Below are 230,686 nucleotides of genomic sequence, written 5' to 3' on the forward strand. Positions count from 1 at the left end.
TGACCGCGACCTGGCAGTTCGCCCGTTTCCCCAGCGCTCCGCAGTACTGCCGGGCCACCCCGGCCGAAGCGGTGCCGCACTTGGGGAACGACACGTCGTCGATCACCCACACCTCCGGGCGGATCGCCGCGCTCAGCCGCTCGGCGATCCGCCGCCGCACCGGCGACGGATCCCAAGGCGACTGGTTCACGAACTGCTGCAGGGCCTGCATGTTCCCGTCCGGCAGCCGTTCGGCCATCGGCTGGATCGACTTGCGCCGGCCGTCCAGCATCAAACCGCGCAGATAACACCCGCCCCATCGCCGCTGATCCCGCCGCGGCAACGACCCGAACACATCGGCAACGAACTCCGACAACTCGCCCCGGAGCCGTTCCACCTCCCCCAGCCTCATAACGAGAAGATGCCCACCACCAGGAAAGATCACCCGACCTAACGAAGCACTACTAGGGGCTGTCCGGCGGATCTTCGCGGGCCCGCGACGCCTGGCACGCACTCTCGCCGCGCTGACGGGCGCCGCGGTCCGGCCGGGCGGCGGGCCCGACCGGTCCGGGGAGCGCGCACCGCGGGGTTCAGGGGGTCAGCGGCAGCGCGGCCAGCTCCGCGATCGCCCAGGTGAGCGGCGCGAAGACGAGCAACAGCGCCAGCGCGCGCAACGCGGTCGCCGCGCGCAGCGCCGAGGCCGGTGCCCCGAGCCGCAGCAGCGCCCTGGCCGTCTCGGCGCGGGCCTGCCGGGCCTCCAGGGCCGAGGTCAGCAGGGTCGCCGTGGTGCAGCCGATGACGAGCACGGCCCCGAGCGCGGTGAGCGGGCCGAACGGGCGCGGCCCCGTCCCGTACAGCGCGAACGCGGCGATCACCGCGGAGAGGACCGCGCAGACGATGCCGAGCGGGCGGCCGATGCGCCGCGCCTCGTCCATCAGGACCCGGCCGGCCAGCAGCCGCACCGCGCCGGGGCGCGCCGCCTGGAGCAGCCGGCCGCACAGATGGGTCAGGCCGGGGCCCGCCATGGCCAGGCCGATCGCCGTGAGCGTCCAGCCGGCGAGCACCCAGGCCGGGGTGGCGTCGAGCTTGCCGGGCAGCGGGAAGGGACTGCCGCCCGTGCCCCGGCTCGCGTACGCCTCGACGGCGAGCCCGGCGGCCGTGAGGGCCACGCCCCAGGGGAGCCCGGCCGGCGGGGCGGCGGGGGCGGCGGCTTCGGCGCCGGGCACCGGGTCACCGGCGTCGTCCGTCTCGCGCGCCGCCCGTACGGGCCGGTTGCGCAGCGCCAGCGCGCTGGCCGTCGCGGCGGCCACCGGCACCAGGGCCAGCAGGAGGAGCACGGCGGCGGCCGGAAGCCGGGCGTCCGCGCCGAGCAGGTCGGCGGCGGCACCGTCGAACGGCAGCCCGGACAGGTCGCCGCGCAGATGGAGGAAGAACAGCAGCGCCACCACGGAGCCGAGGGTGCACGAGACGGCGGTGGAGACGGCGGCGAGCACGCTCAGCCGCACCGGGCCCAGGCCCACGGCGGACAGCCCGGTACGCGGCCGGGTGCTCGGGTCCGTACGGGCCACCGCGACGGCGAACTGCACGGTGGCGGCCAGCGGGACGAAGCACCAGAGCAGCCGGAGCACCGAGCCGGCCGAGCGCGGATGCCCGGCGGCGTATCCGAGGGCGCACAGGAGGAGGAAGCCGACCCCGGCGGAGGCGGCCGCGACCAGCAGCCGCCGCATCAGGACCAGTGGATGGGAACCGCGGGCTAGACGGAGAGCGAGCACGCCGCGCGCCCCTCCGGGTCGGATTCGGCGGGGAGCGCGACCGTGGAGACGCGGCGCCCGTCGAGCATCGGCACCACACGGTCGGCGAGTGCGGCGATCTCCGCGTCGTGCGTGGCGAGGACGACCGTGATGCCGTGCGAGCGGGCGGCGCTGGTCAGGGTCCGCAGGACGTGGGAGCGGTCGGTGCGGTGCAGCGTCGCGGTGGGCTCGTCGGCGAAGATCACCGAGGGGCCGGCGGCCAGCGCGCGGGCCACGGAGATCCGCTGCCGCTGGCTCTGCTGGAGGGTGTGCGGGCGCTTCTTGGCGCACATGCCGATGTCCAGGCGCTCCAGCCACTCCATGGCGGTCTGCCTGGCCTCGCGGTGCGAGGCGCCGCGCAGCAGCAGGGGGAGCGCGGTGTTCTCCCAGGTGTTCAGCTCCGGGACGAGCTGGGGTTCGGGGGCGATCCAGCCGAACTTGTCGCGGCGCAGCCGCTCGCGCAGCCGCGGGCCCATGGTGTGCACGGGGACGCTGTTGAACCAGACCTCGCCCCGCTCGGGCACCAGCTGGCCGGAGAGGCAGTGCAGCAGCGTCGTCTTGCCGCTGCCGCGCGGGCCGGTCACCGCGAGGATCTCGCCTTCGGGGATGCCCAGGGAGACCCCGGCGAGCGCGGGGGAGCCGTTGTGGGAGTGCTGCAGGGAACGCGCCCAGATCACATCGTTGTCCGGCGGGGCCACCATGGCGTACACCTCGGTTCAGATCAGATTCCCGTCCCCCGTACGGGGGAACGAAGAGGGGGCCGATCGGTCACTCGGCACCGTAGGGATTCGGATCGCGGTGAGCGGACAGCACGCGGCCCCGGTCCGCCCCTCCCACTCGATCGGCCGCATCCGAACTGCGCCGGTCGTATGAGATGACCGGCGGGGTCGCGCGGCGGAACGGTCAAGAGCAGGTCAAGGCGGAATCGGTCGTTCAACCGCTCGAACGATCGCTCCGCTGTTCATATGTGACCTCGCCCCTCGCGGAACGCGGGCTCCCGACTACGCTGGTCGTCTCACCCATTGGACTCACATCAGGAGGGGTGGCCGTGACCGCCGAGGTACGCCGTCTGCGCAACTACATCAACGGGGAGTTCCGGGACGCCGCCGACGGGCGGACGATCGACGTCGTCAACCCGGTGACCGAGGAGGTCTACGCGACCTCGCCGCTCTCCGGCCCCGCCGACGTCGACGCCGCGATGGCCGCCGCCGCGGCCGCGTTCCCCGCCTGGCGCGACACCACACCGGCCGAGCGCCAGCGCGCCCTGCTCAAGATCGCCGACGCCTTCGAGGAACGGGCCGAGGACCTCATCGCCGCCGAGTCCGAGAACACCGGCAAGCCGATCGCGCTGACCCGCACCGAAGAGATCCCGCCGATGGTGGACCAGATCCGCTTCTTCGCGGGCGCCGCCCGGCTCCTGGAGGGGCGTTCGGCCGGTGAGTACATGGAGGGGCTGACCTCCATCGTGCGCCGTGAGCCGGTCGGCGTCTGCGCGCAGGTCGCGCCGTGGAACTACCCGATGATGATGGCCGTCTGGAAGTTCGCCCCGGCGCTCGCCGCGGGCAACACCGTCGTCATCAAGCCGTCCGACACCACTCCGGCGTCCACCGTGCTGATCGCCGAGATCATCGGGCAGATCCTGCCCAAGGGCGTCTTCAACGTCATCTGCGGCGACCGCGACACCGGCCGCGCGATGGTCGAGCACCGCACCCCGGCGATGGCCTCCATCACCGGTTCGGTACGGGCCGGCATGCAGGTCGCCGAATCGGCCGCCAAGGACGTCAAGCGGGTCCACCTGGAGCTGGGCGGCAAGGCGCCCGTCGTCGTCTTCGAGGACACCGACCTCGCCAAGGCCGTCGAGGACATCGCGGTCGCCGGCTACTTCAACGCCGGCCAGGACTGCACCGCGGCCACCCGCGTCCTGGTCCACGAGTCGATCCACGACGAGTTCGTCGCCGCGCTCGCCAAGGCCGCCGCCGAGACCAGGACCGGCAGCCCGGACGACGAGGACGTGCTCTACGGCCCGCTCAACAACGCCAACCAGCTGGCCCAGGTCAGCGGCTTCATCGAGCGCCTTCCCGCCCACGCGCGGGTCGAGGCCGGCGGCCACCGGGTCGGCGACAAGGGCTACTTCTACGCCCCGACCGTCGTCTCCGGCCTCAAGCAGGACGACGAGATCATCCAGCACGAGGTCTTCGGACCCGTCATCACCGTCCAGTCGTTCCGCGACGAGGCCCAGGCCGTGGAATGGGCCAACGGCGTCGAGTACGCCCTCGCCTCCTCGGTGTGGACCAAGGACCACGCCCGCGCCATGCGGATGTCGAAGAACCTCGACTTCGGCTGCGTCTGGATCAACACCCACATCCCGCTGGTCGCCGAGATGCCGCACGGCGGTTTCAAGAAGTCCGGTTACGGCAAGGACCTGTCGGCCTACGGCTTCGAGGACTACACGCGCATCAAGCACGTGATGACGTCCATCGAGGGCTGAGCGCCACCCGCCCCAACGGCCCTGTGCGAACCGGCCTGTTCGCACGGGGCCGTGGCGTGTCCGGACCCGGCGGGGGCGCCGTGAAGAGGCGGTGAACACGGGCGTACGCTGCGGATATGAGCGAGCGAATCGCCTTGCGACGGCGTATACGCGTGTGGCTGGTCGTCTTCATCGTCTGTCTGGTTCTGAGCGGGCTGACCGCCTTCCCGCTCGTCCACGAACTGCGGTGGACCGAGGATCTCCTCACCTCCTCGGCCTCTCCCGTCCCCGAGCACTTCCCCGGCCTGCTGGAGTGGATCACCCGCGTCCGCACCGGCCTCGACGAGGCCGACGCCCGGTATCCCTTCGTGCTGTACGGCACCGACTGGCTGGCCTTCGCCCACCTGGTCATCGCGGTCGCCTTCTACGGGCCCTTCCGCGACCCCGTCCGCAACATCTGGGTGATCGAGTTCGGCATGATCGCCTGCGCCGGAATCATCCCGCTCGCGCTGATCTGCGGCCCGATCCGCGACATCCCCTTCTGGTGGACCGTCATCGACATGTCGTTCGGCGTCTTCGGCGTGATCCCGCTGCTGATCGTGCGCCGCAAGATCAAGCGCCTCGAAGCCCTGGAAACCGCCGACCGGGAGCCGGCGCCGGAGCCCGCGGCCGCCTGACCGGCCGTCAACCCGTCACGGACGGCCGGGGTCACCGGCCTCCATGACGGTCGATCAAGGTGCGGAGCACATCGATCCGGTTGGTGGTGACGGAGTCCACACCGTGCCGGATCAGCCGGCGCATCGTCCGGCCGGTGTCCGCGGTCCAGGCCGCCACCAGCAGCCCGTCCCGGTGATTGCGCTCCGTCAGCTCCCGGCTGACCAGCCCGAACCGGTAGTTCAGCCAGCGCGGCCGGACCGCGTCGAGCAGCGTCGTACGCGGCGGCGCGAGCGTCGTCCACGTCATCGCGATCTCGGCCGACGGGTCCGCCTCCCGCACCCGCAGCATCGCCTCGGGACCGGCGCAGTAGTAGACCCGCTCACCCGCCCCGCACTCCCGCACCACGCCCACGATCCGCCGCACCGAATCCCGCGTGGCGCCCGGCAGATCGACCATCACGCGGTGCGACCCGGCGGCGAGCAGGGCCTCCCGCAGCGTCGGCACCCCGCCCCCCGTCAGCTCGGTCAGCTCCCGGTGGCCGATCCGGTCGAGGCGCACGTCCCGGTCCCACAGCCGCTCCAGCGTCGCGTCGTGCAGCAGCACCGGCACCCCGTCACGGGTGACCCGGACGTCGATCTCCACCGCGTCCGCCCCCCGTTCGAGCGCCGAGCGGATCGAGGGCAGGGTGTTCTCACGGGCACGGTACGGATCGCCGCGATGGGCGACGGCGGTGACAGACGTGGGCATGGACCCATTGTCCCCGCCGATCACCACCCGGCCGCTACCGCCCGGCGCCCGCCGGCCAGCCGGCGGTGTACGTGTCGATCTCGGCGGCCAGCGCGCGCTTGCCGGCCGCGTCCAGGAAGGACGCCTCCACGGCGTTCTTCGCCAGCGCCGCCAGGCCCCGCTCGTCGAGCTCCAGGATGCGGGCGGCCACGGCGTACTCGTTGTTGAGGTCGGTGCCGAACATGGGCGGGTCGTCGCTGTTGATCGTGACCAGCACCCCGGCCCGGACCATCTCCCGGACCGGGTGCCGCTCGATGTCCTTCACCGCCCGCGTCGCGATGTTGGACGTGGGGCAGACCTCCAGGGCGATGCGCCGCTCGGCCAGGTGCTCCAGCAGCTTCGGGTCGGCCACCGCGCTGGTGCCGTGGCCGATGCGCTCGGCGCGCAGCGCGGTGAGCGCGTCCCAGATGGTCTGCGGGCCCGTCGTCTCCCCGGCGTGCGGCACCGAGTGCAGGCCCTCGGCGATCGCCCGGTCGAAGTACGGCTTGAACTGCGGGCGGTCCACCCCGATCTCGGGCCCGCCCAGCCCGAACGAGACCAGCCCCTCGGGCCGCAGGTCCACGGCGAGCCTGGCGGTCTCCTCGGCGGACCGCAGCCCCGCCTCGCCCGGAATGTCGAAGCACCAGCGCAGCACGACGCCGAGTTCCCGCTCGGCGGCCTTGCGGGCGTCCTCGATGGCCTCCATGAAGCCCTGCTCCGGAATGCCGCGCCGGGTCGAGGAGAACGGGGTGACAGTCAGCTCCGCGTACCGGATGTTCTGCCGGGCCATGTCACGGGCGACCTCGTACGTCAGCAGCCGGACGTCCTCCGGGGTGCGGATCAGGTCCACGACCGAGAGGTAGACGTCGATGAAGTGGGCGAAGTCGGTGAACGTGAAGTAGTCGGCCAGCGCCTCCGGGTCCGTGGGCACCTTGGAGTCGGGGTGGTGCGCGGCCAGCTCGGCGACGATGCGGGGCGAGGCCGAGCCGACGTGGTGGACATGGAGCTCGGCCTTGGGCAGCCCCGCGATGAAGGGGTGCAGGTCGGTCATCGGGGCCTCCGGTGGACGTGGAGAGATACGGGCTCCGGCCCGCGGGACGGCCGGGACGGGGGACGGGAGCCATCGTAGGACGGGCCCGGTCGTAGCATGACCGCATCACGATGGGGGAGGCCCATGTCAGACAACGCAGAGCAGCCGGTGGACGGGGCCACGCCGATAGACCCGTGGGCGCCGCCGGAGCGACGGACGCCACACGCAGGCGCGGTACCCCTGACCAAGACCCCGACCCCTGCGGACCAGCCGCCCGGGGCGGCCAACGGTCCCGTCCCGCCGGGCGACGGCTCCGGCGCACCCGCCGACGCCGGCCCACCGGCCGATTCCGGCCACCCCGGCGGCCCCCCGCCCGGCGTGCACGACCAGCAGACGGTCGCCGCCATGCCCGGCATCGGCACCGGACCGACCCCGCCCGCCGGCTTCGCACCGCCGCAGCCCGGACCCGCCGACTGGTCCGCACCCGGCACCGTGCCCGCGCCGCCGGTCGGGCCGAACGGGCCCGGACAGGCCGTCCCGCCGGCCGGGCCGCACGGCTATCCGGGCGCCACCGCCCCGATGGACGGCGGGCCCTTCGCCGCGCCGCCGTACGGCTACCCCGGCGCCCCGGGCCCGCAGGGTCCGCCCCCGTACCCGCAGTACGGCCACCCGGCCGGGCAGCCCCCGCAGTACGGCTACCCCGGCTACCCCGGTCACGGGAACCCCTGGGGAACGCAGGGAACACAGCCCGCGAACGGGCTCGGCATCGCCTCGCTGGTGCTCGGCATCATCGCGACGGTCGGCTTCTGCATGTACGGGCTCGGCATCGTCCTCGGCATTCTCGCCCTGATCTTCGGCATCATCGGCCGCGGCCGGGCCCGGCGGGGCGAGGCCGACAACGGCGGGGTGGCGCTGGCCGGAATCATTCTGGGATCGGTCGGCATCGTCGTCGGCGCGGCGTTCATCGGCTTCTTCATCTGGGCCGTGAACCAGGACTTCGACGAGGGCGAGGAGGAGTACTACGAGCAGGCGCCCGTCTCCCTCGTCGTCCAAACGCCCCAGCACGGCCCCGGAGACCACCTCTTCGGGCGCGGCTGAGCGACCGGCCGGGGCGGCGGGGACCTTCCCGCCGCCCCGGTCACCGGTTCATATCGCGGAGCCGTCCGCCGCGCCCCACAGCTCCGCGCGCGCCGCCATCAGCGCGAACCCCAGCAGATTCAGCCCCCGCCAGGCCGCCGGGTCCTGCGCACGCGGGTCGTCCGCCGCGAGCCCGATGCCCCAGATCCGGTCCATCGGACTCGCCTCCACCAGCACCCGGTCCCCGGTGCCCCGCAGGAACGCGCCCAGCTCCGCGTTCTGCCGGAACTTGTGCACACTCCCCGCCGTGACCAGGGCGAACCGCTCACGCTGCCAGACGGCGTCGTCGAAGTCCCGGACGAGCCGGCCCGCCTTCTTCGCCTGCGCCGGGCTCTTCGCCGCGACGGCCAGCTCCTCCGCCTCCGCGTCACCGAACAGCCGCGCCTTGCCGGCCATCATCCAGTGCTCAGCGGAGGCGTAGCCGACGCCGTCCACCGTGAACGGCGAGGGCCACCACTGGCTCAGACAGCTCGCGCCGATGGAGCCGTCCGGGCGCGGACGGTGGCCCCAGAAGTGCAGATACTTCACTCGCCCGCCGCGCGCCGTCAGCGCGGTGAGCTGCTCGACATCGCGTACTTCCCCCAGCTGATCCATGCCGTCGAGTCTGTCATCCACCACTGACATTGATGCTGATACTCAGGTCCCGGTGGTCGTGGCTCGACCACTGACTGACGCCCTGCTGGGCTGTCTTCGTGTTGTTCTGTCCGGCTGCCGGGACCCGTTCTCATGGCTCCGGCCGGGCGGAACATGACCTGATAGGAGCTTGGTCAGAAGCCCCCTCAATGTCCTGTCTGCGCCACCCGGCCGGCGCCTACCTTCGGCTGGAAGGCAGCATCAGCATGACATCAGCGGTCGCGGACGACACCACGGACAAGGTCGTGTTCGGCGGGGTCGATTCCCACGCCGACACCGTTCACGTCGCGGTCATCAGCGACAACGGCGGTCACCTCGCGGACGCCGAGTTCGCCACCACCGCCGCCGGATACGCCGCGGCCCTGGCCTTCCTCGGCGCCCACGGCCACGTGAACGCGATCGGAGTGGAAGGCACCGCCTCCTACGGGGCCGGCTTCACCCGCGCCGCCCGCTCGGCGGGCCTTGACGTCGTCGAGGTCAACCGGCCCGACCGGGCAGAACGCCGCCGCATCGGCAAGTCCGACCCCATCGACGCCTACGCCGCCGCCCGCGCCGCCCTGTCCGGACGGGCCTCCAGCGCGCCGAAGGACGACACCGTCACCGGCATACGCGCCCTGCACAACGCCGCCCGCTCAGCCGTCAAGGCACGCACCGCCGCTCTCAACCAGATCACCCACATCCTCGTCACCGCACCCGAAAGCATCCGCGCCAGGTTCGGGCAGCTCAAGGGCGCCGACCGGACCGACGCCCTGGCCCGGCTGCGACCGGCCGGGGACGCGGTCCACGTCGCGGTCCTCACCGCGCTGAAGAGCCTCGCCCGACGCGTCAAGGAACTCACCGCCGAACACCATGCCCTGACCCGGGCCCTCGACAGTGAGGTCACCGCCCACAACCCCGGGCTGCGGGCCGCCTACGGCGTCGGCCCCGACACCGCCGCCCAGCTGCTGGTCACAGCCGGAGGCAATCCCGAACGCCTGCGGACCGAAGCGTCCTTCGCCGCCCTCTGCGGAGCCGCACCCGTCCCCGCCTCCAGCGGCCGCACGAACCGGCACCGCCTCTCACGAGGCGGCGACCGGGCAGCCAACGCCGCCCTCTACCGCATCGCCCTGGTCCGCATGTCCAGTGACCCCCGCACCCGCGACTACGTGGCACGACAGACGGCCGCCGGCCGGACCAAGAAAGAGATCATCCGGCTCCTGAAACGGGCCATCGTCCGGGAGATGTTCCGCTGCCTGACCACCACGGTCACCGTCCCAGGCATCGCCGACCTGCGGCCTCTTCGGCAGTCGAAGAACATCACCCTCACCGCAGCGGCCCGCCACTTCGGAGTCTGGCCCGCCACGATCTCCACCCTCGAACGCGGAATCCGCCGAGACGACGACCTCGCCAACACCTACCGCGACTGGCTCACCGCCGCTTGACAGCCAATAGGAGCATCAACGGGCCCCGCCGCGCCCGCCTTTCGAGCGGCCCTCACTGCCAGAGGTCTTGACAACAGGATTGGTCTGGACCATGTTGTGCGCGCCGCATCAAATTCCTCTCCGCGTCAATTCCCCCCTGTACGGAGGCCGTTGTGGAACGCACGGGACCCCCCGCCCGCATGACCGGACTCGTGGCCGCCTTCTCGGCGGCCCTGCTCGCCGCCGGCTGTCTCGCCGCCGCGGCACCCACGGCCGCCGCGGCCGACGCCGAACTCGCCCGTAACGGCACCTTCGAGGCCGGCCTCACCGGCTGGAACTGCACCAGCGGCAGCGGAGCGGCCGTCAGCACCCCCGTACACGGCGGGACATCGGCGCTGAAGGCGACCCCGGCCGGCAGCGACAACGCCAAGTGTTCCCAGTCCGTGAAGGTCAAGCCCGGCTCCACGTACAGCCTGAGCGCCTGGGTGCAGGGCAGCTACGTCTACCTCGGCGCCGACGGCACCGGCACGAGCGACGTCCGCACCTGGACGCAGTCCGCGTCCGGCTGGCAGAAGCTCAGCACCACCTTCACCACCGGCCCCTCCACCGACACGGTCACCATCTACACCCACGGCTGGTACGGCACCCCCGCCTACTACGTGGACGACCTCTCCCTGATCGGCCCCGGCGGCGACCCGGTCGTGATCCCCGACGCCCCCACCGGCCTCAAGACCGGCTCGGTGACCTCCTCCTCGGTCGCCCTGTCCTGGACCGGCTCCTCCACGGCCACCGGGTACAACGTCTACCGGGGCGACACCAAGGTCCAGAGCGTCACCGGAACCTCGGCGACCGTGACTGGTCTCGAAGCCTCGACCGCGTACAGCTTCCGCGTCAGCGCCGTCAACGAGGCGGGCGAGTCCGTGAAGTCGGCCGCCGTCACGGCCACCACGAGCGAGGGCGGCGGGGGCGACGGCGGCACCGGCGGCCAGCTGCCCGCCCACGCGCTCGTCGGCTACCTGCACGCCAGCTTCGCCAACGGCTCCGGCTACACCCGCATGGCGGACGTGCCCGACTCCTGGGACGTCATCGACCTCGCCTTCGGCGAGCCGACCTCCGTCACCTCGGGCGACATCCGCTTCAAGCTCTGCCCGGTCACCGAGTGCCCGAACGTGGAGACCGAAGCGGAGTTCAAGGCGGCCATCAAGGCCAAGCAGGCCGCGGGCAAGAAGGTCCTGATCTCCATCGGCGGCCAGAACGGCCAGGTGCAGCTCAACACCACCGCCGCCCGCGACATGTTCGTCTCCTCGGTGAGCAAGATCATCGACGAGTACGGGCTCGACGGCCTGGACATCGACTTCGAGGGCCACTCGCTGTCGCTGAACACCGGGGACACCGACTTCCGGAACCCGACCACGCCCGTCATCGTCAACCTGATCTCCGCGGTGAAGACCCTCAAGGCCAAGTACGGCGAGGACTTCGTCCTCACCATGGCCCCGGAGACCTTCTTCGTCCAGCTCGGCTACCAGTACTACGGCTCGGGCAAGTGGGGCGGCCAGGACCCGCGGGCCGGCGCCTACCTGCCGGTGATCCACGCGCTGCGCGACGACCTCACCCTGCTGCACGTCCAGGACTACAACTCGGGCTCCATCATGGGCCTGGACAACCAGTACCACTCGATGGGCGGCGCCGACTTCCACATCGCGATGACGGACATGCTGATGGCCGGCTTCCCGGTCGCCGGTGACCAGACCAAGATCTTCCCCGGTCTGCGCCCCGACCAGATCGCGATCGGCCTGCCGGCCTCCACCCAGGCGGGCAACGGCCACACCTCGCCCGCCGAGGTCACCAAGGCGCTCAACTGCCTCACCAAGAAGACCGACTGCGGCTCCTACCAGACCCACGGCACCTGGTCCGGCCTGCGCGGCCTGATGACCTGGTCCATCAACTGGGACCGCTTCAACAACTGGGAGTTCTCGAAGAACTTCGACTCCTACTTCGGCTGATCCGGCCGAAGGCGCCGGGCAGCGGGAGCAGGAGTCCGCACAGGAACCAGCTGCCCAGCACATCCAGCGGCCAGTGATAGCCGCGGAGCACCAGACCGATGCCCGTCATCGCCGTCAGCAGGACGGCGATGACGGGCATCATCCACGTCGGCCGCCCCCGCCCGGCCAGCAGCAGCGCCGAGGCCCCGTACGCCACCGCGGCCGTCGCCGCGTGCCCGGACGGGTAGTAGCCCGTGGCCTCCGTCAGCGGTCCCGGCCGGGCGACCGCGGCCTTGAGCGGAACGACCAGCAGCGGCACCAGCGCCATCGCGAGGGCCGCGCCCAGCGGCTCCCACCGCCGCCCGCGCAGCAGCGCCCAGCCGAGCGCACAGCCCAGTACCGGAAGGGCGACCTGCATATTGCCGAGATCGGCGAGGAATTCGGTCAGCGATCGCGGGCCGCGACCGGTCAGCGCCCGCCCGGCCCGCTCGTCCAGCGCCCGCAGCGGGCCGTCCGACGCGACCTGCCAGGTGGTCAGCGCGAAGAGGGCCGCCAGGCCCGACACCCAAGAGAAGAGGAAAACCGTCCGCCCCGGAACCGGGGGGGTTGTTCCGGAGCGGACGAGTGGACCGGTGTGCCGCGCGTTCCGGGGGGTGTGGGACGAGCGGCCGCCCGATCGGTGAGGAGTTCCGGAGCGCGAGGCTCCAGCGGTGTGCGCGAAGGCACGTCCGGGACGGTGCCGGGAGGGCTCCGGCCCGGATTCGCCCGCAGTGCCCTGCGAGCGGGGTGTTTCTCTCATCTGCGAAAACCGTACGTCAGGCGGCGGGGGACCGATAGCGGGTACGGTAACCCGCCATCGCCCCCGCACCTTTTCTTCACAGGCCCCCGCGCGCCCCGGATCAGATCCCGGTGAAAGCGCCCTCCAGGACGTCCAGACCCTCGTTGAGCAGGTCCTCGCCGATCACCAGCGGCGGCAGGAAGCGCAGCACATTGCCGTACGTACCGCAGGTCAGGACGAGGACGCCCTCGGCGTGGCACGCCTTGGCGAGCCGGGCCGCCGCCTCCGGGTGCGGGTCCTTGCCGCCCGGCTTCACCAGCTCGATCGCGATCATCGCGCCCCGGCCCCGGATGTCACCGATCAGCCCGCCGTTCGGCAGCTTCTCCCGCATCCCTTCGAGGCGGCCCTTCATGACCTCCTCGATGCGCTTCGCCTTCTTGTTCAGGTCCAGCTCGCGCATCGTCTCGATGGCCCCGAGCGCGCCCGCGCAGGCGACCGGGTTGCCGCCGTACGTGCCGCCGAGCCCACCCGCGTGCGCCGCGTCCATGATCTCCGCGCGACCGGTCACGGCGGACAGCGGAAGGCCGCCCGCGATGCCCTTGGCCGTCGTGATCAGGTCCGGCACGATGCCCTCGTCCTCACAGGCGAACCACTGGCCGGTACGGCAGAAGCCCGACTGGATCTCGTCCGCGACGAACACGATGCCGTTGTCCTTCGCGAACCGCGCGATCGCCGGCAGGAAGCCCTTGGCCGGCTCGATGAAGCCGCCCTCGCCGAGCACCGGCTCGATGATGATCGCGGCCACGTTCTCCGCGCCGATCTGCTTGGCGATCTGGTCGATCGCCTGCGCGGACGCCTCCGCTCCGGCGTTCCCGGCCCCGGTCGGCCAGCGGTAGCCGTACGCCACCGGCACCCGGTAGACCTCCGGCGCGAACGGGCCGAAGCCGTGCTTGTACGGCATGTTCTTGGCGGTCAGTGCCATCGTGAGGTTCGTCCGGCCGTGGTAGCCGTGGTCGAAGACGACGACCGCGCTCCGCTTCGTGTACGCGCGGGCGATCTTCACCGCGTTCTCCACGGCCTCCGCGCCCGAGTTGAACAGCGCCGACTTCTTCGCGTGGCCGCCCGGCGTCAGCTCCGCGAGCCGCTCGCAGACCTCCACGTACCCCTCGTACGGGGTGACCATGAAGCAGGTGTGGGTGAAGTCCGCGAGCTGCGCGGAGGCCCGGCGCACCACGGCCTCGGCGGAGGCGCCGACGGACGTCACGGCGATCCCGGAACCGAAGTCGATCAGACGGTTGCCGTCCACGTCCTCGATGATCCCGCCGCCCGCCCGCGCGGTGAACACCGGCAGGGTGGAACCCACGCCCGCGGCGACCGCCGCGAGCCGGCGGTCCTGCAACTCGACCGACTTCGGACCGGGAATGGCGGTGACGAGTCGGCGCTCCTGCGGGATTTCGGTCATGCGGGGCTCCTGTGGGGGTGTTCGGGACGCTTCTCGCTCTGCAGGCTAGGCGGGGGACACGGCGTCGGGCATGCTCCGATCGGTAGTGGTGGCGTACGTGTCGTTGTCCGCGACGGACAGAAGGCCGCGCACGGCCCGGCACCGCTCCCCGGACGGTCACTATCCGGGCGCGTTGCTGAACTCACCGTGTGCGCGCACTAGATTGGCCGGTGCAGTGACGGACCTGGCAGGTCAAGGGGGCAACGGTTCATGGACAACGACGGTACGCACGGCGCGTGGGGCGCGCGGGGTGCGCGGCCGCACGACGGCCGGCCCACCGGCCCCGTACCGCACCCGGCGGGCCCGCCGCCCGCCGCCCCGCCCGCCTACCCGCCCGCGGTCCCGCCGCCCGGCAGGCCCCCCACCGTCCCCCCGCCCCCCGCAGCCCCGCCCGCGCACGCACCGCGGCCCGGCCCCGCCGCACCCACCGCCGACTGGTTCGACGCGCCCCGCCCCGACGCCGGCCCCGGCATCTGGCGCCCGAACCACGTGCCCCGGCCCGCCGAACGCCCGGGGCGCCCCTCACTGGTCGGCCCGGCCGCCACCCTCGTCCTGTGGCTGCTGCTCTGGCTGCTGCTCTCCGAGCGCGCCGTGCCCTACGTGTTCAAGCCGATCGAGATCATCACCGGGCCCGAGTGGTGGTCCTTCGGCGGGCTGAGACCGGACGCGCCGCCCCTGGTGGTCAACTCGGCCACGCTCTACTACGAGGTACTGGTCATGGTCCTGGGCTTCTGGGCCGCCCGGATCGGCGGCTGGGCCGAGGCCGCCGCCTACTTCGCCGGCGAACGGCTGGAACGCCTCAGACTGACGCTGTCGGTGGGCGCCGCCCTGCTGCTGCTGTGGCTGGCCTGGACCCCCAAGGTGCCGCTGCTGCTGGTGCTCATGGGGTCGGCGGACGGCTGGCTGCGCAGCGGGGACCAGCTGAAGGCCACCGTGGCCGCCTACAGCTGTTACGCGCTGACCGTCGCCATCGTGGTGTGGCCCATCGCACGCTTCGCGCGCTGGGGGGACGCCCTGCGCGACCTCCGGGCCCGCCGCGCTCCGGCCGCGCCCCCGAGCGCTCCGGCCGCCGCCCCGGACGCCGGCCCGCCGCGCTCCCAGTGGCCCGGCCTGCGCGCCGCCGGAGCCGCCGAGGCGGCCGACGCGCTCACCGCCGCCGTGTACGCGGGCCGGATGAACGACGTGGACTGCGTACGGGTGCGCCACGCCTGGACCGGGGCCCGCAGCCGCCCCGACCGCCTCGCCTCGTTCACCGAGACCGTCCTGCGCAAGGGCGCCGACGCCTTCCTGCACCCCTCCGGACTGCGCGACGTGCCCCGGCGGACCGTCACCCACGACCCGCTGACCGGCCAGGTGCGCATCGGGGAGTGCGCCGACGACCCGCGCAACCCCTACCCGCGCCGGGGCTCCGGCATGGCGCTGGAGCCCGCCTCGCTCGGCACGTCCCTGCTCGTCGTCGGCCCGCCCGGCTCCGGCAAGACGGACCGGGTCGTCCGGCCCGTCGTGGAAGCCCTCGCCCTGCGCGCGCTCACCGGACAGGCCGCGGTGCTCGCCGTCGGCGGCGCGGGCGGCGCGCTCGGCCCGGACGACGCCTACGACGTGGTCATCCGCATCGGCGACCCCGCGTCCCCGCACGACTTCGACCTGTACGGCGGCACCACCGACCCCGACGAGGCCGCGGCGGCCCTCGCCGAAGGGCTGGCCGGCGACCTCCCCACCGTGGACACCCGCCGCGCCGCCACCGCGCTCGGCCGGCTGCTCGGCCCGTACCGCACGGTCCACGGCCGCTTCCCCGCCGTCCCCGAACTCCGCGAACTCCTCGAAGGCTCCACCGACGCACTCGGGGCCCTGCGCCGGGCCCTGGAGAGCGGCGGCCACCACGCGATGCTGCGCGAACTGGAGGCCGGGGCGCGGCACGCGGGCGGCGCCGCCGACGCGACGGCCGTGCTCGCCGACCGGATCGCCACCCTCGACCGGCCCGCCTTCGCCGGCTTCTTCGCCACCGGCGACGACGCCCGCCCGTTCTCGCTGCGCTCGCTCGGCCGCCATCCGCTGCGGGTCAGGATCGATCTGCCCGAGCGCGTCCACGCCGAGGCGTCCCGCGTCCTGGCCCGTCTGGTGCTCGCCCAGTTCAACGCCGTCGTCGCCGCCCGCACCGACCGCGCGCAGTTCGTCTGCCTCGTCCTCGACGACGCGACGCACACCGTCACCGCCGACACCGTCCGGGGCATCCGGCGGCTGCGCTCCATGAACGCCGGGGCGGTCCTCGCCCTGCGCACCCTGGACGACGTGCCCGAGCCGCTGCACACCGCGCTGCTCGGCGCGTTCGGCTGCACCATGGTCTTCCCCGGCCTGACCACCTGGGACGGCAAGCGCTTCGCCGAGGCGTGGGGCAAGGAGTGGGTGGAGGTCCGCGAGGTCGCCCAGCACGGGGTCTTCGCCGACCAGCCGCTGACCCGCGCCCTGCACTCGCTGCGCAAGATGGCCACCGGCAAGGCCGTCACCACCGACGCGGTCACCGTGCGCCAGGTCGAGCGGGAGCGCTGGTCCGCGTCCGCGCTCGCCTACGAACTCCCGCCCGGCCACGCGGTCCTCTCGCTGACCACGGTGGGCGGCGAGCACATGCCCCCGCTGCTCGTCCGGCTGACCGGCTGACCGGCCGGCGGCGGGGGAGGACCGGAGGGGGACGCGGGCACGCCGGGTGTGGCAGCGGTGACAGGGACTCTGCCACCCTGGCAGAATCGAGAGGAGCCGTTCATACGCGACGGCGAAATCGTCCCTTCCGCAGCACCGACATCGCCCTCTCCCGAAAGCCCCTCCCATGCCGCCCACGCTCGCCTCGCTCGTCCAGCACTCGGCGCTCAGACTCAGGGTGCGCGCGGGAGCGGACCGCCTCGACACGCCCGTGCGCTGGGCGCACGCCAGCGAGCTGACCGACCCCGTCCCCTATATGGAGGGCGGCGAACTGCTGCTGGTCACAGCCACCAACCTGGACGCGGAGAACCCGGAGGCGATGGGGCGCTACGTGCGCCGACTGGCCGACGCCGGGGTCGCCGGACTCGGCTTCGCCGTGGGCGTCAACTACGACGAGGTGCCCCGGCCACTGATCGGCGCCGCCGAGGAGGCCGGGCTGCCGCTCCTCGAAGTGCCCCGCCGCACCCCGTTCCTCGCCATCGCCAAGGCGGTCTCCTCGCAGATCGCCGCCGACCAGTACCGGGCCGTCACCGCCGGGTTCGAGGCGCAGCGCGAACTCACCAGCGCCGCGCTCGCCGGCGACGGCCCCGACGCCCTGCTCGCCCGGCTCGCCGCCCACGTCAACGGCTGGGCCGCCCTCTACGACGCCGCCGGGGCCGTGGTGGCCGCCGCCCCCGAGTGGGCCGCCCGCCGCGCCGCCCGGCTCACCCCCGAGGTGGAGCGGCTGCGCGCCCGCCCGGCCCCGGCCAGCATGGTCGTCGGCGACACTGACGACCGCGTCGAACTCCAGTCCCTGGGCACCGGTCGCCGGGTCCGCGGCGCCCTGGCCGTCGGCACCGGGGCCGCCCTCGGCACCGCCGAGCGGTACGCCGTGCACTCCGCGGTCGCCCTGCTCACCCTCACCACCGCCCGCTCCCGCGCCCTCCAGGGCGCCGAACAGCGCCTCGGCGCGGCGGTGCTGCGGATGCTGCTCGCCGGCCAGTCCGACCACGCCCGCGCGGTCGCAGGGGACCTCTACGGCGGACTGCTCGACGCCCCCTTCCGGCTGCTCATCGCCGAGGCCCAGGACCCCGCCGCCACGGCGCTCCTGGCCGACGCGCTGGACACCGCCGCCTACCGGTCGGGGGAGACCCTGCTGACGGTCCCCGAGGGCGAACGGCTCCTGGTGCTGGCCGCCGACGGGGGCGCGGCGGTGACCGCCTGCACGGCGTACGCCGAGGCGCAGGACGCACGGGCCCCGCGCGAGCCGGCCGCCGCCCAGGAGTCCGACATCGTGGTCGGCATGTCGGCCCCGGCGGGCCCGGTCGCCGTCTCCGCCGCGTACAAGCAGGCCGAACAGGCCCTCTCGGTGGCCCGCCGCCGGGGCCGCGCCCTGGTCGAGCACGCCGAACTGGCCACCGGCTCCGTGCTGCCGCTGCTCGCCGACGACGCGGTGCGGGCCTTCGCCGACGGCATGCTCCGCGCCCTGTACGAACACGACGCCAAGGGCCGCGGCGACCTGGTCGCCTCCGTACGCGCCTGGCTCTCGCACCACGGCCAGTGGGACGCGGCCGCCGCCGACCTCGGGGTCCACCGGCACACCCTGCGCTACCGGATGCGGCGGGTGGAGGAGATCCTCGGGCGCTCGCTGGACGACCCCGATGTCCGCATGGAGCTGTGGCTCGCCCTGAAAGTCACCACGTCCCCTGGCCAATGAGGCGCACCCCGGCCCCCTTCTGCTCCATCCCGGACAAGCGCCAGGCGGCCCGCGCGGCCCTACCGTGGGGCGCACACACCCCACGCCACCGAAGGGCCGGAACTCCATGACCTCCACCCACGCGTTCTGGCTGGCCGGCCGTCAGGCCACCGGCGAGGAAAGCTTCGACGTCACCAACCCCTGGGACGGGCGTCTCGTCGGCACGGTCGGCGTCCCGACCGAGGCCCAGGTCGAGGAGGCCGTCGCCGCCGCGCACGCCGTGCGCGAGGAGTTCGCCGCGACCCCGGCCCACGTCCGGGCCGCCGCGCTGGACCACGTCGCCCGCCGCCTCGCCGAGCGCACCGAGGAGCTGGCCCGGCTGATCTCCGCCGAGAACGGCAAGCCGATCAAGTGGGCGCGCGGCGAGGTCGGGCGGGCCGTCTCCGTCTTCCGCTTCGCCTCCGAGGAGGCCCGCCGGTTCAACGGCGGCGACGCCCAGCGCCTGGACACCGACGCCGGCGGCACCGGCCGGCTCGCCCTGACCCGGCGCTTCCCGCGCGGCACCGTCCTCGGCATCGCGCCCTTCAACTTCCCGCTGAACCTCAGCGCCCACAAGGTCGCCCCGGCCATCGCCGTGGGCGTCCCGATCATCCTGAAGCCGGCCCCGGCCACCCCGATCTCCTCGCTGGTCCTGGGCGAGCTGCTGGCCGAGACGGACCTCCCGGCCGGCTCCTGGTCCGTCCTCACGGTCCCCAACGACCGGATGCCCGCCCTGGTCCAGGACGAGCGGCTGCCCGTGATCTCCTTCACCGGGTCCGCCCCGGTCGGCTACGCGATCATGGACTCGGTGCCCCGCAAGCACTGCACGCTGGAACTCGGCGGCAACGGCGCGGCCGTGGTGCTCGGCGACTACGCCTCCGACGAGGACCTGGACTGGGCCGCCTCCCGCATCGCGACCTTCTCCAACTACCAGGGCGGCCAGTCCTGCATCTCCGTGCAGCGCGTCATCGCGGACGCCACCGTGTACGACCGGCTGCTGCCCAGGATCGTCGCCGCCGTGGAGGCCCAGGTCACCGGCGACCCCGCCGACCCCACCACCGACGTCGGCCCGCTCGTCGACGAGGCCGCCGCCCGGCGCGTCGAGTCCTGGGTGGACGAGGCCGTCGCCGCGGGCGCCCGGCTCCACGCGGGCGGCAAGCGCGACGGATCGTCGTACACGCCGACCGTCCTCACCGACCTGCCCGAAGGCGTCACCCTCGCCACCGAGGAGGTCTTCGGCCCCGTCCTCTCCGTGCAGAAGGTCGACGGCGAGGCCGCCGCGTTCGCCGCCGTCAACGCCTCGCAGTATGGGCTCCAGGCGGGCGTGTTCACGCACGACGTGCAGGCCGCCTTCCGCGCCCACCGCGCGCTGGAGGTCGGCGGCGTGATCATCGGCGACGTCCCCTCGTACCGCGCCGACCAGATGCCGTACGGCGGAGCCAAGCAGTCCGGCGTCGGCCGCGAGGGCGTCCGCTACGCGATGGACGACTACACCTACGAGCGCGTCCTGGTCCTCACCGGACTCGCCCTCTAGGGCCTGTCGTCAAATTGCGGTCGTCGCCCGAAGGGCGGCCGGGCGACGTCTGGTGCGTGCGATCGCAAGGCGCCGGAGAGTCCTAGTAGCGGAGCTACCAGGGCTCTCCGGCAACGCGGCGAGCGTGCGTGCCAGGCGCCGCCCGGCAGACAGCAATTTGACGACAGGCCCTAGAACCCGGCAGCGCACGGCGGGGCGCGTCCAGTCGCTGGACGCGCCCCGCCGCACCGCGCGGACCACGGCAGGATGGACGCCCGTGACCGTCATCCATGTCCCCGGTTCCAAGTCCGTCACCGCGCGCGCCCTCTTCCTGGCCGCCGCCGCGAACGGCCGCAGCACGCTCGTACGCCCCCTCGCCTCCGACGACACCGAGGGGTTCGCCGCCGGGCTGACCGCGCTCGGCTACGAGGTCGGGCGCGAGGCCGACGCCTGGCACATCACCGGCCGCCCGGCCGGGCCCGCCGCCACCGAGGCCGACGTCTACTGCCGGGACGGCGCCACCACCGCCCGCTTCCTGCCGACCCTCGCGGCGGCCGGCGCCCGCGGCAGCTACCGCTTCGACGCCTCCGCGCAGATGCGCCGCCGGCCCCTCGCCCCGCTCACCGAGGCCCTGCGCACCCTGGGCGTCGATCTGCGCCACGAGGAGGCCGAGGGCCACCACCCGCTGCGCATCGAGGCCGCCGGCATCAAGGGCGGCGAACTCACCCTGGACGCCGGCCAGTCCAGCCAGTACCTCACCGCCCTGCTGATGCTCGGCCCGCTCACCGCGACCGGACTGCGGATCACCGTCACCGACCTCGTCTCGGCGCCCTACATCGAGATCACCCTCGCGATGATGCGCTCCTTCGGCGTCGAGGTCACCCGCGGCGGCCCCGGCGGCACCGTCTTCACCGTGCCGCCCGGCGGCTACCGCGCCACCACCTACGCCGTCGAACCCGACGCCTCCACCGCCAGCTACTTCTTCGCCGCCGCCGCCCTCACCGGCCGCGAGATCACCGTCCCCGGCCTCGGCGAGGGCGCCCTCCAGGGCGACCTGCGGTTCACCGACGTCCTGCGCCGCATGGGCGCCGACGTACACATGACGGCCGACTCCACCACCGTCCGCTCCACCGGCACCCTGAGCGGCGTCACCGTCAACATGCGCGACATCTCCGACACCATGCCCACCCTCGCCGCGATCGCCCCCTTCGCCTCCGGGCCCGTCCGCATCGAGGACGTCGGCAACACCCGCGTCAAGGAGTGCGACCGGCTGGAGGCCTGCGCGGACAACCTGCGGCGCATGGGCATCACCGTCGCCACCGGACCCGACTGGATCGAGATCCGGCCCGGCACGCCCCGGCCGGTGGAGATCGAGACCCACGGCGACCATCGCATCGTGATGTCCTTCGCCGTCGCCGGACTGTGCACCCCCGGCATCACGTTCGACGACCCCGGCTGCGTACGGAAGACGTTCCCCGGCTTCCACGAGGCATTCGCCGCCGTCACCGGCTGACGGAACGGGTGCGGGGACCGGGCGGGGACGGGGACGGCGGCGCACACCCGCGACCGCCACCGGGACGCCCCTGTCCCCGCACCCGGAACGAGCGGCGACAATGGGGCGCATGACCGACAGCCCCGCACCTCTCGCCGACCCGCACCTCGTCTTCGACGCCCGGGAGGGTCGCCGGGATCTCGTCATCCTCGGCTCCACCGGTTCCGTCGGCACCCAGGCCATCGACCTGGTGCTGCGCAACCCCGACCGCTTCCGCGTCACCGCGCTCTCCGCGGCCGGCAGCCGGGTCGGCCTCCTCGCCGAGCAGGCGCACCGGCTGGACGTGCGCACGGTCGCGGTGGCCTCGACCGAGGCCGTACCCGCCCTGCGCGAGGCCCTGCGGCACGCGTACGGGACGGCCGCGCCGCTCCCCGAGATCCTCGCCGGGCCCGACGCGGCGAGCGAGCTGGCCGCGAGCGACTGCCACACCGTCCTCAACGGCATCACCGGCTCCATCGGCCTCGCCCCCACCCTCGCCGCGCTCCGGGCCGGCCGCACCCTGGCCCTCGCCAACAAGGAGTCGCTGATCGTCGGCGGCCCCCTGGTCAAGGCGCTCGCCGCGCCGGGGCAGATCATCCCCGTCGACTCGGAGCACGCCGCGCTCTTCCAGGCCCTCGCCGCCGGCACCCGCGCCGATGTGCGCAAGCTCGTCGTCACCGCGTCCGGCGGCCCGTTCCGCGGCCGCACCAGGGACGAACTGTCCGACGTCACCCGCGAGCAGGCCCTCGCCCACCCCACCTGGGCGATGGGACCGGTCATCACCGTCAACTCGGCGACCCTCGTCAACAAGGGCCTCGAAGTCATCGAGGCCCACCTGCTCTACGACATCCCCTTCGACCGCATCGAGGTCGTCGTGCACCCCCAGTCGTACGTGCACTCCATGGTCGAGTTCACCGACGGCTCCACCCTCGCCCAGGCCACCCCGCCCGACATGTCCGGCCCGATCGCCATCGGCATCGGCTGGCCGCAGCGCGTGCCCGGCGCCGCCCCCGCCTTCGACTGGACCAAGGCGTCGTCCTGGGAGTTCTTCCCGCTGGACGACGAGGCGTTCCCGTCCGTCGGCCTCGCCCGGCACGTCGGCGAACTGGGCGGCACCGCGCCCGCCGTCTTCAACGCCGCCAACGAGGAGTGCGTCGACGCGTTCCTGGCCGGGAAGCTGCCCTTCAACGGCATCATGGACACGGTCACCGCGGTGGTGGGCGAACACGGATCGCCCGCCTCGGGAACTTCCCTCACCGTCGCGGACGTACTTGAAGCGGAGACCTGGGCGCGCGCCCGGGCCCGGGAACTCTCGGCCAAGGCCACAGCGGAGGCACGCGCATGAGCATGACGACGATCCTGCTGACGATTCTCGGCATCGCCGTCTTCGCGTTCGGTCTGCTCTTCTCCATCGCCTGGCACGAACTGGGCCACCTCTCGACCGCCAAGCTCTTCGGCATCCGCGTCCCCCAGTACATGGTCGGCTTCGGCCCCACCATCTGGTCCCGCAAGAAGGGCGACACCGAGTACGGCATCAAGGCCATCCCGGCCGGCGGCTACATCCGCATGATCGGCATGTTCCCGCCCGGCAAGGACGGCCGGCTCGAAGCCCGCTCCACCTCGCCCTGGCGCGGCATGATCGAGGACGCCAGATCCGCCGCCTACGAGGAACTGGAACCCGGCGACGAGACCCGCCTGTTCTACACGCGCAAACCGTGGAAGCGCGTCATCGTCATGTTCGCCGGACCCTTCATGAACCTGGTCCTGGCCGTGGCGATCTTCCTCGGCGTCGCCATGACCTTCGGTTTCCAGACCAACACCACCGAGGTCGCCGGCGTCCAGAAGTGCGTCATCCCGCAGAGCGAGGAACGGGAGACCTGCAAGAAGTCCGACGCCGTCTCGCCCGCCCAGGCCGCCGGGCTCAAGAAGGGCGACCGGATCGTCGCCTTCGACGGCGAGCGGATCGACTCCTGGGACACCCTCTCCGACCGCATCCGCGACACCGTCGGCCCCGCCACCATCACCGTGGAGCGCGGCGGGCAGGAGAAGACCCTCCACGCCGTCCTCCTGAAGAACGCCGTCGCCAAGAAGGACTCCCGCGGCGAGACCGTCCCCGGCGAGTACGTCACCGCCGGCTACCTCGGCTTCGCCGCCCAGTGGGAGATCCTGCCGCTCTCCTTCGGCGACTCCGTCGTCCGCATGGGCGACATGGTGGAGAACGGCGTCGACTCGATCATCGCCCTGCCCTCCAAGATCCCCGCCCTGTGGGACGCCGCCTTCGGCGACGGCGAGCGCGCGGCGGACTCCCCGGTCGGCGTCGTCGGCGCGGCCCGCATCGGCGGCGAGGTGATGACGCTGGACGTGCCGGCGGAGAACCAGATCGCGATGATGCTGTTCCTGCTGGCCGGCTTCAACCTCTCGCTGTTCCTCTTCAACATGCTGCCGCTGCTTCCGCTCGACGGCGGCCATATCGCCGGAGCCCTCTGGGAAGCGCTGCGCCGCCACACGGCCCGGATCTTCAAGCGCCCCGACCCCGGCCCGTTCGACGTGGCCAAGCTGATGCCGGTCGCCTACGTCGTCGCCGGCGTCTTCATCTGCTTCACCCTGCTCGTCCTCGTCGCCGACGTGGTCAATCCCGTCAAGATCACGTGACCGGGGCGGCGGACGCGCCCGGTGCACCACGAGTGACGGGTGATGCGCGGGGCGCGTCCGACCGGTCCGACATCTGTACGAGCGCGGACGCGGTGTGCTCCCGGCCGCTCTCGGTGACGTAACCTCGAAGGCCGGAGCCCGCCGATACCGGGACCTCGATCCACACCTTGGGGATGCTCAGCGCATGACTGCGATTTCTCTCGGAATGCCCGCCGTTCCGACCAAGCTCGCCGAACGGCGGGTCAGCCGACAGATCCAGGTCGGATCGGTGGCGGTCGGCGGGGACGCGCCGGTCTCGGTGCAGTCGATGACGACCACGCGTACGTCGGACATCGGCGCCACGCTTCAGCAGATCGCCGAACTCACTGCCTCCGGCTGCCAGATCGTCCGCGTGGCCTGCCCCACGCAGGACGACGCCGACGCCCTGAAGACCATCGCGTCGAAATCGCAGATCCCGGTGATCGCCGACATCCACTTCCAGCCGAAGTACGTCTTCGCCGCGATCGACGCCGGCTGCGCGGCGGTGCGCGTCAACCCGGGCAACATCAAGCAGTTCGACGACAAGGTCAAGGAGATCGCGCGCGCCGCGAAGGCCGCCGGCACGCCGATCCGCATCGGCGTCAACGCCGGTTCGCTGGACGCCCGGCTGCTCCAGAAGTACGGCAAGGCCACCCCCGAGGCCCTCGTCGAATCGGCGCTCTGGGAGGCGTCCCTCTTCGAGGAGCACGACTTCCGCGACATCAAGATCTCGGTCAAGCACAACGACCCCGTCGTCATGGTCAACGCCTACCGCCAGCTCGCCGCCCAGTGCGACTACCCGCTCCACCTCGGCGTCACCGAGGCCGGCCCCGCCTTCCAGGGCACCATCAAGTCGGCCGTCGCCTTCGGCGCCCTGCTCAGCGAGGGCATCGGCGACACCATCCGCGTCTCCCTCTCGGCACCGCCCGCCGAGGAGGTCAAGGTCGGCATCCAGATCCTGGAATCGCTGAACCTGCGCCAGCGCCGCCTGGAGATCGTCTCCTGCCCCTCCTGCGGCCGCGCCCAGGTCGACGTCTACAAGCTCGCCGACCAGGTCAGCGCCGGCCTGGAGGGCATGGAGGTCCCGCTGCGCGTCGCCGTCATGGGCTGCGTCGTCAACGGCCCCGGCGAGGCCCGCGAGGCCGACCTCGGCGTCGCCTCCGGCAACGGCAAGGGCCAGATCTTCGTCAAGGGCGAGGTCATCAAGACCGTGCCCGAGTCCAAGATCGTGGAGACCCTCATCGAAGAGGCCATGAAGATCGCCGAGCAGATGGAGAAGGACGGCATCGCCTCCGGCGAGCCCCAGGTCGCCATCGGCTGAACCCCCGCGACAACCCGGCAGCGCCCCGCGAGGAACCCTCCGCGGGGCGCTGCCCGTGAGCGGGCTCACGACGTCCGTTCCCGGCCGATCCCGGGCACGGGGCGCGGCCGACAGGCTCTTCGGTTACAGTGCGGAAATCAGCAGACCGCATGGTGAGGCCCCCACGTGTTGACGCACACCACCACCCGGGTCCTCGAACCCAGCGACCTCGGCGCCGCTCTCGCCCTACTGGAGAGCGAGCCCGTGGCCAACGCCTTTGTGACGTCCCGCGTCCACATCGCCGGACTCGACCCCTGGCGCCTGGGCGGCGAGATGTGGGGCTGGTACGCCGACGGCAGGCTCCGCTCCCTGTGCTACTCGGGCGCCAACCTCGTCCCCATCTGCGCCGGGCCCGAAGCCGTACGCGCCTTCGCCGAACGCGCCCGCCGGGCCGGCCGCCGCTGCTCCTCGATCGTCGGCCCCGCCGAGCCCACCGCCCAGCTGTGGCGGCTCCTGGAACCCGGCTGGGGCCCCGCCCGCGAGGTCCGGGCCAACCAGCCCCTGATGGTCACCGAGAGCCCGTCCGCCGACGTGGCACCCGACCCGCTCGTGCGCCGCGTCCGCAAGGACGAGATGGACATCCTGATGCCCGCCTGCGTGGACATGTTCACCGAGGAGGTCGGCGTCTCCCCGCTGGCCGGCGACGGCGGCCTCCTCTACCAGGCCCGCGTCGCCGAACTCATCGCCGCAGGCCGCTCCTTCGCCCGCATCGACGACGGCAAGGTCGTCTTCAAGGCGGAGATCGGCGCCGCCACCCCCCAGGCGTGCCAGATCCAGGGCGTGTGGGTCGCCCCCGAACACCGCGGCCGCGGCCTCTCCGAGACCGGCATGGCCGCCGTCCTGCGCTACGCGCTCGCCGACGTCGCCCCGGTCGTCAGCCTCTACGTCAACGACTACAACACCCCCGCCCGCAAGGCCTATCGCCGCATCGGCTTCCGCGAGACCGGCGCCTTCATGAGCGTCCTGTTCTGAGCCGCCCCCGCCCCGGCGGCCCGGACAGTAGGGTCGGCTCATGGCAGCAGCTTCCGGAAGCGGCCCCCGCACCACCGGCGTCCGGGTCGAGCCGATCGACCTCGCCGCGCGCGTCGACGAGGCGCTCGCGGTCCAGGCCGTCGCCTTCGGCCTGGGCGCCGAGGAGATCGAGGTCCGCCGCCACATCGTCCTCCGCCACCTCGACCACCCGCACGCCCGCGCACTCGGCGCCCTGACGCCCGAGGGCCGGCTCGCCGGCTTCGTCTACGGCATGCCCAACGACCGGGCCCAGTGGTGGTCCACCGTCGTCGAGCCCTACCTCCGCGCCACCCACAGCGCCCACTGGCTCGACGACTCCTTCGTCATCACCGAACTCCACGTCCACCCCGACTTCCAGAACCGGGGCATCGGCCGCGCCCTCATCACCACCCTCACGGACGCCGTCCCCCAGCCCCGCTCGATCCTCTCCGCCATCGACACCGACAGCCCGGCCCGCGCCCTCTACCGCTCCCTCGGCTACCGCGACCTCGCCCGCCAGGTCGTCTTCCCGAGCGCCCCGAAGCCGTACGCGGTGATGGGAGCACCCCTTCCGCTGCGCCGTGCGGGCTGAATGGATTTCCGCCCGCACGGGCCGCCCCGCTAACCTCGGGCCCATCAACCTTCCGAGCAGGAGTTCACCATGGCCCAGGTCCAGCGCATGTCCCGATTGATGATCAAGACACTGCGCGACGACCCGGCGGACGCCGAGACGCTCAACCACAAGCTCCTCGTCCGAGCCGGCTACGTACGACGCACCGCCGCCGGAATCTGGACCTGGCTGCCGCTCGGCAAGAAGGTCCTGGAGAACATCACCCGCGTCGTCCGCGAGGAGATGGACGCCATCGGCGGCCAGGAGGTCCTGCTTCCCGCGCTCCTGCCCAAGGAGCCGTACGAGGCCAGCGGCCGGTACGACGAGTACGGCGACCTGCTGTTCCGGCTCAAGGACCGCAAGGGCTCCGACTACCTCCTGGGCCCCACCCACGAGGAGATCTTCACCCAGGTCGTCAAGGACATGTGCTCGTCCTACAAGGACCTGCCGGTCATCCTCTACCAGATCCAGACGAAGTACCGCGACGAGGCCCGCCCCCGCGCCGGTGTGCTGCGCGGCCGCGAGTTCCAGATGAAGGACTCGTACTCCTTCGACACCACCGACGAGGGCCTGGTCGAGGCGTACCAGCTGCACCGCGCCGCCTACATCCGCATCTTCGAGCGGCTCGGCCTCGACCACCGCATCGTCTCCGCGGTCTCCGGCGCCATGGGCGGCTCCGCGTCCGAGGAGTTCCTGGCCCCGGCCCCCGCCGGCGAGGACACCTTCGTCGACTGCCCGAACTGCGACTACGCGGCCAACACCGAGGCCGTCACCTTCAACGCCACCGCCGCCGACGCCTCCGGCACGGGCCCCGTCGAGGAGCTGGACACCCCCGACACCCCGACCATCGAGTCGCTGGCCGCCCACCTCGGCGTGCCGGCCTCCGCCACCCTGAAGAACCTGCTGGTCAAGGTGGACGGCGAGATCGTCGCGGTGGGCGTACCCGGCGACCGCGAGGTCGACCTCGGCAAGCTCGGCGAGCACCTGGCGCCGGCCGTCGTCGAGCTGGTCACCGCCGAGGACTTCGTGGACCGCCCCGACCTGGTGCGCGGGTACGTCGGCCCGCAGGGCCTGGAGAAGGTCCGCTACATCGCCGACCCCCGCGTCGCCGCCGGAACCGCCTGGATCACCGGCGCCAACAAGGACGGCAAGCACGTCCGCAACGTCGTCGCCGGCCGCGACTTCGAGGTGGACGACTACCTGGACGTCGTCGTGGTCGAGGCGGGCGACCCCTGCCCCGAGTGCGGCGCCGGCCTCCAGGTGGACCGTGCCATCGAGATCGGCCACATCTTCCAGCTCGGCCGCAAGTACGCCGACATCTTCTCGCTCGACGTCCTCGGCCAGCAGGGCAAGCCCGTCCGCGTCACGATGGGCTCGTACGGCATCGGCGTCTCCCGCGCCGTGGCCGCCCTCGCCGAGCAGACCGCCGACGACAAGGGCCTGTGCTGGCCCCGCGAGGTCGCCCCGGCCGACGTCCACGTGGTCGCCGCAGGCAAGGCCCTGCAGACCGAACTGGCCCTGGAGGTCTCCGACAAGCTGGCCGCCGCCGGTCTGCGCGTCCTGGTGGACGACCGCGCCGGAGTCTCGCCCGGCGTCAAGTTCACCGACTCCGAGCTGATCGGCGTCCCGCAGATCCTGGTCGCCGGCCGCCGTTCGGCCGAGGGCGTCCTGGAGCTCAAGGACCGCCGCACCGGCGAGCGCGAGGAACTGACCGTCGACGAGGCGATCGCCCGCCTCACCCAGCGGCAGGACTGACACCCGCCCCACGCGAGGGCCCCGCACGGAACACTCCGACGCTGTTGGCGAATTCGGGGCCGAGCGTGACGTCGGCCTTCGAGACCCGGTTGTGGTCTTGAAGGCCGACGTTGTCGTATGGGGTGGGTGCGGATGTCGTTGCAGCCGAAGGGGTCGGGGGAGATCCCGGCGGAGACGGTGCGGGTGGCGCGGGCCGCGTTCCCGAAGGGGAGCCTGGCGATCCGGGTGAGGGACGAGCTGGGGCCGTTGTTCACCGACGAGGAGTTCGCGGACCTGTTCCCGGCACGGGGCAGGCCTGCCTGGTCACCGGGTCGTCTCGCGCTGGTACTGGTGTTGCAGTTCCTCGAAGGGCTCACCGACCGGCAGGCCGCGGAAGCGGTCCGGGCCAGGATCGATGTCAAATACGCACTCGGCCTCCAGCTCGACGATCCGGGGTTCGACTTCTCGGTGCTGTCGGAGTTCAGGGACCGGCTGGTAGAGGCCGATGCCGGGCGGCGGGTACTGGACGGAATCCTGATCGCGGCCCGGGAGAAGGGCCTGCTCAAGACGGCGGGTCGGGCCCGCACCGATGCCACGCATGTGCTGTCGGCCGCCCGTGAGCTGTCCTGGCTGGAGATGGTGGCCGAGAGCCTGCGCGCGGCGCTCAACGCGCTCGCCCAGGCCGCCCCGGACTGGCTGTCGGATATCGCGGAGCCGGACTGGTTCAGGCACTACGCCACCAGGGCCGAGGACTCCCGGTTTCCCAAGGCCCGCACGAAACGGGATGAGGTGGGCCTGCGGGTCGGCCGTGACGGGATGCGTCTGCTTGAGGCGGTCTTCGCCGCGGACACGCCGGCCGGTCTGGGTGCCCTGGCGGAGGTGGAGACCTTGCGGCAGATGTGGGTCCAGCATTTCCACCTGGTGGAGGGCGAGGTGAGGCGCAGGGACCCAAAAGACCGCCCGCCGGGCGCGTTGCGCCTGGTCACCCCGTATGACGTTGAGGCCCGCGGCAGCGTCAAACGGGACACTCTGTGGGACGGATACAAGGTTCACCTGACCGAGACCTGCGAGACGGACGCCCCGAACCTGATCACGAATGTGGCCACCACCCTCGCCACCGTCCACGACAGTGTGACGGTCCCCGAGATTCATGACGGGCTGGCCGGGCGGGACTGCCTGCCCGGTGAGCACTGGGTCGATGCCGGATATCCCACGGCCGGCCAGGTCGTTGCCGCCCGCCGGGAGCACGGCATCGCCCTGCACGGGCCGATGGCCGCCAACACCGCCGCGTCGGCCGACGGTCCCTTCGGGCAGGACGCCTTCACCATCGACTGGGACCGCGAGCGGGTGACCTGCCCGAACGGTGTCGTCAGTACGCAGTGGGCCGAGCGGCATTCCCAGCAGAACCTGCCCGTCATCCGGGTCCGCTTCAGCCCGGCCGACTGCCGCCCCTGCCCCCACCTGCGCGAATGCGTCAACTCCCCCTCGCCACGACGCCGCGAGCTCAACCTCCGGCAGGGCCGCGACGAACACGAAACCGTTCGCACTGCCCGAGCCGAGCAGCAAACCGATACGTGGAAGGAGCGGTACAAGATCCGAGCAGGTGTCGAGGGCACCATCTCCCAGGCCGTCGGGCGCTGCGGCCTGCGCAGATCCCGCTACCGCGGGCTCGCGAAGACCAGCCTCCAGCACCAGCTCACCGGCGCCGCCATCAACCTCGCCCGCATCGACGCCCACCTCACCGGCCAACCACGAGCCCGCACCCGCACCAGCCACTTCGCAGCACTCCGCCCCGCCGACCAAACGATCGACGGGGCGAAGTAAGCAGGCCCCGAATAAACCAACAGCGTCGGAACACTCCGTGCGGGGCCCTCGCGCCCGATCTACAGCCAGCCCGCGAACTCCAGCGTCACTTCGCCCTCCTGACGGCGCCCGGCCGCCAGCGCGCGGGTGCCCGACTCCACGGCACGGAACAGCGTCCAGCCGTGCAGCCGGTCCTGGTCCACCTCCAGCGAGTCCGCCAGCTTCCTGATCCGGCGCCGGGCCGTCGCCGCCCCGGCGGACGAGGCGATCAGATCCTCCACCCGGTCCCGCACCAGCCGCGCCAGGTCGTACGCCCGCTCACCGACCAGCGGCTCGGGCCCGACCGTCAGCCAGGGCGCCCGCTCACCCGCGAGAACCTTGTTCTGCCGGAAGTTGCCGTGCAGCAGCAGCGTCTCCGGCGAACCGGCCACCAGCTCCGCACGGGCCGCCAGCGCCGCCGCCACCAGCGACTCCAGCGCCGGGTCGGAAGCGGCGGCGGCGCGCATCGCCTCCGTACGCCGCCCGCTGCGCTCGGCGACCGTCTCGAAGGGGTGCCCGGCCGGCGGGTCCACCCACAGCCTGCGCACCGTCCCGGCCGCCTCCAGCAGCGCCTTCGCCTCCGGCAGCGACCGCAGCGACACCTCCGGGTGCAGCCGCTCCAGCAGCAGCGCGCCCTCGACCGGCCGCCCGCCGTTCACCGGATCGAGCGGCCGCACCGCCCCCCAGCCGTTCCAGTGAGCCAGCGCCGCCCGCTCCAGGTCCGGCGCGGCCCCGGCCGGGGCGAGCTTCAGCGCCGCCGGGGTGCCGTCGGCCCCCCGGACCAGCAGGACCAGGCTGCTGCGCCCGCCGGGGGCCGCGACCCGCTCCACGACCGGGGCGCGCCCGGTCGCGGCCAGCGCCCGTTCGATCAGTGCGGGAAGCCCCGCGAGCCAGTCCCCGGCGGCCGTATCCCCGTACGACTCGCCGAGCGCTCGCACCAGACGCTGCGGCGGTTCAAAACCCATACGTGCTGTCTGTCCCTTCCAAGCCCTCTGCCGCCTGTGCCGGTGCGCCTCTTCAGTGCGCGGCGCCGGCCCTCGCGTCCGTCCCGGTCTTCGCCCCGGCCCGCTCGGCGAGCCCGGGAAAGGGTACGCCGCTGCCCCGCCAGCGCGCCGCGCGCACCGCGGCCTCCCGCAGCGCCTCCGCCGCGCTGCGCCGCAGCCCGCCCTCGGCGGCCCTGACCAGGTCGGAGTAGACGTACGCGACCCGGTCCTCCAGGACGGCGGCGAGCCGGACGGCGGCCGCCGCGTCCGGCACCGCGAACGGCAGGGCGTAGGCGGCCTCCGCGGCCACCGGCTCCCCGCCCAGGTCCCGGACCGTGCGCACCAGCGCGTCGCGCCGGGCGCGGTGGGCATGGTGCGCGGCGGTCGCCTCGGGCCTGCGGGCGGCGGTGACCCGGCCGCCCGCGACGCCGTAGCCGTAGACGGCGGCGTGCTCGGCGGCCAGCGCCGCCTGGGCCGCCGCCAGGGGGCCGTCGCTCTTGCCGTCGCTCATGCCGGGGTCTCCTTGGCCAGTTCGGTCAGCAGGTAGGCGTGCGCCGCGCAGGCGGCGGCCAGCGAGGCGAGCAGCCGGGCCAGTTCACCGGGCGCCTCCGGGAGCAGCGCGGTGTAGGCGTCCGCCGCCTCGCGCTCGGCCGCGGCCAGTTCCCGGACGGCGGCGGCCGGGCCGGTGGCGCGGGAGCGGGCCATGCCGAGCGCGGGGGCCTTCCCGGGGGAGACCGCCGCGAGGTGGGCGCGGGCCGCGTCGCGCATCGGGGTGAGCGCGGCCGCCGTCGAGGGATGGGCGGTGAGCACATGCCGGTAACCGGCGAGCAGGCCCGCCGCGGTGCGGGCGGCACCGGCGCGCAGCGCCTTCTCCGCCCGGGCCGGGGCGGCGCCGTGCGTGGCGTCCTCGCGCGCACCGCCCGTGTCGTCGTCCGCGTCGCTTCCGCAGCCCGGGAGCACCGCGGCGGCGGCGAGCGCGCCCGTCATCGCGAGCGCGTTCCTGCGCGTCGTCCCCGTGCGCCGCACCTGTTCTCCTTCGGGCTGGATCTGTTGTGACTGGATCTGTCCGGAAGTGATCACCGCCTGTGAGCGTACCCGCGCCCGGGGGACCGGCGGACAGCAACACCCCCTGCGACCGGATACCCTTTGATCCAGACACGCGAGATCCCACAACAGCACACGCGGCCGAGGAGTCACCCGGATGAGCACCACCCAGAGCGAGAGGCTGCGCGGGCTGGTCGAACCGCTCGTCAGCGCCGAGCAGCTGGATCTGGAAGAGATCGACATCTCGCGGGCAGGCCGCCGCCGGGTGCTGCGGATCGTCGTGGATTCCGATGAGGGTGTGGAGCTGGACGCCTGCGCGGAGCTGAGCCGCGCGATCTCCGCGAAGCTCGACGAGACCGATGCGATGGGCGAGGACGAGTACGTCCTGGAGGTCAGTTCCCCCGGTGCCGACCGCCCGCTGACGGAGCACCGCCACTACGTACGCGCCACCGGCCGGCTGGTCCGGCTGACGCCGCGCGAGGGCGCCGAGCTGGTCGCCCGCGTCCTGGCGGTCGACGAGGACGGTCTCGACCTGGAGGTGCCGGGCGTCAAGGGGCGCAAGCCCACCGCCCGCCGGATCGCCTTCGACGAGATCGCCAGGGCTCGCGTGGAGCTGGAATTCAACCGCAAGGACAAGAAGGAAGAGGAGGCGTAGCCGTGGACATCGACGTGAAGCTCCTGAAGGGCTTGGCGCAGGACAAGGAGATCCCGTTCGACGTCCTCGTCGAGGCGATCGAGTCGGCCCTCCTCATCGCGTACCACCGCACGGACGGCAGCCACCGCAGGGCGCGCGTGGAGCTGGACGAGCGCGGCCATGTGACGGTGTGGGCCAAGGAGGACGCGGCCGATCTGGAGGAGGGCCAGGAGCCCAAGGAGTTCGACGACACCCCGTCGGGCTTCGGCCGGATCGCCGCGACCACCGCCAAGCAGGTCATCCTCCAGCGGCTGCGCGACGCCGAGGACGACCGGACGTTCGGCGAGTACGCGGGCCACGAGGGCGATGTCGTCACCGGCGTCGTCCAGCAGGGCAAGGACCCGAAGAACGTCCTGGTGGACATCGGCAAGCTGGAGGCCATCCTGCCGGTGCAGGAGCAGGTGCCCGGCGAGGAGTACACCCACCGCCTGCGGCTGCGCACCTACGTCGTGCGCGTCGCCAAGGGCGTGCGCGGCCCCTCCGTCACGCTGTCGCGGACCCACCCCAACCTGGTGAAGAAGCTCTTCGCGCTGGAGGTCCCGGAGATCGCGGACGGCTCCGTGGAGATCTGCGCCATCGCCCGCGAGGCCGGCCACCGCACCAAGATCGCGGTCCGTTCGACCCGCTCCGGGCTCAACGCCAAGGGCGCCTGCATCGGCCCGATGGGCGGACGCGTGCGCAACGTGATGGCCGAGCTGCACGGCGAGAAGATCGACATCGTGGACTGGTCGGACGACCCGGCCGAGATGGTCGCCAACGCCCTGTCACCCGCACGGGTGAGCGAGGTCGAGGTCGTGGACCTGGGCGCCCGCTCCGCACGGGTGACCGTGCCCGACTACCAGCTCTCGCTGGCGATCGGCAAGGAGGGCCAGAACGCCCGTCTCGCCGCCCGGCTGACCGGCTGGCGCATCGACATCCGCCCGGACACCGAGACCGACGCCGAGCGCGACGTGGCCGACCGCGAGCGGGCCGAGCGGGCCCGGGAGCGCTCGGAGCGGCGCTGACGCACGGCCTCCGGCCGGCGCCGGCGGACGGCGCGGGCGGGGGCCGGGGAATAGATCACGTCGGCGGCTCGCTGAGAACACGACAACGTACGTTCGATTTTTGCCCCAAAGGGGTGAGGTCGGTGCGGGGAGGTAGACTTAGCCGTGTCTGGCCGGACGTACGTCCGCGCTTGCCCTGAGCGAACCTGTGTGGGATGCCGGGAGCGGGCGGCCAAGAACGAGTTGCTGCGCATCGTCGCGGACGGGGACGCCTGCGTCCCCGATCCTCGCGGTACGCTGCCCGGCCGGGGTGCGTACGTGCATCCCGTCCCCGACTGTCTGGACCTGGCGGTTCGCCGCCGGGCATTCCCCCGGGCCTTCAAGGCCAAGGGGCCGTTCGACCCGACCGCGGTACAGCGGTTCGTCGAGCGGGTGACACCGTAAGAAATGAACGGCACGGGACCCCGTGCGGTCAGGTACCTCGCGAGTTGGAAGTAGGTCGAGATTGCGATGAGCACTCGATGAGTACGCGATGAGTACGCCCATGAAGTAGCGACGGTCCGGCGGTAACCCGGACCTAAAAGGAGCGAAGTGGCTAAGGTCCGGGTATACGAACTCGCCAAGGAGTTCGGTGTGGAGAGCAAGGTCGTCATGGCCAAGCTCCAAGAACTCGGTGAATTCGTCCGTTCGGCGTCCTCGACGATCGAGGCGCCGGTCGTGCGCAAGTTGACTGACGCACTGCAGGGGCCCGGCGGCAACGCCGGCAAGCCCGCTGCGAAGCCGGGCGCGCCCCGCAAGGCCGCCCCTGCCAAGCCCGCGGCGCCGTCTCCGGCCGCCGCGGCACGTCCTGCCGCCCCGAAGCCCGGCGCCCCGGCCCCCAAGCCGGCCGCCGCCGAGGCCCCCCGGAGCAGCACCCCCTCCGCCCCGGCGCCGACCCCCGGCCCGCGTCCGGGCCCGAAGCCCGCGCCGAAGGCCCCGGTCACGCCGGTGCCCGCCGCGGAGTTCTCGGCCCCGGCCCCGGCCCCGGCACAGCCGGCCGCGCCGCAGGCCCCGCGCCCGACCGGCGCGACCCCCGGCCCCCGTCCCGCCCGCCCGGCCCCGGCCGGTCAGCAGGGTGGCGGCCAGCAGGGCGGCAACCGCGGCGGCGAGCGCCCCGCGCGTCCCGCCGGCCAGGGCGCCCCGCGCCCCGGCGCACGTCCGGCCGGTCCCCGTCCGGGCAACAACCCCTTCACCTCCGGTGGCTCGACGGGCATGTCCCGTCCGCAGGCACCCCGTCCCGGCGGCGCTCCGCGCCCCGGTGGCGGCCAGGAGCGCCCCGGCGCCCCGCGTCCGCAGGGCGGCCCCGGTGGCGCGCCGCGTCCGCAGGGTCAGGGCGGTCCCCGTCCGACTCCGGGCGGCATGCCCCGTCCGCAGGCGCCCCGTCCGGGCGGCGGCCCCGGTGGTAACCGTCCGAACCCCGGCATGATGCCGCAGCGTCCGGCCGCGGGTCCGCGTCCCGGTGGTGGCCCCGGCGGCCGTCCCGGCGGCGGCGGTCGTCCGGGCGGCGCGGGTCGTCCCGGTGGCGGCTTCGCGGGTCGTCCGGCCGGTCCCGGCGGCGGTGGCGGCGGCTTCGCCGGCCGTCCCGGTGGCGGTGGCGGCGGTGCGGGTCGTCCCGGTGGCGGCGGCGGCTTCGGCGGTCGTCCCGGCTTCGGTGGCCGACCCGGTGGCCCGGGTGGCCGCGGTGGCACACAGGGCGCCTTCGGCCGTCCCGGCGGTCCCGCGCGTCGTGGCCGCAAGTCGAAGCGGCAGAGGCGCCAGGAGTACGAGGCCATGCAGGCCCCGTCGGTCGGCGGCGTGATGCTGCCTCGCGGCAACGGACAGACCGTCCGCCTGTCGCGCGGTGCCTCGCTCACCGACTTCGCCGAGAAGATCAACGCCAACCCGGCGTCGCTCGTCGGCGTCATGATGAACCTCGGCGAGATGGTCACGGCCACGCAGTCCGTCTCCGACGAGACGCTCCGGCTTCTCGCGGACGAGATGAACTTCGTCCTGGAGATCGTCAGCCCGGAGGAGGAGGACCGCGAGCTGCTCGAGTCCTTCGACATCGAGTTCGGCGAGGACGAGGGCGGCGACGAGGCCCTGGTGCCGCGTCCGCCGGTCGTGACCGTCATGGGTCACGTCGACCACGGTAAGACCCGCCTTCTGGACGCCATCCGCAAGACGAACGTCATCGCGGGCGAGGCCGGCGGCATCACCCAGCACATCGGTGCCTACCAGGTCACGGCCGAGGTCAACGACGAGGCGCGGAAGATCACCTTCATCGACACCCCGGGTCACGAGGCGTTCACCGCCATGCGTGCCCGCGGTGCGAAGTCCACCGACATCGCGATCCTCGTGGTGGCGGCGAACGACGGTGTGATGCCCCAGACGATCGAGGCGCTGAACCACGCCAAGGCGGCCGACGTGCCGATCGTGGTCGCGGTCAACAAGATCGACGTCGAGGGCGCCGACCCGGTCAAGGTGCGTGGTCAGCTCACCGAGTACGGGCTGGTGGCCGAGGAGTACGGCGGGGACACGATGTTCGTGGACATCTCCGCCAAGCAGGGTCTGCACATCGACCAGCTGCTGGAGGCCGTCGTCCTCACCGCCGACGCCTCGCTCGACCTGCGGGCCAACCCGGAGCAGGACGCGCAGGGCATCGCGATCGAGTCCCACCTCGACCGCGGCCGCGGTGCCGTCGCGACCGTCCTGGTCCAGCGAGGCACGCTGCGGGTCGGCGACACGATGGTCGTCGGCGACGCCTACGGCCGTGTCCGCGCCATGCTCGACGACAAGGGCGAGAACGTCGAGGAAGCGGGTCCGTCGACCCCCGTCCTCGTGCTGGGTCTCACCAACGTCCCGGGCGCCGGCGACAACTTCCTGGTCGTCGACGAGGACCGTACGGCCCGTCAGATCGCCGAGAAGCGTGCCGCCCGCGAGCGCAACGCCAACTTCGCCCGCAAGGGTGTCCGGTTCTCCCTGGAGAACCTGGACGAGGCGCTCAAGGCCGGTCTGGTCCAGGAACTCAACCTCATCATCAAGGGCGACGCGTCCGGTTCGGTGGAGGCTCTCGAGTCCTCGCTGCTCCAGCTCGACGTCGGCGACGAGGTCGACATCCGGGTCCTGCACCGCGGTGTGGGTGCGGTCACCGAGTCGGACATCGACCTGGCGACCGGCTCCGACGCCATCGTGATCGGCTTCAACGTGCGCGCCGCCGGGCGTGCGCAGCAGATGGCCGACCGCGAGGGTGTGGACGTCCGCTACTACTCGGTCATCTACCAGGCGATCGAGGAGATCGAGGCGGCCCTCAAGGGCATGCTCAAGCCGGAGTACGAAGAGGTCGAGCTGGGTACGGCGGAGATCCGCGAGATCTTCCGCTCGTCCAAGCTGGGCAACATCGCCGGTGTGCTCGTCCGGTCCGGCGAGGTCAAGCGCAACACCAAGGCGCGCCTGCTGCGCGACGGCAAGGTCGTCGCGGAGAACCTCACCATCTCCGGTCTGCGCCGCTTCAAGGACGACGTCACCGAGATCCGCGAAGGCTTCGAGGGCGGTATCAACCTCGGCAACTTCAACGACATCAAGATCGACGACGTCATCGCGACGTACGAGATGCGCGAGAAGCCGCGAGGCTGACCCGTACCTCAACAGTCGGGGCCGGTCGACGGGACCTCATTCCCGTCGATCGGCTCCGGCCGTTCCGGTACGGTTCTTGTGTCCCCGCCGATCAACGGCGGGGCGCGAACCCGAACCGGCGGGACATCCGGGCATTCATGTATGTGGGGACACTGTCCTTCGACCTGCTTCTCGGCGACGTACGGTCGCTGAAGGAGAAGCGTTCCGTGGTCCGCCCGATCGTGGCCGAACTCCAGCGCACATACGCGGTGAGCGTGGCGGAGACGGGCGGGCAGGACCTCCATCGCAGGGCCGAGATCGGCCTCGCCATGGTCTCCGGGGACACCCGGCACCTCACAGACGTACTCGACCGGTGCGAGCGCCTCGTCGCCGCCCGGCCGGAAGTGGAGCTGCTGTCCGTACGACGGCGGCTGCACAGCGACGAAGACGAATAGCAAGGCGAAGGAGACGGACCAGTGGCCGACAACGCGCGGGCTAAGAAGCTGGCGGACCTCATCCAGGAGGTGGTCGCCGGGAAACTGCAGCGCGGCATCAAGGACCCGCGTCTGGGGACGCACGTGACCATCACGGACGTCCGGGTCACCGGTGACCTGCGGGAGGCCACGGTCTTCTACACGGTCTACGGCGACGACGAGGACCGGGCCAGCGCCGCGGCCGGCCTGCAGAGCGCCAAGGGCATCCTGCGGTCCGCGGTCGGAGCGGCGGCGGGTACGAAGTTCACCCCGACGCTCACCTTCGTGGCGGACGCGCTCCCGGAGAACGCCCGCGCCATCGAGGACCTGCTCGACCGGGCCAGGGCCTCGGACGCCAAGGTGCGGGAGGCGTCCTCGGGCGCCACGTACGCGGGCGACGCGGACCCGTACCGCAAGCCGGAGGACGAGGACAGCGCCCCCGAATGATCACGCAGAACAGAACGCACCAGGACGGGGGCGGGAGCGCGGCGACCTCGGCCAAGGGTGGCGGCGGGCGACGGGAGGGCGGTTTGGTCATCGTCGACAAGCCGTCCGGCTTCACGTCGCACGACGTCGTCGCCAAGATGCGCGGCATCGCCCGCACCCGCCGCGTCGGCCACGCGGGCACCCTGGACCCGATGGCGACCGGGGTGCTGGTGCTCGGTGTCGAGAAGGCGACCAAGCTCCTCGGCCATCTCGCGCTGACGGAGAAGGAGTACCTGGGCACGATCCGGCTCGGCCAGAACACCGTCACGGATGACGCGGAGGGCGAGATCACCTCGTCCGCCGACGCCTCCGGGGTGACCCGCGAGGCGATCGACGCCGGGGTCGCCGCCCTGACCGGCGACATCATGCAGGTGCCGTCCAAGGTCAGCGCCATCAAGATCGACGGCAAGCGGTCCTACGCGCGGGTGCGCGGCGGCGAGGAGTTCGAGATCCCGGCCCGGCCGGTGACCGTCTCGTCCTTCCGCGTCTACGACGTCCGCGAGGCCGTCGCCGAGGACGGCACACCCGTGCTCGACCTGGTCGTCTCCGTCGTCTGCTCGTCCGGTACGTACATCCGGGCCATCGCCCGCGACCTGGGCGCCGGGCTCGGCGTCGGCGGCCATCTGACCGCCCTGCGGCGCACCCGCGTCGGCCCCTACGGGCTGGACGCCGCGCGCACGCTCGACCAGCACCAGGAGGAGCTGACCGTGATGCCGGTGGCCGAGGCCGCCGCCTCCGCGTTCCCCCGCTGGGACGTGGACGAGAAGCGGGCCCGGCTGCTGCTGAACGGCGTACGCCTCGACATGCCGGCCCACCCGTCGAAACCGGTCGCCGTCTTCGGCCCGGACGGGCGGTTCCTGGTCCTCGTCGAGGAGCAGAACGGCAAGGCGAAAAGCCTCGCCGTCTTCGGCTGACCGCCCTCGGCCCTCCATCGGGCCGGTCGTGGAGCGGGCAGTCCCTCGGTGCCCGCTCCACGACCCCCCACCACCTTCTGTCCAAGGAACGGCCCGGATTCACCCCAACGAGCAGGCGCTCGGAGTGAAAGAGGGGGGTGACGGGGGCGCGTTCCCCCGGAGTGGTCCGCACGGGGATCTTCGCCGACCTACCTTCGGATCATGGGATGCGGGGACCGGGCGACGCTGGTACGACTGTGCGATCCGGCCGGCCGGCCGCGAGGGACCGGCTTCGTCGCCGACGACCGGGGGACGGTCGTCACCAGCCATGAGGCGGTGGACGGCCTGCCCCACCTCGTGCTTCACGGCACGCACGGCCGCAGCCGCCGGGTCGAGGCCGCCGACATCACCGCCCTCCCCGAGCACGACCTCGCCCTGCTGCCCACCGGCGGCCCCGACACCCTCGGCATCCGCCCGCTCCCGGTCTGCGTACGGGCCCGGATCGACCCCGGCACCTACGTGACCGTCGCCGCGCACGGCCTGCGCGAGGCCCGCGTCCTCGGCCGCACCGCCGTCACCTACACCAGCCACGGCCGCACCCACCGCATCGACCGCGCCCTGGAACTGGCCCTCGGCACGGACGGCAGCGACGCCCTCAGACTGGGCGGCGCGGCGGTCGGCGGACCCGTCCTCGACCCGGACAGCGGGGCCGTCATCGCCGTCCTGGGCCTCGCCCTGCGCGCCTCCCACACCACCGCCGGCTGCGCCACCCCCCTCGCCGGGGCGGCCACCGACGGGCCGCTGGGCGAGCTGCTGCGACGCAACGCCGCGACCGTCCCCGGCTACGGCCCCGATCTCAACCTCGCCGGGGCCCTCCAACTCACCGCCATGTCCGTGGGCTCGGCGGGCGGCCCCGGCGAGCCGCCCGAACCGGTCGAGCGGCCCGGCATCCGCGCCGAGTCCGAGGCGTTCGCGACGGCCGCCCCCGGAGCACCGGCCGTCGTCCTGGGCCTGGTCGGCGAGCCGGGCACCGGCCGCACCACGGAACTCGCCGCGATCGCCGCGCGCCGGGCGGCCGGACCGGTCCCCGCGCCCACGCTGTGGCTGCGCGGCGCCGACCTCCTCGCGGACGACACCTCCGTCGCCGACGCCGTCGCGCGCACGCTTCGGCAGGCCGGCCGCATCGTCACCGCCGCCGGCACACCCGGCGACATGGCGAGCGCCACCCCGGAACGGATCGCCCGCCTCGCCGCAGGCGGCGGGGCCCCGCTGCTCGTCCTGCTGGACGCCCCCGAGGAGATGCCGCCCGTCCTGGCGCACCGCCTGCCCGTCTGGACCACCGGCACGGTCGGCTGGCTCCGCGAGCACGGCGCCCGGCTCGTCGTCGGCTGCCGCCCCGAACACTGGGAAACGGCCGGCGCGCTCTGCCCGGCCGACGCCCTGCACCGCCCCGCCCGCCCGGCCCGGCGGCTCCCCCCGGCCGTCCGTGTCACCGACTTCACCGCCGACGAGGCGGGACACGCCCGCGAACGCCTCGGCCTGCCGCCCGGCTCCCTCGCCGCCGGCCACGACCGCCACCCCCTCACCCTCCGGCTGCTCGCCGAGGTGCGCGAGGCCCTGCCGCCGGACACGCCGGGCCGCCCCGACACGGAGGAGGTCTTCGCCGCCCACCTCGACCTCATGTGCCTGCGGATCGCCGTCCGCATCGCCGCCGGCAGCCGCCCCGGCCCCACGGAGGTACGGCGCCTGGCGGCGCGGGTGGCCGGCCAGGTCCACGAGGCGGCCCGCCGCTGCCTCGGCCCCGGCCAGGGCGAACTGGACCGCCCGGCCTTCGAGGCCCTCTTCCCCTGGCGCACCGGCTGGGCCCCGGCCGTCCTCACGGAACGCCTCCTCGTTCCCGCAGGAGCGGGCTACCGCTTCGCCCACGAGGAACTGGGCGACTGGATCCAGAGCACCCATCTCGACCTGGACGCCGCACTGCGGGCGCTGGTGCACCGCTGGCACGCGGAGCGGGGGAGTACCGCCCGCGTCCCCCGGCCGCGCCGACCGGCGGAGGCCGGCGCGGAAGCACCCGGGCCGTCCCCCGCCGCGGACGCCGCCCGCCCGGCCCCGCCGCCCAGCCTCCCCGTCCCCCGACACCGCATCGGCCCGGTCGTCCAGGCCCTCCTGCTGCTCGGCCGGCGCCAGGGCACGGCCGCGCTGGCGCACCGGCTGGCCGACCTGATCGAGGCGCTGGACCGGCTCCCGGAAGCGGCGGAGGACGGCGACGACCCGGACGGCGAGGACGCCGGTACCCCCGCAGGCGCTCCCCGGCGCCCCCGCTCCGACCCCCGCTGGTGGGCCTCCCACCTCCTCGCCGAGACCCTGCTGCGCGTCCCCGACGCACGGCCCCACCTCGGCGTGCTGCGACTGCTCGCCGGACGCGTCGTACGCACCGCCGGCGAGGCGGGCGGCGGCTGGGCGCGAGGCGCGTACGCCGAGTTCGGACCCTGGTTCTGGCGGGGGCTGCGACTGCCCGAGACCGACCGGATCGACCTTTTCCGCCGGCTGCTCCCCGCCGACGGCGCCGGCGGGGACCGGTTCCTGGACGCCGTCGACCGGCGACTCGCCGCCCGTCCGCGTACGCTCCAGCCGCTCCTGTGCGCCTGGTTCACCGACGAGCGACCGCTCGCCGCCGCCCCGGACGCGGAGATCCGGCCGACCGTCGCCACCGCCGCCCAGGCCCTGCTGCACGCCCGCCGGGACCTCGCCGTGGACGACCTCGCGGACGCGCTCGTCGCGGCCGGGCACCCCCGCGCGGAGGAACTGCTCGCCGCGCTCGCGGAGGACGAGCCCGCAGCCCTGTGCCGGGCCGTCGAACGGTGGGCCGGGGACGAGGAGCGCCGCGCCCGGCGCGTCGCCGCCGTGGGCCACGCCGCGCTCCTCGCCGCACGTCCGCTGCCCGAGGCCGACCGGGACCGGCTGCGCACGGCCGCGCTCACGGTGCTGGCCCGCCCCGCCGACAGCGAACTGCACGGGCCGGTGCTCGCCCTGCTGGTCGCCGACCCGCACACCCGCGACCGCTTCCTCCCGCAGGCCGTCCGCGCCTTCACCGCCGAAGGGCCGCAGGAGGTCCGGGTGCCGCCCGCAGCCCTCGCCGCCGCACTGCCCACGCACCCGGACGCCGTGGTGGCGGCGTACCGGGACCGGCTCGCGCGGCCGGACCAGGGCGCGGGGGAGGTGCTGCGGGCCCTGGCCGGGATCGACGCGCCGGAACTCGCGCTGCACGCCGCCGGACTCGTACGGGCCTACGTGGACGGTCATCCGGGGGACACGGCGCACACCGCCGTCTACCTCGACCGCCGGCTGGAACACGGGCCCGCCGCGCGCGCCCTGCTGCTGCCGCTGCTGACCGGGCTGCTCCGGGACCGCCCGGCCGCCCCGCCGGTCCGGGGCTCGCTGGCGGCGGTGCTCGCCTCGCCGGGCAGCTCCGCGTCCCAGCCGGTCCGCGACGAGCTGCTGGAAGTGCTGCTGGACTTCGAGCAGAGCGGCGGGGCGCCGGACCCGGTGGTCCTGGAGGCGCTGCTGCGGGCCGCCGCCACCGGCAGCGCCGGACGGTCGCCGGTACGGACGAGGGCGCTGGCGCACCGGGCCGGGACGCTCCTCGCCCGGACCTGCGAAGGAGCGGCGCTGTTCGACCGCAGGCTGGTGGCGCTCGCCGGCGAGATTCCGGGATTCGGCGCCCTGGTCGCGGGCTGGCTGGCCGCCGCTCCCCAGGAGTGGGCGGCCGTCGTGGGGCCCGGCGCCCGGCACACGCTGGAGGCGATGAAGGCGTCGATGCCCATGCCGATGCGGGCCGCAGGGCGTGAGCATGGCAGTCTTAGACCTGCGTAAGCGACATCATCACGTACACGGGTTCGGGCGAGGAGCGGCAGAGTGCAGCGCTGGCGAGGCTTGGAGGACATCCCCCAGGACTGGGGGCGGAGCGTCGTCACCATCGGCTCGTACGACGGAGTGCACCGCGGACACCAGCTGATCATCGGCCGGGCCGTCGAGCGGGCCCGCGAGCTGGGGGTGCCGTCGGTCGTCGTCACCTTCGACCCGCACCCCAGCGAGGTCGTCCGCCCCGGCAGCCACCCGCCGCTGCTCGCCCCGCACCACCGGCGCGCCGAGCTGATGGCGGAGCTGGGCGTGGACGCCATGCTGATCCTGCCGTTCACCACGGAGTTCTCGCGGCTCGCCCCGGCGGACTTCATCGCCAAGGTGCTCGTCGACAAGCTGCACGCCCTGCTGGTCATCGAGGGACCCAACTTCCGTTTCGGCCACAAGGCCGCGGGAACCGTCGAGCTGCTGACCGAGCTGGGCGCCGAGCACGACTACCGCGTCGAGGTCATCGACCTGCGGGTGCGCGGCGAGGCGGGCGGCGGCGAACCGTTCTCCTCCACGCTCACCCGGCGCCTGGTCGCCGAGGGCGACGTGACCGGCGCGGCCGAGATCCTGGGCCGCCCGCACCGCGTCGAGGGCGTCGTCGTACGGGGCGCCCAGCGCGGGCGCGAGCTGGGCTTCCCCACCGCCAACGTCGAGACCCTGCCGCACACCGCGATCCCCGCGGACGGCGTCTACGCCGGCTGGCTGCACGCGAACGGCGAGGCGATGCCCGCCGCGATCTCGGTCGGCACGAACCCCCAGTTCAACGGCACCGAGCGCACGGTGGAGGCGTACGCCATCGACCGCGTCGACCTCGACCTGTACGGCCTGCACGTCGCCGTGGACTTCCTGGCGTACGTACGCGGCATGTCGAAGTTCGACACGATCGACGACCTGCTCGTGGCGATGGCCGCCGACGTGAAGCGGTGCGGCGAACTGGTCGCCGCCGCCGAAAGGGCCTGAGCGCGGGTTTCCCGGCCCCACCGGCCGGGAAACCACCGGCAGGTCCGGGAAGCCGCCCGGCTCAGGACGAGGGCGCCGGGACCGTCGCCGTCGCCCAGTGGCAGGCCACCTGCGTCTCCCCGCCGCCCGCCAGGACCGGCAGGTCCTGCGTACGGCACGCCTCGGCGACCCCCGCCCGCTCCGCCTCGCCCGAGGCCAGCACCTGGCACCGGGCATGGAACCGGCAGCCGGACGGCACCCGCGACGGGTCCGGCGGCTCACCGGTCAGCACCACCGGATCGCCCTCCGCCTCCGGCAGCACCGACAGCAGCGCCCGCGTGTACGGATGGCGCGGGGCCGTCAGGATCTGCTCCACGTCACCCGTCTCCACGATGCGCCCCAGGTACATCACCGCCACCCGGTCCGCGATGTTCCACGCCAGGCCCAGATCATGCGTGACCACCAGCGCGGACAGGCCCAGCTCCTCGCGCAGCCGCAGCAGCAGCGCCAGGATCTCGCCGCGCACCGACGCGTCCAGCGAGGCGACCGGCTCGTCCGCCACGATCAGCTCCGGCTCCAGGACCAGCGCCCCCGCGATCACGACGCGCTGGCGCTGACCGCCCGACAACTCGTGCGGGTAGCGCAGAAAGAACCGTTCCGGCGGACGCAGCCCCGCCCGTGACAGCGCGTCGTGCACGGCCTGCCGCTCGTCGCCGCCGTAGCCGTGGATGCGCAGCCCCTCGGCCACCGCGTCGTACACCGTGTGGCGCGGGTTCAGCGAACCGCTGGGGTCCTGGAGGACCAGCTGCACCCGCTTGCGGTACGCCTTCAGCGCCCGGCTGCGGTAGTCCAGCGGCTTCCCGCCGTACGTGATCCGGCCGGCGGTCGGCGGGACCAGGCCGAGCAGCGACCGCGCCAGCGTCGTCTTGCCGCACCCCGACTCACCGACCAGAGCGACGATCTCGCCGGGCCGGATGTCCAGGTCGACGCCGTCCACCGCACGCGCCGGAGCGGCCCCGTGCCGGCCAGGGAACGTGATCCTGAGCCCCCGCGCGCTGAGCAGGTCCACCGGGGTCGTCGTCATGATGTGCTCCTCGCTTCCTCGCCGCCCGGCAGGACCGGCGCGGCCGGCCCCGCCGGATCGACCAGCACACACGCGGCCTGCCGGCCGGGACCGGCGTCCCGCAGCTCCTGGTCCAGCGTGGCGCAGGAGTCCAGGGCCACCGGGCAGCGCGGGTGGAAGGTGCAGCCGGCCGGCAGCGCCGACGGGTCGGGCGGGTCACCGGGCAGGCCCTGCGGCGCGAACCGGGACGCCGGGTCGCCGATGCGCGGGAAGGCGCCCGACAGCGCCCTGCTGTACGGGTGGTGCGCGTTCTCGTAGACCTCCGACGCCGGACCCTCCTCGACGACCCGCCCCGCGTACATCACGGCGAGCCGGTCGCAGGTGTCGGACAGCACCGCGAGGTCGTGGCTGATCATGATCAGGCCGAGGTCCTGCTCGGAGACGAGCCGCTCGATCAGCCGCAGGATCTGGGCCTGGATCATCACGTCGAGGGCCGTCGTCGGCTCGTCGGCGATGATCAGACCGGGATCGCAGGCGAGCGCCATCGCGATCATCACGCGCTGCCGCTGGCCGCCGGACAGCTCGTGCGGATAGGCGTCCGTCCGGGCGGCGGGCAGCCCGACCTGCTCCAGCAGCTCACCGGCGCGCTTCCGGGCCGCCGCCGGAGTGGTCCTCCCGTGCAGCAGGATCGGTTCGGCGATCTGGTCCCCGATGCGGTGCACCGCGTTCAGCGAGTGCATCGCGCCCTGGAAGACGATCGAGGCGCCCGCCCAGCGCACGGCCCGGACCCGGCCCCACTTCATCGCGAGGACGTCCTCGCCGTTCAGCAGGATCTCGCCGGTCACCTGCGTGCCCGCCGGCAGCAGCCGCAGCAGGGCCAGCGCCAGTGTGGACTTCCCGCAGCCGGACTCCCCGGCGATGCCGAGCTTGCGCCCCGCCTCGACCTCCAGGTTCACGCCGCGCACGGCGCGGGCCCCTCCGGCGTATGTCACCGTCAGGTCCCGTACCTTGAGGAGCGGCGTCTCGCGGATGCTCGTCGTGCTCAACGGGCCACCCCCAGCTTGGGATTGAGGACGGACTCGATCGCGCGCCCGCACAGCGTGAACGCCAGGGCGACCAGGGCGATGGCGATGCCGGGCGGTGCCAGGTACCACCAGTCGCCGGCGCTGACCGCCCCGGCGGCGCGCGCGTCCTGGAGCATGCTGCCCCAGGAGGTGATGGTCGGGTCGCCCAGGCCGAGGAAGGCCAGCGTGGCCTCGCTCAGGATCGCGCCGGAGATCGCCAGCGTGGTCTGGGCGAGCACCAGCGGCATCACATTCGGCAGGACGTGCCGGAGCATGACGTGGCCGTGGCCGCCGCCCAGCGCGCGGGCCCGCTCGATGTACGGGCGGGACTCCACGGCCAGGGTCTGCGCCCGCACCAGCCGGGCGGTGGTCGGCCAGGTCGTGACGCCGATCGCGATGACGATCGTCCACAGCGAGCGGTCCATCACGGTGGCGAGGGCGACGGCCAGCACCAGCGTCGGCATCACCAGGAACCAGTCGGTCACCCGCATCAGCACCGTCGAGTACCAGCCCCGGTAGTGCCCGGCGACGATCCCGACGACCGTGCCGATGGCGACGCAGAGGAACGCCGCGAGCAGCCCCACGGTGAGCGAGACCCGCGCGCCCCACACCAGCAGCGCCAGCACACTGCGCCCGAACTGGTCGGTGCCCAGCGGGAACGCGCCGCTCGGCGACTCCAGGGCGCCGCCGGTCGCCTCGGTGACGCTCTGCGAGTCGGCGCCGACGAGCTGCGGCGCGGCCAGCGCGACGAGCGCGATGAGGACCAGGCAGCCCAGCCCCCACATACCGCCCCGGTGGGTGCGGTACTCCCGCCAGAAGCGGGCCAGCGAACGGCGTTTACGGGCCCGGGCCAGGGCGCGGGCGCTCCTGGCGGGGCCGGGCGGGACCGGCGCGGGCGCCGGCGTGGACAGGGGATCGGTCGTGGTCATCGGCCCACCCGTGGATCGAGCAGCGGATACAGCACATCGGCAAGGGTGTTCGCCAGGATCACCGCGGTGGCGAAGACGAAGAACAGCCCCTGGACGAGCGGCAGGTCGGGGGTGCTCAGGCCCTGGTAGAAGAGCGAGCCGAGGCCCGGCCAGGAGAACACGGTCTCCACCAGGATCTGCCCGGCGACCACATGCCCCAGATTGACGAACATCAGGGTGAACGTCGGCAGCATCGCGTTGGGCACGGCGTGCTTGCGGCGCACGGCGTCGTCCCGCAGCCCCTTGGCGCGGGCCGTCGTCAGATAGTCGCTGCCCATCTCGTCGAGCAGCGAGGAACGCATCACGAGCAGCGTCTGCGCATAGCCGACCGCCACCAGGATGATGACCGGCAGCACCATGTGGTGCGCCACGTCGACGACGTAGTCGAAGCCGCTCGTGTCGCCCGACGTCATCCCGCCCGTCGGGAACATACCGGGGATCGGGCCGACGCCCACCGAGAAGACGATGATCAGCAGCAGCCCGAGCCAGAAGGAGGGCACCGAGTACAGCGTCAGCGCCAGCGCCGTGTTGAACCGGTCGTTCGCCGAACCGTTGCGCCAGGCGGTGCGGGTGCCGAGCCAGAGACCGATCAGGCTGTAGAGGACATAGGCGGTGCCGGTCAGCAGCAGCGTCGCCGGAAGCTTCTCGACGATCTTGTCGATGACCGGTGCGTGGTACGCGTACGAGGCGCCGAAGTCGCCGGTCAGCGCGTCCCCGATGTAGCTGGTGAACTGCTGCCACATCGGCTGGTCGAGCCCGAACTGATGGCGCATCGACTCCAGCTGTTCGGCCGATACGCGCCGGCCGCCCGTCATCTGCTTGACCGGGTCGCTCGGAATGAGCCGGAAGAGGAAGAAGCTGGTGACCAGCACCGCGAACAGGGAGACGACGGCGCCCGCGAGCTTGGCGGCCACATACTTCAGATAGGCCTTGGTGTTGCGCGCCCGCGGATCGCGGGCGGCCTCGGGACCGGCCGGAGGGCCGCCCTCGACCGCGTCCGCCCCGTGCACGAGCGCCGGAGTGCTGTCAGCTGTCATCGGAACTCTCGTAACTCGTGTCGTTCCTGAAGGAAACGGCCGGCGCGGGCCCGCTGCCGCGCCCGCGCCGGCCGGTTCCTCTCGTCCCGTTCGAGAACCTACTCGCGATCGTCCGCGGTGGTGCGGCGGCGCCGCGAGATCAGGAAGCCACCACCTGCGAGGACCACGACCGCGACCACGATTCCGATGATCACACCGGTGGAGGAGCCGGAGCCGCTGTCCGAGTCACCGCTCCCATCCGCGGGCACGGCCGACCACCAGCTCCAGTAGCCGTCCTGGCCGTAGATGTTGCCGGCCGCCTCGGGCATGGTCGTGATGGACTTGATCTGGTCGGTGCGGTACGCCTCGACCGCGTTCGGGTACGCGATGACGTTCATGTACCCCGAGTCGTAGAGCCAGGACTGCATCTGCCCGACGAGTTGCGCCCGCTTCGCGGGGTCGTACTCGGCGAGCTGCTTCCGGTACAGCTCGTCGTACGTCTTGTCGCAGATGAAGTTGTCGGTGGCCGCGCTCGCCCTGGCCTTGGTGGGCAGGGCCGCGCAGGTGTGGATGCCGAGGACGAAGTCCGGGTCCGGGTTGACGGACCAGCCGTCGAAGGCGAGGTCGTACTCGCCCGCGTACCAGGGCACCGACACGTCGTCCAGGCAGTCCACCTTCAGCCCGATGCCGAGCTTGCCCCACCACTCCTTCAGGTACTTGCCGACCGCCTTGTCGTTGGGGTCGGTGGCGTGGCACAGGATGCGCAGGTCGAGCGGCTTGCCGTCCTTGCCGACGCGCCGGTCGCCCTTGAGCTCGTAACCTGCCTCGTCCAGCAGTTTCGCCGCCTTGTCGGGGTCGTAGGCCAGCGCCTGGTCGGCGGACGGCTCCCAGGCGTACGCGGAGAAGCGCGGCGGGATGTAGCCCTTGCCCTCGACGGCGTGGCCCTGGAAGACCCGGTCGATGATCGTGTCGCGGTCGACCGACAGGAACAGCGCCTGGCGGACCCGCTTGTCGAGCAGCGCCTTGTTGCCGTCGCCGAACTTCCTGCCGTCCTTGGTCCGCGCGCCGGGGTTGGTGGCCAGCGCGTAGAACCGGCGGCCCGGACCCTCGTTGACCTTGATGTTCTTGTCGCCCTTGAGGGAGTTCGCCTGAGCGGGCGTCAGCGCGGGCGAACCGGCGACGAAGGAGACCTCGCCCTTGCGCAGGGCGGCGACGGCCGCGTCCTGGTCCTTGTACGTCTTGAAGACCAGCTCGTCGAACTTGGGCGCGCCGCGCCAGAAGTCCTTGTTGGCCTTCAGCTTCACGTACTGGTCGACCTTGTAGTCCGTCAGGATGAACGGCCCGTTGCCGACGACGGGGAACTTCGTGTCGTTGTTGAACTTCGAGAAGTCCCCGACCTTCTCCCACACGTGCTTGGGCACGATCGGCACGTCGAGCGCGGCCATGGTGGCCTGGGGCTCCTTCAGCTCGATGACGAGCCGGGTGGGGTCGGGCGCCGTCACCTTCTTGAAGTTGGTGACGAAGCTGCCGTTGGCCTGGGCCGCCGCCTCGTCGTCCATGATCTTGTTCAGCGTCCAGGCCGCGTCCTCGGCGGTCGCCCGCTGCCCGTCCGACCACTTCGAATCGGTCCGGATGGTGTACGTCCACGTCAGCTTGTCGGGGGACGGCTCCCACGAGGTGGCGAGCCCCGGAACGGCGTGGTTGTCCTTGGGGTCGTAGTTCGTCAGAAAGTCGTACATGAGCCGCGACACGCTCGTGCTCAGCAGCTTCTGGGCGAGGAACGGGCTCAGTGAGTCGACGCTCTGCGCGACGGCGACGGTGAGCGTCCTGCCGCCGCTGTCGGCGGCCTGCGCCGCCTGCGCCTCCTGGGGTGCCGACAGCGGCATGCCGGGTAAGACGGAGCCGGCCGCGAGCGCGAGGGCGGCGGCACCGGAGGCCAGAAGCACGCGCGGACGTGAGCGCGGCGGGGCGGAGGACGGGGGGATTCTTACGACCATGGTCAGAGACCTCGCGTCATGACTCGCACGGAGAAGATGGGATGAACTCTGGATCGCCGGCTGATGTTGCGCAGGTCTACCAGCGGTGGTCGAGCCGCGTCAACGGTCCCTGAAACGGCGTGTGGGCTGCGGGAATGCCAAAAGGGTCCGCATCGCGGAGGCGATGCGGACCCTCATTGGTTCAGACCTCTGAAGCCCTACTGCTGAGGCGCTGACGGTGGCTGCTGCTGCCATCCGGCGGGCGGTACGGGGCCCTGCAACTCGGGGTGCGCGGACGGTTCGGGCGCACCCTGCCCACCTTGCTGCGGAGGGTACGGCTGCGTGCCCTGCGCGGGTGGCTGCTGCTGCCAGCCCTGCCCGGCGCCGGGCCCCGGCTGCGGGGGATAGGGCTGCTGCGGATACGGCTGACCGGGTGATTGGGGCGCGTACGGCTGACCGGGGTACTGCGGCTGCCCGGGCTGCGGCTGGGGCTGCCCGTGCTGCGGCTGACCGGGCTGTCCCGGCTGCTGCGGGGCGTACGGCTGCGGCGCGGGGGGCTGCTGACCCGGCATCGGCTGACCGGGAACCTGCTGACCCGGCATCGGCTGGCCCGGAATCTGCTGTCCCGGCAGCGGCGGGGCGTACTGCGGCGGCGGACCGCTGCCGTCCGACGTCCAGAGCCCTTGCTGCTGCTGGGCGCGCGCGAAGTCCTCGGCGACCAGCGCGGACAGATTGAAGTACGCCTCCCGCGTCTTCGGCCGCATCATGTCGAGGTCCACCTCCGCACCGGCCGACAGATGCTCGTCGAACGGCACCACGACCACCCCGCGGCAGCGCGTACGGAAGTGCTGCACGATGTCATCGACCTTGATCATCTTTCCGGTCTCGCGGACCCCCGAGATGACCGTGATCGACCGCTGCACCAGCTCCGCGTACCCGTGCGCCGACAGCCAGTCCAGCGTCGTCGAGGCACTGGAGGCGCCGTCGACCGAGGGCGTCGAGATGATGATCAGCTGATCGGCCAGGTCCAGCACCCCGCGCATCGCGCTGTACAGCAGACCGGTGCCCGAGTCCGTGAGGATGATCGGGTACTGCTTGCCGAGCACGTCGATCGCGCGCCGGTAGTCCTCGTCGTTGAAGGTCGTGGAGACCGCCGGGTCCACGTCGTTCGCGATGATCTCCAGACCGGAGGGCGCCTGCGAGGTGAACCGGCGGATGTCCATGTACGAGTTCAGGTGCGGGATCGCGTGCACCAGGTCGCGGATGGTCGCCCCGGTCTCACGGCGCACCCGGCGGCCCAGCGTGCCGGCGTCCGGGTTGGCGTCGATGGCGAGGATCTTGTCCTGCCGCTCGCTGGCCAGGGTCGCGCCGAGCGCGGTGGTCGTCGTGGTCTTGCCGACACCGCCCTTGAGGCTGATGACCGCGATCCGGTAGCAGGAGAGCACCGGCGTACGGATCAGCTCCAGCTTGCGCAGCCTCTCCTGCTCCTCCTTCTTGCCGCCCAGCTTGAAACGGGCAGCGGCCGAGGGATTGCGGCTGCTCCGCGTCTTCTGCTTGCCCCGGATCAGCCGGTCGGACGTGAGCTCCACCGCGGCCGTGTACCCCAGCGGAGCACCCGGTACGGAACGCTCGCGCTGGTCGTGGGTGACGGGCGCGGGCCACGAGGTGCCGGCCCGCGGATCGACGGGCTGCTGGTACGGCTGCGGCTGGTGGGGCTGAGGCTGCGCCTGCGCGGGCAGCTGCGGGGCGCCGCCCTCGGCCGGCGGCTGGGCCTGCTGCTGCGGCGGCTGCTGAGCGGACCAGGGCGCCTGCGGCTGCGGGGCCTGGGGAGCCTGCGGCTCGGGCGGCCGCTGCGCCGGCAGGTTGGCCGCGGGGAGCGCCTGCGGAGGCTGCTGCGCGGGCTGGGGCTGCTGGGGGAAGCCGTAGCCGGACTGAGCGGCCGGGGGAGGAGTGGGGTGCGCCGGAGCCGGAGCCGGAGCCTGCGGCTGCACGGCCTGGGGCGGAGCGGCTTCCGGCTGCTGGACCGGCGGCTGCGGGGCCTGCGGGGCGGCCGGCTGGAAGGCGGGCGGCAGCGGCGGCAGACCGCCCTGCGCCTGGGCCGGCGCCCAGGGAGAGGACGGAGCGGCGTCTGACGGTGCGGCATCGGAGGGGGCGGCGTCCGACGGCGCGGCGTCGGACGGGGCGTCCGCGAGCGGCGCCTTGCCGACGGGCACCTCGTCGCCCGCCTCATCCGTCACGTCCGTTGCATCCGTCTCGCCCGTCTCGGGCCCGGACGGCGCCGCGTCCGACGGCACCGCGTCGGCCGGTTCGGAGGGGAACGGCTTGGGGCTGTACGGCTTCGGAGCGTCCTCGCCCGCCCCGTCCGCGTCGTCCCCGGTCCCCTCGGCCTCCGGCGCCCTGTCGGGCTCGTCGGCCGGCTCCGGGGTGTCGGCGCCGGAGCGCCCGGCCTCCTCGGGCTCGAAGTCGAACACCCGGCCGGACACGTCATCCCGCACGTCCCCGTCCGCGTCCCTGTCCCCGTTCGCGCCGGACGGCGCATCGTCGTCCGCGTCGCGCGTCGCGGTCTCCCGCTCCTCGATCTCCCGCTTCAGCGCGGCGGCCGAGAACCGCATCGTGGCGCCGCTCTCCAGGTCACCGCTGTCGGCGGGCTCCGGCGGGGCCGGTGCCCGGTCGGGGTCGAAGCCGCGGTGCGCGGGCGGCGGGGGCAGCGGCACCGGCTCACCGCTGGGCGGGGCCGGCGGCGAGCCGGCACCGTTCGAGGAGTCGCCCGGCGCGTTCTGCGTGTACCAGGCGGGCGGGGTGTAGTCGATGGTGAACTCACCCGTCGAGTCGGCGGGCTCCGCGTCGGACGACTCGTCGACGGGCTTGTCCCAGCCCCCGCGCATCTCGTCCCGATCGCCGTTCACTTTTGCCTCCTGGTGTGGTCGAGCACCCTTGTGCCGTGGTGGGTGGGGACGGTTCCGTAACGCGAATCGCCCGGCTCTCCCCCTGGGACGCGCAGGGCCTGCCCAGAGGTTCTCCGCCGCGTCCGCAACCACCCTAATCGCCGGGGCCACCGCGACGGCAGGCCGTACGGCACCGTGAACACGGCCCCGTACCAAGGGATATGACCCACAAAACGGTCGAAGGGGGGCACGTTCGTGTGAACGTGCCCCCCACGGCTACCCGGTGTACCCGGGGACGACTACTGGAGGTCGAACTCGCCGTCCCTGGCACCGAGCACGAACGCGTGCCACTCGGCCTCCGTGTACCTCAGCACGGTGTCGGGGTCGAGCGAGGACCGCATCGCCACCCCGCCGCCGGGAAGGTGCGCGATCTCGACGCGCTCCTCCTCCTGCTCCGTGCCGGGCGCACACAGCCACTTCACCCCCGAGATGTCGCGTGCGTACAGCTCGTCCTTCTCCGCCTGTGTGCCCATCGTGTGGGTTCCTTTCCGTACCGGCTCCGATCCGCACCGTACAGGGGAAGGGGCGGGCGGCGGGACCGGCCCCGGACGGCTGGTAGTCTGGCTGCGGCCGTTTGTGTACGCGTTCCCGGTTCGTTCTGGGAACTGCGCTCATCGGACCCTCGCTCCCGAGTCACCCAAGCTCCCCTGAGAACGAGACCAGGGGCACTCGTGGGCGCATCGAACACCAAGAGGAGTACCGCGTGCCGCTCGACGCCGCTACGAAGAAGCAGATCATGACCGAGTTCGCGACGAAGGAGGGCGACACCGGTTCCCCCGAGGTCCAGGTCGCCATGCTCTCGCGCCGCATCTCGGACCTGACGGAGCACCTCAAGACGCACAAGCACGACCACCACTCCCGTCGTGGTCTGCTGATCCTGGTCGGCCAGCGTCGCCGCCTCCTGCAGTACCTGGCCAAGAAGGACATCCAGCGCTTCCGTGCGCTCGTCGACCGCCTCGGCATCCGCCGCGGTGCGGCCGGCGGCGTCAAGTAGAGACGCTGTGCAAGGGAGCGGTTCCCTCATCCAGGGGGCCGCTCCCTTTGCCGTACGTGCGGTACCGGGGACAACCTCAGTAACCTGGACGTACAACAACAGACGAGGAGAGGCGCCCCACGGCCGCCGCCGGTCCTCGGTAGTGGCCCCCGGAACAACGTCCGGGAGCTTCGATCGAAGACCGGCCCCGCACACACGGTGCGCTTCTCCGCACTGTCCGGCGCCATACGGGCGCCCGGACGAAAGACGACGAGTATGGAGAATTCACTAGTGGAGAACGAGACCCACTACGCCGAGGCCGTCATCGACAACGGCACGTTCGGCACCCGCACCATCCGCTTCGAGACGGGCCGCCTGGCCAAGCAGGCCGCCGGCTCCGCCGTCGCGTACCTGGACGACGACACCATGGTGCTGTCGGCCACCACCGCTTCCAAGCGGCCCAAGGACCAGCTCGACTTCTTCCCCCTGACGGTGGACGTCGAGGAGCGACAGTACGCCGCGGGCAAGATCCCCGGCTCGTTCTTCCGCCGCGAGGGCCGCCCCTCCGAGGACGCGATCCTCACCTGCCGCCTGATCGACCGCCCGCTGCGCCCCTCCTTCAAGAAGGGCCTGCGCAACGAGATCCAGATCGTCGAGACGGTCATGGCGCTCAACCCCGACCACCTGTACGACGTGGTCGCGATCAACGCCGCCTCCTGCTCCACGCAGCTGGCCGGTCTGCCCTTCTCCGGCCCGATCGGCGGCACCCGTGTCGCGCTGATCAAGGGCCAGTGGGTCGCGTTCCCGACGCACACCGAGCTCGAGGACGCCGTCTTCGACATGGTCGTCGCGGGCCGCGTCCTGGAGGACGGCGACGTCGCGATCATGATGGTCGAGGCCGAGGCCACCGAGCGGACCATCCAGCTCGTCAAGGACGGCGCCGAGGCCCCGACCGAAGAGGTCGTCGCCGCCGGTCTGGAAGCCGCCAAGCCCTTCATCAAGGTGCTGTGCAAGGCCCAGTCCGACCTCGCCGCCAAGGCCGCCAAGCCCACCGGCGAGTTCCCGGTCTTCCTCGACTACCAGGACGACGTCCTGGAGGCCCTCACCAAGGCCGTCAGCACCGAGCTGGCCAAGGCGCTCACCATCGCCGGCAAGCAGGAGCGCGAGGCGGAGCTGGACCGCGTCAAGGAGATCGCGGGCGAGAAGCTCCTCCCCGAGTTCGAGGGCCGCGAGAAGGAGATCTCCGGCGCCTACCGCGCGCTGACCAAGAAGCTGGTCCGCGAGCGCATCATCAAGGACAAGGTCCGCATCGACGGCCGCGGCGTCACGGACATCCGTACGCTCGCCGCCGAGGTCGAGGCCATCCCGCGCGTGCACGGCTCCGCCCTGTTCGAGCGTGGCGAGACCCAGATCCTGGGCGTCACCACCCTCAACATGCTCCGCATGGAGCAGCAGCTGGACACCCTCTCCCCGGTGACCCGCAAGCGCTACATGCACAACTACAACTTCCCGCCGTACTCCGTCGGCGAGACCGGCCGCGTGGGCTCGCCCAAGCGCCGTGAGATCGGCCACGGCGCGCTCGCCGAGCGCGCCATCGTGCCGGTCCTGCCGTCCCGCGAGGAGTTCCCTTACGCGATCCGCCAGGTGTCCGAGGCCCTCGGCTCCAACGGCTCGACGTCCATGGGTTCGGTCTGCGCCTCCACCATGTCCCTGCTGAACGCCGGTGTGCCCCTCAAGGCCGCCGTCGCCGGCATCGCCATGGGCCTGATCTCCCAGGAGATCGACGGCAAGACCCACTACGTCGCCCTCACCGACATCCTCGGTGCCGAGGACGCCTTCGGTGACATGGACTTCAAGGTCGCCGGTACGAAGCAGTTCGTCACCGCGCTCCAGCTCGACACCAAGCTCGACGGCATCCCCGCCTCGGTCCTGGCCGCCGCGCTGAAGCAGGCCCGCGACGCCCGCCTCCACATCCTCGACGTGATGAACGAGGCCATCGACGTCCCGGACGAGATGTCCCCGAACGCCCCCCGGATCATCACCGTCAAGATCCCGGTGGACAAGATCGGCGAGGTCATCGGCCCCAAGGGCAAGATGATCAACCAGATCCAGGAGGACACCGGCGCCGACATCACGATCGAGGACGACGGCACCATCTACATCGGTGCCCAGCAGGGCTCGCAGGCCGAGGCCGCCCGCGCCACGATCAACGCCATCGCCAACCCGACCATGCCGGAGGTCGGCGAGCGCTACCTGGGCACGGTCGTCAAGACCACCACCTTCGGTGCGTTCGTCTCGCTCATGCCGGGCAAGGACGGTCTGCTGCACATCTCGCAGATCCGCAAGCTCGCCGGCGGCAAGCGCGTCGAGAACGTCGAGGACGTCCTCGGCGTCGGCGCCAAGGTCCAGGTCGAGATCGCCGAGATCGACTCCCGCGGCAAGCTCTCCCTCATCCCCGTCATCGAGGGTGAAGAAGACGACGAGAAGAAGGACGACGCCGCCAAGTGACGTCCCGTAGTTCCGCGACGACGGCCCGCCCCTCCTCGGAGGGGCGGGCCGTCGCCCGTACCCAAACGCTTCTCAAGGGCAGCAACGGCATCGGCACGGTCCGCCGGACGGTCCTGCCCGGCGGCCTCCGCGTCGTCACCGAGACCCTGCCCTCCGTACGCTCCGCGACCTTCGGTATCTGGGCCAACGTCGGTTCACGCGACGAGACGCCCGCGCTGAACGGCGCCACGCACTACCTGGAGCACCTCCTCTTCAAGGGCACCGCCAAGCGCAGCGCCCTCGACATCTCCTCCGCCATCGACGCGGTCGGCGGCGAGATGAACGCCTTCACGGCCAAGGAGTACACCTGCTACTACGCGCGGGTCCTCGACACGGACCTGCCGCTGGCCATCGACGTCGTCTGCGACATGCTGACCGGCTCGCTGATCGCCCCCGAGGACGTGGACGCCGAACGCGGCGTCATCCTGGAGGAGATCGCCATGACGGAGGACGATCCGGGCGACTGCGTGCACGACCTGTTCGCGCACACCATGCTCGGCGACACCCCGCTCGGCCGCCCCGTCCTCGGCACCGTCGACACGATCAACGCCCTGAACCGGGGCCAGATCGCCCGCTTCTACAAGAAGCACTACGACCCCACCCGGCTCGTCGTCGCCGCCGCGGGCAACATCGACCACGCCACGGTCGTACGCCGGGTCCGCAAGGCGTTCGAAGCGGCCGGCGCCCTCTCCCGCACCGACGCCGTCCCCACCGCGCCCCGCGAGGGCTCCCGCGCCCTGCGCACCGCCGGCCGGGTCGAGGTGCTGGGCCGCAAGACCGAACAGGCCCATGTGGTCCTCGGCATGCCCGGCCTCTCCCGCACCGACGAGCGCCGCTGGGCCCTGGGCGTCCTCAACACCGCCCTCGGCGGCGGCATGAGCTCCCGCCTCTTCCAGGAGGTACGGGAGAAGCGCGGCCTCGCCTACAGCGTGTACTCGTACACCTCGGGCTTCGCCGACTGCGGCCTGTTCGGCGTGTACGCGGGCTGCCGCCCCAGCCAGGTGCACGACGTCCTCAAGATCTGCCGCGATGAGCTGGACCGGGTCGCGTCGGACGGGCTGAGCGACGAGGAGATCAGCCGCGCCATCGGCCAGCTCTCCGGCTCCACCGTCCTCGGCCTGGAGGACACCGGCGCGCTGATGAACCGCATCGGCAAGAGCGAGCTGTGCTGGGGCGAGCAGATGTCGGTCGACGACATGCTCGCCCGTATCGGCGAAGTCACCCCGGACGACATACGCGCGGTGGCGGGCGAGATCCTCGGACAGCGTCCCTCGCTGTCCGTCATCGGACCGCTCAAGGACAAGCAGGCCGCCCGTCTCCACGACGCGGTCGCCTGAAACCCCGAGTCCAGATCCTCCCGTAAGGAAGCAGAGCAATGAGCAAGCTGCGCGTGGCCGTTCTCGGTGCGAAGGGCCGCATCGGCTCCGAGGCGGTACGAGCCGTCGAGGCCGCCGACGACCTGGAGCTGGTGGCCGCCCTCGGCCGGGACGACAAGCTGGAGACCCTGGCCGCGGCCGGGGCCCAGGTCGCCGTCGAGCTGACCACCCCCGACTCGGTGATGGACAACCTCGAGTACTGCGTCGGGCACGGCATCCACGCGGTGGTCGGCACCACCGGCTGGACCGACGAACGGCTCGCGCGGCTGAACACCTGGCTCGACGCCTCCCCGGAGACCGGTGTGCTCATCGCACCGAACTTCTCCATCGGCGCGGTCCTCACCATGAAGTTCGCCCAGCAGGCGGCCCGCTACTTCGAGTCCGTCGAGGTCATCGAGCTGCACCACCCCAACAAGGCCGACGCCCCCTCGGGCACCGCCGCCCGCACCGCCCAGCTCATCGCCGCCGCCCGCCGCGACGCGGGCAGCGCCCCCCAGCCGGACGCCACCAGCACCGCGCTGGACGGGGCGCGCGGCGCCGACGTGGACGGTATCCCGGTCCACTCGGTCCGGCTCCGCGGCCTCCTGGCCCACCAGGAGGTGCTGCTCGGGGGCGAGGGCGAGACCCTCACCATCCGCCACGACTCCCTGCACCACAGCAGCTTCATGCCCGGCATCCTGCTCGGCGCCCGCCGTGTGGTGACCACTCCCGGCCTCACATTCGGCCTGGAACACTTCCTCGACCTGAACTGACTGGCCCCGCCATGCGCGCAAAGATCACCTATGTCGTCACCGCCGCCGTCCTGGTCTTCTACTTCGTCCTGGTCGGCAGCCGGGGTGTGCTGCTCATCGAGCACGGCACCCCGGTGACGGTGGCCTTCGGGGTCGCCGTGCTCGTCCTGCCGGCGATCGGCGTCTGGTTCCTGTGGAAGAACACCCAGTTCGTCCGCAGGGCCAACGCCCTGGCCGCCGAACTGGACGCGGAGGGCGGCCTCCCGGTCGACGACCTGCTGCGTACGCCCAGCGGCCGCATCGACCGGGCATCGGCGGACGCGGTGTTCGAACGCCGCCGGGAGGAGACGGAGGACTCCCCGGACGACTGGCGCTGCTGGTTCCGCCTGGCGGTCGCCTACCAGGACGCCCGGGACACCCCCCGAGCCCGCAAGGCCATGCAACGAGCCATCGCCCTGCACCGCCGTACCGGTGAACCAACCAGCCCGTCCAGCGTTTGAGGACAAAAAAAGTAGCCGTCCGGCGATTGAGGAAACCTCGCTCACCGGACGGCACCGCACCGCACAACGACCCGCTACCGCGGCCGATACTCATCCCCCCACGCCTCGATCGTGTCCGCGGCACGATCGAACGCCTCCCCCCGCGCAAGGAAATCCGCGTTGGAGTCGGTGAGCAGCGGCGGCACCGCGTCCCCGCCCTTGCGGACGACGATCAGGGCCTGGCCCTGCACCGTACGGGGGAACCCGAGCCACTTCACGGGCTGCTGCACCGTCCGTACGGCGGTGGCCCCGCTCCACGGCACCGTCGTCGTACGGAAGAAGCCGACGCGCCGCACACCGTGCCGGCTCACCCATGCGCCGATGCGCAGCATCCGCAGCGCGCACAGGATGATCGCGAGGGCGAGCGCGAGGCACGCCCCCGCTCCGGGCAGCGCTCCGGCGAACGCGATGATCATCCCCGCGAACAGGATGAACGAGGCGAGCAGCAGCAGACCGGCCGCGGCGGCGACCCGCCACGGGCCGGGGCGGTAGGGCCGCCGCCAGCTGTCGTGGTCGTCGAACGGGAGCGCGACGTCCTCGGCGTTCGTGTCAAACGCGCGGTCGGCCGTCAGGAAGGGCAGGGGCACGACTGATCCTCACTCACAAGCACGCTCGATTGCTGTGCCCGGTGAGGCTACCGAGGAGGTGGCCGGACGGACCACCCCAGGGGGTCCGTCCGGGTCAGTGCCCGTCCGCGGCCTCGGTCTGCTGCGTGTGCGCCGGCGCCTGATCGGGGCCCAGCGCGGGCAGGCCCAGGACCAGCGCCCCGGCGAGCCCGCCGACGACGACGAGGCCGATGAGGGCGCGCCCGGCCCGCTCGGAGACCGTACTGCGGGCGCGGGGCGGGGGAGTGACGTTGCTGCGGAACCGGTCGGATTCGGCGACGAACGAGAACGGGACGGCTTCCCGCCGGCGGAACATGGTGGCTCTCCTCGGTTTCACTTTCGGGTGGTACTCACCCGGTCAGACGAATGACAGGCCCATTCGGTGCCCGGAATCGCCGGTTCGTCCGCGCGGATATCCGCGGGCAACGGGCTGGGGAGGAGGCACGGGCCCCGGCCCGTAGAGTGGACGCCGCCCGAGCGATGCCGTTGGAAGGACCCCCGCCGGTGACCGAAACTCCCGAGCCCACCAAGGCCCACTTCCGCAGCGATGTCACCGTTGACCTGGTGAAATCCGCCGCGGGCGACGCCGACGTCCTGTTCGCCGCCCGTGTGTCCACGGCCGGTGAGCAGTCCCTGGAGGAGATCGCCAAGGACCCCGAGCGTTCGAAGGGGCTCATCAACTACCTGATGCGGGACCGGCACGGCAGCCCGTTCGAGCACAACTCGATGACCTTCTTCATCAGCGCCCCGATCTTCGTGTTCCGCGAGTTCATGCGGCACCGCGTCGGCTGGTCGTACAACGAGGAGTCGGGCCGCTACCGGGAGCTGCAGCCGGTCTTCTACGTCCCCGACACCTCCCGCAAGCTCATCCAGCAGGGCCGCCCCGGCAAGTACGAGTTCGTCGAGGGCACCCCGGAACAGCACGCGCTCACCGGCAACGCCATGGAGGAGTCGTACCGGCGGTCCTACGACGCGTACCAGGAGATGCTGGCGGCCGGTGTGGCCCGTGAGGTGGCCCGCGCCGTACTCCCGGTCGGCCTGTACTCCACGATGTACGCCACCTGCAACGCACGCTCGCTGATGCACTTCCTCGGCCTGCGCACGCAGCACGAGCTGGCCAAGGTGCCGTCGTTCCCGCAGCGGGAGATCGAGATGGTGGGTGAGCAGATGGAGGCGCACTGGGCGCGGCTCATGCCGCTCACCTATGCAGCCTTCAACAAAAATGGACGTGTCGCCCCGTAGGGCGGTGTCCGTATTGCGGCGTTTCGAGTAGTTCATCTAGGCTGATCAAACGGACCCGGCACTGCTTGAACCCCCGAGCAGGCAGTGCCGGGCTCCTCTTGCTTGAGCCCCCGAGGGGGTACCGTTCGCCGAGCAACGAGTAGCGTGTTACCCATGGCTCCGATCTCCACTCCGCAGACCCCCTTCGGGCGGGTCCTCACCGCTATGGTCACGCCGTTCACGGCGGACGGTGTTCTCGACCTCGAGGGCGCGCAGCGGCTCGCCACCCACCTGGTGGACGCAGGCAACGACGGCCTGATCATCAACGGCACCACCGGCGAGTCCCCGACCACCAGCGACGCGGAGAAAGACCAGCTCGTCAGGGCGGTCCTCGAAGCGGTGGGCGACCGGGCGCACATCGTCGCCGGCATCGGCACCAATGACACCCGTCACAGCATCGAGCTCGCCCGCACCGCCGAGCGCAGCGGCGCGCACGGCCTCCTCGCCGTGACCCCGTACTACAACAAGCCCCCGCAGGAGGGCCTGTTCCGGCACTTCACCGCCATCGCGGACGCCACTGGCCTGCCGGTGATGCTCTACGACATCCCGGGCCGCAGCGGTGTGCCGATCGACACGGAGACGCTCGTACGGCTCGCCGAGCACCCCCGCATCGTCGCGAACAAGGACGCCAAGGGCGACCTCGGCCGCTCCAGCTGGGCCATCGCCCGCTCGGGCCTCGCCTGGTACTCCGGCGACGACATGCTGAACCTCCCGCTCCTGTCGGTCGGCGCGGTCGGCGTCGTCTCGGTCGTCGGCCATGTCGTCACGCCGGAGCTGCGGGCGCTCATCGAGGCGTACCTCGGCGGGGACGTGCAGAAGGCCACCGAGATCCACCAGAAGCTGCTGCCGGTCTTCACCGGCATGTTCCGCACCCAGGGCGTGATCACCACCAAGGCCGCCCTGACGCTCCAGGGACTCCCGGCGGGCCCCCTGCGCCTGCCCCTCGTCGAGCTGACCGAGCAGGAGACGGCCCAGCTCAAGATCGATCTTGCCGCCGGCGGGGTAGAGCTCTGACAACGGACTTCACAACTGAATACGTGCTCCACCACGAAATACGCGGGGAATCCGCGCCACAGCACCATCCAAGACAACAGCAAGTGCACGAATGACATGCGCGCCACGTGCCCAAGCGGTACGTGGCGCGCGTGGTGAGGAGAGTCTTTTGAGTCATCCGCATCCTGAACTCGGCACGCCGCCGAAGCTCGCGAAGGGCGCCCTCCGGGTCACCCCGCTCGGTGGTCTCGGTGAGATCGGCCGCAACATGACGGTCTTCGAGTACGGCGGACGCCTGCTCATCGTCGACTGCGGTGTCCTCTTTCCGGAGGAGGAGCAGCCCGGTATCGACCTGATCCTGCCGGACTTCACCACCATCCGGGACCGCCTCGACGACATCGAGGGCATCGTCCTCACGCACGGCCACGAGGACCACATCGGTGGCGTCCCGTACCTGCTGCGCCTGAAGCCGGACATCCCGCTGATCGGCTCCAAGCTGACCCTGGCCCTGATCGAGGCCAAGCTCCAGGAGCACCGCATCCGCCCGTACACCCTGGAGGTGGCGGAGGGGCAGCGCGAGCGCATCGGAGTCTTCGACTGCGAATTCATCGCGGTGAACCACTCCATCCCGGACGCCCTCGCGGTCGCCATCCGGACCCCCGCCGGCCTGGCCGTGGCCACCGGTGACTTCAAGATGGACCAGCTGCCGCTGGACCGTCGCCTCACCGACCTGCACGCTTTCGCGCGGCTGAGTGAGGAGGGCATCGACCTCCTGCTCTCCGACTCGACGAACGCGGAGGTGCCGGGCTTCGTTCCGCCCGAGCGGGACATCCAGAACGTCCTGCGCAACGTCTTCGCCAATGCGCAGAAGCGCATCATCGTGGCGAGCTTCGCCAGCCATGTGCACCGCATCCAGCAGATCCTCGACACGGCCCACGAGTACGGCCGCCGGGTCGCCTTCGTCGGGCGCTCGATGGTCCGGAACATGGGCATCGCCCGGGACCTGGGCTATCTGCGGGTTCCGGCCGGCCTGGTCGTGGACGTCAAGACGCTGGACGACCTGCCGGACGACGAGGTCGTGCTCGTCTGCACCGGTTCGCAGGGCGAGCCGATGGCGGCCCTGTCCCGGATGGCCAACCGCGACCACCAGATCCGCATCGTCCAGGGCGACACGGTGATCCTGGCGTCGTCGCTGATCCCCGGCAACGAGAACGCCGTGTACCGCGTGATCAACGGCCTCACCCGCTGGGGCGCCAACGTCGTCCACAAGGGCAACGCCAAGGTCCACGTCTCGGGCCACGCCTCGGCCGGTGAGCTGCTGTACTTCTACAACATCTGCCGCCCGAAGAACCTGATGCCGGTCCACGGCGAGTGGCGCCACCTGCGGGCGAATGCCGAGCTCGGCGCGCTCACCGGAGTGCCGAAGGACCACATCGTCATCGCCGAGGACGGCGTCGTCGTGGACCTCGTCGAGGGCAAGGCCAAGATCGTCGGCAAGGTCCAGGCGGGGTACGTGTACGTGGACGGCCTCTCGGTCGGCGATGTCACCGAGACCTCGCTCAAGGATCGCCGCATCCTCGGCGACGAGGGCATCATCTCGGTGTTCCTGGTGGTCGACAGCACCTCGGGCAAGATCGTGGGCGGTCCCCACATCCACGCGCGGGGCTCGGGCATCGACGACGCGGCGTTCACCGCGGTCGTGCCGAAGATCGAGGACGCGCTCGACCGGTCGGCCCAGGACGGCGTGATGGAGCCCCACCAGCTCCAGCAGCTGATCCGCCGCACGGTCGGCAAGTGGGTCTCCGACACCTACCGCCGGCGCCCGATGATCCTCCCCGTCGTCGTCGAGGTCTGACCCGACGCCAGGCGCGGACTTCGGAGCGGGGCCCCCGATTTGCATCGGGGCGCCCCGCTCCAGTACGTTTACGTCTCCGCCTCACCGGGAAGCAGCGAGCGCACCCGTGCGCCCTGAGTTTCCACAGAGGGGGCGGGAATTCCGACTCAGAACTTCTGATAAAGTCGGAGCCGCCGGAAAGGGAAACGCGAAAGCGAAGACCTGGAAAGCGAAAAAATGATTGACCCGCTTCGGCCGGGAATCGGACACGAGAGAGTCTGATAGAGTCGGAAACGCAAGACCGAAGGGAAGCGCCCGGAGGAAAGCCCCAGAAAGTGTTCTGCGGGTGAGTACAAGGGAAGCGTCCGTTCCTTGAGAACTCAACAGCGTGCCAAAAGTCAACGCCAGATATGTTGATACCCCGGCCTGCTACGGCAGGTTGGAGGTTCCTTTGAAAGTCCTGTGCGATCCCTTGTGGATCGGGCAGGTAAAAAACACAGCGAGGACGCAGTGGACGGCGGGTCATATTCCGACCTTGTTCGTTCCGCTCTCGTGATGTGTGGTCCCGATTACGGGAAAACATTCACGGAGAGTTTGATCCTGGCTCAGGACGAACGCTGGCGGCGTGCTTAACACATGCAAGTCGAACGATGAAGCCCTTCGGGGTGGATTAGTGGCGAACGGGTGAGTAACACGTGGGCAATCTGCCCTTCACTCTGGGACAAGCCCTGGAAACGGGGTCTAATACCGGATACCACTTTCTCCCTCCTGGGAGAAGGTTGAAAGCTCCGGCGGTGAAGGATGAGCCCGCGGCCTATCAGCTAGTTGGTGGGGTAATGGCCTACCAAGGCGACGACGGGTAGCCGGCCTGAGAGGGCGACCGGCCACACTGGGACTGAGACACGGCCCAGACTCCTACGGGAGGCAGCAGTGGGGAATATTGCACAATGGGCGAAAGCCTGATGCAGCGACGCCGCGTGAGGGATGACGGCCTTCGGGTTGTAAACCTCTTTCAGCAGGGAAGAAGCGAAAGTGACGGTACCTGCAGAAGAAGCGCCGGCTAACTACGTGCCAGCAGCCGCGGTAATACGTAGGGCGCAAGCGTTGTCCGGAATTATTGGGCGTAAAGAGCTCGTAGGCGGCTTGTCGCGTCGGTTGTGAAAGCCCGGAGCTTAACTCCGGGTCTGCAGTCGATACGGGCAGGCTAGAGTGTGGTAGGGGAGATCGGAATTCCTGGTGTAGCGGTGAAATGCGCAGATATCAGGAGGAACACCGGTGGCGAAGGCGGATCTCTGGGCCATTACTGACGCTGAGGAGCGAAAGCGTGGGGAGCGAACAGGATTAGATACCCTGGTAGTCCACGCCGTAAACGTTGGGAACTAGGTGTTGGCGACATTCCACGTCGTCGGTGCCGCAGCTAACGCATTAAGTTCCCCGCCTGGGGAGTACGGCCGCAAGGCTAAAACTCAAAGGAATTGACGGGGGCCCGCACAAGCAGCGGAGCATGTGGCTTAATTCGACGCAACGCGAAGAACCTTACCAAGGCTTGACATACACCGGAAAGCATCAGAGATGGTGCCCCCCTTGTGGTCGGTGTACAGGTGGTGCATGGCTGTCGTCAGCTCGTGTCGTGAGATGTTGGGTTAAGTCCCGCAACGAGCGCAACCCTTGTTCTGTGTTGCCAGCATGCCCTTCGGGGTGATGGGGACTCACAGGAGACTGCCGGGGTCAACTCGGAGGAAGGTGGGGACGACGTCAAGTCATCATGCCCCTTATGTCTTGGGCTGCACACGTGCTACAATGGCCGGTACAATGAGCTGCGATGCCGTGAGGCGGAGCGAATCTCAAAAAGCCGGTCTCAGTTCGGATTGGGGTCTGCAACTCGACCCCATGAAGTCGGAGTTGCTAGTAATCGCAGATCAGCATTGCTGCGGTGAATACGTTCCCGGGCCTTGTACACACCGCCCGTCACGTCACGAAAGTCGGTAACACCCGAAGCCGGTGGCCCAACCCCTTGTGGGAGGGAGCTGTCGAAGGTGGGACTGGCGATTGGGACGAAGTCGTAACAAGGTAGCCGTACCGGAAGGTGCGGCTGGATCACCTCCTTTCTAAGGAGCATCTAGATTCCGCAAGGAATCCAGAGCCACTACGTCGGCAAACGTCCGACGGTGGTCAGCTCATGGGTGGAACGTTGACTACTCGGCACGGCAAGTTGGTTGTCACTAGTACTGCTTCGGCGTGGAACGTGAACAAGTAACGGGTCGGGTCGGGCACGCTGTTGGGTATCTGAAGGTGCGGCCGTCAATGGTCGTCCTTCGGTTGCCGGCCCCAGTGAACTCGTCCCGGTTGGGATGGGGTGGTGGGTGGCTGGTCGTTGTTTGAGAACTGCACAGTGGACGCGAGCATCTGTGGCCAAGTTTTTAAGGGCGCACGGTGGATGCCTTGGCACCAGGAACCGATGAAGGACGTGGGAGGCCGCGATAGGCCCCGGGGAGCTGTCAACCGAGCTTTGATCCGGGGGTGTCCGAATGGGGAAACCCGGCAGTCGTCATGGGCTGTCACCCGCTGCTGAACACATAGGCAGTGTGGAGGGAACGCGGGGAAGTGAAACATCTCAGTACCCGCAGGAAGAGAAAACAACCGTGATTCCGGGAGTAGTGGCGAGCGAAACTGGATCAGGCCAAACCGTATGCGTGTGATACCCGGCAGGGGTTGCGCATGCGGGGTTGTGGGATCTCTCTTTCACGGTCTGCCGGCTGTGAGACGAGTCAGAAACCGTTGGTGTAGGCGAAGGACATGCGAAAGGTCCGGCGTAGAGGGTAAGACCCCCGTAGCTGAAACATCAGCGGCTTGTTTGAGAGACACCCAAGTAGCACGGGGCCCGAGAAATCCCGTGTGAATCTGGCGGGACCACCCGTTAAGCCTAAATATTCCCTGGTGACCGATAGCGGATAGTACCGTGAGGGAATGGTGAAAAGTACCGCGGGAGCGGAGTGAAATAGTACCTGAAACCGTGTGCCTACAAGCCGTGGGAGCGTCGCATGCAAGCTTGCTTGCATGTCGTGACTGCGTGCCTTTTGAAGAATGAGCCTGCGAGTTAGCGGTGTGTAGCGAGGTTAACCCGTGTGGGGAAGCCGTAGCGAAAGCGAGTCCGAACAGGGCGATTGAGTTGCACGCTCTAGACCCGAAGCGGAGTGATCTAGCCATGGGCAGGTTGAAGCGGAGGTAAGACTTCGTGGAGGACCGAACCCACCAGGGTTGAAAACCTGGGGGATGACCTGTGGTTAGGGGTGAAAGGCCAATCAAACTCCGTGATAGCTGGTTCTCCCCGAAATGCATTTAGGTGCAGCGTCGTGTGTTTCTTGCCGGAGGTAGAGCACTGGATAGGCGATGGGCCCTACCGGGTTACTGACCTTAGCCAAACTCCGAATGCCGGTAAGTGAGAGCGCGGCAGTGAGACTGTGGGGGATAAGCTCCATGGTCGAGAGGGAAACAGCCCAGAGCATCGACTAAGGCCCCTAAGCGTACGCTAAGTGGGAAAGGATGTGGAGTCGCAGAGACAACCAGGAGGTTGGCTTAGAAGCAGCCACCCTTGAAAGAGTGCGTAATAGCTCACTGGTCAAGTGATTCCGCGCCGACAATGTAGCGGGGCTCAAGCGTACCGCCGAAGTCGTGTCATTCCAGCATCAGGGCCAACGCCTGCTGGGATGGGTAGGGGAGCGTCGTGTGCCGGGTGAAGCAGCCGTGGAAGCGAGTTGTGGACGGTTCACGAGTGAGAATGCAGGCATGAGTAGCGATACACACGTGAGAAACGTGTGCGCCGATTGACTAAGGGTTCCTGGGTCAAGCTGATCTGCCCAGGGTAAGTCGGGACCTAAGGCGAGGCCGACAGGCGTAGTCGATGGACAACCGGTTGATATTCCGGTACCCGCTTTGAAACGCCCAGTACTGAATCAGGCGATGCTAAGTCCGTGAAGCCGGCCCGATCTCTTCGGAGTTGAGGGTAGTGGTGGAGCCGACGAACCAGACTTGTAGTAGGTAAGCGATGGGGTGACGCAGGAAGGTAGTCCAGCCCAGGCGGTGGTTGTCCTGGGGTAAGGGTGTAGGACGCACGGTAGGCAAATCCGTCGTGCATATAAGTCTGAGACCTGATGCCGAGCCGATTGTGGTGAAGTGGATGATCCTATGCTGTCGAGAAAAGCCTCTAGCGAGTTTCATGGCGGCCCGTACCCTAAACCGACTCAGGTGGTCAGGTAGAGAATACCGAGGCGTTCGGGTGAACTATGGTTAAGGAACTCGGCAAAATGCCCCCGTAACTTCGGGAGAAGGGGGGCCATTCCTGGTGATAGCATTTGCTGCTTGAGCTGGGGGTGGCCGCAGAGACCAGCGAGAAGCGACTGTTTACTAAAAACACAGGTCCGTGCGAAGCCGTAAGGCGATGTATACGGACTGACGCCTGCCCGGTGCTGGAACGTTAAGGGGACCGGTTAGCTGCTCTTCGGGGTGGCGAAGCTGAGAACTTAAGCGCCAGTAAACGGCGGTGGTAACTATAACCATCCTAAGGTAGCGAAATTCCTTGTCGGGTAAGTTCCGACCTGCACGAATGGCGTAACGACTTCTCGACTGTCTCAACCATAGGCCCGGTGAAATTGCACTACGAGTAAAGATGCTCGTTTCGCGCAGCAGGACGGAAAGACCCCGGGACCTTTACTATAGTTTGATATTGGTGTTCGGTTCGGCTTGTGTAGGATAGGTGGGAGACTGTGAAGCGGCCACGCCAGTGGTTGTGGAGTCGTCGTTGAAATACCACTCTGGTCGTGCTGGATGTCTAACCTGGGTCCGTGATCCGGATCAGGGACAGTGTCTGATGGGTAGTTTAACTGGGGCGGTTGCCTCCTAAAGGGTAACGGAGGCGCCCAAAGGTTCCCTCAGCCTGGTTGGCAATCAGGTGTTGAGTGTAAGTGCACAAGGGAGCTTGACTGTGAGACCGACGGGTCGAGCAGGGACGAAAGTCGGGACTAGTGATCCGGCAGTGGCTTGTGGAAGCGCTGTCGCTCAACGGATAAAAGGTACCCCGGGGATAACAGGCTGATCTTCCCCAAGAGTCCATATCGACGGGATGGTTTGGCACCTCGATGTCGGCTCGTCGCATCCTGGGGCTGGAGTCGGTCCCAAGGGTTGGGCTGTTCGCCCATTAAAGCGGTACGCGAGCTGGGTTTAGAACGTCGTGAGACAGTTCGGTCCCTATCCGCTGTGCGCGTAGGAATATTGAGAAGGGCTGTCCCTAGTACGAGAGGACCGGGACGGACGAACCTCTGGTGTGCCAGTTGTTCTGCCAAGGGCATGGCTGGTTGGCTACGTTCGGAAAGGATAACCGCTGAAAGCATCTAAGCGGGAAGCCTGCTTCAAGATGAGTATTCCCACCAACTTGATTGGTTAAGGCTCCCAGTAGACGACTGGGTTGATAGGCCAGATGTGGAAGCCCGGTAACGGGTGGAGCTGACTGGTACTAATAGGCCGAGGGCTTGTCCTCAGTTGCTCGCGTCCACTGTGTTGGTTCTGAAATAACGAACAGCCGTGTCCATGTCCGGTTCTGTTCAGAATTTCATAGTGTTTCGGTGGTCATTGCGTTAGGGAAACGCCCGGTTACATTCCGAACCCGGAAGCTAAGCCTTTCAGCGCCGATGGTACTGCAGGGGGGACCCTGTGGGAGAGTAGGACGCCGCCGAACAATCATTGTGGGAAAGCCCCGTGCCGCTGGCACGGGGCTTTTCTGCGTTTCCGGGGCCTGCATGAGCCGGGCCCCTGCTGTCCCGCCGGCCCACCCGGCCATCCGGGCGGCTCAGGCGGTTTTGCAGAACCCCTGGATCAGGGTATGCTTTAGCTCGTTGCCGCAGGGCAGCAAGGCCCCAATAGCTCAGTCGGTAGAGCGTCTCCATGGTAAGGAGAAGGTCTGCGGTTCGATTCCGCATTGGGGCTCAGGAAAAGGAAAGGCCCCGCCGACTGGCGGGGCCTTTCTTCATGTACGGGGTTCCGGAACGCGCATCGTCAGGATGGCCATGTCGTCCGAGGGCGGATCGGCGGCGAAGCGCTCGACCGCGCGGAGAATGCGCGCGGCCACCGCACCCGCCGTCAGCCCCGTGCAGTGCGAGAGCACCTCCGCCAGGCCGTCGTCGCCGAGCATGCGCGTGCCCTCCCGGCGCTCCGTCACCCCGTCCGTCACGCACAACAGCACGTCGCCCGGCTCCAGCGTGAACTGCTGCTCGTACAGCTCCAGGTCCTCCATCACGCCCAGCAGCGGCTGCGGGTCCGCCGCCGGCTCCACCGAGCCGTCCTGGCGCAACCGCAGCGGCAGCGGATGCCCCGCGCAGACCACCTTCAGCAGCGCGCTGCCGTCCTCCTGCGGCCACAGCTCGCCGTACAGCAGGGTGAGGAAGCGGCTGCGCGTCCCCTCGTCGAGGATGGCCGCGTTGAGCCGCTCCAGGACCGCGGGGCCACCGAAGCCCTCCCTGGCCAGCAGGCGCAGCGCATGGCGGGCCAGGCCCGTGACGGACGCGGCCTCGGGCCCCGTACCGCACACGTCGCCGATGGCGAACCCGTACGCGCCGTCCCGGATCGGGAACACGTCGTAGAAGTCGCCGCCGACCTCGTTGCCCTCACCGGCCGCCCGGTAGATGACATCGACCTCCACATTGGGCACGGCCGGCAGGCCCGGAGGCAGCAGGCTGCGCTGGAGGGCCTGGCTGATCGCCGTGCGCTCGGAGTACAGGCGGGCGTTGTCCAGGGCCAGGGCGGCCCGGCGGGACAGGTCCTCGGCCAGCTCCAGGATCTCCTGGCGGAAGTGGTCGTCGGACGGCTTGCCGAGCGTCAGCATGCCGATGACCCGGTTCCGGGCGACGAGCGGCAGGACGACGGTCTCCCCGCCCACCGCGGCCGCCGTAGCCAGCGTCGTCCGGGTCGCCGAACCCAGGCCGTCCCGCTCGCCCATCGTGATGCTGCGCATCGACGTCCGCAGCGCGGCCTCGTGGGCGGCCCGGGACGGCGCGGTCCAGACACGGGCGCCGGGCGTGGGCACCGGTTCGGGCGGCGAGATCCGGGTGAGCAGGGCCTTGAGCCCGTCGATGCGCTCCTCGTCCTCGTGCAGCACGTAGGAGAGCTCCGGTTCCGACGACTGGTCGGCGATCGTGTAGACCGCGCACCACGTCGCCAGCGTCGGAACCGTCATCTGGGCCATCAGCGCCAGCGTCTGATCCCGGTCCAGCGTGCCCGCCAGCAGGTCCGACGCCTCCACCAGGAAGGACAGCGAGCCGCGGCGCAACCGTTCCAGCTCGCCCAGCCGCGCCGACTCGACCGCCAGGGCGATCCGATCCGCCGCGAACTGCAGGCGCAGCGCCTCCTCGTTCGAGTAACGCCCGGCCGCCTCGGCGGCGACGCCCAGGGAGCCCGTCAGCCGGCCCTCGACCTTCAGCGGGACCGTGACCACCGAACGCATGCCGGTGTTGCCGAGCAGCGGGACCGCGCCCGGAACGGCGTCCAGGTCCTCGTGGACGGCGGGCATCCGCGCGGAGCCGTACCGGCCGGTCCCGGCCTCGACGGGGACGCGGGCGAAGCGCTGGCGGGCGGAGGGCAGGCCGGTCGTGGCCCGGACCTCCAGCTCGGTCTCGTCGTCCGTGGCCAGCAGCAAGAAAGCGGCGTCGGCGTCGAGCATGTCGCGGGCCCGTTCGACGGTGCGCTGGAGCAGTCCGTCCAGGTCGTCGGGGGCGGGGGAGCCGATGAAGACCTCGAACGGGTCCGTCTTGCGGCTCTCGGCGGCATCGGACGCGGGGGCGCGTACCGGGGTCTGCAGGACGGCGCGCTCGTAGTCGCGCACGAGCAGGCAGACCGTCGAAGGCTCGCCCTCGGTGTCGCGTACCCGCAGGTGGGAGCCGTAGACCGGGATCGTACGGCCGTCGGCGCCCCGGATTCCGTAGCTGCCCTCCCAGCGGGAGAGGCGCAGGGCGTCGTCGAAGCCGGTGCTGGTGCCGGGGGTCTGCGGCCAGGCGGTGAAGTCCGCGAGCTGCTTCCCCATGACCTGATCCGCCGTGTAGCCGAACAGATAGGCGGCGTCGTCGTTCCAGGCGGCGACGGCGCCCTCGCTGTCGATCTGCACGACGGCGACCCGCACGCGCTCGTCCGTGACCGGGAGCATGCCGACCGGCAGCAGCGGCCCGGCCGAGCGGACGCCCACCGGGCGGTCCGGCAGATCGAGCTGGAACCAGACGTGCTTACGGGTGGGGGAGTACTCGACGCCCCAGCGGGAAGCGAGCGCCGCGCACAGCAGCAGGCCCCGGCCGTTCTCCCGGTCGGGGCCGCCGAGGTCGAGCCCGGCCGACTGGAGCGGGATCTCCCGCTCCGGGTAGTGGTCGGAGATCTCGACGCGTACGCCGTCCTCCGTGCGCAGACACAGGACGTCCGCCGCGGTGCCCGCGTGGACGACGGCGTTGGTGACGAGCTCGCTGGTCAGGACCACGGCGTCGTCCACGACGTCGGTGTATCCCCACCCCTGGAGCGTGTCCCGGACAAAGGCGCGGGCCGTCGCGACGGAGCGCGCCACCGGGTCGAAGGTGGCAGTCGCACGCGCCGTGATCACAGCACTCCCCATATGGTGTCTCGTCGCTTCCCCGAGTCCTCTGCCCGTTTGTCGCCGCTTCGATTCGCCTGCCAGGCTAGACGTTCCGCCGGCGCGCCGGGTAAGCGAGGGCCGACTTCGGACAGGCACGGGCGGGAACCGACGAGTGAGCGACAGGATGGGCTTCCCCTCGAAGGGATGTGGGACAACGAGGGGAGGTTCCACCCCGACCGGTTCCCGCCTGATACGTTTCAACGATTTGACGTCCGCATGGTCACCCGTCGACGGTGGTCTGTGGCGATGAGCCCCGGAAGTTCTGGGCAAGCTCTGGGACGAGGTCCTGGCTAGATGGTCGAAACCCTGCGGGAGGGACACGGTGGAGTCTGACGTGGCGGCGCGGGGTTCAGGTGCGCGCGGTAGAGGCGGTCAGTCCGTGAGGAAGCAGCGCCAGGGAACCGTCGAGGTCGACGCCGCGGCGCTCCACAGACTGCTGTCCGGTCTGGTGGCCATGCGCGACGGGAACTTCCGCAGGCGCGTCACGGTCTCCGGCGAAGGGGTCATGGCGGAGCTGGCCGCCGTGTTCAACGAGGTCGCCGACCGCAATCTGCACCTCACGGGCGAGCTGGCGCGCGTGCGCCGCGTGGTCGGCCGCGAGGGCAAGCTCACCGAACGGCTGGAGACGGGCGCCTGCGAGGGCGCCTGGGCCGCCGCGATCGACGCGTCCAACGACCTGGTGGACGACCTGGCGCGGCCGGTCTCCGAGGTGGGCCGGGTGCTGTCGGCGGTGGCCGACGGCGACCTGGAACAGCGCATGGAGCTGCGCTCCCACACGGCCGACGGCACGGTCCGGCCGCTGCGCGGCGAGTTCCTCAAGGTCGCCCGTACCGTCAACAATCTCGTGGACCAGCTGTCGGCGTTCACCGAGCAGGTGACGCGGGTGGCGGTCGAGGTGGGCACCGAGGGCAAGCTCGGGGGCCAGGCGCAGGTGCGCGGGATGTCCGGGTCCTGGAAGGACCTCACGGACTCCGTCAACACCATGGCGTACCGGCTGACCGCGCAGGTGCGCGACATCGCGCTGGTGACGACGGCGGTCGCCAAGGGCGATCTGTCGCGGAAGGTCACCGTTCATGTCGCCGGCGAGATGCTCCAGCTGAAGAACACCGTCAACACGATGGTCGACCAGCTGTCCTCGTTCTCCTCCGAGGTGACCCGGGTCGCCCGCGAGGTGGGTACGGAGGGCGAGCTGGGCGGTCAGGCCGTGGTGCCGGGCGTGGCCGGGGTGTGGAAGGACCTCACGGACTCCGTCAACACGATGGCCGGGAACCTCACCTCCCAGGTGCGCGGCATCGCGGAGGTGACGACGGCGGTCGCCAACGGGGACCTGTCGCAGAAGGTGCAGGTGAGCGCGCGCGGCGAGGTCGCCCAGCTCGCCGAGACGATCAACCAGATGACGGAGACGCTGCGCACCTTCGCGGACGAGGTCACGCGGGTGGCCAGCGAGGTCGGCGGGCAGGGCCTGCTCGGCGGCCAGGCGCAGGTGCCCGGCGCGGCCGGGACCTGGAAGGACCTCACCGACTCGGTGAACACGGTCTTCCGGAACCTGACGATCCAGGTGCGGGACATCGCGCAGGTGACCACGGCGGTGGCCAGCGGTGACATGACGCAGAAGGTCACCGTCGATGTGGCCGGCGAGATGCTGGAGCTGAAGAACACCGTCAACACGATGGTGGACCAGCTCCAGTCCTTCGGTTCGGAAGTGACCCGGGTGGCCCGTGAGGTCGGCGTCGAGGGCCGGCTCGGCGGGCAGGCCGAGGTGCCGGGCGCGGCGGGCACGTGGAAGGACCTCACGGACTCCGTGAACACCGCGTTCCGCAACCTGACCGGTCAGGTGCGGGACATCGCGCAGGTGACGACGGCGGTCGCCAACGGCGACCTGTCGCAGAAGGTCACGGTCGACGTCGCGGGCGAGATGCTGGAGCTGAAGAACACCGTCAACACGATGGTGGCGCAGCTCTCCTCCTTCGCCGACCAGGTCACGCGCATGGCACGGGACGTGGGTACCGAGGGCCGGCTCGGCGGTCAGGCGCAGGTGGACGGCGTCTCCGGTACGTGGAAGGAGCTGACCGACTCCGTCAACTTCATGGCGGGGAACCTGACCTCCCAGGTGCGCCAGATCGCCCAGGTGACGACGGCGGTGGCGCGGGGCGACCTGTCGCAGAAGATCGACGTGGACGCGCGGGGCGAGATCCTGGAGCTCAAGAACACCATCAACACGATGGTGGACCAGCTCTCCGCGTTCGCCGACCAGGTGACGCGGGTCGCCCGCGAGGTGGGCACGGACGGGCGGCTGGGCGGTCAGGCGAGGGTGCCCGGCGTGGCCGGGGTCTGGCGCGATCTGACGGACTCGGTGAACGGGATGGCCGAGAACCTGACCGCCCAGGTCCGCAACATCGCGCAGGTCGCCACGGCGGTGGCGCGCGGTGACCTGTCGCAGAAGATCGACGTGGACGCGCGCGGCGAGATCCTGGAGTTGAAGAACACCCTCAACACCATGGTCGACCAGCTCTCGAACTTCGCGGAGCAGGTGACGCGGGTGGCCCGCGAGGTCGGCACCGAGGGCATCCTCGGCGGCCAGGCCGAGGTGCAGGGCGTGTCCGGCACGTGGAAGGACCTCACGCAGTCCGTCAACGGCATGGCCAACAACCTCACCCTCCAGGTGCGCAACATCGCGGAGGTGACGACGGCGGTCGCCAACGGCGATCTCTCCAAGAAGATCACCGTCGACGCCAAGGGCGAGATCCTCGAACTCGTGACGACGGTCAACACGATGGTGGACCAGCTGTCGTCGTTCTCCTCCGAGGTGACGCGCGTCGCCCGTGAGGTGGGTACCGAAGGCATCCTGGGCGGTCAGGCGCGGGTGCGCGGGGCGACGGGCATCTGGAAGGACCTCAGCGACAACGTCAACCTGATGGCCAACAACCTGACCAGTCAGGTGCGGAACATCTCCCGTGTCTCGTCCGCCGTCGCCAACGGCGACCTGACGAAGAAGGTGACCGTCGAGGCGCGCGGCGAGGTCGCCGAGCTGGCCGACACCGTCAATACGATGGTGACGACCCTGTCGTCGTTCGCGGCCGAGGTGACCCGCGTCGCCCGCGAGGTGGGCACCGAGGGCGCGCTGGGCGGCCAGGCCCGGGTGCCGGGCGTCTCCGGTACGTGGAAGGACCTCACCGAGTCCGTGAACTCGATGGCGTCGAACCTGACGGGCCAGGTGCGCCAGATCGCCGCCGTCACGACGGCCATCGCCAAGGGCGACCTCACCAAGAAGATCGACATCGACGCGCGCGGCGAGATCCTGGAGCTGAAGAACACCATCAACACGATGGTCGACCAGCTCTCGAACTTCGGTGAGCAGGTCACCCGGGTCGCCCGCGAGGTGGGCACCGAGGGCCAGCTCGGCGGCCAGGCGCGGGTGCGCAACGTGGACGGCACCTGGCGCGACCTCACCGAGTCGGTGAACGAAATGGCCGGAAATCTCACCCGGCAGGTGCGGGCCATCGCGGCGGTCGCCACGGCGGTGACGCGCGGCGACCTCAACCTCAAGATCGATGTGGACGCGGCGGGCGAGATCCAGGCCCTCCAGGACAACATCAACACGATGATCGCCAACCTGCGCGACACCACCGCCACCAACAAGGAGCAGGACTGGCTCAAGGGCAACCTCGCCCGGATCTCCGGTCTGATGCAGGGGCGCCGCGACCTCGACGACGTCGCCTCGCTGATCATGAGCGAGCTGACGCCCGTCGTGTCGGCCCAGCACGGCGCGTTCTTCCTGGCCACCCCGGTCGGCGAGACCGACGCGCTGGCCGGTGAGGGGGAGGGGGCGTACGAGCTGCGGATGCGGGGAAGCTACGGCTACTCCGCCGGGTCGATGCCGACGTCCTTCCGGCCGGGCGAGACGCTCATCGGCACGGCCGCCGAGGAGAAGCGCACGATCCAGGTGGACAACGTGCCGCCGGGCTACCTGAAGATCTCCTCCGGGCTCGGCGAGGCGCCCCCGGCGCATGTGATCGTGCTGCCGGTGCTGTTCGAGGGCAAGGTCCTCGGTGTGATCGAACTGGCCTCGTTCCAGCCGTTCACACACATCCAGCGGGACTTCCTCAACCAGCTCGCGGAGATGATCGCCACGAGCGTCAACACCATCAGCGTCAACACGACGACGGAGAAGCTGCTCGAACAGTCGCAGGAGCTGACCGAGCAACTGCGCGACCGCTCGCAGGAGCTGGAGAACCGTCAGAAGGCCCTCCAGGCGTCCAACGCCGAACTGGAGGAGAAGGCCGAGCTGCTGGCCCGGCAGAACCGCGACATCGAGGTCAAGAACACCGAGATCGAGGAGGCGCGCCAGGTCCTGGAGGAGCGCGCCGAGCAGCTGGCCGTCTCGATGCGCTACAAGTCCGAGTTCCTGGCGAACATGTCGCACGAGCTGCGTACGCCGCTCAACTCGCTGCTCATCCTGGCCAAGTTGCTGGCGGACAACGCCGAGGGCAATCTCTCGCCGAAGCAGGTGGAGTTCGCCGAGACGATCCACGGGGCGGGTTCCGATCTGCTCCAGCTGATCAACGACATCCTCGACCTGTCGAAGGTCGAGGCGGGCAAGATGGACGTCAGCCCGACCCGGATCGCGCTGGTGCAGCTGGTCGACTACGTGGAGGCGACCTTCCGGCCGCTCACCGCGGAGAAGGGGCTCGACTTCTCCGTACGCGTCTCGCCCGAGCTGCCGGCCACCCTGCACACGGACGAGCAGCGGCTGCTCCAGGTGCTGCGCAACCTCCTGTCGAACGCGGTGAAGTTCACCGACAGCGGGGCCGTCGAGCTGGTCATCCGGCACGCGGGCCAGGAGGTGCCGTACGCGATCCGCGAACAGCTGCTGGAGGCGGGTTCGCTGCGGGACGCGGACGCCGATCTGATCGCCTTCTCGGTGACGGACACCGGCATCGGCATCGCGGCCAGCAAGATGCGGGTCATCTTCGAGGCGTTCAAGCAGGCGGACGGCACGACCAGCCGCAAGTACGGCGGCACCGGCCTGGGCCTCTCCATCAGCCGGGAGATCGCCCGGCTGCTGGGCGGCGAGATCCACGCGGCGAGCGAGCCCGGACGCGGCTCGACGTTCACGCTGTATCTGCCGCTGCACCCGAGTGAACTGCCGCCGCAGGGCTACCTGCAGATCGTTCCCGGCCCGGCCGAGGGACCCACGGGCGCGACGGAGTCCGGCCAGGTGTACGTGCCGGGCACCCCGGACACCGCGCAGGCGGCGTCGCTGCCGGGCGGCGGGCCGGAGTCCGGGGGCGCGGCGGGCCTGCTGCGGCGCCGGCGCAAGGCGCTGGACGGCGGGCGACAGCAGCCCGCGCTGCCGCCGCGCGCGGCTTCCGCTTCCGCTCCGCAGCCGGCCCCCGCGGCCGCCCCGCAGGAGCCGTGGGCGGTGAGCGGGCAGGACGAGCCGGAGCCGCGCAGGACGTTCCGGTTCAACGGTGAGAAGGTGCTGATCGTCGACGACGACGTCCGCAATGTCTTCGCGCTCACCAGCGTGCTGGAGCAGCACGGACTGGCCGTCCTCTACGCCGAGAACGGGCGCGAGGGCATCGAAGTGCTGGAGCAGCACGACGATGTGACGGTGGTGCTGATGGACATCATGATGCCGGAGATGGACGGTTACGCGACGACGTCGGCGATCCGCAGGATGCCGCAGTTCGCCGAACTGCCCATCGTGGCGCTGACGGCCAAGGCGATGAAGGGCGACCGGGAGAAGGCGCTCGACGCGGGGGCATCGGACTACGTCACCAAGCCGGTCGATCCCGATCATCTTCTTACCGTCATGGAGCAGTGGATGAGCGGAGAGTGAGCGCTCACTGAGCGAATTCAGCAAGATTTGTTGTCCGCTGATGTCCGAAGGAGTGTGGGAACGCGGATTACGGGGAACCTTCCAGGCTTCCGCCGCGTTTTCGGTACGTGCACAGTGACATCGCGGTGACAGGATGTGGTGACCGCCGGGGTGCGGCTACCATGACCGGCACAAGGACGGACGGCGCAAGGGAGCCGTCCCGCGGGGCGGCGCCCGGTGCGATTCCGGGGCGAGGAGGACGGGCCATGGTGCAGAAGGCCAAGATCCTCCTGGTCGATGACCGGCCGGAGAATCTGCTGGCGCTGGAGGCCATCCTCTCTGCGCTCGATCAGACCCTGGTACGGGCATCGTCAGGGGAGGAGGCGCTCAAAGCGCTGCTCACGGACGACTTCGCGGTCATCCTGCTGGACGTCCAGATGCCGGGCATGGACGGTTTCGAGACCGCCGCGCACATCAAGCGGCGGGAGCGTACGCGGGACATCCCGATCATCTTCCTCACCGCGATCAACCACGGCCCGCACCACACCTTCCGGGGTTACGCGGCGGGCGCGGTGGACTACATCTCCAAGCCGTTCGACCCGTGGGTGCTGCGCGCCAAGGTCTCGGTCTTCGTCGAGCTGTACATGAAGAACTGCAAGCTGCGCGAGCAGGCCGCGCTGCTGCGGCTCCAGCTCGAAGGCGGCGGGGAGGCCAACGCCCAGCAGGAGCGCGAGCCCGCCGGTCTGCTGGCCGAGCTGTCGGCGCGGCTCGCCGCCGTCGAGGAGCAGGCGGAGGCGCTGTCCAAGCAGCTCGACGACGAGTCCGCGGACGCCGGAGCGGTGGCGACCGCCGCCCATCTGGAGCGGAAGCTGACCGGTCTGCGCCGCGCGCTGGACGCGCTGGAGCCGGGCACCGGCGGGGCGTCGGCGACCATCCCCTCGTAACGGCGGCCGGCGCCGCGTAACGACGGCCGGTCCCGGCCGCGTTGAGGCGGCGTCAGTTCGCGGCTCCCGGCGGACGACACGGACGGGTGAACCGGTACGCACTCGTGTCCACGAACGTGGACACAGTAACCTCGGCCCCATGGCCTCACGTACGTCCGGCAAGGGTTCCCAGGGCACCGCGGGCACCGCGAAGCGCGCCGGCGGCGGCCCGGGTGCGGCGAAGAAGGCCGCCCCCGCGAAGAAGACCGCGGCCAAGAAGACCGCACCCGCCAAGAAGGCGCCCGCGAAGAGGGCACCGGCCAAGAAGGCCGCCCCGCCGCCGCCCGCGCCCTCGCCGACGAACGGCGTCTACCGGCTGGCGCGGGCCGTCTGGCTCGGCGCGGCCCACGCCGTGGGCGCGGTGTTCCGCGGCATAGGGCGCGGCGCCAAGGGGCTCGACCCCGCGCACCGCAAGGACGGCGTGGCGCTGCTGCTGCTCGGCCTCGCGCTGATCGTCGCCGCGGGCACCTGGTCGAACCTGCGCGGTCCCGTGGGCGATCTCGTGGAGATGCTGGTCACCGGCGCGTTCGGCCGGCTCGACCTGCTCGTGCCGATACTGCTGGGCGCCGTCGCGGTGCGGCTGATCCTCTACCCGCAGCGGCCCGAGGCCAACGGGCGCATCGTCATCGGCCTGTCCGCCCTCGTCATCGGGGTGCTCGGCCAGGTCCACATCGCCTGCGGCTCACCCGGCCGGGGCGAGGGCACCGACGCCATGCAGGACGCGGGCGGCCTCATCGGCTGGGCCGCCTCCAAGCCGCTGATCTTCGCCATGGGCGAGGTGCTGGCCGTCCCGCTGCTCCTGCTGCTCACCGTCTTCGGGCTGCTGGTCGTCACGGCCACCCCGGTGAACGCCATCCCGCAGCGGCTGCGGCTCCTCTGCGTCAAGCTGGGCATCCTCGAACCGGCGTACGACCCGGAGGACGGGGAGGTCGCCGACGACGAGCGGTACGAGGAGCAGTGGCGCGACGCGCTGCCCGCCCGCTCGCGCCGCACCAGGACCGCCGCGCCCGAGGAGTACGACCCGGACCTCGCGGAGAGCGAGGCGCTGTCCAAGCGCCGCAAGCCGCGCCGCCCCTCGGCGCAGCCCGCGATGAACCGCACGATGGACGCGGTGGACGTCGCTGCCGCCGCGGCCGCCGCCCTCGACGGGGCCGTGCTCAACGGCATGCCGCCCTCGCCGGTCGTCGCCGACCTGACCCAGGGCGTCGCGGCGGACCGCGAGCGGACGGGCGCCACCCCGGTGCCCGGCGCCAGGGAGGCGGAGGGCACCGGGAAGACCGCCGGACGAGACGCCGGTACCGTACCGGCCGGTGGCGTACCGGACCTGACCAAGCCGGCGCCCGAGCGCTCCGACGCACAGCCGCTGCCCGCCCGCGCCGAGCAGCTCCAGCTCTCCGGCGACATCACGTACGCGCTGCCCTCGCTCGATCTGCTGGAGCGCGGCGGCCCCGGCAAGAGCCGCAGCGCCGCCAACGACGCGATCGTGGCCTCGCTGACCAACGTCTTCACCGAGTTCAAGGTGGACGCCGCCGTCACCGGCTTCACCCGCGGCCCGACCGTCACGCGGTACGAGGTGGAGCTCGGCCCGGCCGTGAAGGTCGAGCGGATCACGGCGCTCGCCAAGAACATCGCGTACGCCGTCGCCAGCCCCGACGTACGCATCATCTCGCCGATTCCGGGGAAGTCCGCGGTCGGCATCGAGATCCCCAACTCCGACCGGGAGATGGTCAACCTCGGCGACGTGCTGCGGCTCGCGGACGCGGCGGAGGACGACCACCCCATGCTCGTCGCGCTCGGCAAGAACGTCGAGGGCGGCTACGAGATGGCCAACCTGGCGAAGATGCCGCACGTCCTGGTGGCCGGCGCGACCGGCTCCGGCAAGTCGTCCTGCATCAACTGCCTGATCACCTCGATCATGGTGCGGGCGACGCCGGAGGACGTCCGTATGGTCCTCGTCGACCCCAAGCGGGTCGAGCTGACCGCGTACGAGGGCATCCCGCACCTGATCACGCCGATCATCACCAACCCCAAGAAGGCCGCCGAGGCCCTCCAGTGGGTGGTGCGCGAGATGGACCTGCGCTACGACGACCTCGCGGCCTTCGGCTACCGGCACATCGACGACTTCAACCACGCCGTGCGCACCGGCAAGCTCAAGACGCCCGAGGGCAGCGAACGGGAACTGACGCCCTACCCGTATCTGCTGGTCATCGTCGACGAGCTGGCCGACCTCATGATGGTGGCCCCGCGCGACGTCGAGGACTCCATCGTCCGCATCACCCAACTGGCCCGCGCCGCGGGCATCCACCTGGTGCTCGCCACACAGCGACCGTCGGTGGACGTCGTCACCGGTCTGATCAAGGCGAACGTGCCCTCCCGGCTCGCCTTCGCCACCTCCTCGCTCGCCGACAGCCGGGTCATCCTGGACCAGCCGGGAGCCGAGAAGCTCATCGGCAAGGGCGACGGCCTGTTCCTGCCGATGGGCGCGAACAAACCGGTCCGCATGCAGGGCGCCTTCGTCACCGAGGACGAGGTCGCGGCCGTCGTCCGGCACTGCAAGGACCAGATGGCCCCCGTCTTCCGCGACGACGTGGTGGTCGGCACCAAGCAGAAGAAGGAGATCGACGAGGACATCGGCGACGACCTCGACCTGCTGTGCCAGGCCGCCGAACTGGTCGTCTCCACCCAGTTCGGATCGACCTCCATGCTCCAGCGCAAGCTGCGGGTCGGCTTCGCCAAGGCCGGGCGGCTGATGGACCTGATGGAGTCCCGCAACATCGTGGGACCCAGCGAGGGCTCCAAGGCACGCGACGTCCTGGTGAAACCGGACGAGCTGGACGGAGTGTTGGCCCTCATCCGTGGGGAAACCGGTTCGTAAGAGTTTTACGGGCAACCGTTTCGTCGGGCCGTACGTCAAGTTGAAGGGAGGGACGACACGTCCCTCCCCGGCGCGGCCCGGCGAATCCGGCTCTGTTCGAGTCTGATGGCGTACAAAGTCATACCGCCCGGTTGCCCCACCCTTTTGCAACCCCCCTAGACTGAACACCCAGCAGGTGGCTCACGTTCGAAAGGCGCCCCCGTGTCCATCGGCAACTCTCCCGAAGACGACCGGCCTTCGATCGGTCGAGTCCTCCAGCAGGCCCGTCTCGCCGCGTCCCTCACGGTCGACCAGGTCAGCACGGCCACTCGGGTGCGCATCCCCATCGTGCACGCGATCGAGCAGGACGACTTCTCGCGCTGCGGCGGCGACGTCTACGCCCGCGGCCACATCCGCACGCTCGCCCGTGCCGTAGGCACCGATCCGGAACCGCTGGTCGCGCAGTACGACGCCGAGCACGGCGGCCGTCCCGCGCCCACGCCGGCGGCGCCGCTGTTCGAGGCCGAACGCATCCGCTCCGACCCCCGCCGCCCGAACTGGACGGCGGCCATGGTCGCGGCGATCGTCGCCGTGATCGGCTTCGTCGGTTTCACCTTCTTCAAGGGCGGCGACGAACCCGCGACCGCGGGCCGTGTCGCCGAGGGGCCGACCTCCGACAAGATCGCCCCGAAGCCCTCCGCCAGCAAGCCCGCCGACCCCAAGCCGGCCCCGACCGAGAGCGCCATCGCCGCGGCGCCCCAGGACAAGGTCACGGTCAAGCTCAGCGCCACCCACGGCCGCAGCTGGATCTCCGCCAAGGACCACAACGGCCGGTCCCTCTTCGACGGCACCCTGGAACAGGGCGACTCGAAGACCTTCCAGGACAAGGAGCGCGTCGACCTCGTCCTCGGCAACGCCGGCTCGATCGAGCTGTTCGTCAACGGCAAGAAGGTCGACGACCGGTTCCAGCCCGGACAGGTCGAGCGGCTCTCGTACACCAAGGGCGACCCCGAGGTCGGCTGACCGGCCGCCCCGGAAGCACAGCGGCGCGGCGAGCGCCCGGCCACCACGCCGGGCGCTCGCCTTTTTCGTCACTCCGGGTAACGGCACAACCCTCAGCGGCGGGGACGGTGCCGGGACAAAGTAGTCTTGAGCCCATGCCCGAACGCCGTACCGTCGCCCTTGTCACTCTTGGCTGCGCCCGTAACGAGGTGGACTCGGAGGAGCTCGCAGGCCGCCTGGCAGCGGACGGCTGGGAGCTCGTCGAGGACGCCTCCGATGCCGATGTCGCCGTCGTCAACACCTGTGGGTTCGTCGAGGCCGCCAAGAAGGACTCCGTCGATGCCCTGCTCGAAGCCAATGATCTGAAGGACCACGGCCGCACCCAGGCCGTCGTCGCCGTCGGCTGCATGGCCGAGCGCTACGGCAAGGACCTCGCCGAGGCCCTGCCGGAGGCGGACGGCGTCCTCGGCTTCGACGACTACGCGGACATCTCCGACCGCCTCCAGACCATCCTCAACGGCGGCATCCACGCCTCCCACACCCCCCGCGACCGCCGCAAGCTGCTGCCGATCAGCCCCGCCGAGCGGCAGGACGCCGCCGTGGCCCTGCCCGGCCACGCCCAGGAGGTCACCCCCGCCCCGGCCGACCTGCCGGAGGGCGTCGCCCCCGTCTCCGGACCGCGCGCGCCGCTGCGCCGCCGGCTCGGCACCAGCCCCGTCGCCTCGGTCAAGCTGGCCTCCGGCTGCGACCGCCGCTGCTCCTTCTGCGCCATCCCCTCCTTCCGCGGCTCCTTCATCTCCCGCCGCCCCTCGGACGTGCTGGGCGAGACCCGCTGGCTGGCCGAGCAGGGTGTGAAGGAGGTCATGCTCGTCTCCGAGAACAACACCTCCTACGGCAAGGACCTCGGTGACATCCGTCTCCTGGAGACGCTGCTGCCCGAGCTGGCCGAGGTCGACGGCATCGAGCGCATCCGGGTCAGCTACCTCCAGCCCGCCGAGATGCGCCCCGGCCTGATCGACGTCCTCACCTCGACGCCGAAGGTCGCGCCCTACTTCGACCTCTCCTTCCAGCACTCGGCGCCCGGCGTGCTGCGGGCCATGCGCCGCTTCGGCGACACGGACCGCTTCCTGGAGCTGCTGGACACCATCCGGAACAAGGCACCGCAGGCCGGCGCCCGGTCCAACTTCATCGTGGGCTTCCCCGGCGAGACCGAGGACGACCTCGCGGAGCTGGAACGGTTCCTCACGGGCGCGCGCCTCGACGCCATCGGCGTCTTCGGCTACTCCGACGAGGAGGGCACCGAGGCCGTCGGTTACGAGGACAAGCTCGACGCCGACGTCATCGCGGAGCGCCTGGCGCACATCTCGCAGCTCGCCGAGGAACTGACCTCGCAGCGCGCCGAGGAGCGCATGGGCGAATCCCTCCAGGTGCTCGTCGAGTCCGTCGAGCCCACCGACGACGAACCGCGCGCCTACGGCCGCGCCGCGCACCAGGCACCCGAAACGGACGGCCAGGTGCTCTTCACCACACGCGAAGGGCTCGTCCCGGGCCGTATGGTCGAGGCAAAGGTGGTGGGCACCGAAGGCGTGGACCTGATCGCCGAGTGCAGTGAGCTTGTGGAGGTAGCCAGATGACCGGAGTCCCGGCATCCGCGACAGGCGGTTCCGGCGCGACGCCGGTCCGCGGCGGAAAGCTGGGCGCCGCTGCGGTCAATCAGGCCAGTCTCTGGAACATCGCCAACCTGCTGACGATGGCCCGGCTCGTGCTCGTTCCCGGCTTCGTGGTGCTGATGCTCCACAACGGCGGCTACGACCCGGCCTGGCGCTCCTTCGCCTGGGCCGCCTTCGCCGTCGCCATGATCACCGACCTGTTCGACGGGCACCTGGCCCGTACGTACAACCTGGTCACGGACTTCGGGAAGATCGCCGACCCGATCGCCGACAAGGCGATCATGGGGGCGGCGCTGATCTGTCTGTCCTATCTGGGCGACCTGCCCTGGTGGGTCACGGGCGTGATTCTCTTCCGCGAGCTGGGCATCACGCTGATGCGGTTCTGGGTGATCCGGCACGGAGTCATTCCGGCCAGTCGCGGCGGCAAGATGAAGACGCTGGCGCAGGGCACGGCCGTGGGCATGTACGTTCTGGCCCTGACCGGCCCGCTGGCCACCCTGCGGTTCTGGGTGATGGCGGTGGCCGTCGTGCTGACGGTCGTCACCGCGCTCGACTACATCCGCCAGGCCGTCGTGCTGCGTCGCCAGGGACTGGCGGCGGAGGAGGCCGAGCGGTGACTGCGGCCGGCCGGGTCCTGCGACTGCTCGTCGAGCGGGGCCAGACCCTCGCCGTCGCGGAGTCGCTGACCGGCGGCCTGGTCGCGGCCGAAGTCACGTCCGTCCCCGGCGCCTCGCAGGCGTTCCGGGGCTCCGTCACGGCGTACGCGACCCCCCTCAAGAGTGAAGTCCTCGGGGTGGACGCGGCGCTCCTGGCGGCCCGCGGAGCGGTGGACGCCGAGGTCGCGCGCCAGATGGCGACAGGCGTACGGCGGGTTCTGGGCGCAGACTGGGGAGTGGCGACCACCGGCGTCGCCGGCCCCGAACCACAGGACGGCCAACCCGTCGGAACGGTGTTCGTCGCGGTCAGCGGCCCACAGGGCCGGGGAAAAGTGGCCGCGCTGCGGTTGAACGGCGACCGGGCGGACATCCGTAAGGAGAGCGTGCGAAGCGCGCTCGACCTGCTCTCAGGCGAACTCGACGAGAATGCGAGCGCACAGGATACGGAAGAGAACGGGGGGAATTGATGTTTGCAGCCCTGAGTGAACACGACATCGCTCCCCGCACGGCCGCAGCGCTAGGCGGTACGGTGGGGCGTGAAGGATGCGGCTACGCGGTCCGAGGAGGGAGCCACCGATGATTCTGCTCCGTCGCCTGCTGGGTGACGTGCTGCGTCGGCAGCGCCAGCGCCAAGGCCGTACTCTGCGCGAAGTCTCCTCGTCCGCCCGAGTTTCGCTCGGCTATCTCTCCGAGGTGGAGCGGGGGCAGAAGGAGGCATCCTCCGAACTGCTCTCCGCCATTTGCGACGCGCTTGACGTACGGATGTCCGAGCTCATGCGTGAAGTGAGCGATGAGCTGTCCCTGGCCGAACTGGCCGAGTCGGCAGCGGCCAGCGATCCGGTACCTGTACCGGTGCGCCCCATGCTCAACTCCGTCTCCGTTACCTCGGTGGCGGGTGTACCGACGGGGCGGGTGACCATCAAGGCGCCCGCGGAAGCGGTGGACGTCGTCGCCGCCTGATCCGATCGGTTCGGTGTGAAGCCGAAGGCCCCGGTCCTGCCCCTTTGTGGCAGGACCGGGGCTTTCGTCGTGCGGTCCCGCCTGCGTGATCGGTGAAATGTGTCGGGTGTGAGCGCGCGGACGAGGGGCAGGCGGCGGGATGAGAGATCGAGGAACGCTCGCTCCGGAAGGCTCCCGCGAGCCGTCGGCGACTTCCTCGGATGACCGTTTTGCTTCGTTTATGCCATCGTGGGTGGTGCTGAACGGAACGGATTCCAGATCGGAGACGTGCATGTCTGTCGTGAAGAGCCCCCTGTCCGAGACCGACCTCAAGACCGTCGGAGACGCGCTGCAGGGCGCCCTGGTGGATCTCCTCGACCTTTCTCTGGTGGCCAAGCAGGTCCACTGGAACGTGGTCGGGCCGCGGTTCAGGTCCGTGCACCTCCAGCTCGACGAGGTGGTCGACACAGCCCGTCAGCACTCCGACACCGTCGCCGAGCGGGCCTCCGCCATCGGCGTCAACCCGGACGGCCGCGCCGCGACGATCGCCAGGAGCACGGCCATCGCCTCCGTGTCCGAGGGCTGGATCAAGGACGTGGACGCGGTGAAGTCCCTGGTGGACGCCCTCGGCGTGGTGATCGGACGGATGCGGGAGCGCATCGAGGCGACCGAGACCCCCGACCCGGTCACCCAGGACATCCTGATCGCGCTGACCGCGGACCTCGAGAAGCACGCGTGGATGTTCCAGGCCGAGAGCGCCTGAGCGGACCCCGCCGACTACCCAGCCGCCCGGAAGGGCATTCACAGGTTCACTCCAATGGAGGAATGAGCATGAAGAACGAAGGCGCGAAGGACAAGGTCACCGGCAAGGCGAAGGAAGCCATGGGCAAGATGACCGGCGACCGTCGCAAGGAGACCGAGGGCAAGGCCGACCAGGCCAAGGGCAAGGCCAAGGACGCCATGGACGCCGCCCGCGACCGTGCGGACGGCCTCAAGGACTCCCTGAGCGACAAGAAGGACTGACCCGGTCCCACCCTGGCCCGGTCCCACCCGACCCGGTTCCACCCGGCCCGTCGCGAGCCCCCACCCCGTGTGGTGGGGGCTCCGTGCTGACAGGACGCGGTGTGCGGGGGTTTCCGCAGGGGCGTGTGACCGTCCTCCGCGCGCGCCGGTGGTGCACCGGTGCGCTCTCGCCCCCGGAAGGCGGGCGCCACTAGCGTCTTTCGTTTGAATCAGGCCGGAGGAGGCAGCCATGGTACGGCGATGGGTACCGGCGCTCGTTCTCTGCGGCGCGTGGTGGTGGGCGGTGCTGCGGCTGGTGCTCGCCCCGGCGCACGCCGGGGTGGTCGAGGGAGCGGTGGCGGCGGGTGGATGGGGGCTGAGCCTCCTGCCGGTGCACGTGGCCGCGACCGCCCGGCCGATCGGCGTCTTCGACGCCGGTACGAGCCTGCTGCGGCGCGGCACGGCCCGGATACGGCGGGCAGCGCGGTCCTGGCGTCGCCGGGCCGCCGGATAGGGCCCGCCCGGTTGCTGGAGAGGGGCCGCCTGCCGCCGGTCGCCTGCCGCCGGTCGCGTGCCGGCGGTTCGTTCACGCCGGGGCCGGGCCGGGCTGGCAGTGGGGGCACCAGTAGGCGGGCCGGCCGTCCTGCTCGGCCTCCCGGATCGGGGTGCCGCAGCGCAGACAGGGGCGCCGGGCGCGACCGTAGACCCAGAGGCTCTCACCGCCCCCGCGTATGCGGGAGACCGCCATGGCGGCGGTACGGGCCCGGCCCCCGGCGGTCGTGATGCGTGTCGGGCGGTCGCGGTTGGCGCCGAGGAGCTGGTGGGCGGTGCCGACCAGCAGGGCGGCCGTCGTCGGGGCCAGCTCGCCGATGGGCAGCCACGGGGTGGCGCGGGCCAGGAAGCACAGCTCCGCCTTGTAGATGTTGCCGATGCCGGCCAGGTTGCGCTGGTCGAGCAGGGCCTCGCCGAGAGGGCGGGCCGGATCGCGAAGGAGATTGCGCAGCGCGGCCTCGGCGTCCCAGTCCGGGCCGAGGAGGTCCGGGCCGAGATGGCCGACCGCCTGCTCCTCGTCCTGGGTGCGCAGCAGCTCCAGCACCGGGAGCCGGTAGCCCACCGCGGTGTGCGCGGCGTTGCCCAGAACGGCCCGGATCTGGTGGCCGGGGCCGCCACGCCAGCGCTCACCCGGGGCGTAGATCCGCCACGCCCCGTCCATCCGCAGATGGCTGTGCAGGGTGAGACCGCCCTCGATCCGGGTCAGCAGATGCTTGCCGCGCGCGGTGACGTCCAGGACCGTGCGGCCGGTGAGGTCGGCGGTGGCGAACCGGGGGACGCGGAGGTCGGACACGGTGAGGACCTGACCGGCGAGCGCGCGGTGCAGCCGCCCGGCGGTCTGCAGGACGGTGTCTCCTTCGGGCATGCCTCCATGATGCGGTGGGCAGGGGCCGTCCGGGCGCCGGACGGGGATACGCGCGGGATGCCCCGCCGCCCGATGCCCGACCGGGGCCCGGCGCAGACGGGCTACGCGCGCAGGCGCAGGCCCTTCGGGGTGGCGAGGAAGCCGACCGCCTCCAGGGTGCGGCCCAGGGGCGAGGTCAGGGCGGAGACGCCGTTCACCCGCTCCACGGTCACCGTGCCGAGGGAACCGGCTCGGGCGGCTGCGGCCAGCGCCCCGGCCGCCGCCCGGAGCGCGGGCTCGTCCGGGTCGGCCGCCCAGGCGAGCAGCGTCTTGCCGCCCCGCTCCATGTACAGCGTCAGCTCGCCGTCGACCAGGACGACGAGCGAGCCCGCCTTGCGGCCCGGCTTGTGCCCGGCCCCGTCCGGCGGCTCCGGCCACGAGAGGGCGGCGCCGTACGCGTTGGCCGGGTCGGCGGCGGCCAGCACCAGGGCGCGGGGGGCCGCGCCGGGCTCCGTACGGTCGCGGGCGTGGGAGACCGCGCGGAGGCGGTCCACCGCGCCGTCCATCGCGAACTGCGCCGCCCCCAGCCCCTCCACGACATAGCCCCGGCGCGCCTGTCCGTTGTCCTCGAAGGCGGACAGCACCCGGTAGGCAGCGGAGAAGCCGCCCTCGACGCCCTCCGCCTGGACCGCGCCCCGGGTCACCACTCCGTGCCGGTCGAGCAGGGTGCGGGCCAGGGCGTGGGCGCGGTGCGTGGGCTCCGGCTCGACGGGCGGCAGCAGGGACCAGCGGCCCGAGACCGTGGGCGGTCCGGTGCGGGACGCGGGGCGGGCGGCGGCGGTGGGGGTGCCGTACCGGCCGCGTGGGACGTTCCGCCGGGCGCGGTGCGCGGTCGATCCCGCCGTCCGGCCGGAGCCCAGCAGGGAGCGCAGCGGCGCCAGCGTGTCGTTGGTCAGCCGGCCCGACCAGGCGAGGTCCCACAGGGCGTCGGCGAGCTGCGGATCGGTGCAGTCGGGGTGGGTGGTGGCCCGGACCTGGTCGGCGATCTGGCGGAAGAAGAGGCCGTAGCCGCCGCCGAGCACGGTCAGCACGGACTCGTGCAGGGCACTGAGCTCCAGCGGGCGGGGCGGGGGGAGGAGCAGGGGGGCGCTGTCGGCGAGGTAGAGGGAGAGCCAGCCGTCCTTGCCGGGCAGCGCCCCGGCCCCGGCCCAGACGACTTCCCCGGTGGTCGTCAGCTCGTCCAGCAGCGCGGGGGTGTAGCCGGTGACGCGGCCGGGAAGGACGAGCCGTTCCAGCGCGGATGCGGGGACGGGGGCGCCCTGCAGCTGCTCGACGGCGCGGGCCAGTCCGTCGATGCCGCGCAGGCTGCTGCCGCCCAGGTGCTGCCACTGCGGCAGGAAGCCGGCCAGGGCGGCGGGCGGGACCGGCTCCAGCTCATGGCGGAGGGCGGCCAGCGAACGGCGTCGCAGCCGCCGCAGCACCGTGGCGTCGCACCACTCCTGGCCGATGCCCGCCGGGTGGAACTCGCCCTGGACGATCCGGCCCGAGGCCGCGAGCCGCTGGAGGGCCCCGTCGGTGACCGCCGTGCCGAGGCCGAAGCGCGCGGCGGCCGCGGTCGAGGTGAACGGGCCGTGCGTGCGGGCGTAGCGGGCGAGGAGGTCGCCGAGGGGGTCCTTGACCGGTTCGGTGAACGCTTCGGGGACGCCGACCGGGAGGGCCGTGCCCAAGGCATCGCGCAGCCGGCCGGCGTCCTCGATCGCCGCCCAGTGGGCCTCGGCGGCGATCCGGACCCGGATGGCGCGGCGGGCGGACTCCAGCTCCCGCGCCCAGTCGGCCCGGCCGCCGCGCGCGGTCAGCTCCGCGTCCGTGAGCGGGCCCAGGACGCGCAGCAGGTCCGCGACGCCCTCGGCGTCCTTGACGCGGCGGTCGTCCGCCAGCCACTGCAGCTCCCGCTCCAGCTCGGTCAGGACGTCGGCGTCCAGCAGTTCCCTCAGCTCGGCCCTGCCCAGCAGCTCGGCCAGCAGCCGGGAGTCCAGGGAGAGCGCGGCGGCGCGCCGCTCGGCGAGGGGCGAGTCGCCCTCGTACAGGAACTGGGCGACGTAGCCGAACAGGAGCGAGCGGGCGAACGGGGAGGGCTCCGGGGTGGTCACCTCGACGAGGCGGATGCGCCGGGCCTCCAGGTCGCCCATCACCTCCGTGAGCCCCGGTACGTCGAACACGTCCTGGAGGCACTCGCGGACCGCTTCGAGAACGATGGGGAAGGAACCGAACTCGGAGGCGACCTGGAGGAGTTGTGCCGCCCGCTGACGCTGCTGCCAGAGCGGGGTGCGTTTGCCGGGGCTGCGGCGGGGAAGCAGCAGCGCCCTGGCCGCGCACTCGCGGAACCGGGAGGCGAACAGGGCGGAGCCGCCGACCTGGTCGGTGACGATCTGCGCGATCTCGCCCCGGTCGAAGGCCACGTCCGCGGCGCCGACCGGGGGCTGGTCGCTGTCGAAGGCGGTGTTGGCCGGGGCGAGCGGGGCCGCACCCGCCGCGTCCTGGGACGGCTCCCGCGCCGGGTCGAAGTCGAGGAGGTCCAGGCCTATCATGTCGGCGTCCGGCAGCCGCAGCACGATGCCGTCGTCGGCGTGCATGACCTGCGCGTCCATGCCGTAGCGCTCGGCGAGACGGGCGCCGAGGGCCAGCGCCCACGGGGCGTGCACCTGGGCGCCGAACGGGGAGTGCACCACGACGCGCCAGTCGCCCAGCTCGTCCCGGAAACGCTCGACGAGGATCGTTTGGTCGTCCGGGACGTGGCCGCAGGCCCGGCGCTGCTCGTCGAGATAGGCCAGCACGTTGTCCACGGCCCAGGTGTCGAGACCGGCCGACAGCAGACGGCTCCGGGCGTCCTGCGCGGACAGGCCGCCCAGCTCGCGGAGGAAGGCGCCCAGGGCGCGGCCCAGCTCCAGCGGACGCCCGAGCTGGTCGCCCTTCCAGAAGGGCAGCCGGCCGGGCACGCCGGGAGCGGGGGAGACGAGGACCCGGTCGCGGGTGATGTCCTCGATCCGCCAGGAGGTGGTGCCCAGCGTGAAGACGTCGCCGACGCGGGACTCGTAGACCATTTCCTCGTCCAGCTCGCCGACCCGGCCGCCGCCCTTCTTGGGGTCCGCGCCGGCGAGGAAGACCCCGAAGAGGCCGCGGTCGGGGATCGTGCCGCCCGAGGTGACGGCGAGGCGTTGGGCGCCGGGCCGGCCCGTGACCGTACCGGCGACGCGGTCCCACACGACGCGGGGCCGCAGCTCCGCGAAGGCGTCGGACGGATAGCGGCCCGCCAGCATGTCGAGGACCGCCGTGAACGCGGACTCGGGGAGCGAGGCGAAGGGGGCGGCCCGGCGGACCACCGCCAGCAGGTCGTCCACCTGCCAGCTGTCCAGGGCGACCATCGCGACCAGTTGCTGGGCCAGCACGTCCAGCGGATTGGACGGGACGCGCAGCGCCTCGATGGAGCCCGTCCGCATCCGCTCGGTGACCACGGCCGCCTGCACCAGATCGCCGCGGTACTTCGGGAAGACGACACCGGTGGAGACCGCGCCCACCTGATGGCCGGCGCGGCCGACCCGCTGCAGCCCGGAGGCGACCGAGGGCGGCGACTCGACCTGGATCACCAGATCGACCGCGCCCATGTCGATGCCCAGCTCCAGACTGGAGGTGGCGACCACGGCGGGCAGCCGGCCCGCCTTGAGATCCTCCTCGACCTGGGCCCGCTGCTCCTTGGAGACCGACCCGTGGTGGGCGCGGGCGAGCAGGGCGGGAGCGCCCTTGGCCGCGCCGGACTCCGCCATGACCTCGGCGGGGGAGTGGGCCTCCGGCATGGTTTCGCCGGTGGCCCTCTCGTACGCGATCTCGTTGAGCCGGTTGCACAGCCGCTCCGCCAGGCGCCGCGAATTGGCGAAGACGATGGTGGAGCGGTGGGCCTGGACCAGATCGGCGATCCGCTCCTCCACATGCGGCCAGATCGACGGCTTCTCGGACTGCGCCCCGGACTCCGCGTCGGTGGCCGGGGAACCGCCCAGCTCGCCCAGGTCCTCCACGGGGACGACCACCGACAGGTCGAACCGCTTGGTGGACGGCGGCTGGACGATCTCCACCTTGCGCCGGGGCGAGAGGAAACGCGCCACCTCGTCCACCGGGCGGACCGTGGCCGACAGGCCGATGCGCCGGGCGGGCCGGGGCAGCAGCTCGTCCAGGCGCTCCAGCGACACGGCGAGATGGGCGCCGCGCTTGGTGCCCGCCACCGCGTGCACCTCGTCCAGGATGATCGTCTCGATGCCGGAGAGGGCCTCGCGCGCCGAGGACGTCAGCATCAGGAACAGCGACTCGGGCGTCGTGATCAGGATGTCCGGCGGCCGGGTCGCCATGGAGCGGCGCTCCGCTGCCGGGGTGTCCCCGGACCGGATGCCCACCCGCACCTCGGGCTCGGGCAGCCCCTGGCGCACGGACTCCTGCCGGATGCCGGTCAGCGGCGAGCGGAGGTTGCGCTCGACGTCCACCGCGAGGGCCTTGAGCGGAGACACGTACAGCACGCGGCAGCGCTTCTTCGCCTCGGCCGGCGGCGGGACGGCCGCCAGCCGGTCCAGCGCGGCCAGGAACGCGGCCAGCGTCTTGCCCGAACCGGTCGGCGCGACGACCAGCACGTCCGATCCCTCACCGATCGCCCGCCAGGCACCCTCCTGCGCGGCGGTCGGCGCGCTGAAGGCCCCCGTGAACCAACTGCGGGTCGCGGGGGAGAAGGAATCGAGAGCAGAGCCGGTCATGCCCCCATCGTGCACCCCACCACTGACATTGATGCTGATACTCAGGTCCCGGTGGTCGTGGCTCGACCACTGACTGACGCCCTGCTGGGCTGTCTTCGTGTTGTTCTGTCCGGCTGCCGGGACCCGTTCTCATGGCTCCGGCCGGGCGGAACATGACCTGATAGGAGCTTGGTCAGAAGCCCCCTCAATGTCCTGTCTGCGCCACCCGGCCGGCGCCTACCTTCGGCTGGAAGGCAGCATCAGCATGACATCAGCGGTCGCGGACGACACCACGGACAAGGTCGTGTTCGGCGGGGTCGATTCCCACGCCGACACCGTTCACGTCGCGGTCATCAGCGACAACGGCGGTCACCTCGCGGACGCCGAGTTCGCCACCACCGCCGCCGGATACGCCGCGGCCCTGGCCTTCCTCGGCGCCCACGGCCACGTGAACGCGATCGGAGTGGAAGGCACCGCCTCCTACGGGGCCGGCTTCACCCGCGCCGCCCGCTCGGCGGGCCTTGACGTCGTCGAGGTCAACCGGCCCGACCGGGCAGAACGCCGCCGCATCGGCAAGTCCGACCCCATCGACGCCTACGCCGCCGCCCGCGCCGCCCTGTCCGGACGGGCCTCCAGCGCGCCGAAGGACGACACCGTCACCGGCATACGCGCCCTGCACAACGCCGCCCGCTCAGCCGTCAAGGCACGCACCGCCGCTCTCAACCAGATCACCCACATCCTCGTCACCGCACCCGAAAGCATCCGCGCCAGGTTCGGGCAGCTCAAGGGCGCCGACCGGACCGACGCCCTGGCCCGGCTGCGACCGGCCGGGGACGCGGTCCACGTCGCGGTCCTCACCGCGCTGAAGAGCCTCGCCCGACGCGTCAAGGAACTCACCGCCGAACACCATGCCCTGACCCGGGCCCTCGACAGTGAGGTCACCGCCCACAACCCCGGGCTGCGGGCCGCCTACGGCGTCGGCCCCGACACCGCCGCCCAGCTGCTGGTCACAGCCGGAGGCAATCCCGAACGCCTGCGGACCGAAGCGTCCTTCGCCGCCCTCTGCGGAGCCGCACCCGTCCCCGCCTCCAGCGGCCGCACGAACCGGCACCGCCTCTCACGAGGCGGCGACCGGGCAGCCAACGCCGCCCTCTACCGCATCGCCCTGGTCCGCATGTCCAGTGACCCCCGCACCCGCGACTACGTGGCACGACAGACGGCCGCCGGCCGGACCAAGAAAGAGATCATCCGGCTCCTGAAACGGGCCATCGTCCGGGAGATGTTCCGCTGCCTGACCACCACGGTCACCGTCCCAGGCATCGCCGACCTGCGGCCTCTTCGGCAGTCGAAGAACATCACCCTCACCGCAGCGGCCCGCCACTTCGGAGTCTGGCCCGCCACGATCTCCACCCTCGAACGCGGAATCCGCCGAGACGACGACCTCGCCAACACCTACCGCGACTGGCTCACCGCCGCTTGACAGCCAATAGGAGCATCAACGGGCGTGACCCCCACCGGCCGGGCCGGTGTGCGAACGGCCCGTGCCCGCTTCTCTCACCACCGCCGGTGGTCCGGAACGGTCACTCCGGTCACGCCGTGGCCAGCGTCGGACGCAGCGCGTCGGCGAGGCGCTGCGCCCGCTCTCCGTGCCCTGGCCCCCAGGCGACGAATCCGCCCTGGCGATCGGTACGCAGCCGCTCGTCCGGCAGGCCGGTGTATCCGCCCCCGGCCGCGGTCACCAACGCCTGGCCGCCGGCCACGTCCCAGGCGTACACGTTGGCGTTGGCTGCCAGGTCCGCGCGGCCGGCCGCCACCCAGGCCAGGGCCAGGGCCGACGACCCGATGCGGCGGATGTCGCAGCCGTCCAGCGCGGCGGTGACCGCGTCGGTCGGCCCGGCGGCCCACGACCGGCACGGCGGCAGGTCGGTCAGCAGCATCGGCGGCCCCTGCCCGCGGCGCGTGGCGGTCGCCCCGTTGACGCGCAGTACGCCCTCGCTCGCGGTGAACATCTCGTCCCGGATCGGGTCGTACACGCAGCCGCCGAGCACGGTTCCGTCCAGAACCACGCCCAGGGAGAGGCAGAACAACGGGATGCCGCGGGCGAAGTTGTAGGTTCCGTCGATCGGGTCCACGTACCACCGCACGCGGCCGGTGCCGTGTGTGCCGCGCTCCTCGCCGACGACGACGGACGCCGGATGGGCGGTGAGGAGCTCCCGTCTGATCATGTCCTCGGCCAGGCCGTCAGCCTCGGTCACCCGGTCGTGCTCGGAGGACTTGGGCCGCGACACCGGCGAGGCGTGGAACCGCTCGCGTACGAAGGCCCCCACGCGCAGCAGGGCACGCTCTCCGGTCGCCACGTAACTTCCGGCGTGCACGCGATGCCTCCTGCGGTCGGGGCCCGCCGACCGGGCGGGCGGGGCGACGCTCATCCTGCCCCGCCTCCCCGGCTCCCGGCTGTAGCCGTTGGGGCGCCCACCCGCGCGCCCGAAACGTCCTTGTCGCACCGGTGGCCGCGCGGGGAGCCTGATGGCCGTTCACCGAGCGCACAGGGGGACCGAGGATGCTCATCGAGGACAACCGGCCACCTGACAGGCGGTGGTGGGCGGGCCTGGTGTGGGACAGCGAGGGCTACGGGACCGCGCTGCTGGACGAGTCGGGGACCGTCGTCGCCCGCGAGCGGTTCGACCGGTGCGGCCCCGAGGCGCCGGCCGCGTGGCTGGCCCGGTGGGCCGCGCGCGTGCACGGCGGCCTGGTGACCGTCTTCGAGAGTTCCAACGGGGTGACGGACGGCCTCCTGCTGGTCGCGGGCTTGCACGTCCTCCGGGTGGACCTGCGTCATCTGCCGCGCACCGGCGCGGACGCCGCCGTCCTGGCCGATGCGGCACGGCGGGGACGCGTTCCGGCGGTGCCGGTGGGTCTGGCCGGCGGGACCCTGGGGGACCGGTCGGACGAGATGCGCCGGGCGAACGCGTCGGTGGCCGCTCTTCAGGACGAGCTGAACCGGTCCGGGCGTCTGGTGACCACCTGCCCGGCAGCCCCGGCCGGCCCTCCGCGGGTCGCCCTGACGTTCGACGACGGCCCTTCTCCCCGCCACACCGACCGGGTGCTGCGCATCCTGAAGTCCTTCGGGGTCCCGGCCGCCTTCTTCTGCGTCGGGCTCCACGTACGGGCCCGGCCGGACCTCGTACGGCGCATGGTCGACGAGGGGCACGAGGTCGGCAACCACACGTGGTCGCACGCGTACCTGCCCGAACTGGGGGAGGACGAGACGGTGCGGCAGCTGCGGACGACCAGCCGGGCCATCGCCGAAGCCACCGGTGTCCCGCCCGTCCTGGCCCGGCCGCCCTACGGCGGGCGGGGCGGGACAGTGCTCCGCGCGACGGCCGACGAAGGTCTCACCACGGTCCTGTGGGACGTGGAGGCCTCCGACTGGACGCTGCCGGGGGCGGACGCCATCGCGGACTCCGTGCTGCGCCAGGCACGTGACGGCTCGGTCGTGCTGCTGCACGACGGCGGGGGCGATCGCGACCAGACGGTGGCGGCGCTGCCGAGGATCATCGGCGGGCTGCTCGACCAGGGATTCCGGTTCTCCGGCATCGCCGGCCCGGCCGGCCTCCTTCCCCCGGACGCTGCCCAGCCGGCAGCCGGGGCACCCCATTCCGTGACGAGGGAACGAGACCATGCGCCCTTGCGGCACAGCTGACACCGCCGATACGGCCGTCGCTCACCAAGACGTCGTGCTCAGTGTCGTGATCATGACCCACCCGAACCGTGCCGAGCACCTGGCGGAACTCATCGCGGCCTGCGCGCCGTTGACGCCCCGTACAGTGGTCGATCCCGACCCCGGCTCGTTCCGCAGCGCGCTGCGCACGGCCAAGGCGGCGTGGGCGGCCGTGTCCACCGGGGCCACGCACCATCTGGTGCTCCAGGACGACGTGGTGCCGGTGCCGGACTTCGCGCGGCAGGTGCGGGACGCGATCGAGGCCCGTCCGCGTGACGCGATCGCGCTCTATTCGAACTGGAACAGTCCGCAGAACTCGTACCTCGTGCGTCGCGCGGCCGCCTGCGGCTCGGCCTGGGCCCCGCTCTCTCCGGTGGAGTGGACGCCGACACTGGGGCTGGTGCTGCCCGCCGACGAGGCGCGGCAACTCGCGGCCCACCTCGCGCCCATCCCCGACGAGGTCGCCGACGACGACCAGATGGTGGTGCTGTACTGCCAGGAAGCCGGGCTGCCGGTGTTCGCGACGGTGCCGCATCTCGTCGATCACCGCGGCGCGCCGTCGCTCTCGGAACATCCCGGTTCCTTCCACGCGACCGTCGTAGACCGACGACCGGTTCCCGCCGAACATTGGCGGAGCACGCCGGAAGCGCTGGTCGAGGCGTTACGGGGACGGGCCGCACTGGACCGCCCGGACGAGTTCGGGGTGGAGCTGCGGCACTCCCGCTGCTCACTCCGGTTCATCCGCCCCGGCACGCCGGAACCGATCGGGCACGTGTTCGGCTGGTACTGGCGCGACTGGTGCGCGGCCGCCGGGGTGGACGCGGCACGCGTCGAAGAGACGCTGAACGCCCACCTCCATGACTCGGTACCCACCGCGGTGGCGGTCGAGGTCTGGGCCGCGTGCTACCTCTTGGGCCGCGACAGCGGGGGAATCACGGCCGCGGCCGGAGCCGTACCCGGTCACGACGGCGTACGCCGGGTCCGCGCGGCGGTGCGCTCGTGGCTGGCGTCCGGCATCGCCGAGGCCGACCGCCCGGCGGACGGGCTGGACGGCCTCACCGAACTGGGGGTGGCTGCGGTGAGCCAGGGCATGGCGGACGCGCCGTCCCCCAGCGGCGTCACATCGCGGACCGGAGGACCACGCGTGGGGAGCGACCGATGACCACGACCATGCGGTACCTGCCCGACGGGCACACCCCGGCCGCGCACGCCGGTGACACGATCGCGGCCCCGCCGGCCGCGATCGGGGAACCGTGGCGGCGGGTTCTGGAGGAACTCGTGGAGCGGGAGGCCGTCGGGCACCTGCTTCACCCGTCGCCGCTGCCGGACACGCCCGGCCTCATCGTGCCCCACGTGCCGCGCACGGTGGTCGTCGTGGTCACCTGCCCGGTGTGCGGTGCGGGGGAGCGGGAGTTCACCGGTGCGAGCACGCCGCTGCCCTTTCCGGAGTGGGAGTTCGGCGGGGAGCCGGACGGGGAGGCCACGCTGCGCGTACTGGGATGTGAACGGATCGCGCCGCGGGAGATGCTGGCCCTGACCACCTCCGTGGACCGATTCGGCCCGAAGGACGCCACCGGGTTCGTCACCCGAGCCGTTCACTGGGCACGGGCCGGCTCCCCGGACCCCGGCTCGCCGGGCCTCCTCGCGGCGGCGCGCGACGCCGTCGTCGCCGAGCAGTGGGTCGAGGCGTTGCCCGAGGCGGAACGGCGCCCCGGTCAGGCCATGGTGCGTTTCCGGGCGGCGATGTACCGCATCGCCGCCGCCGGGCTCAGTCCCGTGGTCCCTGCTTCGGGACGCTGTCACTCGGGATCAGCGGCCGTGCCGGACGGCGCACGCTGGCTCGCAGCACACGGGGATGATGCCCTGGACGGGGTCTATCGGCACTTGCTGTTGACGCGGGTGATACCAGAGCTGACAGGCCGTCCATTTCCGGCGGCTTTGCGGGAGCGTACCCGAGAACCAGCCCTTCCCGGGCCGCGATGACCCCTGCCTGGAACCGGCTGCGTGCGCCCAGGCGCTCCATGAGCGTGGCGGCCAGCCGGCGGGCGGTACGGGGAGAGACGCCGAGCTTCTGTGCGACCGTGTCGTCAGTGCCGCCGTCGGCGAGGATCGTGAGCACGGCCGCTTCGCGGGGCGTGCAGCCGGTACGCCCCGGAACCGGCTGCTCACCCCAGGGCCGCGACTGGTTCCAGATCGTGTCGGCCAGTTCGCACAGGGCGGTGAGCGGACCGCGGCCGGTCAGGAGTACGGCGCCGTCCGCGTCCGTGTCGGCGTGCAGGGGTAACAGCGCGGTCGAGCGGTCGACGACGAGCATCCGAGTGGCGAAGGCGGGTGCCGTGCGGACCTCCACCCCGAGGTCGATCAGGCCCTCGACATGGCGGGACTTCGGGTCGTGGTGGCGCGCGCTGTCCAGATAGACGGCGCGCACCCGTACACCGCGTCGCAGGACGTCCTCGTTGAACGTCAGAGACGCGGTGAGCGGCGCCCCGGCTCCCGCGCCGCCCGGTGCGAGCGCCGTCACCTCGTTCCGGGCACCGCAGAACAACTCGCGCAGCCGGTCGCAGACCTCGTCGGTCCCGGTGAGGATCTCCGTGCCCACGGCGGCCGCGGAGGAGGCGGTGTACTCCGCGATCATTCGCGCGGCGGCCTCCTGCGCGGCCCGTACCCGGCATTCCATCTCGGCGAGTTCACGCTGCCGGCGGGCGGTGAGGACCCGTAGACCCACGCCCGGTGCGACCGCGCGCATCCTGCCGGGGCGGTCGGCCGACGGCTGGAGCATGGCCAGCCGGCTGAGTTCGTCGAGGGCGTCCCGCACGCTGCGCTCCTCCAGGCGCAGTCGAGTGGCGAGGGCCGTGACCCCGTCCTCGTGATGCGTCAGCATGGCGCGGTAGACCGCTTCGGCCTCGCTGCTCAACCCCAGTTCACCTGACACCGTGGCCCCCCTCGGCAACACTGAATCCACCGCGATCATTGCATTGGTGCAGACCAATAGCCATGCGTCTGAGCGACTAACTGACCTTGATGGAAGCCCTGGCGGTCCGGCGGGGTGACGCACTACGGACTGTTCCGGCCGTGGCCATAACAGTCCATCGGAAGGTTCTTGCAACCCCCGTGGGCATGAATGACGATTCAGATCGTCGGCGAGAGGCCCCGCCGTCCGGCAGAACGACTGTCCCCCACGCGCTCTCTCCTGGACGAAGACGCCCGCTGACCCATTCGGACCCATCGTCCTCCAGGCAAGGGAGCACAACTGTGCCGTCCGTATCCTCTCCGCCACCGGCCCATCGGTCGTTCCGGCCGGTCTCCCCGCCCCACGCGGACACACCGGCGGACCGCGATGCCGCGCAGGGAGCCGGTACCGCTCTCGCCACCGCCGGTCGGCTCAGGATCGAGTTACGGCTGCGCAGTGAGGTGCTGGCCCACGGCCTGAGCGCCGTACTGAACGATCTGCCCGGCGTGGCCGATTGCACCGTCGTCCTCCTGCCGCAGTCGGCGGACCGGCCGCCGAGCGGTGACTGCGATGTGGTGGTCCTGCTGGCCGGCGACCCCCCGCCCGGCCCGTTGTCCTCGGAGGGCGGGCACCGGCCGCGCGTCCTCGCCATCATCGACGGCGCGAGCCCCGAGACCCTCGGCTCCTTCAAGGCCGACGGCTACCTGCTGCAACAGGACCTGTCGCGCCGGACGCTGAGCCGCACGCTCGAACAGCTCGCCGGCGGAGAGGTGCCGCTGCCGGCGCCTCTCACCCGGCAGCTCGCCAGGGACATGGTCACCGTGCCCAGGCCGCGAGCGCAGACCCTCTCGGTACGGCTCACCTCGCGCGAGCGAGAGACCCTCGTCCTGTTGAGCGAGGGTTGCAGCAACAAACAGATCGCCACGCGACTGGGTATCTCCGTGCACGGAGCCAAGCGCCTGGTCGGCAACGTACTGCTGAAGTGCGCGGCGGAGAACCGTACGACGGCGGTGATGAACGCCATCCGCGGCGGCGTGCTCGAACCGTACCCGGACGACCCGTCCTGACCCGCCGGGCGGAGTGGACCGGCCGCCTCAGCGCCCCTCGGGCCAGCGCCGTGTGGTGACGTCGAAGTCGGCACACCCCATGACGGCCACGGACACGGCCCAGCCGTCGCCGAACGGCACGTCACGCAGGCGGCGTACGGCACCGGCACCCGCACCGTTGCCGCGCCCCGGCCGCCGACCGGGGCGCGGGGCGAGAACGGGTATCCGCAGGACGTCCAGCAGCCGGTGTCCGGAGGCCTTGGCGTACGCCTCCTTGCGCGTCCAGAGCCGGGTCGCCTCGACCTCGCGCCCGGCCGGGGCGAACCCGCGTACGTACCGAGCCTCGTCCGGGTGGAAGAAGCGTTCCACCAGCCGCTCGGCACGTCCGCCCACCACCCGTTCGATGTCCGCCCCCACCTCCCGGCGACCGTTCCGCAGCACGGCGAGCAGGGCGACGGCGCCGCAGTGGCTCAGATTGAACGCCGGTACCGGCGCGGTGTCCCGGCGGAGCTCCACGTACGGTTTGCCCCACTGCCCCACACGCCAGACCAGGCCCTTCGGCTCCACCCCGGTATAGCCGGACAGAATCTCCCGGGTGGCTCCGCGCGCGACCACGAACCGGCCGCGTCGCGGGTGCGCGAGGCCGTCCGCCCGCGCCGATTCCCGGGAGTCCAGGTGCGGCGCCACGCGTGTCTCGTCCTCCGGGCGGTCCAGCGGGATGACCCACAGGTCGACCGTGTCCACGGGGGGCACGTCACCCCGATTCCGCCGGACGCAGCGCGATCCGCCAGGAGGAGACGGTCTCCGGCCCGGACGCGGCGGGTTCGCCCTCCGCCGGGTCGTCGCACAGCGCGGCGACGTCCGTCGTGCGGATGTCGCCGTCCACAGCGGCGGTGACCAGCAGGCGCTCGACGGCTCGCAGGACGACCGGTATCCGGTGCGCGGGCAGTTGCAGGGTGTCCGCGTAGAGCGAGAGCCGCAGCGCGTCGGGGCGTTCGCGGACGTCGAACACCTCGAAGAAGACCGTGACCGCGTCCCAGTCGACCTTCTCCTCCCAGCGGAAGGAACTCTCCTCCAGGGCCCGGCGCAGCGGGCCGGGACCGGCCACGGCCACGGCGGGGCCGGCCGCGAGGTCTCTGGTGTCGTTGAAGTAGCAAGCCAGGTCGCGCCCTTCGCCGACACCACCTTCGCCCCGGATCGCCTCGTCCACCACGCGCGGGTCGAACCGGCCGTGCCGGTAGGCCCTCAGCGCCTCCAGGCCGGCCTGCCGGGCGATGGCCGAGAAGGTCTCGCCCCCGAGGTCCACGGCCAGCGGCAGGTCCTGGGTCGCCGTCACGGCCGTGTGCCGCAGGGTCTCCCCGAGGCGGTTGCCGACGATGAGGTGCCAACCGAACCGGGACAGCGGCGCCCCGCCGGAGGCGGCCGCCTCAGTGGCGAGTACGGTCGCAGCCGCGGTCATGAAGAGGGTCGTGCCCGATACCTTCCACCGTTCCGAGAGCACGGCGACGGCCCGGGGCACCGCCGTGGACACCAGCCCGCCGCGCCAGAAACGCGGCCGGTCCGCCGTCCGGTCCGCCGGTACGGGGAAGACCCGTGCCGGGAAGCGGCCCACCTGCGTCACCGCGTGCCGGACCGCTCGCCGGGTCGTCGCACGGCCCCGCTCGGAGCCCTCGTCGCGGGCGATGTCGACCGGCTGCGCGGGCGACAGGGGCGGCGGCCACGGCCGCCCCTCCGCACGCGCGTCCAGCAAGGCCCGCAAGTCGCGCACCACGAGCCGGCTGCCCTGGAGGTCCACGGCCAGCTTGGCCACACCGATGAGGACCGCGACCACGCCGTCGCGACCGACCGCCACCGCCGCGCGGAACGCGGGCTCGGCGGACGTGTCGAAGACGGTGCCCCGCAGCCGCGGCTCGGCCGAGGCCACGAACCGGGCGACGGCCTCCGGGTCGTCGTCCGGCAGCCGGTGTACCTCGACCGTCACCTCGCCGCAGGCCGGCACCCGTTGTCGCAGACCGCCACTCGCGTCCTCGGCCCAGACGGTACGCAGCGCCTCGTGCCGGGAGAGCAGGGCGCCCAGCGCGTCCAGGACGTCAGCCGTCCCCAGACCGGGCGGCACCAGAGTGCCGTTGGTCTCGTTGTAGGGGGTGCCCGGCGCCATGCCGCTCATGTCCCGCCACACCAGCGACTGTCCCCAGGTGGCCCGTTCTTCGGCCTCGCGCGCACCGCTGAAGGCAATCCGCCGGATCTCATTCCGATTCACTCATGGCCTCCCGTTGTGCGGCCGACGAAGATGTGGGCACGTGAAGTGTTCTGGCCGCCCGCACCACGAGGAGCACGGCCGCCGCGCCGCCCACGTTGCCCGCGGACACCACCCAGTAGAGTCCCGAAGGGGTGTCGAAATGGCGGGCGGCGTACAGTCCCGACACCGCCAGGACGGCGAAGAATCCGGCGTTCAGCAGCAGCGCGGTCCGGCCTCTGCCGATCTGCTCCAGCACGGTGAAGGCGGCCAGGGTGACCCCCATCATCAGATAGCTGGGGCCGACCACCCGCAGGTAGTGCGCGGCCTCCAGGGCAGCGGTCTCGTCGCCGGTCGCCAGGGCCGCGACCGGGCCCGCGAGGGCCCAGACCGCCAGCGCCAGCGGCAGGTACGCCAGAGCGGTCAGCTCCAGCCCGGAGCGCAGGATGCGGTGCAGACGCTCGGTCCGGCCCGCCCCGCGCCGCTGGTTCATGAGGATGGCGGTAGCCGTGCCGAGGGCCAGTGCGGGCTGGATGACCACGCCCTGCAGGGTCACGGCCAGCGAGAAGCCGGAGACCACCCCCTCGCCGAACGGCCCCACGATCCACAGCTGCGCCAGGCTGAAACAGAACAGCACGAGGAACGTCCCGGCGACCGGCAGACCGACACTCCGCAGGTGGCCGGTCATCTCGCGGACGGCGTGGCCGCCCCGCCCCGGCGGCAGCGGCCCGGACCCTCTCAGCGCGTGCCACGCGAGGCCGGCGCCGACCACACACCCCACCGCGATGCCGAGCGGGACCGACCACAGGCCGAGATCCGCGCCGAACCCGAACACGGCGACGCACGCCACCTCCAGCACCGCCGTCGTGAGGACGATGGCGGCGGCCCGTGAAGGCCGGCCGGCACCGCGCAGGCACGCGGCGCACACCACCGGTACGACGTGCAGCACCGATGCCGCCGCCGTCCAGCGGAGGAACGACATGAACGTGCCACGCGCGTCGGCGGGCACGCTGAGCAGCTCGGCCAGCAGCGGCGCCGTAGTGAAGAGCACCACGAACAGGCCGATCCCGCCGGCGAGTCCGAGGACCAGCGCGCTCCGCAGCAGCGCCGGTACGTCCTTGAGCCGCTGCCCGCCGGCGGCCAGGGCGACCGCGGTCTGGGCGCTGGTGTCGAAAGCGAGGAGCAGTGCCACGAAGAGCTGCGACAACGGGATGTAGAGGGACCGGACGTACAGGGCGTCCGAGCTCATCCAGCCGAGCATGGCGAAGGACAGAAACGGCAGCGTGACATTGCCCGTCATCGACAGAGCGATGGGCAGGCCCAACCGCAGGATCTCCCGGCGTTCGCACGCCGTTTCAGCCACGTCCGACCTCGCCCCGTATGAGTCCCTGGAACAGGTTCAGCCGGTGGATGTTGCTGGTGCCCTCCATGAACTCCACCCCGCGCGCGTCGCGGTCGAGCTTGTCGAGCAGCGGATGCTCGTACCGCGCCCCCGGGCCGAACAGAGCGAGCGCCTGCTGCGTCGCGTCCTCGGCGAGGTGCGTGGCACGGGCCTTGGCCGCCGAGGCGAGGTAGCCGCCCTCCCGCGAATGGTCGACGGCGACCGCGGCCCGGTGCAGCAGGGCGCGGGTGGCGTCGATGCGCCGGGCCGTGCGGTCCAGGTCGTGCCGCTGCCAGGCGGTCGGGGCGGAGCGGTGGCGGAGCGCGTAGGCGTGAGCGGCCCGTGCGATGCCGAGGGCGAGGGCGCCGACACCGGGACGGAACGTGTTGAGCGCCCGCAGGGCGCCCCACATTCCCCGCTGGGTGCCGGTGAGCCCCTGCCCGAGTACGTTCTCCTCCCGTACCTCGACGTCCGTGAGCCGGATGTCGCATATCTGGTTGGCCCGTAGCCCCAGGGTGGGGATCGGCTCCGCGACGAAGCCCGGTTGGTCGGTTTCCACCAGAACCGACGTCACACCGAGCGGTCCGGGTGCCGTCCGGGCGAACACCACGCCCAGGCGCGCGCGGGCGGCGTTGCCGCAGTACCGTTTCGCCCCGTTGAGCAGGAGCTTTCCGTCCCGACGGGTCAGGGTGGTGGTCATCGCGCCGACGTCCGAGCCGCGATCGGGTTCGGTGAGACCGAAGAAGGTCCAGGTGGGGCGGGAGAACAACGCGTCGTAGAAGCGTTTCTTCTGGTCGTCGTTGCCGAGCGCCAGCAGCAGGCCGCCGGAGAGGGAAGGGCCGGGGGCGCCCAGCAGGAGGCCCGGATCGCCCACCGCCAGCTCCTCGATGAAGACCACACGCTCCAGGGTGCTCATGCCTGAGAAGCGGTGGCCGTCGACGGTGATCGGAGTGGGTACGTACTCCTCCGGCACCGGGCTGGTCGCCAGATACGCCATGCAGCTCAGATGCAGCAGTTCGCGCACCGCGTCGGGGTCGCGGTCGGCGGCCAGGGCGTGCTCGGCCATCTCGGCGGCCCAGTCCGCCGCGATTCCCCTCGCTGTGAGCAGTCGGTCGTCGAGCAGTGTCATGCGGCCACCTCTTCGGGGTCGGGCCGGCGCACATAGGCATCGGCGACGAGGGCGGAAGCGTGTGCGCAGGCACCGGGCCCGTCGGCGCGATAGCCGAAGGCGCCCAGCAGCCGCAGCAGCGCACGATCGCATCCGGTGAGGGTGTCATGGGCGTACGCGAGAGTGGCCTCGGAGAGTTCACCGGGCTCCGCGCCACTGATCAGGGTCTCCACGGTGAGCTGGTCGGCCTTCGCATCCGCGAGCCCGCCCTTCACCATCTGCTGCATCAGCAGCGCCGCCCCGCCGACGGTGCGGCCCCGCAGGTAGTCCAGGCAGGCGTCGAGCAGTCGGCAGGACTGTCCCAGGCGCACCCAGACGAGGCCGAGGTCCCAGGCCCCGCAGGCGGCTTCGCCGGCCCCGGGCGTGGCGGAGGCGAGGCGACCGAACCCGATCGCTCCGTCCGGGGTCGAGAGGACCGTCGTGCTCCCGGAAGCGCCCTCCTCCTTCTCCAGCATCCGGGCCGGCAGGGCGACATGCCCCGCCGGGCCGCTGGGGACACGGTCGGGGCAGACTTCCGCCCGCAGGTCTTCCAGGGCGGTCGGCAACCCGTGGTTCCGGGCCGCGGCCGCGGCCCGGAAGCATGGCTGGAGGCCGCCCGGTTCGGCGGTGTCGGTCATGAGGCGCACTCCTCGTGCTCTGTGGAAACGGCGACGTGGCTGCCGGAGGAGGTTTCCGCGACCACTCCGGACAGATCGAGCAGAGCCAGGGACAGCACACCCTGCCCGGGGGCGAGATCGAGCAGGGCGGCATAGGGCGGCGGCCCGCCCCGGACCAGATGGTCCAGCAGCGTGACCCAGCCGCCCGTGCAGGGCATCCCGGACTCGACGAGAACTGTCCCGCCCGCGGCGTCCGGTACCGCCCCCGGGTCGATGCCGGGCCCGAGGACGACGAGGGTGGAACGCAGCGGAACGGCCAGCCGCTCCAGCAGCGCCGGCACGGCGCGGGCCACGGACCCGGCGGACACGAGCGAGGTGGCCACAGGCCCTCCGCCGGTCCGGGGCCCCGCCTCGACCAGCAGGGCCGCCATGGCGTCGCCCGCGATCCGGTCCTCGGGACGCAGCGGGACATCGTAGGGCAGGTCCGCCTGGTCCGCTGCCAGCACCAGCGCCCGCCGGGGCCCGGCGGCCGCCGACAGATACGCCGCCGCCAGTCGTAACGCCGTGAACGGAGCTGCCGACCCCTGGTCCGAAACGGCGAACGGCATGGGCGAACCGGGCAGCAGGTCGTTCAGACGGCATGTCGCGGACCTGCGGAAGTCGGCGTCAGGGGCCTGGTGCGCGAGCGCCACCACGTCCGTCGGCCGATCCGCGTCGCCGAGCAGCGGCACCAGCGCCTCGGCCATTTCGACGAAGGTGGTGCGCCGCGCGGTCGACAGGTCGAAGCCGGCACGCAGACCCACACCGTGGAGCTCCGCGAGGTCCCGCAGATACTCCCGCAGCGGCGGGTGCAGCGGATCGGGCTCGTACGGCAGCCCCCGGCCGAACTCCCGGTACACGCCTCGGAGCACGCGCAGCGGCGTGATCCGGGGCGGGGTGTCCGTCGCGGTCGCGACGACCGGTGGTTGAGCGGTGAACACCGGTCAGCTCCCGGCCGACTGTTCGACGACATACCCGGCGAGGGAGCCGACCGACTCGAAGTGGTGCTGTTCGAGCGTGTCGGTGTCGAACTCCAGGGACAGTTCGTCCTCGATGGCCATCAGCAACTCCAGCACACTCGTGGAGTCCAGACCGAGGTCGTCGAACAGACGCGTGTTCCCGTTCGCTTCGGGCAGGTCGCGCTTCAGCACTCGGGTGAGCGCGGCGATGATGTGGGCGGTGATCCGGTCCGTTTCGGCGCCGGAGGCGGCGTGGCCGGCGGTGGCGGGCGGCTCGATCGTTTCGTGGGTCATGGTTCTTCTCCAGCTGGTAGGGGCGGATACGGACGGATGGAGGCTTCAGAGAGCGGCGGCCTCGGCCGTTTCCGGCCGGGCGAAGTCGGGAAGGCGCTGCTTGCGCATGAGATCCTCCGGCAGGTCGCGCTCGCGCACGAGATGGGAGCGGCCCTCGTGCACCACGATCTCCGCGGGATGACCGTGGCTGAGGAAGAGGACCGGTGACGCGCTGGGACCGTAGGCGCCGGAGCGCCGCACCCCCAGCAGGTCGCCCGGACGCAACGGCGGCAGCTCGGCCTTCTTGGCCAGGACGTCGTTGGGGGTGCACAGCGGGCCGGTCACGTTCCAGGCCGCCACGGCGTCGTCGGAGACCCGGCTCAACAGCTCGACCGGGAAGTTGCGCTTGACGAACGAGCCGATACCCACTGCCGCCATGTGGTGGTGGGTGCCTCCGTCGGTCACCGCGAAGTTCTCGTCCATGGAGGTCTTCACGTCCCGGACGCGCACGACGTACGTGCCGCACCGGCCGGTGAGGTAGCGGCCCAGCTCCATGATCATGCGGGTTCCGGGGTGCCGTCGGGCGAATGCCTCGAAGACCGGATTCGTCAGCTCGGCCAGCCGCCTCGGGTCCAGATCGCGCTCGCCCGCGAAGTACGCGACGCCCAGACCGCCTCCGACGTCCACCAGATCCAGCGGGAACCCCAGCCGGTCGGACAGGCGTTCGGCCATGTCGAGAATGTAGGCCGTGTTCCGGGCCACGACCTCCTCGTCCAGGATGCGGGTCCCCATGTAGGCGTGGATGCCCATCAGCCGGACGGAGGGGTACTGCTTGGCGAGGTCTTCCCGGCCGAGGAGCTGAGCCTCGTCGATGCCGAACTGCCGGGGCTTGCCGCCCATGGTCAGGCCGGAGCCCTTGACGGAGAACTCGGGATTCACCCGCAGGGACACCGGGGCGGTGACGCCGAGGCCGTGCGCCAGCCGGTCCAGCGTGGCGATCTCGCCGAACGACTCGCACACGACGCTGTGCACGCCGGTTTCCAGACAGGCGGCGAGCTCCTCGGGAGATTTGCCCGGACCGAGGAAGATGATGTCGCCGGGCGACACCCCGGCCCGCAGCGCGGTGCGCAGTTCCACCAGGGAGGAGACCTCCGCGCGAGCGCCGCGCCCGGCGAGCAGCGCGCACACCGCGACGTTCGGGTTGGACTTCAGGGAATAGAAGATCTCCAGCCGCCGGGGGAGCAGTTCGCGCAACGTGTCGAACGTTTCCGTCAGGATGCCGGCGTCGTAGGCGTAGAACGGGGTGCCGTACTGTCCGGCGAGTTCGGTGACGGGTATGCCCTGGATCAGCTCCACGCCGTCGGGGCTGCGCTCTGGTCCTGTCATGACTGTGTCTCCCGGGCGATCAAGTCGAGGCGGTGGGCGATGCGTTCGTCGAGCTGGTGCAGCGTGCGGTCGTCGGGGGCCACCACGACGCCGTACAGACGGCCGTCGAAGGAGGCACGGGGGGTGTCGCGCGCCGCGTTGACGGTGGCGAAGGCGTTGACGAGCAGACCGCTGCCGTTCCCCGGTGTCCAGGCGAGGTCGCCGAGGGCGTCGCGCAGATTCTTGTAGGCGAGCGGCCGGCCCAGGGTGAGCGGGTACTCGCGGACCAGGCCGGCGCTTCCACCGGGAAGTATCCGGTCCTGCACGGAGGACAGATAGGTCGCCATGTTGTTGCGGGCGTTGATCTCCACCACCGGGTACAGGGTGTCGTCCTGGCCGGTCATCGCATCGACCCCCACGACACCGAACCAGCCGTCGGCGGCCAGCTCCCGCCCGATCGTCCGGGCAGCGGCCCGGACCTCGTCCAACTGCCCGGCGGTCAGGCCGGACGGGATGAGGTGGCCCTTGTGCACGCCGTCACGGGTCAGGGCGCGCTTGACGCCGTCGAAGTGCGCCGACCCGTCGCGCCGTACGGTCAGCTGATAGTTGTAGTCCGCCTTCTTGGCCACCCACTCCTCGATGACCAGGCCCAGGCGGGCGTCGGGCCGCTTGCGCGCCAGGGCCGTGACCTTGCGGTGCAGCCTTTCCAGGCGGGCCGGGTCCTCGACGACGGCGATGCCCTTCCCGGAGACGCCGTAGGCGTCCTTGAGTACGACCGTGCGTCCCTCCCGCAGCAGGGCGGATGCCCGGTCGACGGCGGCGTCCAGCTCCGCCAGGTCCGAACAGGCCCATCCGAGGGGCTGCCGCAGCCCCGTACGTTTCGCCAGCCGTCGGCTGTAGACCTTGCTGTTGACCTCCTTGCACACGGCCGCGGGCGGTGCCGCGAGCGGGATGCCGCCGGTCGTCGCCAGCCGCTCCTCGCCCTCGGAGGTGCCGTGGGGGAGCAGGCGGAATCCCAGGTCGCCGAGCCGGGCGAGTTCGGCGAGCAGCGCCGGGTCGCGCAGCGCGTCGTCCGTCACGGTGGCGGCGGGGTTCTGCTGGGCGGGTGTCACGACGCGTGGCAGGGCGAAACCGAGTTCCGTCAGGTGCTGGAGGTGATCCGGGTCCGGAGCCTCCTTCATCAGTACGCGGTCACCGGGGCCGGCGAGCAGCAGAGCCAGCTCGTCCATCCGGTTGACGACGGGCGAGGCGGAGCCGAAGGACAGCCGGGGCAGGCCGATCTCGTTCCGGGCCCATCTGTCCTCGACCTCGAAGTTGCCCATGAGCACCAGGGCGTGACCGTCCGCGACGCCACTGCGCAGTCGGGCCATGAAGGGCGGGTCGGGTGGAGCGAGCATGGTGAATGCCTCTCGGTTCTTCGGACGCGGGCAGAGGGCGTCGCGGGGGCCGGGAACGGGCTCGGGTCAGTGGCGGAAGGCCATGGCGGAGAAGGTGGCGCCCAGGCCGACCGTGGCCATGAGGTACAGGTCCCCCGGCCGCAGTCGCCCCGACCTGCGGGCGGAGACGAGGTTGACGAACGGGTCGGCGCAGAAGGAGTGGCCGGTCAGGGCCATGTTGTCGAGGAACAGCCGGTCGAGCGGTATCCCGAGGTGCTTGGCGATACGCGTCCAGGAGATGCGGTTCACGTTGTGCGGCAGCACCAGCGCGATTCCCGACAGGTCGGTGCCGGCCTGCTCGGCGGCGCCGCGCAGCACCTCACCGAGCGCCTCGGCGTAGATCCGCTGGAACTCCAGCACGGACTCCTTGTCCCGCGACTGGAACTCGTAGAACCTGCCGTAGGTGCGGGTGGCGTACCCGAGGAGGACGTCCCGGTCGCCGTCGGCCCCCACCAGCACGGCGGCGGCCGCCTCGCCGTTGACGCTGGCGCCGGGCACCTGAAGGGCCGCTTGGGTGAAGGCCTTCTCGCCCACCAGGACGAGCGCGAGGCCGTCCGGGTCACCGTCCTCGGCCAGCAGCCTGCCGCACACGTCGACCGCGAACAGCCCCGACGCGCAGGCCTGTTCGGTGAGCGCGAAGGGAACGGCGTTCGGGAACTCGCCCTTCGCCAGGATGCCGTCCAGCGGGCTGTGCGGATAGGGGGAGACCTCCGGCATGGTCCTGGCCTGCACGATGTACCGGACGCGCTCGCGCACCCCGGCCGGCGAAGTCAGCCCGCCGATCGCGGACAGCAGCAGGTCACCGGGCAGTGCGTCGAGGCCGTGACGTACCTCCCGCAGCCCGAACACCCTGCGGTACACCTTGATTTCCGCGTCGGTGAGACCGAGCCTGCTCTGGAGGCTGCCGATGTCGACGCGGTCCGGCGGCAGGTAGGCGGAGACTTCACGCAGCGCGGTCACGAACCGGCTCCGCCGTGGTCCTTCGCGGAGCCGAGGCCGCTGAGCTCCGGCCCGTCGCGCAGGTCCAGTTGGCCTCGCAGGTACTGTGCGAGGGCCCGCACCGTCGGATGGTCCCACGCCGCGGTCGGCTCTATGGCCAGGTCGAGATACGTCTCTATGTCCCCGCACAGCACGAAGGCGGACACCGATTCCAGTCCGTGGTCGGCGAAGTCGACATCGGGCAGGATCTGGCCGGACGGGACGCCGACATGCGTGGCGATCTGTTCGGCGAGCCACGCCTCCAGCCCTTCCTGGCTGTGCGGATGGATGTTGCTCGACAACGTCGCAGCCTCCTTGGTCGTTGGTTCGGGGGTCGGATCGGTGGTCACATGCCGAGCGGGCGGGGGCTCAGCTCCAGTGACAGTCCCGCCTCCCACCGGTTCGTCAGCTCTTCGAAGAACCGGTCGGCGACAGCGGGGTCGAGCGACGGCGCGGCTGACCCGAACGCGCGGGTCATCACACCGGTCAGCCAGGCCGGGTCCGACAGGAACGGGTCGGCGGTGCCCTGCCGGGCGTGCCGCGCCACCCCCGCACACGCTCCGGCGGCCAGGCAGACGCCGTACGCCTTGGCGAGGTCCGCCGGTCCGGCACCTCCGCCCGGCCCGACGTCCCGAGCACCCAGGTGTGCCAGCCCTTCGTGGGTCCGGTCGAGGAGCGCGACCGCGGCTCGGTGCGCACGCCCCGACGCGCCGGTGCCGTCCGCGCCGGCGCGCAGCGCGCCGGCCAGGGATTCGTGCTGGCCGGCGCGCAGAGTCAGACGGCCGAAGTCGAGCGGCGGGAGCGGCGCATGAAGGTCGAACAGGTCGGCGTCGCCGTCCCCGTCCACCCGGTGCCGCGTGCCGGACCGCCGGACGTTGCGGGACAGCACCGTGAGCAGCGGCAGTGCGGCGGCGAGGCAGGCGGCCCGTCCGGTGTGACCGAAGCCGACCGGTGCGAGGTCCCGCAGGTGCTTCTGGAACAGCGCGTGCTCGCCGTCGCGCACGTAGAAGTGCGCGCCGAGGAGGCGGGAGAGACGGTCCATGACGTTCAGCAGCCGCCCGGACACGTACTGCTTGGTGAGCGGGGCGAGAACGGCGGTCTGGTCCGGACGCACGTGCAGTGCTCTCGCCGCCACCGACACCAGAGCCTCGCAGAGCATCAGGTCCGCGAAGCACTCGGCCAGCTCCCGCCGCACGAGCGGGATGTCGACCGCTCGGCGGCCGTAGAGCCGCCGGCCGGACACGAAGCGCAGGACGGTGACGAGCCCCGCCTCCACGCCGCCCGCCCACATGCCGGGCAGCGCCGTCCTGCTCACTTGGAACGAGCGCATAGCCGTCTCGATGCCCATGCCCACGTCCCCGAGCACGCTCTCCGCGGGCACGGGGCACTCGGCGAACTCCACACCGCCGAGCTGTACGCCCCGCAGCCCCGATGTGCGGAACCTCGGCACGTCCTTGAGGCGCCCGCTGTCCAGCGCCGCGCGGGGCACGAAGAACTGGCTGTGGCCGCGGGCGCCCGGAGTGTCGCCGGTACGCGCGAACAGGACGAAGGCGTCGGCCCTGCGGGCGTTGGCGATGACCTCCTTCCTGCCCGTCAGCCGCCAGTCCCCGCCGGGAAGCCGGACCGCGCGGAAGGAGGCCCGTGCGAAGTCGTTGCCGTGCGGCAGCTCGTGGTAGGCGGTCGCCACCTTTCCGCCGGCCAGCAGCAGGTCGGCCAGGCTCCGGCGCTGCCGCTCGTCACCGGCCGTCCACACGTTCACGGACGCCATGAGCGCGCTCGCGCCGTAGCCGAGCCCGAGGCAGGCGTCCCGCCCGTAGACCACGCGCATGACGCGGACGAGCTCGGGTACATCGTTCAGCCTGCCGCCGAGGGTGGTGGGGACGAACTCCGCGTTCAACCCGAAGGAGTCGAGCAGGCGTTCTCCCTCCGCGTGCATGGTCGCGGCCTCGTCCGCGTCCAGCAGCGTCCGGGCCCCCACGGCACCGGCGGTGTCCTGGAGCGGCCCGAAGAGGCGGGCCAGGGCCGTACCTCTGTCCTCGGCCGTCGTCGGCGTGTCGGGGTGTCTCATGTCGTTCTCCCCGGGGTGGGTTCCGGTTGGGCCGTGCCGTCGCGGGGTACCGAGCCGGGCGCCCCGCCCTCCCGCGTCGCGGCGCGGGCCCGTCGCACCGACGTGAGCAGCCGCTCGAAGACGTCACCGGGCCCGTCGGGCACCGGGTCCGACGCCTCGCCCGGCAGTACGGGGCGGTGGACGCGGGGCAGCGCCAGGGCCAGCACCGCCTCCAGCCGCAGGTCCTCGTCGTCGCACGGAACCGGCCGCGGCCCTGCCTCGTCCGGGCCGTCGTCCCGGCCGGCCGACCACAGGTGTACGGCCGCCGCGGCGGCGAAACACCACTCGTACCGCCGGGCCAGGTCGAAGGCGTGCGGCGGCACGTCCTTGCCCGCGAGGCCGCCGAGCGTGGCCATCTCCTCGTGCAGCGCGTCACGGGCGTGCAGGAGGGACTGAGCCAGTTCCCCCAGCCGCAGTCCGGCCGGCCGCCCGGCGGCCCGTTCGCGCAGCCGGGCCACGGCCGCACCGAGCCCCTGCACGATGCCGCACCCGCCGGAGGAGACGAGACCGAGCCGAGTGAGGTCGAGGTCCGGCATCGGGGCGGAGGGGTCGGTGACCGCCGCGAGGGCCGGGGCGTCGACGGTCCCGTTCCCGTGCGCACGGACCAGGATCGGGAACTGCCGGATGAGGGCGTGCCGGTTGACGACCGTGCTGCCGTCGAAGATGCCGACGATGCGGTGGTCGCGTTCCAGCTTCTGGAACCGCCCGTCCGCGTGGGCGCCGTCCAGGAAGCTCCGGGCGCCGAGGACCTCGGCGCAGTGGCCGATGAGCTCGTCCACCGCGGACGGCACCACGGCCTTCGCGACGGCCGACATCACCGGGAGCTCGCCGGGAAGGCACTGCGCCGCCCGTCCCAGGACACGGCTGACCGCCTCACCGGCGTACGCCAGGGCGTACGCCTGCCCGAGCAGCAGGGCGGGGCGGCCGAGTTCGACCACCCGGCGGCCGTAGAGCTCCCGTTCCTCGGCGAACTCCGTCGCCAGATCGAGGGCCTGGTCGGCCGCGCCCAGGGACAGGGCCGTGCACACCGCGCGGGTGACCGGCAAGACCCTCAGCACCGTCTCCAGGCCCGTGCCCTCGACGCCGACGAGCGCTCCGGGCAGAGCGCGTGCCCGGCGGCAGGTGAAACCGCTGATGTCGGCGCCGCGAATTCCGTGGGTCGGGATCTTCGGCGTGTTCCGGACGGCGCCGGGCTCGTTGCGGCGCTTGTCGAGCAGGATCAGACTCAGGTCGCGGGGACCCCTCCCCTCACCGGTGCGCGCCAGCAGGCAGACCAGATCCGCCCGGGTGCCGTTGTTGATCAGCCACTTCTCCCCGTTCAGGGTGTAGCCGCCGTCCTCGCTGCGCACCGCGGAGAACTCGTCCGCCGTCAGGTCGCTTCCGTGCGGCCGTTCCGTGAGCCCCCAGGCGACGGGGGCGCCCGCCAGCACGTGCCTGGCGAGGGCGCGGATCTGCTCGGGGGCGCCCGCCGCCCAGACGCACGCGCTTCCCAGGAACGTCTTCGTGTGTGCGACGGCCACGGTCAGGTCCCTGCGGGCCACCACCCGTACGAGATCCAGCAGCACGTCGAGCCGGCTGAGCGATCCGCCGTGCGCGGCAGGTACGTAGTGACGGCCGAGTCCCCACTCGTCCAGGGCCCGGACGGCGGCCGCGGGGAACTCCTCCGCCCGGTCCCAGCGGGCACTGGCCGCGTACGAGAAGGGCCGGGACGGATCGCGGGGGTCGCCGAGCCATTCGCCGAGCGACGCGGCCGGGCCGTCCGCGGGCACCGGGGGCAGGGGCGTGGCGGGGGCGTTCACGCGATCGTTCCGGCGGTCGGCGCCACGTCCGGTGCGGGCCCGGCGACCGCGGACGGCATGGCGGAGGCGGTGCCCGTACGGCTGTCGAGCACCACGCCGCGCAGTGTTCCGTCCCGCAACTCCCGTGCCATGGCGCCGCGCTGAATCTTGCCGCTCGTGGTGCGCTCCACCGTGCCGGGCCGTACGAGGACGACGGCGGCCAGCGCCACGGCGAACTCCTCCCGGACACGTCGGCGGACCGCGCCGGCCACCGCCTCCGCCCCCTCGGAACCGACGAGGCCGCTGCGGCACTCCTGCACGACGGCGATCTCGTCGGGGCTTTCGGGCCCGTTCCCCTCAAGCCGGAAGGCCGCCCCCACGCCCGCCGCGAGCGACGGGTGCGCCGTACGCACCACGTCCTCGATGTCCTGCGGATACAGCTTGCGGCCATGGGCGATCAGCATTTCCTTGATCCGCCCGGTGACGTACAACTGCCCGTCCCACACGCTGCCGAGGTCCCCGGTGCGCAGGAAGCCCCCGGTGCCGTCGGCGGTCACGGCGTCGAAGACGCCTGCGGTGGCCTCGGGGTCGTTCCAGTAGCCCGGTGACACGCTCGCGCCCCGCACCCAGATCTCGCCGACGTGGCCGTCCGGGACCACGGCCGCGGTGTGCGGATCGACGACGACGCCCCTCTCCGACGACCAGAATCCGCTCGCCACGACTCGGCGAACCGCCCCGGCATCGCCGGCCGCGGTGCCGGTCAGTGGCACGAAGCGGTGCCGGGCGAGCGCGTCGGCGTCGACCCGTGTGACGACCGGCCGCTCACTTCGGGGGGAGAGCGTGGCCGCCAAGGTGGTCTCGGCGAGCCCGTAGCCGGGAGACATGGCCTCCGGACGGAAGCCCGCCGCCGCGAACCGGTCGGTGAACGCGGCGAGGACGGACGCGCGTATCGGCTCCGAGCCGTTCACCGCGTGCCGCCAGCGCGAGAGATCCAGGGCCGCGATCTGCTCGTCCGTGATCTTGCGCAGGCAGAGGTCGTAGGCGAAGTCGGGGCCACCGGAAAGATGGAGGTCGTATCGGTCGACCGCCGTCAGCCACCGCACGGGGTGGCGAAGGAAGACGGACGGTGCCATGAGGACTGATGTGCCGCCGAGGAACAGGGGGACGGCAAGGTGCGCGATGAGCCCGAAGTCGTGGTAGAGGGGCAGCCACCCGCCGCAGCGCGTTCCCTCCCCGGCGCCGACGCATTCGGCGAAGTGGGCCACGTTGCTCATCAGGTTCCGGTGGGTGATGATCACCCCCTTCGGCCTGCCCGTACTGCCCGAGGTGTACTGGAGGTACGCGGGGTCCTCGGCCCTCGCAGCGGGCACAGATGCGGGCGCCCGGTCCCCGGCCGCCGGGAACGTCTCCGGCACCAGCAGGTCCGTACCGGCCAGTCCGTTGGCGGCGAGCCAGTCGGCGACGTCCGGCCGGTGCGAGGCGTCGCACAGCACCGCGTGCGCGCCGCTGTGCCGTACGATCCCGGCGAGTCGGCTCTGCTGGCGCCGGTAGCCGGCCGGTGAGGGCGCCGGAACCGCGACCAGCCCGGCCAGCAGGCACCCGAGGAAAGCGGTGGCGAAGGACACCCCGGACTCGTGGACGATCAGGATGCGGGAGCCGGCCGGGTACCGGTCCGACAGGGCCGCCGCGACGCCCTGCGCGTCCCGCAGCAGCTGTGCGTACGTCGACTCCGCCCGGACGGCGCGGTCCTCACCGGGCGAGATCTCCAGAACCGCCTGACGTCCGGGGTGCCGCTCAGCCCGGTCGGCCAGCAGCTCGGGGAATCCTCTAAAGCCCTGCGCCACACGCATATGCGTTCCTCAGCGGTCGGAGTACCTGTCCCCGGAATCCTGCCGAGGCAGTCCGCTCGCGGCCACGAGCACACGGGCGCACGTCTTGGCTGACTGATTGGGTAGGGTCCGGCGCCGGGCCGGACCCGCGGGGAGGGCGAGCCCGCCTCCGGCCGGCTGCGGGCGGAGCGGGCGGACCGGGTCGCCTCGCGGCGATTTCCGCCGACCGCCCGCACAACCTGTCCGCGCAGGTCAGAAGGGTTTTTCCGGGGAATTCGGCGTACCGCCCAGCGTGAACGTGCAAGAACGTACAAGACCGGTCCGGAGCCATCCCGGTAGCGTGCGGAACGTGGCAGAACAGACAGCACCCCTTCGCACCACCGGCGAACCGGCCGACGGCAGCACCGTCGCGGCCGGAACCAAACCGGACGCGGCCGTCGTACGCGACGCGCTCGGCGTCGGCATAGCCGTCGGCCTCTCCGGCTTCGCCTTCGGCGTCACCTCGGCCGGCTCCGGCCTGAGCCTGCTCCAGACCTGCGCGCTCAGCCTGCTCGTCTTCACCGGCGCCTCCCAGTTCGCCCTGGTCGGCGCGCTCTCCGCCGGAGGCAACCCGTACACCGCGGCCGCCGGTGCCTTCTTCCTCGGCGTACGCAACGCCTTCTACGGCCTGCGTCTCTCCCAGCTGCTCGCCCTGCCGCGCCCCCTGCGCCCGCTCGCCGCCCAGTGGGTCATCGACGAGACGACCGCCGTGACGCTGCCGCAGCCCACCCGGCGGGCCGCGCGGATCGGCTTCACCGTCACCGGGCTCACCCTCTACGTGCTGTGGAACCTGACCACCCTGGTGGGCGCCCTGGGGGCCGAGGCGCTCGGCGACACCGACGCCTGGGGGCTCGACGCGGCGAGCCCGGCCGTCTTCCTGGCCCTGCTCGCCCCGATGCTGAAGTCCACGACGGAGCGTGTGACCGCCGCGCTCGCCGTCCTGCTCGCCCTGGGCCTGCTGCCGGTGCTGCCGGCCGGGGTGCCCGTACTGCTGTCGGCGCTCGCCGCGCCCGTCGTCCTGTTCCTGATGGGACGCGTGAAGGGCGGCGGAACGGGGAAGGCCGATGCGTCGGACGCCGCCCCGGCACGGACGGAGGACGGCCGGTGAACGTCTGGATCGCCATCGCCCTGACCTTCGTCGGCTGCTACCTCGCCAAGCTCCTCGGGCTCCTGGTCCCGGCCGGAGCCCTGGAACGCCCGCTCGTGCAGCGCCTCGCCGCCCTGCTGCCCGTGGCCCTGCTGGCGGCCCTCACCGCCCAGCAGACCTTCGGCGACGGACAGCAGCTGACCCTGGACGCCAGGGGCGCGGGGCTGACCGCGGCGGCGCTCGCCCTCGTCCTGCGCGCCCCCTTCCTGGTGGTCGTGGGCGCGGCCGTGGCCGTCACCGCCGGGGTGCGCGCGCTGGGATGACCCCGCGGTTCAGTCCAGCGCGCGGCCGTGGGCCCGCAGGGTCTCCAGCGCCCGGAGGGTCACCAGGGGCCGCCCCTCCAGCGCCGTACCGGGGGCCCACTGCCGCCAGGTGACGGGCCAGCCGCCGTCCGCCTCCTGCGCGGCGGCGAGATGGTCGAGCGCGCGCTCCATCTCGGCGTCGGAGAACCACCGCCGGGCGAGCGATTCGGGTGTACGGGCGTAGTCGTACGGGAAGTGCTGCTCGCCCGGCGCGTACCCGGCGGCCACCGGATACTCCGCACGCCGTTCCGGATCGAGCACGGCCAGGCGCTGGTCGCGCACCAGCCGCCCCAGCCGTTCGGCGGCGGCCTCGGCCCGCGGCCGGTCCGGCACCCCGTCCAGGAAGGCGACCGCCGCCTCGATCTCGTACGGGTGCGAGACCTCCAGGGCGTCCACGGCCGACCAGCAGAAGTCGGTCGCCCGGAAGAGCCAGGCATGCCACACGGCGTTGCGGTGCAGCAGTCCGACGACGGGGCCGGTGGCCAGCAGTTCGGGCGGCGGCTCGTCGATGATCGGGATGAAGGGCGCCGCCGGGTAGCCGCGCTGCGAGGGGAGCAGTGCGGGCAGGGCGCCCTCCTTGGTCGACACGTCGGTCAGATAGCGGCAGATCCGCTCCACCCGCAGACCGCCGCAGCGGCCGATGGAGTCGAGGACGCTGAGCGCGTGGGCGGTGTGCAGCGGCTGACTGACCGGGCCGCGCAGATCGGGTTCGAGCGCGTGACCGTACCCGCCGTCCTCGTTGGCGTACGCGGACAGGGCCGTCTCCACGGGGTCCGCGCCTCCCGCCAGATATTGATGGGCGAACCGTCGCTGTTCGAGGACCCGGGCCGTGAGCCAGATGAACTGCTCGGCACGGTCGAGGGGACTTGTTCCAGTTGCAGCCATGGGACCGACCGTAGGGCTCGGGCGTCCCGAGCAGGGCCGGGGCGGCCCGGCTGCACTCTCAGGAGCGGGATACTGAGGGCATGCGGTTGACGATTTTCTGGGAACGGATGGCGGACCACTTCGGCGCGGCCTACGCGGACTCCTTCGCCCGCGACCACGTGATGGCCGAACTGGGCGGACGCACGGTGCGCCAGGCGCTGGCCGCGGGCTGGGAGGCGAAGGACGTGTGGCGCGGGGTCTGCACCGCGATGGACGTTCCCGCCGACAAGCGCTGACGCCCCGGGGCGGGGGACGGTTTGTCACCCACATAGGCGAGACTTGCCCCGTGGCACCCACAGACGAGACCGATCAGATCCAGCCGCCCCGTACCCCGCCGGCACCGCCCGCCCCGCCGTCCGGCGCCGGGCCCGCCCGGATGCCCTCGTGGCTGCCGCGCGCCATGGTCCTCGCCCTCGCGCTCTACGCCTGTTTCCGGCTCGGCAGCTGGGCCTTCGATCAGCTCATCGGCCTGCTGATCAACGTACTGATCGCCTTCTTCCTGGCGCTCGCCATCGAGCCCGCCGTGAGCCGGATGTCGGCCCGGGGCATGCGCCGGGGGCTCGCCACCTTCCTGGTCTTCCTCGTGGTGATGATCGCCGGGGCCGGTTTCGTCGTCCTGCTCGGCTCGATGCTCGCCGGCCAGATCGTGGACATGGTCGAGGACTTCCCGAAGTACCTCGACTCGGTGATCAACTGGGTCAACCAGACCTTCCACACGGAACTCTCCCGCGTCGAGGTCCAGGACAGCCTGCTGCACTCCGACTGGCTGCAGAAGTACGTCCAGAACAGCGCGACCGGTGTCCTCGACGTGTCGGCGACGGTCCTCGGCGGCCTGTTCCGGCTGCTGACGATCTTCCTGTTCTCGTTCTACTTCGCGGCGGACGGGCCCAGGCTGCGCCGGGGGCTGTGCTCGGTGCTGCCGCCGGCCCGCCAGGCCGAGGTGCTGCGGGCCTGGGAGATCGCGGTCGACAAGACGGGCGGCTACCTCTACTCGCGCGGCCTGATGGCGCTGATCTCCGGCATCGCGCACTACATCCTGCTGGCCGCGCTCGGCGTGCCCTACGCCCCGGCGCTCGCGGTCTGGGTCGGCCTCGTCTCCCAGTTCATCCCCACGATCGGCACCTACCTCGCCGGTGCCCTGCCGATGCTGATCGCCTTCACCGTCGACCCCTGGTACGCGCTCTGGGTGCTGGGCTTCGTCGTGGTGTATCAGCAGTTCGAGAACTACATGCTCCAGCCGAAGCTGACCGCGAGGACGGTGGACATCCACCCCGCCGTGGCGTTCGGCTCGGTCATCGCGGGCACGGCGCTGATGGGCGCCGTGGGCGCGCTGATCGCGATCCCGGCCGTGGCCACGCTCCAGGCGTTCCTCGGCGCGTACGTGAAGCGCTACGACGTGACGGACGACCCGCGCGTGCACGGCAGCCGCCCGGGAGTGCGCGGAGAACCGCTCTGGTCACGGCTGCGGCGGATGCGGGCCGCCCTCGCGGGAGAGAACGGCACGGAGCCCGGCACGGGTCCGGGCGGGGAGCCGGACGGACCTGCGGAGCCGCGCGACTGAGCGGTCGTTCCCGGGCCGCGGCGGGGCGGCGTGGTGCGCTTGACACTGAAATCGAACATCCATTCTCATGGGATTCCGGCCGGGGTTTCCCGGACCCCGGCCGTGGAGTTGTCCACAGGCCGGGAGGACGTCGAGGCCCATTGTCAGTGGCAGGGGTTAGCGTCTTTGACGTGAAGCGATCGACACAAGCAAATCGGGTGGAACCCATGGCAGGAACCGACCGCGAGAAGGCACTGGACGCCGCACTCGCACAGATTGAACGGCAATTCGGCAAGGGCGCGGTGATGCGCCTGGGCGAGCGGCCGAACGAGCCCATCGAGGTGATTCCCACCGGGTCCACCGCGCTCGACGTCGCGCTCGGCGTCGGCGGCCTGCCGCGCGGCCGCGTGGTGGAGGTGTACGGACCGGAGTCCTCCGGCAAGACGACGCTGACGCTGCACGCCGTGGCGAACGCCCAGCGGCTCGGCGGCTCGGTGGCCTTCATCGACGCGGAGCACGCCCTCGACCCCGAGTACGCGAAGAAGCTCGGCGTCGACATCGACAGCCTCATCCTGTCCCAGCCGGACAACGGTGAGCAGGCCCTCGAAATCGTGGACATGCTGGTCCGCTCGGGCGCCCTCGACCTGATCGTCATCGACTCCGTCGCCGCCCTGGTGCCGCGCGCGGAGATCGAGGGCGAGATGGGCGACTCGCACGTGGGTCTCCAGGCCCGTCTGATGAGCCAGGCGCTCCGGAAGATCACCAGCGCGCTCAACCAGTCCAAGACCACCGCGATCTTCATCAACCAGCTCCGCGAGAAGATCGGTGTGATGTTCGGCTCGCCGGAGACCACCACCGGTGGCCGCGCGCTCAAGTTCTACGCCTCGGTGCGCCTCGACATCCGCCGCATCGAGACGCTCAAGGACGGCACCGACGCGGTCGGCAACCGCACCCGCGTCAAGATCGTCAAGAACAAGGTCGCGCCGCCCTTCAAGCAGGCCGAGTTCGACATCCTCTACGGCCAGGGCATCAGCCGTGAGGGCGGTCTCATCGACATGGGCGTGGAGCACGGCTTCGTCCGCAAGGCCGGTGCCTGGTACACGTACGAGGGCGACCAGCTCGGCCAGGGCAAGGAGAACGCGCGCAACTTCCTCAAGGACAACCCCGACCTCGCCAACGAGATCGAGAAGAAGATCCTGGTGAAGCTGGGCGTCGGGGTCCGGCCCGAGGACGCGGCCGAGGCCGCTGCTGCGGAGACGGCGGCTCCGGCCGAGAGCGCGGCGAAGCCGGCGACGGCGGCGAGCAAGACCAAGCCGGCCAAGGCGGCCGCCGCCAAGAGCTGACCCCGTGACGCGTCGTACGGAGTGGCCGGAGGACACCGCCGGTGCCGGCCCGGCCCCCACCTCCGGTGCCGGAGCGGGACGCCGTTCCCGCTCCCGGCCCAGTGACAGCGGTTCCCCCTCCTCGTCGAGGGCCGAGAAGGGGGAACCGCGCGATCCGGTCGAGCAGGCGCGCAACATCTGCCTGCGCCTGCTCACCGGCACGCCGCGCACCCGCAAGCAGCTCGCGGACGCCCTGCGCAAGCGGGAGATCCCGGACGAGGCGGCCGAGGAAGTGCTGTCCCGGTTCGAGGACGTCGGGCTGATCGACGACGCCGCCTTCGCCGACGCCTGGGTGGAGTCCCGTCACCACGGCCGCGGGCTCGCCCGGCGTGCGCTGGTCCGTGAGCTGCGGACCAAGGGGGTGGCCGCCTCGGTGATCGACGAAGCGGTGGGGCAGCTCGATTCGGAGCAGGAGGAGCAGACCGCGCGGGAGCTCGTCGCCCGCAAGCTCCGGTCCACGCGGGGGTTGGACCGGGACAAGCGGCTGCGCCGCCTCGCGGGCATGCTCGCCCGCAAGGGGTACGGCGAGGGCATGGCCCTGCGCGTGGTGCGCCGGGCGCTGGAGGAGGAGGGGGAGGACACGGAGGGGCTGGACGAGCCGTTCTGACCACCGGGGCGATCGGGGCCGACCGGGGCCGGCGAGTGATCGGGGCCGACCGCGGATCTGTGCGGCCAGGGCGTCAGGGGCGTGGCCTGCGGCTACTGGCCGGCTCGGGCCGCGCGGCCGATGGTGGCGTCGATCAGCGCGAGGGCGTCCGCCGCGGTGCGTCCGGGGTAGCGGTTCCAGGGGCCGATAAGACCGGTCCAGCCCTGCGAGCGAAGCTCGGCGATCAGCCAGGCCCCGGCCCGGTCGACCGTCTCCGCCGAGCCGTGGCCCAGCCGGTGCGCGGTGAGCATGGCACCACAGATGCAGCGCGCGCCCCGGACGTTGCGCAGCCGGTACGGGGTGTTCTGCCAGCCCCACGCGGTCAGGATCTGACGGGCATGGGCGAGATGGACGGACGGCGGCACGTCGGACCGCCCGATGCGCCGCCACGCGTGGAGCCGGTCGGGCAGCATCGCCCCGATCCGGCCGGGCAGCGGGCGCTCGCGCGGCGCGGCGGGCGGCAGCGAGCCGACCGTGTCGGCGATGAGCCGGTCCACCGGCACGGAGAGCAGGGCGCGCCAGTCGGCGACGGGGGCGGGTGCGCCCGATGTGCCGCCGGCGGCGGCGGGCCGGGGGGCGTCGGCGGGCTCGGGGGCGGTCCGGTCCCAGCCGGTGATGATCTGCTGCCAGGCGTCCGTGTCGTGGAGGCGCGCGGCCTGGGCGTCGAGTTCGTCGGGGGTGAGGGCGGTGGTCGGCATCGGTGCGTGCTCCCCGTCGTAGCGGCGGTCCGGCGCCCTGACGGCGCTTCGGCGTTGCGGCGGCCGGTTCCGTGGGGCCGTGCGAGAGGCCCGCGCCCGCCGTGAGCCGAATGTCCGTCGGGTGGCCGGATCGCGCCGCCGGAGCGATGCCATACGGGTGTGTCGCGGCGCATTCCGGTAGAGGCGACGCCCATCTACGACCGGGGACCGGTGAGGGGCCGCCCTCACGAGCAGCCCCAAGCCGGCCCTTTCACCGGGCCCCCACGAGCCGCCCCTCACCGGGCCCCCAGCCCCCGGGCCCCGCTGGCCCCTCGGCTCAGCCCCGTACCGGCAGGCCCGCCGCGCGCCATGCCTGGAAGCCGCCCGCCAGATCCGTCGCCCGGTGCAGACCGAGCCTGTGCAGGGAGTCGGCGGCCAGGCTCGACGCGTAGCCCTCGTCGCAGATCACCACCACCCGCAGATCGTGGTCCACCGCCTCCGGGACACGGTGGCTTCCCCGTGGGTCCAGCCGCCACTCCAGCTCATTGCGCTCGATGACCAGCGCGCCCGGAATCAGCCCGTCCCGCGCCCGCAGTTCCGCGTAACGGATGTCCACCAGCAGGGCGCCCGCGCGGAACGCCGCCCATGCCTCCTGCGGGTCGAGCCGTACGTAACCGGATCTGATCCGCTCCAGCAGCTCGTCGATCCCGGGCCGGTCGCCGCTCACTGCCAGTCCTCCGGCCCCTCGGTCTGCTCCAGGCGGAGCAGCGCGCCGCTGCGGCTGTAGCGCCGGATGCGCGGCAGCGGCGGGTAGTACGCGTGGACGGAGACGGCGTGCTCCGTGGCGGACTCGTTCAGCACCTCGTGGACGTGGTGGCGGCCGAAGGCCCGGCCCTGGCCGGTGGTCAGCTCCCGGCTGCGGTCGAGGTCGGCGGCCAGTTCCAGGGTCTTCCAGCCCTCGGTGGGCAGCCGGGCCGCGAGGGAGTGCTCCCGCAGCGTGCCGGCGGCGGTGAGGAAGGCGCCGACCGAGTCGGCGTGGTCGTGCCAGCCGGTGCCGGTACCCGGCGGCCAGCCGATCAGCCACGCCTCACTGCCGCCCGGACCGTCGAGCCGGAGCCAGGTCCGGCCCTCGGGATCGAGGGGAAGGGAGGCGACGAGTGCGGTGTCCGCGGCGACGCGGCGGACGAAGTCGAGCAGACGCGCCGCGGTCGGGGCCGGGGCGGACGTGCGCATGGGCACGGGAACGACGGGGAACGAAGAGGCAGACACGGAGACCGTCCTGAGAGTACGCGCGGACGCCCCGCCGCACGGCACAGCGCACGGCGGGAGCAGGTGAAGGCGATTCAGCAGGACGGACGACACACGCAGCCCGCATAGCGGAGCAGGTCCATATGGACCCTCCGCCACAGGCGCACATCGGTGCCGGTCATGATCGGGAGTAGACCACGCGCACCGACTCCGGTCAATTGACGTCAGCGGTCCGGTCGTCGCGCACCGGGGTGCGGGCCGTGCCGCCGCGCACCGCGTCCGCCGCCGCGAACAGCTCGGCCGGCCGCACCCCGCCGAACGCCTCGACGAGATGGCCGTCCGGCCTGACCAGCAGCACCGCGTGTGCGGAGGCCCCCGGATAGCTCTCGGCCACCAGCAGCTCGGCCGGTGCGGGCAGCGCCTCGACGGCCTCCGCCAGCCGGGGCATCACCCCGGCGCGCATCCAGTGCCGCCGGTCCCACACCCCGGTCCCCGGCGCCACGAGCACCACCAGCAACTGCCCGCGCCCCAGCCGTTCGCGCAGCCGTACGGCGGTGCCGTCGGGCGCCATCACCCGTACATCGGCCACCGGCGCACCGGGGGGCGTACCGACCGCGGTGTGCGCCTCGGCGCGCGGGGGCGCAAGGGGGGACAGGGCGTAGGACGGGGGCGCACCGAGGGGACCGCAGCCCAGATGTCCGTCCGTGAGCAGTGAGTCGTGCCCCCGTGCGCTCCCCGGTACGAGGGTCCGCAGGCCCCCGCCGCCGCGCAGTATCGGCAGCGACTGGTCGGCGGCGCGCAGCCGGGCGGCCACGGCGGCCCGGCGTTCGGCCTGGTAGCTGTCGAGGAGCGCGTCGGACGCGTCGTCGTGCCAGGCCAGGGCCAGCTTCCACGCCAGGTTCTCCGCGTCGCGCAGCCCCTCGTCCAGGCCCTGGGTGCCCAGCGCGCCGAGGAGATGGGCGGCGTCCCCGGCGAGGAAGGCCCGCTTCACACGCCAGCGGCGGGCGAGCCGGTGGTGGAGCGTGTAGACGCCGGTGTCCAGCAACTCGTACGGGGGCGTCTCGCCGCACCAGCCGGCCAGGGTGTCCCGGACCCTGGTGACCAGGGCGTCCGGCGTGACCAGCTCGCCGCGCGCGGGCAGCAGCCAGTCCAGCCGCCACACGTCGTCCGGCAGGGGCCTGGCGGTCACCTCGGCGCCGCCCGTCCGCCAGGGCGGCGACCGGTGCAGGACGGCCTCGCCGGGCCGGGGCAGCTCGGCGCGCAGCGCGGCCACGGCGTGCCGTTCCACCGCCGTGCGGCCGGGAAACCTGATGTCGAGGAGTTTGCGCACGGTGGACCGGGCGCCGTCGCAGCCGGCCAGGTAGCTCCCCCGCCACCAGGTCGAACCGGGTTCCCTGGTGTGCACGGTGACCCCGGCCGGGTCCTGCTCCAGCGTGTCGATGCGGCTCGGCCCCGCCGTGCGTACCAGCTCCTGCGCGGCCACCGCGTCCCGCAGGCCGCGTACCAGCGCGTGCTGCGGTACGTGGACGGGGGCGGCCGGTGCGCCGCTGCCGGGGTCCGGGTCCTCGCCGAGCGGCAGCTCGCGCACCAGCTGCTTGCGCCGCACGGACCGCCAGCCGGCCCAGCGCAGCCCCTCGTCGGCCGGCGTCTTGCAGCCGAGGCGTTCCAGGAAGGCGGCGGTGTCCTCGCGCAGGACGACCGTGCGGGCGGGGCGGGTCTCGTTCCTGGCCGGGTCCTCGTCGAGCAGGACGGACGGCACGCCCTGCGCGGCGAGGGCGAGCGAGAGGGCCAGGCCGACGGGCCCGGCGCCGACGACGATCACCGGGTCCACGGCGCGTCCCCCGTCAGGAGTCCGGTGAAACGGAGCGGAGGGTGCGCGGGGGTCGAAGGGGGTGCGGCGGCGTAGGGGACTCGGTGCGCGATCACAGAACGTATGCAACCTACTGCCGGTGCCCGCGTCAAGCGACGCCGGAACGCGGCGAGGGGCGGTGGCAGCTGCGCCACCGCCCCTCGCGGACGTGTTCCGACGGCTCGTCAGGCGGCGCTTCCGCCGTCCGTCTTGCGCGCCGGCGCACCGACCGTCTCCAGATCGCCCCCCGGCCCGTTGGTCACGACCGCGCCCGTGCTCTTCTTCCCGCGCCGCAGCCACCGCTCCAGCCAGCTCGCGAAGGACGTCAGGGCGAAGTTCAGCGCGAGGTAGATCAGCGCGACGATGGTGAAGCACGCGATGGTGTTCGAACCGAAGTTCGCGGACATCGGCCGGATCGACGAGAGCAGCTCCGGGTAGCTGAGCACGGCGCCACCGAGCGCGGTGTCCTTCACGATCACCACGAGCTGGCTGACGATGGCCGGCAGCATCGCCGTCACCGCCTGCGGCAGCAGTACGAAGACCATCGTCTGGCCCTTGCGCATCCCGATCGCCTTGGCGGCGTCGGTCTGTCCGCGGGGGAGTGTCAGGATGCCGGCCCGCACGATCTCGGCGAGCACCGAGGCGTTGTACAGCACCAGACCCGTCACCACGGCGTACAGCACACGGGTGTCGGGGTCGAAGTCGGCGTACTCGGAGTACGCGGCGTTGGCGATGATCATCAGGAGCAGGACGGGGATGGCGCGGAAGAACTCCACGACCACACCGCCCGGTACGCGCACCCAGCGGTGGTCCGAGAGCCGCCCGATTCCGAAGAGCGCGCCCAGCGGCAGTGCGATGAGCAGCGAGTAGAACGCCGCCTTGATCGTGTTCTGGAAGCCCGGCCAGAGGAACGTCTCCCACGCCTGCGTACCGGCGAAGAACGGCTTCCACTTGACCCAGTCGAGCTGGTGCTTCTCGGCGAGACCGTCGTACACCCACCACACCACCGCCGCGGCGGCCAGCAGGAAGACGGCGGTGTACAGGACGTTGCGCCGCTTGGCGCGGGGGCCCTGGGCGTCGTAGAGAACGGAACTCATCGCTTCACCGCCACCTTCTTGGCCACCCAGCCGAGGATGAGGCCGGTCGGGAGGGTCAGGACGATGAAGCCGAGGGCGAAGACGCCGGAGATCAGCAGCAACTGGGCCTCGTTCTCGACCATTTCCTTCATCAGGTACGACGCTTCCGCGACACCGATCGCCGACGCGACGGTGGTGTTCTTCGTCAGTGCGATGAGCACGTTGGACAGCGGGTTGACCACGGAGCGGAACGCCTGCGGCAGCACGATCAGCCGCAGCACCTGGGTGAAGCTGAGTCCGAGCGCCCGGGCCGCCTCCGCCTGGCCCACCGGAACCGTGTTGATGCCCGAACGCAGGGCCTCGCACACGAACGACGCGGTGTAGAGGACGAAGGCGAGCACCGCGAGCCGGAAGTTGATGCCCACGATGTCGTTGGCGCCGAGGGAGATGCTCAGCGTCGAGTACAGACCGAGCGAGGCGAACATGATGACCACGGTCAGCGGAATGTTCCGGACCACGTTCACGTAGGCGGTCGCGAAACCGCGCATCAGGGGGACCGGGCTGACCCTCATGCCGGCCAGCAGCGTTCCCCATATGAGGGAGCCGAGGGCGGAGAAGACGGTGAGTTTCACCGTGACCCAGAAGGCCCCCAGCAGGTCATAACCATCAAGAAAGTCGAACACGATCTCCCGCGCTTCCGCGTGTAGAGGGCGCGGCGCGCCGCCGGTCAGCGGCGGCGCGCCCGGTCAGCCCCGCTTCACTTGACGATGTTGCCGATCTTCGGGGCGGGCTCGTTCTTGTAGCCGGCCGGACCGAAGTTGGCCTCGACCGCCTTGTCCCAGGAGCCGTCCTCGACCATCTTGGTCAGCGCGTCGTTGACCTTCTTCTTGAGGTCGGCGTCGCCCTTCTTCAGGCCGATGCCGTAGTTCTCGTTGGTCATCTTGAAACCGGCCAGCTTGAACTTGCCCTTGTTGACGTCCTGCGAGGCGTAACCGGCCAGGATGCTGTCGTCCGTGGTCAGCGCGTCGACGGCGCCGTTCTCCAGGCCGGTCAGGCACTCGGAGTAGCCGCCGTACTCCTGGAGCTGGGCCTTCGGGGCCAGGTCCTTCTTGACGTTCTGCGCCGACGTCGAGCCGGTGACCGAGCAGAGCTTCTTGTCGTTGAGGTCCTCGGGCTTCTTGATCGAGTCGTCGTCCGCGCGGACCAGGATGTCCTGGTGAGCGAGGAGGTACGGGCCGGCGAAGTCGACCTTCGTCAGACGCTCGTCGTTGATCGAGTAGGAGGCGACGATGAACTTGACGTCACCGCGCGAGATCGCCGTCTCGCGGTCGGCACTCTTCGTCTCCTTGAACTCGATGTTGTCCGCGGAGTAGCCGAGTTCCTTGGCGACGTACCGCGCGACATCGACGTCGAAGCCGGTGTACTTGCCGTCCGGCGTCTTCAGGCCGATACCGGGCTGGTCGATCTTGATGCCGATGGTGATCTTCTTGCCGTCGCCGGAGCCGGCCGCGTCGTCCTTGTCGTCGGAGCCGCAGGCGGTGGCGGTGAGGGCGAGAGCGAGCACGGCGGCCGAGGCGGCGGTGACCTTACGAAGCTGCATGATGAGATTCCCCTGGGGTTGACGCGATGTGAGTGATCAGCAGATACGGAAGCCCGGTGCTGAAGGCTCCATCAGTGGTGAAGGATCTTCGAAAGGAAGTCCTTGGCCCGGTCGCTGCGCGGGTTGCTGAAGAACTGGTCGGGTGTGGCCTCTTCGACGATCTTTCCGTCCGCCATGAAGACGACCCGGTTGGCCGCGGAGCGGGCGAAGCCCATCTCGTGCGTGACGACGACCATCGTCATGCCCTCGCGGGCGAGCTGCTGCATGACCTCCAGCACCTCGTTGATCATCTCCGGGTCGAGCGCCGAGGTCGGCTCGTCGAAGAGCATGACCTTCGGGTCCATGGCCAGGGCCCGCGCGATCGCCACGCGCTGCTGCTGGCCGCCGGACAGCTGGGAGGGGTACTTGTCGGCCTGGGTGCCGACGCCCACCCGGTCGAGCAGCGAACGCGCCTTGTCCTCGGCGGCCTTCTTGTCCGCCTTGCGGACCTTCAGCTGGCCGAGCGTCACGTTCTCCAGGACCGTCTTGTGGGCGAAGAGGTTGAACGACTGGAAGACCATGCCGACGTCGGCACGCAGCCGGGCCAGCTCCTTGCCCTCCTCGGGCAGCGGCTTCCCGTCGATCGAGATCGAGCCCGAGTCGATCGTCTCCAGTCGGTTGATCGTGCGGCACAGCGTGGACTTCCCGGACCCGGACGGCCCGATGACGACCACGACCTCACCGCGGGCGATCGTCAGGTCGATGTCCTGGAGCACATGCAGTGCGCCGAAGTGCTTGTTGACGTTGCTCAGCACGACCAGATCGCCGGCGGGCGCGGGTGCAGCGTCCTCGGCGCCCTTGGTCACTGAAACTCCGCTCATCGGCTTCTAGCTCCGTCCTCCTCGGTTGGGAAGGACCCTAGTGACGCAGTGCTACCAACGTCATTACATCTGAGCGGAAATTGAGCATAACGATCCGGCGGCAACCGGACACACCGCGTGAAGGGGGCGTCACGCCAGTCGTACAGGGCGTACCGGGTGCATAACGGAAACCTGGATGTATCGGACAGGCCCTTGACTGTCCACCCCTCATCGGCGTGGATTCCCTGGTACACCCCTATGTGGAACACCCCGGAACGGGGAAGTGACCAGGGGCGTACACGACCGTACGCACACACCGACACACGCCACCGTCGGAGAGGGGGTTCCATGAGACTGCTGCTCGTCGAGGACGACAACCATGTCGCCGCCGCCCTGTCCGCGATCCTCGCCCGGCACGGCTTCCAGGTGGTCCACGCCCGCAGCGGGGACGAGGCCCTCCAGGCCCTTCTGCCCACCGACACCGAGCCGTTCGGCGTCGTGCTCCTCGACCTCGGGCTGCCCGACCAGGACGGCTACGAGGTGTGCGGCAAGATCCGCAAGCGCAGCTCGGTGCCCGTGATCATGGTGACCGCCCGCGCCGACGTACGCTCCCGCATCCACGGGCTCAACCTCGGCGCCGACGACTACGTGACCAAGCCGTACGACACCGGCGAACTGCTCGCCCGCATCCACGCGGTCAGCCGGCGCAAGGCGAGCAACGAGGACACCGTGTCCACCCCCGTCGCCGCACTGCGCCTCGGCCACGTCAGCATCGAGCTGCCGACCCGCCGGGTCAGCGTCGACGGCGCCGAGGTCCAGCTCACCCGCAAGGAGTTCGACCTGCTCGCCCTGCTCGCACAGCGGCCCGGCGTGGTCTTCCGCCGCGAACAGATCATCAGCGAGGTGTGGCGCACCAGCTGGGAGGGAACAGGGCGCACGCTGGAGGTGCACGTCGCCTCGCTGCGCTCCAAACTCCGGCTGCCCGCACTGATCGAGACGGTGCGCGGGGTCGGCTACCGCCTCGTCTCCCCGCACGCGTAGAGGCGTTCGTCCCCGGTGCGTACCCGGCTGCTCCCGCTGCTCATCGTCCTGATGGCGAGCGTGCTGCTCGCGCTCGGCTTCCCGCTCGCCGTCAGCGTGGCGGCCGCCGAGCAGCAACGCGTCGTGATCGACCGGATCGACGACACGGCCCGCTTCGCCGCCCTCGCCCAGTTCATCACCGAACGCACCAACGGCTACGACGAGCGGCGCCGTACCCTCCAGACCGAACTGGAAACGTACGACTCCGTGTACGGCATCCGGGCCGGCGTCTTCTACCGCGACGACTCCGCCATGGCCAAGGCCCCGGCCTCCTGGCGGCTGCCCGTCGAGGGCGAGGGCCGCGCCGCGTTCAACGAGGCACTGCTCGGCCGCCGCAGCCACGACCCGCCGCAGGTCTGGCCCTGGCAGGACGGCCGCGTGGTCGTCGCCTCACCCGTCGTACGCGACGGAGACGTCATCGCCGTCGTCGTCATCGACTCGCCGACCGGCCAGATGCGCGCCGACACCCTGCGCGGCTGGCTGCTCGTCGCGGCCGGCGAGGCGATCGCGATGCTGGTCGCCGTGGGCGCCGCCATCCGCCTCACCGGCTGGGTGCTGCTCCCCGTCAAGACCCTGGACGCCGCCGCCCACGACATCGCCAGCGGCCGGATGCGCTCCCGCGTCGTCGCCTCCGGCGGCCCCCCGGAACTCCGGCGGCTGGCCCGCTCGTTCAACGAGATGGCCGACAACGTAGAGGACGTGCTGGAGCAGCAGCGCGCCTTCGTCGCCGACGCCTCCCACCAGCTGCGCAACCCGCTGGCCGCGCTGCTCCTGCGCATCGAACTGCTCGCCCTCGAACTCCCCGAGGGCAACGAGGAGATCGCCTCCGTACGCACCGAGGGCCGCCGCCTCGGACAGGTCCTCGACGACCTGCTCGACCTGGCACTCGCCGAGCACGCCGAGAGCGACCTCCAGCTCACCGACATCGGCGCGCTCACCGCCGAACGGGTCGCGTCCTGGCGCCCGGTCGCCGAGGAGAAGGGCGTCCGGCTGCGCGCGGGAGGGCCGCCCGCCGTCACCGCATGGGCCGACCCCATCGCCCTGTCCAGCGCCCTCGACGCCATCATCGACAACGCCCTCAAGTTCACCCCGGCCGGCGAGGAGGTCGACGTCACCGTCGCCTCCGGCAGCCGGCACGTCACGGTCGTCGTCGCGGACGGCGGACCCGGCCTCACCGACCAGGAACTCGAACGGGTCGGCGACCGCTTCTGGCGCAGCTCCCAGCACCAGAACATCCAGGGCTCGGGCCTCGGCCTCTCCATCTCCCGGACGCTCCTGGCAGCCGGCGGCGGCTCGCTGTCGTACGCGCGCAAGGAGCCGTACGGACTGAGCGTGACGGTCTCCGTGCCGCGCCACGACCCGAAGGGCTGAGGCGCGGAGCCGTCACGGCTTGACCGAGCGGTAGTAGCGCTTGGCTCCCTCGTGCAGCGGCAGCGGATCGGTGTAGATCGCCGTCCGCAGGTCCACCAGCTGGGCCGCGTGCACCTCGCGCCCGATGCGGTCCCGGCTGTCGATGACGGTACGGGTGAACGCCTCCGTCATCGCCGCGCCCGTGCGGTCCGTGGTGACCAGCACATTGGCGACCGCCACCGTGGGAACGGCCTGGCCCTGCTGCGCCTTGCGGTACGCGTCGGCCGGCATCACGGCCGAACGGTAGTAGCGCGTCGGGCCGCCCGCCGCCTGGAGCCGCTTGATCAGGGCGTCCTCCAGCGGCACGAGCCGCACCGGGAACCGGTCCGACAGATCGGCCACCGCCGTCGTCGGCAGCCCGCCGGACCAGAAGAACGCGTCGAGCTCACCCTCCTCCAGCAGCTTCGGCATGGTGTCGATGCCCACCGACAACGGCGTCACATCCTCGACGGGGTCCAGCCCCGCCGCCGTCATCAGCCGGTCCGCGACCAGCTTCACCCCCGACCCCGGCTGCCCCACCGCGACCCTGCGGCCCCGCAGATCCGCCACGCTCCCGATGTCCGAATCCCGCTTCACGACCAGCTGTATGTAGTCGTCGTACAGCCGCACACAGCCGCGCAGCCGCTCGTAGCCGGGCTTGCGGGCACGCAGATAGGTGGCGACGGCGTCGGTGGTGGCGATGGTGAAGTCCGCCTCGCCGGCCGCGACCCTGGCGAGGTTCTGCTGCGAACCCTCGCTGGTCTGGAGCTTTATCGACACCCGGGGAAGATCCTTGGCCAGAGCACCCTTCAACCGCTCCCCGTACCGCTGGTAGACGCCGCTGCGCACCCCCGTACTGAACGACAGGCTGCCCGTGGGTTCCGGATCGCCGAGCGGGAACAGCCACCAGAGCAGCGTGCCGAGCACGACGGCGAGAGCGGCGCCCGCCCGGACGGAGCGGCGCCGGCCGATTCGGGACAGGGCCGGGAGCATGGCGGCGATCCTGCCAGGTGGCCACCGGCCCTGGCCAGGGCCGTCCGCCGGATCACCCGCCGCTCGCCCACCGGACCGCCCGCCGGATCGCCCGCCCGAGGCGGACGGGTGCCGGGCAGCGCCTACCCTTGTCGCATGAGCAGCGGCAACCGGAGCGAAGCAGTGGACGTCAGAAGAAGCTATGAGGTGCGCACCTACGGGTGCCAGATGAACGTCCACGACTCCGAGCGTTTGTCGGGGCTCCTGGAGGACGCCGGATACGTCCGGGCGCCCGAGGGCTCCGACGGCGACGCCGACGTCGTCGTCTTCAACACCTGCGCCGTCCGCGAGAACGCCGACAACAAGCTGTACGGCAACCTCGGCCGGCTCGCCCCGATGAAGACCAAGCGCCCCGGCATGCAGATCGCCGTCGGCGGCTGCCTCGCCCAGAAGGACCGCGACACCATCGTCCGGCGCGCCCCCTGGGTCGACGTCGTCTTCGGCACGCACAACATCGGCAAGCTGCCCGTGCTGCTGGAGCGCGCCCGCGTCCAGGAGGAGGCGCAGGTCGAGATCGCCGAGTCCCTGGAGGCCTTCCCCTCCACGCTGCCCACCCGCCGCGAGTCCGCGTACGCCGCGTGGGTCTCCATCTCCGTGGGCTGCAACAACACCTGCACCTTCTGCATCGTCCCGGCCCTGCGCGGGAAGGAGAAGGACCGCCGCACCGGCGACATCCTCGCCGAGATCGAGGCCCTGGTCGCCGAAGGCGTCTCCGAGATCACCCTCCTCGGACAGAACGTCAACGCGTACGGCTCCGACATCGGCGACCGGGAGGCGTTCTCCAAGCTGCTGCGCGCCTGCGGGAAGATCGAGGGCCTGGAGCGCGTCCGCTTCACCTCGCCGCACCCCCGCGACTTCACCGACGACGTCATCGCCGCCATGGCCCAGACGCCCAACGTGATGCCGCAGCTGCACATGCCGATGCAGTCCGGATCGGACAAGGTCCTCAAGGCGATGCGCCGCTCGTACCGGCAGGAACGCTTCCTCGGCATCATCGAGAAGGTCCGCGCCGCGATGCCCGACGCCGCCATCTCCACCGACATCATCGTCGGCTTCCCCGGCGAGACCGAGGAGGACTTCGAGCAGACCATGCACGCGGTCCGCGAGGCCCGCTTCGCGAACGCCTTCACCTTCCAGTACTCCAAGCGGCCCGGCACCCCCGCCGCCGACATGGAGGGGCAGATCCCCAAGGAGGTCGTCCAGGAACGCTACATGCGCCTGTCCGCCCTCCAGGAGGCGATCTCCTGGGACGAGAACAAGAAGCAGATCGGCCGCACCCTGGAGGTCATGGTCGCCGAGGGCGAGGGCCGCAAGGACGGAGCCACCCACCGGCTGTCCGGCCGCGCCCCCGACAACCGCCTGGTCCACTTCACCAAGCCGGACCAGGACGTGCGCCCCGGCGACGTGGTGACCGTCGAGATCACCTACGCCGCCCCGCACCACCTGCTCGCCGAGGGCGCCCCGGTCGCGGTGCGCAGGACCCGCTCGGGCGACGCCTGGGAGAAGCGCAACGCGGCCGAGGCCGCCAAGCCGGCCGGCGTCATGCTCGGCCTGCCCGGCATCGGCGCCCCGGCGCCCCTGCCCGCGACGGCCGCGCCGGGCTGCGGCTGCGACTGAGCCCTCGGGCGACGGGGCGGGGCGCGCGGTCCGGCGCCCGCCCCGCCGCGCACCCCGTGAGGCGACGAGCACGTCCCGCAGTACGCTGCCGACCATGCTTGTCGCCGCCGCAGTCTGCCCCTGTCCGCCACTGCTCGTCCCCGATGTGGCCGCCGGTGCCGCGCCCGAACTGGACGCCGCCCGCACGGCGTGCACCGACGCCCTGGGCGTCCTCGCGGCCTCCCGGCCCGACCTGCTCGTGGTGATCGGCCCGGCCGCGCAGGCCGGGCGCGGTCCCCACCCGGAGGGGGCCGCCGGCGACTTCCGCGCGTTCGGCGTCGAGCTGCGGGTTCGGCTCGGCCGGGACCGGGGAACACCGCCGGACCGCCCGCTGCCGCCGTCGCTCGCCGTGGGCGCCTGGCTGCTGGAGCGTACGGGCTGGGCGGACGCGCCCGTCGAGGGCCTCGGCGTGGGCGAACCCCTGGAGACCGCCCGCTGCGTGGAGACCGGGCGGGAGCTGGCCCGTCGCGCGGACCGGGTCGCCCTGCTGGTCATGGGCGACGGCAGCGCCTGCCGCACCGTGAAGGCTCCGGGCTACCTGGACGAGCGTGCCGCCCACTTCGACGCGGCCGCCGCACGGGCCCTCGGCGCCGCCGACCCGGAAGCGCTGGCCGCCCTGGACGAGGCCCTGGCGTACGAACTCAAGGCCGCCGGGCGCGCGCCCTGGCAGGTGCTCGCCGGGGCGGCCGAGGGCGCAGGGCTCGACGGGCGGCTGCTGTACGAGGACGCGCCGTACGGGGTGGGCTACCTGGTCGCCGCCTGGTCCTGAACGGACCGCCCACGGCGAAGGGCCCCGGAGCAGTCGCGGACGCTGTTGGTTTATTCGGGGCCTGCTTACTTCGCCCCGTCGATCGTTTGGTCGGCGGGGCGGAGTGCTGCGAAGTGGCTGGTGCGGGTGCGGGCTCGTGGTTGGCCGGTGAGGTGGGCGTCGATGCGGGCGAGGTTGATGGCGGCGCCGGTGAGCTGGTGCTGGAGGCTGGTCTTCGCGAGCCCGCGGTAGCGGGATCTGCGCAGGCCGCAGCGCCCGACGGCCTGGGAGATGGTGCCCTCGACACCTGCTCGGATCTTGTACCGCTCCTTCCACGTATCGGTTTGCTGCTCGGCTCGGGCAGTGCGAACGGTTTCGTGTTCGTCGCGGCCCTGCCGGAGGTTGAGCTCGCGGCGTCGTGGCGAGGGGGAGTTGACGCATTCGCGCAGGTGGGGGCAGGGGCGGCAGTCGGCCGGGCTGAAGCGGACCCGGATGACGGGCAGGTTCTGCTGGGAATGCCGCTCGGCCCACTGCGTACTGACGACACCGTTCGGGCAGGTCACCCGCTCGCGGTCCCAGTCGATGGTGAAGGCGTCCTGCCCGAAGGGACCGTCGGCCGACGCGGCGGTGTTGGCGGCCATCGGCCCGTGCAGGGCGATGCCGTGCTCCCGGCGGGCGGCAACGACCTGGCCGGCCGTGGGATATCCGGCATCGACCCAGTGCTCACCGGGCAGGCAGTCCCGCCCGGCCAGCCCGTCATGAATCTCGGGGACCGTCACACTGTCGTGGACGGTGGCGAGGGTGGTGGCCACATTCGTGATCAGGTTCGGGGCGTCCGTCTCGCAGGTCTCGGTCAGGTGAACCTTGTATCCGTCCCACAGAGTGTCCCGTTTGACGCTGCCGCGGGCCTCAACGTCATACGGGGTGACCAGGCGCAACGCGCCCGGCGGGCGGTCTTTTGGGTCCCTGCGCCTCACCTCGCCCTCCACCAGGTGGAAGTGCTGGACCCACATCTGCCGCAAGGTCTCCACCTCCGCCAGGGCACCCAGACCGGCCGGCGTGTCCGCGGCGAAGACCGCCTCAAGCAGACGCATCCCGTCACGGCCGACCCGCAGGCCCACCTCATCCCGTTTCGTGCGGGCCTTGGGAAACCGGGAGTCCTCGGCCCTGGTGGCGTAGTGCCTGAACCAGTCCGGCTCCGCGATATCCGACAGCCAGTCCGGGGCGGCCTGGGCGAGCGCGTTGAGCGCCGCGCGCAGGCTCTCGGCCACCATCTCCAGCCAGGACAGCTCACGGGCGGCCGACAGCACATGCGTGGCATCGGTGCGGGCCCGACCCGCCGTCTTGAGCAGGCCCTTCTCCCGGGCCGCGATCAGGATTCCGTCCAGTACCCGCCGCCCGGCATCGGCCTCTACCAGCCGGTCCCTGAACTCCGACAGCACCGAGAAGTCGAACCCCGGATCGTCGAGCTGGAGGCCGAGTGCGTATTTGACATCGATCCTGGCCCGGACCGCTTCCGCGGCCTGCCGGTCGGTGAGCCCTTCGAGGAACTGCAACACCAGTACCAGCGCGAGACGACCCGGTGACCAGGCAGGCCTGCCCCGTGCCGGGAACAGGTCCGCGAACTCCTCGTCGGTGAACAACGGCCCCAGCTCGTCCCTCACCCGGATCGCCAGGCTCCCCTTCGGGAACGCGGCCCGCGCCACCCGCACCGTCTCCGCCGGGATCTCCCCCGACCCCTTCGGCTGCAACGACATCCGCACCCACCCCATACGACAACGTCGGCCTTCAAGACCACAACCGGGTCTCGAAGGCCGACGTCACGCTCGGCCCCGAATTCGCCAACAGCGTCCAGTCGCGCTCCGGGGCCCCTCCGCGTCTACGCCGGAGCGCGTCAGGCGGCCGGCGGCGGCGTCGTGCCGTCGTTCTTGTTCGCCAGCTTGTCCACCGCGTCCTTGGCCTTCTGCCGGCCGGTCACGATCTTGTCGCTGTACTTGCCCTTGGTCTTCTGGTCCACCGTACGGGCGGCCTTCTCCAGGCCCTGGTCGATCTTGTCCCCGTGCTGCTGCGCGAGGTCGCTGACCTTCTCCTTCGCCGGGGCCAGCTTCGCCTTCACACTGTCCATGAAGCCCATCGGGCACCTTCTCCGCTCGGAAATTGTGAGAAATAACCCATATGTACATCCAGTGTACGGGTATGCCCGCACTGTTGCGTCACCTTCCCCGTCCGAGCTTCGCTCATTCGGGATGCGAGCCGGAGGTTTGGGGGAGACTGGGCCGGTGACAAGCTCAGCTCCCGCACCCCGGGTCATCACCGTCGTCGGTCCCACCGCAGCAGGCAAGTCCGACCTGGGCGTGTACCTCGCCCAGCAGCTCGACGGCGAGGTGGTCAACGCCGACTCCATGCAGCTCTACCGGGGGATGGACATCGGCACCGCCAAGCTGACGCTCGCCGAGCGCGCGGCCGTCCCGCACCGGCTGCTGGACATCTGGGACGTCACCGAGACCGCCAGCGTCGCCGAGTACCAGCGCCTCGCCCGCGCCGAGATCGACCGGCTGCTCGCCGAGGGCCGCACCCCCATCCTGGTCGGCGGCTCCGGCCTGTACGTGAAGGGCGCCATCGACGCCCTGGAGTTCCCCGGCACCGACCCCGGCATCCGGGCCGCCCTGGAGGCGGAACTGGCCGAACACGGCTCCGGGGTCCTGCACGCGCGCCTCGCCGCCGCCGACCCCGAGGCCGCCCGCGCGATCCTCCCGAGCAACGGCCGGCGCATCGTCCGGGCCCTGGAGGTCATCGAGATCACCGGCAAGCCGTTCACCGCCAACCTCCCCGGCGACGACGCGGTCTACGACGCCGTCCAGATCGGCGTCGACGTGGAGCGCCCCGAACTCGACGAGCGCATCGCCCGCCGCGTCGACCGCATGTGGGACGACGGACTCGTGGACGAGGTGCGCGACCTGGAGACGCGGGGGCTGCGCGAGGGGCGCACCGCCTCCCGCGCCCTCGGCTACCAGCAGGTGCTCTCCGCACTCGCCGGCGAGTGCAGCGAGGACCAGGCGCGCACCGAGACCGTGCGCGCCACCAAACGCTTCGCGCGCCGTCAGGACTCCTGGTTCCGCCGCGACCCGCGTGTCCAATGGCTCAGCGGCGCGGCGGAACATCGGGGGGAACTCCCGCACCAGGCCCTGGCGTTGGTCGAACGAGCGGTTACAGCCTGATCACGTGATGGCATCGGGACGCTCCGCCCGTCATTTCGGCGACGCCGGGCGTGCCATCATCGAGCATCGATCGACTGGAGTCCGAGTTGGGAGGGCGCGTGGCGATGGAGGCCGGCCCTCGCGACACGGAACAAGACACACCGGAACAAGGCGTACCGGGACAAGACCTGCCGGAACACGGCACGTCGGACAGCGGCCGCGAGGCCGCGGGCCTCAGCCCGGACGGGCCCGACGAGCTGGACGTGGCCCCCGAGGTCGAGGTGGAGCTGCGCCCCGCCCGCCGGCTGCGCATCTGGCAGCTCGCGCCCATCGTCACGCTCGCCGCGGTCGGCTCGCTGATGTTCGCCTTCCCGCTCGCCTTCGAGTTCGGGGACGGCGGCGCGGTCGTCGCCATGCTCGGCCTGCTCATCAGCTGCTGCGCCGCCGGCTGGTCCATGATGGCCGCCCGCCGCGTCGGCCACACCTGGCCGGGACTGCCGCCCAGGGGTGCGCCCCAGCGCCCCGACTGGCGGGTGGTCGCGCTCTACGCCGGCATCTGCGCCGTGCTCGTCGCACTCGCCGTCTGGCGCGTGGCCCGGCTGCGCTGACCGGCTCCCCGGACCCCCTTCCGTACGCCGTCCCGTACGCCGTCCGCGTGCCGGGACGGTTTGCCGTGCCACCGGTGGCGCCTCGTACAGTTGTCCCGTGACCACCTCGCAGATCGCCTTCCTCAAGGGCCACGGCACCGAGAACGACTTCGTGATCGTTCCCGACCCGGACAACGCCGTCGCCCTGCCCGCCCCCGTCGTCGCCCGGCTCTGCGACCGCCGCGCCGGCATCGGCGGCGACGGCCTCCTGCACGTCGTGCGCTCCGCCGCGCACCCCGAGGCGCGGGACATGGCGTCGGACGCCGAGTGGTTCATGGACTACCGCAACGCGGACGGCTCCGTCGCCGAGATGTGCGGCAACGGCGTACGGGTCTTCGCCCGCTACCTCCAGCGTGCCGGACTCGTCGAGGAGGGCGACCTCGCCGTCGCCACACGCGGCGGCGTGAAGCAGGTCCACCTCGCCAAGAACGGCGACGTCACCGTCTCCATGGGCCGCTCCCTGCTGCCCGCCGACGGGGTCACCGTCAGCGTCGGCGGCCGCGACTGGAGCGCCCGCAACGTCAACATGGGCAACCCGCACGCCGTCGCCTTCGTGGCGGACCTGGCCCACGCCGGCGACCTGCTCGCCGAGCCCGCCTTCGCCCCCGCCGCCGTCTACCCGGACGGCGTCAACATCGAGTTCGTCGTGGACCGGGGCCCCCGCCACGTCGCCATGCGGGTCCACGAGCGCGGCTCCGGCGAGACCCGCTCCTGCGGCACCGGGGCCTGCGCGGTCGCGGTCGCGGCGGCCCGCCGGGACGGCGCCGACCCCGCGGAGACCGGCGAGCCGGTCACGTACACCGTCGATCTGCCGGGCGGCAGCCTCGTCATCACCGAGCACCCGGACGGCGGGATCGAGATGACCGGACCGGCCGTCATCGTCGCCGAGGGCACGATCGACCCCGCCTGGCTCGAAACGCCGAACGGCTAACCCTTCGCTCGAATGGGTGATCCGTTTCACGCTCGGCGAGAGCGGGACTCCGCCACGTGGTGGGCTCGGTAGCATCAAGCACCGGCCCGGAGGCGCGCCGCACCTCCCCACCGCCGGTCGACGTCGCCGGAGGTGCCCCCATGAGTGCAGAGGCCACGAGCCCAGGTACTCCCATCCGCAGGCGGAGCCGCCCCCGGATCGACCTCCGCAGGATCGGCAGGGCCGCCCTGTTCGGGCCGGTCTCCCGGGACGGCCTCCCCGACGCCATCGCGCACGTCGCCGAGGCGCACCGGGCCCACCACCCCGACGCCGACCTCGCCGTCCTGCACCGCGCCTACCTCCTCGCCGAGACCTCGCACCGGGGCCAGATGCGCAAGAGCGGCGAGCCCTACATCACCCACCCCCTCGCCGTCACCCTGATCCTCGCCGAGCTGGGCGCGGAGACCACGACGCTCACCGCCTCCCTGCTGCACGACACGGTCGAGGACACCGAGGTCACCCTCGACCAGGTACGGGAACAGTTCGGCGAAGAGGTCTGCTACCTCGTCGACGGCGTCACCAAACTCGAAAAGGTGGACTACGGGGCCGCCGCCGAACCCGAGACCTTCCGCAAGATGCTGGTCGCCACCGGGGACGACGTACGCGTCATGTCCATCAAGCTCGCCGACCGGCTGCACAACATGCGCACCCTCGGCGTGATGCGCCCCGAGAAACAGGCCAGAATCGCCAAGGTCACCCGCGACGTACTCATCCCCCTCGCGGAACGGCTCGGCGTCCAGGCCCTCAAGACCGAGCTGGAGGACCTGGTCTTCGCCATCCTCCACCCCGAGGAGTACGCCCGCACCAGCGAGCTGATCACCGGCGCGGCCCAAGGGCCCGACCCCCTCGGCACCATGGCGGGCCGGATCGCCTCGGTGCTGCGAGAGGCGGGCATCTCCGCCGATGTCCAGGTCAGACCCCGCCACTTCGTCTCCGTCCACCGCGCCCGCATCAAGCGCGGCGAACTGCGCGGCAGCGACTTCGGACGCGTCCTGGTGCTCGTCGGGGAGGACGCCGACTGCTACGCCGTCCTCGGCGAGCTGCACACCTGCTTCACCCCGGTGATCTCCGAGTTCAAGGACTTCATCGCCGCCCCCAAGTTCAACCTGTACCAGTCGCTGCACACCGCGGTCGTCGGCCCGGACAGCGAGGTCGCCGAGATCCTCATCCGCACCCACCGCATGCACAAGGTCGCCGAGGCCGGCGTCGTCGCGCTCGGCAATCCGTACGCCCCCGACCCCGCCCCCCAGAGCGCCGAGGGCCCCCGGACCGCCGAAACCCCCCAGCCCGCCGAACCGGCCGACGGGGAGCGCGCCGACCCCACCCGCCCCGGCTGGCTCTCCCGGCTCCTCCAGTGGCAGCGGTCCGCACCCGACCCCGACACCTTCTGGACCACCCTGCGCGCCGACCTCGCCCAGGACCGCGAGATCACCGTCTTCCGCACGGACGGCGGCACGCTCGGCCTGCCCGCCGGGGCCAGCTGCGTCGACGCCGCCTACGCCCAGCACGGGAACGCCGCCCACGCCTGCATCGGCGCACGCGTGAACGGCCGGCTGGCCACCCTCAGCACCGTCCTCAAGGACGGCGACACCGTACAGCCGCTGATCGCCGAGGACGCCGCGTCCGGCCCCTCGCCCCGCTGGCTCGACCACGCGCGCACGCCCGCCGCCCGCATCGCCATCACCGGCTGGCTCGAAGCCCATCCCCAGGCGGCCGAGGCACACCCCCCGGCCGCCGAAGCCCACCCGCAAGCCGCCGACAGCCGTCCCCGGGGCGACGCGGGACAGCAGACCGCGGACCGCGACCCGCGACCGGCCCCGCCCGCCGCGCCCAGGACCGCCAGGGCCCACACCGCGACCGCCGTCGCCGGCCGGCCGGACGCCTTCGTACGGCTCGCCGGCTGCTGCACCCCCGTGCCCCCCGACGAGGTCACCGGCTTCCCCGTACGCGGCGGCGCCGCCGTCACCGTGCACCGCCTGGAGTGTCCGGCGGTCGCCCGTATGAACGCGGCGGGCCGCACCCCCGTCGCGGTGAGCTGGGGCGACGAGCAGGCGTGCCGGGTGACCCTGGTCGCCGAATCGTTCGGCCGCCCCCGGCTCCTCGCCGACCTCACCGAGGCCATCGCGGGCGCCGACGCGGCGGTCATCTCCGCCACCGTGGAGCCCCCCAGCGAACAGCGCGTACGGCACACCTACACACTGCGGCTCCCGGACGCGGCCGGACTGCCCGCGCTGATGCGGGCCATGCGCGAGGTGCCCGGCGTGTACGACGTGAGCCGCGCCAAGGGCCTGTCCGGCACGCACTGACCGGGCGCGGCGCCCGGCGGCGCGTTCTCATTCGAGTGGCACGGCGCGCGCCGCCCCCTGCGGACGGGGCGGCGCTGATAGCCGTAGTCCATGCCGTTCCTCACCCGCCGCTCGCGGGCCGTCACGCTGGCCGCCGCCTCGGCCGCGCTCGTCGCCGCCACCCTGCCCTCCGCCTCGGTGCCCCTCGGCATCGGCGACCCGCTCTTCCCGCATCTCGGCAACCCCGGGTACGACGTCCTCGCGTACGACATCGGCCTCACCTACGAAGGCCGCAACGACGAGCCGCTGGAGGCCGTCACCACCATCGACGCGCTGACCACCGAGCCGCTGGAGCGGATCAACCTCGACTTCACGCGGGGCACCGTCCGCTCCGTCACCGTCAACGGGGTGGGCGCCGACTTCGAGAGCGCCGACGAGGACCTCGTCGTCAGCCCGGCGCGACGCATCCCGGCCGGCATCCCCCTGCGCATCACCGTCCGCCACACCAGCGACCCCACCGGCGAACGCGACAGCGGAGGCTGGGTACGGACGGCGGACGGGCTCGCCATGGCCAACCAGGCGGACGCCGGACACCGCGTCTTCCCGAGCAACGACCACCCCGCCGACAAGGCGTACTTCACCTTCCGCGTCACCGCGCCCGACGACCTGACCGTCGTGGCCAACGGCTTCCCCACCGGCCGCAGCCGGCACGGCGCCACCACCACCTGGACCTATCGCACCACCCACCCCATGGCCACCGAACTCGCCCAGGTCAGCATCGGCACCTCCGCCGTGGTGCACCGCACCGGACCGCACGGCCTGCCCGTACGCGACGTCGTCCCGGCGGCCGACCGGGAGCGCCTGGAGTCCTGGCTGCGCAAGACCCCCGGCCAGCTGGAGTGGATGGAGCGACAGGTCGGCCGCTACCCCTTCGAGACGTACGGCGTCCTCGTCGCCGACACGGAGACCGGGTTCGAGCTGGAGACCCAGACCCTGTCCCTCTTCGAGAAGCGCCTCTTCACCGACCCCCGCTACCCCGAGTGGTACGTCGACTCGGTCATGGTCCACGAACTGGCCCACCAGTGGTTCGGCGACAGCGTCTCGCCGCGCACCTGGTCCGACCTCTGGCTGAACGAGGGCCACGCCAGCTGGTACGAGGCGCGGTACGCCGAGGACCACGCCGACAAGCCGCTGGAGGCGCGCATGCGCAGCGCCTACACCTGGTCGGACACCTGGCGCGCCGCCGGCGGCCCGCCCGCCAGGCCCGCCGCACCCGCGCCCGGCGAGAAGATCAGCCTGTTCCGGCCGGTCGTGTACGACGGCAGCGCCCTCGTCCTGTACGCGTTGCGCCAGGAGATCGGCCACGACGCCTTCGACCGGCTGGAACGCCTCTGGGTCCGCGAGCACCGCGACTCCAACGCCGCCACGGCCGACTTCGTGCGGCTCGCCTCACAGGTCGCCGGACGCGACCTGACCGCGTTCTTCGACGGCTGGCTGTACGCGGAGAAGACCCCGCCCATGCCGGGACACCCCGACTGGCAGAGCAACGCGCCGGCCGGTGCGTAAACCCGCGTGACGCCCCGCGCGGACCGTGCCACTATCGACGAGTCGCCGCGACGCCCGCAGCGGAGGGTTTCCCCGGATTTCCCCGGTGGGAATCTTCCGGACAGGTCACGCGTTGTGACTGATACACCCACTCCTTTCGACGTAAGGATCAAATGACCTCCTCTTCTTCCCTTCCCCAGGACGCGTACAACGCGCAGAGCGCCACGGAGAACACGACCGGGAGCCTCACCGAGGGCCTTCGGGCCGACGCCCTGATGGAAGAGGACGTCGCCTGGAGCCACGAGATCGACGGGGAGCGCGACGGCGACCAGCTCGACCGCTCGGAACGTGCCGCGCTGCGGCGCGTGGCCGGACTCTCCACCGAGCTGGAGGACGTCACCGAGGTCGAGTACCGACAGCTCCGCCTGGAGCGTGTGGTGCTCGTCGGTGTCTGGACCTCGGGCACCGTGCAGGACGCCGAGAACTCGCTCGCCGAGCTGGCGGCGCTCGCCGAGACGGCCGGTGCCGAGGTGCTCGAAGCGGTCTTCCAGCGCCGTGACAAGCCCGACCCGGCCACCTACATCGGTTCCGGCAAGGCGCTCGAACTGCGCGACCTCGTCATCGAATCCGGTGCCGACACCGTCGTCTGCGACGGTGAGCTGAGCCCCGGCCAGCTGATCCACCTGGAAGACGTCGTCAAGGTCAAGGTGGTCGACCGTACCGCCCTGATCCTCGACATCTTCGCCCAGCACGCCAAGTCCCGGGAGGGCAAGGCGCAGGTCTCCCTCGCGCAGATGCAGTACATGCTGCCCAGGCTGCGCGGCTGGGGTCAGTCGCTGTCCCGCCAGATGGGCGGTGGCGGTACGAGCGGTGGCGGCGGTATGGCCACCCGAGGCCCCGGTGAGACCAAGATCGAGACCGATCGGCGCCGCATCCGCGAGAAGATGGCGAAGATGCGCCGGGAGATCGCGGAGATGAAGACCGGCCGGGAGCTCAAGCGCCAGGAACGCCGGCGCAACAAGGTCCCCTCGGTCGCCATCGCCGGCTACACCAACGCGGGCAAGTCCTCGCTGCTCAACCGCCTCACCGGGGCGGGCGTGCTCGTGGAGAACGCCCTGTTCGCCACCCTCGACCCGACCGTGCGCCGGGCCGAGACGCCCAGCGGCCGGGTCTACACCCTCGCCGACACCGTCGGGTTCGTACGGCATCTGCCGCACCACCTGGTCGAGGCGTTCCGCTCCACCATGGAGGAGGTCGGCGAGTCCGATCTCATCCTGCACGTGGTGGACGGCGCGCACCCGGTGCCGGAGGAGCAGCTCGCGGCCGTGCGCGAGGTGATCCGCGAGGTCGGCGCGACGGACGTGCCCGAGATCGTCGTGATCAACAAGGCGGACGCCGCGGACCCGCTGGTCCTCCAGCGCCTGCTGCGCAACGAGAAGCACGCGATCGCGGTGTCGGCGCGCACCGGCGCCGGGATCGACGAGCTGCTCGCCCTGATCGACAGCGAGCTGCCCCGGCCGTCCGTGGCGATCGAGGCTCTCGTGCCGTACACCCAGGGGGCTCTCGTCTCCCGGGTGCACGCCGAGGGCGAGGTCCTCTCCGAGGAGCACACCTCGGAGGGCACGCTGATCAAGGCACGGGTGAACGAGGAGCTGGCCTCCGAGCTCTCCTCGTTCGTCCCCGCGGTGCACTGAGCGCCACCGCACCGGAACAACCGAAGGCCCGTCCCCCGAGGGGGACGGGCCTTCGGCCGTCGTGGGCTCGGCGCCCCCGACCTCTACTTGTCCGCGTACTTGTCGCTGACCGCGTCGTAGACGCCCTTGGCCTCCTTGCCGAGGCGCGGTCCGGCCAGCCAGCCGGCCGTCACCGGGCCGATGGAGGTGTTGGAGACCAGCGCGGGCTTGCCGTCCTGGCCGGTGGCGATCCAGCCGCCGCCGGAGGAACCGCCGGTCATCGTGCAGCCGATGCGGTACATCGTCGGGTCACCCTGGGCCAGCGAGAGCCGGCCCGGCTTGTCCTTGCACTGGAACATCTTCTGGCCGTCGTACGGGGCCGCCGCCGGGAAGCCGGTCGCCGTCATGGCCGTGATCTTGGGCACCGCCGGGGCGTTGAACTCGACCGGCAGGGCCGAACCGACCGTCTCCTCCAGGGACTTGCCGCCGGCGCCCTCCTCGGGCGTGACGTGCAGCACGGCGAAGTCGTACGGGGCGCCCAGGCCGCCGACCGACGCGCCCTGGTCGATCCACTGCTGCGAGGTCTGCGCCCAGGTGCCCCACCAGATGCCGTAGGGGGCGACCTTCTCCTTCGGCGGCTTGTTGCGCAGGTCGGCCGTCGACATCCCGCTGTTGTTGTACGAGGGGACGAAGGCGATGTTGCGGTACCAGCCGCCCTTCTTGCCCGCGTGCACGCAGTGGCCGGCGGTCCACACCATGTTGGACTTGCCGGGGTGCGCCGGGTCCTTCACCACGGTCGCCGAGCAGACCATCGAGCCCTCGGGGCCGTCGAAGAAGAGCTTGCCCGCCTCGGGCGCGTTCTCGTGGTACTCCGTCTGCACGCCCACGGCCCGGACCGGCGCGGGAGTCGGGTCCGTCACACCCTCGTCGCCCGAGATGTCGTTGTCGACCGGCTGCTCGGGCGCCTTGTCGGCGTCCCGCATGCGGTCGGGGTCCCAGAGGCCCTCGATGATCGGGTTGATGTAGTCCTTGGCCTCACGCAGCCACTTGTCCTTGTCCCAGTTCTTCCAGTCGCCGTTCCTCCACTTGTCGATGTCTATCCCGTGTTCCTTGAGACGGTCCTTGAGGTCGTCCGGGATGGAGATCTTGCCGTCCGACGTCGCGCCGGCGGAGGTGCTGCTACTGCTCGGCTCGGCGCTCGCGTCGTCCTCGGTGGGCCCGCAGGCGGTGGCCGTCAGGGCGAGGACCGCGACGGCGGCGGCGGTGGCGAACGCGGGGGAGGAGGCGCGGCGCCCGCTTCCCCCGCGGCGTGCGGTGATTCCTGGTCGAACGAGACGCATGTGCTGATCCCCCTGGGACTTTCGTCACTCAAAGCTTCTGTACTGCCGTTGTGCGCGGCGCGCCGCGCGGTGTTCCGAACGGGCCGGTGACACCGAGGCATTCGGGGTGTGTCCGTGCCGGACGCGGCCCCCACTATGCCTGTGCCGCTGCCGGTGGTGTCCGGCAGGGTTGCGCTCCGCAAGGATCTTCGGATTTACCCGTGATCCTTCGGCCCCTCGGTCGTTGGTACGTCCGGGGGGCACGGAGACAGCGTTCACCCTCGCAGGCCGTCCTTGCGAAATCGTACTGACGTGCAACGCAACTGTTACAGCGGGAGGATCAAGAGCCGTGGCCGTGACCGAACCAGCTCCGGCACCACCCCTCGCCGCCCACGAGGGCATCCTCCGGCGCCAGTCACTGCGTGAATCGGCGGCCCGCACCTATGCCAGGTCGCTGCCGATCGTGCCGGTGCGGGCGCGCGGGCTGACCATCGAGGGCGCGGACGGGCGGCGCTATCTGGACTGCCTCTCCGGGGCGGGGACACTGGCGCTCGGCCACAACCACCCGGTCGTCCTGGAGGCGATCAAGAAGGTCATCGACTCGGGCGCCCCGCTGCACATCCTGGACCTGGCGACGCCGGTCAAGGACGCCTTCGTCACCGAACTGTTCGCCACGCTGCCCCGGCGGTTCGCCGAGGACGCCCGCATCCAGTTCTGCGGCCCGGCCGGCACGGACGCCGTCGAGGCGGCGCTCAAGCTCGTCCGCAACGCGACCGGCCGCAGCGGCCTGCTCGCGTTCACCGGCGCGTACCACGGCATGACGGCGGGCGCGCTGGCCGCCTCGGGCGGAGCCCAGGACGTACGGGTGACCCGGCTGCCCTTCCCGCAGGACTACCGCTGCCCCTTCGGCATCGGCGGCGAGGCCGGGGCCAGGACCGCCGCCCGCTGGACCGAGACCCTGCTGGACGATCCCAAGAGCGGCACCCCGGCCCCCGCCGGCATGATCCTCGAACCGGTCCAGGGCGAGGGAGGGGTCAACCCCGCGCCGGACGGCTGGATGCGCCGGATGCGGGAGATCACCGAGGACCGGTCCATCCCCCTGATCGCCGACGAGGTCCAGACCGGCGTCGGCCGGACCGGCGCCTTCTGGGCCGTCGAGCACAGCGGGATCGTGCCCGATGTGATGGTGCTGTCCAAGGCCATCGGCGGCTCCCTCCCGCTCGCCGTGATCGTCTACCGCTCGGAACTCGACACCTGGCGGCCCGGCGCCCACGCCGGCACCTTCCGGGGCAACCAGCTCGCCATGGCCGCCGGTACCGCCACCCTCGCGTACGTCAGGGCCAACGGCCTCGCCGAGCGCGCCGGAGACCTCGGTGCCCGCATGCTGGCGAGCCTGCGTTCGCTCGCCGCCGACCACCCGTGCGTCGGCGACGTCCGGGGGAGGGGCCTGATGATCGGCGTGGAGATCGTGGACCCCGAGGCCCGCCCCGCGGGCACCGGCACCGAGGCGCCGCCCGACCCGCTGCTCGCCGCGGCCGTCCAGCAGGAGTGCCTGCGCCGCGGGCTCATCGTCGAACTCGGCGGACGCCACTCCTGCGTCGTCCGCCTCCTCCCGCCCCTCACGCTCACCGACGAACAGGCGACCGCGGTCATCGACCGCCTCGCCGACGCCCTGGCAGCCGCCGAGCGCTCACCGCGCCGCCGCCTGCCGACCGGATCGATCCGCTGACCCCGGACACCAGTAGCCGACCCCGGACACCAGTACAGGAAGACCGCCGTGAACCCCACCCCCGCGCCCGAGGCCGACGGCCCTCCCTCCAGCCACCTCACGGAGCCCGAGGCCACCGGCTGCGTCGCCGTCGAGACGACGACCGTGCCGCGCCAGAAGGAGACGCCGGACGGACTGTGGCACGCGTCGAGGCCCGCCGCCCCGTCCGCCCAGGTCCTCGCACCCCCGGCGCCCCCCGCCGAGGCCGCCCACGCCGCATCCTCGTCCGGCGCCTCGCGGGCCGCCGCGCTCCCGTCCGGGGCGTCCGCAGCCGCCGAGGCCCCGGTCCGTCCCGACCCGCTCGACCACCCCGATCCGCTCCGGGCGGCCGACGCGGCGGGCACCGAGAACCTGCTGCGCTGCTGGGTCCGCGAGGGCGACCTCCCCCGCCCGGCCGGCGACACCCTGCGCATCCCGCTCCCCGCCAGCGGCACCGCCCTCCTCGTCCCCGTGCTCCACTGGTCCGCCACCGGCTGGCACCGCTTCGGGCCGCCCGCCCTGGAACAGGCCCCCGCCACCGCGCCCCCCGCCGACGCCGTCACCGTCGCAGCGCTGCTCGGCCGGGAGGCCGACCACAACGACGGGGCCGACATGGCCGGCCGGGTCGCCGACTCCGTACGGCGCACCGCCGCGTTCATCGAGGAGCGCCGCCGCCGACCCGGCGCCCCCGCCGACGCGGACCCCTTCCTCACCGCCGAACAGTCGCTCCTGCTCGGCCACCCCCTGCACCCCTCGCCCAAGAGCAGGGAAGGGCTCACCGACGCCGAGTCCCGCCGCTACTCACCCGAGCTGCACGGCTCCTTCCCGCTCCACTGGGTGGCCGCCGACCGCTCCGTGCTCGCCCACGACTCCGCGTGGACGGACCAGGGCCGCCCGGTGCCCGCCGCCGAACTCGTCGCCCGGCACGCCGAGGGCCTGTCCTTCCCCGAGCACACCTCGCTCATTCCGCTCCACCCCTGGCAGGCCCGCGAGCTGCGGAGCCGGCCCGAGGTCGCCGCCCTGCTCGACGCCGGCCTCCTGCACGACCTCGGACCGTACGGTGCCCCCTGGCACCCCACCTCCTCCGTACGCACCGTGCACCGGCCGGGCACCGACCTGATGCTCAAGCTCTCCCTGGGCGTCCGCATCACCAACTCCCGCCGGGAGAACCTCCGCAAGGAACTGCACCGGGGCGTCGAGGTCCACCGGCTGCTCCGCACCGGCCTCGCCCGCGAGTGGCACGCCGCGCACCCCGGCTTCGACATCGTCCGCGATCCCGCCTGGCTCGCCGTCGACACCCCGGACGGCACGCCCGTGCACGGCCTCGACGTCATGCTCCGGCACAACCCCTTCGACCGGCACGACGACGCCGTGTGCATCGCCGGACTCACCGCCCCGCGCCCCTGGCCGGGCCGGTCCGGAATGCACTCCCGGCTCTCCGACATCGTCCACCGCCTCGCCGGAACCACCGGCCGCACCACGACCGCCGTCGCCGCCGAGTGGTTCCTGCGCTACCTCGAACGCGTCGTGCACCCGGTCCTCTGGCTCGACGCCCACGCCGGGGTCGCGCTCGAAGCCCACCAGCAGAACACCCTCGTCCTGCTCGACGCCGACGGCTGGCCCGCAGGCGGCCGTTACCGTGACAATCAGGGCTACTACTTCCGCTCCTCGCACCGCGCCGCACTCGAGCACAGGCTCCCCGGCATCGGATCGGTCAGCGACACCTTCGTCTCCGACGCCGTCACCGACGAACGCTTCGCCTACTACCTGGGGATCAACAACGTATTCGGACTGATCGGGGCATTCGGCGCCCAGCGACTCGCCGACGAGCAACTGCTCCTCGACGCCTTCCGGCGCTTCCTGAAATCCGCGAGCGAACTGGGCTCGCCCTTCCCGGCCCACCTGCTGTCGAAACCGCGTCTGCGCTGCAAGGCCAACATGCTGACCCGGCTGCACGGACTCGACGAGCTGGTCGGCCCGGTGGACACCCAGTCCGTCTACGTCACCATCACCAACCCGCTGCACGGCTGAGAGCCGGGGGCGGGGGACCGGTCACCGCGCACCCGCAGCGGGACGCCGCTCCGCCGACAGCCGAGAGAGGAGCACCACCACCCGTGTCTCCCGCCGACGCGCGCACCCGCCCCTGGGCCCCCGTGGACACACCGGCCGGGACGTTCCAGCTCGTCCCGGCCGACCCCGAGCGCGACCTCACGACGCTCACCCGCTGGATGAACGACCCCGCCGTCGCCGCCTTCTGGGAGCTCGCCGGCGACGAGAGCGTCACGGCCGGACACCTCGCCCCCCAGCTCGCCGACCACAGCCACAGCACCCCCTGGATCGGGGTGCTGTCGGGCACCCCGATCAGCTACTGGGAGCTCTACCGCGCCGACCTCGACCGGCTCGCCCGGTACTACCCGGCCCGGCCCCACGACATGGGCGTCCACCTCCTCATCGGGGAAGCACGCCACCGGGGCCGCGGCACGGGTACGGCGCTGCTGCGCGCCGTGACCGGCCTGGTGCTCGACCACATCCCCCGCTGCACCCGAGTGGTGGCCGAGCCCGACCTCCGCAACACCCCGTCCGTCCTCGCGTTCCTGCGCGCAGGCTTCCGCCTCTCCGCCGAGATCGACCTCCCGGAGAAGCGGGCCGCGCTGATGGTCCGCGACCGAACCCCCCACACCCGCCCATGAACACATCGCCCATCCGTCCGCACCGCTCGAACCCCATCGGTTCCCTCCCGAGGAGTCCCCGTGCCCACATACCCAGCGCACCCCGACGCAATGGAGCCGCCCGCACCGCTGAGCACGCCTCCACTGAACCGGGCGGGCTGGGAACGGGCCGCCTCCCGGATGCTCGCGAAGATGCTCGGTGAATTCGCCTACGAGGAAATCATCGAGCCGGCTCCGCGAACCGCCGGCGGCAGCACGTACACCCTCCCCCTGGACGACGACAGCCACCTGACCTTCACCGCCCGGCGCGGCGTGTACGGCGGCTGGCGCGTGGACCCCGCGTCGATCGGGGTCCGGGGCCCCGACCCCGCCGGGGACAGCGCCCCCTTCCACGACCCGCTGGCCTTCCTCACCCGCGCCCGCCGCCTCCTCGACCTGGACGGCACCACGCTCGGACACCTCATCCGCGAGCTGACCGCGACCCTCGCCGCCGACGCCCGCCTCGACCACACCGCCCTCACCGCCGGCGAACTGGCCGCCCTCGACTACGCCGAACTGGAGGGCCACCAGACCGGCCACCCCTGGATCGTCGCCAACAAGGGCCGCCTAGGCTTCTCCGCCACCGACGCCGCCCGCTACGCCCCCGAGGCCCGCGAACCGGTCCGGCTGCCCTGGCTCGCCGTCTCCCACCGGATCGCCGACTACCGCGGCGTACCCTCGCTGGCCGACCCGGAACGGCTGTACGCGCAGGAGCTGGACCCCGCGGTGCGCGCGGCCTTCGCCGGCGTCCTGCGCGACCGCGGGCTCGACCCGGCCGGCTACCACTACCTGCCCGTCCACCCCTGGCAGTGGGACGAGTGGATCGTGCCGCTGTTCGCGCCGGCCATCGCCGCCGGCGACATCGTGCCGCTGCCGGCCGACCCGGACGTACGGCTGCCGCAGCAGTCCATCCGCACCTTCGCCAACCTCGCCCGCCCCGACCGGCACATGGTCAAGCTGCCGCTGTCGATCCTCAACACCCTGGTCTGGCGCGGCCTCCCCACCGAGCGCACCGTCGCCGCGCCCGCCGTCACCGGATGGGTCCAGGGACTTCGCGACAACGACCCCTTCCTGCGCGACACCTGCGGCGTGATCCTGCTCGGCGAGGTCGCCTCGGTCACCGTCGAACACCCGCTGTACGACCACCTCCCCGAAGCGCCGTACCAGTTCAAGGAGATCCTGGGGGCGATCTGGCGCGAACCCCTGACACCGCGCCTGACACCGGGGGAGCGGGCCCGTACCCTCGCCTCCCTCCTCCACACCGACCCGCGCGGACGCGCCTTCACCGCCGAACTGATCGCCCGCTCCGGACTGACCCCGGCCGTCTGGCTGTCCCGCCTGTTCGCGGCCCTGCTGCCGCCGCTGCTGCACTTCCTCTACCGCTACGGCACCGTGTTCTCGCCGCACGGCGAGAACGCCATCGTGGTGTTCGACGAGAACGATGTGCCGGTGCGCCTCGCCATCAAGGACTTCGTGGACGACGTCAACGTCAGCGCGCAGCCGCTCCCCGAGCACGACACCATGCCGGCGGACGTGCGCCGCGTCCTGCTGACCGAGGAGCCCGCCTTCCTCACCCAGTTCATCCACTCCGGGCTGTTCACCGGCGTCTTCCGCTTCCTCTCCCCGCTCTGCGAGGAGCAGCTGGGCGTCCCCGAGAGCGAATTCTGGTCACTCGTCCGGGCGGAGATCCTGCGCCACCAGGCTCGGTTCCCCGAGCTGAAGGAGCGGTTCGAGATGTTCGACATGCTGACCCCGCGCATCGAGCGCCTCTGTCTGAACCGTAACCGGTTGCATCTGGACGGCTATCGCGACCGGCCCGTGCGCCCGCACGCGGCGGTCCACGGCAGCGTGGCCAATCCCCTCCACCTGTCGGCGTGGGGCCGGGAGTGACCGCCGATGTCAGTGGCGCCCCGTAGGCTGGCCGGGCTATGACGAAGCCATCCCTCCCTGAACTCCTGCACGCCGCCGTGACCGCCGTCGGCGGTACGGAGCGGCCCGGCCAGGCCGCGATGGCGGCGGCCGTCGCCGACGCCGTGGACGACCAATCGCACCTGCTGGTCCAGGCCGGCACGGGAACGGGCAAGTCGCTCGGCTACCTGGTGCCGGCCCTGGCCCACGGCGAGCGGGTGGTCGTCGCCACGGCGACCCTGGCCCTCCAGCGCCAGCTCGTCGAGCGCGACCTGCCGCGCACGGTGGACGCACTGCATCCGCTGCTGCGCCGCCGGCCCCAGTTCGCCATGCTCAAGGGCCGGTCGAACTACCTCTGTCTGCACCGGCTCCACGAGGGCGTCCCGCAGGACGAGGAGGAGGGGCTGTTCGACCAGTTCGAGGCGGCGGCCCCGTCCAGCAAGCTGGGACAGGACCTGCTGCGCATGCGCGACTGGGCCGACGAGACCGAGACGGGCGACCGGGACGACCTCACGCCCGGCGTCTCGGACCGGGCCTGGGCGCAGATCTCCGTCTCCTCGCGGGAGTGCCTGGGCGCGAGCAAGTGCGCGTACGGGGCGGAGTGCTTCGCCGAGCAGGCGCGGGAGCGGGCGAAGCTCGCCGATGTGGTGGTCACCAACCACGCCCTCCTGGCGATCGACGCCATCGAGGGCGCCCCGGTCCTCCCGCAGCACGAGGTGCTGATCGTGGACGAGGCGCACGAACTGGTCTCGCGGGTCACCGGCGTGGCCACCGGCGAGCTCACCCCGGGCCAGGTCAACCGCGCCGTGCGCCGCTCCGCGAAGCTGGTCAACGAGAAGGCGGCCGACGCGCTCCAGACCGCGTCCGAGGGCTTCGAACGGGTGATGGAGCTGGCGCTGCCCGGCCGCCTGGAGGAGGTCCCGGAGGACCTGGGATACGCGCTGACGGCCCTGCGGGACGCCGCGCGTACGGTGATCTCCGCCATCGGCGCCACGCGCGACAAGTCCGTCCAGGACGAGGACGCGGTCCGCAAGCAGGCGCTGGCCGCCGTCGAGTCGGTTCACGCCGTGGCGGAGCGCATCACCCAGGGGTCCGAGTACGACGTCGTCTGGTACGAGCGCCACGACCGGTTCGGTGCCTCGCTCCGCGTCGCCCCGCTCTCCGTCTCCGGGCTGCTGCGCGACAAGCTGTTCACCGAACGTTCCGTCGTCCTCACCTCGGCCACGCTCAAGCTCGGCGGTGACTTCAACGGCGTGGGCGCCTCGCTGGGCCTCGCCCCGGAGGGCACGGCCGGCGAGGACGTACCGCAGTGGAAGGGCCTGGACGTCGGCTCGCCGTTCGACTACCCGAAGCAGGGCATCCTGTACGTCGCCCGGCATCTGGCGACCCCCGGCCGGGAGGGCTCGCGCACGGACATGCTGGACGAGCTGTCCGAGCTGGTGGAGGCGGCCGGTGGGCGCACCCTGGGGCTGTTCTCCTCGATGCGGGCGGCGAAGGCGGCGGCCGAGGAGCTGCGCGGCCGGCTGGAGAAGCCGATCCTGCTCCAGGGCGAGGAGACCCTGGGCGAGCTGATCAAGAACTTCGCCGCCGACCCGGAGACCTGCCTCTTCGGCACGCTGTCGCTCTGGCAGGGCGTCGATGTGCCGGGGCCCAGCTGCCAGCTGGTGATCATGGACCGCATCCCCTTCCCGCGCCCCGACGATCCGCTGATGAGCGCGCGCCAGAAGGCGGTCGAGGAGGGGGGCGGCAACGGCTTCATGGCGGTGGCGGCCACGCATGCCGCGCTGCTGATGGCCCAGGGAGCCGGCCGTCTCGTACGGGCCACGGGGGACAAGGGCGTCGTCGCGGTGCTCGACCCGCGGCTGGCCAACGCGAGGTACGGCAGCTATCTGCGCGCCTCGCTCCCCGACTTCTGGTACACCACCGACCGCAACCAGGTCCGCCGCTCGCTCGCCGCGATCGACGCGGCCGCCAAGGCGGACGGACGCTGACCGCTCGGGGACGTACATCGGACTCGGGGACGTACAGCAGAAGGGCCCCGGTCCCGGCACGAACCGGGATCGGGGCCCTTCTGCTGTCCAGAGAGCGGAGGGTGGGTCTCAGACCCGGCGCAGCACCGCGACGACCTTGCCGAGGATGGTCGCCTCGTCGCCGGGGATCGGCTGATAGGCGGCATTGTGGGGGAGCAGCCAGACATGGCCGTCCTCGCGCTTGAAGCGCTTCACCGTGGCCTCGCCGTCCAGCATGGCGGCCACGATGTCGCCGTTCTCCGCGACGGGCTGGCGCCGGACGGTGACCCAGTCGCCGTCACAGATGGCCGCCTCGATCATCGAGTCGCCGACGACCTTGAGCACGAACAGCTCGCCGTCGCCGACCAGCTGGCGGGGGAGCGGGAAGACGTCCTCGACGGACTCCTCGGCGAGGATCGGGCCACCGGCGGCGATCCGGCCCACCAGCGGCACGTACGAGGCGGCGGGCTTGCCCGTGGTGTCGGTGGGCTGGGTGCTCGGCTGGTCGGAGCCGCGGACCTCGTACGCGCGGGGGCGGTGCGGGTCGCGGCGCAGGAAGCCCTTGCGCTCCAGGGCCATCAGCTGGTGGGCGACGGACGAGGTGCTGGAGAGGCCCACCGCCTGTCCGATCTCCCGCATCGACGGCGGGTAGCCTCGCCGCTGGACGGAATCCCGGATGACCTCGATCACCCGCCGCTGCCGGTCCGTGAGCCCCGAGCTGTCCGCCCGGATTCCGGGAGGGCGTCCAGGGAGCGAGCGCGCTGGGCGGCCGGGCTCCGGGCCCTCCGTGTTCGTGACTGAGTCATTCATGGCATGCACCGGCTCGAGTCGGCTCTGGGAGCGGTCCTGGGCAGTGATGATGGCACTGTCTGCGGTGGTGGTCACGTCGGCGGCCCCTCTCGAATGGTCTCCCTGGCTGGACAACGGTAGTAGCTTTCGAAAGGTTGCGCCAAACACACGTTCGAGTGAAAAACGAATAAAAGACTTCCGGGGCTTCGGCGCGAGGTGTATGAGCCTGCCTACGGAGTGCGACGACACGCGCCCGGCACTCGCCGCGCGAGGGGTGCCGGCGGCCTCCCCGACCGTAACGCGGCGTGTTCCGCCGACCGCGCGCGGGGTGCCCGCCCGGTCGTCCGTCGTCCGGGTGCTTCCCGTACCCTCTTGCTCGGCCTTACGCTGCCTTCCGGCCGCCCTCCGGTGCGACACGCGCCCAGGGCTGAATGCGCGGCCGAACCCAAGATCTAGTGGTTGGATCGGTCCGGCCGCCCAGAGGTAGTGGTCCCCGTCCATCGGGGGTGCGGTCATCGCCTATGCTTGAGACCGCTTCGAGGGCCCCGGAACGGGCCTGAAGAGGCTATTCAGTCGTGCTGTGAAGGAGGGTTGGGAGCCATGCACTGCCCCTTCTGCAGGCACCCCGACAGCCGGGTCGTCGACAGTCGCACCACCGACGACGGGACCTCGATCCGACGGCGCCGCCAGTGTCCCGACTGCTCCCGCCGCTTCACCACGGTGGAGACCTGTTCACTCATGGTGGTCAAGCGGAGCGGCGTGACCGAACCCTTCAGCCGCACGAAGGTCATCTCCGGAGTGCGCAAGGCGTGCCAGGGGCGGCCCGTCACCGAGGACGCCCTCGCCAAGCTCGGCCAGCGGGTCGAGGAGGCGGTACGGGCGACCGGCAGCGCGGAACTCACCACACACGATGTGGGCCTGGCCATCCTCGGCCCCCTGCGGGAACTCGACCTCGTCGCCTACCTGCGGTTCGCGTCCGTCTACCGGGCGTTCGACAGCCTCGAAGACTTCGAGGCCGCCATCGCGGAACTCCGTGAGCGGCGGCCCCTCGCGGAAGCAAGCGGGGGCGGCGAGACCCTTGAGGTCCCCGCGCCCGCCGTCGCCGCCGACTAGCGGCAGCCGGCCGCGCCGATCCGGGGATCGGGCGCGGGGCCGGCACCTGGACCTTGCTCCGGGCGACGTATGACGAATGCGGCGCCCGAAGCATCAGACACACACTGTGCTGGGGAAGTTCTCGGCACTTCAGGGCGTTTTTGCCCACATATGGGAGGCGGCATGACAGAGACGGCGAGCGGCCCGGCACGAGGTTCCCGCAGCAACAAGGGGACCAAGTCGACTGCGTCCAAGCAGGGCCTGCGCATCGAGCGCATCCACACCACCCCCGGCGTGCATCCGTACGACGAGGTTGTCTGGGAGCGCCGTGACGTCGTCATGACCAACTGGCGCGACGGCTCGATCAACTTCGAGCAGCGTGGCGTCGAGTTCCCCGACTTCTGGTCGGTGAACGCGGTCAACATCGTCACCAGCAAGTACTTCCGGGGCGCTGTCGGCACCCCGCAGCGTGAGACCGGTCTGCGGCAGCTGATCGACCGGATCGTCAAGACGTACCGGAAAGCCGGCGAGGACTACCAGTACTTCGCCTCCCCCGCCGACGCGGAGATCTTCGAGCACGAGCTGGCGTACGCCCTCCTGCACCAGATCTTCAGCTTCAACTCGCCGGTGTGGTTCAACGTCGGCACGCCCCAGCCGCAGCAGGTCTCCGCCTGCTTCATCCTGTCCGTCGACGACTCCATGGAGTCGATCCTCGACTGGTACAAGGAAGAGGGCATGATCTTCAAGGGCGGCTCCGGCGCCGGCCTGAACCTCTCCCGCATCCGTTCCTCCAAGGAACTCCTCTCCTCCGGCGGCAACGCCTCCGGTCCCGTCTCCTTCATGCGGGGCGCCGACGCCTCCGCCGGAACGATCAAGTCCGGTGGCGCCACCCGCCGTGCGGCCAAGATGGTCATCCTCGACGTCGACCACCCCGACATCGAGAACTTCATCGAGACCAAGGTGAAGGAGGAGGAGAAGATCCGCGCCCTGCGCGACGCAGGTTTCGACATGGACCTGGGCGGGGACGACATCACCTCCGTCCAGTACCAGAACGCCAACAACTCGGTCCGTGTGAACGACGAGTTCATGAAGGCCGTGGAGTCCGGCGGCAAGTTCGGGCTGCGCGCCCGCATGACCGGCGACGTCATCGAAGAGGTCGAGGCCAAGTCCCTCTTCCGCAAGATGGCCGAGGCCGCCTGGGCCTGCGCCGATCCGGGCATCCAGTACGACGACACGATCAACCACTGGCACACCTGCCCCGAGTCCGGCCGGATCAACGGCTCGAACCCGTGCAGCGAGTACATGCACCTGGACAACACCTCGTGCAACCTCGCCTCGCTGAACCTGATGAAGTTCCTCAAGGACGACGGCAAGGGCAACCAGTCCTTCGACTCCGAGCGCTTCGCCAAGGTCGTCGAGCTGGTCATCACCGCGATGGACATCTCCATCTGCTTCGCCGACTTCCCGACCGAGAAGATCGGCGAGAACACCCGCGCCTTCCGTCAGCTCGGCATCGGCTACGCCAACCTGGGCGCCCTGCTGATGGCGACCGGCCACGCCTACGACAGCGACGGCGGCCGCGCGCTCGCCGGCGCCATCACCTCGCTGATGACCGGCACCTCGTACAAGCGCTCCGCCGAGCTGGCCGCCGTCGTCGGCCCGTACGACGGCTACGCCCGCAACGCCGAGCCGCACCAGCGCGTCATGAAGCAGCACGCCGACGCCAACGCCGCGGCCGTCCACGGGGACGACCTGGACAACCCGATCTGGGCCGCCGCCACCGAGGCGTGGCAGGACGTGCTCCGGCTCGGCGCGAAGAACGGTTTCCGTAACGCGCAGGCGTCGGTCATCGCGCCCACCGGCACCATCGGTCTCGCGATGTCCTGCGACACCACCGGCCTGGAGCCCGACCTCGCCCTGGTCAAGTTCAAGAAGCTGGTCGGCGGCGGCTCGATGCAGATCGTCAACGGCACCGTTCCGCAGGCCCTGCGCCGCCTGGGCTACCAGGAGGAGCAGATCGAGGCGATCGTCGCCCACATCGCCGAGCACGGCAACGTGATCGACGCCCCCGGCCTCAAGACCGAGCACTACGAGGTCTTCGACTGCGCGATGGGCGAGCGGTCCATCTCCGCCATGGGCCACGTCCGCATGATGGCGGCCATCCAGCCGTGGATCTCCGGCGCCCTCTCCAAGACGGTCAACCTGCCGGAGTCGGCCACCGTCGAGGACGTCGAGGAGGTCTACTTCGAGGCGTGGAAGATGGGCGTCAAGGCGCTCGCGATCTACCGCGACAACTGCAAGGTCGGCCAGCCCCTCTCCGCCAAGACCAAGGAGAAGGAGAAGGAGGCCGTCGCGGCCAAGGCCGAGGACACCATCCGTACCGCGGTCGAGAAGGTCGTCGAGTACCGCCCGGTCCGCAAGCGCCTGCCCAAGGGCCGGCCAGGCATCACCACCTCGTTCACGGTGGGCGGCGCCGAGGGCTACATGACCGCCAATTCCTACCCGGACGACGGCCTGGGCGAGGTCTTCCTCAAGATGTCCAAGCAGGGCTCGACCCTCGCGGGCATGATGGACGCCTTCTCCATCGCGGTCTCGGTCGGCCTGCAGTACGGCGTCCCGCTGGAGACGTACGTCTCGAAGTTCACCAACATGCGCTTCGAGCCGGCCGGCATGACGGACGACCCGGACGTGCGGATGGCGCAGTCGATCGTCGACTACATCTTCCGCCGCCTGGCACTGGACTTCCTGCCCTTCGAGACCCGCTCCGCCCTCGGCATCCACTCCGCCGAGGAGCGCCAGCGCCACCTCGACACCGGTTCCTACGAGCCGACGTTCGAGGAGGAGCAGCTGGAGGCCGAGACGCTGGCCCAGACGGCCCCGGTCCGCACCGAACCGCTGAAGGCGGTCGCCCCGGTCCAGGAGACCGCGAAGGCCGAGCCGAGGACGGCGCACACGTCGGCGGAGCTCGTCGAGATGCAGCTCGGCATCAGCGCGGACGCGCCGCTCTGCTTCTCCTGCGGCACGAAGATGCAGCGCGCCGGCTCCTGCTACATCTGCGAGGGCTGCGGCTCGACCAGCGGCTGCAGCTGAGCGGTGAGCCCGGCGCGCTGAGGCGCCGGGGCTGACGGTGAGTGCGGGCAGGTCTTCCCCGGAAGACCTGCCCGCACTCCTTTACGCGGCTCAGGCGCCGAACTCGCGGCCGCCCATCGCGGCGGCGAACGCGTCCGGGTCGCCGTCGAAGCCCAGGACGACGTCGCGGAAGCGCCAGACGCCGGAGGCGTCCCGTACGAATTCGGCCACGACGGCCGCAGTCGCGCCGCCCACCGAGGAGAAGTCGTCCTCGGACAGCGTGGTGTAGCCCTCGCGGACCTGCATCCCGGTGTTCTGTATGGCGCCGAACGTCTTGCGGCCGTCGCGCTGCTGGATGGCGACGCCGACGACGACCCGCGCGTAGGACTCGGAGATCCGGTTCAGCTCCAGCGTCATCACCTCGTCGTAGCCGAAGCCCTGACCGGTCCTGCTGTCGCGTTCGAGCATGATCGTGCCGTCGGGTGCCCGGCTGTCGTGGTGCACCAGGTACACCGGGCTGCCGTACGGTTCGTCCGCCGAATAGGTCGCCGCGATGATGTCCAGGTCGTTGGGCGCCTCACCGCGGTCGCTGGGGTCCCATTTGACCCGCACCTCGACCTTCTCGAAATCCTTGTTGGGCGTGCTCATCGGACTTCCCTCCTGCGCGCGGGACCGGCGCTCCTGGTTCCTCCTCCGATCATCTCGGCAACTCGGGCCGGAACCAACCGGCTTGGGAACCAGCGGCTGAAACGGGCCAGGATCGGGCGCGAGACGGCTGGTTCCGGCGCACTCCGTGGGAGCGTGACCCACGCCACGTCCGGCCGCCGTACCATGGCGCCGTGCTGGTCAAGTGGATTCGCTGCAGTGTGTCGGACCGTCGGGGTTTCGAACGGGGGCAGCGGAAGTGGGCGGGGCTGCTGGGTGAGCCGGGCTTCAGGGGGCAGGGCGGCGGCTGGAGCCGCGGCCGGCCCGAGGTGGCGCACGTCTTCGCCTTCTGGGAGAACCGGGTCTTCTACGACTCCTTCATGGCGCGCGGCCACGACACCCTGGCCGCGGCGCAGGCCGGCACGTACCAGGACCTCCAGGTCAAGCTCTTCGAGTACCGCTTCGACGTGAAGACCGGCTTCGAACCCCGCTTCACGGACGCCGACGTGCTCAGGGTGGCCCACAGCCGGGTCCACGAGGACCGGGTCGAACACTTCGCGCTGATGCAGCAGCGGGTGTGGAACCCGGCGATGGCCGGATCGCCCGGCATGCTGCGCGGAATCTTCGGCGAGGCGCCGGGGCACGAGTTCCTGGTCCTGTCGATGTGGCAGTCCAGCGCCGAACGCGGAAAGTACCGGCCGGGCAGCGTCGACCGGCTCTCGGAGCGCGCGGGCACGGAGGAGGACGTGGCGGCGCTCGCCGGAGACGTGGTGCAGCTCGAACCGTCCTGGACGGTGTGATCGCCCTGCACGGCGTGATCCTCCGCGGCATCGCCGCACCGACGGTTTTCGGACAGGTACTCGAACGGCGGTGACTCGTTCTAGGGTCGATGTATGGCACGACCGAAACGCATCGTCCTCGTCCGCCACGGTGAGTCCGAGGGCAACGCCGACGACACCGTCTACGAGCGCGAGCCCGACCACGCGCTGAGGCTCACCGCCGTGGGCCGGCGGCAGGCCTTCGAGACCGGGGCACGGCTGCGTGAACAGTTCGGCGACGAGCGGGTCAGTGTGTACGTCTCTCCGTACCGGCGCACCCACGAGACCTTCGCCGCCTTCGGCCTGGAGCCCGACCGGGTACGGGTGCGCGAGGAGCCGAGGCTGCGCGAGCAGGACTGGGGGAACTGGCAGGACCACGACGACGTCAGGCTGCAGAAGGCGTACCGGGACGCCTACGGGCACTTCTTCTACCGCTTCGCGCAGGGCGAGTCCGGGGCGGACGTCTACGACCGGGTCGGCGCCTTCCTGGAGAGCCTCCACCGCAGCTTCCTGGCGCCCGACCACCCGCCGAACGTCCTGCTGGTCACCCACGGCCTCACCATGCGCCTCTTCTGTATGCGCTGGTTCCACTGGTCCGTGGCCGAATTCGAATCGCTTTCCAACCCGGGGAACGGGGAATCGCGGACGCTGCTCCTCGGCGAGAACGGGCGCTACACGCTCGACCGGCCCTTCGAACGATGGCGAACCCCTGAGCCCTACGGCATCACCGGATAGAGTGGAAACGATGACCGAATCCGCTTCCGACCAGCGCCTCGAACGCGCCCTCGCCAGCCTGCGCGGCCTGTCCGTGGGAGACGCCCTGGGCTCCCAGTTCTTCGTGCCCGCCAATTACCCGCTCCTGAAGGACCGCGCGCTGCCCGCCGGGCCGTGGCAGTGGACCGACGACACGGAGATGGCCTGTTCCGTCGTGGCCGTCCTGTGCGCGCAGGGCCGCATAGACCAGGACGCCCTCGCCCACTCGTTCGCCGACCACCACGACTTCGACCGCGGCTACGGCCCCGCCGTGAACCGCATGCTCCGCCTGGTCCGCGAGGGCGGCGACTGGCGCGAGCTCGCCTCCTCCCTGTTCAACGGCCAGGGCAGCTGGGGCAACGGCTCGTCGATGCGCATCGCCCCGCTCGGCGCCTGGTACGCGGACGACCCCGAGCAGGCCACGCACCAGGCCGAGATCTCCTCCTACACCACCCACCAGCACCGCGAGGCCGTCGTGGGCGCGATGGCCGTCGCCGCGGCCGCCGCGCTCGTCGCCGCACCGGACGGGCCGCCCACGCCGGAGGCCCTGCTGGACGGCGTGGTCGCCCTCGTGCCGCGCAGCGCCGTCGGCGCCGGGCTGCGCCGGGCGCGCGACATGCTGGACTACCAGGACGCGGGCACCGTCGCCGCGGTCCTCGGCAACGGCCGGCGCACCAGCGCCCACGACACCGTCCCGTTCGCCCTGTGGTCCGCGGCGCGGAGCCTCGGCGACTTCGAGCGGGCCTTCTGGGTGACCGCCCAGGCCGGCGGCGACGTGGACACGACGTGCGCGATCGTCGGCGGCGTGATCGCGTCGGGCACCGCAGGCGCCCCTCCGGCGCAGTGGGCGGCCCGCACGGAAGCGCTGCCCGACTGGACGACCCCGTAGCCGGACCTGCCGCGGCCGACTGTCACGGTCCTGCCACAGCACCGCCGCCCCCGGCTGACGGCCGTCACACGGGGATACCCTGTCGGCCATGCCGCCCTCGGTGATCATGACCCGAGGCGCGCACCAATGGAGACGCCGGGGTACCACGCGCTGGCACGAGCACGCGTGAGCGGGCCCCGGTGGGGAGGGGTCCCGTGTCAGAAGCACCGTCAGATATACCCCGGCCGAAGCCCGAGCCGGAACAGCCCGCACACCCCGAGCCGGAACAGCCCGCGCCGGAACGACCCGCGCCGGAACGACTCGCACCGCCTGAGCCGACGCCTCCGAAGCCGACGAGCGGGTCCGGCCAGTCGTCCGCAGCCCCCCGTGCGGGCGGCGGCACCGTTCCCGAGCCGCCGAAGATCCCGGCCTACGCGACGCAGCGGCAGGCTGGACCGCAGCCGCCATCCCCCTGGGGCAAGCCGCCGCCCTCGGTGGTGACACGGCTCCGGGCCGGAAAGCCGGGCCCCGTTCACACCGGCACCCTCTGGGCCGTCCTCGCGACGACCTTGCTCAGCATGACGTTGCTGGGCGATGGCATCGGGCTGAACATGCTGCTCGTGGCCCTGCCCGCGTCGGTCGGCGCGTACCTGGCCGCGCGGGCGGCCGGCCGCAGGCTGCGCCCCTGGGCCGTGGTGTGGGGGATCGGTGGGCTGGGGCTGCTGGTCGTCCCGGCGCTCCGTGACGCGGGCTGGCCCACGTTCCTCGCGCTGGTATCCGCTCTGGCACTGGGCTCGCTGGCGCTGCACGGCAGCAGAAGCTGGCTCGGCGTGTTCCTGGGTTCCCTGGGCCTGTTCACCTCCGTGTTCGCATCGCTGGGCTGGGGTGCGCGGGGGCTGCGCGACCGCATGTCGGGGTCCAGGGGCCGGGCCGGTGTCGTCGTCCGGTCCGCGGCGGTGGCCGTCGTCCTGCTCATCGTGTTCGGTGCGCTCTTCGCGAGCGCCGACGCCGCCTTCGCGGATCTGCTGAGCAGCCTGACGCCCGATGTGTCGGTGGGCGACAGCCCGTGGCGGACCTTCCTCGGCCTCCTCGGTCTCGTCGGCGCCCTGGCCGCCGCCTACACCGCCGCTGCCCCGGTCCGCTGGGACGGAGTGAAGGTGCGGCCGGGCAAGGCGCGCGGACGGCTGGAATGGGCGCTCCCGCTGATCGTTCTGAACCTCCTCTTCGCGGTCTTCCTCGCCATCCAGCTCACGGTGCTGCTCGGCGGCTACGACAAGGTGATGGCCGAGACGGATCTCAGCTATGCCGAGTACGCCCGCCAGGGCTTTTGGCAGTTGCTGTGGGCCACGGTCCTCACGCTCGGCGTCATCGCGCTCGCCCTGCGCTGGGCCCCGCGCGGCGGGGCTCGCGACCGCACCCTGGTCCGCAGCGTTCTCGGCACCCTCTGTCTGCTGACGCTCGTCGTGGTCGCCTCCGCCCTGCGGCGCATGGACCTCTACGTCGACGCATACGGTCTGACCAGGCTCAGGATCTCCGTGGCCGCCGTGGAACTCTGGCTCGGCGTGGTCCTCGTACTGATCATGGCGGCCGGCGTCTTCGGCCCCCGGCTGCTGCCCCGCGCCGTCGCGGCGAGCGCGGCCGTCGGCGTACTGGCCTTCGGCCTGATCTCGCCCGATGGTGTGATCGCCGAGCAGAACGTGCAGCGCTACCGCAACGACCACTCGATCGACATCGAGTACCTCAAGGGCCTGTCGGCCGACGCCGTGCCCGCTCTCGACAGCCTGCCGGAACCCCTGCGCTCCTGCGCGTTGCGGGACATCCAGCAAGCGCTCCTGAACTCGGACGAGCCCTGGTACGCCACGAGTTGGGGCGAGAAGCGAGCCCGAGACATCCTCGGCGACTGGGACCCCGGTGCCCGTGCCCTCGACTGCCGGGGCCTGAGCTCGGGCGACAACGGCAACGAGCGCGGTACGGGCGACGCCTACGACCCGTACGACCCGTACTGACCGGTCCGCCGCACGGCCCGCGCGCGAGCCGCGCGGGCCGTACCTTCGTCGGGGCGGGGCGGCCCGCAGTCGGCGTCACGCCCGCGCACCGGCTTTACGGCTATGCCGCAGGTCCTCCAGCGGCCGCCTTGCCGCTCAGCGCGTCCAGGTCGCTCTTGCGGACGCGGATGATCACAACGGCGGTCAGCAGCGCGAGAGCGGCCATGGCCACCGCCGCGAGGAACGCGGTGGATATGCCCTGGGTGAGCACCGCATGGCCCCACTGGCCGGGCAGTTCGTGGGTCTTGGCGAACTGGGCCTGCTGCTCGGATGTCGCATGTGCCAGGAACTGCGGCACCTGCTTCTCGGCTTCATTGCGGCTGGCGGTACCGAACACCGTGACCAGGATCGACAGCCCCAGCGAACCGCCCACCTGCTGACTCGCGTTGAGCAGACTGGAGGCCGCACCCGCTTCGTGCTGCGCGACTCCGGAGACCGCGGTCAGTGTGAGTGTCACGAAGTTCAGCCCCATGCCGAAGCTGAACACCAGTATCGGGCCCAGCACCCCGGCCACGTAGGAACTGCCGGGAGTGATGAACGTCAGCCAGAACAGCCCCGCTCCGGCGAGCGCCGAACCGGTGATCATGAACGGCTTCGGCCCCAGGACCGGCAGGAACCGCTGGGAGAGCCCCGCTCCGATGATGATCGCGACAGTTACCGGCAGGAAGGCCAGGCCGGATTCGATGGGGCTGTAGCCCAGGACGTTCTGCACGAACAGCACGATGAAGAAGAACATGCCGAACATGGCGGCGGCCAGGCTGAGCATGATCACGTACGTGCCCGAGCGGTTCCGGTCGGCGAACATCCGCAGGGGTGTGATCGGCTCCTTGGCCCTCATCTCGACGAGCACGAAGGCGGCGAGCAGAAGGACAGCGGCACCGAACGAGGCGAGCGTCAGCGAATCGCGCCACCCTTCCTCGGAGGCCCGGATGAACCCGTACACCAGCGACGCCATACCGAGGGTCGAGGTCAGGGCCCCCGATATGTCGAAACGCCCGGAGTGCCGGTCGGACTCGTTGATGTACATCGGGGTAAGGACCGCGATCAGCACGCCGATCGGCACGTTGACGAAGAAGACCCAACGCCAGTCCAGCCACTCCGTGAGCATTCCGCCCGCCAGCAGCCCGATGGCGCCGCCGCCTGCGGAGACCGCGGCGAAGACACCGAACGCGCGGTTGCGCTCGGGACCTTCCGGGAATGTCGTGGTGATCAGTGCGAGCGCGGTGGGCGAGGCGATGGCGCCGCCTATGCCCTGGAGCGCGCGCGCCGCCAGCAACTGCCAGGGCTCCTGGGCGAATCCACCCAGAAGCGAGGCGAGCGTGAAGACGATGATGCCGGCCATGAAGACCCGGCGGCGGCCCAGGATGTCACCGGCCCGGCCGCCGAGCAGCAGCAGGCCGCCGAAGGTCAGCGTGTAGGCGCTGAGGACCCACGACAGATCCGTGGTCGAGAAGCGCAGGGCTTCCTGGATGTGCGGGAGGGCGATGTTGACGATTGTGGAGTCCAGCACAACCATCAACTGACAGGCGGCGATGACGGCCAGGGCGATCCCTGGGCGGCCCTGCCGGCGTGCCGCACCCGGCGCGCTTCGTGCGGCTAACTGAGAGGTTGTCACTGGAGGTCCCCCACAAGAGAATTAGTGAACGGCTTCGTTCACTGTCACGTCAACGTTACTGAGTCCCCTCCAGTGAACGCAAGCGTTCACTGGATCTTCGTTGCCGCGAGATTCGGAGCCGTCGACTCCGGTCGGGAGCTGCTCGGTCCCGCGCCGTTTTTCCCCGGCCTTCGTGCCTTCCGGCCCCCACTCGGAAGGTTCGCGGAGGCGAACCACACCTGTTCGATGGAGAGAAGCTCATGGTCACTTCGCGATCGGCCGCCACCGCTCGGCAGCCGGTGGCGTCCCTGCGCCGACGGGGGTCCGTGCTGGAAAGCGCGATCCTCGAAGCGACGCTGGAAGCGCTGAGTAAGGTCGGCTGGAACGGCCTGACCATGGAAGGTGTCGCAGCCGGTGCCCAGACGGGCAAGGCCGCGATCTACCGGCGGTGGTCCTCCAAGGAGGAACTGGTCGCCGAGGCGCTGCGCAGCGCCATGCCGGCGCCCGGCCGGGCCCCGGACTCGGGCAACATCCGTGACGATCTCCAGCAGCTGTGCCGGGGTATGCGCGACGCGATGTGGTCCACCTCCGGCTCGGCCCTGCGCTCGGTGCTTCACGAGTGCGACGCGAGTACGGCGGAACGCTTTCACTCGGTGATCCTCGACGGTGTGATCCGGCCGTCGACCGCGCTCATCAGAGAAGTGGTGAGCCGGGGCGTCGATCGCGGCGAGGTCCGCCCCGACGCCCTGCGGGAACTCGCCTTCGACGTGATCCCCGCGATGATGATGTATCGCACCAAGGTGTGCGGCAGCGAGTGGGACGACACGGAGATCGAGGCGCTGATCGATCAGGTCGCGGTGCCGTTCTTCCGGTCCGCCTCCCGCTGACGGCCCGCCGGGACTCCGTCCCGCGAGCGGAAGGGCCGCCCGCCCGCCCGGCGGCCGCCGATCCGTGCGTCCCAGGAACACCCCCTGGGGTGTTCCCGGCGTCCCCTTCGGCGTACTCTGGCAGACGCCATGCCGTACGAACCACCCACGCACACCGTCGAGCGCTCGATGCGCGCCACTACCGGTGCCAAGATCATCGCCGGTGTGGACGAGGTCGGACGCGGAGCGTGGGCGGGACCGGTCACCGTGTGCGCCGCGATCACCGGTCTTCGCAAGCCGCCCGCCGGACTCACCGACTCCAAGCTGATCAGCCCCAAGCGCCGGGCGGAACTCGCTCCGGTGCTGGAGCGCTGGGTCACCGCATACGGCCTCGGCGACGCCTCCCCCCAGGAGATCGACGCACTGGGCATGACCGCGGCACTCCGGCTCGCCGCCGTGCGCGCTCTGGAAGCGCTCCCGGTCCGTCCGGACGCGGTGATCCTTGACGGCAAGCACGACTACCTCGGCAGTCCTTGGCAGGTCCGCACCGTCATCAAGGGCGACCAGTCATGCATCGCCGTGGCCGCGGCATCGGTGATCGCGAAGGTGCGCAGGGACGCCCTGATGGCCGAACTGGGCTCGCGGAACAGCGAGTACACGCACTTCGCGTTCGATGCCAACGCCGGCTATCCGTCCCCCGTGCACAGGGCAGCCCTGGAAGAGCGCGGCCCCACGGCTCACCACCGTCTGTCGTGGTCCTACCTCGACGCGTTGCCCCGGTGGCAGCACCTGAAGAAGGTCCGTTTCTCCGCAGAGGCGGCCGCACTGGAAAGCGGGGGCCAGCTCGGCTTCGATTTCTGATCGCGCAGATGTGCCCACCCGCCGACGCCGGAGGCGTCGGCGTTTGATAGACAACCACCCATGCCTCTCATCCCCGAGGAGCCTCAGATTCACGAGAGCGCCCAGGGTCCCCGCGCCACCCCGGCCACCGGCCGCGCCGCGTCGACCCCTCGTCCCGTACCCGGTCCGCGTTCAGCGGCCACGCCGCGCCCCGGTCGTCCGGTGCCCGGCCCGCGGCCTGCGCCCCCGGCGCAGCGCCGGCATTCCACTTCCGGCCAACCCCAGGCGGCGCAGCCGGAGAATCGTTCCGCGCCGCAGCTCCAGGTCATCCCCGCATCCGCGGACGGCGCCCTCGACGCCGCCGACGAAGCGGTGGACCTGCTGCTCGACTCGGGCCGCGCGCCCGGCGACATCCTGGTCCTGACCACGGAAGGCCAGCACCCGTGGGCGACCCACGAGCTGTCCTTCGGCGACGCCGCCTACTGGGCCCACCACGAGGCGGGCGACGACGTCTTCTTCGCCGCGGTCGCGGCCGCGGACCGGGTCAAGCCCCGTCCCGTGGTGATCGTCGCGGTCAACGGCCCGGCCGATGACGTGGCGGCGCGGGCACTGGCCAAGGCCCGCGAGTCCGCCGGTGCGCTGCTGATCGTCTGCGGCGACCCGCAGACGATCAACGCTGCGATCGGCGCGGGCGTCTGAGCCGAAGCGCACGCCGCCTCCGGGCGACCGCGCCCTTCGGCTCATGAAGCCCCGGCGTCTTCGATGGCCCGGCTGCCCCACAAGGGCGGCCGGGCCCGAAGCGTGTTCAGCGAGCGGCGGAACGGTGCAGTGCCTGGGCAGCCCCGCCGCCGGTGCGGGACGGCAGCTGGTCCAGGTCCAGCGCGGCGTCGGCGAGGGCTGAGGGCCGCGACGCGGAGTTCGGGCGGCGACCGCCCCGGCCTTCGCCCAGCACTTGCCACCCGCCGCGGGTCAGCGTGATGTACGCGCCGCAGCGCAGGCCGTGCAGGGTGCAGGCGTCACGCAGACCCCACATCCAGGCACCGTCCTCCTCCGTCCAGCGCTCGTCCCCCTCGCGGCAGTAGAGCAGGACCGCGGTGCGGACAGGCGTACGGCGGCGCAGATCGTGCGGGATGACCCGGCGCAGGTGCGCCAGCAGCGAGTTCCGGAACTCCCAGCCGTCCGCCGTCACCGACCGGCGGGCGAACGAAGCACTCGCCGTCAGGCGTTCCTCGTGATCGAGGACGGCGACCACAGCGGTGGCCGGGGTCGGCCGGTGTCTGGCGTGCAGTCCGCTGACCACCTCACGCGGGCTGCGCAGCAGGGGTATGCCGGCCGCTGCCCACTCGGCCGGTTCGAGCATCCGGGCAAGTCGGTTGGCGGAGTCGGCGGTTGCTGACATCGAAGTGGCTGCGGACGAAGCGAATCCGAAGGTCACGGTCCTCCCTTCGCATACGCGCCCACGATGCGGGCAGGGTCGGGTGAGGGCGCGCCGCGGCACAGCCCTTTCGGGCCCGCGAAAGGACCGTGCGGGGAGCGAGTCCAATTCTTCCTGGCGTATCGGCAGGCGGCAACGAGCAATTGACGAGGCTGACGGTAATCAACCGGTATGACAGGGATATCCCTGCCCAATCGGGCCCCGGCCGATGCCCCCCGTCACGCCTGAACGGCGAGGACCAGCGGAAACACCGCCTCCGCTCCTGCCCGCCGCAGCAACCGCGCCGCCACGGCGAGTGTCCATCCGGTGTCGGAGAGATCGTCCACGAGCAGGACAGGCCCTTCGGCGGCGGTCAGGGCCTCCGCCAACTCGGGCCCTACGACCAGCCGCTCGTGCAGGGCCCGGACCCGCTGGGCGCTGTTGGTCTGCGACATCGGGACCTCATCGGCGCCCAGCGCCAGGTCCACCCGTCCGAGCAAGGGCATGCGCCCCACCTCCGCGATGCGTCCGCCGAGGGATTCGACCAGCTGAGGCCTACGGCTCGAGGTGACGGTGACGACCCCGACCGGCCGGGGCGCCGCATCGGCGACCCCCGCCGCCCAGCCGCCCGGACCCCTGGCCCAGTCGGCCAGTACGGTCACCACCGCTTTGGCCACGTCGTCCGGCACCGGCCCGTCGGGGGCCTGGGCCCCGAGTATCGGACGCAGTCTGTTGCCCCACCCTATGTCCGAGAGCCGACCGAGTGCCCGGCCCGTCCCGCAGAGCTCGGTCGCAGGGATCTTTCCCTTGAGGTTCACACCGACCGAAGCCAGACCGGTCGGCCACATTCTGCGCGGCTCGACCTCCACGCCGGGCCTGCCGAGTTCCCCCTTGGCAGCGTCCAGAGCGGCCGCGGACACACCCTCGCCGAACCGTGCGCCGGCACAGTTGTCGCAGCGCCCGCAGGCGGTCGCCTCCTCGTCGTCCAGCTGACGGCGCAGGAACTCCATCCGGCAGCCGTCCGTCGTGGCGTAGTCGCGCATCGCCTGTTGTTCGGCCGCCCGCTGGCGGGCCACCCGGGCATAGCGCTCGGCGTCGTAGAACCAGGGCGCCCCCGTCGCCGTCCAGCCGCCCTTCACCCGCCGCACGGCCCCGTCGACGTCGAGCACCTTGAGCATGGTCTCCAGCCGGGCGCGCCGCAGGTCGACCAGGGGCTCCAGCGCCGGGAGCGAGAGCGGGCGTTCGGCCCGCGCCAAGGCGTCGATGGTGCGCCGCACCTGCTCCTCCGGCGGGAAGGCGACCGAAGCGAAGTACTGCCAGATGGCCTCGTCCTCCCTGCCCGGCAGGAGCAGCACCTCGGCATGCTCCACACCGCGTCCGGCACGGCCCACCTGCTGGTAGTAGGCGATGGGGGAGGAGGGCGATCCGAAGTGCACCACGAAGCCGAGGTCCGGCTTGTCGAATCCCATACCCAGCGCGGAGGTGGCCACCAGCGCCTTGACCCGGTTGGCCAGCAGATCGTCCTCGGCCTGCTGCCGTTCCGCGTTCTCCGTGCGGCCCGTGTAGGAAGCGACGGTGTGTCCGCACTGACGGAGGTAGGTGGTGACCTCCTCCGCCGCCGCGACCGTGAGCGTGTAGACGATCCCGGAGCCGGGCAACTCCTTGAGGTGGTCCCCGAGCCACGCCAGCCGGTGCGCCGCGTTGGGCAGCCGCAGCACGCCCAGACTCAGGCTCTCGCGGTCCAGCGGGCCCCGCAGCACGAGCGCGTCCGTGCCGTCACCGGTGTCCAGCTGCTCCGCCACATCGGCGGTGACCCGTGCGTTCGCCGTCGCGGTGGTCGCGAGCACCGGGACCCCGGCGGGCAGTTCGGCCAGCATCGTCCGCAGCCGCCGGTAGTCGGGCCGGAAGTCGTGGCCCCAGTCGGAGATGCAGTGGGCCTCGTCGACGACGAGCAGTCCGGTGGCGGCGCAGAGCCGCGGCAGCACCTGGTCACGGAAGTCGGGATGGTTCAGCCGCTCGGGGCTGACCAGCAGCACATCGACCTCGCCCGCGGCCACCTCGGCCTGGATGGTCTCCCACTCCTCGGTGTTCGACGAGTTGATCGTGCGCGCGCTGATCCCCGCCCGCGCCGCCGCCGCGACCTGGTTGCGCATCAGCGCCAGCAACGGCGAGACGATGACGGTCGGGCCACCGCCCCGGGCCCGCAGCAGGGCCGTCGCGACGAAGTACACCGCGGATTTTCCCCAGCCGGTGCGCTGGACGACCAGGGCTCGACGCCCGTCCGCGACGAGCGCCTCGATGGCCCGCCACTGGTCCTCACGCAGCCGGGCGCTGCCGGAGGCGTCCCCGACTAGTCGGGCCAGTACGGAGTCGGCCGAAGCCCTGAGCGCTGCGCGGTCTGCGTGGGTCATGCCCCCATGCAACCCGATGGTTCGGAGAACCGCGAACAGTCGATTACCCCCTGTGGATAACTTATCCACAGGGGGTAGCGGAAGTGTGCGCTCTGCGAGACGGTCGTGCCATGAACAAGCAGCCCGAACCCACTGGTCCTTCCGAAGAACAGCAGATCACCCTGCGAGGCCCTGCCGATCTGGCCGACGCTCTTCCGTACCTCATGGGCTTCCACCCGAACGACAGCGTGGTCATGGTCGCCCTGCACGGCGGTCGCGGCCGGTTCGGAGGGCGGCTCAGGCTCGGGATTCCGCAGTCCGAGAGCGAGTGGCCGGCAGTGGCGGAGCAACTCGCCGAGTGCCTGATCAAGGGCAGCGAGCGGCGCGGCCCGCGGCCCGACGCCGTCGTCGTCTACCTCTGCCAGGACCCGGCGGACGGTGAGACGGGCAACCAGGCGATGGAACGCCTGCGCCCGTTCGCCCAGCGACTGCGCACCGCATGCGGTGCGCTCGACGTGCCCGTCCTCGAAGCGCTCTGCATCTCGGACAACCGCTACTGGTCCTATGTGTGTCCGGACTCCCGCTGCTGCCCGGCCGAGGGCAATCCCCTGGCGATGCCCGGCACTTCCGTCATGGCGGCGGCAGCCACGTACGCGGGCATCCAGGTGCGCGGCTCGCTGCGTGAGATGGAAGCGAGGCTCACACCGGCCGCGCGCAAATCGAACGACGCCCAGCTGAGCGCACTCGACTCGGCGGGCAGTGCGATGGTGCCGCTGCTCTTCGACCAGGAACGCCGCAAGGAGGTCGGCGACGCCACCCTCGAGCTCGCCGGCCGGCTCGTGGACCGCCTGGGGCGCGCGCCCGTAGCGGGGCCATCGCTGGCGGACATCAATGATGACCGGCTGATCAGCGACGAGGAAGCCGCCTCGGTCATTCTGGGCCTCCAGGACAGGGAGACCCGCGACCGGGCCGCCGAGTGGATGGAAGGGCCGAAGGCACATGCGGCCCTGCGGCTATGGCGCGCGCTCGCCCGCCGCTGCGTCGGCCCGTACGAGGAGCATGCCGCGGCCCCCCTCACCCTGGCCGGATGGGTCGCGTGGTCGACCGGCGACGAACCGGCCGCGCGCGTCGCGCTGGCGCTCGCCCTGCGCATCGATCCGCATTACACCTTCGCCCAACTGCTGCACGAGGCGTGCAACCAGGGCCTCGACCCGGAAACGCTGAGGCGCTGCCTGCGCGGTGAACGCAGCACACGGACTGCCAGGCACGGCCGGAGTGCGGAACGGGTCGCGGGGGCCCGTTCCGCACGTGTACGGCCCGCCGGGCGGGGCCGGACGCGTCCCTGCTCGACCAGGCCCGGTCACGGTGCTGCGGGGAAGCGCCGGACCACCCGCCCCGGAGCGCAGGGACGTCGGGGGACCAGGACCGGTCGCTGAGTCGTGTGCGGCGCCGGCTGCGGGGGGTCGGCTTCCGGCGCCGCACACACGGGACTGCTCTTGGGTCGACGCCGGGCGCGCGGGCGGCGGCGTCGGGCACGGAGCCTCGCGAAGAGTCACTGGGAAGGGAGTGTTTATCGTCAGGCAGACGACTATGATCACGGCATGCCGCCCTACGACCCGTCGACCTTTCCACCGTTCGCCGTCACCGTCGACCTGGTCGTGCTCACGGTACGACGGCACGCCCTGTGCGCCCTGGTGGTCCGCCGGGGTGAACCCCCCTTCCAGGGAAGGTGGGCACTACCCGGTGGCTTCGTCAAAGCCGACGAGGACCTCGGGGCCGCGGCGGCGAGGGAGCTCGTCGAGGAGACCGGCCTGTGCGCACAGGACCCGGCCGCCCCGGCCGTCGGCAACGGTGCGCACCTGGAGCAGCTCGCCACGTACGGGGACCCGGCACGCGATCCGAGGATGCGGGTCGTCAGCGTCGCCCATCTCGCGCTGGCCCCCGATCTGCCGGCCCCTCGGGCCGGTGGCGACGCGAACAGCGCGCGATGGGCGCCTGTCGAGGACCTGCTGGGCCCGGAGGGCGGCTGCGCCCCGGACGGTGAACACCAGGCGCCGCTGGCCTTCGATCACGCCAGAATCCTTGCCGACGGAGTGGAACGGGCGCGATCCAAGATCGAGTACTCCTCGCTGGCCACGGCCTTCTGCCCGCCCGCTTTCACGGTCGGCGAGCTGCGCAGGGTGTACGAGGCGGTGTGGGGTGTGGTGCTCGACCCGAGGAACTTCCACCGCAAGGTGACGGGCACTCCGGGCTTCCTGGTGCCCACCGGCGGGACGACGACGCGGCAGGGGGGACGCCCCGCGCAACTGTTCCGGTCAGGGACGGCGACGGTACTCAACCCGCCGATGCTGAGGCCCGAGGTCTAGCGCCTGCTCAGGTCCGAGGCGTCGCGAACACGGCGTGTCCCGCCTTGCGCAAAAAGTCCTATATATCGGGTTATCGTGCTGCGGTACTCACTCGCCGCCGGGCGGCTCCGTCCTCGCCGTCCCCATTCCTGCGAGAGAAGCGATGCTCCAGGCCATCGGACTCACCAGCAACCGCTCCCGCGCGAAAGCCCCCGCCGTCCACGACCTCACCTTCGACGCGGAGCCGGGCTGCGTCACCGCTCTGCTGGGCGCGCCGGGCTCGGGCAAGACCACGGCCCTGCGGTTGATGCTCGAACTGGAGCCGGGCCGGGGCATCACCTACTTCCGGGGGAGGCCGCTGCACCGGGTGCCGCGGCCGGCCGGTGAGGTGGGGGCGGTGCTCGGCGACGTTCCGGGACATCCGGCGCGCACCGTTCGAGGCCAGCTGCGCATGCTCTGCGCCGTGGCGGACGTGCCCGCGTCGAGGGCGGACGAGCTCCTCGACGCGGTGGGTCTGGCCGGTCTGGCGGACCATCGCATCGGCGCGCTCTCCTTCGGCATGGACCGCCGCCTGGCGGTTGCCTGCGCCCTTCTCGGTGACCCCCACACACTGCTCCTGGACGACCCGGCGCAGGGGCTGGGACCCGGCGACGCCAACTGGCTGCACCGGTTGCTGCGTTCCCACGCCGACCGGGGCGGAACCGTCCTGTTCAGCACCAGCGATCCGCGGGAGGCCGCACGCACGGCCGGGCATGTGGTCACCATCGACGAAGGACGCCTGATCGCCGATCAGGACGGCGCGACCTTTTCCCGTACCCGCCTGCGACCCCGCGTAACCGTTCGCTCCCCGCACGCCACCCGCCTCGCCGCCCTCGTCGGCAGGGAAGCGCGAGTTGCCAGGCGGGGCGTCGAAGTCGTCGTCGAAGGTGCCGGGCACCGGCTGTCCGTGTACGGCAGCAGTTGCGCGGAAATCGGCGACGTGGCGTTCAGGCACGGGCTTCCCGTCCACCAGCTCGCCGATGAGGTGGCCGACACGGGCCCTACGGCCGCAGCCGAGACCCCGGGCGCCTCGGCGTGCCCCACCGACGCTGCCGCGCGGTCGCCCCGGCCCGTCGTGCGCGACGAACCGGCGCCGCCCATCAGACGGCGGCCGGCGCGAGGTCCGCTGCGTCCGGTGCGCTACGAACTGCGTCGCCTGTTCGGCGTGCGGACCGCGACCGTGATCATGGCCGTCGCCCTGGTCGCGTCCGTTGGCCTGTCCGTACTGCTGGCCCGTGACGGCAGTACCCCGGCGGCACGTGTGATCGCGGCCTGGCCCTCACTGCTGCCGCTGCCACCCGCCGCCCTCGGGGCCGGGCCGCTGGGAGCACTCTCCTTCGGCGACGAGTTCCGCTACCCGGCGCTCGCCGCCGGCCGTGGAACAGTGCCCCGCAGACTCGGCCTGCTCACCGCCAAGCTGGCGGTGACCGGAGGCGTCGCCCTTCTGCTGGGGCTGCTCGTCGTACTGACCTCCGCGGAAACCCTGCGCCTTGTGTACGGGGGAGACGTACTCCACGCCCCCGCGAACCTGGCGTCCCTTGCGGCGAGCTGGGTCGGGCTGACCGTCGGCTGCGCCTGGGCCGGACTGCTGGGCGCGGGCGTTTTCAGGGTGACGGCCGCGGGCATCGCCGCCGTGCTCGCCGTACCGGTAGTGCTGGTGCCGATCATCGAGCACCTTCCGAAGGCGTCGACCGCTCGTTCGATCACCGGGTTTCCGGGGCGGCTGCGGGAGCTTGCCTGGCCGCGGTGGCCCGGCGAGGTGGACAGATGGCTGCTGGCCGCGGTCCGGATCGTGACGCAACCCGTCGGCGCCGCGCTGGCCCTGTCGCTGGCCGGTCTCATCTGCGCGTTTCTCTTCACCAGCCTGCGGGGAAGGGTGCGTTGGTGACTTCGGGGCGCAGCGGGGGCGTAGGGCGATCCCAGCCCCACCGGGTCGTCCGGTTTATACCAGTAAGGCGTCAATTGAGGGGGTGATGGCGATCACCCTTTCGTGTGCTTTTCAGCAAAGACCTCAAGGGGCGGCTGGGACCCGCCGACAAAGGATGCGTGAGTACCCTTGCGCACACCATGATGACCACCGCCCGCTCCGCCGATTCCGGCCTCGCCGGTCCGGGCGAACTCGACCGATACCCCTACCCCGAGGCGCCTGCCGGTGAACGTGCCGCCGCGCGCTCCTGGGACGGTTCCGACGCCGAACTCGGCCGGGTGGGCCGCCGGGGGTCGGCCAGCCGCGGCCGTGGACTCCACGGCCAGCTCGTTCAGCAGCTGGGACAGATGATCGTCTCCGGTGACCTCGGTGCGGACCGCCCCCTGGTGCCGGAGGAGATCGGACAGCGTTTCGAGGTTTCCAGGACCGTCGTGCGGGAATCGCTGCGCGTGCTGGAGGCGAAGGGGCTGGTCAGCGCCCGCCCCAATGTCGGTACGCGCGTGCGGCCCGTCAGTGACTGGAACCTGCTCGATCCCGACATCATCGAATGGCGTGCGTTCGGTCCGCAGCGCGATGACCAGCGCCGTGAGCTGGGCGACCTGCGGTGGACGATCGAGCCGCTCGCCGCCCGTCTTGCCGCGGGACATGGGCGCGAAGATCTTCAGCAGCGCCTCGGTGACATGGTCGAGATCATGGGGCACGCCCTGGGGCAGGGGGACATGATCACGTGTGCCCGCGCGGACGCGGAGTTCCACTCCCTGCTCATCCAGGCCGCCGGCAACCGGATGCTGGAGCACCTTTCCGGGATCGTCTCCGCCGCACTGCAGGTCTCCGGTGGCCCGGCCACCGCGTGCGACCGTCCCAGCGAGACGTCGCTCGCCCTGCACGCACGCATCGTGGAGGCGCTCGCCTCCGGTGATTCGGCGGGTTCCGAGGCCGCCATGCGTCAACTGCTCGTGGGCCACCACGAGCCGGAACGAGTGGTGCCGGCGCCGCGCGAGCACTGACCTCGGCACGGGCAGGGTGTACGCGCCACCGGGCCGCCGGGTCCGCGCGACCCGGCGGTACCGGGGGAGAGATGTCGCCTTGGTCGTGTTCATCGCAAATGGGGTGTGACTCGGGCCACGCGGATCGGACGTAACACTCCTCGAAACAGCGCGATGACTTAAGAGGTGACCGCCGCAGAAGGAATACAGCAGTCGTTCAGGGCGCTGTGGAGTTCTGAGGCATAGCCCGCGCCGTCGTGCATTCCCCGCCCGGCGGTCGTCGGTTCCAGCCCTCACCGGGCCGGGCCGGAAGCCGTTTCCATCGTTCCGAGAGGTTGTTCGTGTCGGCCAGCACATCCCGTACGCTCCCGCCGGAGATCGCCGAGTCCGAATCTGTGATGGCGCTCATTGAGCGGGGAAAGGCTGATGGGCAGATCGCCGGCGACGACGTGCGTCGGGCCTTCGAGGCTGACCAGATTCCGCCAACCCAGTGGAAGAACGTTCTGCGCAGCCTCAACCAGATCCTCGAGGAAGAGGGTGTGACGCTGATGGTCAGTGCCGCGGAGCCGTCGAAGCGCGCCCGCAAGAGCAGCGTCGCAGCGAAGAGCCCGGCCAAGCGCACCGCCACCAAGTCCGTCGCGGCCAAGACGACGGTGACGCGGACTGTCGCGGCGCCCGCGGCCCCGTCCGCCGAGTCGGCGGGCCAGGCGGCCGAGGAAGCCCCTGCGGCCGCGCCCGCGAAGAAGGCCGCAGCCAAGAAGACGGCCGCCAAGAAGACCGCCGTGAAGAAGACGGCTGCCAAGAAGACGGCCGCCAAGAAGGCCGGCAAGCAGGACGACGAGATTCTCGACGGCGACGACGTCGTCGAGGAGGTCAAGGCCGGCAAGGGCGAGGAAGAGGAGAGCGAGGGCGAGAACAAGGGCTTCGTCCTCTCCGACGACGACGAGGACGACGCGCCCGCGCAGCAGGTCGCCGTCGCCGGCGCCACGGCCGACCCCGTCAAGGACTACCTGAAGCAGATCGGCAAGGTCCCGCTCCTCAACGCGGAGCAGGAGGTCGAGCTCGCCAAGCGCATCGAGGCGGGCCTGTTCGCCGAGGACAAGCTGGCGAACGCCGACAAGCTCGCCCCTAAGCTCAAGCGCGAGCTGGAGATCATCGCCGAGGACGGCCGCCGGGCCAAGAACCACCTGTTGGAGGCCAACCTCCGCCTCGTGGTCTCGCTGGCCAAGCGTTACACCGGCCGCGGCATGCTCTTCCTGGACCTGATCCAGGAGGGCAACCTCGGTCTGATCCGTGCGGTGGAGAAGTTCGACTACACCAAGGGCTACAAGTTCTCCACGTACGCCACCTGGTGGATTCGCCAGGCGATCACCCGCGCCATGGCCGACCAGGCCCGCACCATCCGTATCCCGGTGCACATGGTCGAGGTCATCAACAAGCTCGCGCGCGTCCAGCGCCAGATGCTCCAGGACCTGGGCCGCGAGCCCACCCCGGAGGAGCTGGCCAAGGAGCTCGACATGACCCCCGAGAAGGTCATCGAGGTCCAGAAGTACGGTCGCGAGCCGATCTCCCTCCACACCCCGCTGGGCGAGGACGGGGACAGCGAGTTCGGTGACCTGATCGAGGACTCCGAAGCCGTTGTCCCGGCCGACGCCGTGAGCTTCACGCTCCTCCAGGAGCAGCTCCACTCGGTTCTGGACACGCTGTCCGAGCGCGAGGCCGGCGTGGTCTCGATGCGCTTCGGCCTCACCGACGGCCAGCCGAAGACGCTGGACGAGATCGGCAAGGTCTACGGAGTGACGCGTGAGCGCATCCGTCAGATCGAATCCAAGACCATGTCGAAGCTGCGCCACCCGTCGCGTTCGCAGGTCCTTCGGGACTACCTCGACTAGATCGCGGACAGCCGGACAGCCGGACAGCCGGACACAGGGCGAGGGCCCGGCCCCCACGGGGGAGCCGGGCCCTCGCCCTGTTCGCGTCGAACCCGCGAAGGTGCGCATCGGCGTCGGCGGAATGACTCTGGGTAGGCATGGTCCATCAGAGAGTCAGGAGTACGCATGTCCCGCACCGTCGTCCGTGTCATGACCGGGGCGCTCGCCCTCGCCGCCGCTTCGGCCGTGATACCGCTCGCCTCCGCCGCCCCGGCCGCCGCCGACAGCATCATCATCGGGGGCCAGCCGGCTCATGTCGCGGACAGCCCGTGGGTGGTCGCGCTGTCCAGCCGTGACCGGTTCGGGGGTACCAGGGCCGGACAGTTCTGCGGCGGCGTCGTGGTGGAGCCCAAGAAGGTGCTCACGGCGGCGCACTGCCTCAGCCGGGAGGCGCTGGGCACCGACGCCGACCAGGTGAGCGATCTGCGAATCATCTCCGGGCGGGACGAGCTGAACGGTACGGGCGGCCAGGAGATCCCGGTGAGCGGGACGTGGGTCAACCCCGAGTTCGACGCGACCACCAACAGCGGGGACGTCGCCGTGCTCACCCTGTCTCGGGCACTGCCCGAAGGGGACACGATCCCCATGGCCGCGGCAGGCGACCCGGCGTACCGCGCGGGCACCTCCGCGACCGTCTACGGCTGGGGCGACACCACCGGCTACGGCGACTACGCGTCGTCACTCAGGGCCGCAGAGGTGAGCATCCTGCCGGACAGTTCGTGCGAGCAGGCCTACCCAGGGGGCAGGACCGGTACGTACGACGCGTCGTCGATGCTCTGCGCGGGCGAACCCCAGGGCGGCTACGACGCATGCCAGGGCGACAGCGGAGGGCCGCTGGTGGCCCAGGGGAAGCTCGTGGGGCTGGTCTCCTGGGGGAACGGCTGTGGGCTCGCAGGAAGCCCCGGCGTCTACACGCGGGTCTCCGCGGTCATCGGCCGGCTGCCGGGCACGGACTGACCCGCACAGCGCTCCACAGGTACGAGAACGGGCGGCATCCCTCCGCAGGGAAGCCGCCCGTCGGCCGGTCCGGGACCGACCCCTGGCTCGTCGTGCGTGCGAGGTGTCAGTGTTCCTCTTCGGCGGCTTGGGCCTGCACGGCCGTCAGCCGGTCCGTCTCATCCTGTATTTCCGCGGCGATCTTCTTGAGTTCCGGCTCGAACTTGCGACCGTGGTGGGCGCAGAAGAGCAGTTCACCGCCACTGATCAGGACGACGCGCAGGTAGGCCTGGGCGCCGCAACGGTCACAGCGGTCTGCTGCGGTCAGCGGGCTCGCGGGGGTCAGAACAGTAGTCACGTCGCCTCTTCTCTAGCTCGACGAGCTGTCGTACCAGGGTCAACATCCAACCAGGCCGAAAACGTTCCCGCTCGTGGCTTTTCTTTGAAACTTCTTCTCGGTATGGCTGTCTGTTGCCGGTTCGCGGCGAATGTGCCGTATTGCGTGGCGCTACGGTTTCGCGTTGCTTGCTTGGCTTGGTCTGTCCGGGCCGGCTGGCTTGCCGGTTGTTCATGAGGACGTGCCCGGAGCCTAAATGGTTCATGCCTGGAAGGGAACGTGATGTGCACGTCACCTCGCGAAATGATCGAACAGGCTTGCGAGTCTGGTTTAGTCTGAGGGTTCTTCGAGGGTGGCGTTTCACCCGCTCTACCAGGCATCGGTACCCTCACAGCGGCAACCGAAGCCGAGCCAGTGACCCACTGGGCCCCAAAAGAAATTCAGCGAGGAGCGAACCGCGTGACCGCCGATACGTCCGTGCCGTCCACTGCGCTGCTGACCGGAGCAGACCGAGACGGTTCCAACTACACCGCGCGGCACCTGCTCGTACTCGAGGGGCTCGAAGCGGTCCGCAAACGCCCTGGCATGTACATCGGGTCCACCGACAGCCGTGGCCTGATGCACTGCCTCTGGGAGATCATCGACAACTCCGTCGACGAGGCTCTCGGCGGCTACTGCGACCACATCGAGGTCGTCCTCCACGACGACAACTCCGTAGAGGTCCGGGACAACGGCCGCGGCATCCCGATCGACGTCGAACCCAAGACCGGCCTCTCCGGCGTCGAGGTCGTGATGACCAAGCTGCACGCCGGCGGCAAGTTCGGCGGTGGCTCCTACGCCGCCTCCGGCGGTCTGCACGGCGTGGGCGCCTCCGTGGTCAACGCCCTCTCCGCCCGGCTCGACGTCGAGGTCGACCGCAACAGCGCGACCCACTCGATCAGCTTCCGCCGCGGCGTTCCGGGAATCTTCACCGAGCAGGGCCCGGACAGCCCGTTCGACCCGGCCAACGGCCTCCGCAAGGGCAAGCGCGTACCGAAGGCGCGCACCGGTACCAGGGTGCGCTACTGGGCCGACCGGCAGATCTTCCTCAAGGACGCCAAGCTCAGCCTGGAAACGCTGCACCAGCGCGCTCGCCAGACCGCCTTCCTCGTGCCGGGTCTGACCATCGTCGTGCGCGACGAGCGGGGGCTGGACGGCGCTGGCAAGACCGAGGAGACGTTCCGCTTCGACGGGGGCATCAGCGAGTTCTGCGAGTACCTCGCGCAGGACAAGGCCGTCTGCGACGTGCTGCGCCTGTCCGGGCAGGGCACGTTCAAGGAGACCGTGCCGGTCCTGGACGAGCGTGGCCACATGACACCCACCGAGGTCACGCGTGAACTCGGCGTGGACATCGCGCTGCGCTGGGGTACCGGCTACGACACGAACCTCAAGTCCTTCGTCAACATCATCGCCACACCCAAGGGCGGCACCCACGTGAGCGGTTTCGAACGCTCCGTGACCAAGACCGTCAACGAGGTGCTGCGGTCCGCGAAGCTGTTGCGGGTGGCCGAGGACGACATCGTCAAGGACGATGCCCTGGAGGGCCTTACCGCGGTCGTGACCGTACGCCTGGCGGAGCCGCAGTTCGAGGGCCAGACGAAGGAGGTGCTCGGCACCTCGGCGGCCAACCGGATCGTCGCCAATGTCGTGGCCAAGGAACTGAAGGCGTTCCTGACCTCTACCAAGCGGGACGCGAAAGCCCAGGCCAGGGCCGTTCTCGACAAGGCGGTGGCAGCCGCCCGCACCCGGATCGCGGCCCGTCAGCACAAGGACGCACAGCGTCGCAAGACGGCGCTGGAGTCGTCCTCGCTGCCGGCGAAGCTCGCCGACTGCCGCAGCGACGACGTGGAGCGCAGCGAGTTGTTCATCGTCGAGGGCGACTCCGCGCTCGGAACGGCGAAGCTCGCCCGCAACAGCGAGTTCCAGGCCCTGCTGCCGATTCGCGGCAAGATCCTCAACGTTCAGAAGGCGTCGGTTTCCGACATGCTGAAGAACGCCGAGTGCGGTGCGATCATCCAGGTCATAGGAGCAGGTTCCGGACGGACCTTCGACATCGACGCGGCCCGCTACGGAAAGATCGTTCTGCTGGTCGATGCCGACGTCGACGGCGCCCACATCCGCATCCTGCTGCTGACGCTCTTCCAGCGGTACATGCGGCCGATGGTCGAAGCGGGCCGGGTGTTCGCCGCCGTGCCCCCGCTGCACCGCATCGAGCTGGTCCAGCCCAAGAAGGGCCAGGACAAGTACATCTACACCTACTCGGACAACGAACTGCGCCAGCGCCTGCTGGAGCTCCAGCGCAAGAACATCCGCTACAAGGACTCGATCCAGCGCTACAAGGGTCTGGGCGAGATGGACGCCGACCAGCTCGCGGAGACCACGATGGACCCGCGGCACCGCACGCTGAGGCGGATCAACATCGGCGACCTCGAGTCGTCCGAGAAGGTCTTCGACCTGCTGATGGGCAACGAGGTGGCGCCTCGCAAGGAGTTCATCACCAGTTCGGCGGCCACACTGGACCGCTCGCGCATCGACGTCTGAGCACCGGCACCGGATGTCGTCTCCACCCATGGGTGGAGACGACATCTCCACCCATGATCAACCCTGGAGCCGATCTGCCGGGCCAGGCCCTTCCGTAGCTTCGGAGATGCAGCACTTCTCGCATCTCGGAGGCATCCATGTCCGGGCTCGGCAACGCCCTGGTGATCATCGCGGTCATCGCCCTCGTCGTGGTCCGCCAGTTCTCGGCGGAGCGCGTCTCCGGCGACCACCGCTGGTGGGTTCCGCCCGCCGTCCTGCTCTTCCTCGCGCTGCGGAAGCCCGAACTCGTCGATCCGGACCATCGGATAGCCTCGGCCGTCATCCTGGGTGCCGAGCTGCTGGTCGGGCTGGCCACGGGGGCGGGATGGGCCTGGACGACGCGCGTCTGGCGTGCCGAGGACGGCTCCGTGTGGAGCAAGGGCACCAGGGCCACCGTCCTGGTCTGGATCGCCGGCCTCGGTCTGCGAGCGGCCCTGTACGGGATCGCGGTCGTGCTGGACGTGCATCAGGGCAGCCCCGCCCTGATGGCGGCTCTCGCGGTGACCCTGCTGGTACGGGCGGGGCTGCTGACGCGCCGGGCCGCGGCGATACCCGCGCCCTCTCGTGGACCCGCCGGCGTTGCGCTCCGGCCGGAGTGGAAGGACCCCGTGTGACAGCCGCGACCTGGACGAGCTGGCCCCTGCGCGAGGCGCTCGCCCGGGACACCCGCAGCCGGGCGCGCAGCGTGATCGCCTGGAGCGTGCGGGCCGGGTTGCTGACGCTGATGCTGTGGGGGACGTTCACCGGTGGGCTGTTCGGGCCCTGGGAGATCGTCGTCGGTCTGGTCGGGGTGCTCGTCTGCGCCCTGCTCGCGGTCGCCGTGTTCAGGACCACGCTCGACAACCGGCTGTGGCCTTCGCTGGGCCTGCTCGGGATGCTGATGCTGGCCGCGCTCGGGGCGGACGTGGCGGGGGCGATCGTGCCTGCCGCGGTGCTGTGGTGCGGCTGCGCGGTCACCGCCCTGGAGCGGTTGCCGCTCGTGGCGGGGGTCCCGGTCACCGCGGTGGCCCTCGGCGGTTACGCGCTGGCCGACAGCGACGACTGGGCGACCACGGCGGTGACCGCGGCAGGGCTCTGCCTCGCCGGGTACGTGCTCCGCCTGGATGCCGAGGCTCGCGGCAGCGCACAGCGGCTGCTCGCCCAGGAACGGGCGGCCCGAGCGGCGGAGGCGGAGCGGGCCGCGCTGGACGAGCGCTCCCGCATCGCGCGGGAGATCCACGACGTGCTGGCGCACAGCCTCTCCGCGCAACTGGTCCACCTGGAGGCGGCGCGGCTGCTGATCGAGAGGGAGCCGGAGGGGGAGTTCCGGGACCAGGTTCTGCAACGGGTGGTCGCGGCCCGGTCGATGGCCCGCGAAGGGCTCTCCGAGACCCGTCAGGCGCTCTCCGCGCTGCGGGGCGAGGTGTCACCCGTGGAGGACTTCCTGAGACAGCTGGTGACGGCGGAGCCGGCCGAGGTCCGGGTCGAGGGGGAGCGGCGCCCGCTGACCGCGCACGCGTCGCAGGCGGTCCGGCGGGTCGCACAGGAGGCGCTCACCAACGCCCGTAAGCACGCGCCCGGTGCCAGGGTGCTGATACGGCTGGAGTACCGGCCCGACGAGGTCGTGCTGGAGGTCAAGGACTCGGGCGGGCGGGGCCCAGGAGGGGAATTGGCGGCCAGCGGTTCCGGATACGGTCTGCTCGGGATGCGGGAGCGCGCCGAGTTGCTGGGCGGCACGCTGGACGCCGGTGCGGACGAGGAGGGGTTCGTGGTGAGTCTGCGGGTGCCCGCGTGACGGCGCGGGTGGTGGTGGCCGACGATCAGGCGGTGGTGCGGGAGGGCATCGTGATGCTGCTCGGACTGCTGCCCGGCATCGAGGTGGTCGGATCGGCGAAGGACGGGGAGGAAGCGGTCGCCCAGGTGGCCGAGCACGCGCCGGACGTGGTGCTGATGGATCTGCGGATGCCCCGCTGCGACGGGGTGGAGGCGACCCGGCGCATCCGTGAGCAGTTCCCCGGCACCCAGGTTGTGGTGCTGACGACGTTCGAGGACGACGACTCCCTGTTTCCCGCGCTCAGGGCGGGCGCGCGGGGGTATCTCACCAAGGATGCCGGGGGAGAGGAGATCGTGCGGGCCGTGGAGGCCGTGCTCTCGGGGGAGGCCGGGCTCTCGCCGACGGTGCAGCGCCGGCTGCTGGAGCAGGTGACCGCGGGGACCGCGGGGCCCTTCCCGCCCGTCGGCGGCGACCCGGAGCCGCCGGACGGGATGACTCCTCGTGAGGCCGAGGTACTGGTCCTGATCGCCGAGGGCCTGTCCAACGCGGACATCGCCCGCACCCTGCACATCTCGCAGGCCACGGTGAAGAGCCACATCAACAACCTCTTCGCCAAGGCCGGGCTTCGCGACCGGGCCCAGGCGGTGCGCTATGCCTACATGCGCGGGCTGGCACGTCCGCCCGGGAGGACATTCACCTGAAGAGGTGAAGTCCGGCGGATGACGCGCCTGGCATCTTCCCGTTCTGCCCATTCTGGGATACGCGGCCGAAGTAGTCCGTGGACAAGGGGAGTTGATCGGTGGAGAAGGAAACAGGGCCAGGGGCCGCAGCGGTGCGGCTCGACGGTCCTCGGGACGACGCGCCGGTCCCCCGACGGGAGGAGCCGGACAGCGCGGACGGTTCCACGACCGCCACGGTGTCCGGGCGGGGCGCCCCGCGCGGGGGCGGTCCCAGCGCGGCGGACATCTACCTGGAGGTGCAGCGCAGCGAGGCGTTCCAGGAGGTGCGCCGTCGATACCGGCGCTTCGTCGCCCCCGCCACCGCCGCCTTCCTCGTCTGGTACCTCGCCTATGTCGTCACGGCGGTGACCGCGCCCGGACTGATGGCGCGGCCGGTGGCCGGGGCGGTCAACGTGGCCATGGTCGTGGGCCTCGGGCAGTTCCTGACGACGTTCCTGCTCACCGGGGCGTACGCGCGGCACGCGCGGCTGCGCCGGGACCGGGCCGCGCTCGATCTGCGCTGGGAGACCCAGGAGATGACACGGGGGGCCGGGCGTTGAGCGGCGACCATCAGACCCTGGCGCTGCTGCTGTTCAGCGCCTTCATCGCGGTCACCCTGGGCATCACCACCTGGGTGAGCCGCAACCGGCACGGCTCGGCGGAGGAGTTCTACGCCGGCGGCCGGCTCTTCTCCCCGATGGAGAACGGGTTCGCCATCGCCGGGGACTACATGTCCGCCGCGTCGTTCCTGGGGATCTCCGGCCTGATCGCCCTCTTCGGCTACGACGGCATGCTCTACTCGGTCGGCTTCCTGGTGGCGTGGCTCGTCGTGCTGCTGCTCGTCGCGGAACTCGTGCGCAACTGCGGCAGGTTCACCCTGGCCGATGTGGTGGCGGCGCGGATGGCGGAGCGCCCGGTCCGCATCGCGGCGGGCACCTCCTCGGTCACCGTGTCCGTGCTGTACCTGGTGGCGCAGATGGTCGGTGCGGGCAGTCTCGTCGCGCTGCTCCTCGGCGGGACCAGCGGCGCGGCCCGCTCCTGGACCGTCATCGGTGTCGGCGCGCTCATGGTGGTGTACGTCTCGCTCGGCGGGATGCGGGCCACCACCTGGATCCAGATCGTCAAGGCCGTACTGCTGATGGCCGGCACCGTGGTGCTCACCGTGCTCGTGCTGATCCGCTTCCACGGCGACTTCAACGAGTTGCTGACCTCCGCCGCCCACCGCAGCGGGTACGGCAAGGACTTCCTCTCGCCCGGTCTCCGGTACGGCGGAAGCTGGACGGCGCGGGTCGACTTCATCAGCCTCGGCCTCGCCCTGGTGCTGGGCACGGCCGGGCTGCCGCACATCCTCTCCCGCTTCTACACCGTGCCCACGGCCCGCGCGGCGCGCCGGTCCGTCGTCTGGTCCATCGGCCTGATCGGCAGCTTCTACCTGATGACGATCGTGCTGGGATTCGGGGCCGCCGCGCTGGTCGGCTCGTCCGCCGTACGGGAGTCCAATCCCGCCGGGAACACGGCTGTTCCGCTGCTGGCCATGGTGCTGGGCGGTGGCGAGGGTTCGACCGGCGGAACGATCCTCTTCGCCGTGGTCGCCGCTGTCGCCTTCGCGACCATCCTGGCCGTCGTCGCGGGGATCACCCTCGCTTCGTCCGCCTCTGTGGCCCACGATCTCTACGCCTCGCTCAAGCGGCCCGGCACCAAGCAGCGCAGCGAGGTGGCCGTGGCCCGTGTGGCGGCGGCCGGTATCGGCGTCGCCGCCATCGGGCTGGGGCTGCTCGCCCAGGACCTCAATGTGGCGTTCCTGGTGGGCCTCGCCTTCGCCGTCGCGGCCTCGGCCAACCTCCCGGTCCTGCTCTATTCGCTGTTCTGGCGGGACTTCACCACACGCGGAGCGGTGTGGTCGGTCTACGGCGGGCTGATCCCGGCCGTGCTGCTCGTCGTGCTCTCACCGGTCGTTTCCGGCAGCCCGCACGCGCTCTTCCCCGGTGTCGACTTCCAGATCTTCCCGCTGGAGAATCCCGGCCTGGTCTCCATCCCCCTGGGCTTCCTGGCCGGCTGGATCGGGACCGTGACCGCCGACGAACCGCCGGACGCGGCCAAACATGCGGAGATCGAGGTGCGCGCGATGACCGGGGCCGGCGCGGTCTGAGCCTCATGGAGTGCGGGCGTGAGTCGTGCCCCGAGTGGAGCGGAGTGGTGCGGGGCTACGGGGTCGGCAGCGGCTGGGGCGGACGGGGCCCGGTGTAGTGGCCGCTGGGACGCATGCGCAGTGGGCTCTCCCCGTACTCCTCCAGGGCGTGCGCGATCCAGCCCGCCGTCCGGGCGAGGGCGAAGACGGTCTCGCCCGCCTCCGCCGGCATGCCCGAGGAGACCGAGAGCACGGCGAGCGCCAGGTCCACGTTGGCGTGCGGAGTCGCGTCGCGCGCTGCGGTGGCGACCACGTCCCGTGCGGCGGCCAGCGCCGGTCCGGCCTGCGGGACGCGTGCCAGCAGGTCGAAAAGGGCGCGGGCGCGCGGGTCCTCACCGGTGTAGAGCCGGTGCCCGAGCCCCGGAACCCGGCGACCAGCGCGCAGATGGTCGGCCACCACGGGTGCGGCGCCGCCCCGTTCCAGGACCTCGGCCAGCATGCGGTGGGCAAGCCCGCTCGCCGCGCCGTGCAGGGGGCCCTCCAGCACGCCGAGCCCCGCCGACACCACGGCGTACGGGTGGGCGCGGGCCGAAGCGGCGACCCTCGCGGCCAGCGTGGAAGCGGCGAGATCATGGTCGATCAACAGCGCAAGCGCGGCGTCCAGCACGGCGAGTGAGGGCCCGTCAGGTCGACGAGCGGTGAGTTTCGGCCACAGTTGACCAGCGATACCGCCGGGCGTGCCGGCCCCACCGATGGTTCCACCGGAAGCCCCGCCACCCCCGCCCACCCCCGGCAGCGCACCGACCAGCGTCGGGATCAGGCTCCGCGCGCCCGCCAGCACCGCCTCGCGGGACAGGTCGAAGCGCAGCGGGTCCGTCGCCGCGGCGGCCACCACCGCCACCCGCAGCCGGTCCGTGGAACCGCAGTGCGCGGGCAGCGCGCCGACCGCTCGCCGGGCCGCCGCTACCGCCTGCGCGGGAGCGGCGAACCGGATGCCCGGCACCAGCGCGCCCGTCCACAGCCACTCCGCGACTTCCTCGTACGTGTGACGTGCCGCCAGCTCCGTCGCGTCCACGCCCCGGAAGTAGTAGCGATCGCCGTCGATGAGGGTGATGCCGGTACGGACGGCCGGATCGCCCGTGGCCGGGGATGCCGCCTCCCTGCGCACCGTGCGCCGGGCCAGGGCCTCGACCTCCGCCGCGTCGAACGTGCTGCCGCGCCCGCCCGGCACACGGCTGCTGCTCAGCTGGCCCCGGCTGACGTAGGCGTACACCGTCTCCGGCTTCACGCCCAGGCGCTCGGCCGTCTCGCGCGTGGTGAGCCGCTGCCCGGCCCCGGCCTGTCCGTCCGCCTCTGATCGATCCCTCATGCCGCCACCGTATCCATCTGCCATCGCCTTATCGACACGTTCATATTGATTCAATCAATATTGACAGTAGCTAGTCATGCATGGACAGTCGAATCAATATCAAGTGGTCATCGACCCGTCCACGGAGGAAGCAATGACGACCATGACCGGTGACACACCGCTCGACGTCCCCCGAGGTCTCGCGGGCGTCGTCGTGACCGATACGGCCCTCGGAGACGTCCGGGGACGCGAGGGCTTCTACCACTACCGCCAGTACTCGGCGGTCGAACTGGCGCGGAGCCGCAGCTTCGAGGACGTCTGGTACCTGATGACCGAGGGCGAACTGCCCGGCCCGGCGGCCCGAGCGGACTTCGCCGACCGCACGGCCGCGCTGCGCGTCCTGCCCGACGCGGTGCGCGAGGCCCTGCCCGCCATCGCGCGGGCGAGCGCGGTGTCGGGCCCGCTGGCCGGGCTGCGCACCGCGCTCTCCCTGCTCGGCGCGTCGGCCGGTTTCCGGCCGGTGTACGACATCGGCGCGGAGCGGCGCCGGGCCGACGCGCTGGCCGTCTGCGCGGCCGTACCCACGGTGCTGACCGCGCTGTACCGCCTCGGCCGGGGGCTCGAACCCGTCGAGCCGCGCGCCGACCTGCCGCACGCGGCGAACTACCTGTACATGCTCACCGGCACCCTGCCGGACGAGGCACGGGTCAGGGCCGTCGAGCGGTATCTGATCTCCACCGTGGACCACGGCTTCAACGCCTCGACGTTCACCGGACGGGTCGTCGCCTCGACCGGGGCGGACGTCGCAGCCTGCCTCGTCGCGGCCGTCGGAGCGCTTTCCGGCCCGCTGCACGGCGGCGCCCCCAGCCGCGCCCTCGACACGCTCGACGCGATCGGAACCCCGGACCGGATCGACGGATGGATCCGCGAACGGGTCCTCGCCGGCGACCGGATCATGGGCTTCGGCCACCCCGTGTACCGCACCGAGGACCCCCGCTCGCGCATGCTGCGGTCCATCGCCCAGGACTTCGGCGGCCCGCTCGTGGACTTCGCCGTCGAGGTGGAACGCCGGGTGCAGGCGATCCTCGCCGAGCTGAAACCGGGGCGCGAACTGCACACCAACGTGGAGTTCTACGCCGGAGTGGTCATGGAGCTGTGCGGGCTGCCGCGTGAGATGTTCACGCCGACCTTCTGCGCGGCGCGAGTCGTGGGCTGGAGCGCCAATATCCTGGAGCAGGCGGAGGACTCGAAGATCATCCGTCCGGCGGCGCGCTACGTCGGCCCGCCCCCGCCGCAGCCCGTCCCGGCAGTCTGACCACGCAGGAAGGTCCCCGTTGAGCACGTCGCCCCGCAGCCCCCAGATCCCGGTCGTCGTCCTCGCGGGCTTCCTCGGGTCCGGCAAGACGACCCTGCTCAACCACCTCCTGCGGCACCGCGCGGGCAACCGGATCGGCGTGATCGTCAACGATTTCGGGGCCATCGAGATCGACGCCATGACCGTCTCCGGGCAGGTCGGGTCCACCGTGTCCCTGGGCGGCGGCTGCCTGTGCTGCGCGGTCGACGTCAGTGAACTCGACACCTATCTGGAGGCCCTCACCCGGCCCTCCGCCCGGCTCGACGTGATCGTCATCGAGGCGAGCGGTCTCGCGGAGCCGCAGGAACTGATCCGGATGATCCTCGCCAGCGACAACCCGCACATCGTGTACGGGGGACTGGTCGAGGTGGTCGACGCCGCCGAGTTCGAGGCGACCCGCGCGCGCCACCCGGAGATCGGCCGCCATCTCGCGGTGGCCGATCTCGTCGTGCTCAACAAGACCGACCGGGCCGGCGACGAGGAGTGCGCCCGCGTCCGGCAGGCCGTCGCCGAGTCCGGCAGCAGGGCGGCGATCGTCCCCGCCGCATTCGGACGTATCGACCCGGAGCTGCTGTTCGACCCGGCGCTGCGGCCCGACCACGAGGAGAAGGAGCGCCAGCTCAGCTTCGAGGACCTGTACCTGGAGCAGCGCGCGCAGGAGGACGGCGACGGGCACGGGGGTCATCTGCACACCGCGTACGAGAGCCTCGACTTCGACTCCGACCTCCCGATGGAGCCCGGCCGGCTGATGCGGTTCCTGGACTCGCGGCCCGAGGGGCTGTATCGCATCAAGGGGTACGTCGACTTCGGCGCGGGCGACCTGGACCACGCCTACGGGGTACACGCGGTGGGCAGGTTCCTGCGGTTCACCCCCAGGCCGTGGACGCGCGGCGAGCCCAGGCGGACCCAGCTCGTCCTGATCGGCGCCGATATCGACGTACCGGCCCTGCGCAAGGAGCTGGAGGCCTGCCGTACCCCGGCCGATACAGGCGCCACGGCCGACACCGGCGCGACGGCCGACACAGGCGCCACGGCCGACACCGGCGCCACGGAGCAGGATGCCGCACGCGAGCGGGCCATGTGGGGCGTCCTGCGGTACGTGCGACAGCCCGGCGACGACGACGTGTAGCGCGTCACCGCCGCCGGGCCACCGGGCTCTACGCCGGGCCGGCGATCACCGCGACCGGGTTCGCCAGCGGCGTCCCCGAACCGTCGCGCCGCGGGTCGGGCTCGGGCAGCGACGACGGGGTGCCGTTCTTCTGCGCCGCCCTGGCCGGCATCGCACCCGCCCAGGCGAACACCAGCACGTCCTCGCCCTTCAGGAACCGCTGGCAGCGCACCCCGCCGGTCGCCCGGCCCTTGCGCGGATACTGGTCGAACGGCGTGAGCTTGCAGGTCAGGACGGAATCGTCCAGCGTGCCGTGCGAACCGGCGATGGTGAACACCGCGGCGTCCGCCGCCGGGTCCACCGCCGAGAACGCCAGCACCAGCGCCCCCGAGCCGAGCTTGACGCCCGCCATGCCGCCGGCCGGCCGGCCCTGCGGGCGCACCTGCGCCGCCGGGTAGCGCAGCAGCTGCGCGTCCGAGGTGATGAAGACGAGGTCCTCCTCGCCCGTCCGCAGCTCCACCGCGCCGACGATCCGGTCACCGTCCTTGAGGGTGATGACCTCCAGCTCGTCCTTGTTGGCCGGATAGTCCGGCACCACACGCTTGACGACGCCGTGGAGCGTACCGATGGCGAGGCCCGGTGACGCCTCGTCGAGCGTGGTCAGGCAGATGACGTCCTCGTCCGCCTCCAGCGTCAGGAACTCCCCGACCGTCGCCCCGCCCGACAGGTTGGGCGCCGAGTGGGTGTCCGGGAGCTGGGGGAGGTCGATCACTGACAGCCGCAGCAGCCGCCCGCTCGACGTCACCACGCCGACGTCGCCGCGCGCCGTCGCCGGCACCGCCGAGACGATCACATCGTGCTTGGACCGCTTGGCACCCTCGGCGGCGACGATCGGCTCGCCGTTGGCCGTACGCGCCAGCAGACCGGTCGAGGACAGCAGCACCCGGCACGGGTCGTCCGCGACCTCCAGCGGCACCGAGGCGACCTGCGAACCGGCCGACTCCAGCAGCACCGTGCGCCGGGCGGTGCCGAACTTCTTCGCGACCGCGGCCAGTTCCGAGGAGACCAGCTTGCGCAGCTCGGTGTCCGACTCCAGGATCGACGTCAGCTCGGCGATCTCGGCGTTCAGCCGGTCCCGCTCGCTCTCCAGCTCGATCCGGTCGAACCGGGTCAGCCGCCGCAGCGGCGTGTCGAGGATGTACTGCGTCTGGATCTCGCTCAGCGAGAAGCGCTCGATGAGCCGCTCCTTGGCCTGCGCCGAGTTGTCGCTGGAGCGGATCAGCCGGATGACCTCGTCGATGTCGACCAGGGCGACGAGCAGGCCCTCGACCAGATGCAGCCGGTTGCGGCGCTTGGTCCGGCGGAACTCGCTGCGCCGGCGCACCACGTCGAAGCGGTGGTCGAGATAGACCTCCAGCAGCTCCTTGAGGCCCAGGGTGAGCGGCTGCCCGTCGACCAGCGCCACGTTGTTGATGCCGAAGGACTCCTCCATCGGCGTCAGCTTGTAGAGCTGCTCCAGCACCGCCTCCGGCACGAAGCCGTTCTTGATCTCGATGACCAGGCGCAGGCCGTGCGCGCGGTCGGTGAGGTCCTTGACGTCGGCGATGCCCTGGAGCTTCTTCGCCGAGACCAGGTCCTTGATCTTGGAGATGACCTTCTCGGGGCCCACGGTGAACGGCAGTTCGGTGACGACGAGGCCCTTGCGGCGCGGCGTGACGTTCTCCACCGTGGCCGTGGCGCGGATCTTGAACGTGCCGCGGCCCTTGGCGTACGCGTCCTTGATGCCGCCGAGGCCCACGATCCGCCCGCCGGTCGGCAGGTCGGGGCCGGGGACGTACCGCATCAGGGTCTCCAGGTCGGCGCCCGGATGCTTGATGAGGTGCCGGGCCGCCGCGATGACCTCGCCCAGGTTGTGCGGCGGCATGTTGGTGGCCATGCCGACCGCGATCCCGGTCGTGCCGTTGACCAGGAGGTTGGGGTAGGCGGCCGGGAGGACGACCGGCTCCTGCTCCTGGCCGTCGTAGTTCGCCTGGAAGGCGACCGTCTCCTCGTCGATGGACTCCGTCATCAGCGAGGTCGCGTCGGCCATCCGGCACTCGGTGTACCGCATGGCGGCCGGCGGGTCGTCGTTGCCCAGGGAGCCGAAGTTGCCGTGCCCGTCGACGAGGGGCAGGCGCATGGAGAACGGCTGGGCCATGCGCACCAGCGCGTCGTAGATCGACGCGTCGCCGTGGGGGTGCAGCTTGCCCATGACCTCGCCGACGACGCGGGCGCACTTCACGAAGCCGCGGTCCGGGCGCAGGCCCATCTCGTTCATCTGGTACACGATGCGGCGGTGCACCGGCTTCATGCCGTCGCGGGCGTCCGGCAGGGCACGGGAATAGATCACCGAGTACGCGTACTCGAGGAAGGAGCCCTGCATTTCGTCGACGACGTCGATGTCGAGGATCTTCTCCTCGAAGTCGACCGGCGGCGGGGTCTTCGTGCTGCGGCGGGCCATCGCTGCTGCGACTCCTTCACGGCTGTCGTGCGGGCAACCTCTCAGGTCCCCTGAAGGTTCTGACGCGCACCATTGTGGACCGCCGCACTGACAACCCCGACCTCGACCCGTCCCAAACGCCCCTCGCCATCCGTCCCGAGGCGGTGGAGGACCCCCTTCCGGGGAATTTCGTGCGAACCTCCGCCGTACGGGAACTTCGGCAGGTGCCGGTTCGCTTGCATACAGTGGCTGTGTCTCGAAGCAACCTTGTCTCGGCAACCTTGTCTCGAAGCAACTTTTCGAAGCAGCCTCCCGCAGCGGCTTCTTCATATGGACATTCAGTAGCGCGATCGAAGGGACGTACATGCCCATGGGTCACACGGCCACAGCCCAGGCCGGCTCCGGCGGCTTGACAGCGACCGAGCACCGTCTGGCCAACGGCCTGCGCGTGGTGCTCTCCGAGGACCATCTGACCCCGGTCGCGGCGGTGTGCCTCTGGTACGACGTCGGCTCGCGCCACGAGGTCAAGGGCCGTACGGGCCTCGCCCACCTCTTCGAGCACCTGATGTTCCAGGGCTCCGGCCAGGTCAAGGGGAACGGACACTTCGAGCTGGTGCAGGGCGCCGGCGGCTCGCTCAACGGCACCACCAGCTTCGAGCGGACCAACTACTTCGAGACCATGCCCACGCACCAGCTGGAGCTGGCCCTGTGGCTCGAGGCCGACCGGATGGGCTCGCTGCTCGCCGCGCTCGACGAGGAGTCCATGGAGAACCAGCGCGACGTCGTCAAGAACGAGCGCCGCCAGCGCTACGACAACGTCCCGTACGGCACCGCGTTCGAGCGGCTGACCGCCCTGGCCTACCCCGAGCCCCACCCGTACCACCACACCCCGATCGGCTCGATGGCCGACCTGGACGCGGCGACGCTGGAGGACGCCCGCGCCTTCTTCCGTACGTACTACGCGCCGAACAACGCGGTGCTGTCGGTCGTCGGGGACATCGACCCCGAGCAGACCCTCGCCTGGATCGAGAAGTACTTCGGCTCCATCCCCTCCCACGACGGCAAGCAGCCGCCGCGCGACGGCTCGCTGCCCCCGATCATGGGCGGCCAGCTGCGCGAGGAGGTCCGTGAGGAGGTGCCCTCCCGCGCCCTGATGGCCGCCTACCGGCTGCCCCACGACGGCACCCGCGAGTGCGACGCCGCGGACCTCGCCCTGACCGTGCTGGGCGGCGGCGAGTCCTCCCGGCTGCACAACCGTCTGGTCCGCCGCGACCGTACGGCGGTGGCCGCCGGATTCGGACTGCTCCGGCTCGCCGGCGCGCCCTCCCTGGGCTGGCTGGACGTCAAGACGTCCGGCGGCGTGGAGATCGCCCGGATCGAGGCCGCGGTCGACGAGGAGCTGGCCCGGTTCGCCGAGGAGGGCCCCACGCCCGAGGAGATGGAGCGTGCCCAGGCCCAGTTGGAGCGCGAGTGGCTGGACCGGCTCGGTACGGTCGCGGGCCGCGCCGACGAACTCTGCCGGTACGCCGTGCTGTTCGGTGACCCGCAGCTCGCCCTGACCGCCGTCGACCGGGTCCTCGACGTCACGGCCGAGGAGGTCAAGGCGGCCGCGCAGGCCCAGCTGCGGCCGGACAACAGGGCCGTCCTGGTCTATGAACCGGTCGAGCCCGCCGAAGAGGCCGAGGCTGACACCGACACCGACGCGCACGAAGGGGCGGACCAGTGACCGACGCTGCCGCGACTGAAGTTTCGATGCAGTACCACCCGCAGCCGACCCCCGGCACGGCCCGCCCCTGGGCCTTCCCCGCGCCCGAGCGCGGCTCCCTGCCCAACGGCATCACGGTGCTGCGCTGCCACCGCCCCGGCCAGCAGGTCGTCGCCGTCGAGATCTCCATCGACGCCCCCCTGGAAGCCGAGCCCGAGGGCCTGGACGGCGTGGCGACGATCATGTCCCGCGCCCTGTCCGAGGGCACCGACAAGCACAGCGCCGAGGAATTCGCCGCCGAGCTGGAGCGCTGCGGGGCCACCCTCGACGCCCACGCCGACCACCCCGGCATCCGGGTCTCCCTGGAGGTCCCGGTCTCCCGGCTGGCCAAGGCCCTGGGCCTGACCGCCGAGGCGCTGCGGGCCCCGGCCTTCGCCGACAGCGAGATCGAGCGGCTGGTACGCAACCGGCTGGACGAGATCCCGCACGAGCAGGCCAACCCGGCCCGCCGCGCGGCCAAGCAGCTCTCCAAGGAGCTGTTCCCGGCCACGGCCCGTATCTCGCGCCCGCGGCTGGGCACCCAGGAGACCCTGGAGCGGATCGACGCCGCGGCCGTGCGCGCCTTCTACGAGGCGCACATCCGCCCGTCCGCCGCGACCGCCGTCGTCGTCGGCGACCTGACCGGCATCGACCTGGACGCGCTGCTCGCCGAGACCATCGGCGACTGGACCGGGAACACCGCCGAACCCCGCCCCGTCCCGCCGATCACGGCCGACGACACGGGCCGGGTCGTCATCGTGGACCGCCCCGGCGCGGTGCAGACGCAGCTGCTGATCGGCCGTATCGGCGCCGACCGCCACGAGAGCGTCTGGCCGGCCCAGGTCCTCGGCACGTACTGCCTCGGCGGCACGCTCACCTCCCGGCTCGACCGGGTGCTGCGCGAGGAGAAGGGCTACACCTACGGCGTACGGGCCTTCGCCCAGGTGCTCCGCTCCGGCGCCCCCGACGCCGTCACGGGTTCGACGGGCGCCGCGATGCTCGCGATCAGCGGCTCCGTGGACACCGAGTCCACCGGTCCGGCCCTGGAGGACCTGTGGAAGGTCCTGCGGACGCTGGCCGCCGAGGGCCTGACGGACGCCGAGCGCGAGACGGCCGTGCAGAACCTCGTGGGGGTCGCCCCGCTGAAGTTCGAGACGGCGGCCTCCGTCGCGAGCACCCTCGCCGACCAGGTGGAACAGCACCTCCCGGACGACTACCAGGCGACGCTGTACGCCCGCCTCGCCGAGACCGGCACGGTGGAGGCGACCGCGGCGGCGGTCAGCGCCTTCCCGGTGGACCGGCTGGTCACGATCCTCGTCGGTGACGCCTCGCGCATCGAGGAGCCGGTCAGGGCCCTGGGCATCGGCGAGGTGTCGGTCGTCACCGGCTGACCGCTTGCCGCGCCCGGCCGAACGGGCGGGGAACGGAGAGGCTCCGGCGCACTGTTGCTGCCGGAGCCTCTCCGCGTACGTATGGCCCCCGGACCCCGTGGTGCACCTTTTATCCCTTTCATCGCTCAATCATGCTGATTGCCCCTGTGGGATGCGCTACAAATCCCTCTGCCCGTTTGGTGGCGTGAAGTCCGGCCGCTTAGCTTCGGTTGCGCTGTCCGCCACTCGTGCACCGCATCCGCGACGCACCGGGCAGCCATCGCCGAGTCCCCGTCGGGCGTGAGCCCTGGGGAGCCGGGGACCCACGCAGTCCCTGGGGTGAATCGGACGCCCGCGCCCCCCGCCCGGGGCGAGCCGTCCGTAGGAGACCTTCCTGCTCCGAACCCGTCAGCTAACCCGGTAGGCGAGAAGGAAGGAAAGGACCAGCCACCCCATGGCCTTCACCCGTGCCACCGGGAAGCACCGTGCCCCGAAGCGTCTGACCCGTACCGGCGCCAAGGCGCTCGGCGTCGCTACCCTCGCCACCACCGGCGTCATCGGCTCCCTGGCCTCCCCGGCCCTCGCCGCCGACGCCGCGACGGCCCCCGCGGCCACCGAGACCGGCCTCTCCCAGATCCTCACCATCGAGAACACCCTCGCCGACCGGATCGACGCCCAGGCCGACGCGCAGCGGCACCAGGCCGACGTCACCGAGAAGAAGGCGGCCGCCGAGGCGAAGGCCGAGAAGAAGGCCGCGGCCAAGAAGAAGGCGGCAGCCGAGAAGGCCGCGGCGAAGGCGGCCAAGGCCAAGGCCGCGAAGGCCGCCGAGGCCGCGAGGACCGCGAAGGAGGCGGCCGGGAAGAAGGCCGACGCCACCCGCGAGGCCTCCGAGCGCGCCACCCGCTCCACCGCCCGCACCTCCCTCGGCACGTCGTACCAGCTGCCCGTCGCCGGTTCGTACGTGACCACCGGCTACAAGTCCAGCGGCTCGCTGTGGTCCTCCGGCAGCCATTCCGGCATCGACTTCCACGCCGCGTCCGGCAGCTCCGTCGTCGCCGTGGGCGCCGGCACGGTCGTCGAGGCCGGCTGGGGCGGGGCGTACGGCAACAACATCGTGCTCCGGATGACGGACGGCACGTACACCCAGTACGGCCACCTCTCCTCCATCGGCGTCTCCGTCGGCCAGAGCGTCGGCGCAGGACAGCGGATCGGCCTCTCCGGCTCCACCGGGAACTCCACCGGCCCGCACCTCCACTTCGAGGCCCGCACCGCGCCGTCCTACGGCTCCGACCTCGACCCGATCTCCTACCTCCGCGCCCACGGCGTCCGCGTCTGAGCGGTCGGCTCGCGGACTCCCCGGCGAAGGCCCCGGCACCCTGCCGGGGCCTTCGCCGTATCCGCCGTATCCGATCCCGGCCCTGTCCAAAACCTCTTCATGAATTCCGGCCCGGCGTCGGAAATGCGAGCGCATTGCCATAGAGTCGCGCCAGAGACGTCGATCGACCGCTGTTCGCGGGAATTGAGGCGGAGGTTCGGACATGCGTGTTCCGGCGCAATCGGTATGCACGGCGATCCGTGACGACATCGTCTCCGGTGTCTTCGCCCGCGGCAGCCGGCTCACCGAGGAGGCGCTCGCACGGCGTTACGGGGTTTCCCGCGTCCCCGTACGGGAAGCGCTGCGCACCCTGGAGTCCGAGGGGTTCGTCGTCACCCGCAGACACGCCGGAGCCTGCGTCGCCGAGCCCTCGGAACAGGAGGCCGCCGACCTGCTGGAAGTACGCATGCTCCTCGAACCCCTGAGCGCGGCCCGTGCGGCCCACCGCCGCACGGAGGCCCACCTCAAGGTGCTGCGCGGCCTGGTGAGACTCGGTCAGGAGCGGGCCCGCCGGGGAGAGGGCGATGACCTGCGCTCCCTGGCAGGCTGGTTCCACGAGACGCTCGCGCAGGCATCCGGCAGCCCCGGACTCATCGCCCTGCTCGCCCAGCTCCGCCACAAGATCGACTGGATGTACGCGGTGGAGCCGCCGGCCCGCCCCGCCGACGCCTGGGCCGAACACGGCGCCCTCGTGGACGCCGTGGCGCGCCGGGACGCCGAGCGTGCGCGCTCCCTGGCCGCGCGGCTCGCCGAACGGCAGAGCGCCGCGGCCAGGCTGCGCCGCACCGCTCGCCCCGGAGGCGTACCCCGGCCCGGTCGCGTGAGCAATGCGCAACGTGCCGTAAACACCGCGAGCGGCGGGAATTAACAAAGGGCGCGTACAAAGGGAATGGATGTCCGCGCAAATAAAGGAGTCTGTGCGAATAAAGGCGTCTGCGCTCATGAAGGCTTCCGCGCACGCAAAAGCCGCGGCGTCCTTTTCAGGGGGCCGCGGCTTTCGGGTCAAGAATTCCGGCGGTCGTGACCGCTGCGGTTCAGACGGTCTCCGGGAGCTCTTCGAGGCCCTCGGCGACCAGCTTGGCCAGCCGGTCCAGCGCGGCATCGGCGTTGTCCGCGTCGGACGCGAGCACGATCTCCTCGCCGCCCTGGGCGCCGAGACCGAGCACCGCGAGCATGGAGGCCGCGTTCGCCGGGGCGCCGTCCGCCTTGGCGATGGTGACGGGAACGCCGGAAGCCGTGACGGCACGGACGAAGATGGAAGCGGGGCGGGCGTGCAGGCCCTCGGCCCAACCGACGTTTACGCGGCGCTCAGCCATGGTTCTGCCCTTCACGAATCAACGGTTGTCTAGACCAGTGTCTCATGTGGTGCGCGGTGCTCCGGGCCGACCCGCAGGCCGCGCCGGGGGCGTCCCGGACCCCCCAGCCTGCCCCGCCCCCGGCACCGCCGCGACCCGTGCCGCAGCCGTAGGCTTGGCGCATGCAGCCCTCTCCGGAGCAGAGTCCGCATTACGTCTACCCCGATCACTGGGAGGCGGACGTGGTGCTCCGCGACGGCGGCACCGCGCGGATCAGGCCGATCACCACGGACGACGCCGAGCGCCTGGTCGGCTTCTACGAGCAGGTGTCCGACGAGTCGAAGTACTACCGCTTCTTCGCGCCCTACCCCCGGCTCTCCGCCAAGGACGTGCACCGCTTCACCCATCACGACTACGTCGACAGGGTGGGGCTCGCCGTCACGGTGGGCGGCGAGTTCATCGCCACCGTCCGCTACGACCGGATCGACGCGACCGGCCGGCCCGCGTCCGCCCCCGCCGACGAGGCCGAGGTCGCCTTCCTCGTCCAGGACGCCCACCAGGGCCGGGGCGTGGCCTCGACCCTCCTCGAACACATCGCCGCGGTCGCCCGGGAACGCGGCATCCGGCGCTTCGCCGCCGAGGTGCTGCCCGCCAACACCAAGATGATCAAGGTGTTCCGGGACGCCGGCTACACCCAGCAGCGCAGCTTCGAGGACGGCTCCGTCCACCTCACTCTGGACCTCGAACCCACCGCCGAGTCCCTGGCCGTCCAGCGCGCCCGTGAACAGCGCGCCGAGGCCAAGTCCGTGCAGCGGCTGCTCGCCCCCGGCTCCGTCGCCGTCATCGGCGTCGGCCGCACCCCCGGCGGCGTCGGGCGCACCGTCCTGCGCAACCTGATCGGCGCGGGCTTCACCGGCCGCGTCCACGCCGTGAACAGCTCCTTCGGCGCCGACCGGCAGACCATCGACGGGGTCCCCGCGCACCGCTCCCTGGGCGAGATCGGCGAACCGGTCGACCTCGCGGTCGTCGCCGTGCCCGCCGACCGGGTCCCGGAGGCCGTCGCGGACTGCGGCGAGCACGGCGTCCAGGGGCTGGTCGTCCTCTCCGCCGGTTACGCCGAGTGGGGCGCCGAGGGCCGCGAGCGCCAGCGCGAACTGGTGCGCCAGGCCCGTTCGTACGGCATGCGGATCATCGGCCCCAACGCGTTCGGCGTCATCAACAACTCCGACGAGGTCCGGCTCAACGCCTCGCTCGCCCCCGAGCGGCCCGCCTCGGGGCGCATCGGACTGTTCACCCAGTCCGGCGCCATCGGCATCGCCCTGCTCTCCGGGCTCTACCGGCGCGGCGCGGGCCTCTCCACCTTCATCTCGGCCGGCAACCGGGCCGACATCTCCGGCAACGACTTCCTCCAGTACTGGTACGAGGACCCGGACACCGACGTCGCCCTGCTCTACCTGGAGTCGCTGGGCAACCCGCGCAAGTTCACCCGTCTCGCCCGCCGCACCGCCGCCGTGAAGCCGGTCGTCGTGGTCAAGGGCGCCCGGCACAGCGGCTCCACCCCGCCCGGCCACGCCGTCCCCGTCAGCCGCATCCCCGACTCCACGGTCTCCGCGCTGATGCGGCAGGCGGGCGTCATCCGCGTCGACACGGTCACCGAGATGGTCGACGCCGGACTGCTCCTGGCCGACCAGCCGCTCCCCGCGGGCGGGCGTGTCGCGATCCTCGGCAACTCCGAGTCGCTGGGGCTGCTCACGTACGACGTCTGCCTGGCCGAGGGGCTCCGCCCGCGCCCGCCCATCGACCTCACCACCTCCGCCACCCCGCAGGACTTCCGGGACGCGCTGTCGGCGGCGCTGGCCGACGGGGCGTGCGACGCCGTGATCGTGACGGCGATCCCCTGGGTGGGCGAGGACGGCGAGGCGGAGTCGGGCGACGGCGAGGTCCTGGCCACCGCGCTGCACGCGGCGGCGGCCGCCGGGCCGGCCAAGCCGGTCGCCGTGGTGCATGTGGAGATCGGTGGCCTGGCGGAGGCGCTCTCCGCCGCGACCAGCACCGTGGCCCAGCAGCGCCCGGCCACCCAGCCCTTCGCGGCGGCCCAGCAGGCCCCGGCCCCGGCCCCCCACCCGGAGACCCCGGCGCCCCGGCCCCCGTCCGCAGCCGAAAACCCCACCCCAACCGCCGACACCCCCCGCACCGCCGGCACCTCCAACAACGCCGACGCTCCCGGAAGCACCGATACCCCCCGCAGCGCCGACACCCCCCGTATCGGCCGCATCCCCGCCTACCCCGCCGCCGAGCGGGCCGTGCGGGCGCTCGCCGAGGCCGTCCGGTACGCCCAGTGGCGGCGGCAGGCCGCCGTGCCCGGCAAGGTCCCCGACTTCCTCGACGACACCATCGACGCGCCGGGCGCCGCCGCCCGCATCGACGCCCTGCTCGGCGAGGACCCCGACCCGCGCGGCCGGCCGCTCGGCCACGACGAGGCCCGCGAACTCCTCGCCTGCTACGGGATCGCCGTCCGGCCCACGCTGCCCGCGCCCGGCCCGGAAGAGGCGGTGGCCGCCGCGGCCCGGCTCGGCTACCCGGTCGCGCTGAAGACCACCGCACCCCATCTGCGCCACCGCGCCGACCTCGGCGGCGTACGCCTGGACCTCGACAGCGAGGCCGCGCTGCGCCGCGCGTACGGGGACCTGACCGAACTGCTCGGCGCGCCGGCGGAGCTGCGGCCGGTCGTCCAGGCCATGGCGCCGCGCGGTGTGGACACCGTCGTCCGGGCCGCCATCGACCCGGCGGCCGGCGCCGTGCTCTCCTTCGGCCTGGCCGGAGCCCCCTCCGAGCTGCTGGGCGACACCGGACACCGGCTGGTGCCGGTCACCGACCGGGACGCCGCCGAGCTGATCCGGTCCATCCGCGCGGCCCCGGTCCTGTTCGGCTGGCGCGGTGCGGCGCCGGTGGACACCGCCGCGCTGGAGGAGCTGCTGCTGCGGGTCTCCCGGCTGGTGGACGACCACCCCGAGGTGGTTTCCATCGCCCTGGAGCCCGTGGTGGTCGCCCCGCAGGGCCTCACCGTGCTCGGGGCGAGCGTCCGGCTCTCGCCGCCGCCCGCCCGGACGGACCTCGGCCCGCGCCGCCTGTCCAACTACTGACCCGGCGCCGCTCGCGCGCCCCTGGACCGGCGGGCACCGCCCGTACGAGGCGTCCCCGGCAGCCATCCGGCCCCCGTAGGATGGTTCCCATGGCTAAGACCGGTACGACGACCCAGGGGCTGCGCGCGGCGATCGAGCGCAGCGGCTACTACCCGGCCCTCGTGGCCGAGGCGGTGGAGGCCGCCGTGGGCGGTGAGCCGGTCTCTTCGTACCTGGTCCACCAGGAGACGACCTTCGACTCCAACGAGGTCCGCCGGCACGTCACGGTCCTGGTCCTCACGGACACCCGCTTCATCGTCAGCCACACCGACGAGCAGAACGCGGACACCAGCTCGCCGTCCCCGTACGCCACCACCTCCACCGAGTCGGTCAAGCTCGACCGCATCTCGTCGGTCGTGGTCAGCCGGGTCGTGGCCGATCCGGAGAAGTACGTTCCGGGCACGCTGCCCCGCGAGGTCGTCCTGACCATCGGCTGGGGCGCGGTCTCCCGGATCGACCTGGAGCCCGCCGCCTGCGGCGACCCCAACTGCGAGGCCGACCACGGCTACACGGGCAACACCACCGCCGACGACCTGAGCCTGCGGGTCAGCGAGGCCGGTGACGGCCCGGACACCGTGCGCCAGACCCTCGCCTTCGCCCAGGCCCTCTCCGAGGCCACGGCCGCGACCCCCGCGGCCGGCCGCTGATGGCCGAGCCGGCCTGGCAGGACGACCCCGTCCCGCTGTCCGTGGACAGCGCCCCCGTTCCGGAGTACGGCAGCGGCTCGCTCGCCGATCTGCTGCCGACCCTGCTCGCGGGCCAGGGCGTGCCCGGCTTCGAGGCGGCCATCGGCGAACTCACCCCCGCCGACCGGAACTGCGTCTTCCTGATCGACGGCCTCGGCTGGGAGCAGATCCGGGCGCATCCCGACGAGGCCCCCTTCCTGCACGGGCTGCTGCCCACCTCGCGGGGCGGCACCGGCCGCCCCATCACGGCGGGCTTCCCGGCCACCACGGCGGCCTCGCTGGCCTCCGTGGGCACCGGCCTGCCCCCCGGCGAGCATGGCCTTCCCGGCTACACGGTCCGCAATCCCGAGACCGGCGAGCTGATGAACCAGCTCCGCTGGAACCCGTGGACGCCGCCGAAGGCATGGCAGCCCCACCCGACGCTCTTCCGGCTCGCCGACGCGGCCGGGGTGCGTACGGCGCAGGTCTCCGCGCCCGCCTTCGAGCAGACCCCGCTGACCAAGGTCGCGCTCAGCGGCGGCTCCTTCCTCGGCCGGCTCAGCGGCGAGGAGCGGATGGACACCGCCGCCGAACGGCTGGCCGCAGGGGACCGCTCGCTCGTCTACACGTACTACAGCGAGGTCGACGGCAAGGGCCACCGCTTCGGCATGGACTCCGACGCCTGGCGCGGCCAGCTGATGTACGTGGACGGGTTGGCCCGGCGCCTGGCCGAACAGCTTCCGCCGCGCTCGGCGCTCTACATCACTGCCGACCACGGCATGATCGACATCCCGTTCGACGAGCAGTCCCGGATCGACTTCGACGAGGACTGGGAGCTGCGCGCCGGTGTCGCGCTGCTCGGCGGCGAGGGCCGGGCCCGGCATGTGTACGCCGTTCCGGGCGCCGCGTCCGACGTGCTGGCGGTCTGGCGCGAGGTGCTGGGCGAGCGGTTCTGGGTGGCGAGCCGGGAAGAGGCCGTCGCGGCGGGCTGGTTCGGCCCCCGCATCGACGAACGGGTCCGCGACAGGATCGGCGACGTGGTCGCGGCCGCCCACGACGACGTGGTGATCACCGCGTCCGTCAACGAACCGCACGAGTCGGCCATGGTCGGCATGCACGGCTCCATGACCCCCGTCGAGCAGTTCGTACCGCTCCTCGAAGTACGCTCGTAGCGCGTTCCGTCCCGCGCCGCCGCTCCCCCTTCCCGTCCCGAAAGGTGCTCAACCCCTCATGTCCGAGCTTGTGTTCTTCTCCGGAACGATGGACTGCGGAAAGAGCACCCTGGCCCTCCAGATCGGCCACAACCGCTCGGCGAGGGGCCTGCAGGGCGTGATCTTCACCCGCGACGACCGGGCGGGGCAGGGCAAGCTGTCCTCCCGCCTCGGCCTGGTCACGGAGGCGGTCGAGGCGGACGAGGGCATGGACCTGTACGCGTATCTCGTCGCCCAGCTGTCCAAGGGCGGCCGGGTCGACTACGTGATCGTGGACGAGGCGCAGTTCCTGGCCCCGGCCCAGATCGACCAACTGGCCCGGGTGGTGGACGACCTGGACATGGACGTCTTCGCCTTCGGCATCACGACCGACTTCCGCACCCGGCTCTTCCCCGGTTCGCAGCGGCTGGTCGAGCTGGCCGACCGGATCGAACAGCTCCAGGTCGAGGCCCTGTGCTGGTGCGGTGCCCGCGCCACGCACAACGCCCGGACGATAGACGGCGAGATGGTCGTCGAGGGGGCGCAGGTCGTCGTCGGCGATGTGAACCGCCCGGCGGGCGAGGTCGGTTACGAGGTGCTGTGCCGCAGGCACCACCGCCGCCGCGCGACCGCGGCGTCCGCGCGGGCGGGCGCGCTCTCCCCGGACGTCCTGCCGGTCTCCTCACCCTGAGCGCGCCCGCCTGCGACGGCGAGCCCCGTCAGACCTCGGCCGACCGCTGGATGGTGAAGACCGCGCCCTCCGGGTCCGCGACCGTCGCGACCCGGCCGCTCGGGCCCTCCCTCGGCGGGCTCAGGACCTGGCCGCCCAGCTCCACCACCCGCTGCGCCGCCTCGTCCGTGTCGGCCACCTCGAAGTACGTCATCCAGTGCGGGCCCCGGTCGCGCAGCAGCGTGTGGCCGACGCCGTGCAGGGAGGCCACCGGGCGGCCCTGGAGATACAGCGTCTGGTAGTCGAAGTCCGCCGAGACGACGGCCTTGCTCTCGTAACCGAAGACCGCCTGGTAGAACTTGGCGACCGTCGACGTCTCCCGCGTCACCAACTCGTTCCAGACCGGGGTGCCGGGCGCCCCGGACAGTGTGGTGCCGATGTGCGCGGCGGCCTGCCAGATCCCGAAGACGGCCCCGCCCGGATCGGACGCGATGGCCATCCTGCCCGCCCGGCCCGCGTCGATCGGTCCGACGCCGACCGTGCCGCCGCAGGCCCGGATCGCCTCCGCCGTCCGGTCGGCGTCATCGGTGGCCAGATAGGTCGTCCAGGCGATCGGAAGGTGCCGGTCGGGCGGCAGTTGGCCGATGCCCGCCACCTCCCGTTCGCCGATCAGGGCCCGTACGTACGGGCCCAGCTGCTCGGGGCCGGGGCCGAACTCCCAGCCGAACAGCTCGGCGTAGAAGTTCTGGGTCGTGCGCAGGCCGTGCACGATCAGGCTCACCCAGCAAGGTGTTCCGGGTGTACGCCGAGCGGCAGCCTCGGTCATCGTCACTCTCCTCGGACCATCGTGGTGGCCGTACGGGAAAACGGGGCCGGGCGCGCCGTGGTGCGGCGCGAGCGGAGTAGTACGCCCCGTGCAGATGCTTGCACCACCGGGCGCGGGATGCGCTCCGGCCGCGCCGTCCATTGCGGGATCTCACGGCAGGCGGAACGGTTCGTCAGGGTTTGACCGTTCCCCGTCGTTACGGAGGGCCGGGAGTCTGCGCGAGGATGGCACACATGAAGCCCATCATCTCGGCATCCGATTGTGTGAGCGCGCTGGCGGGGCCACGTCCGCCGGTGCTCCTGGACGTACGTTGGCAGCTGGGCGGCCCGCACGGCCTGCCCGACTACGAGGCGGGGCACATCCCGGGCGCGGTCTTCGTCGACCTCGACGCCGAACTCGCCGGTCCGGCGGGCGAGGGCGGCCGCCACCCGCTGCCCGACCCGGCCGTGTTCGGCGCCGCCATGCGCCGCGCCGGAGTGCGCGCCGACGCGCCGGCCGTCGTCTACGACGGCGGTCAGGGCTGGGCGGCCGCACGGGCCTGGTGGCTGCTGCGCTGGGCGGGCCACGACGACGTCCGGGTCCTGGACGGCGGACTCGCGGCCTGGCCGGGGGAGCTGTCGAAGGAGACCCCGGACCCGGTGGAGGGCGACTTCGTGCCCGCGCCCGGTGCGCTGCCGCTGCTCGACGCGGACGGCGCCGCGGCCCTGGCCCGCTCCGGCGTCCTGCTCGACGCGCGGGCGGCCGAGCGCTACCGGGGCGACGTGGAGCCCATCGACCGGGTCGGCGGCCACATCCCCGGCGCGCTCTCCGCCCCGACCGGCGAGAACATGGCCGCGGACGGACGCTTCCTGAGCCCCGAACACCTGGCCGCCCGGTTCGCCGGGCTGGGCGTCGAGGGGGACGCGGCGGAGGTCGGCGTCTACTGCGGCTCGGGCGTCTCCGGGGCCCAGCAGGTCCTGGCGCTGGAGCTCGCCGGACACCGGGCCGCCCTCTACGCGGGCTCCTGGTCCCACTGGTCCGCCGACCCGTCGCGCCCGGTCGCCACCGGACCCGACCCGCAGTAACGGAACACCGTCGTCCGGGCGGCGCGTGCGCTCCCGGCCGGACTGCGCACGAGGGCCCGTACGCGCTCGCGTACGGGCCCTCGTCATGCTGTCGGGCCTTCTCAGTCCTGCTTCTTGCGGCGGGTGCCGAAGACGATCTCGTCCCAGCTGGGGACCGCCGCCCGGCGTCCGGGGCGCACCCCGTCCGCCTCGGCCTGCCGGTCCGTCGTCCCGGTCAGCCGGTCGCGGTGGCCGGCGACCGCACGCGGCATCAGCACGTCCGCGTAGGCGGAGCCGGCGCCCGCCGACGCGGCGGGAGGCTCCTCGACCTCCGGCTCCTGGGCAGGCTCGATCGCCGGGGGCTCCGGCTGGGTGGGCCGCTCCGGGACGACGAGGTCGCCGCGGAAGCTCGGGACCGCCTCCAGCAGGCTGGTGAGGGAGTCGCGCTCGCTCGCGGTCACCCCGGCGATGCGCTCCTCCGGCTCGGGCGGAGGCGGCGGGGCCGGGCGCTCGATCTGCCGGTCCAGCGCGCGGTCCAGCGGTCGGTCGCGCGGCAGCCGGGCGATCCGGGGGACGAACGGGAAGCTGGGCTCGGGGGCCGCGACCTCGTCCGTCTCGCCGATCAGCGAACGAGCCTCGTCGTCCACGGCCTGGACCAGCCGGCGCGGCGGGTCGTACGTCCAGCTCGCGGAATGCGGCTCACCGGCGACCCGGTACACCAGGAGGACCTCCCAGGTGCCGTCGTCGCGGCGCCAGGAGTCCCACTGGACGGTCTCCCGGTCGGCGCCGCGCAGCAGCAGCCGCTCCTGCACCGCCTCGCCGAGCTGGGGGCCGGTGTTCTCGCCGGGACGGCGTACCGGAGTCTTCCTGGCCCGCTCGGCCATGAAGGCGCGTTCCGCGAGCACGGGGCCCTCGAAGCGGCGCACCCGGTCCACGGGAATCCCGGCGAACTGGGCGACCTCCTCGGCGGAGGCGCCGGCTCGTATCCGGGCCTGGATGTCACGGGGGCGGAGATGGCTCTCCACCTCGATCTCGATCTGCCCCAGCCGGGCGCGGTCGTTGCGCACGGCGGCTCGAAGGCGCTCATCGATCGGAAGCGTGTATTCCGTGCTGTCCGCAGCCTTGAGCACCAGTCGTGTGCCGTCGTTGGAGACGGCCACGACACGCAGTTCGGGCATGGGGACCTCCCGGGTGGTGCCTGCCGACGTCACGTGCGTCGCTGCTTCCGCTAGTCGAGTGTGGCCTGCCCGGCTGCGGCCTGCCACAACATTGCCGTGTTGCCCGGCGTGTCGGGCGTGAGCCCTTGATCGCCGATATGCCACGGTAACCCATGCGCAACGCAAAGTGACCGATGGTCACTCTGCGGAGCAGGTCGCCGTGCGATGCCGTGCGCCGCCGGATCGAGTGCCTCCTTCGGCCCCCTCCCGGAGGTTTCGGACGCCCGTGCGGGTGTCCGGCCCCAGGGCTCGCCACAGTACTCCATTCGGGCCATGTGGGTGGACCGCCGCGCCGCCGAAGTTATCGGGAGGTGTGGAAGTCGACCTACCCCGCAGAACGCCCGCCGCCCATGATCCGTGTCGTGCTTCACACAATCCTCGCAACCGGAACTTTCGACTTCGCTCACGTGTCCCTAGTTGGTGCAGGGTGGGAGAGATGTCAATCAAGGGCTGGAAATGGTGCGGAAGCCGGAAAGCGACACAGAACAGCAGGAAAGGCGGATCGATCTGAGCCTGCCCCAGGTCGCGGGCAGTGCGGTCGCGGCGGTGGCGGCGGCCGTGGCGGCCTCCCAGCTCGGCGTGTACGGGACGATCGCCGGCGCCGGTGTGATGAGCATCGTGGCCACCTGCGGCGGCTCCGTCTTCCAGCACTTCTTCCGCCGTACGGGTGAGCAGATACGTGAGGTCACCGTTCAGGTGAAGCACCCCGGACGCGAGGTGACGGTCCACACCCGCGAGACCGGCGCCCGCCGCCCGGACGACGCGGCCCACCGGGCCCCGGCCGGGATCACCGCGCTGCTCGGCCCGGTCGACGACCCCACGACCGTGCTGCGCCGCACGGACACGGCGGCGGACCTCGACGCCACGACCGTGCTGCGCCACGTAGACGCGGAGGCGGACCGGACGACCGTGCTGCGCCGTCCTGCGGTGGCGCCCGGTCCGGACGAGGAGTTCTCGGCGGCCACCACGCACGGCACCCGGCTGCGGGGCTGGAAGCGGTCGGCCATCGGCGCGGCCGCCGTGTTCGTCGTCTCGATGGCCGGCATCACCACGTACGAACTGATCTCCGGCGGCGACCTCAGCGGTGGCCGCGGTACGACCGTGGGCTCCGTCGTACGCGGCGAGCGCGACGCCGGGCCTTCCACCCCCGCACCCGCCGACGAGGACACGGAACCCGGCCGGGACACCACCGACCGCGCCCCGGACGACCGGGGCACGCCGACCCCCGGCACCGGCGACCGGGACGCGGGCAGCACCGCCCCGCAGCCCGACCGCGGCGGCGCCCCCACCGACGCGGCGAAGCCCACGCCCACGCCGACCCCCACCGGCCCGGCGGGCGGCGCGGTCGAACCGGCGCCCACCCCCAGCCCCGGCGCCACGGACAACGGCGGCGAGAGCCCGGCGACCGACCCGGCCACCCCGGACGGCGCACCGGCCCCCGCCGGTCCCGAGACGGCGCAGTGAGCCCGGATCAGTCGCCCAGCACCCGGCGCAGATAATCGTTGCCGAACAGCCGGTCCGGGTCGAGCCGGTCGCGTACGGCGGCGAACTCGCCGAAGCGCGGGTACACCCCGGCGAGGTACGCGGCGTCCCGCGTGTTGATCTTGCCCCAGTGCGGGCGGCCCGCGTGGGCGGTCATGATCCGCTCCACCGCGGTGAAGTACGCCTGGTAGGGGGTGCCCCGGTACAGGTGGACGGCGATGTACGCGGTCTCCCGGCCCGACGCCGTGGAGAGCGCGATGTCGTCGGCGGGAGCCGTGCGCACCTCCACCGGGAAGCTGATCCGCAGCGGCGAGCGGTCCACCATGGCCCGCAGCTCGCGCAGCGCCGCCACGGCCGCCTCGCGCGGCAGCGCGTACTCCATCTCCACGAACCGCACCCGGCGCGGGCTGGTGAACACCTTGTACGGGATGTCGGTGTACGTGCGGGCCGACAGGGCCCGGCTGGAGAGCTTCGCGATCGAGGGGATCGTGGCGGGCACGGCCCGGCCCAGCGAGCAGGCGACCTGGAAGACGCCGTTGGACAGCAGCTCGTCGTCGATCCAGCCGCTGACGCGGCCGGGCGGGGCGGCGGGACCGGCGCTGCGGTTGTTCCGCTTGGTGTTGCAGTTCCCGGTGTGCGGGAACCAGTAGAACTCGAAGTGCTCGTTCTCGGTCACGAGCCGGTCGAAGTCGGACGTCACCCGGTCGAAGCTCATCGGCTCCTCGCGGGCGGTCAGCAGGAACACCGGCTCCACGGCGAAGGTGATGGCGGTGATGACGCCGAGGGCGCCGAGCCCGATCCGGGCCACCGCGAACACGTCCGGGTTCTCCGTCTCCGAACAGGTCAGCACCGTGCCGTCGGCGGTGACCAGTTCCAGGGCGCGTATCTGCGCCGATATGGACGCCGAGTCACGACCGGTGCCGTGCGTGCCGGTGGAGGTGGCCCCGGCGACCGTCTGCTCCATGATGTCGCCCATGTTGGTGAGCGAGAGGCCCTCGCGGGCCAGCGCGGTGTTGAGCCGCTTCAGCGGGGTGCCCGCCTCGACGGTCACCGTCATCGCCGCGCGGTCGATCTCCCGGATACCCGTCAGCAGATCGGGCCGGATCAGCACCCCGTCGGTGGCCGCGGTCGCGGTGAACGAGTGGCCGGTGCCGGCCGGCTTCACCCGCAGCCCGTCCTCGGACGCCCGGCGGAGCACGTCGGCCAGCTCGTCGACGGAGGCGGGGGACACGGTCCTGGCCGGCCGGGCGGTGACGTTCCCCGCCCAGTTGCGCCACGGGCCCGTCGCCGTCCGTGCGTAGGTCTCGGTCATCTTCCCCGCGCCCTTCCCTAGGAACCGGCCCACCCAGCCGGTGTTTCCCCCGGACGGAGACCACGGGGTTACCGGCCGGTTGGAGGGGGATCATACTCACGGCCCCCGCATATGCATCCACCCCTCCCGAGGCCCGTGCGCAGCCCGGCCGCGCACCCGGCCCGGATGTCGGTGGGAACGGTCCCCGGCGCGGGTGGCAGGATCGACGTCATGTCCGATCTGCGCGATCCCGCCCCCTACGACGCCCTGCTCCTGCTCTCCTTCGGCGGCCCCGAAGGCCCGGACGACGTGGTCCCGTTCCTCGCGAACGTGACCCGCGGCCGGGGCATCCCCGAGGAACGGCTCAAGGAGGTCGGCAAGCACTACTTCCTGTTCGGTGGCGTCAGCCCGATCAACGCCCAGAACAGGGCCCTGCTCGACGCACTGCGCGAGGACTTCTCCGCGCACGGACTGGACCTGCCGGTGTACTGGGGCAACCGCAACTGGGCCCCCTACCTCACCGACACCCTGCGCGAGATGGTCGGGGACGGCCACCGCCGCATCGCTGTCCTGGCCACCAGCGCCTACGCCTCCTACTCCGGCTGCCGGCAGTACCGCGAGAACCTCGCCGACTCACTGGCCGTCCTGGAGGCCGAGGGCCTTCCCGTTCCGCGCGTGGACAAACTCCGGCACTACTTCAACCACCCCGGCTTCGTGGAACCCATGGTGGAGGGTGTCCTCGCCTCGCTGGCGGAGCTGCCCGACGAGGTGCGTCCGGACGCACACCTGGCCTTCACCACGCACTCCATCCCGCTCTCCGCCGCCGACACCTCCGGCCCGGTCGAGGCGCACGGGGACGGCGGCGCCTATGTCGCCGAGCACCTCGACGTGGCCCGGCTGATCGTGGACGCGGTGCGCGAGCGGACCGGGGTGGCCCACCCCTGGCGGCTCGTCTACCAGTCGCGCAGCGGCGCCCCGCACATCCCGTGGCTGGAGCCCGACATCTGCGACCACCTCGAAGCCCTCCACGGCGACGGGGTGCCCGCCGTCGTGATGGCACCCATCGGCTTCGTCTCGGACCACATGGAGGTCCTGTACGACCTCGACACCGAGGCCACCGCCAAGGCCGCCGAGCTGGGACTGCCGGTACGCCGCTCCGCCACCGTGGGCGCCGACCCCCGGTTCGCCGCCGCCGTGCGCGACCTCGTCCTGGAGCGGGCGGCCGCCGAGCGGGGCCTCGAACCCGGGCGGTGCGCCCTCGGGACGCTCGGCGCGAGCCACGACCTGTGCCCGGTGGGTTGCTGCCCGGCCAGGGCCCCGAAGCCCGCCGCCGCGGGCGCCGACAGCCCCTACGCGTGAGCCCCCGCCCTTCCCCGTCCGTCCCCTCTCAACCTCCCAGGGAGCGCCGTGACCAGATTCGAACACTCAGTGGACAGCCTGCTCGAACTCGCGATGGAAGCCGCGGAACTCGCCGGCCGGCTGCTGCGCGACGGGCGTCCGGCGGGTCTGGGGGTGGCCGCGACCAAGTCCAGCCCGGTCGACGTCGTCACCGAGATGGACATCGCCGCCGAGAAGCTGATCACCGAGTACCTGATCGGCCTCCGCCCGTACGACAGCTTCCTCGGCGAGGAGGGCGGCACGACCGCCGAGGGCCGCAGCGGTGTGCGCTGGGTCATCGACCCGCTCGACGGCACGGTGAACTACCTCTACGGACTGCCGTCCTGGTCCGTGTCCATCGGCGTCGAGATGTACGGCGAGCGGGTCGCCGGTGTGGTGGAGGTCCCGATGCGCGGCGAGACGTACTTCGCGCGCCGGGACCACGGCGCCTTCGTCACCGGCGGCCAGTACGGCGAGGAGAAGGTCCGGCTGCGGTGCCGGGAGGCGGCCCCGCTCGCCGAGTCCCTGGTGTCCACCGGTTTCAACTACGTCGCGGACGTCCGGGCCCACCAGGCCGCGGTGGCCCGCGAGCTGATTCCGCAGGTCCGGGACATCCGGCGCGGCGGGTCCGCCGCGATCGACCTGTGCGACGTGGCCGCGGGACGGCTCGACGCCTACTTCGAGCGCGGTCTGCACCCGTGGGACCTGTGCGCCGGGGAGGTCATCGCACGCGAGGCGGGCGCCCTCACCGGCGGGCGCCCCGGCCGGCCGGCGGACGGCGAGCTGACGGTGGCCGCGCCGCCCGGCGTCTTCGAACCGCTCCAGGCCCTCCTGGAGGAGCTGGGAGCCTGGCACGACTGACGGGGGCGCCCCCGCCCCCTCCCGGCCCCCGTCCGGGCAGCACAAGGGCCCCGCGGCCGCCGTACGGCAGCTTCGGGGCCCTTGCGGAACAGCCGGGTGTTCGTCCTGAACGGTTCAGGCGTTCGTTGTCGTGCCGAGGCGCACACCGTGCTCGGCGGCGAGTCGATGAAGGTCGTCGAGTTCGCTCTGCTCGACGTCCGCGAGGAAGTAGTCGCCCGTCTCACGGGCCCGGGTGAGGTCGTCCTCGGTGGTCTTGATGCGGTGCAGCAGACCTGCGGTGAAAGCGTCCATGAAGCGCCCCCTCATCGTGGGTGGGTGGCACGGGGGTGTGCCCGGGTTTCCCTCCGCCGAAGCGGTAGGGCGGGTGATCACGCACTCTCCGGAAGACGGAGGGGCCTGTGACAACGCCACATGGGAAGACGTGATCGAGGGTGTGAATTCGTCCTCCCCAGCCATGGGCTCGGAGAAACCTCAACTGGCCCGGAAAACCCGTGGCTTCCCCGAAGCCGCAGGTCGGACCGCACCGTCTTACCGCCGGTTTATGCGGGATACGGGCAGGATGGAGCCGTACGGGGTGTGCCCGGACCTGCCCGCCGTGCGGGCCGGCCGGGCCCCTTCCGGGTGTCCGGAGCCCCGGTGGAGATGGTTTGCGAAGTTCTAGGGAAGGAAGCGCCGTGCGCGTACTCGTCGTGGAGGACGAGCAGCTGCTCGCCGATGCGGTGGCCACCGGTTTGCGCCGCGAGGCCATGGCCGTCGATGTCGTGTACGACGGGGCCGCGGCCGTGGAGCGCATCGAGGTCAACGACTACGACGTCGTCGTGCTCGACCGCGACCTGCCCCTGGTCCACGGCGACGACGTGTGCCGCCGGATCGTCGAGCTCGGTGTGCCCACCCGGGTGCTCATGCTCACCGCGTCCGGGGACGTCAGCGACCGCGTGGAGGGCCTGGAGCTGGGCGCCGACGACTACCTGCCCAAGCCCTTCGCGTTCAGCGAGCTGACCGCACGGGTACGGGCGCTGGGCCGCCGTACGACCGTCGCCCTGCCGCCCGTCCTGGAACGGGCCGGCATCAAGCTCGACCCCAACCGCCGCGAGGTGTTCCGGGACGGCCAGGAGATCCAGCTCGCGCCCAAGGAGTTCGCCGTCCTGGAGGTCCTGATGCGCAGCGAGGGGGCCGTCGTCTCCGCCGAACAGCTGCTGGAGAAGGCGTGGGACGAGAACACCGACCCGTTCACCAATGTCGTCCGGGTGACCGTCATGACCCTGCGCCGCAAACTCGGCGAGCCCCCGGTGATCGTCACCGTGCCCGGCTCCGGATACCGGATCTGAGACCGGTGCCCCCCGTACCGCCGCCCGTTTCGGCGCCCCCGAAACCCACCTGGGACCCCAAGCAGCCGGAGCCCCCGTACCCCTGGCTGCGCCCGACCATCCGGATACGGCTCACCCTGCTGTACGGCGGGATGTTCCTGATCGCGGGCATCCTGCTGCTGTCGATCATCTACATGCTGGCCGCCCAGGCCATGCACGTGGGCAGTGACCTGCCGTTCAAGATCGTCAGCGGCAAGGTGACCAGCGAGGTCTGCTACCTGCCGCAGAACGCCTCCGCCGACGACTTCAACGCCGCGGTGAACACCTGTGTCAACCATCAGCGCAAGGAGGCGCTGGACACCCTGCTCAACCGGTCGCTGCTCGCCCTGGTGGGCCTGAGCGTCATCGCCTTCGCCTTCGGCTACGCCATGGCGGGCCGGGTCCTCTCGCCGCTGGGCCGGATCACCCGGATCGCCCGCCGGGTGGCCGGCACCGACCTGTCCCGGCGCATCGAGCTGGACGGGCCCGACGACGAGCTGAAGGAGCTGGCCGACACCTTCGACGACATGCTGGACCGCCTGGAGCGGGCCTTCACCGCGCAGCAGCGGTTTGTGGGCAACGCGTCGCACGAGCTGCGCACCCCGCTCGCCATCAACCGCACCCTGCTGGAGGTCCACCTCTCCGACCCCCAGGCGCCGCCCGAGCTCCAGCAGCTGGGCAAGACGCTGCTGGCCACCAACGAGCGCAGCGAGCAACTGGTGGAGGGCCTGCTGCTGCTCGCCCGCAGCGACAACCAGATCATCGAGCGCAAACCCGTGGATCTCGCCGAGGTCGCCTCGCGGGCCATGGACCAGGCGCGCGGGGAGGCCGAGACCAAGGGCGTGGAGATGCGCGAGGAACTGGCGCCGGCGGTCGTCCAGGGCAACGGCGTCCTGCTGGAGCGCATCGCGCTGAACCTCGTGCAGAACGCCGTACGGTACAACGTGCCGGAGGACGGCTGGGTGGCCGTGAGCACGGAGCTGCTGCCCGGCCAGGCGGTGCTCGTCGTCTCGAACACGGGCCCGGTGGTGCCCGCCTACGAGATCGACAACCTCTTCGAGCCGTTCAGACGGCTGCGTACGGAGCGGACGGGCAGCGACAAGGGGGTCGGGCTCGGACTGTCGATCGCGCGGTCCGTGGCCCGCGCCCACGGCGGCCGGATCATCGCGGAACCACGTGAAGGCGGTGGACTTGTGATGCGTGTCTCACTGCCCGTCTGATCGGGCGGACGGGGCGGTTTACGCACTGATTATTTTTTGTTCGCTTTGAGCGGAATTTTCGGGACCTGCTCTCGAAGAGTTCGTGTGTGATCGATCACATGAGCGAACGTGCCCTCCTCTACGCTCGGTGACCGGGGAACTCGCCGGAAACCCGGCGAAACCCCAGGTTTTCAGGGGTGGGTATTACGGGAAGTACACGGGGTGGTGCCTGTCGAAGGTGCCGCCAGGACCGTGTACGGTCCCCATCGCCACCCAAGCCGATCACTCTCGAGCGGTCCTTTTGGGTGTCGATTGAGTAACAGACCTTGATGTGAGGCAAAATCTCCGCCTCGGGTCGGGCACAAGTCCGGCCTCTCATGCGTTACGAGCGCTGAGACACCGCAGACACCCAGAGGGGGAGAGCGACATGGCAACGGATTACGACACCCCACGCAAGACCGACGACGACGTCGATCAGGACAGCCTTGAGGAACTGAAGGCGCGCCGGAGCGACAAGACGGCGTCCGCCGTCGACGTCGACGAGTTCGACGCGGCGGAGGGCCTCGAGCTCCCCGGCGCGGACCTGTCCAACGAGGAGCTGGCCGTACGGGTCCTGCCCAAGCAGGCCGATGAGTTCACCTGCATGAGCTGCTTCCTCGTGCACCACCGCAGCCAGCTGGCCCGCGAGAAGAACGGTCAGCCCATCTGCCGCGACTGCGACTGAGGTCCGGTCGGCCGTGGCAGGGGACAGACCGTTCCGCAAGCGGCGCCCGGACGGACGGAGGGACGAGCGGGGCCCGTGGGCCTCGCTCGAAGCAGCCGGAGCAGCAAGGGAGGCGGCCCGCGAGGCTGCCTCGGCCGGTGATACGGCCGACAGGGCCGGACACACCGGCAGGACGGAGCCCGTGACCGGGGCAGGCCGTCCGGATTCAGTGAAACGGGGAGTACGCCAGGGCGGGGAGAGCGCCGGTGCGGCGATCGGTCGAATCCACGACCCGATCGTCCATGTCGCTCCCCGCGTCCCTGCGCGAGATCTCGCCTCCCGGACCTTTCAGGCCCGGACCGCCGTGTCCAGGGCCGCCACCAGCGCCTGCGGGTCGCGCGTGGAGAGATAGACGTACGGGGTCGCGTCCTGCGGGTCGGTGACCTCCACCCGCACCGCCGTGGGGATGTAGCTGCGCAGCAGCATGAACGCCCTCGGGTCCGCCTTGTGCGTGCGCCAGGCGCGCGCCTCCTCGGCGTCCAGCACCGTGGCCTCCCCGAGCGCCGACACCGGAATCCGCGCGTCCCCGGCGACCAGCGCACCCGCCACCACCCGGATGCGGGCCGAGCCGTACGCGCTGACCGCCACGGCCGACAGGACCGAGCCGCCGGCGAGGCCGCCGAGCAGCGGAAGGGTGCCCAGCGGCAGCAGCATCAGCGCGCACGCGAGGCCGATCAGGACGGCGATCAGCCACCACGAACGGGGAGCGGTGAGGCGTTCGTCGTAAGGCTGGGTGGAAGGCTGCATGGCTCCAAGCTTGGCACGGCGCGACCGGCGGCTACCCGCGCGGGTAAGGTCTGCGCCTGTGAGTGGAACATCTGCGGCTCTGACGCCCCCGGCCGACGCGGTGAAACCGGTCCGGCACCCCGACGCCCCGGCCCCCGGCGAGCTTCTCGGCGCGCACTACGAGCACTGCTTCGGCTGCGGCTCCGGACAGCCCCACGGGCTGCACCTCCAGGCCCGCGCCGAGGAGGGTGTCCGGGTGACCGCCGAGTTCACCGTGCAGGAGGCCCACCAGGGCGCTCCGGGCCTCGCGCACGGCGGTGTGCTGGCGACCGCGCTGGACGAGACGCTGGGCTCGCTGAACTGGCTGCTGCGGGTGATCGCGGTGACCGGGCGGCTGGAGACCGACTTCGTGCGGCCCGTCCCGGTCGGCACCGTGCTGTTCCTCGACGCCGAGATCACCGCGGTGCACGGGCGCAAGCTCTACTCGCGGGCGGTCGGCCGCATCGGCGGACCGGACGGGCCGGTGGCCGTGCGCGCCGACGCCCTGTTCATCGAGGTCAAGGTGGACCACTTCATCGACAACGGCCGGCCGGCCGAGATCCGGGCCGCCATGGCCGACCCCGACCAGGTCAAGCGCGTCCGCGCCTTCGAGGTGAACCCCTGATGCGCCACCCCGTGGACGTCCTCATCCGCCGGGTCGACCCGGATGTGCCGCTGCCGTCCTACGGGCACCCCGGTGACGCCGGCGCCGATCTCGTGACCACCGAGGCCGCCGAGCTGGCGCCGGGGGAGCGGACCGTGCTGCCGACCGGGGTTTCGATCGCCCTGCCGGACGGGTACGCCGCGTTCGTGCACCCACGATCCGGTCTCGCCGCCCGCTGCGGAGTCGCCCTGGTGAATGCCCCGGGGACGGTCGATGCCGGGTACCGTGGAGAGATCAAGGTGATCGTCATCAATCTCGACCCGCGCGAGTCCGTGCGGTTCGAGCGGTTCGACCGGATTGCCCAACTGGTCGTGCAGCAGGTCGAGAAGGTGCGCTTCCACGAGGTGTCGGAGCTTCCCGGCTCGGCGCGGGCCGAGGGGGGCTTCGGGTCCACCGGCGGTCATGCCGCCGTTGATGTTGATGGCGTCCGGGGCGGGGTTCCCCAGGGCGGGAACAACTACGCTTCGGTCGAATCCGACCGGGAAGGACAGTGACGTGTTCGGACGTCGCAAGAACAGTGGTGCCGCCGATGACAAGGCGGACGAGGCGCGCGAGGCCGAGCAGGTCGTCGACGAGCAGACCGAGGGCGAGCCGCGCCGGACGAACCTTCCGCCGGCACCGCGCCCGGACGGCCCGTGGGACATCGAGGAGGTGTCCCCGCCCGGCGACGGCCGGGTGGACCTGGGCGGCATCTTCGTGCCCGGTGTCGAGGGCATGGAGCTGAGGGTCGAGGTCGCCGGTGACGCGATCGTCGCGGCCACCGTCGTGCTGCGCGACAGCGCGATCCAGCTCCAGGCGTTCGCCGCGCCCAAGAAGGAGGGCATCTGGGGCGAGGTCCGCGAGGAGATCGCCTCGGGCATCACCCAGCAGGGCGGCATCATCGACGAGGTCGAGGGCCCGCTGGGCTGGGAGCTGCGCGCGCAGGTCCCCGTACAGCTTCCCGACGGGACCAATGGCGTGCAGCTGGTGCGGTTCGTCGGTGTCGACGGCCCGCGCTGGTTCCTGCGCGGTGTGATCTCCGGCCAGGGCGCCGTGCAGCCGGAGGCCGCCGGGCTCCTGGAGACGGTCTTCCGGGACACCGTGGTCGTCCGCGGCGAGGGCCCGATGGCCCCGCGCGACCCGATCGTCCTCAAGCTCCCCAACGACGCCCAGATGGTCCCCGAGGGCGTGCAGCAGGAGGAGCAGGAGGGCTCGCGCTTCTCCGGTGGCATGGCGGGCCTCCAGCGCGGCCCCGAGATCACCGAGGTGCGCTGACCCGCACACCCGACGACGGCCGGTGGGCCGCACCCCTTCCCCGGGGTGCGGCCCACCGGCCGTCGCGCGTACAGGACGCGTATCGGCGGCGTACAGGCGGCGTCAAGGCCGCGCCCACTCCCGTAAAGGAGGCATCAACGCAGGTCACAGCGGTGCCGGCGGGGGGTTTGCTCATGAGGTCCGATTCAACGACACCTCAATCCGGGAGCATCCGATGGCCGACACGGCCTTCGTCGTCACCACGATCGCGGTCTTCGCGCTGGTGGCACTCGTCGCCAGGGGGGTGGCGAAGCTGTGACCGCGGACAACGTGGCCGGCCTCGTCGTGGCCGCCGCCCTGCTGGGCTACCTCGTCCTCGCCCTCCTCTTCCCGGAGAGGTTCTGAGCCGATATGAGCCCCGTCCTCTCCGGTGTGCTCCAGCTCCTCGCGCTTGTGGTGGCGCTGGGGCTGGCGTACCGCCCGCTCGGCGACCACATGGCCCGCGTCTACACCTCGACCCGCCATCTGCGGGCCGAGCGGTGGATCTACCGGGCGATCGGCGCCGACCCCGGCGCGCAGATGCGCCGCGCCGCCTATTTGCGCGGTGTCCTCGCCTTCTCCGCCGTAGGCGTCCTCCTGCTGTATCTGCTGCAACGGCTCCAGGGCGTCCTGCCCGGCTCGCTCGGCTTCTCCTCGATCGACCCGGACCAGGCGTTCAACACCGCCGCCTCGTTCGTCGCGAACACCAACTGGCAGTCGTACGCCGGCGAGCAGGCCATGGGCCACCTCGTGCAGACCGGCGGTCTGGCCGTGCAGAACTTCCTCTCCGCCGCCGTCGGCATGGCCGTCGCGATCGCCCTCGTCCGCGGGTTCGCCGCATCGCGCACCGGGGAACTCGGCAACTTCTGGTGCGACCTGGTGCGCGGCACCGTACGCGTCCTGCTGCCGCTCGCCGCGGTCGGCGCGCTCGTCCTCGTCGCCTGCGGGGCGATACAGAACTTCGCCGGCATCCACGAGGTCGGGCAGTTCACCGGCGGCGGTCAGGAATGGAACGGCGGCGCGGTCGCCTCCCAGGAGGCCATCAAGGAGCTGGGCACCAACGGCGGCGGCTACTTCAACGCCAACGCGGCCCACCCCTTCGAGAACCCCAGCGGCCTGTCCAACCTCTTCGAGATCTTCCTGATCCTTCTCATCCCGTTCGCGCTGACCCGCACCTTCGGCCGCATGGTGGGCTCCGTCCGGCAGGGGTACGCGCTGCTGGGCACCATGCTCGTCTTCTGGCTCGGCTTCTCCGCGCTGATGATGTGGACCGAGTCCGCCCACCACGGCCCCGCGTTCGAGCTCGCGGGCGGCGCCACCGAGGGCAAGGAGACCCGGTTCGGCATCGGCGGCTCGTCGCTGTTCGCCGTCGCCACCACACTCACCTCCACCGGCGCGGTGAACTCCTTCCACTCCTCGTACACCGGCCTCGGCGGCGGCCTCACGCTGCTCGGCATGCAGCTCGGCGAGATCGCCCCCGGCGGCGTCGGCTCCGGGCTGTACGGCATGCTGATCATGGCGCTCGTCGCGGTGTTCATCGCCGGTCTGATGGTCGGGCGCACACCCGAATACCTCGGCAAGAAGATCGGCGTCCGCGAGATCCAGCTCGCCGCCTGCTACCTCCTGGTCACCCCGGCCCTGGCGCTCGGCTTCACCGCGGCGGCCGTCGCCCTGCCCACCCCGCCCGACTCCACCGCCAACTCCGGGGCGCACGGCTTCTCCGAGATCCTGTACGCCTACACCTCCGGCGCCAACAACAACGGCTCGGCGTTCGCCGGGCTGAACGCGGACACACCGTGGTTCAACACCACCATCGGGCTCGCCATGCTGCTGGGCCGCTTCCTGCCCATGGTGTTCGTCCTCGCCCTGGCCGGCTCGCTGGCCGAGCAGCGGCCCGTACCGGCCAACTCCGGCACCCTCGCCACCCACACCCCGCTGTTCGGCGGACTGCTCGCCGCGGTCGTGGTGGTCGTCGCCGGCCTGACCTACTTCCCGGCCCTCGCCCTGGGCCCGCTCGCCGAAGGGCTCGCGTCATGACCCCACCCACACCCCGGCCGGCCCCGATACCGCCGGCCGCGCGGCAGGTCCGCACCGGCGCGGCGCTGTCCGACCCCAGGACGCTGCTCGCCGCGCTGCCCCTGGCGGTGCGCAAGCTCCATCCCAGGGCGATGGCCGCCTCACCCGTCATGTGCGTGGTGCTCGCCGGGTCCGTCGTCACCACCGTGCTCGCCGCCCGCGACCCCGGCGACCTGTTCGGCTGGGCGATCACCGGCTGGCTGTGGCTGACCACGCTCTTCGCCAACCTCGCCGAAGCCGTCGCCGAGGGGCGCGGCAAGGCCCAGGCCGACACGCTGCGGCGGGCGAAGACCGACACCGTCGCCCGCCGGCTGACCGGCGGACGCGAGGAGCGGATCGCCGGCACCGAGCTGCGCGTCGGCGACCTGGTCGTCTGCGAGGCGGGCGACATCGTCCCCGGCGACGGGGACGTCGTGGAGGGCGTGGCCGGCGTGGACGAGTCCGCGGTGACCGGCGAGTCCGCCCCCGTCATCCGCGAGTCCGGCGGCGACCGCAGCGCCGTCACCGGCGGTACGAAGGTGCTCTCCGACCGCATCGTCATCAGGATCACCACCCGGCCCGGCGAGACGTTCATCGACCGGATGATCGCCCTGGTGGAGGGAGCCGCCCGGCAGAAGACGCCCAACGAGATCGCCCTGAACATCCTGCTGGCGTCCCTGACGATCGCCTTCCTGCTCGCCGTGGTCACCCTCCAGCCCTTCGCCGTGTACGCGGGCGGCGAGCAGTCCGTCGCCGTGCTCACCGCGCTGCTGGTCTGCCTCATCCCGACCACCATCGGCGCGCTGCTCTCCGCGATCGGCATCGCGGGCATGGACCGGCTGGTGCGGCGCAATGTGCTCGCGATGTCCGGGCGGGCCGTCGAGGCGGCCGGGGACGTCTCGACGCTGCTGCTCGACAAGACCGGCACCATCACCCACGGCAACCGCCGGGCCACCGCCCTGCTGCCCGTCGCCGGGGTCACCGGCGAGGAACTGGCGCGGGCCGCCCGGCTCGCCTCGCTGGCCGACGAGACCCCCGAGGGCCGGTCCGTGGTCGCCCTCGCCGGGGAGCGGTACGGGCAGGGCGAACCCCGCGCGGACGAGCTGAGCGACGCCACCTGGGTCGCCTTCACCGCCCACACCCGCATGTCCGGCGTGGACGTGGCCGGGCGCAGCGTCCGCAAGGGCGCCGCCGGGGCGGTCTCCGCCTGGGTGCGCGAGCGCGGCGGAAGCGTCCCCGGCGAGGCGCGCCGGCTCGCCGACGACATCGCGGCCGAGGGCGGCACCCCGCTCCTGGTGGCCACCGAGGACACGGCCGGCGCCCGGGTCCTGGGCGTCGTCCACCTCAAGGACGTCGTCAAGGAGGGCATGCCCGAGCGGTTCGCCGAGCTGCGCCGGATGGGCATCCGCACCGTCATGATCACCGGGGACAACGCGCTCACCGCGAAGGCCATCGCCAGGGAGGCCGGGGTCGACGACTTCCTGGCCGAGGCCACGCCCGAGGACAAGATGGCCCTCATCAAGCGGGAGCAGGCCGGTGGCGCGCTCGTCGCGATGACCGGCGACGGCACCAACGACGCCCCGGCGCTCGCGCAGGCCGACGTCGGCGTGGCCATGAACAGCGGGACCGCGGCCGCCAAGGAGGCCGGGAACATGGTCGACCTGGACTCCGACCCGACCAAGCTCATCGAGATCGTGGAGATCGGCAGGCAGCTGCTGATCACCCGGGGCGCGCTCACCACGTTCTCGCTGGCCAACGACATCGCGAAGTACTTCGCGATCATCCCCGCGATGTTCGCCGCCGTGTACCCGGGCCTGGACCGGCTCAACATCATGGACCTGTCCTCGCCCCGGACCGCGATCCTCTCCGCCGTGATCTTCAACGCGCTGATCATCGTCGCGCTCGTGCCGCTCGCCCTGCGGGGCGTACGCCACCGGCCCGGCGGCGCGTCCGCCCTGCTCCGGCGCAACCTCGCCGTCTACGGCATCGGCGGGCTGATCGCGCCCTTCGCCGGCATCAAGCTCATCGACCTGCTCCTCTCCCTCCTCCCCGGAATCGGCTGACCCGCCATGCACACACCCGTACGCAACCCCGCCCGCCAGGTCTGGGCCGCCCTGCGCGCCCTGCTCGTCCTCACCCTGGTCTGCGGCGTCCTCTACCCGCTCGCCGTCACCGGGGCCGCGCAGACGCTCATGCCGCACCGCGCGGACGGCTCCCGGATCACCGACGGCGGCCGGGTCGTCGGCTCCGCCCTCATCGGCCAGCGCTACGACCTGCCGGCCACGCAGGACGGGGAGAGCGCACAGCCCGATCTGCGCTGGTTCCAGCCGCGCCCCTCCGCCGGGCTCGGCACCAACAGCCGCAACACCCGCTACTCGCTGCTCGTCTCCGGCGCGAGCAACCTGGCCGGCGACAGCCCGGAGCTGATCGACCGGGTCACCGCCGCCCGGGCGGCCGTCGTCCGGGACAACTCCGTCCCCGGCCACCCGGTCGATCCCGCGCAGGTGCCCGCCGACGCGGTCACGTCCTCCGGCTCCGGGCTCGACCCCCACATCTCCCCGGCGTACGCACAGCTCCAGGTCCGCCGCGTCGCCGCCCGCAACCACCTGGACGCCGACCGGGTCGCCGCGCTGGTCGAACGGCACACCGAGGGCCGCCTCCTCGGCTTCATCGGCGAACCGCGCGTCAACGTCCTCCGGCTCAACGTCGCGCTGCGCCGGCTGGCGACGGGCTGAACGGCGGGGCGATGCCTCCGGACCGCATCCGGGGGCATTGCCCCGTCCCGTGCCACCTGCACATACTGGCGGCCGACAGCCGAGGACCCACGGGGGAGCGACATGACCGAGAACAGCGCCGACACGAGCACCGGCGGGGGCACCGGGACGGTCCTCGCCGACGGCCCGATGGTGCGCGTCGAGGACCTGCGCCGCTCCTACGGCTCCGGCGCGGGCGCCGTGCACGCGCTGCGCGGCGTCTCCTTCGAGGTGCCGCGCGGCGAGCTGGTCGCCCTCAAGGGCCGTTCCGGCTCCGGCAAGACCACCCTGCTCAACCTCGTCGGGGGCCTGGACAGCCCGGACGGCGGCCGGATCACCGTGGACGGCACCGACCTCTCCACCCTCGGCGAGAACGGGCTGCTGGAGCTGCGCCGGGACCGCATCGGCTTCATCTTCCAGTCCTTCGGCCTGATCCCGATCCTCACGGCGGCGGAGAACGTCGGCGTACCTCTGCGGCTGCGCAAGGCCGACCCCCGCGAGCGCGAGGAGCGGGTGTCGCTGCTGCTCTCCCTCGTCGGCCTCGCCGACCACGCGGCGCAGCGCCCCGGCGAGATGTCCGGCGGCCAGCAGCAGCGGGTGGCCATCGCCCGCGCGCTCGCCAACCGGCCCGCCCTGCTGATCGCGGACGAGCCCACCGGGCAGCTCGACCAGGAGACCGGGCTCGCGGTGATGGAGCTGCTGCGCGCCGTCGTGCACAGCGAGAACGTCACCGCGCTCGTCGCCACCCACGACGCCCAGCTGCTGGGCCTGGCCGACCGGGTGCTGGAGCTCGGCGACGGGCACATCATCGAGCACTGACCGGCGGCTGCGCGGCCGTAGCGGGAGCGCCGGCCTGCGGCCCCGCCGCCGTATCAGGGTTGTGTCAATTCCCGCCGCCTTCCCACTCCCCGTCCGATATGCCGGAAATTCACCAGGTACTTTCGAACCAGGGCCGCCAGGACGGCGGCCGCCGGTTTCGGAAGACAATGGGGCCATGGGGCGCGGCAAACTTCGGATCTACCTCGGGGCGGCACCCGGCGTCGGCAAGACGTACGCGATGCTCGCCGAGGCGCACCGGCGCGTCGAGCGGGGCACCGACTGCGTCGTCGCCTTCGTCGAACACCACGACCGGCCGCGCACCGAGACCATGCTGCACGGCCTGGAAACCGTGCCCCGCCGGGAGATGGAGCACCGCACGGCCCTGTTCACCGAGATGGACATCGACGCCGTCCTGGAGCGCGCCCCGGCCGTCGCCCTGGTGGACGAGCTCGCCCACACCAATGTGCCCGGCTCCCGCAACGCCAAGCGCTGGCAGGACGTCGAGGAACTCCTCCAGGCCGGCATCGACGTCGTCTCCACGGTCAACATCCAGCACCTGGAATCCCTGGGCGACGTCGTCGAGTCCATAACCGGCGTACGCCAGCGCGAGACCGTGCCCGACGAGGTCGTCCGCCGCGCCGACCAGCTCGAACTGGTCGACATGTCGCCCCAGGCCCTGCGCCGCCGCATGGCCCACGGCAACATCTACAAACCGGACCGGATCGACGCCTCCCTCTCCAACTACTTCCGCCCCGGCAACCTCACCGCCCTGCGCGAACTGGCTCTCCTCTGGGTCGCCGACCGGGTCGACGAATACCTCCAGCAGTACCGGGGCGAGCACAACATCCGCACCACCTGGCAGGCCCGCGAACGCATCGTCGTCGGCCTCACCGGGGGCCCCGAGGGCCGCACCCTCATCCGCCGCGCCGCGCGCATGGCGGCCAAGGGCTCCGGCAGCGAGATCCTCGCCGTCTACATCGCCCGCAGCGACGGACTGACCGCGGCCTCGCCCAAGGAGCTGACCGTCCAGCGCACCCTCGTCGAGGACCTGGGCGGCACCTTCCACCACGTCATCGGCGACGACATACCCTCCGCGCTCCTGGCCTTCGCGCGCGGCGTCAACGCCACCCAGATCGTCCTCGGCTCCAGCCGCCGCAAGACCTGGCAGTACATCTACGGACCCGGCGTCGGCGCCACCGTCGCACGCGAGTCCGGCACCGACCTCGACGTCCACATCGTCACCCACGGCGAGGTCGCCAAGGGCCGGGGCCTGCCCATGGCACGCGGCGCCCGCCTCGGCCGCGCCCGCATCATCTGGGGCTGGGCGGTCGGCGTCGGCGGCCCCGTCCTCCTCGCCGTCCTCCTCAAGGCCCTGGAGAGCGGTCCCGGCCTCGCCAACGACGTCCTGCTCTTCCTCTTCATGACCGTCGGCGCCGCCCTCATCGGCGGACTGCTGCCCGCCCTCGCCTCGGCCGCCGCCGGCTCGCTGCTCCTCAACTACTGGTTCACCCCGCCCACCCACACCCTCACCGTCCAGGACCCGGAGAACTTCGTCGCCATCGTGATCTTCTTCGCGGTGGCGGTCGCGGTGGCCTCCGTGGTGGATCTCGCGGCCCGCCGCACCCACCAGGCCGCCCGGCTGCGCGCGGAGGCCGAGATCCTGTCCTTCCTGGCCGGCAGCGTGCTGCGCGGTGAGACCACACTGCCCGCGCTCCTGGACCGGGTCCGCGAGACCTTCGGCATGGGCTCCGTCGCCCTGCTGGAGCGCAGCAGCGACGTCGATCCCTGGACCTGCGCCGGCAGCGTCGGCCCGGCCCCGGCCGCCCGGCCCGAGGACGCCGACGTGGACATGCCGGTCGGCGACCACATGGCGCTCGCCCTGACCGGCCGGGTGCTGCCCGCCGAGGACCGCCGGGTGCTCGGCGCGTTCGCCGCCCAGGCCGCCGTCGTCCTGGAACGCGAACGCCTGGTGGACGAGGCCGAGGAGGCCCGCAGACTCGCCGAGGGCAACCGCATCAGGACCGCGCTCCTGGCCGCCGTCAGCCATGACCTGCGCACCCCGCTCGCCGCGATCAAGGCCGCCGTCTCCTCCCTGCGCTCCGACGACGTCGCCTGGTCCGAGGACGACGAGGCGGAACTCCTCGAAGGCATCGAGGACGGCGCCGACCGCCTCGACCACCTCGTCGGCAACCTCCTGGACATGTCCCGCCTCCAGACCGGCACCGTCACCCCGCTCATCCGCGAGATCGACCTGGACGAGGTGGTGCCCATGGCCCTGGGCGGCGTCCCCGAGGACAGCGTCGACCTGGACATCCCCGAGACGCTGCCCATGGTCGCCGTCGATCCCGGCCTCCTGGAGCGGGCCGTCGCCAACATCGTGGAGAACGCCGTCAAGTACAACCCCGACGGCGACCGCGTCACCGTGGCCGCCAGCGCGCACGGCGACCGCGTCGAACTCCGGGTCGCCGACCGGGGCCGGGGCGTTCCCGACGAGGGCAAGGAACGCATCTTCGAACCCTTCCAGCGCTACGGGGACGCCCCGCGCGGGTCCGGGGTCGGCCTCGGCCTCGCGGTCGCCCGCGGTTTCGCCGAATCCATGGGCGGCACGCTGGACGCCGAGGACACCCCCGGCGGCGGCCTCACCATGGTCCTCACCGTCAAGGCGGCACCCGGCCACGCCCCCGCCGCCCCCGGCCTGCCCGCGCGGGTCACCTCATGACCGCGCGTCTCACCCCATGACCGGCGGA

At 71.6% G+C, this 230,686-nt stretch carries 184 protein-coding genes, 1 tRNA gene, 3 rRNA genes and 1 riboswitch (1 of these 189 only partly in view); of the genes, 120 read left to right on the forward strand and 68 right to left on the reverse strand.

What is annotated here, in order from left to right:
* From DNK56_RS27570 to DNK56_RS27580, 3 genes are all read right to left on the reverse strand, one after another.
* Nucleotides 1-391, reverse strand: partial view of an IS701 family transposase gene (locus DNK56_RS27570; RefSeq protein ID WP_111338487.1) — the 5' portion only. 848 nt of this gene lie to the left of the window's left edge; only the first 391 of its 1,239 coding nucleotides appear in the window; its start codon is at nt 389-391; its stop codon lies off the left edge, out of view.
* A gap of 178 nt (nt 392-569) precedes the next feature.
* On the reverse strand, nt 570-1,751 hold the full coding sequence (locus tag DNK56_RS27575) for a hypothetical protein (protein WP_199563606.1): 1,182 nt from the start codon (nt 1,749-1,751) through the stop codon (nt 570-572).
* Nucleotides 1,733-2,470, reverse strand: a complete 738-nt coding sequence (locus DNK56_RS27580; protein ID WP_111338489.1) for an ABC transporter ATP-binding protein — start codon at nt 2,468-2,470, stop codon at nt 1,733-1,735. Before DNK56_RS27580 ends, DNK56_RS27575 begins: the two co-directional genes overlap by 19 nt.
* Before the next feature lie 347 nt (nt 2,471-2,817).
* Here DNK56_RS27580 and DNK56_RS27585 point away from each other — a divergent pair, with 347 nt between their 5' ends.
* Both DNK56_RS27585 and DNK56_RS27590 read left to right on the forward strand, forming a co-directional pair.
* The gene (locus tag DNK56_RS27585) at nt 2,818-4,257 is read left to right on the forward strand and encodes a gamma-aminobutyraldehyde dehydrogenase (protein ID WP_111339641.1); all 1,440 of its coding nucleotides are present in this window, start codon (nt 2,818-2,820) and stop codon (nt 4,255-4,257) included.
* A gap of 116 nt (nt 4,258-4,373) precedes the next feature.
* Nucleotides 4,374-4,913 (forward strand): hypothetical protein, encoded by a 540-nt coding sequence (locus DNK56_RS27590; RefSeq protein ID WP_199563605.1) that lies wholly within the window; start codon nt 4,374-4,376, stop codon nt 4,911-4,913.
* Between the two features lie 31 nt (nt 4,914-4,944).
* Here DNK56_RS27590 and DNK56_RS27595 read toward each other — a convergent pair whose 3' ends face one another.
* Together DNK56_RS27595 and DNK56_RS27600 are read right to left on the reverse strand one after the other, a co-directional pair.
* Complete coding sequence (locus DNK56_RS27595) at nt 4,945-5,640, reverse strand: glycerophosphodiester phosphodiesterase (protein WP_111338491.1); 696 nt, start codon at nt 5,638-5,640, stop codon at nt 4,945-4,947.
* Between the two features lie 34 nt (nt 5,641-5,674).
* Nucleotides 5,675-6,709 (reverse strand): adenosine deaminase, encoded by a 1,035-nt coding sequence (locus DNK56_RS27600; protein ID WP_111338492.1) that lies wholly within the window; start codon nt 6,707-6,709, stop codon nt 5,675-5,677.
* A 123-nt stretch (nt 6,710-6,832) separates the two neighbouring features.
* Here DNK56_RS27600 and DNK56_RS27605 point away from each other — a divergent pair, with 123 nt between their 5' ends.
* Nucleotides 6,833-7,786 (forward strand): DUF4190 domain-containing protein, encoded by a 954-nt coding sequence (locus tag DNK56_RS27605; RefSeq protein ID WP_111338493.1) that lies wholly within the window; start codon nt 6,833-6,835, stop codon nt 7,784-7,786.
* Between the two features lie 48 nt (nt 7,787-7,834).
* Here the strand turns inward: DNK56_RS27605 and DNK56_RS27610 are convergent, their stop codons facing one another.
* Entirely contained in the window at nt 7,835-8,419 is a 585-nt protein-coding gene (locus DNK56_RS27610; protein WP_111338494.1) for an NADAR family protein, read from the reverse strand.
* 245 nt (nt 8,420-8,664) lie between these two features.
* Here DNK56_RS27610 and DNK56_RS27615 point away from each other — a divergent pair, with 245 nt between their 5' ends.
* Nucleotides 8,665-9,879 carry an IS110 family transposase gene (locus DNK56_RS27615; RefSeq protein ID WP_111339642.1) on the forward strand — a complete coding sequence of 405 codons (1,215 nt, stop codon included), beginning with the start codon at nt 8,665-8,667 and terminating at the stop codon, nt 9,877-9,879.
* A gap of 152 nt (nt 9,880-10,031) precedes the next feature.
* Nucleotides 10,032-11,861, forward strand: coding sequence for a chitinase (locus tag DNK56_RS27620; RefSeq protein WP_111338495.1), 1,830 nt, complete (start codon nt 10,032-10,034; stop codon nt 11,859-11,861).
* Here DNK56_RS27620 and DNK56_RS27625 read toward each other — a convergent pair.
* Both DNK56_RS27625 and gabT read right to left on the reverse strand, forming a co-directional pair.
* Nucleotides 11,815-12,639, reverse strand: coding sequence for a phosphatase PAP2 family protein (locus DNK56_RS27625; protein ID WP_241990105.1), 825 nt, complete (start codon nt 12,637-12,639; stop codon nt 11,815-11,817). The two genes, DNK56_RS27620 and DNK56_RS27625, sit on opposite strands and share 47 nt — an antisense overlap.
* 100 nt (nt 12,640-12,739) lie before the next feature.
* The gene (gene gabT, locus DNK56_RS27630; protein ID WP_111338497.1) at nt 12,740-14,080 is read right to left on the reverse strand and encodes a 4-aminobutyrate--2-oxoglutarate transaminase; all 1,341 of its coding nucleotides are present in this window, start codon (nt 14,078-14,080) and stop codon (nt 12,740-12,742) included.
* Between the two features lie 249 nt (nt 14,081-14,329).
* Here gabT and DNK56_RS27635 point away from each other — a divergent pair, with 249 nt between their 5' ends.
* From DNK56_RS27635 to DNK56_RS27685, 11 genes are all read left to right on the forward strand, one after another.
* Nucleotides 14,330-16,774, forward strand: coding sequence for an ATP/GTP-binding protein (locus tag DNK56_RS27635; RefSeq protein ID WP_111338498.1), 2,445 nt, complete (start codon nt 14,330-14,332; stop codon nt 16,772-16,774).
* A gap of 166 nt (nt 16,775-16,940) precedes the next feature.
* Nucleotides 16,941-18,509, forward strand: a complete 1,569-nt coding sequence (locus DNK56_RS27640; protein WP_111338499.1) for a PucR family transcriptional regulator — start codon at nt 16,941-16,943, stop codon at nt 18,507-18,509.
* A gap of 106 nt (nt 18,510-18,615) precedes the next feature.
* On the forward strand, nt 18,616-20,061 hold the full coding sequence (locus tag DNK56_RS27645; protein WP_111338500.1) for an aldehyde dehydrogenase family protein: 1,446 nt from the start codon (nt 18,616-18,618) through the stop codon (nt 20,059-20,061).
* A 256-nt stretch (nt 20,062-20,317) separates the two neighbouring features.
* A complete protein-coding gene (gene aroA, locus DNK56_RS27650) occupies nt 20,318-21,553 on the forward strand; it encodes a 3-phosphoshikimate 1-carboxyvinyltransferase (RefSeq protein WP_111338501.1) in 1,236 nt (411 codons plus the stop codon).
* Between the two features lie 109 nt (nt 21,554-21,662).
* Complete coding sequence (gene dxr / locus DNK56_RS27655; RefSeq protein WP_111338502.1) at nt 21,663-22,916, forward strand: 1-deoxy-D-xylulose-5-phosphate reductoisomerase; 1,254 nt, start codon at nt 21,663-21,665, stop codon at nt 22,914-22,916.
* Nucleotides 22,913-24,223, forward strand: coding sequence for a M50 family metallopeptidase (locus tag DNK56_RS27660; RefSeq protein WP_111338503.1), 1,311 nt, complete (start codon nt 22,913-22,915; stop codon nt 24,221-24,223). The genes dxr and DNK56_RS27660 overlap by 4 nt, the downstream gene beginning before the upstream one ends.
* Nucleotides 24,224-24,407: 184 nt before the next feature.
* Nucleotides 24,408-25,562: a flavodoxin-dependent (E)-4-hydroxy-3-methylbut-2-enyl-diphosphate synthase gene (gene ispG / locus DNK56_RS27665; RefSeq protein WP_111338504.1), complete on the forward strand. Its 1,155-nt coding sequence runs from the start codon at nt 24,408-24,410 to the stop codon at nt 25,560-25,562.
* A gap of 165 nt (nt 25,563-25,727) precedes the next feature.
* A complete protein-coding gene (locus DNK56_RS27670; protein WP_199563604.1) occupies nt 25,728-26,573 on the forward strand; it encodes a GNAT family N-acetyltransferase in 846 nt (281 codons plus the stop codon).
* A gap of 40 nt (nt 26,574-26,613) precedes the next feature.
* Complete coding sequence (locus tag DNK56_RS27675) at nt 26,614-27,183, forward strand: GNAT family N-acetyltransferase (protein WP_111338506.1); 570 nt, start codon at nt 26,614-26,616, stop codon at nt 27,181-27,183.
* Between the two features lie 69 nt (nt 27,184-27,252).
* Nucleotides 27,253-28,956 carry a proline--tRNA ligase gene (locus DNK56_RS27680; protein ID WP_111338507.1) on the forward strand — a complete coding sequence of 568 codons (1,704 nt, stop codon included), beginning with the start codon at nt 27,253-27,255 and terminating at the stop codon, nt 28,954-28,956.
* A gap of 132 nt (nt 28,957-29,088) precedes the next feature.
* Nucleotides 29,089-30,759, forward strand: coding sequence for an IS1182 family transposase (locus DNK56_RS27685; protein ID WP_111338508.1), 1,671 nt, complete (start codon nt 29,089-29,091; stop codon nt 30,757-30,759).
* A 59-nt stretch (nt 30,760-30,818) separates the two neighbouring features.
* Here the strand turns inward: DNK56_RS27685 and DNK56_RS27690 are convergent, their stop codons facing one another.
* Genes DNK56_RS27690 through DNK56_RS27700 form a run of 3 tightly spaced genes read right to left on the reverse strand, consistent with a single transcriptional unit; the run spans nt 30,819 to nt 32,786 of the window.
* Nucleotides 30,819-31,742, reverse strand: coding sequence for an aminoglycoside phosphotransferase family protein (locus DNK56_RS27690; RefSeq protein WP_111338509.1), 924 nt, complete (start codon nt 31,740-31,742; stop codon nt 30,819-30,821).
* A gap of 52 nt (nt 31,743-31,794) precedes the next feature.
* Nucleotides 31,795-32,271 (reverse strand): ferritin-like domain-containing protein, encoded by a 477-nt coding sequence (locus DNK56_RS27695; protein ID WP_111338510.1) that lies wholly within the window; start codon nt 32,269-32,271, stop codon nt 31,795-31,797.
* Nucleotides 32,268-32,786 (reverse strand): hypothetical protein, encoded by a 519-nt coding sequence (locus tag DNK56_RS27700; RefSeq protein ID WP_111338511.1) that lies wholly within the window; start codon nt 32,784-32,786, stop codon nt 32,268-32,270. The genes DNK56_RS27695 and DNK56_RS27700 overlap by 4 nt, the downstream gene beginning before the upstream one ends.
* Before the next feature lie 175 nt (nt 32,787-32,961).
* Here DNK56_RS27700 and rimP point away from each other — a divergent pair, with 175 nt between their 5' ends.
* The 9 genes from rimP to DNK56_RS27745 all read left to right on the forward strand — a co-directional run bounded on the left by rimP (nt 32,962) and on the right by DNK56_RS27745 (nt 44,832).
* Complete coding sequence (rimP, locus tag DNK56_RS27705; RefSeq protein WP_111338512.1) at nt 32,962-33,459, forward strand: ribosome maturation factor RimP; 498 nt, start codon at nt 32,962-32,964, stop codon at nt 33,457-33,459.
* Nucleotides 33,460-33,461: 2 nt separating this feature from the next.
* Nucleotides 33,462-34,502, forward strand: a complete 1,041-nt coding sequence (nusA, locus tag DNK56_RS27710; protein ID WP_111338513.1) for a transcription termination factor NusA — start codon at nt 33,462-33,464, stop codon at nt 34,500-34,502.
* Between the two features lie 144 nt (nt 34,503-34,646).
* Nucleotides 34,647-34,925 (forward strand): YlxR family protein, encoded by a 279-nt coding sequence (locus tag DNK56_RS27715; RefSeq protein ID WP_199563603.1) that lies wholly within the window; start codon nt 34,647-34,649, stop codon nt 34,923-34,925.
* A gap of 147 nt (nt 34,926-35,072) precedes the next feature.
* Complete coding sequence (infB, locus tag DNK56_RS27720) at nt 35,073-38,132, forward strand: translation initiation factor IF-2 (RefSeq protein WP_111338514.1); 3,060 nt, start codon at nt 35,073-35,075, stop codon at nt 38,130-38,132.
* Nucleotides 38,133-38,269: 137 nt separating this feature from the next.
* Complete coding sequence (locus DNK56_RS27725; protein ID WP_111338515.1) at nt 38,270-38,566, forward strand: DUF503 domain-containing protein; 297 nt, start codon at nt 38,270-38,272, stop codon at nt 38,564-38,566.
* 21 nt (nt 38,567-38,587) lie between these two features.
* Nucleotides 38,588-39,031: a 30S ribosome-binding factor RbfA gene (gene rbfA / locus DNK56_RS27730; protein WP_111338516.1), complete on the forward strand. Its 444-nt coding sequence runs from the start codon at nt 38,588-38,590 to the stop codon at nt 39,029-39,031.
* The gene (gene truB / locus DNK56_RS27735) at nt 39,028-39,984 is read left to right on the forward strand and encodes a tRNA pseudouridine(55) synthase TruB (protein ID WP_241990106.1); all 957 of its coding nucleotides are present in this window, start codon (nt 39,028-39,030) and stop codon (nt 39,982-39,984) included. Before rbfA ends, truB begins: the two co-directional genes overlap by 4 nt.
* Before the next feature lie 201 nt (nt 39,985-40,185).
* On the forward strand, nt 40,186-43,836 hold the full coding sequence (locus tag DNK56_RS27740; RefSeq protein WP_111338517.1) for a S1 family peptidase: 3,651 nt from the start codon (nt 40,186-40,188) through the stop codon (nt 43,834-43,836).
* Between the two features lie 42 nt (nt 43,837-43,878).
* Nucleotides 43,879-44,832 carry a bifunctional riboflavin kinase/FAD synthetase gene (locus tag DNK56_RS27745; protein ID WP_111338518.1) on the forward strand — a complete coding sequence of 318 codons (954 nt, stop codon included), beginning with the start codon at nt 43,879-43,881 and terminating at the stop codon, nt 44,830-44,832.
* A 61-nt stretch (nt 44,833-44,893) separates the two neighbouring features.
* Here the strand turns inward: DNK56_RS27745 and DNK56_RS27750 are convergent, their stop codons facing one another.
* From DNK56_RS27750 to DNK56_RS27780, 7 genes are all read right to left on the reverse strand, one after another.
* Nucleotides 44,894-45,895: an ABC transporter ATP-binding protein gene (locus DNK56_RS27750; RefSeq protein WP_111338519.1), complete on the reverse strand. Its 1,002-nt coding sequence runs from the start codon at nt 45,893-45,895 to the stop codon at nt 44,894-44,896.
* On the reverse strand, nt 45,892-46,920 hold the full coding sequence (locus DNK56_RS27755) for an ABC transporter ATP-binding protein (RefSeq protein ID WP_111338520.1): 1,029 nt from the start codon (nt 46,918-46,920) through the stop codon (nt 45,892-45,894). The genes DNK56_RS27750 and DNK56_RS27755 overlap by 4 nt, the downstream gene beginning before the upstream one ends.
* Nucleotides 46,917-47,867, reverse strand: a complete 951-nt coding sequence (locus DNK56_RS27760) for an ABC transporter permease (RefSeq protein WP_111338521.1) — start codon at nt 47,865-47,867, stop codon at nt 46,917-46,919. The genes DNK56_RS27755 and DNK56_RS27760 overlap by 4 nt, the downstream gene beginning before the upstream one ends.
* Nucleotides 47,864-48,943: an ABC transporter permease gene (locus tag DNK56_RS27765; protein ID WP_111338522.1), complete on the reverse strand. Its 1,080-nt coding sequence runs from the start codon at nt 48,941-48,943 to the stop codon at nt 47,864-47,866. Before DNK56_RS27765 ends, DNK56_RS27760 begins: the two co-directional genes overlap by 4 nt.
* 98 nt (nt 48,944-49,041) lie before the next feature.
* The gene (locus DNK56_RS27770; protein WP_111338523.1) at nt 49,042-50,919 is read right to left on the reverse strand and encodes an ABC transporter substrate-binding protein; all 1,878 of its coding nucleotides are present in this window, start codon (nt 50,917-50,919) and stop codon (nt 49,042-49,044) included.
* A 197-nt stretch (nt 50,920-51,116) separates the two neighbouring features.
* Nucleotides 51,117-53,804, reverse strand: a complete 2,688-nt coding sequence (locus tag DNK56_RS27775) for an SCO5717 family growth-regulating ATPase (protein WP_111338524.1) — start codon at nt 53,802-53,804, stop codon at nt 51,117-51,119.
* A 278-nt stretch (nt 53,805-54,082) separates the two neighbouring features.
* Nucleotides 54,083-54,316 (reverse strand): DUF397 domain-containing protein, encoded by a 234-nt coding sequence (locus DNK56_RS27780; RefSeq protein WP_111338525.1) that lies wholly within the window; start codon nt 54,314-54,316, stop codon nt 54,083-54,085.
* A 230-nt stretch (nt 54,317-54,546) separates the two neighbouring features.
* Here DNK56_RS27780 and rpsO point away from each other — a divergent pair, with 230 nt between their 5' ends.
* From rpsO to DNK56_RS27805, 5 genes are all read left to right on the forward strand, one after another.
* Nucleotides 54,547-54,837, forward strand: coding sequence for a 30S ribosomal protein S15 (rpsO, locus tag DNK56_RS27785; protein ID WP_111338526.1), 291 nt, complete (start codon nt 54,547-54,549; stop codon nt 54,835-54,837).
* Between the two features lie 270 nt (nt 54,838-55,107).
* Nucleotides 55,108-57,324 carry a polyribonucleotide nucleotidyltransferase gene (locus DNK56_RS27790; RefSeq protein WP_111338527.1) on the forward strand — a complete coding sequence of 739 codons (2,217 nt, stop codon included), beginning with the start codon at nt 55,108-55,110 and terminating at the stop codon, nt 57,322-57,324.
* Entirely contained in the window at nt 57,321-58,700 is a 1,380-nt protein-coding gene (locus tag DNK56_RS27795; RefSeq protein WP_111338528.1) for a M16 family metallopeptidase, read from the forward strand. The genes DNK56_RS27790 and DNK56_RS27795 overlap by 4 nt, the downstream gene beginning before the upstream one ends.
* 38 nt (nt 58,701-58,738) lie before the next feature.
* Nucleotides 58,739-59,491: a 4-hydroxy-tetrahydrodipicolinate reductase gene (gene dapB / locus DNK56_RS27800; RefSeq protein WP_111338529.1), complete on the forward strand. Its 753-nt coding sequence runs from the start codon at nt 58,739-58,741 to the stop codon at nt 59,489-59,491.
* Between the two features lie 11 nt (nt 59,492-59,502).
* Nucleotides 59,503-59,970, forward strand: coding sequence for a tetratricopeptide repeat protein (locus tag DNK56_RS27805; protein WP_111338530.1), 468 nt, complete (start codon nt 59,503-59,505; stop codon nt 59,968-59,970).
* A gap of 74 nt (nt 59,971-60,044) precedes the next feature.
* Here the strand turns inward: DNK56_RS27805 and DNK56_RS27810 are convergent, their stop codons facing one another.
* Nucleotides 60,045-60,596, reverse strand: a complete 552-nt coding sequence (locus DNK56_RS27810; RefSeq protein WP_111338531.1) for a hypothetical protein — start codon at nt 60,594-60,596, stop codon at nt 60,045-60,047.
* Nucleotides 60,597-60,690: 94 nt separating this feature from the next.
* Nucleotides 60,691-60,930 carry a hypothetical protein gene (locus tag DNK56_RS27815; protein ID WP_111338532.1) on the reverse strand — a complete coding sequence of 80 codons (240 nt, stop codon included), beginning with the start codon at nt 60,928-60,930 and terminating at the stop codon, nt 60,691-60,693.
* A 188-nt stretch (nt 60,931-61,118) separates the two neighbouring features.
* Here DNK56_RS27815 and thyX point away from each other — a divergent pair, with 188 nt between their 5' ends.
* The 7 genes from thyX (at nt 61,119) to DNK56_RS27855 (ending at nt 70,701) form a co-directional block, all read left to right on the forward strand.
* Nucleotides 61,119-61,856 (forward strand): FAD-dependent thymidylate synthase, encoded by a 738-nt coding sequence (gene thyX, locus DNK56_RS27820; protein WP_111338533.1) that lies wholly within the window; start codon nt 61,119-61,121, stop codon nt 61,854-61,856.
* A gap of 153 nt (nt 61,857-62,009) precedes the next feature.
* Entirely contained in the window at nt 62,010-62,909 is a 900-nt protein-coding gene (gene dapA, locus DNK56_RS27825; RefSeq protein WP_111338534.1) for a 4-hydroxy-tetrahydrodipicolinate synthase, read from the forward strand.
* Between the two features lie 148 nt (nt 62,910-63,057).
* Nucleotides 63,058-64,743, forward strand: a complete 1,686-nt coding sequence (locus DNK56_RS27830) for a ribonuclease J (RefSeq protein ID WP_111338535.1) — start codon at nt 63,058-63,060, stop codon at nt 64,741-64,743.
* Between the two features lie 561 nt (nt 64,744-65,304).
* Nucleotides 65,305-66,830 (forward strand): 16S ribosomal RNA (locus DNK56_RS27840).
* Nucleotides 66,831-67,132: 302 nt separating this feature from the next.
* A 23S ribosomal RNA gene (locus DNK56_RS27845) occupies nt 67,133-70,255 on the forward strand.
* Between the two features lie 81 nt (nt 70,256-70,336).
* Nucleotides 70,337-70,453: ribosomal RNA gene (gene rrf / locus DNK56_RS27850) — 5S ribosomal RNA — on the forward strand.
* Together the 16S, 23S and 5S rRNA genes with 1 tRNA gene alongside form the textbook arrangement of a ribosomal RNA operon.
* Before the next feature lie 175 nt (nt 70,454-70,628).
* A tRNA-Thr gene (locus DNK56_RS27855) sits at nt 70,629-70,701 on the forward strand.
* 40 nt (nt 70,702-70,741) lie between these two features.
* On the opposite strand, the gene DNK56_RS27860 is transcribed toward DNK56_RS27855, so the two are convergent.
* A complete protein-coding gene (locus DNK56_RS27860; RefSeq protein WP_111338536.1) occupies nt 70,742-73,351 on the reverse strand; it encodes a SpoIIE family protein phosphatase in 2,610 nt (869 codons plus the stop codon).
* 412 nt (nt 73,352-73,763) lie between these two features.
* On the opposite strand from DNK56_RS27860, the gene DNK56_RS27865 reads away from it, so the two are divergent.
* The 11 genes from DNK56_RS27865 (at nt 73,764) to DNK56_RS27915 (ending at nt 88,825) form a co-directional block, all read left to right on the forward strand.
* Nucleotides 73,764-79,226: a HAMP domain-containing protein gene (locus tag DNK56_RS27865; protein ID WP_111338537.1), complete on the forward strand. Its 5,463-nt coding sequence runs from the start codon at nt 73,764-73,766 to the stop codon at nt 79,224-79,226.
* Between the two features lie 245 nt (nt 79,227-79,471).
* On the forward strand, nt 79,472-80,149 hold the full coding sequence (locus tag DNK56_RS27870) for a response regulator (RefSeq protein WP_111338538.1): 678 nt from the start codon (nt 79,472-79,474) through the stop codon (nt 80,147-80,149).
* A gap of 139 nt (nt 80,150-80,288) precedes the next feature.
* On the forward strand, nt 80,289-83,063 hold the full coding sequence (locus DNK56_RS27875) for a DNA translocase FtsK (protein WP_111338539.1): 2,775 nt from the start codon (nt 80,289-80,291) through the stop codon (nt 83,061-83,063).
* Nucleotides 83,064-83,264: 201 nt separating this feature from the next.
* Nucleotides 83,265-84,065: a helix-turn-helix domain-containing protein gene (locus DNK56_RS27880; protein WP_111338540.1), complete on the forward strand. Its 801-nt coding sequence runs from the start codon at nt 83,265-83,267 to the stop codon at nt 84,063-84,065.
* A 134-nt stretch (nt 84,066-84,199) separates the two neighbouring features.
* Nucleotides 84,200-85,678, forward strand: coding sequence for a 30S ribosomal protein S12 methylthiotransferase RimO (gene rimO / locus DNK56_RS27885; RefSeq protein ID WP_111338541.1), 1,479 nt, complete (start codon nt 84,200-84,202; stop codon nt 85,676-85,678).
* Nucleotides 85,675-86,331, forward strand: coding sequence for a CDP-diacylglycerol--glycerol-3-phosphate 3-phosphatidyltransferase (gene pgsA, locus DNK56_RS27890; RefSeq protein WP_111338542.1), 657 nt, complete (start codon nt 85,675-85,677; stop codon nt 86,329-86,331). The genes rimO and pgsA overlap by 4 nt, the downstream gene beginning before the upstream one ends.
* Nucleotides 86,328-86,837, forward strand: a complete 510-nt coding sequence (locus DNK56_RS27895) for a CinA family protein (RefSeq protein ID WP_111338543.1) — start codon at nt 86,328-86,330, stop codon at nt 86,835-86,837. The genes pgsA and DNK56_RS27895 overlap by 4 nt, the downstream gene beginning before the upstream one ends.
* A 109-nt stretch (nt 86,838-86,946) precedes the next feature.
* Complete coding sequence (locus DNK56_RS27900) at nt 86,947-87,330, forward strand: helix-turn-helix domain-containing protein (protein ID WP_018105285.1); 384 nt, start codon at nt 86,947-86,949, stop codon at nt 87,328-87,330.
* A gap of 271 nt (nt 87,331-87,601) precedes the next feature.
* Nucleotides 87,602-88,072, forward strand: a complete 471-nt coding sequence (locus tag DNK56_RS27905; RefSeq protein WP_111338544.1) for a Dps family protein — start codon at nt 87,602-87,604, stop codon at nt 88,070-88,072.
* A gap of 68 nt (nt 88,073-88,140) precedes the next feature.
* The gene (locus DNK56_RS27910) at nt 88,141-88,332 is read left to right on the forward strand and encodes a CsbD family protein (protein ID WP_446750393.1); all 192 of its coding nucleotides are present in this window, start codon (nt 88,141-88,143) and stop codon (nt 88,330-88,332) included.
* Between the two features lie 229 nt (nt 88,333-88,561).
* Nucleotides 88,562-88,825, forward strand: coding sequence for a hypothetical protein (locus DNK56_RS27915; RefSeq protein WP_111338546.1), 264 nt, complete (start codon nt 88,562-88,564; stop codon nt 88,823-88,825).
* Nucleotides 88,826-88,897: 72 nt separating this feature from the next.
* Here DNK56_RS27915 and DNK56_RS27920 read toward each other — a convergent pair whose 3' ends face one another.
* Together DNK56_RS27920 and DNK56_RS27925 are read right to left on the reverse strand one after the other, a co-directional pair.
* Nucleotides 88,898-89,728: a DNA-formamidopyrimidine glycosylase family protein gene (locus tag DNK56_RS27920; RefSeq protein ID WP_111338547.1), complete on the reverse strand. Its 831-nt coding sequence runs from the start codon at nt 89,726-89,728 to the stop codon at nt 88,898-88,900.
* A 101-nt stretch (nt 89,729-89,829) separates the two neighbouring features.
* Nucleotides 89,830-94,500, reverse strand: a complete 4,671-nt coding sequence (locus DNK56_RS27925) for an Lhr family helicase (protein ID WP_111338548.1) — start codon at nt 94,498-94,500, stop codon at nt 89,830-89,832.
* A 244-nt stretch (nt 94,501-94,744) separates the two neighbouring features.
* Here DNK56_RS27925 and DNK56_RS27930 point away from each other — a divergent pair, with 244 nt between their 5' ends.
* The gene (locus tag DNK56_RS27930; protein ID WP_111339642.1) at nt 94,745-95,959 is read left to right on the forward strand and encodes an IS110 family transposase; all 1,215 of its coding nucleotides are present in this window, start codon (nt 94,745-94,747) and stop codon (nt 95,957-95,959) included.
* A gap of 109 nt (nt 95,960-96,068) precedes the next feature.
* On the opposite strand, the gene DNK56_RS27935 is transcribed toward DNK56_RS27930, so the two are convergent.
* Nucleotides 96,069-96,908, reverse strand: coding sequence for an inositol monophosphatase family protein (locus DNK56_RS27935; RefSeq protein WP_111338549.1), 840 nt, complete (start codon nt 96,906-96,908; stop codon nt 96,069-96,071).
* A 131-nt stretch (nt 96,909-97,039) separates the two neighbouring features.
* Between DNK56_RS27935 and DNK56_RS27940 the strand changes: the two genes are divergently transcribed.
* Nucleotides 97,040-98,182 (forward strand): polysaccharide deacetylase family protein, encoded by a 1,143-nt coding sequence (locus DNK56_RS27940; RefSeq protein WP_111338550.1) that lies wholly within the window; start codon nt 97,040-97,042, stop codon nt 98,180-98,182.
* 52 nt (nt 98,183-98,234) lie between these two features.
* On the forward strand, nt 98,235-99,362 hold the full coding sequence (locus tag DNK56_RS27945) for a hypothetical protein (RefSeq protein ID WP_146610419.1): 1,128 nt from the start codon (nt 98,235-98,237) through the stop codon (nt 99,360-99,362).
* A 145-nt stretch (nt 99,363-99,507) separates the two neighbouring features.
* On the opposite strand, the gene DNK56_RS35105 is transcribed toward DNK56_RS27945, so the two are convergent.
* Both DNK56_RS35105 and DNK56_RS27955 read right to left on the reverse strand, forming a co-directional pair.
* Entirely contained in the window at nt 99,508-99,684 is a 177-nt protein-coding gene (locus DNK56_RS35105) for a hypothetical protein (RefSeq protein WP_158558468.1), read from the reverse strand.
* 284 nt (nt 99,685-99,968) lie between these two features.
* The gene (locus DNK56_RS27955; protein ID WP_111338553.1) at nt 99,969-101,114 is read right to left on the reverse strand and encodes a helix-turn-helix transcriptional regulator; all 1,146 of its coding nucleotides are present in this window, start codon (nt 101,112-101,114) and stop codon (nt 99,969-99,971) included.
* 338 nt (nt 101,115-101,452) lie between these two features.
* Here DNK56_RS27955 and DNK56_RS27960 point away from each other — a divergent pair, with 338 nt between their 5' ends.
* Nucleotides 101,453-102,217, forward strand: coding sequence for a LuxR C-terminal-related transcriptional regulator (locus tag DNK56_RS27960; RefSeq protein WP_158558467.1), 765 nt, complete (start codon nt 101,453-101,455; stop codon nt 102,215-102,217).
* Nucleotides 102,218-102,244: 27 nt separating this feature from the next.
* Here the strand turns inward: DNK56_RS27960 and DNK56_RS35110 are convergent, their stop codons facing one another.
* From DNK56_RS35110 to DNK56_RS28030, 14 genes are all read right to left on the reverse strand, one after another.
* Nucleotides 102,245-102,940, reverse strand: coding sequence for a 4'-phosphopantetheinyl transferase family protein (locus DNK56_RS35110; RefSeq protein WP_158558466.1), 696 nt, complete (start codon nt 102,938-102,940; stop codon nt 102,245-102,247).
* Nucleotides 102,941-102,950: 10 nt separating this feature from the next.
* Entirely contained in the window at nt 102,951-104,456 is a 1,506-nt protein-coding gene (locus DNK56_RS27970; RefSeq protein WP_111338555.1) for a hypothetical protein, read from the reverse strand.
* Nucleotides 104,443-105,795: an MATE family efflux transporter gene (locus tag DNK56_RS27975; RefSeq protein WP_146610418.1), complete on the reverse strand. Its 1,353-nt coding sequence runs from the start codon at nt 105,793-105,795 to the stop codon at nt 104,443-104,445. Before DNK56_RS27975 ends, DNK56_RS27970 begins: the two co-directional genes overlap by 14 nt.
* Complete coding sequence (locus tag DNK56_RS27980) at nt 105,788-106,942, reverse strand: acyl-CoA dehydrogenase family protein (RefSeq protein WP_111338557.1); 1,155 nt, start codon at nt 106,940-106,942, stop codon at nt 105,788-105,790. The genes DNK56_RS27975 and DNK56_RS27980 overlap by 8 nt, the downstream gene beginning before the upstream one ends.
* Complete coding sequence (locus DNK56_RS27985; protein ID WP_111338558.1) at nt 106,939-107,598, reverse strand: hypothetical protein; 660 nt, start codon at nt 107,596-107,598, stop codon at nt 106,939-106,941. The genes DNK56_RS27980 and DNK56_RS27985 overlap by 4 nt, the downstream gene beginning before the upstream one ends.
* Nucleotides 107,595-108,557, reverse strand: coding sequence for a hypothetical protein (locus DNK56_RS27990; protein WP_111338559.1), 963 nt, complete (start codon nt 108,555-108,557; stop codon nt 107,595-107,597). The genes DNK56_RS27985 and DNK56_RS27990 overlap by 4 nt, the downstream gene beginning before the upstream one ends.
* 3 nt (nt 108,558-108,560) lie before the next feature.
* A complete protein-coding gene (locus DNK56_RS27995; RefSeq protein WP_111338560.1) occupies nt 108,561-108,869 on the reverse strand; it encodes an acyl carrier protein in 309 nt (102 codons plus the stop codon).
* Nucleotides 108,870-108,914: 45 nt separating this feature from the next.
* Nucleotides 108,915-110,234: a type III PLP-dependent enzyme gene (locus tag DNK56_RS28000; RefSeq protein WP_111338561.1), complete on the reverse strand. Its 1,320-nt coding sequence runs from the start codon at nt 110,232-110,234 to the stop codon at nt 108,915-108,917.
* Complete coding sequence (locus DNK56_RS28005) at nt 110,231-111,610, reverse strand: preATP grasp domain-containing protein (protein WP_241990107.1); 1,380 nt, start codon at nt 111,608-111,610, stop codon at nt 110,231-110,233. The genes DNK56_RS28000 and DNK56_RS28005 overlap by 4 nt, the downstream gene beginning before the upstream one ends.
* Nucleotides 111,611-111,676: 66 nt before the next feature.
* A complete protein-coding gene (locus DNK56_RS28010; protein WP_111338562.1) occupies nt 111,677-112,609 on the reverse strand; it encodes a 3-oxoacyl-[acyl-carrier-protein] synthase III C-terminal domain-containing protein in 933 nt (310 codons plus the stop codon).
* Complete coding sequence (locus DNK56_RS28015) at nt 112,606-112,929, reverse strand: acyl carrier protein (protein ID WP_111338563.1); 324 nt, start codon at nt 112,927-112,929, stop codon at nt 112,606-112,608. The genes DNK56_RS28010 and DNK56_RS28015 overlap by 4 nt, the downstream gene beginning before the upstream one ends.
* Nucleotides 112,930-112,973: 44 nt before the next feature.
* Nucleotides 112,974-114,695, reverse strand: coding sequence for an acyl-CoA dehydrogenase (locus DNK56_RS28020; RefSeq protein WP_111338564.1), 1,722 nt, complete (start codon nt 114,693-114,695; stop codon nt 112,974-112,976).
* Complete coding sequence (locus DNK56_RS28025; RefSeq protein ID WP_158558465.1) at nt 114,692-116,533, reverse strand: acyl-CoA dehydrogenase family protein; 1,842 nt, start codon at nt 116,531-116,533, stop codon at nt 114,692-114,694. The genes DNK56_RS28020 and DNK56_RS28025 overlap by 4 nt, the downstream gene beginning before the upstream one ends.
* Nucleotides 116,530-118,362 (reverse strand): fatty acyl-AMP ligase, encoded by a 1,833-nt coding sequence (locus DNK56_RS28030; protein ID WP_111338566.1) that lies wholly within the window; start codon nt 118,360-118,362, stop codon nt 116,530-116,532. Before DNK56_RS28030 ends, DNK56_RS28025 begins: the two co-directional genes overlap by 4 nt.
* A 328-nt stretch (nt 118,363-118,690) precedes the next feature.
* Here DNK56_RS28030 and DNK56_RS28035 point away from each other — a divergent pair, with 328 nt between their 5' ends.
* Both DNK56_RS28035 and DNK56_RS28040 read left to right on the forward strand, forming a co-directional pair.
* Complete coding sequence (locus DNK56_RS28035) at nt 118,691-119,488, forward strand: AzlC family ABC transporter permease (RefSeq protein ID WP_111339645.1); 798 nt, start codon at nt 118,691-118,693, stop codon at nt 119,486-119,488.
* Nucleotides 119,485-119,790 (forward strand): AzlD domain-containing protein, encoded by a 306-nt coding sequence (locus tag DNK56_RS28040; RefSeq protein ID WP_111338567.1) that lies wholly within the window; start codon nt 119,485-119,487, stop codon nt 119,788-119,790. The genes DNK56_RS28035 and DNK56_RS28040 overlap by 4 nt, the downstream gene beginning before the upstream one ends.
* Before the next feature lie 9 nt (nt 119,791-119,799).
* Here DNK56_RS28040 and DNK56_RS28045 read toward each other — a convergent pair whose 3' ends face one another.
* A complete protein-coding gene (locus DNK56_RS28045) occupies nt 119,800-120,714 on the reverse strand; it encodes a hypothetical protein (protein ID WP_111338568.1) in 915 nt (304 codons plus the stop codon).
* An 80-nt stretch (nt 120,715-120,794) separates the two neighbouring features.
* Here DNK56_RS28045 and DNK56_RS28050 point away from each other — a divergent pair, with 80 nt between their 5' ends.
* The 4 genes from DNK56_RS28050 to recX all read left to right on the forward strand — a co-directional run bounded on the left by DNK56_RS28050 (nt 120,795) and on the right by recX (nt 124,282).
* A complete protein-coding gene (locus DNK56_RS28050) occupies nt 120,795-120,989 on the forward strand; it encodes a DUF3046 domain-containing protein (RefSeq protein ID WP_111338569.1) in 195 nt (64 codons plus the stop codon).
* Between the two features lie 140 nt (nt 120,990-121,129).
* Nucleotides 121,130-122,314: an AI-2E family transporter gene (locus DNK56_RS28055; RefSeq protein ID WP_111339646.1), complete on the forward strand. Its 1,185-nt coding sequence runs from the start codon at nt 121,130-121,132 to the stop codon at nt 122,312-122,314.
* A 206-nt stretch (nt 122,315-122,520) separates the two neighbouring features.
* Nucleotides 122,521-123,636 carry a recombinase RecA gene (recA, locus tag DNK56_RS28060; protein WP_111338570.1) on the forward strand — a complete coding sequence of 372 codons (1,116 nt, stop codon included), beginning with the start codon at nt 122,521-122,523 and terminating at the stop codon, nt 123,634-123,636.
* Between the two features lie 4 nt (nt 123,637-123,640).
* Nucleotides 123,641-124,282, forward strand: a complete 642-nt coding sequence (gene recX, locus DNK56_RS28065) for a recombination regulator RecX (protein ID WP_111338571.1) — start codon at nt 123,641-123,643, stop codon at nt 124,280-124,282.
* Between the two features lie 92 nt (nt 124,283-124,374).
* Here recX and DNK56_RS28070 read toward each other — a convergent pair whose 3' ends face one another.
* The 9 genes from DNK56_RS28070 to DNK56_RS28105 all read right to left on the reverse strand — a co-directional run bounded on the left by DNK56_RS28070 (nt 124,375) and on the right by DNK56_RS28105 (nt 131,631).
* Nucleotides 124,375-125,019 (reverse strand): DUF6197 family protein, encoded by a 645-nt coding sequence (locus tag DNK56_RS28070; RefSeq protein ID WP_111338572.1) that lies wholly within the window; start codon nt 125,017-125,019, stop codon nt 124,375-124,377.
* 316 nt (nt 125,020-125,335) lie between these two features.
* Nucleotides 125,336-125,725, reverse strand: a complete 390-nt coding sequence (locus tag DNK56_RS28075; RefSeq protein WP_111338573.1) for a rhodanese-like domain-containing protein — start codon at nt 125,723-125,725, stop codon at nt 125,336-125,338.
* Nucleotides 125,722-126,231: a cysteine dioxygenase gene (locus DNK56_RS28080; RefSeq protein WP_111338574.1), complete on the reverse strand. Its 510-nt coding sequence runs from the start codon at nt 126,229-126,231 to the stop codon at nt 125,722-125,724. The genes DNK56_RS28075 and DNK56_RS28080 overlap by 4 nt, the downstream gene beginning before the upstream one ends.
* Nucleotides 126,232-126,341: 110 nt before the next feature.
* Entirely contained in the window at nt 126,342-126,428 is an 87-nt protein-coding gene (locus DNK56_RS36855) for a putative leader peptide (RefSeq protein WP_338116662.1), read from the reverse strand.
* A 32-nt stretch (nt 126,429-126,460) separates the two neighbouring features.
* On the reverse strand, nt 126,461-128,077 hold the full coding sequence (locus DNK56_RS28085) for an FAD-dependent monooxygenase (protein ID WP_111338575.1): 1,617 nt from the start codon (nt 128,075-128,077) through the stop codon (nt 126,461-126,463).
* Between the two features lie 203 nt (nt 128,078-128,280).
* Entirely contained in the window at nt 128,281-129,192 is a 912-nt protein-coding gene (locus DNK56_RS28090; RefSeq protein ID WP_111338576.1) for an amino acid ABC transporter permease, read from the reverse strand.
* A complete protein-coding gene (locus DNK56_RS28095; RefSeq protein WP_111338577.1) occupies nt 129,189-129,854 on the reverse strand; it encodes an amino acid ABC transporter permease in 666 nt (221 codons plus the stop codon). The genes DNK56_RS28090 and DNK56_RS28095 overlap by 4 nt, the downstream gene beginning before the upstream one ends.
* Before the next feature lie 74 nt (nt 129,855-129,928).
* Complete coding sequence (locus DNK56_RS28100; protein WP_111338578.1) at nt 129,929-130,771, reverse strand: glutamate ABC transporter substrate-binding protein; 843 nt, start codon at nt 130,769-130,771, stop codon at nt 129,929-129,931.
* A 71-nt stretch (nt 130,772-130,842) separates the two neighbouring features.
* A complete protein-coding gene (locus DNK56_RS28105; protein WP_111338579.1) occupies nt 130,843-131,631 on the reverse strand; it encodes an amino acid ABC transporter ATP-binding protein in 789 nt (262 codons plus the stop codon).
* A 327-nt stretch (nt 131,632-131,958) separates the two neighbouring features.
* Between DNK56_RS28105 and DNK56_RS28110 the strand changes: the two genes are divergently transcribed.
* Together DNK56_RS28110 and DNK56_RS28115 are read left to right on the forward strand one after the other, a co-directional pair.
* The gene (locus tag DNK56_RS28110; protein ID WP_111338580.1) at nt 131,959-132,651 is read left to right on the forward strand and encodes a response regulator transcription factor; all 693 of its coding nucleotides are present in this window, start codon (nt 131,959-131,961) and stop codon (nt 132,649-132,651) included.
* A gap of 15 nt (nt 132,652-132,666) precedes the next feature.
* Complete coding sequence (locus DNK56_RS28115) at nt 132,667-134,061, forward strand: sensor histidine kinase (protein WP_111338581.1); 1,395 nt, start codon at nt 132,667-132,669, stop codon at nt 134,059-134,061.
* Nucleotides 134,062-134,073: 12 nt separating this feature from the next.
* Here DNK56_RS28115 and DNK56_RS28120 read toward each other — a convergent pair whose 3' ends face one another.
* Nucleotides 134,074-135,072, reverse strand: coding sequence for a TAXI family TRAP transporter solute-binding subunit (locus DNK56_RS28120; protein ID WP_111338582.1), 999 nt, complete (start codon nt 135,070-135,072; stop codon nt 134,074-134,076).
* A gap of 135 nt (nt 135,073-135,207) precedes the next feature.
* On the opposite strand from DNK56_RS28120, the gene miaB reads away from it, so the two are divergent.
* Entirely contained in the window at nt 135,208-136,728 is a 1,521-nt protein-coding gene (miaB, locus tag DNK56_RS28125) for a tRNA (N6-isopentenyl adenosine(37)-C2)-methylthiotransferase MiaB (RefSeq protein ID WP_199563602.1), read from the forward strand.
* A gap of 94 nt (nt 136,729-136,822) precedes the next feature.
* Nucleotides 136,823-137,536, forward strand: coding sequence for a class III extradiol dioxygenase subunit B-like domain-containing protein (locus DNK56_RS28130; RefSeq protein ID WP_111338584.1), 714 nt, complete (start codon nt 136,823-136,825; stop codon nt 137,534-137,536).
* A gap of 65 nt (nt 137,537-137,601) precedes the next feature.
* Here DNK56_RS28130 and DNK56_RS28135 read toward each other — a convergent pair whose 3' ends face one another.
* Both DNK56_RS28135 and DNK56_RS28140 read right to left on the reverse strand, forming a co-directional pair.
* On the reverse strand, nt 137,602-139,272 hold the full coding sequence (locus tag DNK56_RS28135; protein WP_111338508.1) for an IS1182 family transposase: 1,671 nt from the start codon (nt 139,270-139,272) through the stop codon (nt 137,602-137,604).
* Between the two features lie 137 nt (nt 139,273-139,409).
* A complete protein-coding gene (locus tag DNK56_RS28140) occupies nt 139,410-139,649 on the reverse strand; it encodes an antitoxin (protein ID WP_111338585.1) in 240 nt (79 codons plus the stop codon).
* Nucleotides 139,650-139,794: 145 nt separating this feature from the next.
* Here DNK56_RS28140 and miaA point away from each other — a divergent pair, with 145 nt between their 5' ends.
* The 6 genes from miaA (at nt 139,795) to hflX (ending at nt 147,853) form a co-directional block, all read left to right on the forward strand.
* Entirely contained in the window at nt 139,795-140,733 is a 939-nt protein-coding gene (miaA, locus tag DNK56_RS28145) for a tRNA (adenosine(37)-N6)-dimethylallyltransferase MiaA (RefSeq protein ID WP_111338586.1), read from the forward strand.
* Between the two features lie 104 nt (nt 140,734-140,837).
* Nucleotides 140,838-141,320, forward strand: a complete 483-nt coding sequence (locus tag DNK56_RS28150; RefSeq protein ID WP_111338587.1) for a hypothetical protein — start codon at nt 140,838-140,840, stop codon at nt 141,318-141,320.
* Between the two features lie 97 nt (nt 141,321-141,417).
* Nucleotides 141,418-142,290 carry a diaminopimelate epimerase gene (gene dapF, locus DNK56_RS28155; RefSeq protein WP_111338588.1) on the forward strand — a complete coding sequence of 291 codons (873 nt, stop codon included), beginning with the start codon at nt 141,418-141,420 and terminating at the stop codon, nt 142,288-142,290.
* A gap of 140 nt (nt 142,291-142,430) precedes the next feature.
* Nucleotides 142,431-144,635, forward strand: a complete 2,205-nt coding sequence (locus tag DNK56_RS28160; RefSeq protein WP_111338589.1) for a RelA/SpoT family protein — start codon at nt 142,431-142,433, stop codon at nt 144,633-144,635.
* Nucleotides 144,636-144,725: 90 nt separating this feature from the next.
* The gene (locus DNK56_RS28165; RefSeq protein WP_111338590.1) at nt 144,726-146,180 is read left to right on the forward strand and encodes a M1 family metallopeptidase; all 1,455 of its coding nucleotides are present in this window, start codon (nt 144,726-144,728) and stop codon (nt 146,178-146,180) included.
* A gap of 152 nt (nt 146,181-146,332) precedes the next feature.
* Nucleotides 146,333-147,853, forward strand: coding sequence for a GTPase HflX (gene hflX / locus DNK56_RS28170; protein WP_111338591.1), 1,521 nt, complete (start codon nt 146,333-146,335; stop codon nt 147,851-147,853).
* A gap of 83 nt (nt 147,854-147,936) precedes the next feature.
* On the opposite strand, the gene DNK56_RS28175 is transcribed toward hflX, so the two are convergent.
* On the reverse strand, nt 147,937-149,172 hold the full coding sequence (locus tag DNK56_RS28175) for a trypsin-like serine peptidase (protein WP_199563601.1): 1,236 nt from the start codon (nt 149,170-149,172) through the stop codon (nt 147,937-147,939).
* 328 nt (nt 149,173-149,500) lie between these two features.
* Here DNK56_RS28175 and DNK56_RS28180 point away from each other — a divergent pair, with 328 nt between their 5' ends.
* Genes DNK56_RS28180 through DNK56_RS28200 form a run of 5 tightly spaced genes read left to right on the forward strand, consistent with a single transcriptional unit; the run spans nt 149,501 to nt 157,505 of the window.
* A complete protein-coding gene (locus tag DNK56_RS28180; RefSeq protein WP_111338592.1) occupies nt 149,501-150,880 on the forward strand; it encodes a diaminobutyrate--2-oxoglutarate transaminase family protein in 1,380 nt (459 codons plus the stop codon).
* Nucleotides 150,881-150,928: 48 nt separating this feature from the next.
* The gene (locus DNK56_RS28185) at nt 150,929-152,929 is read left to right on the forward strand and encodes an IucA/IucC family protein (RefSeq protein ID WP_111338593.1); all 2,001 of its coding nucleotides are present in this window, start codon (nt 150,929-150,931) and stop codon (nt 152,927-152,929) included.
* Nucleotides 152,824-153,588 carry a GNAT family N-acetyltransferase gene (locus tag DNK56_RS28190; protein ID WP_241990191.1) on the forward strand — a complete coding sequence of 255 codons (765 nt, stop codon included), beginning with the start codon at nt 152,824-152,826 and terminating at the stop codon, nt 153,586-153,588. The genes DNK56_RS28185 and DNK56_RS28190 overlap by 106 nt, the downstream gene beginning before the upstream one ends.
* Before the next feature lie 60 nt (nt 153,589-153,648).
* Nucleotides 153,649-155,496, forward strand: a complete 1,848-nt coding sequence (locus tag DNK56_RS28195) for an IucA/IucC family protein (RefSeq protein ID WP_111338595.1) — start codon at nt 153,649-153,651, stop codon at nt 155,494-155,496.
* 38 nt (nt 155,497-155,534) lie between these two features.
* The gene (locus DNK56_RS28200; RefSeq protein WP_111338596.1) at nt 155,535-157,505 is read left to right on the forward strand and encodes an ATP-dependent DNA helicase; all 1,971 of its coding nucleotides are present in this window, start codon (nt 155,535-155,537) and stop codon (nt 157,503-157,505) included.
* Nucleotides 157,506-157,613: 108 nt separating this feature from the next.
* Here DNK56_RS28200 and lexA read toward each other — a convergent pair whose 3' ends face one another.
* Nucleotides 157,614-158,408 (reverse strand): transcriptional repressor LexA, encoded by a 795-nt coding sequence (gene lexA / locus DNK56_RS28205; RefSeq protein ID WP_026171816.1) that lies wholly within the window; start codon nt 158,406-158,408, stop codon nt 157,614-157,616.
* A gap of 504 nt (nt 158,409-158,912) precedes the next feature.
* Here lexA and nrdR point away from each other — a divergent pair.
* Entirely contained in the window at nt 158,913-159,425 is a 513-nt protein-coding gene (gene nrdR / locus DNK56_RS28210) for a transcriptional regulator NrdR (RefSeq protein WP_111338597.1), read from the forward strand.
* A gap of 162 nt (nt 159,426-159,587) precedes the next feature.
* Nucleotides 159,588-162,494: a vitamin B12-dependent ribonucleotide reductase gene (locus tag DNK56_RS28215; protein WP_111339648.1), complete on the forward strand. Its 2,907-nt coding sequence runs from the start codon at nt 159,588-159,590 to the stop codon at nt 162,492-162,494.
* A 90-nt stretch (nt 162,495-162,584) separates the two neighbouring features.
* On the opposite strand, the gene DNK56_RS28220 is transcribed toward DNK56_RS28215, so the two are convergent.
* Entirely contained in the window at nt 162,585-163,121 is a 537-nt protein-coding gene (locus DNK56_RS28220; RefSeq protein ID WP_111338598.1) for a TerD family protein, read from the reverse strand.
* A gap of 191 nt (nt 163,122-163,312) precedes the next feature.
* On the opposite strand from DNK56_RS28220, the gene DNK56_RS28225 reads away from it, so the two are divergent.
* The 4 genes from DNK56_RS28225 (at nt 163,313) to DNK56_RS28240 (ending at nt 167,563) form a co-directional block, all read left to right on the forward strand.
* Complete coding sequence (locus DNK56_RS28225; RefSeq protein ID WP_111338599.1) at nt 163,313-163,918, forward strand: YdbC family protein; 606 nt, start codon at nt 163,313-163,315, stop codon at nt 163,916-163,918.
* Between the two features lie 93 nt (nt 163,919-164,011).
* The gene (locus DNK56_RS28230) at nt 164,012-164,671 is read left to right on the forward strand and encodes a histidine phosphatase family protein (RefSeq protein ID WP_111338600.1); all 660 of its coding nucleotides are present in this window, start codon (nt 164,012-164,014) and stop codon (nt 164,669-164,671) included.
* A 10-nt stretch (nt 164,672-164,681) separates the two neighbouring features.
* Entirely contained in the window at nt 164,682-165,578 is an 897-nt protein-coding gene (locus DNK56_RS28235) for an ADP-ribosylglycohydrolase family protein (protein ID WP_111339649.1), read from the forward strand.
* Nucleotides 165,579-166,051: 473 nt separating this feature from the next.
* Nucleotides 166,052-167,563, forward strand: coding sequence for a DUF4153 domain-containing protein (locus DNK56_RS28240; protein ID WP_111338601.1), 1,512 nt, complete (start codon nt 166,052-166,054; stop codon nt 167,561-167,563).
* Nucleotides 167,564-167,663: 100 nt separating this feature from the next.
* On the opposite strand, the gene DNK56_RS28245 is transcribed toward DNK56_RS28240, so the two are convergent.
* Entirely contained in the window at nt 167,664-169,217 is a 1,554-nt protein-coding gene (locus DNK56_RS28245; RefSeq protein WP_111338602.1) for an MFS transporter, read from the reverse strand.
* A gap of 239 nt (nt 169,218-169,456) precedes the next feature.
* On the opposite strand from DNK56_RS28245, the gene DNK56_RS28250 reads away from it, so the two are divergent.
* The 3 genes from DNK56_RS28250 to DNK56_RS28260 all read left to right on the forward strand — a co-directional run bounded on the left by DNK56_RS28250 (nt 169,457) and on the right by DNK56_RS28260 (nt 171,601).
* Nucleotides 169,457-170,083, forward strand: a complete 627-nt coding sequence (locus DNK56_RS28250; protein ID WP_111338603.1) for a TetR/AcrR family transcriptional regulator — start codon at nt 169,457-169,459, stop codon at nt 170,081-170,083.
* A gap of 129 nt (nt 170,084-170,212) precedes the next feature.
* The gene (locus tag DNK56_RS28255; protein ID WP_111338604.1) at nt 170,213-170,923 is read left to right on the forward strand and encodes a ribonuclease HII; all 711 of its coding nucleotides are present in this window, start codon (nt 170,213-170,215) and stop codon (nt 170,921-170,923) included.
* Nucleotides 170,924-170,983: 60 nt separating this feature from the next.
* On the forward strand, nt 170,984-171,601 hold the full coding sequence (locus DNK56_RS28260) for a hypothetical protein (RefSeq protein WP_199563600.1): 618 nt from the start codon (nt 170,984-170,986) through the stop codon (nt 171,599-171,601).
* 106 nt (nt 171,602-171,707) lie between these two features.
* Here the strand turns inward: DNK56_RS28260 and DNK56_RS28265 are convergent, their stop codons facing one another.
* Together DNK56_RS28265 and DNK56_RS28270 are read right to left on the reverse strand one after the other, a co-directional pair.
* Nucleotides 171,708-172,337 carry a hypothetical protein gene (locus tag DNK56_RS28265; protein WP_111338606.1) on the reverse strand — a complete coding sequence of 210 codons (630 nt, stop codon included), beginning with the start codon at nt 172,335-172,337 and terminating at the stop codon, nt 171,708-171,710.
* Nucleotides 172,338-172,555: 218 nt separating this feature from the next.
* On the reverse strand, nt 172,556-174,727 hold the full coding sequence (locus DNK56_RS28270) for a RecQ family ATP-dependent DNA helicase (RefSeq protein WP_111338607.1): 2,172 nt from the start codon (nt 174,725-174,727) through the stop codon (nt 172,556-172,558).
* Between the two features lie 110 nt (nt 174,728-174,837).
* On the opposite strand from DNK56_RS28270, the gene DNK56_RS28275 reads away from it, so the two are divergent.
* The 6 genes from DNK56_RS28275 to DNK56_RS28300 all read left to right on the forward strand — a co-directional run bounded on the left by DNK56_RS28275 (nt 174,838) and on the right by DNK56_RS28300 (nt 182,891).
* Nucleotides 174,838-176,142, forward strand: coding sequence for a DUF4192 domain-containing protein (locus DNK56_RS28275; protein ID WP_111338608.1), 1,305 nt, complete (start codon nt 174,838-174,840; stop codon nt 176,140-176,142).
* Nucleotides 176,143-176,307: 165 nt separating this feature from the next.
* Entirely contained in the window at nt 176,308-177,072 is a 765-nt protein-coding gene (locus DNK56_RS28280; protein ID WP_111338609.1) for an NUDIX hydrolase, read from the forward strand.
* 142 nt (nt 177,073-177,214) lie between these two features.
* Nucleotides 177,215-178,978: an ATP-binding cassette domain-containing protein gene (locus tag DNK56_RS28285; protein ID WP_111338610.1), complete on the forward strand. Its 1,764-nt coding sequence runs from the start codon at nt 177,215-177,217 to the stop codon at nt 178,976-178,978.
* Nucleotides 178,979-179,157: 179 nt separating this feature from the next.
* Complete coding sequence (locus tag DNK56_RS28290; protein ID WP_158558502.1) at nt 179,158-180,024, forward strand: FadR/GntR family transcriptional regulator; 867 nt, start codon at nt 179,158-179,160, stop codon at nt 180,022-180,024.
* A gap of 320 nt (nt 180,025-180,344) precedes the next feature.
* Nucleotides 180,345-181,895: an RNA polymerase sigma factor gene (locus tag DNK56_RS28295; protein WP_111339650.1), complete on the forward strand. Its 1,551-nt coding sequence runs from the start codon at nt 180,345-180,347 to the stop codon at nt 181,893-181,895.
* Between the two features lie 165 nt (nt 181,896-182,060).
* Entirely contained in the window at nt 182,061-182,891 is an 831-nt protein-coding gene (locus DNK56_RS28300; protein WP_111338612.1) for a S1 family peptidase, read from the forward strand.
* A 106-nt stretch (nt 182,892-182,997) separates the two neighbouring features.
* On the opposite strand, the gene DNK56_RS28305 is transcribed toward DNK56_RS28300, so the two are convergent.
* Nucleotides 182,998-183,228 (reverse strand): DUF7455 domain-containing protein, encoded by a 231-nt coding sequence (locus DNK56_RS28305; protein WP_018105354.1) that lies wholly within the window; start codon nt 183,226-183,228, stop codon nt 182,998-183,000.
* Between the two features lie 438 nt (nt 183,229-183,666).
* On the opposite strand from DNK56_RS28305, the gene DNK56_RS28310 reads away from it, so the two are divergent.
* From DNK56_RS28310 to DNK56_RS28335, 6 genes are all read left to right on the forward strand, one after another.
* Nucleotides 183,667-185,787: a DNA gyrase/topoisomerase IV subunit B gene (locus DNK56_RS28310; RefSeq protein ID WP_111338613.1), complete on the forward strand. Its 2,121-nt coding sequence runs from the start codon at nt 183,667-183,669 to the stop codon at nt 185,785-185,787.
* Between the two features lie 137 nt (nt 185,788-185,924).
* Nucleotides 185,925-186,440: a DUF1453 family protein gene (locus DNK56_RS28315; protein ID WP_111338614.1), complete on the forward strand. Its 516-nt coding sequence runs from the start codon at nt 185,925-185,927 to the stop codon at nt 186,438-186,440.
* Nucleotides 186,437-187,600: a sensor histidine kinase gene (locus tag DNK56_RS28320; protein WP_111338615.1), complete on the forward strand. Its 1,164-nt coding sequence runs from the start codon at nt 186,437-186,439 to the stop codon at nt 187,598-187,600. Before DNK56_RS28315 ends, DNK56_RS28320 begins: the two co-directional genes overlap by 4 nt.
* A complete protein-coding gene (locus DNK56_RS28325) occupies nt 187,597-188,280 on the forward strand; it encodes a response regulator (RefSeq protein ID WP_111338616.1) in 684 nt (227 codons plus the stop codon). Before DNK56_RS28320 ends, DNK56_RS28325 begins: the two co-directional genes overlap by 4 nt.
* Before the next feature lie 131 nt (nt 188,281-188,411).
* Nucleotides 188,412-188,858: a DUF485 domain-containing protein gene (locus DNK56_RS28330; protein ID WP_111338617.1), complete on the forward strand. Its 447-nt coding sequence runs from the start codon at nt 188,412-188,414 to the stop codon at nt 188,856-188,858.
* A complete protein-coding gene (locus DNK56_RS28335; RefSeq protein WP_111338618.1) occupies nt 188,855-190,447 on the forward strand; it encodes a solute symporter family protein in 1,593 nt (530 codons plus the stop codon). Before DNK56_RS28330 ends, DNK56_RS28335 begins: the two co-directional genes overlap by 4 nt.
* Nucleotides 190,448-190,502: 55 nt before the next feature.
* Here the strand turns inward: DNK56_RS28335 and DNK56_RS28340 are convergent, their stop codons facing one another.
* The gene (locus DNK56_RS28340) at nt 190,503-191,795 is read right to left on the reverse strand and encodes a citrate synthase (protein ID WP_111338619.1); all 1,293 of its coding nucleotides are present in this window, start codon (nt 191,793-191,795) and stop codon (nt 190,503-190,505) included.
* 133 nt (nt 191,796-191,928) lie between these two features.
* Here DNK56_RS28340 and DNK56_RS28345 point away from each other — a divergent pair, with 133 nt between their 5' ends.
* Both DNK56_RS28345 and DNK56_RS28350 read left to right on the forward strand, forming a co-directional pair.
* A complete protein-coding gene (locus DNK56_RS28345; RefSeq protein WP_111338620.1) occupies nt 191,929-193,089 on the forward strand; it encodes a citrate synthase/methylcitrate synthase in 1,161 nt (386 codons plus the stop codon).
* A gap of 19 nt (nt 193,090-193,108) precedes the next feature.
* Nucleotides 193,109-194,257 (forward strand): CobW family GTP-binding protein, encoded by a 1,149-nt coding sequence (locus tag DNK56_RS28350; protein WP_111338621.1) that lies wholly within the window; start codon nt 193,109-193,111, stop codon nt 194,255-194,257.
* Nucleotides 194,258-194,285: 28 nt separating this feature from the next.
* Here the strand turns inward: DNK56_RS28350 and DNK56_RS28355 are convergent, their stop codons facing one another.
* Complete coding sequence (locus DNK56_RS28355; RefSeq protein WP_111338622.1) at nt 194,286-196,736, reverse strand: DNA gyrase/topoisomerase IV subunit A; 2,451 nt, start codon at nt 196,734-196,736, stop codon at nt 194,286-194,288.
* 343 nt (nt 196,737-197,079) lie between these two features.
* On the opposite strand from DNK56_RS28355, the gene DNK56_RS28360 reads away from it, so the two are divergent.
* The 4 genes from DNK56_RS28360 (at nt 197,080) to DNK56_RS28375 (ending at nt 202,072) form a co-directional block, all read left to right on the forward strand.
* On the forward strand, nt 197,080-198,441 hold the full coding sequence (locus tag DNK56_RS28360) for a M16 family metallopeptidase (RefSeq protein WP_199563597.1): 1,362 nt from the start codon (nt 197,080-197,082) through the stop codon (nt 198,439-198,441).
* A gap of 26 nt (nt 198,442-198,467) precedes the next feature.
* Nucleotides 198,468-199,850: a M16 family metallopeptidase gene (locus tag DNK56_RS28365; RefSeq protein WP_111338624.1), complete on the forward strand. Its 1,383-nt coding sequence runs from the start codon at nt 198,468-198,470 to the stop codon at nt 199,848-199,850.
* 250 nt (nt 199,851-200,100) lie between these two features.
* Nucleotides 200,101-200,270, forward strand: a riboswitch (cyclic di-AMP (ydaO/yuaA leader).
* 13 nt (nt 200,271-200,283) lie between these two features.
* Complete coding sequence (locus DNK56_RS28370) at nt 200,284-201,165, forward strand: M23 family metallopeptidase (RefSeq protein ID WP_111338625.1); 882 nt, start codon at nt 200,284-200,286, stop codon at nt 201,163-201,165.
* A gap of 202 nt (nt 201,166-201,367) precedes the next feature.
* Nucleotides 201,368-202,072, forward strand: coding sequence for a GntR family transcriptional regulator (locus DNK56_RS28375; RefSeq protein ID WP_111338626.1), 705 nt, complete (start codon nt 201,368-201,370; stop codon nt 202,070-202,072).
* Nucleotides 202,073-202,238: 166 nt separating this feature from the next.
* Here the strand turns inward: DNK56_RS28375 and DNK56_RS28380 are convergent, their stop codons facing one another.
* A complete protein-coding gene (locus tag DNK56_RS28380) occupies nt 202,239-202,520 on the reverse strand; it encodes an HPr family phosphocarrier protein (protein ID WP_111338627.1) in 282 nt (93 codons plus the stop codon).
* 161 nt (nt 202,521-202,681) lie between these two features.
* Between DNK56_RS28380 and DNK56_RS28385 the strand changes: the two genes are divergently transcribed.
* From DNK56_RS28385 to DNK56_RS28400, 4 genes are all read left to right on the forward strand, one after another.
* Nucleotides 202,682-205,642, forward strand: coding sequence for a bifunctional acetate--CoA ligase family protein/GNAT family N-acetyltransferase (locus tag DNK56_RS28385; RefSeq protein ID WP_111338628.1), 2,961 nt, complete (start codon nt 202,682-202,684; stop codon nt 205,640-205,642).
* 89 nt (nt 205,643-205,731) lie between these two features.
* Nucleotides 205,732-206,328: a DUF5998 family protein gene (locus tag DNK56_RS28390; protein ID WP_111338629.1), complete on the forward strand. Its 597-nt coding sequence runs from the start codon at nt 205,732-205,734 to the stop codon at nt 206,326-206,328.
* Nucleotides 206,328-207,518 (forward strand): alkaline phosphatase family protein, encoded by a 1,191-nt coding sequence (locus tag DNK56_RS28395; protein WP_111338630.1) that lies wholly within the window; start codon nt 206,328-206,330, stop codon nt 207,516-207,518. Before DNK56_RS28390 ends, DNK56_RS28395 begins: the two co-directional genes overlap by 1 nt.
* Nucleotides 207,519-207,576: 58 nt before the next feature.
* Nucleotides 207,577-208,227: a thymidine kinase gene (locus DNK56_RS28400; protein ID WP_111338631.1), complete on the forward strand. Its 651-nt coding sequence runs from the start codon at nt 207,577-207,579 to the stop codon at nt 208,225-208,227.
* Between the two features lie 28 nt (nt 208,228-208,255).
* Here the strand turns inward: DNK56_RS28400 and DNK56_RS28405 are convergent, their stop codons facing one another.
* Nucleotides 208,256-209,032: a VOC family protein gene (locus DNK56_RS28405; RefSeq protein ID WP_199563596.1), complete on the reverse strand. Its 777-nt coding sequence runs from the start codon at nt 209,030-209,032 to the stop codon at nt 208,256-208,258.
* Nucleotides 209,033-209,265: 233 nt separating this feature from the next.
* On the opposite strand from DNK56_RS28405, the gene DNK56_RS28410 reads away from it, so the two are divergent.
* On the forward strand, nt 209,266-210,096 hold the full coding sequence (locus tag DNK56_RS28410) for a sulfurtransferase (protein ID WP_111338633.1): 831 nt from the start codon (nt 209,266-209,268) through the stop codon (nt 210,094-210,096).
* A gap of 101 nt (nt 210,097-210,197) precedes the next feature.
* On the opposite strand, the gene sepH is transcribed toward DNK56_RS28410, so the two are convergent.
* Nucleotides 210,198-211,253, reverse strand: coding sequence for a septation protein SepH (gene sepH / locus DNK56_RS28415; protein ID WP_111339651.1), 1,056 nt, complete (start codon nt 211,251-211,253; stop codon nt 210,198-210,200).
* Nucleotides 211,254-211,748: 495 nt separating this feature from the next.
* Here sepH and DNK56_RS28420 point away from each other — a divergent pair, with 495 nt between their 5' ends.
* Nucleotides 211,749-212,756, forward strand: a complete 1,008-nt coding sequence (locus tag DNK56_RS28420) for a hypothetical protein (protein WP_111338634.1) — start codon at nt 211,749-211,751, stop codon at nt 212,754-212,756.
* Nucleotides 212,757-212,763: 7 nt separating this feature from the next.
* Here the strand turns inward: DNK56_RS28420 and DNK56_RS28425 are convergent, their stop codons facing one another.
* The gene (locus DNK56_RS28425; protein ID WP_111338635.1) at nt 212,764-214,086 is read right to left on the reverse strand and encodes a D-arabinono-1,4-lactone oxidase; all 1,323 of its coding nucleotides are present in this window, start codon (nt 214,084-214,086) and stop codon (nt 212,764-212,766) included.
* Nucleotides 214,087-214,296: 210 nt separating this feature from the next.
* On the opposite strand from DNK56_RS28425, the gene DNK56_RS28430 reads away from it, so the two are divergent.
* Nucleotides 214,297-215,424, forward strand: coding sequence for a ferrochelatase (locus DNK56_RS28430; RefSeq protein ID WP_111338636.1), 1,128 nt, complete (start codon nt 214,297-214,299; stop codon nt 215,422-215,424).
* Nucleotides 215,425-215,493: 69 nt separating this feature from the next.
* Nucleotides 215,494-216,303 (forward strand): inositol monophosphatase family protein, encoded by an 810-nt coding sequence (locus DNK56_RS28435; RefSeq protein ID WP_111338637.1) that lies wholly within the window; start codon nt 215,494-215,496, stop codon nt 216,301-216,303.
* 114 nt (nt 216,304-216,417) lie between these two features.
* Here DNK56_RS28435 and DNK56_RS35590 read toward each other — a convergent pair whose 3' ends face one another.
* A complete protein-coding gene (locus tag DNK56_RS35590) occupies nt 216,418-216,594 on the reverse strand; it encodes a hypothetical protein (protein WP_199563595.1) in 177 nt (58 codons plus the stop codon).
* Nucleotides 216,595-216,977: 383 nt separating this feature from the next.
* Between DNK56_RS35590 and DNK56_RS28440 the strand changes: the two genes are divergently transcribed.
* From DNK56_RS28440 to DNK56_RS28450, 3 genes are all read left to right on the forward strand, one after another.
* The gene (locus DNK56_RS28440) at nt 216,978-217,631 is read left to right on the forward strand and encodes a response regulator transcription factor (protein WP_111338638.1); all 654 of its coding nucleotides are present in this window, start codon (nt 216,978-216,980) and stop codon (nt 217,629-217,631) included.
* A gap of 5 nt (nt 217,632-217,636) precedes the next feature.
* Nucleotides 217,637-218,869 carry a sensor histidine kinase gene (locus tag DNK56_RS28445; RefSeq protein WP_111338639.1) on the forward strand — a complete coding sequence of 411 codons (1,233 nt, stop codon included), beginning with the start codon at nt 217,637-217,639 and terminating at the stop codon, nt 218,867-218,869.
* A gap of 406 nt (nt 218,870-219,275) precedes the next feature.
* Nucleotides 219,276-219,572 carry a DUF4193 domain-containing protein gene (locus tag DNK56_RS28450; protein ID WP_003965732.1) on the forward strand — a complete coding sequence of 99 codons (297 nt, stop codon included), beginning with the start codon at nt 219,276-219,278 and terminating at the stop codon, nt 219,570-219,572.
* A gap of 327 nt (nt 219,573-219,899) precedes the next feature.
* Here the strand turns inward: DNK56_RS28450 and DNK56_RS28455 are convergent, their stop codons facing one another.
* Nucleotides 219,900-220,358 (reverse strand): DUF3093 domain-containing protein, encoded by a 459-nt coding sequence (locus tag DNK56_RS28455; protein ID WP_111338640.1) that lies wholly within the window; start codon nt 220,356-220,358, stop codon nt 219,900-219,902.
* Nucleotides 220,359-220,416: 58 nt separating this feature from the next.
* On the opposite strand from DNK56_RS28455, the gene DNK56_RS28460 reads away from it, so the two are divergent.
* From DNK56_RS28460 to DNK56_RS28500, 9 genes are all read left to right on the forward strand, one after another.
* The gene (locus DNK56_RS28460; protein WP_111338641.1) at nt 220,417-221,001 is read left to right on the forward strand and encodes a PaaI family thioesterase; all 585 of its coding nucleotides are present in this window, start codon (nt 220,417-220,419) and stop codon (nt 220,999-221,001) included.
* A complete protein-coding gene (gene dut, locus DNK56_RS28465) occupies nt 221,001-221,534 on the forward strand; it encodes a dUTP diphosphatase (RefSeq protein WP_111338642.1) in 534 nt (177 codons plus the stop codon). Before DNK56_RS28460 ends, dut begins: the two co-directional genes overlap by 1 nt.
* A gap of 1 nt (nt 221,535) precedes the next feature.
* Nucleotides 221,536-222,294, forward strand: a complete 759-nt coding sequence (locus DNK56_RS28470) for a DUF3710 domain-containing protein (RefSeq protein ID WP_111338643.1) — start codon at nt 221,536-221,538, stop codon at nt 222,292-222,294.
* A 294-nt stretch (nt 222,295-222,588) separates the two neighbouring features.
* Nucleotides 222,589-222,678, forward strand: a complete 90-nt coding sequence (kdpF, locus tag DNK56_RS28475; RefSeq protein WP_018520580.1) for a K(+)-transporting ATPase subunit F — start codon at nt 222,589-222,591, stop codon at nt 222,676-222,678.
* A 6-nt stretch (nt 222,679-222,684) separates the two neighbouring features.
* The gene (gene kdpA / locus DNK56_RS28480; RefSeq protein WP_111338644.1) at nt 222,685-224,349 is read left to right on the forward strand and encodes a potassium-transporting ATPase subunit KdpA; all 1,665 of its coding nucleotides are present in this window, start codon (nt 222,685-222,687) and stop codon (nt 224,347-224,349) included.
* On the forward strand, nt 224,346-226,430 hold the full coding sequence (kdpB, locus tag DNK56_RS28485) for a potassium-transporting ATPase subunit KdpB (protein WP_111338645.1): 2,085 nt from the start codon (nt 224,346-224,348) through the stop codon (nt 226,428-226,430). The genes kdpA and kdpB overlap by 4 nt, the downstream gene beginning before the upstream one ends.
* A gap of 6 nt (nt 226,431-226,436) precedes the next feature.
* On the forward strand, nt 226,437-227,102 hold the full coding sequence (kdpC, locus tag DNK56_RS28490; protein WP_111338646.1) for a potassium-transporting ATPase subunit KdpC: 666 nt from the start codon (nt 226,437-226,439) through the stop codon (nt 227,100-227,102).
* A 102-nt stretch (nt 227,103-227,204) separates the two neighbouring features.
* Nucleotides 227,205-227,939: an ABC transporter ATP-binding protein gene (locus DNK56_RS28495; protein ID WP_111338647.1), complete on the forward strand. Its 735-nt coding sequence runs from the start codon at nt 227,205-227,207 to the stop codon at nt 227,937-227,939.
* 175 nt (nt 227,940-228,114) lie between these two features.
* Nucleotides 228,115-230,658, forward strand: coding sequence for a sensor histidine kinase (locus tag DNK56_RS28500; RefSeq protein WP_111338648.1), 2,544 nt, complete (start codon nt 228,115-228,117; stop codon nt 230,656-230,658).
* Nucleotides 230,659-230,686: the final 28 nt, after the last annotated feature.

The sequence above is a fragment of the Streptomyces sp. AC1-42W genome, from assembly GCF_003248355.1.
Taxonomy (GTDB): Bacteria; Actinomycetota; Actinomycetes; order Streptomycetales; family Streptomycetaceae; genus Streptomyces.

What these genes read in the sequence shown, in the direction of transcription:
- DNK56_RS27580 (WP_111338489.1), bottom strand. Translation starts at nt 2,470, where the DNA reads ATGGTGGCCCCGCCGGACAACGATGTGATCTGGGCGCGTTCCCTGCAG.
- DNK56_RS27590 (WP_199563605.1), top strand. Translation starts at nt 4,374, where the DNA reads ATGAGCGAGCGAATCGCCTTGCGACGGCGTATACGCGTGTGGCTGGTC.
- DNK56_RS27595 (WP_111338491.1), bottom strand. Translation starts at nt 5,640, where the DNA reads ATGCCCACGTCTGTCACCGCCGTCGCCCATCGCGGCGATCCGTACCGT.
- DNK56_RS27600 (WP_111338492.1), bottom strand. Translation starts at nt 6,709, where the DNA reads ATGACCGACCTGCACCCCTTCATCGCGGGGCTGCCCAAGGCCGAGCTC.
- DNK56_RS27605 (WP_111338493.1), top strand. Translation starts at nt 6,833, where the DNA reads ATGTCAGACAACGCAGAGCAGCCGGTGGACGGGGCCACGCCGATAGAC.
- DNK56_RS27610 (WP_111338494.1), bottom strand. Translation starts at nt 8,419, where the DNA reads ATGGATCAGCTGGGGGAAGTACGCGATGTCGAGCAGCTCACCGCGCTG.
- DNK56_RS27615 (WP_111339642.1), top strand. Translation starts at nt 8,665, where the DNA reads ATGACATCAGCGGTCGCGGACGACACCACGGACAAGGTCGTGTTCGGC.
- DNK56_RS27625 (WP_241990105.1), bottom strand. Translation starts at nt 12,639, where the DNA reads ATGAGAGAAACACCCCGCTCGCAGGGCACTGCGGGCGAATCCGGGCCG.
- gabT (WP_111338497.1), bottom strand. Translation starts at nt 14,080, where the DNA reads ATGACCGAAATCCCGCAGGAGCGCCGACTCGTCACCGCCATTCCCGGT.
- DNK56_RS27635 (WP_111338498.1), top strand. Translation starts at nt 14,330, where the DNA reads ATGGACAACGACGGTACGCACGGCGCGTGGGGCGCGCGGGGTGCGCGG.
- DNK56_RS27640 (WP_111338499.1), top strand. Translation starts at nt 16,941, where the DNA reads ATGCCGCCCACGCTCGCCTCGCTCGTCCAGCACTCGGCGCTCAGACTC.
- DNK56_RS27645 (WP_111338500.1), top strand. Translation starts at nt 18,616, where the DNA reads ATGACCTCCACCCACGCGTTCTGGCTGGCCGGCCGTCAGGCCACCGGC.
- dxr (WP_111338502.1), top strand. Translation starts at nt 21,663, where the DNA reads ATGACCGACAGCCCCGCACCTCTCGCCGACCCGCACCTCGTCTTCGAC.
- DNK56_RS27660 (WP_111338503.1), top strand. Translation starts at nt 22,913, where the DNA reads ATGAGCATGACGACGATCCTGCTGACGATTCTCGGCATCGCCGTCTTC.
- ispG (WP_111338504.1), top strand. Translation starts at nt 24,408, where the DNA reads ATGACTGCGATTTCTCTCGGAATGCCCGCCGTTCCGACCAAGCTCGCC.
- DNK56_RS27675 (WP_111338506.1), top strand. Translation starts at nt 26,614, where the DNA reads ATGGCAGCAGCTTCCGGAAGCGGCCCCCGCACCACCGGCGTCCGGGTC.
- DNK56_RS27680 (WP_111338507.1), top strand. Translation starts at nt 27,253, where the DNA reads ATGGCCCAGGTCCAGCGCATGTCCCGATTGATGATCAAGACACTGCGC.
- DNK56_RS27685 (WP_111338508.1), top strand. Translation starts at nt 29,089, where the DNA reads ATGTCGTTGCAGCCGAAGGGGTCGGGGGAGATCCCGGCGGAGACGGTG.
- DNK56_RS27690 (WP_111338509.1), bottom strand. Translation starts at nt 31,742, where the DNA reads ATGGGTTTTGAACCGCCGCAGCGTCTGGTGCGAGCGCTCGGCGAGTCG.
- DNK56_RS27695 (WP_111338510.1), bottom strand. Translation starts at nt 32,271, where the DNA reads ATGAGCGACGGCAAGAGCGACGGCCCCCTGGCGGCGGCCCAGGCGGCG.
- rimP (WP_111338512.1), top strand. Translation starts at nt 32,962, where the DNA reads ATGAGCACCACCCAGAGCGAGAGGCTGCGCGGGCTGGTCGAACCGCTC.
- DNK56_RS27725 (WP_111338515.1), top strand. Translation starts at nt 38,270, where the DNA reads ATGTATGTGGGGACACTGTCCTTCGACCTGCTTCTCGGCGACGTACGG.
- truB (WP_241990106.1), top strand. Translation starts at nt 39,028, where the DNA reads ATGATCACGCAGAACAGAACGCACCAGGACGGGGGCGGGAGCGCGGCG.
- DNK56_RS27740 (WP_111338517.1), top strand. Translation starts at nt 40,186, where the DNA reads ATGGGATGCGGGGACCGGGCGACGCTGGTACGACTGTGCGATCCGGCC.
- DNK56_RS27750 (WP_111338519.1), bottom strand. Translation starts at nt 45,895, where the DNA reads ATGACGACGACCCCGGTGGACCTGCTCAGCGCGCGGGGGCTCAGGATC.
- DNK56_RS27760 (WP_111338521.1), bottom strand. Translation starts at nt 47,867, where the DNA reads ATGACCACGACCGATCCCCTGTCCACGCCGGCGCCCGCGCCGGTCCCG.
- DNK56_RS27765 (WP_111338522.1), bottom strand. Translation starts at nt 48,943, where the DNA reads ATGACAGCTGACAGCACTCCGGCGCTCGTGCACGGGGCGGACGCGGTC.
- DNK56_RS27770 (WP_111338523.1), bottom strand. Translation starts at nt 50,919, where the DNA reads ATGGTCGTAAGAATCCCCCCGTCCTCCGCCCCGCCGCGCTCACGTCCG.
- DNK56_RS27780 (WP_111338525.1), bottom strand. Translation starts at nt 54,316, where the DNA reads ATGGGCACACAGGCGGAGAAGGACGAGCTGTACGCACGCGACATCTCG.
- dapB (WP_111338529.1), top strand. Translation starts at nt 58,739, where the DNA reads ATGAGCAAGCTGCGCGTGGCCGTTCTCGGTGCGAAGGGCCGCATCGGC.
- DNK56_RS27805 (WP_111338530.1), top strand. Translation starts at nt 59,503, where the DNA reads ATGCGCGCAAAGATCACCTATGTCGTCACCGCCGCCGTCCTGGTCTTC.
- DNK56_RS27815 (WP_111338532.1), bottom strand. Translation starts at nt 60,930, where the DNA reads ATGTTCCGCCGGCGGGAAGCCGTCCCGTTCTCGTTCGTCGCCGAATCC.
- dapA (WP_111338534.1), top strand. Translation starts at nt 62,010, where the DNA reads ATGGCTCCGATCTCCACTCCGCAGACCCCCTTCGGGCGGGTCCTCACC.
- DNK56_RS27870 (WP_111338538.1), top strand. Translation starts at nt 79,472, where the DNA reads ATGGTGCAGAAGGCCAAGATCCTCCTGGTCGATGACCGGCCGGAGAAT.
- DNK56_RS27875 (WP_111338539.1), top strand. Translation starts at nt 80,289, where the DNA reads ATGGCCTCACGTACGTCCGGCAAGGGTTCCCAGGGCACCGCGGGCACC.
- rimO (WP_111338541.1), top strand. Translation starts at nt 84,200, where the DNA reads ATGCCCGAACGCCGTACCGTCGCCCTTGTCACTCTTGGCTGCGCCCGT.
- pgsA (WP_111338542.1), top strand. Translation starts at nt 85,675, where the DNA reads ATGACCGGAGTCCCGGCATCCGCGACAGGCGGTTCCGGCGCGACGCCG.
- DNK56_RS27900 (WP_018105285.1), top strand. Translation starts at nt 86,947, where the DNA reads ATGATTCTGCTCCGTCGCCTGCTGGGTGACGTGCTGCGTCGGCAGCGC.
- DNK56_RS27905 (WP_111338544.1), top strand. Translation starts at nt 87,602, where the DNA reads ATGTCTGTCGTGAAGAGCCCCCTGTCCGAGACCGACCTCAAGACCGTC.
- DNK56_RS27910 (WP_446750393.1), top strand. Translation starts at nt 88,141, where the DNA reads ATGAAGAACGAAGGCGCGAAGGACAAGGTCACCGGCAAGGCGAAGGAA.
- DNK56_RS27915 (WP_111338546.1), top strand. Translation starts at nt 88,562, where the DNA reads ATGGTACGGCGATGGGTACCGGCGCTCGTTCTCTGCGGCGCGTGGTGG.
- DNK56_RS27920 (WP_111338547.1), bottom strand. Translation starts at nt 89,728, where the DNA reads ATGCCCGAAGGAGACACCGTCCTGCAGACCGCCGGGCGGCTGCACCGC.
- DNK56_RS27925 (WP_111338548.1), bottom strand. Translation starts at nt 94,500, where the DNA reads ATGACCGGCTCTGCTCTCGATTCCTTCTCCCCCGCGACCCGCAGTTGG.
- DNK56_RS27930 (WP_111339642.1), top strand. Translation starts at nt 94,745, where the DNA reads ATGACATCAGCGGTCGCGGACGACACCACGGACAAGGTCGTGTTCGGC.
- DNK56_RS27935 (WP_111338549.1), bottom strand. Translation starts at nt 96,908, where the DNA reads ATGAGCGTCGCCCCGCCCGCCCGGTCGGCGGGCCCCGACCGCAGGAGG.
- DNK56_RS27940 (WP_111338550.1), top strand. Translation starts at nt 97,040, where the DNA reads ATGCTCATCGAGGACAACCGGCCACCTGACAGGCGGTGGTGGGCGGGC.
- DNK56_RS27945 (WP_146610419.1), top strand. Translation starts at nt 98,235, where the DNA reads ATGACCCACCCGAACCGTGCCGAGCACCTGGCGGAACTCATCGCGGCC.
- DNK56_RS27980 (WP_111338557.1), bottom strand. Translation starts at nt 106,942, where the DNA reads ATGACACTGCTCGACGACCGACTGCTCACAGCGAGGGGAATCGCGGCG.
- DNK56_RS27985 (WP_111338558.1), bottom strand. Translation starts at nt 107,598, where the DNA reads ATGACCGACACCGCCGAACCGGGCGGCCTCCAGCCATGCTTCCGGGCC.
- DNK56_RS27995 (WP_111338560.1), bottom strand. Translation starts at nt 108,869, where the DNA reads ATGACCCACGAAACGATCGAGCCGCCCGCCACCGCCGGCCACGCCGCC.
- DNK56_RS28000 (WP_111338561.1), bottom strand. Translation starts at nt 110,234, where the DNA reads ATGACAGGACCAGAGCGCAGCCCCGACGGCGTGGAGCTGATCCAGGGC.
- DNK56_RS28005 (WP_241990107.1), bottom strand. Translation starts at nt 111,610, where the DNA reads ATGCTCGCTCCACCCGACCCGCCCTTCATGGCCCGACTGCGCAGTGGC.
- DNK56_RS28020 (WP_111338564.1), bottom strand. Translation starts at nt 114,695, where the DNA reads ATGAGACACCCCGACACGCCGACGACGGCCGAGGACAGAGGTACGGCC.
- DNK56_RS28030 (WP_111338566.1), bottom strand. Translation starts at nt 118,362, where the DNA reads ATGCGTGTGGCGCAGGGCTTTAGAGGATTCCCCGAGCTGCTGGCCGAC.
- DNK56_RS28045 (WP_111338568.1), bottom strand. Translation starts at nt 120,714, where the DNA reads ATGGCTGCAACTGGAACAAGTCCCCTCGACCGTGCCGAGCAGTTCATC.
- DNK56_RS28050 (WP_111338569.1), top strand. Translation starts at nt 120,795, where the DNA reads ATGCGGTTGACGATTTTCTGGGAACGGATGGCGGACCACTTCGGCGCG.
- DNK56_RS28055 (WP_111339646.1), top strand. Translation starts at nt 121,130, where the DNA reads ATGCCCTCGTGGCTGCCGCGCGCCATGGTCCTCGCCCTCGCGCTCTAC.
- recA (WP_111338570.1), top strand. Translation starts at nt 122,521, where the DNA reads ATGGCAGGAACCGACCGCGAGAAGGCACTGGACGCCGCACTCGCACAG.
- DNK56_RS28070 (WP_111338572.1), bottom strand. Translation starts at nt 125,019, where the DNA reads ATGCCGACCACCGCCCTCACCCCCGACGAACTCGACGCCCAGGCCGCG.
- DNK56_RS28080 (WP_111338574.1), bottom strand. Translation starts at nt 126,231, where the DNA reads ATGCGCACGTCCGCCCCGGCCCCGACCGCGGCGCGTCTGCTCGACTTC.
- DNK56_RS36855 (WP_338116662.1), bottom strand. Translation starts at nt 126,428, where the DNA reads ATGACCGGCACCGATGTGCGCCTGTGGCGGAGGGTCCATATGGACCTG.
- DNK56_RS28090 (WP_111338576.1), bottom strand. Translation starts at nt 129,192, where the DNA reads ATGAGTTCCGTTCTCTACGACGCCCAGGGCCCCCGCGCCAAGCGGCGC.
- DNK56_RS28100 (WP_111338578.1), bottom strand. Translation starts at nt 130,771, where the DNA reads ATGCAGCTTCGTAAGGTCACCGCCGCCTCGGCCGCCGTGCTCGCTCTC.
- DNK56_RS28105 (WP_111338579.1), bottom strand. Translation starts at nt 131,631, where the DNA reads ATGAGCGGAGTTTCAGTGACCAAGGGCGCCGAGGACGCTGCACCCGCG.
- DNK56_RS28110 (WP_111338580.1), top strand. Translation starts at nt 131,959, where the DNA reads ATGAGACTGCTGCTCGTCGAGGACGACAACCATGTCGCCGCCGCCCTG.
- DNK56_RS28120 (WP_111338582.1), bottom strand. Translation starts at nt 135,072, where the DNA reads ATGCTCCCGGCCCTGTCCCGAATCGGCCGGCGCCGCTCCGTCCGGGCG.
- miaB (WP_199563602.1), top strand. Translation starts at nt 135,208, where the DNA reads ATGAGCAGCGGCAACCGGAGCGAAGCAGTGGACGTCAGAAGAAGCTAT.
- DNK56_RS28130 (WP_111338584.1), top strand. Translation starts at nt 136,823, where the DNA reads ATGCTTGTCGCCGCCGCAGTCTGCCCCTGTCCGCCACTGCTCGTCCCC.
- DNK56_RS28135 (WP_111338508.1), bottom strand. Translation starts at nt 139,272, where the DNA reads ATGTCGTTGCAGCCGAAGGGGTCGGGGGAGATCCCGGCGGAGACGGTG.
- DNK56_RS28140 (WP_111338585.1), bottom strand. Translation starts at nt 139,649, where the DNA reads ATGGGCTTCATGGACAGTGTGAAGGCGAAGCTGGCCCCGGCGAAGGAG.
- DNK56_RS28150 (WP_111338587.1), top strand. Translation starts at nt 140,838, where the DNA reads ATGGAGGCCGGCCCTCGCGACACGGAACAAGACACACCGGAACAAGGC.
- DNK56_RS28160 (WP_111338589.1), top strand. Translation starts at nt 142,431, where the DNA reads ATGAGTGCAGAGGCCACGAGCCCAGGTACTCCCATCCGCAGGCGGAGC.
- DNK56_RS28165 (WP_111338590.1), top strand. Translation starts at nt 144,726, where the DNA reads ATGCCGTTCCTCACCCGCCGCTCGCGGGCCGTCACGCTGGCCGCCGCC.
- hflX (WP_111338591.1), top strand. Translation starts at nt 146,333, where the DNA reads ATGACCTCCTCTTCTTCCCTTCCCCAGGACGCGTACAACGCGCAGAGC.
- DNK56_RS28175 (WP_199563601.1), bottom strand. Translation starts at nt 149,172, where the DNA reads ATGCGTCTCGTTCGACCAGGAATCACCGCACGCCGCGGGGGAAGCGGG.
- DNK56_RS28200 (WP_111338596.1), top strand. Translation starts at nt 155,535, where the DNA reads ATGACGAAGCCATCCCTCCCTGAACTCCTGCACGCCGCCGTGACCGCC.
- nrdR (WP_111338597.1), top strand. Translation starts at nt 158,913, where the DNA reads ATGCACTGCCCCTTCTGCAGGCACCCCGACAGCCGGGTCGTCGACAGT.
- DNK56_RS28215 (WP_111339648.1), top strand. Translation starts at nt 159,588, where the DNA reads ATGACAGAGACGGCGAGCGGCCCGGCACGAGGTTCCCGCAGCAACAAG.
- DNK56_RS28220 (WP_111338598.1), bottom strand. Translation starts at nt 163,121, where the DNA reads ATGAGCACGCCCAACAAGGATTTCGAGAAGGTCGAGGTGCGGGTCAAA.
- DNK56_RS28230 (WP_111338600.1), top strand. Translation starts at nt 164,012, where the DNA reads ATGGCACGACCGAAACGCATCGTCCTCGTCCGCCACGGTGAGTCCGAG.
- DNK56_RS28235 (WP_111339649.1), top strand. Translation starts at nt 164,682, where the DNA reads ATGACCGAATCCGCTTCCGACCAGCGCCTCGAACGCGCCCTCGCCAGC.
- DNK56_RS28250 (WP_111338603.1), top strand. Translation starts at nt 169,457, where the DNA reads ATGGTCACTTCGCGATCGGCCGCCACCGCTCGGCAGCCGGTGGCGTCC.
- DNK56_RS28255 (WP_111338604.1), top strand. Translation starts at nt 170,213, where the DNA reads ATGCCGTACGAACCACCCACGCACACCGTCGAGCGCTCGATGCGCGCC.
- DNK56_RS28260 (WP_199563600.1), top strand. Translation starts at nt 170,984, where the DNA reads ATGCCTCTCATCCCCGAGGAGCCTCAGATTCACGAGAGCGCCCAGGGT.
- DNK56_RS28270 (WP_111338607.1), bottom strand. Translation starts at nt 174,727, where the DNA reads ATGACCCACGCAGACCGCGCAGCGCTCAGGGCTTCGGCCGACTCCGTA.
- DNK56_RS28275 (WP_111338608.1), top strand. Translation starts at nt 174,838, where the DNA reads ATGAACAAGCAGCCCGAACCCACTGGTCCTTCCGAAGAACAGCAGATC.
- DNK56_RS28280 (WP_111338609.1), top strand. Translation starts at nt 176,308, where the DNA reads ATGCCGCCCTACGACCCGTCGACCTTTCCACCGTTCGCCGTCACCGTC.
- DNK56_RS28285 (WP_111338610.1), top strand. Translation starts at nt 177,215, where the DNA reads ATGCTCCAGGCCATCGGACTCACCAGCAACCGCTCCCGCGCGAAAGCC.
- DNK56_RS28290 (WP_158558502.1), top strand. Translation starts at nt 179,158, where the DNA reads ATGATGACCACCGCCCGCTCCGCCGATTCCGGCCTCGCCGGTCCGGGC.
- DNK56_RS28300 (WP_111338612.1), top strand. Translation starts at nt 182,061, where the DNA reads ATGTCCCGCACCGTCGTCCGTGTCATGACCGGGGCGCTCGCCCTCGCC.
- DNK56_RS28315 (WP_111338614.1), top strand. Translation starts at nt 185,925, where the DNA reads ATGTCCGGGCTCGGCAACGCCCTGGTGATCATCGCGGTCATCGCCCTC.
- DNK56_RS28340 (WP_111338619.1), bottom strand. Translation starts at nt 191,795, where the DNA reads ATGAGGGATCGATCAGAGGCGGACGGACAGGCCGGGGCCGGGCAGCGG.
- DNK56_RS28345 (WP_111338620.1), top strand. Translation starts at nt 191,929, where the DNA reads ATGACGACCATGACCGGTGACACACCGCTCGACGTCCCCCGAGGTCTC.
- DNK56_RS28355 (WP_111338622.1), bottom strand. Translation starts at nt 196,736, where the DNA reads ATGGCCCGCCGCAGCACGAAGACCCCGCCGCCGGTCGACTTCGAGGAG.
- DNK56_RS28360 (WP_199563597.1), top strand. Translation starts at nt 197,080, where the DNA reads ATGCCCATGGGTCACACGGCCACAGCCCAGGCCGGCTCCGGCGGCTTG.
- DNK56_RS28365 (WP_111338624.1), top strand. Translation starts at nt 198,468, where the DNA reads ATGCAGTACCACCCGCAGCCGACCCCCGGCACGGCCCGCCCCTGGGCC.
- DNK56_RS28370 (WP_111338625.1), top strand. Translation starts at nt 200,284, where the DNA reads ATGGCCTTCACCCGTGCCACCGGGAAGCACCGTGCCCCGAAGCGTCTG.
- DNK56_RS28375 (WP_111338626.1), top strand. Translation starts at nt 201,368, where the DNA reads ATGCGTGTTCCGGCGCAATCGGTATGCACGGCGATCCGTGACGACATC.
- DNK56_RS28380 (WP_111338627.1), bottom strand. Translation starts at nt 202,520, where the DNA reads ATGGCTGAGCGCCGCGTAAACGTCGGTTGGGCCGAGGGCCTGCACGCC.
- DNK56_RS28385 (WP_111338628.1), top strand. Translation starts at nt 202,682, where the DNA reads ATGCAGCCCTCTCCGGAGCAGAGTCCGCATTACGTCTACCCCGATCAC.
- DNK56_RS28390 (WP_111338629.1), top strand. Translation starts at nt 205,732, where the DNA reads ATGGCTAAGACCGGTACGACGACCCAGGGGCTGCGCGCGGCGATCGAG.
- DNK56_RS28395 (WP_111338630.1), top strand. Translation starts at nt 206,328, where the DNA reads ATGGCCGAGCCGGCCTGGCAGGACGACCCCGTCCCGCTGTCCGTGGAC.
- DNK56_RS28400 (WP_111338631.1), top strand. Translation starts at nt 207,577, where the DNA reads ATGTCCGAGCTTGTGTTCTTCTCCGGAACGATGGACTGCGGAAAGAGC.
- DNK56_RS28405 (WP_199563596.1), bottom strand. Translation starts at nt 209,032, where the DNA reads ATGACCGAGGCTGCCGCTCGGCGTACACCCGGAACACCTTGCTGGGTG.
- DNK56_RS28410 (WP_111338633.1), top strand. Translation starts at nt 209,266, where the DNA reads ATGAAGCCCATCATCTCGGCATCCGATTGTGTGAGCGCGCTGGCGGGG.
- sepH (WP_111339651.1), bottom strand. Translation starts at nt 211,253, where the DNA reads ATGCCCGAACTGCGTGTCGTGGCCGTCTCCAACGACGGCACACGACTG.
- DNK56_RS28420 (WP_111338634.1), top strand. Translation starts at nt 211,749, where the DNA reads ATGGTGCGGAAGCCGGAAAGCGACACAGAACAGCAGGAAAGGCGGATC.
- DNK56_RS28425 (WP_111338635.1), bottom strand. Translation starts at nt 214,086, where the DNA reads ATGACCGAGACCTACGCACGGACGGCGACGGGCCCGTGGCGCAACTGG.
- DNK56_RS28430 (WP_111338636.1), top strand. Translation starts at nt 214,297, where the DNA reads ATGTCCGATCTGCGCGATCCCGCCCCCTACGACGCCCTGCTCCTGCTC.
- DNK56_RS35590 (WP_199563595.1), bottom strand. Translation starts at nt 216,594, where the DNA reads ATGGACGCTTTCACCGCAGGTCTGCTGCACCGCATCAAGACCACCGAG.
- DNK56_RS28450 (WP_003965732.1), top strand. Translation starts at nt 219,276, where the DNA reads ATGGCAACGGATTACGACACCCCACGCAAGACCGACGACGACGTCGAT.
- DNK56_RS28455 (WP_111338640.1), bottom strand. Translation starts at nt 220,358, where the DNA reads ATGCAGCCTTCCACCCAGCCTTACGACGAACGCCTCACCGCTCCCCGT.
- dut (WP_111338642.1), top strand. Translation starts at nt 221,001, where the DNA reads ATGCGCCACCCCGTGGACGTCCTCATCCGCCGGGTCGACCCGGATGTG.
- kdpA (WP_111338644.1), top strand. Translation starts at nt 222,685, where the DNA reads ATGAGCCCCGTCCTCTCCGGTGTGCTCCAGCTCCTCGCGCTTGTGGTG.
- kdpB (WP_111338645.1), top strand. Translation starts at nt 224,346, where the DNA reads ATGACCCCACCCACACCCCGGCCGGCCCCGATACCGCCGGCCGCGCGG.
- kdpC (WP_111338646.1), top strand. Translation starts at nt 226,437, where the DNA reads ATGCACACACCCGTACGCAACCCCGCCCGCCAGGTCTGGGCCGCCCTG.
- DNK56_RS28495 (WP_111338647.1), top strand. Translation starts at nt 227,205, where the DNA reads ATGACCGAGAACAGCGCCGACACGAGCACCGGCGGGGGCACCGGGACG.
- DNK56_RS28500 (WP_111338648.1), top strand. Translation starts at nt 228,115, where the DNA reads ATGGGGCGCGGCAAACTTCGGATCTACCTCGGGGCGGCACCCGGCGTC.